We start from the raw sequence: 176,209 nt of genomic DNA, 5'->3' as shown, positions 1-176,209 counted from the left end.
TGATACCCATTTGTTGGTATCGCCATTTCATTATTTATTATCGCGGGGTAGAGCAGTTGGCAGCTCGTCGGGCTCATAACCCGGAGGTCACAGGTTCGAGTCCTGTCCCCGCAATTGCCATGGTCGTTGACGCTTTAGCGGCATTACGAACATGGAACACTTGAGCGCCAGCTCACAGTGTTCCTTTTTTAAGAGCCGGTTCCGTGGTGTAGGGGTTAACATGCCTGCCTGTCACGCAGGAGATCGCGGGTTCAAATCCCGTCGGAACCGCCACGCGGGTGTAGTTTAGTGGTAAAACCTCAGCCTTCCAAGCTGATGATGGGAGTTCGATTCTCCTCACCCGCTTAATTTCAAGAAAAAAGCTCGGCTAGTCCTTTGACTAACCGAGCTTTTTTGGTTCTATTATTTATGGTGTTGGTAGGTATTCTTCTCGGAAATCCCGAAGGACGGTGGGGTTGCTTGTGGCCGTGTCAAGGATGCAATGCGAAAGTAGGGACCGTTGATGCTTCAGCGTCTACGGTCCCTTTGAGGCTTGCAAGCCCGGAGACTACAGGCTCAGGGCGATCCCACGGCAGTACACAAGCAAACACGCAGGCCGAAGGGCATTTCCTTCACCAATACCAGATAACCAAGAACCATTAAGTAGAGACGACGATTAAGTTTTGTTGTTTGGTCTAATCGTCGTGATTTTCCAAAAAGACGACAAATGGAATATTTGCGCCTATCTAATAGGCGCAGAATCGCCAAAAAACGACGATCAGCAATTTTCTAAACAGCTGATCGTCGTTTTTTTATGATGTATACTTCACCATAAATGCATAAAGAATAATGGTAACCATTATGACAAAATTCATGTAATTATCCATTCGCATGTGAACACGAAATTTTTTCAGCAACAGCAAGATAAAAAATAACAGGAGTGGTGCAGTAAAAATCAAAAATTGAGTCAAATTTGCCCCTTGAATATTCAAAAGGAGCAATATAGCTCCCACACCAATTAAATAACTACCAATAATCAGTGGCAAATAATATATTCCGATAAAAGACTGGTAACGATTGTTTTCATATTTAATCATACCGCGTTGCCGGTAAACGATAATAGCCAGGAGAAAAAACATAATCGGCACTAAATATAATAAAAAGGGTACTTCTAAATAACCTGTTTGAATATAAAATGAAATGTAGCTCATCATATACACTTTAAAGAACACCTGTAATATGACATAAAAAACGGTTTGTTCCATTTTGAGTATAGGATGATAAGCTGAATAGATAAACAGTATATACAGAATTAAAATACTGGCACATAACCAATTTGTTATTGCCCAGATTAAAATCAGAAGGATAGCAACTGCAATCCAAAAAATATGATTAAGCAGTCGAGGTGAATGCAGCTGTTGCTTCGTTTTTTTTATAAGGAGCCGTTCCAGGAGAACTGTTAATAAGAGAAAAATAAATAAAAGGAGGAGAGGTAGGAGTTGAAAACCCGTTTGTTTAGCGCCAGTTACAGTCCCAAAAATGATTATAGAGATAGGAAGTGTTACCCAAGATAAAAAAGGGTGATTAAGCGTTTTTGTAATAAAGGTAATTGGCTGGTCCATATTACACATCCTTGCATGCTAATTTGTTAAACTCCATCTAATCAAATTATGAACACGATGTCAAGACGGCAAAAAAATAGCTTGCAATTAGGGTGCGAAAAGTGTATAGTATAGCCGTTGCTGTTTAAAAGGCAGAGAGCAATATCCCGATAGGATCCATTAAGTTGGAGAAGCCTTGTAACCAAAAAAATGGGGGAATTACATATGGAAGAAAGAAAATTATTTACATCAGAATCTGTAACAGAAGGTCATCCGGACAAAATTGCGGATCAAATTAGTGATGCAATTTTGGATAAACTGCTATCAATGGACCCGCAAGCACGTGTGGCTTGTGAGACAGTGGTGACAACGGGATTGGTATTTGTATTTGGAGAAGTAACAACTTCTGCTTATGTGAACATTCAACAAGTTGTGCGCGATACCGTTACAGAGATTGGTTATACACGTGGTAAATTCGGTTTTGATGCGGATAACCTAGCGGTGATGGTAGCGTTAGATGAACAATCAGACGATATCGCTTTAGGCGTTGATAAAGCTTTGGAAATTCGTGAGGATGAAGTTGTTTCTGAAGAAGATACTAAGCTTATCGGAGCTGGAGATCAAGGTTTGATGTTTGGTTTTGCAATTAACGAAACTGAAGAGTTAATGCCACTACCAATCAGTTTGAGTCACAAATTGACCAAGAGACTAGCTGAAGTCAGAAAAGACGGTACAATGGAGTATTTGCGTCCTGACGGCAAAGCACAAGTTACTGTTGAGTATGATGAAAACGACAAGCCGCTACGTGTCGATACAGTGGTTTTGAGTACACAACATGATGAATTAGTTACTTACGAGACTTTGAAAGATGATGTTATGGAGAAAATCATCGCATCAGTGATTCCAGCAGAATTACTTGATAATGATACAAAATTCTACATCAACCCTACAGGACGTTTCGTAACAGGTGGGCCAAAGGGTGACTCGGGTCTTACAGGACGGAAAATCATCGTTGATACATATGGTGGTTATGCACGTCATGGTGGTGGTGCTTTCTCAGGAAAAGACGCGACTAAGGTAGATCGTTCCGCAAGTTATGCGGCTCGGTATATTGCAAAAAATATTGTTGCTGCAGAAATTGCTACGAAATGTGAGATTCAATTAGCTTACGCTATCGGGGTAGCTGAACCAGTATCAATTTCAGTAGACACATTTGGAACAAGTGAAGTTTCTGAGGAAAGATTAATCGCTGCAATCCGTCAAACTTTTGAACTAACACCAGCTGGTATAATTAAAATGTTGGATTTACGTCGTCCTATTTACCAAAAGACGGCTGCTTACGGACATTTCGGCCGTAACGACAGCGACTTTACATGGGAACAAACTGATAAAGTCGATGCATTGAAAGAAGCTCTTTCACTATAAGAAAACGCGTTTTCATCAAATTAAGATGAAGACGCGTTTTTTCTTTTTTCAATGGCTAAGACAAAAGGTGGATTATTTTGTTGATTAATGAATCCGTATTGTAAAACAGAGAATTCGTTCTGATCTAAATTTTTTACGAAGTGCAATACGCCATTTTTTTCTGTTTCACCTTCAGGATGTCCACTATATACAACCAAAATCATTAAACTACCTACCCGTAGCAGCGGTAATAATTTTTGGATGCTTGCTAGTGTTGATTCAAGCAATGTGGTAATACTTTTATCGCTACCTGGTAAATAACCTAAATTATAGATGATTCCACCAAGTTCGGTGTTAGCCGGTACGAATTCATCTGCTTTTTCATGACCAATATGGTGCAAAGTCACTTGATCTGATAAACCAGTTAAAAGACATTTTTCTCGGGTCAGCCTAATAGCTTTTTCTTGCACATCGAACCCAATGACGCGCCCTGACTTTCCAACCAGAGAAGCCAATAAAATAGTATCATTTCCTTTTCCCACGGTAGCATCTATAACGGTATCTCCCGGACTCACCGTGCTTTTAAGTAGGCTGTGGCTATAGTCAACAGCTTTTTCCAACATGAAATCACTTCCTTTTTTTATATTCATTATAACCACATGTTTGTTACAAATACATTACAAATGTAACATTTAAAAGATATGTACCAATTTGGTAGCTAAACTCTATATAATGATAATTATAGAAAAAATTAAATTAAATTTAAGATATGAACGGAGTGGTCCATATTGGAAAGTTCTAGAAAACAATTTTTTTATAAAAAACATACAACTGATTTAAACAAAAAAATCAGAAAAGCTTCTGCATCAATGCGTAAAAGCATGGTTTTGGTAGGAGCATCTGCTCTTGTTTCTACGTTAGCTGCCCCATTTGTGCAAACAAAAGCAGTAGATGCGGTAGAAAAAGGACAAACCGTTCAATCCAGTAATCCTTTCCTGAATTCAATTATTCCTTCTGCAACTAAAATTGCAGATAAAAATGATCTCTATGCTTCCGTAATGATGGCTCAAGCCATTCTGGAAAGTGCTTGGGGTCAAAGTACATTAGCTAAATCTCCTAATCATAACCTTTTTGGCATTAAAGGCGACTATAAAGGCGAAACTGTCTCCATGAATACGTTGGAAGATAGTGGGAATCAAAACTATTACCAAATACAGGCAGAATTTCGTAAATATCCTTCATATGCAGAATCATTGGAAGATTATGCGCAATTATTACGAAACGGAACAAATTGGGACCCCATGTATTATAGCGGAGCCTGGAAAAGTAATGCTGCAACTTATCAGGATGCGACTCAGTATTTGACTGGGCGTTATGCGACAGATACTGCATATGCAAGTAAATTAAATCGCATTATTGAGTCCAATGGGCTGGCAACATATGACACGCCATCCACGGCAGTTGAAACCGCACCTGTCCAACCAGTTACACCAGCGCCGACTGGTAGTTATGTTGTTCAATCAGGTGATACATTGTACGGAATTGCTCGTAATCATGGAATTTCAGTTGTTCAATTGATGGAATGGAACCAATTAAACAGCGCCACTATTTTTCCGGGTATGTCTTTGAAAGTAAGCACAGTCCCAGCTCCAACTCCAGTTACCGATACTAAAACTGAAACGCAAACACCAACAACGCCTGCACCAACTAACGGTGGAACATATACAGTTAAATCAGGGGATTCTTTATGGAAAATAAGTCAGGCATATAATGTGACTGTAGCGCAGCTGAAAAATTGGAATGGATTGAAGAGTGATTTTATCCATCCGGGACAAGGACTTAAAGTTTCCAATCAAGCAACGTCGACTAAACCGGCGACTGGGCAAGAAACAGTCAAACCTATAGTTAGTGGGTCAGATTATACCGTGAAAAAAGGTGACACACTTTTCCAAATTGCAAGTAACTTGGGGGTAACTGTCGCTGAACTAAAATCAGTGAACAACTTACAATCAGATGTGATTTATCCTGGCCAACAATTGAAAGCTACGAAAATAAATACTATTCCAGCAACGCAGGATAATGTGCCTGCCCCTAAAGAAGAAAAAAGCAAACAATCCTATACAGTTCAAAAGGGTGACTCTTTATTCAAGATTGCTTCTCAGTTTGGAGTGACCGTGGCAGAATTGAAGAAGACAAACAATTTATCAACGGATATTATCTATCCAGGACAAACTTTAGTTACCGGTAAAACGACCACTACAGTTACTGAAACGGATAATAAGACTGTAACGCCCGTGACGCCGCCTGTTCAAAAAGAAACAACGACTTCCAGTTACACGGTTAAAAATGGAGATACCCTTTATAAAATTGCTTCTCAACTGGAATTGACTGTCTCACAGTTAAAAAGTGTCAATCAGTTAAGTTCAGACATCATTTATCCAGGTCAAGTACTGTTTTCTAATAAAGCTACCGTTGTGGAGCAGCAACCCGTGGAAACTGCAGTAAGTGGACAAAACTATACGGTTAAACAGGGAGATACTTTATATAAAGTAGCCACAAATGCCGGCGTCAGTGTTGCACAAATAAAAGAGTGGAACAATCTATCTTCCGATATTATTTTTGTAGGACAAGGCTTGGTGTTGAAGGCTAATACCCCAGTAATAGAAAAAGCTGAGAAGGCAGTTTCGACAACCAGTTATGCAGTTAAATCTGGAGATACACTTTATACTATCGCTCGCATCAACGGTATCTCTGTAACACAACTGATGGAATGGAACGATATTACGAGCAATACAATCTATCCAGGCCAAAATCTACGGGTCAAGTAAGGGTTCTTGAAAATACCTGCTTCATCTGCTAAAATAAGGCAAATAATAAAAAAACTGTGAATAGGATTAGTAGGAGATTGATTCCTGTAGAGAGTGCATGGACGGTGAAAATGCATGGATGACATTTTTGAACTCACCTATAAGTTGTAATGCTGAATTTTTTGAGTAAGCATTACCGTCTCGTCGCGTTATTGGCATGAAGAGAACTAATTATAGGTGGTACCACGAAAATTCGTCCTATAGACTTTCCAAAGGGGGAAGTCTATAGGTTTTTTTATTGAGAAAATGATCACTAAAGGAGAATAGTCATGTCTTATAATCACAATACGATTGAAAAAAAATGGCAAAAATATTGGGAGGCTAATGAAACATTCAAAACGGAACAGCCCTCAGAAAAACCAAAATACTATATTTTGGATATGTTTCCTTATCCTTCTGGACAGGGTTTGCATGTAGGGCATCCTGAAGGCTACACTGCCACAGATATTGTCGCTCGGATGAAACGTGCGCAAGGTTTTAATGTTCTTCATCCAATGGGATGGGATGCATTTGGTTTGCCAGCGGAACAATATGCATTGGATACAGGAAATGATCCTGCCGAGTTTACAGCGCATAATATCAAAACGTTCAAACGTCAAATTCAATCACTAGGTTTCAGTTATGATTGGAATCGTGAAATTAATACGACAGATCCAGATTACTATAAATGGACCCAATGGATTTTTACTAAACTTTATGAAAAAGGTTTGGCTTATGAAGCAGAAGTTTCCGTTAACTGGTGTCCAGCATTGGGAACCGTTTTGGCGAATGAAGAAGTTGTTGATGGCGTGAGCGAACGTGGGGGCCACCCAGTATATCGTAAACCAATGCGTCAATGGATGCTTAAAATTACTGCCTACGCAGAGCGTTTGCTGGAAGATTTGGAACTTGTAGACTGGCCAGATAGCATTAAAGATATGCAACGTAACTGGATTGGACGTTCTGAAGGTTCGAATGTCACATTCAAAATTAAGGACACTGACAAGGAATTCACTGTTTTCACAACACGTCCGGATACATTGTTTGGAGCAACTTATGCGGTCATGGCACCAGAACTACCACTGGTTCAAGAAATTATGAGCCCAGAACAAGCGGCGGAAGTGAAAGCCTATGTTGATTCCATTGCAACAAAAAGTGATTTGGATCGTACAGACTTGGCAAAAGAAAAAACAGGAGTATTTACCGGAGCTTACGCAATCAATCCTGTAAACGGAAAAGAAATGCCTATCTGGATTTCTGATTATGTTCTATCTACTTATGGTACTGGAGCGATTATGGCTGTTCCCGCACATGACCAACGTGACTATGAATTTGCAACAAAATTCGGATTGGAAATCATTGCGGTTTTGGAAGGTGGCAATGTTTCTGAACAAGCATTTGTAGGTGATGGTCCACATATCAACTCTGAATTTTTGAATGGATTGGATAAAGAAACGGCAATTAGCCAAATGAATGAATGGTTAGTAAAAGAAGGCGTAGGGGAATCCGTAGTTTCTTACCGTCTGCGTGACTGGCTATTTGCCCGTCAACGTTATTGGGGTGAGCCAATTCCTGTTATTCACTGGGAAGATGGAACAACGACAACTGTTCCTGAAGAAGAATTGCCATTGCTACTTCCAAAAACGGATAAAATCAAGCCAAGTGGTACGGGGGAATCTCCGTTGGCAAACATTTCTGATTGGGTTAATGTCACCGATCCAGAAACAGGTTTGAAAGGTCGTCGTGATACAAATACGATGCCTCAATGGGCAGGTAGCTCATGGTACTTCTTGCGTTTCATGGACCCACACAACGAAGAGGCGTTGGTTGGAGAAGATGCGATGGAATACTGGCAAAATGTTGATTTGTATATTGGTGGAGCAGAGCACGCGGTACTTCACTTGTTGTACGCGCGTTTCTGGCATAAATTCCTTTATGACCTAGGCATCGTAAAAACAAAAGAACCCTTCCAAAAATTGTTCAACCAAGGGATGATTCTGGGTGAAAACAACGAAAAAATGTCTAAATCTAAAGGGAACGTAGTAAATCCTGATGATATCGTGGAAGCATATGGTGCAGATACGTTACGTCTATATGAAATGTTTATGGGACCACTGGATGCAAGTACAGCTTGGAGCGAAAAAGGGATTGAAGCAAGCCGTCGTTTCCTGGATCGGGCATGGCGTTTAATCATCGATGAAGAAGGCAATGTTCGTGACCGCATTACTAAAGTGAACCGTGGCGAACTGGATAAGGTTTACCACCAAACCATTAAAAAAGTAACGGAAGACTATGAACAATTGCACTTTAATACTGCCATTTCACAAATGATGATTTTTGTTAACGAAGCAAACAAAGTAGATGCTTTACCGATTGAATATATCGAAGGGTTTGTTCAAGTTCTGGCACCAATTGCACCACATATGACGGAAGAAATCTGGAAGAAATTGGGGCACACAACGAGTGTAACAAAAGCTGATTGGCCGACTTATGACGAAAAGTACTTGGTTGAAGATGAGGTTGAAGTTGTATTTCAGGTAAATGGTAAAGTGAAAGCACGCCGCAACGTTCCAGCAGCTGCCTCAAAAGAAGAGCTGACAGGTATTGCATTGGCTGACGAGAAAGTGAAAGAAGCAATTGATGGAAAACAAGTCCGGAAAGTTATCGCTGTTCCCGGTAAACTTGTAAATATCGTTGCTAACTAATTTTTTCAAGGAGCTACTACCCTATATTTTTGGTAGTAGCTCTTTGTTAGCTTGTTACTTTCTCGTAGTCTTGGTATAATTTTAGAATAATAGGTTTCCAGAAAGTGAGCAAATATATGAATTTAGAGCAGATGAAAGAAAGACAAAAGAAGATAAGGAACTTTTCCATTATCGCTCATATCGACCATGGGAAGTCCACATTGGCAGACCGGATTCTGCAACAAACCCACACAGTAGCAGAACGGGAAATGCAGGCACAATTATTGGACTCCATGGATTTGGAACGTGAGCGCGGAATTACAATTAAATTGAATGCCGTAGAACTTACATACAAGGCCAAAGATGGTGAGGAATATATTTTCCACTTGATTGATACGCCTGGGCACGTCGACTTTACATATGAAGTTTCCCGTAGTTTGGCGGCGTGTGAAGGGGCAGTCCTTGTTGTGGATGCGGCCCAAGGTGTTGAAGCACAAACGTTGGCAAATGTTTATTTAGCTATCGACAATGATTTAGAGATTGTGCCGGTTATCAACAAAATTGATTTACCTGCTGCAGACCCTGAACGCGTCAGAACGGAAATTGAAGATGTTGTCGGTATTGATGCGAGTGAAGCAGTCCTTGCTAGTGCAAAAGCAGGTATCGGTATTTCTGAATTACTAGAAGAAATCGTCCATAAAATCCCAGCTCCTAAAGGGGATTTGGAAGAACCACTACAAGCACTTATTTTTGACTCAGCCTATGATTCGTATCGTGGGGTAGTATTGAATATCCGAGTTGAGAATGGTATTTTACGTCCTGGTGATAAGATTCGCATGATGGCAAGTGGCAAAGAATATGATGTTACTGAAGTCGGAATCTTTTCTCCAAAACCTATCAAACGTGACTATCTAATGGTTGGAGATGTAGGGTATGTAACGGCCAGCATCAAGAACATCCAGGATGCTCGGGTTGGGGATACCGTAACGTTGGCCAACAATCCAACTAAAGAAGCTTTGGAAGGTTACCGCAAATTAAATCCGATGGTTTATTGTGGTATTTATCCTGTTGATTCTTCTGACTTCAACGACTTAAGAGAAGCGTTGGAAAAACTACAATTAAATGACGCATCCTTGCAATTCGAACCAGAATCCTCGCAAGCACTTGGATTCGGTTTCCGGACAGGATTTTTGGGAATGTTGCATATGGATGTAATTCAGGAACGGATTGAGCGTGAATTCGGATTGGATATCATTACAACTGCACCATCAGTTATCTATCACATCCAAAAAACCGATGGGACGACTCTTTCTATCGATAACCCATCTGAATTACCAGATGCAACGGAAGTAGAAACAATTGAAGAGCCGTATGTGAAGGCAACAATTATGGTACCTAATGATTATGTTGGTGCGGTAATGGAAATTGCACAAAAAAAACGTGGGAATTTTATGACGATGGATTACTTGGATGATACTCGAGTTAATGTTGTTTATGAAATTCCATTGGCAGAAATAATCTTTGATTTCTTTGATACGTTAAAATCAAGTACAAAAGGTTATGCGTCTTTGGACTATGAACTGATTGGCTATAAGCCAAGTAGATTAGTGAAGATGGATATTCTTTTAAATGGCGAACAGGTTGACGCCTTGAGCTCGATTATTCACCGTGACTTTGCTTTTAGTCGTGGCCGTGCCATTACAGAGAAATTACGTGAATTAATCCCGCGTCAACAATTTGAGGTGCCTATTCAAGCAGCAATCGGGCATAAAATTCTGGCTCGTACAACCATCAAAGCCTTACGTAAAAACGTTTTGGCAAAATGTTATGGTGGTGACGTTTCACGTAAACGTAAATTGTTGGAGAAGCAAAAAGCAGGTAAGAAACGGATGAAACAAGTTGGATCCGTTGAAGTGCCACAAGAAGCGTTTATGGCTGTTCTTAAGTTGGACGAAGATAAGTAAATCCAGGCAGCTCAAACTTGAATATCTAAACTTTTATAACTAAGATTAAAGCATCTCAACGAGGTGCTTTAATCTTTTTTTTAGGAGGTAAACAGATGAAAAAAGCAGTTGTATTAACAGGTGGCGCAAACGGCATTGGTCGTGCAATCGTAGAATGTCTGCACACGAATGTCGATTTATTTGTAATAGATAGAGATGAAGCAGCTGGTAAAGCTTTAGAAGGAAAACTTTCCGATCCGCATCTTCATTTTATGTATGGCGATTTAGCCAAGGAAGCAGACTTAAAGCGATTTATCTCATTAATAAAAAGTGAGACTGAAATTATTCATGGAATCATCCATAATGCTGCTATTGACAAAGGTGGTCTGAAGAGTGATGCGAGCTACGCGGATTTTATGGAAACATTTCAAGTCAATGTTGGTTCAGCCTACTATTTAGTAAAACACCTGCAAGATTATTTTTCGGATGACATGAGTATTATCCTCCTCTCTTCTACGCGTCATTCTCAAAGTATGGAAAATAATGAAACGTATGCAACATCTAAAGGAGCGATTCTGTCATTGGCACACGCTTTGGCAAATAGTTTAAAGACGAGAGCTCGGGTTAATGCTATAAGTCCCGGCTGGATTGACGTCTCTTCTTTACAGTACCAAAGTGAATCATTTCCACTTTCTCAAAGTGACCATTTACAGCATCCCGTAGGACGGGTAGGAAAACCGACTGATATAGTGTCCATGGTAGAATTCTTGTTGGATGATCAGAAATCAGGCTTTATAACAGGGCAAGAATTTATCGTTGATGGTGGGATGAAAACCCAAATGATTTATCATGATGAATTTGGATGGCGCTATTCTCCTTAAGACCATCACCGCTATAAAATAACAATATTGAATGTCAATCTTTAGACGAAAAGTTGAAAATATGTTATACTTCTAGGGTGAAATTTTCGAAGGGAGTAGGTTAAATTGAACGCGTTAACAGAAAAGTTTAGAGAGGTATCACTTTCAATTATTCCAATCATCGTTTCGATTTTGTTGTTACATTTCTTTGTAGTGTCGATTGAATCTGAAATAATTTATCGGTTTATTATTGGATCTGTTCTTATAATGATTGGTATGCCTTTATTTCTTAGAGGTGTCGATATAAGTATCGAAAAAATAGGAGAAGACATGAGTCAGGCGCTTATTCAAACGAATAAGATGAAAATTGTTATGATCGGAAGTTTTCTATTTGGCTTTATCATTTCTGTAGCCGAACCAGATTTACATATATTAGCGCAACAAGTAAGTGCTGTTACTAATAATGCCATTCCTCAAATGACATTAGTGATCGTCGTTTCGCTGGGAATTGGATTAATGATAGCTTTAGGGATGTACCGTATTTTAAAGAGCGTCCCCTTAAATAGATTTATAGCTGTTGTCTATGGCATTATTTTTATTTTGGCTCTTTTTAATTCCGGTGATTTTTTAGCCATCTCTTTTGATGCATCAGGATCTACTACCGGATCGATTACTGTTCCGTTCATGTTGGCACTAGCAGGTGGGGCATCTGCTATTACACGGAGTGGCCTTGAAGAAGACACGGACAGTTTTGGTTTGTTGGGGATTGCCTCAACCGGAGCCATATTGGGAATATTAGTAATGGGAATTGTAAGTCCGGACAGCAATTTATCAGGAGAAATCCCTGTTGATACCATTCAGGCCACAGGAGTGTGGGGTGCTTTTATCGAGCAACTACCGATAACAACTCGGGACTCCTTGCTATCGTTAATTCCTGTCCTGATTCTCTTTTACATTTTGAATGCCGTTAGCTTAAAGAAAAGTAAACGGCAAATGATTCGTATTAATATCGGATTAGTCTACACCATCATCGGTTTGATTTTATTCTTGACTGGTGTAAATGCTGGTTTCATGGATGCCAGCCGAAGCGTTGGTTTTCTGTTATCTGAAACAAAAGGTAATTTATGGGTCATTGTGGTTGGAATTATCTTTGGTGTTCTTACTATACCTGCAGAACCATCCGTCCATGTTTTGACGAACCAAATTGAAGAAGAAACAGCGGGTGCTATCAAAGCCCGAACAGTAATGTTAAGCTTGGCACTTGGTGTTGGGTTAGCGGTTGGGTTATCCATTTTAAGAATCATTATTCCTTCTCTACAGTTATGGCACATCCTTTTGCCAGGTCTCATTATTGCAATTGTATTGTCATTCATGGTTCCAGATATTTTTGTAGGGATAGCATTTGATTCGGGTGGTGTAGCAGCGGGAACGATGACTGCGACATTTATTCTGCCATTTGCCCAGGGCGTTGCGGAATCTAACCCTTCTGCCAATGTTTTAACAGATGGTTTTGGTGTTATTGCACTTGTGGCTATGACACCATTGGTAACGGTCCAGGCGTTAGGATTATTATACCGTCTCCGCACTAAGAACGATGCTCGCTTAGGAAAGGAAGATATATATGACTAGTCACTTAGATGGCAATTATAGCTTGTTAGCGGTCATTGTGAACCGAACGAAAGCACAACGTATTATTCAATTTGCAAAATCACTTGGAATCAAAAGATATACGAGTTTACACGGTCGGGGTACGATTCCAAGTGCAATCCTTCAGATGTTGGAATTGGGGGAAGTTAGCAAGGAAATTCTTTTGTTTATTGTTCCGACTATAAAAGAAAAAGAACACATCCGATCTTTTAATGAAAAGTTCAATTTCGACAAGCGTAATAGTGGCATCATATTCTCTGTTGCCTTGTCACATTGTCTTGGCATCACGCATAAAGCACCGGAAGTCCAACTTGAAGATGCGAAACTAACATCCGGTGTAGTGGGTGTCTGTATTGTAGTCAATAAAGGAACTGGTGAAGATATCGTTGAGCTCACAAATGATGATGCTTATTTTGGGGGAACCATTCTGCCTGCACATGGCTCAGCTGATTATTCCCGCAAAATATTTAATTTGGCTACCCAAGATGAAAAAGAAACTGTTTTAATGCTCGTTCCGGCGAGTAAAGTTTCAGAATTAAAGCAAAAACTGTCTAAAAACCTAAACCTTCAAAAAGCTAATTCGGGAATCTTATTTACTTTCGATGTTAATGAAATCCATGGTTTATTTAAAAATAGATTAGTGGAGTCAGGCACAACTTATGAGAATTCCGGTGATCAATATGATGCAATCTGGGCGATCGTTCCTTCTGGGAAAGATGCGGCTGTGATTGCCTCGGCTGAAAAAGGTGGCTCTACCGGAGGTACTATCTTCCATGCCAGAGGATCCCATGTTGTGGAACACAGTCTGTTTATTAATGACATTGAACCAGAAAAAGAACTCGTTATGATGATAGCAAAAAGAGAAAAATCCTATTCCATCAGTAAGAGTATAAACGAAGAATTCCGATTGGATGATCCAGGAACCGGTGTATTGTTCGTGTTTCCTATAGGAAACACCACAGGTTTGTTTGTCGAATAGTCGTATTTTGCCTCAAACTGGATATACCCAGTTTGAGGTTTTTTTGTTAAGATATAGGAAAATACTCATTTGGAGGATGCAATGATGAAAACAGACATTCAAATCGCACAAGAAAATGTAATGGTACCGATTGTGGAAGTTGCTGAAAAAATTAATCTAGATCCTGATGATTTAAAATTATATGGTAAACATAAAGCGAAGATTGACTGGGGCGCCATCGAAAAATTAAATGATGAACAGGATGGTAAATTAATTCTGGTAACAGCAATCAATCCTACGCCTGCAGGCGAAGGTAAATCGACTGTGACGGTGGGCTTGGGTGACGCACTAGCTTTAGCGGGCAAAAAAAGTATGATTGCTTTACGCGAACCTTCAATGGGCCCAACGATGGGTATGAAGGGTGGGGCTGCTGGAGGTGGTTTTGCCCAAGTTCAGCCTATGGAAGAAATAAATTTACATTTTACTGGGGATATGCACGCTATTACCGCCACCAACAATGCATTGTCAGCCTTCATTGATAATCACATCCAACAAGGAAACGAACTTGATATCGATACGAGAAGGATTACTTGGAAACGTGTTATGGATGTGAATGACCGAGCTTTGAGGAATATCGTTGTAGGATTGGGTGGTCCTACAAATGGTGTGCCACGTGAAGATGGTTTCGATATCACTGTAGCCAGTGAAATCATGGCTATTTTGTGTCTTGCGACTTCAATGGAGGATTTGAAGAATCGTTTAGGGAATATCGTTTTTGGATATAATCGTACGAGAGAACCACTAACTGTTCGTGATTTGAAAATGGAAGGTGCACTGACACTCATCTTAAAAGACGCCTTGGAACCTAATTTGGTTCAAACACTTTACCATACTCCAGCATTCGTGCATGGTGGACCTTTCGCCAATATTGCCCATGGCTGCAACAGTGTCATTGCAACGAAAACGGCCTTGAAACTAGCTGACTATGTGGTAACCGAGGCCGGTTTTGGAGCTGACTTGGGGGCAGAAAAATTCCTTGATATCAAGGTGCCCGTTTTAGGAAAAGCCCCGGATGCCGTTGTCATCGTCGCGACGATTCGCTCCCTAAAAATGCATGGTGGCATTAAAGTTGCTGATTTGAAAGATACGGTAGATCCATCTGCAGTGGAAAAAGGCTTCTCTAATTTAGAAAAGCATATCAGTAACATGAAGAAATATGGCTTGCCTGTCATTGTTGCCGTTAATGCCTTTACCCAGGATACTGGCGAGGAAATTGCTGTGGTACAAGAAGGATGTAAACGTCTTGGTGTAATTTGTAAAATTGCAGATGTATGGGGTAAAGGTCCTGAAGGAGGCTTGGAATTAGCACAGGCCGTGATAGAGGCGACTGATAATGCAAGCCAATTCACGCCTTTATATGATGCACCAAACACAACCATTGAAGAAAAAATTAATCAGGTTGTTAAAGAGATTTACGGTGGAAACGAAGCCATCTTTAGTCCAAAAGCACGTCAACAAATGAAGCAATTCAATACACATGGTTGGAGCCATTTACCAATCTGTATGGCGAAAACACAATATTCTTTATCAGATAACCCTAAAAAATTAGCTCGTCCCGAAAATTTTGCGATCACGATTAGGGAATTTGTACCAAAAATTGGTGCTGGCTTCATTGTCGCTCTGACCGGTGACATATTAACGATGCCAGGCTTGCCTAAGAAACCGGCAGCTTTAAATATGAATGTCCTGGAGGATGGAACCGTAGTTGGATTGTTCTAAAGTCCAAGGTGCGATATACTGTAGGATGGAAATACAGTAATTGATAGAAATTGAGGGTTGACCTAAATATGAAAGATTTGAAAGCAATTGGATTATCTAAATCCCATGGTATAAAGCAACTATTTGAAAATATCTCCTTCACAATCCGTGAGGGAGAGTATGTAGGACTGATTGGTCAGAATGGTAGTGGAAAAAGTTCTTTAATGCGTATTATTGCCGAATTAGACACTCCTGATGAAGGAAAAATTGAAAAAGCAAATGACTATCGTATTAACTATTTACCACAAGAACCAGATTTCGATGAATCAAAAACCATTTTTCAAACGGTCTTTTCCAGCGATTCCCCATTGATAAAGACTGTTCGCCACTATGAAGAAGCACTGGCACGTCTAACCGCTGACAGCGATAATGTCAGCAATCAAGAAGCCTATTCACGTGCTGAACAAGAGATGAATACGAATGACGCCTGGCAGGCAGAAGTCCAATTCAAAACGATACTGAATAAATTGGGACTTGAGAATCTCGAACAAAAAATTGGTGAGCTTTCTGGTGGGCAACGTAAACGTGTCGGTTTAGCACAGGTTCTGATGCAGGCACCTGACTTACTTCTCTTGGATGAGCCTACCAACCACTTAGATGTGGATGCTATTGTATGGTTGGAAAAATATTTGGCTCAGTATAAGGGTTCTTTATTATTAGTAACCCATGACCGTTATTTCCTTGAGCGTGTTACAAATCAGATGTTGGAATTAAAGAATGGCGAAATTGAGAGCTATTCAGGGAACTATGCTACTTATTTAGAGCAAAAGGCCGAACGTGAAGCCATTCAGCAAAAAATGACTGAAAAACAAGCTAAATTATATAAGAGTGAACTTGCCTGGATGCGTAAAGGCGCCAAAGCTCGGACGACAAAACAACAAGCACGTATTCATCGTTTTGAAGATTTGGAAAAAGATGTTAAAGGATCAAACGTTGATGATCAACAGTTGGAAATCAATTTTGACAGCTCCCGTCTGGGCAAGCGTGTTTTCCAATTGGAAGATATCACGTTAAAAGCTGGAGAAAAAATTGTGCTTGAGCATTTCAATCATATTTTCCAGGCTAGTGATCGCATCGGTATTGTAGGTAAAAACGGCTCAGGGAAAACGACATTCCTGAAAATGCTGGCTGGTGAAGTTGAACCTGAATCGGGCATACTCACAATAGGTGAGACCGTTAAAATCGGATATTACCGTCAAATTATGGAACCATTCCCTGAAGACAAACGTGTCATTAATTACTTACAGGAAGTTGCAGAAGAAGCGAAAATAGCCGATGGTACGCGGGTGAGTGTAACGGAATTGCTTGAAACCTTCTTATTCCCACGTGAAATGCATGGAAGTTTGATTCGCACTTTGTCGGGTGGGGAAAGACGTCGTTTGTATTTGCTGAAATTACTGATGAATCAACCCAATGTCTTGCTTTTCGATGAACCGACAAATGATTTGGATATAGAAACACTGACCGTTTTGGAAGACTATTTGACAAGTTTCCAAGGCGCAGCTTTAGTCGTATCCCATGACCGTTATTTCCTGGATAAAGTAGTCGACAATCTACTCATCGTAGATGGCATGAATGGTCCTTTCTTGTATTTTGGAAACATGACTGACTATTTAGAAGTTGAATCTGAACTCAATCAACCTTCTCAATCTAAATTGGAATCGGTAAAACCAAAAATAACTGAATCAAAAGAAAAAGTTAAGTTAACTTACAGTGAACAGTTAGAATGGGCAGGAATCGAAGAAGAATTAATGCTCTTGGAAGAAGATATTACGGACATGAAAGAAAAAATGCTGGAAAATGCATCAGACTTTATCAAACTCGGTGAGCTACAAAGCGAAGTAGAAAAACAAGAAGCATTATTAGCTGCCAAGTGGGAACGATATGAGTATTTGAGCCAATTTGTTGCCGAATAAATATGAAAGTAAGGAGGATCGAAGATGACAAAACAATATCTTGAGCTAGCACAAAAAATACTGGATGAAGGGGTCGAGAAATCAGATCGAACCGGAACCGGCACAAAGAGCATTTTTGGCTATCAGATGCGTTTTGATTTGCAAAAGGGATTCCCGCTTCTGACAACTAAAAAAACCGCGTTTGGGCTGATTAAAAGCGAATTACTGTGGTTTTTAAAAGGGGACACCAATATCCGTTACTTACTGGAAAATAATAATCACATTTGGGATGAATGGGCTTTTGAACGTTATAGTAAATCAACTGATTACCAAGGGCCTGATATGACGGATTTTGGTAGGCGAGCAGTACAGGATGAAGCGTTTAATGAAGTCTATCAAGAACAGCTATCCGCGTTCAGGGAGAAAGTTTTAACTGATGATATCTTTTCTGAAAAATATGGCGAGCTGGGGAATATATACGGTTCGCAATGGCGTCATTGGAAAACAACGCAAGGGGAGACCATTGATCAAATCAAGGACGTTATTCAAATGATTAAAACAAATCCGGATTCCAGGCGCTTAATTGTGTCAGCTTGGAATCCAGAAGACGTGCCAAATATGGCTTTACCACCTTGCCATACTTTATTCCAATTTTTTGTTGCTGATGGAAAATTGAGTTGTCAGCTGTATCAACGGAGTGCGGATGTATTTTTAGGTGTTCCTTTTAATATTGCTAGTTATGCTTTGTTAACGCATCTTATTGCGAATGAGACAGGCTTAAAAGTGGGAGAATTCATCCATACTTTTGGGGATGCACATCTTTACTTAAACCATATGGATCAAATTAAAGAGCAACTATCCCGCGAAGTGTATGAATTACCTGAACTGGTTATTAAAAACCCGGAAAAATCCATCTTTGACATGGAGAAAGATGATATTGTCGTCAAGGGGTATAAGAGTCATCCTAGGATTAAAGCACCGATTGCGGTATAGGAAAGTAGGGGTATAAATGTACGTTCTGGTTTGGGCTGAAGATGATGCAGGGGCGATTGGAAAAGACGGCAAACTGCCATGGCACCTTCCAAATGATTTAAAATTTTTTAAAACCACAACAAATGGACAAACCATTGTCATGGGTCGCAAAACTTTTGAAAGTATGGGGAGCCGTCCGTTACCAAATCGCAAAAATTATGTGTTGACACGCCAAAATGATTACGAAGCACCTGGTGCGGTTGTGATAAACAGTTTGAATGCTTTACCCGATGAGGATATTTATGTAATTGGTGGAAGCGAGATATACAAAAAGTTCCTTCCGGAAGCCGATGTTCTTATACGAACAAAAATAAGTGGTACTTTCGATGGTGATACTTTTTTTCCTGAAGTAAATTGGGACGAATGGGAATTAGTTGAAGAAACTGAAGGAACCGTTGACGAAAAGAATAAATACGCACATCGTTTTCAAACATTCAAAAGAAAATAAAAAAACCGGAAAATCTTTTACAGATTTTCCGGTTTTTTTAGACGTAAAGTAATACTGTGAAATAGTGGAAGGCAGCCCCTGCAAGAACAAAAAGATGCCAAATGACATGCATGAATTTGAATCGTTTAATACTATAGAATATAGTACCCAAACTATAGGCTAAACCACCTAATATCATCAAGGTTAATCCACTTGTTCCTAAATATGCACTAATTGGTTTAATTAAGAATATTGCGAGCCAACCCATCATTAAATACAAAATAGTCGAAAGCTTGTTATATTTTCCCACGAAAAACACTTTAAGGACTACCCCAACCAAGGCAATCCCCCAAACTGAAATAAATAATACTTTCGCCTGGGTTCCTTCCAGTGCTATTAAACAAAAGGGGGTGTAGCTCCCAGCAATCAACAGATAGATAGCAGCATGATCGATATAGTGAAAAATGTTTTTGAATCGGGTAAAACTAAAGCTATGATAGAGTGTGGATGCAAGAAATAACAGGATCATGGATATGCCATAAACGAGGTAGGCAGTCAAATGGATGCCATCACCCGATTGTATCCCTTTAGCAACCAAAAATACTAACGCGACAATACTGAGTAGGGTGCCAATTCCATGGGTAATTGCGTTTAGAACTTCCATGACAAGGTCGCTTTTTTTGATTTCAAGTGTTTGATTTGACATAGGTTAACCTCCATATTTCGTCGCTCATGTTTATTTCGAACATATCTAATAGAAGTATAACACATTTAGTGCTAGAATTAGAAAAAACAAGTAGTCTTAGATTGAGGGTGATTGCGTGTTTAAGCAACGGGGAAAACGTTCAAATGCCGGGTGGAAATGGGCTTTTATACTTTTGCTTTCAATAAATATTGGAGCCATTTTCTATGCCTTAAATTTATTGAAACCCATAGACAATGATGTGAACGAAATAGCACTTGAGAATAAGAGCACAGTATCAGAAAACGATAAAGATACGATTGCAGCGACAATAACCTTGGAAAATAAAGATTTAGAAGAGTTATTACAATTCGCAATAAGTGAAAATAGCGCAACTGAGCGTGTCCCCCAAATTAAAATTTCAGACCAAGCGCTACTAGTTTTAGGTGAGTTATCTGTGTTTGGGTTTGAGACTAGCTATCAAATTGAGGCGGATCCGTTCGCAATGGAGGACGGAAATCTCCAATTAAAAGTTAATGATGTTAAACTAGGTAAACTGACGTTACCTATCGCACAAGTATTGCAATTACTTGCGACCCAACTGGATGCTGAAATACCCATTTTGATTGATTCGAAAGCACAGATGATTATAATTTTGCTTTCTGAAATTCAAACCGATGCCATACAGAGAATAAAACTTGAGAAAATCGATAAAGATGTTGCAGAATACACCTTTATCATAACCATAACAAAAGAAAATTTGCTACAATAAGAATAATGAATAGACTGGAGGGGAAAAATGGACCAGCAATTTTATCAATTTGCAATGACTTTCAGGGATCGCAACAAAAAAGATTCCATGGTCCAGTTTGCAAACAAGTTAGACAAAGATACTGGATTTCCCAGAAATCATTCTGATTACTACATATTAGCGGATTATCTGGAGTTGAGTGGTGAATATTCTAATCACATGGATGATTTTGATGAGATGTATAGCCAGTTCAAAGAAAGAAAAGAGCAAGCAAATAAAATATTAAGAAAAAGTGGGGATTAATTTATGAGTACACATATTGCAGCAAAACCAGGAGAAATAGCAGAAACAGTTTTATTACCAGGGGATCCACTACGGGCTAAATATATCGCTGAAACATACTTGGAAGACGTAGTTCAGTACAATTCTGTCCGCAACATGTTTGGATACACTGGTACCTACAAAGGTAAACGCGTATCGGTTCAAGGTACAGGAATGGGGCTTCCATCCATTATGATTTATGCGAATGAACTCATTACCGAGTATGGTGTTAAAAACTTAATTCGTGTAGGTTCGGCGGGAAGTATCCAAGAAGATGTTCATATCCGTGACATTGTTTTAGCACAAGGCGCAACTTCGGATTCAAGTGTTGTCTCTAATATTTTCAATAATCAAGTAAACTTTGCTCCGCTTGCGAGTTTCAACTTGCTATATGATGCTTACAATACAGCTAAAGAACGTGGCTTAAACATTCATGTTGGTAATGTTCTTTCCTCAGACCGTTTTTATAATCAAGAATTAAACACAAAGAAACTAGCTGACTATGGTGTCTTGGCAATCGAAATGGAAGCGACAGGCCTCTATATGTTGGCAGCGCAACATCATGTAAATGCACTTGCGATTTTAACTATTAGTGATCACATCCTGACGGGTGACGAAACCACTTCTGAAGAGCGTGAACGTACATTTGATGACATGATGTTGGTTGCTTTGGATAGCGTATTGAAATAAACACTGTCCAACTATCCTGAAGGAGGTCCCCATACAAATGAATACGAATAAAAACAATAAAAGAAGAAAAGTGGGCATCAAACTTCCTGTTTACTTGTTATCCCTTGTTTTAGTTGCTGTGATTTCTGCGGGAGTGACTTTTATATTCGCAAAAAGCAATCAAGTAAATCTTGCTAGTCGCGATACGAGTAATTCACAGTCAGAGTCGTCGCAAACCATAAAGGACATTCATGATGTGCCCGGCTCGCAAAATATTCAGGCCGTCTATGAAATTATCCTTTCGAATTATATCGAAGATATCAATGAGGAGGATTTACTTGAAGGTGCATTGGCAGGGATGGTCAATGCTATCGAGGATCCTTACAGCCAATATTTGAATATTGAAGAAACTGAAACAATGGACGAAACAATTTCCTCTTCTTTTGAAGGCATTGGTGCTGAAATTATGAGCATTAATGATCAGATAGTCATCGTTTCACCCATCAAAGGTGCGCCAGCCGATAAAGCAGGCTTATTACCTAATGACATTGTTCTGAGTGCTGACGGAACTTCATTGTCTGGGATGACGGCTTCAGAAGCAGTCAACCTCATCCGTGGTGAACGTGGGACAAAAGTAAGTTTGGAAATTCAGCGTGGAACGCAAATTTTCACTGTGGATATTGTTAGGGACACGATTCCAATTGAAACCGTGGCTTACGAATTATCAAAAGAAAATCCGGAAATCGGCGTGATTTCAGTGTTCAGTTTTGCCAGACCTACTTATGATGAAATTGTTACTGGAGTAGAGGCATTAAGGGAACAAGGGGCAAAAAAATTCGTTTTCGATTTTAGACAAAATCCGGGTGGTTTACTTGACCAGGCTTTGAAAATTGGGAATATGTTTGTAGAGGATGATGCGATTCTGATGCAAACGGAAGAAAAAAATGGTAATCCTTATACCATCAAGGCAAATGACCAAGAATATGGCGAATTCCAAATTGATGAACCCGTAGTCATGCTGATTGACGAGGGAAGTGCTAGTGCCTCAGAAATCGTAGCAGGTATCATGAAAGAAGAAGCAGAGGTTCCTTTAGTTGGGATGACCACCTTTGGAAAGGGTACTGTTCAATCCATTTATCCTCTTACGGAAGATAGCGAACTCAAGTTAACAGTGGCAAAATGGTTAACACCAGCAGGGAACTGGATTCATGGAGAAGGGATTGCGCCTGATCATGAAGTTGAGTTGCCTTCTTACGCCTTCTTGACAATTATTGATTCTACTGCGACTTATGAAGTTGGATCTGTATCTGAAGCAGTTAAAAATGTAGAAGAAATGCTAAGTGCCGTTGGTTATTCTTTGGTCGCGGACGGCTATTATGATTATGATACCGAGGAAGCAGTCAAGCAATTCCAACAAGATAATGGTTTATCACAGACAGGTGAAATTGATGATCAAACTTCAGTTGGACTAGTGGAAGAACTTCGAGAAGTTATTGCAGAGAACGATACTCAGCTCGATAAAGCACTGGAATTATTGGGGAATATGAGTGAGTAAATGAAAAAATCACTTTCTGAAACTATTTGGCAATGGTTTAAGGCTTTTGCTGTAGCTGTGGCTTTGGCACTCTTCGTTCGTTACTTTGTATTTATACCGTTGCAAGTAGAGGGCGATTCAATGGCTCCTGCTTTAAATCCCGATAGTTATCTAATATATCATCAGAGTAAGTCAATTGATCGTTTCGATATCATTTTATTCCATGATGATAAGGATGCCGCATATATTAAAAGGGTCATTGGCCTGCCTGGAGAAACGGTCGCTTACAAAAATGACCAGTTGTATATAAATGGGAAACGACTTTCCGAGCCATTTTTGACTAAAAAATTGGAATCGAATCAAATTTTTACTTCTGATTTTTCTATTATTGAATCAGATGATGAACGTAAAGTTCCAGAAGGTCATTATTTTGTCATGGGAGACAACAGGCCAAGAAGCAAAGACAGCCGCATGTTTGGGTTTGTTCCGGGAGAATCCGTGGTAGGAAAAGCTCGAGTAATTATTTATCCATTTGATCAAATTACCTGGATAAAGTAAGTCTATCGAATCAAATAAAGGAGTGTTCATATGGATAATAACCAAAAGGAAATCAAAAGCAAAGGTTACAACTTAATAAAAGAGATTGTAAACATATTGCTATCAGTTGTAGTTGCTTATGTGTTATTTATTCTTATTAGAACCTTCTTATTCTTTCCTTTTGAAGTGGTTGGTGATTCAATGGTACCAACACTAACGAGTGGGGACCGTTTGATTTTGAATCGCTTGGGAACCGTGGATCGATTTGATGTGGTAGTCTTTCCTGCCCCTGATAATCCAACCGATGGCGAAGAATATGTAAAGCGTATCATTGGCCTGCCGGGTGATGAAATTACATATTATAAAGATGACTTATTCATCAATGGCGAACTAGTTGAAGAACATTATCTTGAACCGTTGAAAGAAACAGTGGACGAAGGGCAAATCACAAACGATTTTTCGTTAGTTGATATTCCGGGAAGTACTTCTGCCGTTGTGCCACCTGACACATTTTTTGTTATGGGTGATAACCGTCAAGTATCCAAAGATAGTCGGATGTTTGGATTTGTACCCGCAGAAGAGATTGAAGGCACATCCAGTTTGAGAATATGGCCATTAGATAAGATAGGTTTTTTAGGAAAAAATGAGTAACTGTTACAAGAACACAAAGAGGGTGAGACAAAAGGTCTCACCCTCATTTATAGATTAATGGAGGCGTTAATAAATGCATATTCAATGGTTCCCTGGGCATATGGCCAAAGCTAAGAGAGAAGCGATCGAAAATAGAAATATGGTTGATATTGTCCTGGAATTGGTGGATGCGCGTATTCCAGAATCAAGCCGTAACCCTTTAATGGACGAAATTGTTGGGAATAAACCACGTTTAATTATTATGAATAAATCCGATTTGGCAGATCGAAGTAGTACAGATAGATGGTTAAACTATTTCAGTCATATTGATAAAAATCAACAGGCAATTGCTATTAACACCTTCAGCCAATCCGATATTACTCGAACTAAGAAAATAATTAAAGAGATGATGGCTGAGAAAATGGCGGTGCGTAAATCTAAGGGTTTGAAGCCACGTGCTATTCGATTAATGGTTTTAGGCATCCCAAATGTTGGTAAATCAACATTCATCAATCAGATGATTAAGAAGAACAGAGCAAAAACAGCTAATAAACCAGGTGTTACACAACAACAACAATGGCTAAAAATTGGCGATGATTTTGAACTCTTGGATACGCCAGGTATTTTATGGCATAAGTTCGAAGATCAAGCAGTAGGAAAGAAACTAGCGCTTACGGGCGCTATCAAGGACACACTTTTCCACAAAGATGATATTGCTTTACACGCACTGGAATTTTTCATCAATCATTACCCAGGAAGAATAGCAGAAACCTATCATCTTTCAGAAAAAATGGATGAAAAAACCTACCCAGAATTACTGATGGAGTTGACCAAGAAATTAAATTTTGGTGAAGACTATGAGCGTGCCAGCGAAAAGTTGATTTTTGATATTCGTGATGGGAAATTAGGCACCTATACTCTCGACAGTGTTCCACTAATTCATCAAGATTCACGGGAGTTAAGCAATGAGTAATAAATATTCCATTGGTGAAATAAAAACTATTTTGGCCGAAATTACTGAGCCGACCCATCCGTTTTTTTCTGAACTCAGTACGGATACCCGTAAAGGGGTCCTTAATGAGCTGAAAAAATGGTCCAACCAGCATGAAAAGCGTCAAAATCTATTGGAACATCAGGCTACTATGTTGCTTTTTGAAAGCCAATTAAGAGCCGATGGTTATCAATGTATTGCTGGTATTGATGAAGTGGGCAGAGGACCATTAGCGGGCCCGGTTGTTTCAGCAGCTGTTATTTTGCCAGAGGATATGCCCGCATTATCCATCAATGACTCAAAAAAATTATCAAAGAAAGTGCGTAACGAGCTCTATGATATCATTCTTGACAAAGCACAAGTGGGTATCGGTATAGTGGAAAATACCGAAATTGATTCCTTGAATATTTATGAAGCTACTAAAATAGCCATGATGGCTGCTGTAGCAAATCTGCCCGAATCTCCTGATGCCCTATTGATTGATGCAATGAAGTTGGCTCTTCCTGTGAAGCAAGTCTCCCTTATCAAAGGCGACGCTAAGTCTTATTCCATCGCAGCGGCCAGTATTGTTGCAAAAGTATACCGGGACCGTCTTATGGAAGATTACGCCAAAGAATATCCCCACTATGCATTTGAGAAAAATGCCGGATATGGAACAAAAGCACACTTGGAAGGGCTGGAACAATACGGTTTCACCCCGATTCATCGATTGAGTTTTGAGCCCATAAAAACGATGGCGAAAAATAATTTAAACTAAAAAAAAGTTTTTGGCTCTTTTTTCTCTATATATACATAGAGAGAAAGGAGTTTTTTTTATGAGAAAATTAATACGGAACAAATTAATCATTTGTTCGCTCGTGAATGTATTTAGTGCTGAAGAAATGGTAGCAATTACCATAGCTTTAATCAATGATCCGCAATTAGCACTGGAAGACATGATATTGAGAAAAGGCATTTGGCAAAACTATAACACGGCTTGCAAAAAATTAGATGCCGTCAAAAAAGTATTGGAAATTGAAGATATCAACCGCAAAATGGAGAAGCTTCAACAAACTGGTACGAAAGTTTGTACCATCATCGATGAAGATTATCCTGATGAATTAAAGGAAATTTACCTTCCCCCGGTTGTCGTATATTTCCAAGGGAGTTGGGAATTAACAAAAGGCAAGCGCTTGGGCATTGTAGGTAGCCGTCAGATAACGGAATATGGAAAAAATGTGATAGCCACCATCACTCCAGCAGTTGCACGGGCGGGAATCATAACCGTCAGTGGCTTAGCAAAAGGAGTAGATCGCGAGGTCCATGAACAGACAATCAAACATAAGGGTGCTACAATAGCTGTTATCGGGACAGGATTGGACCAATTTTATCCAGCTGAGAATAGGGAATTACAAAAAGTGATGTTGAAAACGCAGTTGGTTCTGAGCGAATACCCATTAGGAGTCGGGCCTCAAAGACATCATTTTCCGATGCGAAACCGCATCATTGCAGGTCTTTCGCAAGGAGTATTGGTAGTGGAGGCCAAAGAAAAATCGGGAAGTCTGATTACGGCAAATGTTGCTCTTCAAGAAAATCGGGAAGTCTTTGCCGTTCCCGGAAACATTTTAAATGCCGCGTATAAAGGAACCAATCAATTAATACAAGCGGGAGCCAAAGCTGTTTTAAGCTTTGAAGACATTGTTTGCGAAATGACTGGTTTCTGGCAAAAAAAATAAATATTTGACAAAACTCTAATTAATAGCATAAGATGATAAACGATTTCAGGTCATGACAATGACAAGTAAGTAATGAAAGGAGTTTTCCTTTGGCCTATAAATATTTGGTGATCGTAGAATCACCAACAAAAGCGAAAACAATCGAAAAATATCTCGGTCGCAATTATAAAGTGGTTGCAAGTAAAGGCCATTTACGTGACTTGCCAAAAAGCCGCATGGCGGTAGATTTTGAGAACAATTACCAACCGGACTATATCTCCATCAGGGGAAAAGGTCCTTTAATTAAGGAACTGAAAAAATATGCAAAAGGTGCAGAAAAAATATTTCTCGCATCTGACCCGGATAGGGAAGGTGAGGCTATTGCCTGGCACTTGGCTTACTTGCTAGGACTAGACCCATCCGATAATATCCGTGTTATTTATAATGAAGTAACAAAAACGGCAGTTAAAGAAGCAATAAAAAATCCAAGACCCATCAATCTGGATCTGGTTTCCGCTCAAACGGCTAGGCGGGTATTAGACCGGGTAGTTGGTTATTCAATCTCTCCTATATTATGGAAGAAAGTAAAAAAAGGTTTGAGTGCCGGACGTGTTCAGTCAGTTGCCCTTAAACTTATCATCAATCGTGAAGATGAAATCTCTAACTTCGAACCAGTAGAATCCTGGACGTTGGATGGTACTTTCCAAAAAGATAAGAGTATTTTTGAAGCTAGTTTTTATGGTTTCAACGATGGTAAAAAAGCCAAACTTTCAAATGAAGAAGAAGCCAAGTCAGCCTTGGCGAAATTATCCGGAAATGAATTCCTGGTTTCCGATGTAGAAAAGAAACAACAAAAAAGAAATCCCGCACCGCCCTTTACAACATCCAGTTTACAACAAGATGCAGCGAATAAATTGAACTTCAGAACTAGAAAAACGATGATGGTTGCCCAACAATTATATGAAGGGATTTCCCTCGGTAAAGAAGGTTCTGTCGGTTTGATTACCTATATGCGTACGGATTCGACACGTGTTGCGGATAGTGCTGTTTCTGAAACACATCAATTTGTACTTGATGAATATGGACAGGAGTATGCTCGGAATAAACCACGTGCTGATAAATCCTCAACAGGATCTCAAGATGCCCATGAAGCAATCAGACCATCCAGTGTGATGCGAAAACCAGCGGATATCGAGCAATACTTGAGCAAAGACCAGTTTAAATTGTATCAACTTATCTGGTCACGATTTGTAGCCAGCCAGATGCAACCAGCAATTTTTGACACCATGCGCGTTCACTTGGCCAATCAAGATTTGGTGTTCCGGGCTAATGGCTCGAAAGAAAAATTCCCTGGATTTAGAAAAGTTTATCAAGACAATAAAACAAAGGATAATATGCTGCCAGAGCTAAATGTTGGAGATGTTGTCTATTCAAAAGACATCATTCCAAACCAACACTTTACACAACCACCAGCACGTTATTCAGAAGCTTCTCTTATTAAGGCGTTGGAAGAAAACGGTGTAGGAAGACCTTCTACATACTCCCCAACGATTGAAACAATTCAGCGTCGCTATTACGTTAAACTCGTGGCCAAACGATTTGAACCAACTGAATTAGGTACAATTGTACATGGCTTAGTAGACAGCTATTTCCCTGAAATCGTTGATGTCTCATTTACAGCGGATATGGAAAAGGATTTGGATGCTGTTGAAGAAGGTAAATTAGAATGGGTTAAAGTTATCGATGCGTTCTATAAACCTTTTGAGAAACACCTCAAAAAAGCAGAAGTAGAAATGGAAAAAATCGAAATCAAGGATGAACCAGCAGGATTCGATTGCGAACTGTGCGGTAGCCCCATGGTTATCAAAATTGGTAAATTCGGTAAATTCTATGCTTGTAGCAACTTCCCAGACTGCCGCAATACCAAGGCAATCGTGAAGAAAATCAATGTTAAATGCCCGCTTTGTAAAGAAGGGGAAGTCATTGAACGTAAATCCAAGAAAAACAGAATATTCTTCGGGTGCGATCGGTACCCTGATTGTGAATTCGTTTCGTGGGATAAACCAATTGGTCGGAATTGCCCTAAATGTGATCATTATCTGGTGCAAAAGAAGGTCCGTGGTGGACAACAAGTAAAATGTAGCCATTGTGACTATGAAGAAGAAGTTCAAAAATAGAATATCTCCAAAAAAGAAGCATAAGTGCTTCTTTTTTTGGTACAATATCAGAAAACGTTGTCAAAATACCATTGTCCAAAAATGAATTGTCAACGTTCCTATCTGGAATTGAACAAAAGTAAACCTTATGATATTTTAGGATAAGGATGGGAGGTCGGACTATGGAAGAAAATCATATGTGGTTGGAAGCTTTCATCCATTACTTATCGATTGAGAGAAGGTATTCCGATGAGACAGTCAAAGCTTACCTTCAGGATCTGAAAAAATTTGAGTCTTATCTGAGCAATACGGGGCAAGCGGCATTTAAGGATGTTAAATTAATAGATATCCGCTTATTCCTTAGCTTTCTGGATGAAGAGCAATTAAGCCGGAATAGTATCTCCAGAATGCTCTCGAGTTTACGGGGCTTTTATAGCTTTTTGCTTCGGGAGAACAAAATCAGTGAAAATCCAGTAGCATCCATTTCTTACAAAAATCGCACGTTACGGCTCCCTAAACATCTTTATCAGGAAGAATTAGAGAAACTATTCAACGCAGCTAGTGGGACAGAGCCCTTGGATTACCGCAATGTTGCATTATTAGAGCTTCTGTATGCAACTGGTATCCGGGTCAGCGAATGTAGAAATATCCAAATGGCAGATATTGATACGACACTAGGAGTCATTTTGATATATGGTAAGGGAAACAAAGAACGTTATGTGCCTTTTGGCCATTTTGCCTTGGAAGCTATTACTTTCTATTTGGAAAAGGGACGCTCGGTTCTGATGACAAAATACAAGCAAGAACACGATTATCTATTCGTTAATCGATTAGGCGAACCTTTAACGTCTGGCGGGATTGAGCATATTTTGAAACAAATCATGAAAAAATCTGGGCAAACCGGTAATTTGCATCCGCACATGTTACGCCATACCTTTGCGACTGACATGTTGAATGAGGGTGCTGATTTAAGAACGGTCCAGGAATTGCTCGGACATGCCAGTCTTTCATCCACGCAAATTTACACACATGTGACGAAAGATGCCTTACAAAGAAATTATCAAGCTTTTCATCCCCGTGCGAAGCGGAGAACCGAGGATTAGCGAAAGAAACAATGGAAGGAAGTTTTATTATGACAACAATTTGTGCAATTCAGCATAATGGGAAATCAGCGATGGCTGGTGATGGCCAGGTGACGATGGGAGAATCTGTCATCATGAAAGGATCCGCAAAGAAAATTCGCCGAATTTATAATGATAAAGTTATTGTTGGCTTTGCGGGAGGCGTTGCCGATGCCTTTACCCTTGAAGACAAATTTGAAGCAAAATTGCACCAGCATAAAGGAAATTTAATGCGTGCTTCGATTGAAGTTGCCAGAGAATGGCGGGGTGACCGTGCTATGCAAAAACTTGAAGCTTTATTGATCGTGATGGACAAAGACCAAATGTTTTTAGTATCAGGAAGTGGCGAGGTAATTGAGCCAGATGATGGCATTTTAACAATTGGCTCGGGTGGGAATTTTGCATTAGCCGCAGCTCGGGCGTTGAAGCGGAATTCTAACAATCTATCCGCACGAGATATGGCTTACCAAAGTCTGAAGATTGCTTCAGAAATATGTGTATTTACAAATGATCATATTATCGTTGAGGAATTCGTTTAATAAGGAGTGTTCATTAATGATTGTAAAAGCTAACCAAACACCACGACAAGTGGTTGCTGAACTTGATAAATATATTATTGGCCAAAGCGATGCCAAAAAATCTGTGGCAGTTGCATTGCGTAATAGATATCGTCGCATGCAATTAACTGACCAGATGCAGAAAGAAGTAACGCCCAAAAATATTTTGATGATTGGACCAACTGGTGTTGGTAAAACTGAAATTGCACGACGTTTGGCGAACCTTGTCCATGCCCCATTTGTAAAAGTGGAAGCGACAAAGTTTACTGAAGTTGGGTATGTGGGTCGAGACGTTGAATCGATGGTTCGTGATTTGGTTGAAAATGCGATTTTAATAGTCGAAAACGAAAAACGCAGTGATGTTTATAGCCAAGCGAACGCTAAAGCTTTGGAGCGCATTGCTCAGGCCTTGAAACCTGGCATTAAAAAGAAACAAGCCCCTAATCAAAATAGTATGTACAACATGTTCCAGCAATTCGGGCTCCCAACAGATGCCATGCTGCCTGAAGAGGAAGAAACGGAAGAAGTAACAGCAGAGATTGCTACTGAACGCCGAGAAATCGTGGAGCAGTTAAGAAAAGGCATTTTGGACAACCGCGATGTGACCATTAAAATTGTAGAAAAAACCAGCAATCCCATGGGTACAATGGGGAATAATGAGCAAATGATGATGTTACAATCCGCGTTGGACTCCATGACTCCTAAAAGAAAAGTTAAACGGACGATGAAAGTCAAAGACGCCATCAAAGTTTTAACGGATGAAGAAACAGACAATCTAATCGATAAAAACGATTTATCTGCTGAGGCTTTGCGAATGGCGGAGGAAAACGGTATTATTTTCATTGATGAGATTGACAAAATTACTTCCAAATCGGATCAAGGTGGTCAAGTTTCCCGAGAAGGTGTTCAACGAGATATTCTGCCGATTGTGGAAGGCTCACAAGTCTCGACGAAATACGGTAATATTCAAACGGATCATATCCTGTTTATTGCCTCAGGAGCATTCCATGTTGCAAAACCGAGTGATTTAATTCCGGAACTGCAAGGGCGTTTTCCAATTCGGGTGGAACTGGATGATTTAACGGAAGATGATTTTGTCCGCATTCTGACTGAACCTGATAATTCGCTAGTGAAGCAGTACCGAGCACTCTTAGAGACAGAAAATGTTGTGGTTACCTTTACCAAAGAATCAATTGAACGTATTGCTGCTATTGCGGCAAAAATGAATGATGAAACGGACAACATTGGTGCCCGTCGTCTTCATACTATTTTAGAAAAATTATTAGAAGATCTTTTATTTGAATCTCCGGATATGCCAGGGCAACAAATAACAATCACAGCAAACTATGTTGATGAAAAGTTAGCATATATTGTTGAGGACCAAGATTTAAGACGCTATATTCTGTGAGGTTGAAGTAAATGGATGAAATATTGGAACGATTAAGAACAATCAATCGCATGCTACAAAAAGAAGGTGGCTTCATCAACCGCGAAAAGATAAACGATTTGCCATTTTTGGACATGATAGAGCGTTTGGCGGAAATCCTGGGAGCAAATACTTATTTGATCGATGAAGAAGGCACGCTACTTGGATTTAGCGAAGCGATTGATATTAATAATGCGCGTGTTAAGCAAATGTTGGTGGACAAAAAGTTCCCGCTCGTGTACACGGATGAAATAAACAAAATCAAGCGTACGACAGCTAATATCGGCATCGAATCTGACTTAAGTGTTTTTCCTGTAGAAACGAGAGACATTTTCGTTACCGGTCTTACGACCGTGACCCCCATTTTTGCGGCGGGGGTTCGTTTAGGTAGCCTCATATTTGCACGCTTCAATCGTCCTTTTGACAGTGGTGATTTAATCTTGGCTGAGCATAGTGCAACTGTGATTGGGGTGGAGGTTCTCCATCTGAAAAATATCAAAACTGAAATGGCCACAAGGGCTGAAACGGCTGTTACAATTGCCTTGCAGTCGCTCTCATTCAGTGAGACGGAAGCAATCACCGAAATTTTTAGCCAAATTGAGGGGTTGGAAACACGTATTAATGCTTCTCAAATTTCAGCAAGCAAGGGAATCACACGCTCGGTGATTGTTAATGCCCTACGTAAATTAGAATCTGCCCGTATTCTGGAATCTAGATCGTTAGGGATGAAAGGAACGTATATCAAGGTACGTTCAGAAGTACTACTGCAGCAGATGAAACAAAAACTAGAAATATAAAAAAGATGCCAGCAGGCATCTTTTTTATTGCTTATTTTTCCTCTTGTAGTTGAGTCCGAATGGCACAAGACTTTCTGTTCCTTGACGGATCCTTTGAATATTTTCGCGATGGCGGATGATGATATAGGTAGTTAATGCCATTGTCACGACTATCAACCAAAAATCCCCCATAAATAAAGAAATCAAAACAGCACTCAAGCAAGCTGCAATACTTGCGAAACTAACCATGCTGGACAATAGTAAATAAATTAGAAAACAAGTAATCGCAAGTATAAAAAATAACGGATTATATGCTAAAATGATTCCGGCACTAGTTGCAACAGCCTTCCCACCTCTAAAGTTGGCAAAAATGGGTAAAGTATGACCCACTGCTGCCAGGACACCAGTAAACAGCGGATGGATAGGAGCATCCAACCACAAGGGGAGAAGTGTTGCAAGGGAACCTTTTAATATATCCATTACCAAAACAACGATTCCAGCTTTTGTACCCAAAACACGGAAGGTATTGGTTGTTCCCATGTTTCCACTCCCGTGTTCCCTGATGTCCGTCTTATAAAAACCTTTTCCGATCCAGACACCCGAGGGAATGGAACCTAATAAATATGCTAACACTATAGCGAATACGGTATTCAAACATGTCACTCCTAATAATCAGAATATACTTTGTAGCTAGTTTACCACTAAAAGTGGCTATTTCCTATTGTATTTTTATTAAAAGCCCGATCCTAAAGCCTTTTGAACAGAAAATTCAGGAAATATCTTTTACATCAAGTTGATTTTAAAGTATTATGGTAGAATGGATGTTCGAGTTCTGTAGAACAAAGGAGTTTAATGATGGTTGAAAGAAAAACGAATCAATACAATGACGATTCAATCCAAGTCCTTGAAGGATTAGAAGCAGTCAGAAAGAGACCCGGTATGTATATCGGGTCAACAGATAGCCGTGGTCTACACCATATGGTATATGAGATTGTGGACAACGCAGTGGACGAAGCGTTATCCGGTTTTGCCGATGAAATTGTTATAAAAATACATGAAGACCAAAGCGTTACCGTCACCGACAATGGTCGGGGGATGCCGACGGGGATGCACCAAAGTGGTATTCCAACTATCCAGGTTATTTTTACCGTGCTTCATGCGGGAGGAAAGTTTGGCCAAGAAGGTGGTTATAAAACATCCGGTGGTTTACACGGAGTTGGGGCCAGTGTTGTAAATGCTCTTTCAGCGTTTTTGGATGTTAATGTAATCCGGGATAAAACCCTTTATACTTTGTCATTTTCAAATGGTGGAAAGCCGAAAGGGAAAATGAAAAAACAACTCAAAGTGAACAAACCCAACGGTTCATCCGTTCACTTTTTACCCGATCCAGCTATATTCGGTAGTGCGCAATTGAATTATGATATTCTGGCTGAACGTATGCGTGAGTCAGCCTTTTTGTTAAAAGGTTTGAAAATCACCATCATCGATGAGCGTCATGACAAGAGTGACACTTTCCAATATCAGGATGGCATAAAAGAGTTTGTTACATACTTAAACGAGGAAAAAGATACATTAAATCCTGTTGCTGCCTTTACAGCCATGGTTGAAGATATTGAAGTCGATTTTGCCTTCCAATATAATGATGGTTATTCAGAAACGATTCTCTCTTTCGTTAATAACGTCCGTACTAAAGATGGTGGTACACATGAAGTCGGTGCTAAAACTGGGATGACCAAAGCATTTAATGAATATGCTCGTAAAGTCGGACTTCTAAAAGAGAAAGAAAAGAATTTAGAGGGAAGCGATGTCCGTGAAGGACTGACAGCCGTATTATCATTGCGTGTTCCTGAAGGCATTCTGCAATTTGAAGGCCAAACCAAAGAAAAACTAGGAACACCACAAGCCCGTGCAATTGTCGATAACCTTATCAATGAACGTTTAAGTATCTATTTGATCGAGAACGGGGAAGTTGGACAAATGCTCGTGCGCAAATCTCTAAAAGCACGGGAAGCACGAGATGCAGCGCGTAAAGCTAGAGAACTAACACGTAATGGCAAAAAACGCAAAGGAGAATTACTCCTGTCTGGTAAATTGACACCAGCACAAGGGAAAAATGCTAGTAAAAACGAATTATTCTTGGTCGAAGGGGATTCCGCAGGGGGGTCGGCTAAACAAGGCCGAGACCGTAAATTCCAGGCGATTTTACCTTTGCGTGGTAAAGTTATCAATACGGAACGTGCCAATATGCAGGACATCCTCAAAAATGAGGAAATCAGCACCATTATCCACACTGTTGGAGCGGGTGTAGGTCCCGATTTCGATATTAAAGATACAAATTACGATAAAGTTATTATCATGACCGATGCTGATACGGACGGTGCGCATATCCAGACCTTGCTATTAACATTCTTCTATCGCTATATGAAACCTCTGCTTGAAGCGGGAAAAGTATATTTAGCTCAACCGCCTTTGTATAAAGTTTCTAAAAAGGTTGGAAAAAAAGAAGTTATGGAATACGCCTGGACTGAAAAAGAATTGGACGATGCCATCAAAAAAATCGGTAAAAACTATATTCTTCAACGTTACAAAGGACTTGGTGAAATGAATGCGGATCAATTGTGGGACACCACCATGAATCCGGAGTCAAGGACCTTAATCCGTGTTGTCATCGATGACAAAGCGACCTTGGAACGACGGGTAACCACCTTGATGGGTAATAAGGTAGAGCCAAGACGAAAATGGATTGAGAATAATGTTCAGTTCTCGCTTGAAGATGATAAGAGTATTTTAGAGGAATCGGATGCGAATGGATCTGATCAAATGAAGAAACACAAACAAGAAGAAGCAGCCGAGCAGTTGAGAAAAGAAGCGGACGAAGCCGCTCAAATGACCTTGGATTTTGAAAGTGGGGAGATTTAATGGCACAGGAGCATGAAATTAAAGAACTCATGATGGAAGATGTGATGGGAGACCGATTTGGACGTTACTCCAAATACATTATCCAGGACCGCGCCTTGCCGGATATCCGCGATGGGTTGAAACCCGTACAACGGCGGATTTTATACGCTATGTACGTCAGTGGAAATACGTCCGAAAAACAATTCCGCAAATCAGCTAAAACGGTAGGAAACGTAATTGGTAACTACCATCCTCACGGGGATTCAAGTGTGTATGAAGCCATGGTGCGTTTAAGCCAGGATTGGAAAATGCGTGAACCATTAATTGAGATGCACGGTAACAACGGGAGTATGGATGGCGATCCGGCTGCTGCAATGCGGTATACGGAAGCGCGTCTTGCCAAAATTTCCAGTGAATTACTGGGAGATATCGATAGCGAAACCGTTGATTTTATCTTAAACTTCGATGATACGGATGAAGAGCCACTCGTTTTGCCGGCTCGTTATCCGAATTTACTGGTCAATGGCACAACAGGTATCTCAGCTGGTTATGCAACGGATATTCCGCCCCATAACTTAGGCGAAGTAGTGGATGCAACCGTTCATTTAATTGATCATCCCAATGCTAGCGTACAACAGCTGATGAAATACGTAAAAGGACCAGATTTTCCAACAGGTGGCATCATCCAAGGGAAAGAAGGACTTGAGAGTGCGTATAAAACCGGGCGTGGGAAAGTGGTTGTGCGTTCTAAAACGAAAATTGAATCGCTTCGTGGCGGAAAGCAGCAAATCGTTATTAACGAGATTCCCTATGAAGTAAACAAAGCGCTATTGGTAAAAAGAATGGATGAAATTCGCCTGAATCGTAAATTGGAGGGTATAGCCGAGGTTCGAGACGAAACAGACCGTGAAGGCCTTCAAATTGTTGTAGAACTAAAGAAAGATGCCAATGCTGAAGGGATATTAAACTATCTATTTAAAAATACCGATTTACAAGTAAATTATCATTTCAATATGGTGGCTATTGATGAATTACGACCTAAACAAGTAGGATTGGTGCAAATACTGGATGCTTATATTAAGTTCCAGAAAGAGGTTATTACCCGTCGTACCGGTTATAATTTACGAAAAGCCGAAGCGCGTTTACATATCGTTGATGCCTTGATTAAAGTAATCTCGATTTTGGATGAAGTAATTGCGTTAATTCGTAACAGTAAAGATAAAAAAGATGCTAAAAATAATTTAGTTAAGACCTATAAATTCTCAGATACCCAGGCTGAAGCGATTGTTTCTTTACAATTATACCGCTTAACAAATACCGACATTGTCGCTTTGCAAAATGAAAAACTGGATTTAAATGAGCAAGTAGCATCTTATCAGAGTATTTTGAAAAATGAGAAAACCTTGATGATGGTTATGAAAAATGAACTTTTAACCATTAAGAAGAAATATGCAACACCACGTATGTCCGCATTGGAAGCTGAAATAGAAGAAATCAAGATCGAGACGCAAGTGCTGATACCTGATGAGGAAGTTTATGTCGTACTGACTCAAGAAGGGTATTACAAGCGAACTAATTTCCGTTCCTTTGCAGCAACTGATGTGGGGGATATTGGCCTACGTGAAGGCGATCAACCGATGTTGGTTGAAAAGGCGTCAACACTGGATGCTATAGTCATGTTCACTAATAAAGGTAGCTACATGCATATGCCTATTTATGAACTTCCGGAATTAAAATGGAAAGAAATGGGTCACCACATTTCCCAATCCATACCATTCGCTACTGGTGAGGAGATTATTAACGCAACGATTGTGAAGCACAATCAACCTTTAACCGATAAACAATCGGTGGTGTTCGTTACTAAAGAAGGAATGATTAAGCGGACACTCTTATCTGAATATCAGACTTTCCGCGGTTATAAACGGAAAAAAGCAGTCGCAATCAAGTTGAAAACAGAAGCCGATACCGTTCAGAATATTCATCTGATTGATGAAACTGAACATAATTTTGAAGTATTATTTGTTACCCACGCCGGATTCAGCTTGCGCTATTTGCTTGAAGAAGTTTCCCCAACCGGAATAAGAACCAGTGGGGTAAAGGCAATCAACCTTCGAATAGATGACCATGTAGTGGGAGCTACCGTATTTGAAGCCGGGGACGATAAACACACCGTTTTAATCGTTACCCAACGAGGTAACGCTAAACGTTTCCGGACAGGCGAAATTTCTCCTCTCGGAAGAGCGAAACGCGGATTAATGTTAATCAAAGAATTAAAGGCGAATCCACATCGTATTGTGTATCTTGATCCAAACCCGGATACGCAATCCACATACACTATTAAAACGACACGTGGAAAAACGAAAGAACTCATGAGTAAAAATATTCCGTATACTCCTCGCTATACAAACGGTTCTGCCATCCTGGTAGAGACCGAAGATGGGCTCGTGTATGGAATCAAAAAGATGTTTCCAATTTCACAATTAGAGGAATAATCCAACTGTATTCATACAACATGAAACAGGACCCATCTGTATTATAATACAGATGGGTCCTGTTTTTTCATGATATGATAATTAATGAATAAGACCTATCATTGAAAACGATTTTTGAAAACGTTGTATTATCAATGTATTAGCGGACATTTACAAAAGAAATGAAAAAAAGAAACAAATTGCATGAAAAGTATTGCACAAGCTCTGAAACGTGTTATAATGAATTCGTTAAAGGTGTTACATATTTCACAAAATAAAAATTATCATTTAGGAGGATTTACGTTATGGAACAATGGCAAGGTTTCAAAGGTAAAACTTGGAAAGAAGAAGTTGACGTTCGCGATTTTATCCAACAAAACTACACAGTCTATGAAGGCGATGCAGAATTCTTGGAAGGTCCTACAGAAGAAACGAATGAATTATGGGATCAAGTAATGGACTTGACCAAACAAGAAAGAGAAGCTGGCGGCGTGTTGGATATGGATACAAAAGTTGTGTCTACAATCGCATCTCACGGTGCAGGTTATTTGGATAAAGACAAAGAACAAATTGTTGGTTTCCAAACAGAAAAACCTTTTAAACGTTCATTGCAACCATTCGGCGGAATCCGTATGAGTGAGTTAGCAGCTGAAGCTTATGGTTATGAAATCGATCCAGAAATTTCGCATATTTTCCGCGATTGGAGAAAAACACATAACCAAGGTGTATTCGATGTTTACACACCAGATATGCGTGCAGCACGTTCAAATAAAATCATCACTGGATTGCCAGATGCATACGGACGTGGACGTATCATCGGAGATTACCGCCGTGTAGCACTTTATGGTGTTGATTTCTTGATGCAAGAAAAATTGAAAGATTATGCAGTAGTGGGTAACGGTACAATGTCAGAAGACATTATGCGTCTACGCGAAGAAATGAGCGAACAATACCGTGCCTTGAAAGAGTTGAAAGAATTAGGAAACATTTACGGTTACGATATTTCCAAACCAGCAACAACTGCTAAAGAAGCATTCCAATGGGTATACTTCGGTTATCTTGCTGCTGTTAAACAACAAAACGGTGCTGCTATGTCCTTGGGCCGCGTTTCTACATTCTTGGATATCTACATCCAACGCGATATGGCAAACGGTACATTGACAGAAAAAGAAGCACAAGAAATTGTTGACCACTTTGTTATGAAACTACGTCTGGTTAAATTTGCACGTACGCCGGATTACAATGATTTGTTCTCTGGAGATCCGACTTGGGTTACCGAATCAATCGGGGGTATGGGTGAAGATGGCCGTACGTTAGTAACGAAAAATTCATTCCGTTTCTTGCAAACATTGAAGAATATGGGGACAGCTCCAGAGCCAAACTTGACTGTACTTTGGTCAACACGTTTGCCTGAAGGCTTCAAACGCTTCTGTGCACATATTTCAATCGCTACTAGCTCAATCCAATACGAAAACGATGATGTCATGCGTCCAGAGTGGGGCGATGATTACGGAATCGCATGTTGTGTATCTGCAATGCGTATCGGTAAACAAATGCAATTCTTTGGTGCTCGTGCAAACTTGGCTAAATCAATGCTTTATGCAATCAACGGTGGGGTTGACGAAGTTACCAGAAAACAAGTTGGTCCTAAATACCAACCAATCACTTCTGAATACCTTGATTTCGACGAAGTAATGGAAAAATATGACTTGATGAACGAATGGGTAGCTGAACTCTACATCAATACTTTGAATGTTATCCACTACATGCACGACAAATACAGCTATGAAAACTTGGAAATGGCATTGCATGACACACACGTAATGCGGACTATGGCTACAGGTATTGCTGGGTTCTCAGTTGCCATTGATTCACTTTCAGCGATTAAATATGCGAAAGTTAAACCAATCCGCGATGAAGATGGCATTACTGTAGATTTCGAAATCGAAGGCGATTATCCAAAATACGGTAACAATGATGACCGCGCTGACGAAATCGGTATCTGGTTATTGAAAGACTTCATGAGTAAAGTTAAGAAACATAAAACTTACCGTGATGCAAAACATACCACTTCAATCCTTACAATCACTTCTAACGTGGTTTATGGTAAGAGTACTGGTGCAACACCGGATGGCCGTAAAGCAGGTGTACCATTCGCTCCAGGAGCGAACCCATTGCACGGACGCGATACACACGGCGCTTTGGCAAGTCTTTCATCCGTTGCTAAAATTCCTTACAAATATTCATTGGATGGAATCTCAAATACATTCTCTATCGTACCTAAAGCGTTGGGCCGCGAAGCAGAAGTTCAAGAAGAAAACATGTCAAACATGTTGGACGGATACGTACGTAAAGGCGGTCATCACTTGAACGTTAACGTATTTAACCGCGAAACATTGTTGGATGCTATGGATCACCCAGAAAACTATCCACAATTGACTATCCGTGTATCTGGATATGCAGTTAACTTCGTTAAATTAACACGCGAACAACAACTAGACGTTATCAACCGTACAATGCACGAAAGTATGTAATAAAAATTGAATGCGGAGGCTTCGCCTCCGTTTTCGACTAAAGGGAGAGAAAATTCTCTCTTTTTGGTCGGAAATATAGATAAAGCTATGGAGGAGAAATGACTTATGACAAACCCAATGACAGGTTTTGTACACTCAACTGAGAGTTTTGGTTCCGTGGACGGACCTGGAATCCGTTTTATCGTTTTTATGCAGGGATGTCGTATGCGTTGCGAATTCTGCCATAACCCAGATACGTGGAATATTGGTGGTGGACAAGAAATGACGACAGATCAAGTTCTTGACATGGCTCTGCAATATAGAGAGTTCTGGGGAGAAAAAGGTGGTCTCACAATAAGTGGTGGTGAACCATTGCTCCAGATAGATTTTATTATCGAACTATTCCAAAAAGCTAAAGCCATGGGTGTTAATACAGCGCTGGATACATGCGGTCAACCTTTTACATATGACGAGCCATTCTTTGGTCGCTTTGAAGAATTAATGAAAGTAACAGATTTGATTTTGATGGATATTAAACATATCGACCGTCAAAAACACAAAGAATTAACGATGTGGCCAAATGATAGTATTCTGGAAATGACCGAATACTTATCAAAGATTGGTAAACCTGTCTGGATTCGTCACGTACTAGTCCCAGAAAGATCGGATTATGATGAATATTTAGTTCGTTTGGGAGATTATATTTCAACTTTGAAAAACGTGCAAAAAGTCGAAATTCTTCCTTACCATAAGATGGGTATCTATAAATATGAGGCATTAGGGATTCCTTATAAGTTGGAAGGGATTGAGCCGCCAACACAGGAACGTGTTGAAAATGCCCGCAAATTATTGCGTTGTGACGAATATAAAGGATACTTGCACGCTTAACAGTGCCATTAAAAAGGAAAAAGGCGAAATTTCGTTGCCCTTTTCCTTTTTTTTTAATATCATAAATACAGATAGATAGATGAAAGAGGGGCAATTATGGAAAAATTATTAGTATTCGGACATCAAAATCCAGACACAGATGCAATCACATCAGCAATCTCATTTGCTTATTACTTAAACGAAATCGGAGTTGAAGCAGAAGCGGTTGCGTTTGAAGGTCCTAGTGAAGAAACGGCCTTTGCTTTGAATCATTTCAACTTTGAGGCACCACGTGTGGTTAATACTGTATCAAATGAAGTTTCAGCCGTTGCGCTTGTGGATCATAACGAGTTCCAACAAAGTGCATCTGATATTACAAATGTTGAAATTAAATATGTTATTGATCACCACCGTATTTCAAATTTTGAAACGGCTAATCCTTTGTATTACCGGAGTGAACCTGTAGGATGTACAAATACAGTTATCTACAAAATGTTTAAAGAAAAAGGGATCGAAATTCCTGCAAAAATTGCTGGTTTAATGGCCTCAGCCATTGTTTCTGATACTTTGTTGTTCAAATCACCAACATGTACCCAGGAAGATATTGACGCAGCTAAAGATTTAGCGGTAATCGCTGGGATTGATTTAGACAGCTATGGTATGGATTTGTTGAAGGCTGGAACAAACTTGGACAGCAAAACGAGTGAAGAGTTATTAGGCCTGGATGCGAAAACTTTCCCAATGGGTGACAAATCAGTACGTGTAGGTCAAGTAAACACGGTAGCTATTCAAGACGTTTTAAATCGTCAAGAAGAATTAACTAGCTTGATGGCAGCGCAAAATGCTGCCGAAAATTATGATTTATTCGTCCTGATGATCACAAATATCGTGGACAGCGACTCTACTTTACTTGTTGTCGGAAATGGTGCAGACAAAGCAGAGGCTGCATTTGACGTTGTGCTGGAAAATCAAACGGTCTTCCTGCCGGGTGTTGTTTCCCGCAAAAAACAAATTGTTCCTCAATTAACTGAAGCTTATACAAAATAAGTTTGACAAGCCACTTTTTCAGTGTTATTCTAGATTAAAGTTAAATGAGAATAATGAGAACAAACACATTGAAAAGGAAAGTATATTTTACCAGAACTTTGCAGAGACCCTCGGTAGGTGAGAAGAGGGAAGGGAAGTAAAATAGAAAATGGCCTTAGAGTGGAGTTGCCGAATATTCATTAATATAAGGTAGCTACGGGGATGCCCGTTGCAGCATCGAAGTATTCAAGGTTTATTCCTTGAGCACTTGACGAGGTATTGTCCGTGAGGGCAATACGAACAAAGGTGGTACCACGTGAAGATAAAATTTCCCGTCCTTGAAGAAGCATTAATTTGCTTCTTCAAGGACTTTTTTTGTTTATAAATAATATTCGGAGGATGATAAATATGGCAAAAGTTGAAAGTTTTACATTGGATCATAATTTGGTGAAAGCACCTTACGTTAGGATAGCGGGAATTGAGCATAACCAGGGTAGTACAATACAAAAAATAGATTTACGTTTTTTGCAACCAAATCAAGATGCTTTCCCCACAGGAGCTTTACATACATTGGAACATTTACTGGCCACCTACTTGCGTGACGAATTACCGGGAATTATAGATATCTCGCCAATGGGCTGCCGAACAGGATTCTATTGCATTAAATGGGATGAGGCAACTGCAGAGGATATTGCTGTAGCATTGGAAAAAACATTGAAAAAAGTGTTGGAAACAGAAACTGTTCCATCGGTAACAGCCAAAGAATGCGGAAATTATCGGGACCATAGTTTGTTTGCTGCCAAAGAATACACCCGATCAGTGTTGGAAAAAGGAATTAGCCGTGATCCTTTTGAAAGAATATTCACTGAAGGGTAATGGGTCCGAAAAATGATAACTATCGATTTAACCAACAAGGTTGCCCTCGTAACGGGCGGAAAAAATGGTATCGGCGAGGCAATTGTTTCGGTTTTGTCTGAAGCTGGAGCTTCTGTCGTTTCCATTGATTATGCCTATCCTGAACCGTTCCAAATAATGCAGGGACAGATAATACAGGCGCAAGTTGATGTAGCTAATGAGCATTCGATAGATATGTGCATCCAAAATACTCTGGATCATTTTGGCAAAATAGATATTTTGGTTAACTGTGCTGGGATTTCAACCATGGATGTGGTGGTGGACAGTAAGCTAGAAGACTGGGATAAGGTTTTTGCAATTAATTCCCGTGGCGTTTATCTATTTTCAAAAAAAGTTGCGAAGTGGATGAAAGATAATAAATCAAGTGGCAGAATCATTCAAATCTCTTCCCAGGCCGGAAAAAACGGCTATGTGGGGATGGGAGGATACGTGGCATCCAAACATGCCGTTATTGGTTTAACCAAGACCATGGCCAAGGAATTGGCCCCTGATGACATCTTGGTGAATGCAGTTTGTCCAGGAATTGTTGAGACAGCAATGAAAAAGAGAGAACGGGTCGAAGGTGGGTTAATCAGGAACATGACTGCAGATGAAATATACGCTGAAGATTGTTCACAAGTGCCCCTTGGAAGAACCGCAAATCCAGATGAAGTTGCCCATGTTGTACTGTTTTTGGCTAGTCACCTCGCTTCATACATGACGGGGCAAGCTATAAATGTGACGGGTGGCATGACAATGCACTAGGAGAGGATTATATATGAATAAAAAACAGTGGCTATTGGGATTAAGTTTAGCGGGCGCAAGCATGATTCTAGGCGCTTGTACGGCAGGAAATGCTGAATCAAAAGAAGCAATCAAGAATGAAGTGATTACAGTTGGCTCACAATCGTCGGATGCTGATATTTGGCGTTATATTGCTGATTCGGAGGCAGCGAAAGAAATGGGCATAACTCTGGAAATTGAAGAAATAGATGGGGGCCCCCAATTAAATATGGCGACAGTTGATGAAGAGGTAGACGTGAATGCTTTCCAATCGTGGGCTTATTTGCAATCATTCAATGAAGAATCAGGTGATCAACTTACTGCTTTTGCAACGACCTATCTCGAACCAATGGGAATCTATTCTTCGCAGTATACGTCACTGGATGAATTGCCCAATGGCGCTGAAGTTGCCATCGCTGACAATCCTTCCAATGCCTCAAGAGGCTTATTACTTTTACAAGCAGCGGGATTGATTACATTGACGGAGGATTTTGATTCATTCGGCACTCCTTCCGATATTATCGAAAATCCCCAAAATTTGGTATTTACTGAAATTGATGATACGACTGGACCTCGGGTATTACCGGACGTAGCTATTGCCCTTATTAGTAACTCTATTGCTTTGGAAGGTGGATTGAATGTTCTTGACGACTCCTTATTTTACGAAGAAGTCTCAGAAGATACAAAACAAAATGTAAATATTTTAGTGACCCAGCCTGAAAAAGCTAATGATGAAGCTATTTTAAAACTTGGAGAAATTTACCATAGTGAAGAAGTCCAAGCCTATATAAAGGATGAATTTGGCGGGACGAAAGTTCCAGTTCAGCTTGAAATAGAGGAGCTAGAAAAATAAACGTGTTAAAATGGGAAGAAAGGGAAACCTTTCTTCTATTTTTTTTGAGGTGATTGAAATGGCTAAAAAGAAAATCAATAAAACGAATGCTATCCGGATGGTAGAACAAGCCAAAATTCCTTACCGGCTTCATGAATATGCATGGCACGAGGATCATTTGGATGCACGCACAGCAGCAAAAAATGGTTCTCTACCGATTGAAAAAGTATTTAAGACATTACTGATTGAAGGGAATAATACGGGACCTATCGTCGTTTGCATTCCTGCTTTGGCAGAAATAGATTTAAAAGCTTTGGCGAGTGCAAGTGGCAACAAACGAACCGAGTTATTACCGCTGGGAGATTTAGAAAAAACGACAGGCTATATCCGTGGAGGGACTTCGCCGATTGGAATGAAGAAACTTTATCCAACTTTTATCGCCCAAGAAGCAGAAGGGATGGAAACGATAATTGTATCTGCAGGTAAACGCGGAATGCAAATAGAGTTAAACCCGTTGGATCTAAAAGAGCTGACAGAAGCAAAATTTGTGGCAGTCACGGCAAAAATAAATTAAAATGATAAAATTTGAATAAAAGTATTCCAAATTCGAGACAATGTGATATACTATATTTAAGTAAGCTGAAGGAGGCGGTTCGATTGAGATTCGGTGTTTTATCAGACCTCCATATTGATATAAACGAACGAAAGTTGGCACCCGGGCAGACATATGACCGTTTATTAGCAGATTATCTCTATAATCATGAAATAGACGCTTTACTCCTGGCGGGAGACATCAGTTCAGATTACCATGATTCCTTAGCTTTCCTCGACCGCATGAAAGAACACCAGGTTTCAAAAATATTTTTTGTTCCTGGTAATCATGATTATTGGTCTATCCGTAATAAAGAGACGGACACCGGGAAAATCAATCAAATCTTCATGGACCGGGATGAATCGCTCGTTGGAAGACCCTTCATTATAAATGATGGATTTGCAATTGTAGCTAATCCCGGTTGGTATGATTACGGTTTTGCGAGCAACAAATATACGCTGGAAGAATTCGAAGCGAAAAAATTACGTGTTGGCGGCTGGAATGACCGACTATACGTCCATTGGGGCCAGTCGGATCAACAGGTGGCTGAGGGGATGTTGCATCAAATTGAAGACGACATTACCCAGGTTTCAGGAAGAGAAATTATTCTGATGACCCACATTGTGACGCATCCACATTTCACAGTTCCGCTGCCTAATCGGGTTTACGATTATTACAACGCCTTTCTGGGTAGTAAAAGCTATATGTCTTTATATGATAAATATCCTATTACAAAAAGTATCATGGGACATGTCCACTACCGTAAAATATTGAGCGAAGATGCTATCACTTACTACTGTGCTTGTTTAGGCAATGGTCGTCATTGGTGGACCGATGATCCTTTGTCGGAATTGGCATATACGATTGAAACATTTAATATATAACATTATTGGAAAGAGGTATTCGAATGACAGAAAAAGATTGGAAATTAGGTAAAGTAGTGCTAAAGGTTAAGGATTTAGAAAAAATGTCCGAGTTTTATCAAAAGGTTGTAGGTTTGACGGTATTGGATTCAAAAAGGAAAGCCATCACCCTTGGATTGGAATCTACTAAGGAACCATTGGTGGAACTCGTGCAGATTCAACCCGATGCAACGAAGACACTTACAGCAGGATTATTCCACTTAGCGCTATTATTGCCATCTAGACAAGATTTAGGAGAATACCTATACTACTTGTTGGTGAATAAATATCCACTGGGTGGTGCAAGTGACCATGGCTACAGTGAAGCGCTTTATTTTAACGACCCTGAAGGTAACGGGATTGAAATTTATGCAGATAAACCCGAATCAGAATGGGACAGACGTGAAAACGGTCGTATCGAAGGAATCACGATTCAAATGGATGCGGAAGGCGTGCTTGGAACTGTCAAAAAACAATTTACAGGTATGCCAGCCGGAACGATTATGGGGCATGTCCATTTAACAGTCCATGATTTACCTGGAACAGAAGATTTCTATACGAACATTGTTCCATTGGGCTTGAAGTCTGATTACTTCGGCCAAGCGAAATTTTTCGCATCCGGGGATTATCATCATCACGTTGGTTCAAACACTTGGGCAGGTAAAAATTTACCTGAACCACGCGAGAATCAATTAGGTTTGGCCTACTATGAATGGTTGGTCCCAAACCAAGAGGAAATGGATGCTTTGTTAAGTCGTTTGAAAGAAAAAGACTACACATACAAAGAGGATAATGGTGTCATTATCTTGAAGGATAACAGCGGAATTGAAATGCATATTTCTATCGCTTAAATGAACACTCCCCCACTTAAATCCTGACGGATTTTGAAGTCGGGGTTTCTTTTTGTCTAAAGAGACGCTGCAGCGGGACTCGACAGTTGCCGAGATGCTTCCATTTGGGAAGTGGCTGTTTCTTCTCTCCACAAAAAGCAACGCAAACAGTTTTTACTGTTTGTGGGCGGTGACGCGCCATCTACTACTCCCTAACATGGTCGTAGATACTTTGTCTGTTCCGCGACTGCCCACGGCAGGAAGTTCCCGTACAGTGTCTTGCTGAGGATGTTCTTGGCTCCGTGAATGTCGCGGTGGCTGGTGTAGCCGCACGCACAAAGGACATTGCGACCGGTATGTTTCTTGCGGTTGTGGCAAACAGGACATGTTTGCGTACTGTAGGCTTCGTCCACCTTTTGGATGGCGATGCCGTTGGCTCTGGCTTTATACGTCAGGTAGCTCATCAGCTTGTCGAAGCTCCAATTGGACAGCTTTTGCGTCACTTTTTTTCGTTTCTTCCCTTTGGTGTTGCGTTCCACGCCTTCTACATCGCCAACGTAGACCGTCGAAACCTGCTGTGCGACGCACCAATCCACAAAGTTTTTGGTTGTCTTATGCAGGGCATCCTGCAGCTGGCGGGCGCTCTTGGTGCGGACGAAGTTTTTGGCTTTTTGGTATTTCTTCCACTGGCGCGAGCCTTTCTTGCACTTCGACTGCAGCCGTTGCAGTTCAGCCAGCTTCTTGTTGCGCAATTGGTGGATACTGCGTGCCTTGCGTCCGCTAATCAGGACGGAAGAACCGCCTTCCGCAAAGGAAGCAATACTGTGGATTTCGCCCAAGTCAACAGAAGCCGCCTGTTGTTGCCCCAAGGGCGGATTTTCTATCCCATCGTCGTAATTAACGGACAAATAATAATGGGTGTCGTGGCATAGCTCCACTTCCTTGATGGTTTCGACAGGAATGCCGTCTAATCCGGATACCCGCAACTTCAGTGGCGGTTGTCTTTTTCCGTTGCGGATGCCCAATGAGAGGGTGACGACATTACCTTCTATGGAAAAAGCCTGTCCGACCCATTTGGTGTTGAAGAAAAACTTCTCCTTGTAGGGGTAACGGACATTCTTGCGCCCTGCGGTTTTGGCTTCCTTCGCCGCCAGACGGGCGTTCAAGTATTTGTGGGCGACGGCTTGGATGCTTTGACTATGCAATGCGACCGTTTGCTTGGTTTCGCTTTGCAGTTGCGTCTTGCCTATCCACTTGCCGGTGGCAAGATGATGTGCCTTGGACTTCCGCAAGCACAGGTTCCACACTTCAGCGGAAGCTTTGTTGCAGGTATCCAATGCCGGTTTCAGCTTCGCTTGATTTCGAATCAACAATCGTTTTCCGTGGTACATAAAATTTCCTCCTTCCTTGATTATAAGGATATTATATAACATGCCTTCGTCTTAAATCGATTTTTATTGACGTAAACAGGAACTATCGTTCCCCATTGGGGGAACCGAAATTCAGCTCCCGCTTTCACTGGTGCCACGCACCCAAACGTTTAGAAGCGGGAGACTTCTTTCGGAAGCCGTTAAAAGTACCTGTCATGAGACGGGTACTTTTTTGTGATATACTCAAAGCAAATAACAATGATAGGGTGGGAATCATGAAGAGTTTTATTATTGGAGAAGATAATCTTTACCAAGAAATTTCAGATTATAAAAATGCTCAATGGTTGCATTTTGAAAGCCCCCTTGAGGATGAAATCCATTTTTTAACTGATGAGTTGGGTATACCTCAAGATTTCATAACAGATGCGTTTGATTATTATGAAGTACCTCGCCAAGAAGTAGCAGAGACGAAGTTTGGTGATAAGATTTTATTATTATTAGTTTTGTATCCTCACACCAAAGAAGCATTTGATACCTACCGTTCATACGAGACTTTACCGTTAGCCATTATTCTTATCCATAACAAAATCATAACGGTTTGTTCAAGTGATGTTCCTTTCTTGGAGAGGGTTTACACTAACCAGTTAGACAAAGATTGGTACGGCTCACATATTGTTTTGGATATATTATGGGAATTGACTGATTCCTACTTGGAAAAAATATCCGATATTGATAAAACGATTGATGACATGGAACAAAATATCGTTGATACGACTAGGAATGAAGCATTTTACAAGTTGATTGCTATACACAAGAACCTGGTTTACTTTGAAACAGGAATTTTGGAGAACCATCGTATCATAAAAAATTTAATGGATCGTGACATTTATTCAGAGGATGCCAAGGGTAAAACATTATTGCATGATATCAAGGTCATCTCACATCAAGCTTCAATAATGGTTAAAGAATCAGCGGAAATGATCGATCACTTAAGTGAAGTCTTTTCCAGTGTTATTTCAAACAACCTGAATAATATTATGAAGTTTTTGACTTCATTTAGTATTGTATTGACGATACCAACCATTATTGGATCTTTCTGGGGAATGAATGTATTTTTGCCCATTGAGAAACATCCATTAGCATTTATTTTTTTGATTGGCCTATCAATTTTAATCAGTGTTGTTACCTTCCTTTGGTTGAAGCGAAAAGATTATATGTAAACACAAAAAGCTATGCTGCCCCATTCTCGGGACAACATAGCTTTTTTATAACCAGGAACCAGAATAATGATGAATGGCATAAGTATCTTTAGTATCGTTGATTTCTCGGGTCCAATAACTCTTTGGCGAAAAATAAACACGGGGATAGATAGCAACATTCATAATTTCCTGGTATTCGTTATTTAATTCCAAACCGTTCTCCTGAAAAATTTCGGTGATCCGATTAACGTTTGTTTTTTCATCCAGGGTTCCATCGGGATTCTTAAAATGCCGATTCTCATAATCCGCAAAAAGAAGCTCAAAAGTAGGATGGTGGGGAACGGTTGCAATTAAGGCAGTAGAAATTGTTGTCTCAATTTCAAACCCCATAAAAGCATCATGGTTCAGAAGTGGGTCAAGAGGTTTAATAACTTCGACATCTGTATCCATATAAATGCCCCCGTATTCTTTCAGTGCATATAGACGTGCCACATCCGAAACAAAAGCCCATTTACTTTCTAAATATGCCTCTTTTACATAATCCCCCATGTTATGTACATCAAAAGTATCTTCATTCCAGATCATTATTTCATAATCAGGACAGTACTTTTTCCATGTAGCCATCATTTCTTTGGTTTGCTCACCCATCTTGTTGCCTCCAAACCAACAGTAGTGGATAATTTTTGGTATCATAGCATATTCCCCCATCTCGTGATTTTATTATAATGGAAGGCAGACTAATTAACCAATTATTAGAATTAAATGATATGTCTTGTTGACATTAAAAATAAAGTACGCTATAGTTACTGGCATAACAAAGAACAATATGAACTAGAGGTCGCGAAAACCATCAGTAGGTCACGAAAGGGGAATTCGCCGAAGTATCTTATAGGATACTGGGGTCATGCTGAATAAGTATGATACTGTCAGAATATAATGCCCAATTATATTCATCGATGCGCTGTTCATATTGGGGCAAAAGGACGGTAAACCGTGAGCCTTTTGCTCACGGTTTTTTTGTTTGTATTTTTTATAAGAGGAGCGGAATAACAATGAAAAAAGGATTAAGATTATTAAGTTTAGTATTTGGTTCAGCATTGGTGTTAGCTGCATGTGGCTCTGAAGGAAATGAAACAACGTCCGAAGGTACCGAAAATGAGCAATTTGTAGTAGGCATGGAAGCTGCGTATGCCCCTTATAACTGGACCCAGACAGGCGACGCTAATGGCGCTGTCCAAATATCAGATTCCCAAGAATATGCTGGGGGATATGATGTTGAAATTGCCAAAAAAATTGCCGATGGCCTCGGTCAGGAACTCGTTATCGTAAAAACGGAATGGGACGGTTTGGTGCCAGCACTTCAATCGAAAAAAATTGATGTAATTATTGCCGGAATGTCCCCTACAGAAGAAAGAAAACAGACAATCGACTTTAGTATCCCTTATTTGGAATCGCAATTGGTAATGGTGGTTGCAGCCGATGGGGATTATGTAGATGCTACATCATTGGCTGATTTTTCTGGGGCGCAAATAACAGCCCAGTTGAACACGTTCCACTATAATATGATTGATCAGATTGAAGGTGTTGAAAAACAATCGGCGATGGAGAATTTTTCTGCTATGCGGGTGGCATTGCAATCAGGTGTAATTGATGGTTATGTATCTGAACTACCAGAAGCAATCAGTGCTTCCAATGCAAACGAAGATTTTACCTATATTGAATTTGAAGATGGTTTTGAAACGAATCCGGAAGATACAACAATTGCAATCGGGGTTCGAAAAGACGAAGCCCAATTAGAAGAAATAAATAGTATTTTGGAAACAATTTCTGCAGAAGAGCAACAAAGCCTGATGGAAGAAGCAATCTTGAATCAACCGGCTGCGCAGTAAGATATGGGAGTGAAAAATTAGTGGGCCATTTATGGGACATATTTATAAATAATGCGCCTCTTTTTCTAAGAGGAGCCTGGGTGACGATTTACATTTCAATGATCGGAACCGTAATTGGAGTAGTAATTGGAATGGTACTGGGTATCGTCCGTACAATACCGCAACCTGATAAAGGAATTAAACGTTACTTTTTAAAGTTGATACATTTTATATCAACGTGTTATATTGAGCTTTTCCGTGGAACACCAATGATTGTTCAGGCAATGGTCATTTATTATGGATCTGCTTTAGTATTCGGTTGGGACCTTAATCGTACAAGTGCAGCGATTTTCATTGTTTCAATCAATACAGGTGCTTACATGACTGAAATAGTACGTGGAGGTATTGTCTCAATCGATAAAGGTCAATTTGAAGGAGCAGCTGCTATTGGCATGTCCCATTGGCAAACTATGCGTGTTGTGGTTATTCCCCAAGTATGGCGAAATGTCTTGCCGGCAACAGGCAATGAATTCGTAATCAATATTAAGGACACTTCTGTATTGAACGTTATCTCTGTTACAGAGTTATTCTTTCAAACTAAAACAGTTGCGGGAATCAATTTTGACTACTTTGGTCCTTACACGGTGGCAAGTATTATGTATTTGATTATGACTCTGACTATTACCCGTATCTTGCGCCGCTTTGAGCGTAAACTTGATGGGGCAGAGAATTACCAACTCGTGGGTGGTAATCCAAACCAAATCCAGTCTCCTAAACAAAATAAGGGGGTGGGCTGATTGGGAACAGTCTTAAGCATCAAGAATCTCAGCAAAAAATTCGGTGACCGAGAAGTTTTAAAAGACATCAGTTTTGACGTACAAGAAGGAAAGGTAATCTGCTTGATCGGTTCATCTGGTTCCGGTAAATCAACGTTACTGCGTTGTTTAAATCTGTTGGAAAAACCTACAACTGGAGAAATTCATTATCGGGATCAAAACGTGTTGGATCCAAGTCTGAACCTGTTCCATTATCGTTCTAAAGTCGGCATGGTATTCCAGCAATTCAATTTATTCAACAATCTGGATGTTTTAACAAATTGTACAACCGGCCAAATCAACGTTTTAAAAACAGATAAGGAAGAGGCAAAGAAACGAGCTATTCATTTCTTGGAAGAAGTTGGTATGGAATCCTATATTCATGCCCGACCGGCTCAATTATCGGGTGGTCAAAAACAGCGGGTTGCGATTGCACGGGCGTTGGCAATGGAACCAGACTTACTGTTGTTTGATGAACCAACATCTGCCCTGGACCCAGAAACGGTCGGGGAAGTGTTGCGGGTCATGAATCAATTGGCTGATAGCGGATTGACGATGGTTGTTGTGACCCACGAGATGCAGTTCGCACGTGAAGTTGCCGACCATGTCATCTTTATGGACCAGGGTGTCATTGCCGAAGAAGGATCACCAGATGATATTTTCAATAACCCTAAAGAAGAACGAACAAAAAATTTCTTAAGTCGGGTATTGGCAGAACACAGATAATTTTAAAAAACTTCCCAGAAATCATTCTGGGAAGTTTTTTAATGCAAATATTCGTGGCATTTTGGGTTACGGGGCGAGCAAATGTTGCGCCCAAAAAAGATAATGGAATGATGGGCCTGGTTCCACAACTCTTTTGGCAAAATATCTGTCACTATTTTTTCGATTTCAAGTGGTGTGGCATTTTGCGGAACGATATCATGATGCTTGCAAACCCTCGAAACATGCGTGTCCACAGGAAAGGCGGGTATCCCAAAACCAACGCTCAGTATTACATTGGCTGTTTTTCTGCCCACCCCGGCCAAGGATTCCAAATCTTTGCGATTATTTGGTACTTCACCGTTAAAATGAGCCATTAACTGGTTGCTGCATGTATAGATATGTTTGGCCTTATTGCGGTACAAACCGATGGATTTAATATAAGGTTCTATTTCTGCTGGAGAAGAATTGGCGAAAGCAGTGGGGGTTGGAAAACGTTCAAACAGTGCCCCGGTCACCTTATTCACAGCGATATCTGTCGTTTGAGCGCTCAACATAACGGCGATTAAAAGCTCGAAATTATTAGAATAATTCAGGATTGTTTTTACATCGGGATAAATGGCAATAATTTGTTCCAATATATCACGAGATTTTTCTTTAGAATTCATGAAATCCCCCTTGTCAAATTACTAAAATAATTATACCATAGGACAGTAATTTTATTAGTGAGGTGGAAAATTGAATAATCGAATTAAAGGTATTTTACTGGCCGCTTTTGGCGGAAGCATGTGGGGGATTTCAGGTATTTTTGCGCAATCTCTCTTTACCCAATATACTGTGTCTTCTGAATGGTTGGTAGGCACACGCCTGTTATTTTCCGGAATTATGATTTTAGCCTATAGTCATTTTATCCAAAAGGAAAATATTTTGATGCCATTTTCTAAATGGCAAACGACTCTAAAGTTATTGTTCTTTTCTTTATTTGGCATGATTGGAGTTCAATATTTGTTTTATAAAGGGATAGAGTTATCAAACGCATCTACTGCGACAATATTGCAATTTTCTGCGCCGATATTTGTTTATGCTTATATGGTTTTTACGGGTGAAAAACAAGCTGCGATAAAAGAAATAATACTGGTTTTTCTCACTTTCTTTGGTGTTTTGTTAATTGTTACGAATGGTGACTTGAATCAAATGAGTATTTCGCCGCTGGGTTTGGTTATTGGTATCGGATCTGCTTTAGCTGTTGCGTTCTATTCCATTCAGCCACGTTCCTTGTTGGAGGAATTTGGATCTACAGTTATCGTTGGTTGGGGCATGATATTTGGAGGAATATTATTCCAATTCATCCATCCGATTTGGAAACCAGGTTTTCAGGTTACCCTGCATAGTCTCTTTTTATTGTTATTAATTATCGTTTTTGGGACGTCACTTAGTTTCATTGCTTATTTTGCTAGTCTACGGTATATTTCTCCATCTTTGGCAAGTATTATGACTGCTCTGGAGCCATTACTTGCTGCAATATTATCAGTTGTTGTCTTCAAACAATTATTTGGCATATTTGAAATGCTAGGTATAGCCATCGTGATGCTGGCTGTTCTGGTACTTGCTACTTCGAAGGAACCTGATAGTCTGGATATTCCTTTACAATTCAATGAAAATAATTAAACTGAACGTTTATAAGCCTACCTCCCCATAACGGGAGTTAGGCTTTTTTTGATCTTTATTTCAAGTTTCTAGTTTGGATTCACACCCAACGCAATTCTTCCAAAACGACTAATTCGAGTCATTTTCCATGCTGGTGACCACACGATTTCAACAGTCACATTCGTAATACCGGCAATTTGCATAAGTTTTTCGGAAATTTCACCTGGTACTGTTTCAACACATTCGCATCCAATGCCAGTAAAAGTCAGCACAACGGTGCAATGCTCTTGTGCATCCAAGTTAATCTCATATATAAGGCCAAGATTATAAATATCTAAACCAATTTCCGAATCATGAATGGATTCAAGTTTTTTCACTAATTGATCCGCCAAATGTGCAGCTCGGTCATTTAACTTTATATCATCTCTCATAAAATACTTCCTTTCAGCAATCATACAGCTCAATATCCCTATTTTTCCATGAAAAACTAATATTTTCAAGTTGTTTTTAATAATATTTTAATTTTTCTATAGAAGATTTAATTATTTCTGTTAGAATAACATTATTAAATTCCAAAACTTTAATATTATTATAACCGGTTATGAAAAGGGGAAATAAAAATGACATCGGAACAACCAAAAAAGGATATCCGCATCAGAAGTCAAGTTTATGACAGTATGGTAAAATCACCAAATCGTGCCATGCTACGCGCAACGGGCATGGGAGATGAAGAATTTAAACAACCTATTGTCGGAGTAATTAGTACCTGGGCTGAAAACACCCCATGCAATATGCATTTGCATGATTTAGGAAGGGTGGCTAAAAAAGGGATTACCTCTTCAGGTGCTTGGCCTGTACAATTTGGGACAATAACTGTTGCAGATGGAATTGCAATGGGGACGCCTGGAATGCGTTATTCCTTACCGTCACGAGATATTATTGCCGACTCAGTTGAGACAGCAATTGCAGGACAAAATTGTGATGCATTTGTAGCAATTGGCGGATGTGATAAAAATATGCCTGGCTGTATGATTGCAATTGCAAATACAGAAATACCTGCAATTTTTGTCTATGGAGGTACGATTGCGCCTGGAAAATTAGATGGAAAAGATATCGATTTAGTCTCTGTTTTTGAGGCAATCGGAAAATGGAATCATAACGATATGACTGCAGAAGAGGTTCGCCGAATCGAGTGTAATGCCTGTCCCGGACCAGGTGGCTGTGGTGGTATGTACACTGCGAATACGATGGCATCGGCTATTGAAGCGATGGGAATGAGTCTTCCAGGCTCATCCTCGAACCCTGCAACTACAGAAGCCAAATTGCGCGATGTAGAAGAAGCCGGCAAAGCGGTTTTGAACTTGTTGGAGAAAGGAATCTACCCGAAAGATATTATGACACGTAAAGCTTTCGAAAATGCCATTACGGTCGTAATGGCTCTTGGAGGATCGACTAATGCCATTTTGCATTTGATGGCAATGGCTCACGCAGCTAATGTTGACTTGACTTTGGATGATTTCAACGATTTCCAGGAAAAAGTTCCTCATTTAGCGGACTTAAAACCAAGTGGACAATATGTCTTCCAAGATTTATATGAAGTTGGTGGAGTCTCAGCGGTAATGAAATATTTATATGAGAATGGTTATATTCATGGAGATTGCCTGACTGTTACCGGAAAAACAATAGCTGAGAATTTAGCAGAGGTTGACTCACTCAAAGAAGGTCAAAAAGTAATCATGCCGTTGGAAAATCCTAAGCGTAAAGACGGGCCGTTGATTGTTCTACATGGAAACTTAGCACCAGAAGGAGCTGTTGCGAAAGTATCCGGGGTGAAGGTTCGTCGCCATGAGGGACCTGCCAAAGTATTCAATACTGAAGAAGAAGCTGTAGCTGCTGTAATGGCAGACGAGGTAGTGGATGGAGACGTTGTTGTAGTTCGGTTTGTAGGACCTAAAGGCGGACCGGGTATGCCTGAAATGCTGTCATTATCCAGTATCATTGTTGGTAAAGGCCAAGGTGAAACAGTTGCATTGTTAACGGATGGACGCTTCTCGGGAGGAACGTACGGACTTGTGGTGGGTCATATTGCTCCGGAAGCCCAAGACGGTGGACCGATTGCGTTACTCCAAACTGGGGATAGTGTTATTATCGATCAAGACACCAAAGAATTGACTATGAAGGTAAGTGATGAGGAATTGGCTAAACGTCGCGAAAAAGTTGTTATTCCACCACTGCATACACGCGGGGCATTAGGTAAATACGCACATCTTGTTTCAAGTGCTTCCGAAGGTGCAATAACCGATTTTTGGAATAAATCTGAAAATAAACGTTGACTCTGTCATTTAATTAGATTATCATTACAACAACATTAAAAATAAATTAGACTTAAGGAGCGATTTTTCATGATGGGATACAATTTTTCAACTCAAAATTTATTAGTCAGCGTCATTAGATAGTGTTTGTATCTTTTTTAGTAGATACAAACACTTTGAACGAAAGTTTGTATCTATTGAGTGCTGATTAATTTCCATGCCTGAATAGATGATATAAATCTAATCAGGCGAACGGTATCATCATCATCCTAAGTTTATGACTTAAAAGGACCTGTTGGATTTATTACAAATCCAACAGGTCCTTTTTAATTTAATGTAACCCCAAATTACGGATGAAAATAACTGAGTAGTAGGAAAAACAAGGAGGCAGAAACATGCAAACAGAAGCGGTTAGCCCAAACAAAAGAAAGAAAAATGGCGCAGATTTATTTGTCCAAACGTTAGTCGATGCAGGTGTAGAAGTAGTCTTCGGCTATCCGGGAGGTTCGGTATTACCTATTTATGACGCTCTTCATCGGGAAAAACCAGATTTCCAACATATCATGTGTCGTCATGAGCAAGGGTTGATACACGGCGCGGAAGGGTATGCCCGGGTTACGGGAAAACCAGGTGTAGTCATTGCCACTTCTGGTCCAGGCGGGACAAACCTGTTAACTGGTATCGCGGATGCGATGATTGATTCATTACCTATCGTCATCTTTACTGGACAGGTATCCTCTGCACTTATTGGGTCTGATGCTTTCCAGGAAGCGGATTTAATTGGTTTAACGACACCGATCACGAAACATAATTATCAAGTTAAGGATTTGAAAGATTTGCCCCGGATTGTAAAAGAGGCATTTCACATTGCAACCACAGGAAGAAAAGGTCCTGTAGTAGTGGATTTACCAAAAAATATTTCAGAAGCCATTTCTAATGGCGAAATATACGAATCAGATTTTTATTTGCCTGGTTACCAGCCATCCATCTATCCCAATCAATTACAAATTCAAAGGTTATTGGCAGCATTAGCTCATGCAGAGCGTCCTTTGTTACTTGTGGGAGCTGGCGTTAAATTTGCCGATGCCAGCAATGAATTAAAAGCTTTTGCAGAAAAGTATAACTTACCTGTCGTAACAACATTACAAGGACTGGGTGCTTTTCCTGAAACGCATATCCAATCATTGGGAATGGGTGGTATGCATGGTAGCTATGCGGCTAACATAGCCATTCAGGAATGCGATTTACTGATTAATATCGGTTCACGTTTTGATGATCGCCTAACTGGCAATTTGGATAAATTTGCACCCCATGCCACAGTCGCACATATAGACGTGGACTCTGCAGAAATCGGTAAAAACATTACAACGAAATACCCAATTGTTGCAGATGCAAAAGAGGCGCTGTTGAAATTGCTGGAAGGAGAAGTTGAGCAAACAGATATTAGTGATTGGGCCGAAATGACTCAAACAAACAAAACAAATTACCCGTTATGGTACCAAAGAAACAGTGAAACTATCTCACCGCAATGGCTAATCGAAGAGATTTATCATGCTACCAATGGTGATGCTATTGTAGTAACAGATGTTGGACAACACCAAATGTGGGCAGGACAATTTTATAAATACGACAAACCACATAATTTTGTTACGTCTGGTGGGTTGGGAACAATGGGATTTGGACTTCCTGCTGCTATCGGAGCCCAAGTCGGACGCCCTAACGAGACGGTTATTGCTTTGCTAGGTGATGGCGGTATTCAGATGACGAGTCAGGAATTGGCAACTATTAGGGATTACAACTTACCTGTTAAAGTTATCATCGTTAATAATGAGGCTTTGGGAATGGTTCGCCAATGGCAAGAAATCATTTATGAAGAGCGCTATTCCGAATCACTTTTGACGAATGGCCGGAATCCTGACTTCGTGAAGTTGGCTGATAGCTATGGTATTAAAGGATATCGCGTTTCGAAAGAATCAGAAGTTCCATCCCTAATCAAAGAGGCACTGGCATTTGATGGACCTATCTTGATTGATGCGCGTGTTACGCACAAAGAAAAAGTCTTTCCGATGGTACCTGCTGGCAAAGGGAATGATGAAATGATAGGAGTGAAGCCACCATGCGAAGAATAATTACAGCAACAGTAAAGGATTCCAGTGGTGTTTTAAACCGAGTAACAGGCTTGATGTCTAAGAGAGGCTTCAACATCTCCAGCATCACTGTGGGGGCTTCAGAAATGCCAAATATTTCCAAAATGACATTCGAAGTGGATATCAATACACCTGTACAGGCAGAACAGATCATCAAACAATTGAATAAACAAATCGATGTTATCAAAGTAATGGATATCACGGATTTACAAATCGTGGCTCGGGAATTAGCTTTAATAAAAATAGCGACAAACCCGACGAATAGACACGAAATATATGGGATTATCAATCCTTTCCGCGCTCGTGTGCTTGATGTAGCAAAAAATTCAATCACAATCGAAGCTACAGGAAAAACCGATAAAGTCGATGCTATCATTGACCTCTTATCACCATATGGCATCAAAGAATTATCACGCACCGGCATCACTGCTTTTCCGCGAGGACGGAATAAATAAGCATTTGCATATACAAAGCATTAAATAAAAGAAAAGAGGAATTGAAAAATGGCACAAGTATTTTATGACAAAGACGTAGATCAAACATTATTGGAAGGTAAAACCATCGCAATTATTGGTTATGGTTCCCAAGGACATGCGCATGCGCAAAACCTACGCGATAGCGGGCACAAAGTTGTAGTTGGTTTACGTGAAGGTAAATCATTTGATCGTGCAAAAGAAGATGGCTTTGATGTGAAATCTGTAGCGGAAGCGACTAAAGAAGCTGACTTGGTAATGATTTTGCTTCCTGATGAAAACCAAAAAGCGGTTTACGAAGCTGAAATTAAAGATAACTTGGAAGCAGGAAATGCTTTGGTATTCGCTCATGGCTTCAACATTCATTACGGCCAAATTGTTCCACCTGCTGACGTAGACGTGTTCTTGGTGGCACCAAAAGGACCTGGACATCTTGTGCGTCGTACCTATGAAGAAGGTGCGGGTGTTCCAGCATTAGTAGGTGTTTACCAAGACGGTACTGGAAACGCAAAAGCGTTGGGTATGGCTTATGCCGGTGGCGTTGGTGGCGGACGCGCTGGTATTTTGGAAACTACTTTCCGTGAAGAAACAGAAACTGACCTTTTTGGTGAACAAGCTGTTCTTTGTGGTGGTGTAACCGGTTTGATCAAAGCAGGTTTTGAAGTGTTGACTGAGGCGGGTTACGCACCGGAAAGTGCTTATTTCGAAGTGTTGCATGAAATGAAACTTATCGTTGACTTAATCTATGAAGGCGGATTGGAAAACATGCGTTATTCTATTTCCGATACAGCTGAGTGGGGCGATTACGTTACAGCACCACGCATTATCACTGATCAAACAAAAGAAAATATGCGTGCGGTATTGAAAGATATTCAAACTGGTGAATTTGCCAAAGATTGGATTTTGGAAAACCAAGCTGGTCGTCCGAAATTCAACGCAATCAAACGTAATGAAACAGAGCACCCAATCACTGCCGTAGGTAAGGAATTGCGTGGCTTGATGCCATTTATCGGCGACTCTCTAGTAGATTAATTCAGTGCCTATGGAACCCTTGATTGCTTTAGAGCAGGTATATTGGACCAGACAAGGACAACCGATTTTGGAAGATATCAATTGGAAGATTAATCCCGGTGAACAATGGGCTATACTGGGCCTGAATGGCTCCGGGAAAACATCCATCTTGAACATCATTACCGGTTATAATTTCCCAACTTCAGGAAAAGTAAAAGTATTGGATACAGTCTTTGGCAAGGCAAGTATTCCCCAAATGCGGGAAAGAATCGGTTATATGAGCAGTGCTTTGGAAAAATTTGGTTCAACTTTCAATAAACAGACTACTAAAAACATTATTTTGAGTGGTAAATTTTCTACGGTAGGACTTTACGGGAACCAGGAAATCGTCTCATCGGATTGCAAACGAGTCGACGAGTTATTGGACAGCCTAGGCATTCTTTCTCTTCGTGGTAAAGCGTATCGAAACTTGTCCCAAGGAGAAAAACGACGGGTTTTGATCGCTAGGGCCTTAATGAGCAAGCCAGACTTATTGATTATGGATGAACCCTGTTCCGGTTTGGATATCTTGGCGCGAGAAGGAGTTTTGGCTATCATGGATACGATTACCAAAAACCATTGTCACCTTCTCTATGTTACCCATTATATTGAAGAAATTACCGATGCAATTTCCCATGTTTTGCTAGTAAAGGATGGACATGTCATTGCACAAGGAAAAAAAGAAAATATTCTGACCGATGAATTGTTGAGTAAAACATATAATATTCCTATCACTGTTCGTTGGGAAGCTAATCGTCCCTGGATTACCGTCAATCATAGTCTTAAATGAGGGTATTAAAATGAAAGTTTGTATCCGATGAGATGCTCGTTCATTTTAAAATCCCAATTGCCTACGTGTCATCAAAATGGGTAGATTTGCAGCAATATGAGACCTGTTTAGATTTGATACTAAATCTAAATAGGTCCTTTATTTTGGGAACGAAAAAGAAAAGGGGTAAATATGTATGGAAGAAAAATTAACGCTGGAAATGGTGCAGGACGCCTGGAAATATTTGAAAAAAGAATACGTAACCCATCGAACCCCCATGGTCACTTCCACGATGACAGATGACCGTGTTGACCGACATGTTTACTTTAAAATGGAAAATCAGCAAAAAACTGGGTCATTCAAACTACGGGGAGCTAGTTATAAAGTTCATAGCTTGACGACAGAAGAATTAAAACGAGGGGTCGTCAGTTCCAGTGCAGGCAACCATGCGCAAGGTGTTGCTATGGCAGCTTACCGTCTTGGCGAACGTGCAACAATCTTTATGCCAAAGACGACACCAGAGGCTAAAATAAACGCTGCCACGGGATATGGGGCAAAAGTTATTTTGGTCGGCGACTCCTATGAAGAGGCAGGCGATGCTGCGCAAAAATACCATGAAGAAAATAATGTTACTTATGTACATCCATACGACGATTTTTATGTCATGGCCGGACAAGGTACAATCGCTTTAGAGATGCTTGAGCAAGAGCCCGATTTAGATATGATTATTTGTCCAATCGGGGGTGGGGGCTTAATCAGTGGCGTTGCCCTTACTGCCAAGAAAATGAAACCGAGTATCAAAATAATTGGCGTGGAAGCGGCACAAGCTGCATCCATGCATCACGCCTTTAAAACAGGAGAGATTAAACGCTTAGAAACTGCCAATACGATTGCGGAAGGTATCGCTGTAAAAGAACCGGGGAAAAATACCTATGCGGTCGTTAAACAATATGTTGATGATATTGTAACGGTGACCGAAGAAGAAATTGCTGATGCGGTACTTTGGATGTTGGAACGAAACAAGACCTTAGTTGAAGGTGCAGGGGCTGCTTCTTTGGCAGCTTTACTAGCTCATAACGACTCTTTGCCAAAAGCTGATAAAATTGGCTTAATCGTTTCGGGTGGTAACATTGATTTAAGTGCCATGCCGATGATTCAAAGTGTTGCACGTGGGCTTAACAAAGCGGTGGAAGTTAAAAGTCGGCAGTATTAGTGTTAATCGAAAAGGAGTGAATTGTATGTATAAACTAGATGCCAAAGATGCACCCGATGCATTAGGACCCTATTCCCATGCAATCGTGACTGGAGATCTCGTTTTTCTGTCGGGACAACTGGGCATGAATAAAGAGAAAGGTGCTTTAGCAGAAGGCGTCGAAGCGCAAACGGAACAAGCATTCAAAAATATCAAAGCTGTATTGGCAGAAGAAAACCTGACCTTGGAAGATGTCGTCAAGGTTACTGTGTTACTTACTGAAATTGAAGATTTCGCCAAAGTAAATCATGTGTATGCGAAGCACTTTAATGAACCTTACCCTGCAAGAAGCGCTTTTGCAGTGAAAGGCCTTCCGGCAGGCGGCCTGGTCGAAATAGAAGTAATTGCGACTAAAGATAATAATTAAATGATGGCTATCCAAAGCGAGGCAGGGACAAAACCCCAGCCTCGCTTTTTCGGTCCAAAACTTCGGAACTAGGCGCCTTTTGACCTATTAATCTCAGTATGGTTTTTATGATTTTGCGGGAACCGCTAAAGTTTACAGTTAGGCTACATGGCGAAATGATTTCTAGGTGAACTTTCTTGCGCAAAGAACAAAAAAGTCTATAATTAATATATAGCGTTTACATTATGAATAGAAAGAAGGAAAAACATGTCAATCTTAAATGAAACATATGAATTAGAAGGTGGAGTCTTGATTCCTAAAATAGCTTTGGGAACGTGGCAAATATCTACCCCGCAGGCTGTTCATCCAACTGAATTTGCATTAAAGAACGGGTATATCCATATCGATACGGCACATGGTTATGCGAATGCTAAAGGGATTAGAGAAGGAATCAAGGCAAGCCGTGTTAAACGCGAGGATATCTTTATTACTTCCAAAGTTCGGGGTGAGTCTAAGACTTATAATGAGGCCATGTCGGACATACATGACCAACTAGAAGACCTGGACACAGATTACCTTGACTTGATGTTAATTCATTGCCCAACCCCTTGGCGATTCTTCAACCATAAACCGACACGTCCCCATTTCTATAAAGAAAATATAGAAGTATGGCGTGCCATGTCTGAAGCAAAGGAACAAGGCCTTATTCGTACGTTAGGAGTTTCTAACTTTAACGTAGATGATTTAGAGCATTTAATTGAAGCAACAGGGGTTAAACCTGCTGTTAACCAAATTAGATTCAGTATCGGCCATACGCAACCTGAAATTGTCGCATTTTGCCAGGAAAATGGCATCTTAGTTGAAGCTTATTCTTCATTAGGAACAGGAAGCTTGCTTAAGAACGAAGATATTCAAAAAATCGCTGATAAATACAACAAGACTGTTGCGCAAGTGGCATATCGTTATCCTGTCCAAAAAGGGATGGTTATCTTGCCTAAATCTGTTCATGATAAGTACATTTTGGAAAATGCCGATATTGATTTTGAAATTGAAGCGGAAGATATGGCTTTCCTTGATAGTTTGGATTTGTAATTTTTTGGAAAGGAGCCAATATATGTTAGTTGATACCCTCTACTTTGAAGAAAATTATCCTTTCCCCAATAACCATCTGCCATTATTGCATTACCAAGGCGGCTTGAAAGATGTGCTGGGAGACATTAGTGATAGCAGCGAAGTCCTTGATTTATTTGCAAACAATAAATATACCAATGGTTGGGTAAATGGCATATATAAGCGTCATCATTTCCATTCAACTGCTCATGAGGTACTCGGCTGTATCTCTGGAAAAGCTGAAGTAGAATTTGGGGGACCACAAGGAAATGTCGTCACCTTTTCAAAAGGGGATGTGGTATTAATTCCGGCAGGTGTTTCACACAAATTATTAAAGCAAACGGATGACTTTAGTATTGTGGGTGCATACCCAGACAATCAAATTCATGATATGCAATATGGAGATGCTCCAAACTACGATTATATAAAAAATAATATAGAGCGTACTCCTTTACCCAAACTGGATCCGATTCAAGGGGAAACAGGAGCTGTCCGCGAGTGCTGGTAAAAAAAGTCATTAAAAATGTCCTAATTAAAAATCAGAGTTTCCTCACTTTATGATATGATGGAGTGAGGAATTTTTATGTTCACGATATTAAACGAAAAGGATGGATGAAATGGCCAAATTATTGAATGAGAGAACGATCAAAGACCTAATAACGATGTCTGAAGCCAACAAAATAGTAGAGAAGACCTTTCAAGGTTTTGGTAAAGAGACAGTTGTAAACCCTCCAAAGGTTACTTTAGATCTCGGAGAAACAGGTGGCTACCCATTCCATGAAGGATTTGTAAATGCAATGCCTGCCTATATCGGGGATACGGATATCGCCGGTTTAAAATGGGTGAGCGGAACAGCAGGAGAACGTAAAAAAGCAGGACTGCCATTTATTTCTGCCATTATTGTTTTAATGGATCCGAAAATGGGCGAATTTATCGCTGTTATGGAAGGCACGCATATCAGTAACCTCCGTACCGGTGCACAAACTGCTGTTTCCTTGAAATGCTTAGGTTTCAAAGACAAAGTAACGGTTGGTTTGTATGGCGCAGGAGAACAAGCGCGCTTCCAATTAGAAGCTATTTCGGATATGTTTGAGGTTACAGAATTACGGGTATGGAACCATCGTCGCTCGACTGCTGAAAACTTTGCTGAAGACATGGCTGAGTATGTTTCCGGTGATATTATCATTTGCAACCCTGAAGAAGGGGAAAAAGCAGCCCAGGCTGATATTTTAATTACTGTTACAAATGCCCAAGAACCTATTTTATTGAGAGAATGGATTAAACCAGGGACGGTTGTCTTTCCAATGGGCTCATTCCAGGAAATCGACGATGACTTAATTCTTTCTGCTGATAAAATTGTAGTAGACCATTCTTATCAAGCACTCAATCGTGGTGCTTTGAAACGCCTCCACGGAGAAGGAAAAGTCACAGAGAAAGATATTTTCACGACATTAGGAGAATTAGCCGTCGGTAAAAGCACGATGCCAGATTTCTCAGATGAGATTGTATTATGTATCCCTATCGGGACAGGTGCAATGGACGTGGCGGTCGCGGGAGCGGTTTACCAAAAAGCTTTGGAACGTGAAGTTGGCGATGAATATGCTTTTATTGAATATGAATAATTGTGATTACGTGTAGGTAAAGTCTATGTTATAATTTTCACGAGGTGGAAAATTTGGAAGCAGAGAATAAACGTTATCACACATGGAATTCACATTTAAAAAATCATTTTGGAGAAAAAGTATTCAAGGTTGCCTTGGATGGTGGATTTGATTGTCCAAACCGGGATGGTACAGTTGCACATGGTGGCTGCACATTTTGTACGGTATCCGGATCAGGAGATTTTGCTCAAAATCGCATAGATCCACTACCTGTTCAAATGCGTAAAGGCATTGATAGGATGCATGAGAAATGGCCAAACACAAAAAAATATATTGCTTATTTTCAAAACTTTACAAATACACATGCGCCCGTGGAGGTTCTTCGTCACCGTTATGAACAAGTCGTTAATGAAGAAGGTGTTGTTGGCATCATGATTGCGACTAGACCGGACTGTTTGCCTGATGAGACGATTGAATACTTGGCGGAATTGAACCAACGCTATTATATGTGGGTTGAATTGGGGCTGCAAACCATCCATGAAGAAACCAGCCGGATGATCAATCGAGCGCATGATTATCAAACGTATTTGGATGCAGTTGCTAAACTAAGAAAGCACAATATCCCTGTGTGTACGCATTTGATTAACGGATTACCGGGTGAAACGCATGAAATGATGATGGAAAGTGCCAAAAGAATGATTTTGGATTCCCACATTCAAGGAGTTAAACTTCACCTTCTGCATTTGATGAAGAATACAAAAATGATTCGGGATTACCACCATGGTCGTTTGCAATTTCTTGAAAAAGATGAATACGTGAACCTGGTATGTGACCAACTCGAGATTATTCCCAAAGATATCATCATTCACCGATTGACAGGGGATGCACCTCGTGAAACATTAATCGGTCCAATGTGGAGTCTGAAAAAATGGGAAGTTTTGAATGCGATAGACAATGAACTAGCGAAGCGCAATAGTTATCAAGGAATTAAAGATATTCGAATGAACTAATAAAAAAAACAGATCTCTAATTGAGGTCTGTTTTTTTCTTGTAAAAATATACTATGCCACGAACATAGTTTATCTATTCACAATTAAGTTGATTTCTACACGAATCTTTTCGCTAAAAATGCAATCAAATAAAAATTCCCCTAGAATAACTAATATGGACTTTTTAAAATTAAAAAAAGTATCATTAAATCGACCGAAATGGGCTTTTGTTAAGAAGTGTTTATCTTTTTTGATAAAGTGAACCATAAGTTATAATACATAAATGATCGTTACTTGTATGTTCAAAATGAACAAACATTAGACATTTCGAACAAAAACAATTGACTTAGAATGCAATTCGATTTATGATTAAAGCATCAAATGTGAATTTAATCACAATAAAACTAAGGAGATTCCAAATGATTATAAAATTGCTAGAACCACTAAATGTATCTGAAGACCTTATTAACGAACTTGCTCAGCCTCTGAAAGATATGGGGCATGAATTTGTATATTATCCAACAAAAACAACGGATATTGACGAATTAAAAAAACGCAGTGAGCATGCGGATGTCATTATGATAGCAAACAACCCATACCCAAGGGAAGTAATTGAAAGTAATCCTGAATTAAAACTAATAAACGTTGCTTTTACAGGCTTTGACCATGTCCAACTAGACAATCATAACATTAAAATGTGTAACGCATCAGGTTATGCAAATACAGCTGTCGCAGAGCTTGCAATTGGACTGGTGCTTGATGTCTATCGCCGTATTACTAAAGGCAATGAAGAACTTCGTAAGCCAAATTTCTCAGGTCCTTTCCAAGGTGCTGAAATTAAAGATAAAGTAGTGGGTATTATCGGAGCCGGTAAAATCGGTCTTGAGACAGCACAATTATTCAAAGCTTTCGGCGCGACTGTTATTGCGGACGACTTTATGCCAACCGAAGAAGGAAAAGAATTAGGAATTACTTATCTTCCTCAAGATGAAGTATTTAAACAAGCAGACATTGTCTCGCTACACGTTCCACTATTGCCATCAACAAAAGGCTTGGTAGGAAAAGAAAAATTGGAAATGATGAAACCGACCGCAATATTGATTAACTGTGCCCGAGGTCCGATTGTCGACAACGCTGCCTTAGCACAGGCATTGAATGATGGCACGATTGCAGGAGCTGGGATTGATGTCTTTGATATGGAACCACCTATTCCACAAGACTATCCATTGCTGCAAGCAAAAAATGCAGTTTTAACGCCACATGTCGGTTTTTTAACCAATGAGGCAATGGTAAGACGCGCAATGATTGCCTTTGATAATACCATAGCTTATCTAAACGGAAATCCAATAAATATTGTCAATTAACAAGTATAAATGATCTATCACGATGTCGCTGTGTCTGCAGAAAAAAATTCTAAATTAAGGAGAATGGACGATGAATCTAACAGAAGTTTCCCGTGAACAGTTATCAAATCGGATATTCCATTGGCCATCAATCAAAAAATTTAATAAACAAACAGCAAATAAAGAAATATTTTACGAAACAGAGAATACTGTTGGGGCTGTATGGTGTATGTACCCAGGTCAAACACTACCGATTCATTCTCATGCTCTAGCAGATGATATATGGATTGTCATCCAAGGCGAAGCAGATTACTATCCCGAATGCGGTCAAAAGGTTAAAATTAAAGCCGGTGATATTGTCGTAGCAAGAAAAGGAGAAAAACATGGCATGACCAATAATTCTCAAGAGTGTTTTGTTATGCTAGGTATTGCCGGACCTACACCCATTGGTTTTATTGAACATGATTTATGTAGTAACGGTTAATCTTTCAAGTTATAAAATTTACTACAAACCCTCATGAAAGAATCTGTCCAAAAAGGACGGGTTCTTTTTTTTAGTGATATAATAGATGTACTTGATTTCTAGAAAAAGGAGAGGAGTGTATGGACATTTGATTAGTGTTCATACAAATAAAACATGTTCAATAAAGAAGAGACACTTTCATTTTTAACAGAATTACTTTCTATTAACAGTCCATCCGGCTATACAAAAGATGCGACGAATTTCCTGCAAAAAACACTCGAAGAATTCGGATATAATACCGATAAAACCCCAAAAGGAAATGTCATCGTCAAGGTTAGTGGGAAAGATACAACTGTCACACGGGGACTGAGTGCGCATATAGATACTTTAGGATTAATGGTGCGCTCAATTAATAGTGACGGAACTTTGGCTTTAACAAAATTAGGGGGGCCCTTAACGCCGACGCTGGACGGAGAATACTGCGACATCATCACGCGTAACGGCAAAGTGTATACAGGAACTATCCTTTCTAATACACCCTCTGTTCATGTCTTTAAAGATGCAGCCACTAAAGAACGCGACATTGATAATTTAGTCGTAAAAATTGACGAACGCGTGAAAGATAAAGAGGAAGTCAAGAAGCTTGGTATTCAAAATGGCGATATCATTGCTTATGACCCTAAAGTTGTGGTTACTGAATCCGGATATATAAAATCACGTTTTTTAGATGATAAAGCTTCAGTCTCAATTTTGGTGAGTATTCTTCGTATGTTAAAGAAAGAAAATATCCAACCCGCAACTAATCTGACCTTTATCTTCTCAACATACGAAGAAGTTGGACATGGTGCTTCTTGGATTCCGGAAGACATTAGTGAGTTGCTGGCTGTTGACATGGGGTGCATCGGATTGGATCTCGATTGTACGGAGTTTGACGTCTCCATTTGCGCCAAAGACTCTTCAGGGCCCTACGATTATGAAATGACCACAAACTTGATCGACATGGCAAAAAAGGAAAAATTAAATTACGCTGTCGATATATACCCAATGTATGGAAGTGATGCTTCTGCGGCGCTCCGTGGTGGGGCAAACATCCGTGCAGCATTGATCGGTCCCGGAGTTGCGAGCAGTCATGGGATGGAACGCACACATATTGATGCGCTTGAAAATACCTTCAAGCTGATTTATTCATATATCATGAAATAGTCACAAAGATGAGATTAAATAAACGAAGAAGAGCTATTTTGCTTTTCTTCGTTTATTTTTTTTGGCATATTTTAGTCACTTCTAAAATAAGGGCTTTTACGGCTGTTTCATGGGTACTTATCCATAAACTGATTTGAAATCGGCTTAAAACGCTCCAAAATAATTATGATACACAATTACAATTGTGTATCATATAAAAGATTGATATAGCAAGGGGTTAAATGGTACACTAAAAGGGCAGAATGCCAGGTCTATGCTCAAAAAGCGCTTTTAACAGGTAAAACCACCCTTTTTACCGGTATCTAGTAGAGTACCAATCACTCGTTCATTAAATCACAAACAAAAATATTATTTTCAAAGGAATAGATAGCCATGAATTTCACATATCCCATAAAACAAAAAAAGCAGATAAAAAATTTGATGGAGGTTTATCCACCAGAATCCAAAAATCGCCTCCTCCTTGAATTCGGCTTACGAACCGGATTGCGAATCAGCGATATCTTAAATTTAAAAGTCGGTGATGTTCATAAGCAGGAATTTGTCTGGGTACAGGAAAAGAAAACCAAGAAAAAGAAAATGTTGTATTTGCATCCCAAATTACGTCACTCCATAAAGCTATACGTAAAAAAAGAACAATTAAAGAATGATGATTATATCTTCTTCTCGGAAAAAAATCCTGATCAGCCCATCCAGCGTATGCAGGCGCATCGTATTATATCTCATGCGGGTGATATGATCGGCATCACACCTTTGAGTGCCCATTCATTACGTAAAACGTTTGGTTATTTGTCATATAAGCAAGGCGTTGATATCAGTTTACTCCAAACCATTTTTCAGCATTCCTCACAAGCAGTAACGTTACGTTATATTGGCATTACCCAAGAGAGTATCAACAACGTGTACGCAACCGTGGATATGGGGTTCTGATAATAGAAGCAAAAAAACAGTTGGCAAATTAGACATGCGTTCTAATATGATAACTGTTTTTTTGCGCTTAATTTTAGCTGCGTAAATTATTTTTAGCATCAATAAAAGGTATTTGGTTCTCATTCAAAAAATTGAGAAAATCCGTATCACGGATATCATAGGAAATCAATTGATGGACAGTATCAAAATCGACATATTTAGAGATCGTTATTGTATTTATTTTGGATGAATCAAAGAGGATATAGGCTTCAGTAGCGTTTTGAATCATAATTTTACGAATTTCGGAATCGGAAAAATGGTAATCGGTTATTCCCGCTACCATTGAGACACCGCCGGCTCCTAAAAAACATTTATCAACAAAAATATTTCTTAATGATTGAAGCGTTTGTGTTCCTTCGGTAGCCAAATCACGATTCCTCATTCGACCGCCAATCATAATAATATCAAACGTGGTCTGTTTGCTTAATAGATAAGCCGCTTCCAAGGAATAGGTAACAATCGTTAAATGCTCATACGCAAGAAGGTGGGGAATCATTTCATTAACCGTGGTACTGACATCCAAAAATATCGTGTCTCTTTCATTCACAAAGCTGGCAGCAACTTGCCCGATTATGATTTTATCCGTCAGGTTGGAATTCCTGCGTGCTTCTATTGACGGTTCTTCTGATTTACTTATCCGAACTGCACCGCCGTGGACCCTTTTTAATTTACCCTTTTCACTCAGAATATCCAAATCATTATGGATTGTTTGGCGTGTCGTGTTAAATGATTTCGTTAATTCTGCCGTTTTAACGGAACCGTAAAGCTTAATGTAATCCAGTATCATCTCTTGGCGTTCTTCTTTTAGCAATGATATCCCTCCATTAAATATGATAGACATTTCAGTCATCATAACAAATAGATTTTTTAAAAACACCATGTATACCTAAACTTAACACTGATTTACAATGTTTAACATTTGTTAACAGAACCTTTACTTAATGTGCCTTTAGAATTTACATTCGTTTGATAAGTTATTTATAGCAACAAACAAAAGCATAATTCAGGAATTATGGGAGGAAAAAAATGAATAACTTAATGAAACGTTTTACTTCGCTATCTGTCTTAGGTGCTTCGGCATTATTACTGGCAGCATGTGGGAATCAGAATGTAGCAGCTAATGAAGAACTGGATTTAAATAATATGTCACTTGAAGAAATAATTACAGCGGCTGAAACAGAAGGAGAAGTCAATTCCGTCGGGATGCCAGATACGTGGGCAAACTGGGAAGAAACATGGGCTGATTTAAACGAAATTCATGGATTGGAACACGTTGATACAGATATGTCATCTGCAGAAGAACTAGCCACTTTTGAAAATGAAAAGGATAATGCTTCAGCTGATATTGGGGATGTTGGCATTGCTTTTGGTCCTGAAGCTGTAGAACGTGAATTATTACTACCGTATAAGACCTCTTATTACGATGAGATTCCTGACTGGGCAAAAGATGCGGAAGGTGAAGGGTACTGGATGTTGTCTTATACAGGAACAATGGCTTTTGTTATTGATACTGAAGCTACAGATGGCAAAGTGCCAACTTCATGGCAAGAAGTACTTGATGGCGAATATAAATTTACAATGGGGGACGTGAGCTCTGCGAACCAATCCCAATTTGCTTTGTTGTCGGCAGCTGTAGCTTTTGGCGGGACTGAGTCGGATGTACAACCGGGATTGGATTTCTTTGGCACATTGGCATCGGAAGGACGGTTAAACGTTCAAGGTCATGATACGGCTACTATGGAAGCCGGGGAGCATCAAGTTGTACCGATGTGGGACTTTAACGCATTAGCTTTACAAGATGAATTAGGAGAAGATCGCTTCCAAGTAGTAATTCCACAAGATGGGGCTGCGATGTCCGGTTACACGACCATCTTAAATCGTTACTCACAAAACCCTCATGCTGCTGCTCTCGCACGTGAATATATCCTTTCTGATGAGGGACAAAATAACTTGGCACGTGGTCATGCCCGCCCTATTCGTGAGGTTGAATTAGATGAGGATGCAGCTGCAGCGTTGTTACCGGATAGTGAGTATGAAGACGCTGAAGTCTATCCAGTTGAAGATTCAGCAGCTTGGGACGAATTACTACCACAATTAGGAAACATGTGGCAAGAGAATGTTATCAGTAAAATGAATTAATGTGTCGATGCACGGAAGGTGAGTGTTTATGAAAAAAAGGACTGGTCTTAAAAGCTTTTATATCATTATGGCCATCTTTTTCATGATTGTCGTTGGTATCTTAATTTATCCTACAGTTGTAATGATCCTATCAAGTTTTCAACATACAAGTACGGGGGCCTTTACGTTGGATAACTATATCCGTATTTTTTCGGAATATCAGTATATCAGCGGTTTTAAAAACTCGATAACACTAGCTATCATATCAAGTGTTATCGGTTTAATCATTACTGTTTTGGCTACTTACGGCATCTATTCTTACATGCCCAGATTAAAACAATTTTTCCTGACCCTGGCTAATTTAACAGCAAACTATGTCGGCGTTCCGCTTTCGTTTGGTTTAATCCTCTTATTGGGAAATGCGGGAATTTTGACAAATATTGCGAAAGTAACAAACTCGGATATTTTTGAAAACTTTAGTGTTTACTCGGTCGGAGGATTATTACTTGGCTTTGTATACTTTCAAATTCCAATGGGCATTACGCTATTGCTTCCAATCTATGATGCACTGGATAAAAAATGGAGAGAGGCAGCGTACATCTTGGGCGCTACTTCTCTTCAATATTGGTTAAAGATTGGTTTCCCGGTATTATTTCCAAGTATAATCGGGGTTTTTGCAATGATGTTTGCTAATGCCATTGGAACATACGATACTGCAGTGGCCTTAACAGGCACAAGTGTCAATATGATTGCCATTAACATAGCAAATACCATCCAAGGTGATATTTTTGCATTGCCTGAAGTGGGCTCAGCGATTTCAGTTGTATTGGGGATCATCTTATTTATCAACATGGGGTTAGGCCAATGGTTAAGTAAAAGAAGTAGGAGGGTAGTTTGATAATCATGAAAAAGAATGCATTTATTAGAAAGCTATTTTTTAATCTCATCATACTTGGTATTGTTCTTTATTTGATTATCCCGCTGTTGGGAACATTTACCTATTCGTTTGCAACAGGATGGACTACTACAATACTCCCACAAGGCTTAACGTTAGATTGGTATGCACAACTGTTTCGTGATGAAAACTTCTATGGAGCCATGTTCCGGACGTTATTACTGTCCGCACTGGGAACAATAGGTACGGTTTTGTTAGTGGTACCTACTGTATTTGTAATTTATATCTATCATCCCAAGTGGATGTGGGTGTTGGACACATTAGTTATTGCGTCATTTTCAGTCCCAGCTGTCATTTCGGCAATGTCATTAATGAGTGCTTACAGTAGGACAGGTATCCCGATGTTGGTCTTTGTAGTTGGTTCATATATCGTGGGCGGTTTTCCCATTATCCAATTAGGAACCAGGAATAGCTTACGAGCAGTGGATGCGCGTACTTTAGTAGAATCTGCAGAAATATTAGGGACTTCTAAATTCGAAGCTTTTAAGAAAGTCATTTTACCAAATATAAGTAGCGGTATAATTGCTTCTGCCTTGTTTAGATTCAGTACGTTATTTGGCGAGTTTGGGATTTTAAATCTTTTAGTTGGAGGCTCTTTCCCGAATATTCAAATATTTTTGCGCCAAAACATGACGAGAAGCGGCCATTATACTTCCGCAATCGTTATCAGTTATTTTGTTATTGTAACGGTTATGACTATCATAGGGCTTAATTTAACAAGCCGCTCAACAAAGAGAGGAGCACGTATTTAAATTGGCGTATATTGAGATTAAGAACTTGACGAAAAGTTATGGGCACAATGTGGTTCTGAATAATTTATCACTGACAATGGAAGAGGGCACACTGAATACACTCCTAGGGCCTTCTGGTTCTGGAAAAAGTACCTTGCTCCGTTCTATTGCCGGACTTGAAGAGATTGATAGTGGTCATGTATATATTAGTGAACGTGAAGTAACCGAGTTGGAGCCAAGAAATCGTAATTTAGGGATGGTTTTCCAACATTATGCCTTATTTCCAAACATGTCGGTTATCGAAAATGTTAAATTTGGACTCGATATCAAGAAAGTTTCAAAAGATGAGAAAGAGCGTAGAGCGCTAGAAATGATTGAACTCGTAGGTTTGAAGGGGAGAGAGGGTGCTTATCCACGTGAGTTATCAGGAGGGCAGCAACAGCGTGTTGCCTTGGCTCGGTCATTAGTAACTGAACCTGATGTATTACTGCTAGATGAACCGCTTTCAGCTTTGGATGCACAAATTAGAGTCGAGTTACGTCAACAAATCAAGGATATCCAAAAAAAATTAGGTGTTACAGTTATTCTGGTCACGCACGATCAAGAAGAGGCTATGACAATGTCAGAAAAAATATTTGTCATGAACAATGGAAATATAGAGCAAGAGGGGGCACCCTCAGATATTTACCGGGCACCTAACACAGAATTCGTGGCAGGATTTATCGGTAATCTTAATAAATACACGTCTAATCAATTCGAAACTATTTTTGGCGAGCGGATAGAACATCAGTTAATAGCAGTAAGACCTGAAACTGTTCAGTTAGAGGAGTTAGCAGGGGAGGCTTACCACATTCAAGGGGTCGTTCGCCGTTCATCAATGCTAGGCTCAGTTTTAAGATTTTTTGTTGATATTAATGGTGAAGAACTCGTCATTGACAAGCTGAATCGAAGCGTAAATTTCCATGCCGACGGTGAGACAATTGACTTATACCTACTGAAGAAAGATTTAATTTTTATTGGTTAAAATCAGATTGAAGGGGATAGCTGTATGAAATTAAAATATAACAAATCCGGAAATTTCAGAATCATACAATTTACGGACCTGCACTTGGGTGAGTACCCCTTTAACAGCCATGACAAAAACACCTTATCCGCTATAGATAAAGTCGTTCAAGAACATACGCCAGATTTACTGATTTTTACCGGGGATATTGTCTATTCGATGAGCAATCATAACGCACCAAACCCAAAAGAAAGCTTTAAACAATTTATCATCTTCGCAGAAAGTCTTCATATCCCTTATGCAGTTACTTTTGGAAATCACGACACCGAAGAACATGTGTCACGAGAAGAATTACGAACAATTTGCAATCAATTTGGAGTCAACACTGTAGCCAAGAAGAATGCTCATATTGTTGAGAATCGTGAAAGCTATGTGATTGAGCTGTTGGATTCCATGAGCGACGAAGTGAAAAATGTGTTTTATGTGATTGATTCGGGAGATTATTCAAACACCGAACATAGCTATTATGCTTGGGTATTACCCGAACAAATCTCGTGGTTCCAGAAAACAGCTGCGTTATATAAACGCCAGAATCCAGTAAAGAACAACCTGATTTTTCAGCATATCCCACTTCCGGAATATTGGTTATCAAGTCAAAACATCGTTGATGGTAACTTCAATGAAGATATCTCCATGAACTTAAACTGGACAAGTGATCCTGATGAAAAAAATAGCCACTCACTTCCATTTGATAACGGTGTGTTTTCTCCAGAAGTCAATAGCGGATTCTTCTTAGAAATGCTACTAAATAAGGAAGTTTGGGGCATGTTTGTCGGACATGATCACGACAACTCTTTTCACGGTATATATAAAGGCATCCATCTTGTATATGGACAAAGTACCGGTTATAACACTTACGGCTCTGAACCTAAAGGTGCCCGAGTCATTGATTTAAACGAGCCAAATCAGTTAATACGAACGTATCCAGTTATATTCTAGAGGATAAGTGTATTCATGTGGGAAGCGCAAAAGAAGCATCTTGACAACGGAGCCATTCTGACGTTATCAAGATACTTCTTTTATTGCTTACTTTTCAAAAATACGCAGTGCATTTTGATAAGCAAGTTTTTCAATACGTTTTAAAGGCCATCCGTGCTGCTCTAAGCGTTCAAATAGTTTTGGCACCTCAGCTGGAGAGCCTATTTCAAAGCGACCGGTTGTCCCGTCAAAGTCGGTTCCGATTGCCAAAACATCTTCGCCACCTTTATTATACAGATAATCTAGATGACGAATCATATCGCTGATAGTGGAGTCATCGCCTGAACCGTTTAAGAAACGGGGCGAAATACACAGACCAATAACGCCGCCAGTATTTGCAATTCCTTTGATGTGTTCGTCGATCAAATTACGCGAATGCAGTGCTAGCGCGCGGGCATTTGAATGTGTCGCCACAACGGGTTTTTGGCTATGCTCTAAAACATCCGTAATTCCACCATCATTAAGATGCGATACATCAATCGTAATATTTAAATCATTCATGTACTGGACCGCTTCAATTCCGAATTTTTTTAAACTTTTCTGATTCAATTCAGGGTTAAGGGAGTTCGGAAATCCGAAGCAGTTCTCATGGTTCCAGATAAGACCCATCATATTAAATCCTAAGTGATGTAGGTAAGTGAGATTATCAAGTGAGTCATTTACCGCACGAGCATCTTCCAAGGTGAGGATTGCCGATATTTTGCCATTTTCATGGTTTTCACGTATAGACGAAGCGTTTTTTGCCCAAGCAATATGCGCGCTATTGGCGTTAATTTCCTTATTTAAACGGTTCACAGCTTGATGGATATAAGCCATATCTTCTTCGTGGTTTTGTGGACTGAAGAGGGGGTCGACATCCATCAAATCAAAATTACTGTCTGGTAACCATACAGCAAAGCATTGTGCTAAAGCATCGCCTTTTTGTAGCTTCTGGATATTAATATGGGTTTCAGGATCATCATACAACGAAGCTTGGTCGCCATGTTGCATTAAAGGCAGAATCGTATCTGCGTGTAAATCAATATATTTCATTGTATTTCCTCCTTTGCGACTAGAAAAAGTTAACTCCGACAAATGCCCAGATGATGATGCAGATAACCAGAGGACCGATGCTCAACCAATTTCCCTGAAGCATGAGTTTTGTGTTGGATGATTGAGCGATACCTAATTGTCCGATCATGTTTGAAGTAGGGTAGATACTGCCAGTTAGGCGTGTTGCTGAAAGCAGAGAAAGGGCAAACATCTGTAATGGTAAACCAGAAGATTCAATCATCGGCTTAAACATGTCCGTAATAATTTGTAGCTCGGCTACAGCGGCAGCCTCTACTCCCAGTCCACCGACAACAGCTGAAATCAGCATAACCGCGGGTGCACTAATGTTTGTGAAGGTTGTCTGAAGCAATTCAGATAAAGCTTCAAAGCCCCCAGCTACTGTCACCATTTCAAGTAAGACATCAATGGTGATGAAGATAAGGAAGAGGTCGGCCATGCTGGCAACACCTTCAACGATTTTCTTCTCTGCAACTTTGGGGTGGATACGACCGAAGAGGGCGACAATAACCATTAAAATAATCATCACGATAATTGCATAACTTGTACCTTGCCCGGTGACAACACCGAAAATAACCAGCGCCAAAAAAGAAATAATAAAAGCAAGTGTGGCGTTTCTTTCGCGTGAACTGACAACGTAACTGTCAAAGTCGATAGCTTGCGTGAGATCATATTGTTCGTGGGTTTCTGTTTTTTTCTGTACATAAATAGATGCAATCCAAGTTCCGGCTAACCATAAAAGACCAAAAGGTAGGCCAGCAAAGAACATATATTCACCGTAAGTCATATCGGTTAACTCCAGCATTGCAAGTGTAACACCTGTCAAAGGTCCCCAAATCAAACCGACTTCACCGGCATTTTTAAGAATTAATGCTGTAGTTGTAGGCGTTAGACCGATACTTGCCAATACAGGGATGACTATCGGGGCGATAATCGCATTTCCGCCGCCAAGTGTCCCTAAAAGACCGCAAATAATGATTGATATAAGCATAAGTGCAAATCGACCTTTATTTTTAGAGTCGACTTTTAAACCGCTGACAATCCAATAGACCAATGTTTCAGTAATGCCACTGGCATTCATTAATCGCCCAAGCGCTGCTCCCAGCATGATAATAAAACCAATTGTTGCAACAAAAGAACCCAAACTAGCAGCAAAATCACCAGCAAGCGTCCCTAAATCGTGGCCAATTAAAACAGCGCCAATTGTAATTCCAATAATAGTAGCAAAAAGATTACTTTGGTTCAGAAAAATTAGCACAATATAGACCACTAAAGGCAATAATCCTAGTAACGAGGGGGCTTGAATAAGAGCATTTGTCCCTAATTCCATCTTCATTCTCCTTTCAAAATTAAAATCTCATTAGTCGATTATAGCACAATGCGAAAACAAAACTATTACTCAGTTAATTTCTGGTTATTTCTTACTATTGCTTAAATCTTAGGCAGAATCTGCTTCCGTAAATTAAATGCTCGTTTAATTTACATTTACGCATGATTCAACTTAAAAGCTATTAAGAGCACATAAAAATTCAGTAATCAATAGAAATTATATGCAGGTCGATTTAGCTAATAAAGAATCATGTATGGCTACAATTAAAGAAAGACATGAGCGGCAAAAGATTCAACATCTAAAAGATCATAGATGCTTCAAAAGTCTTTAAGATGTAAAGAAAAATATAATAGCAGAAATCTTTGTGTTTTCATATCGGGCAGAAGAGCATAGGTTACTATAAAGTACGTAGTAATCAAGGCCTTTTATTTATGTTTATTTTAGTTTACATAATATATATTATACTAAGTTAACTATATAAAATAAGTAATCCCTCTACTACCGTATTCAGGTAAAAAAACAGCCATATTCGTGTAATTTTCGAATTGGCTGTTTTCCTGTATAAATATTTTACAATTTTATACTATTCATTGCTGTATATAATATTTCTTTAGCAATCTCGGCTTTTGTGTTTGTATTAATATGGATTGGTTCTTGATCAGGTTGATAAATAATTACTTCGTTTGTATCCTTGTTGAATCCTGCGTGTTCCTTGGACACATCATTTGCAACAACCATGTCTGCGTTCTTACGTTTAAGTTTATCTTTTGCATACATCTCAACATCATTTGTTTCAGCAGCAAATCCAATCAAAAACTGATGCGTTTTTTGCTGTCCCATAGTTGCTAATATGTCTGGGTTTTCCTCAAGTAGAATTTGAATGTCTTGGTGTGCTTTCTTCATTTTTTTGTCAGCCTGTGTTTTTGGTCGATAATCAGATACAGCGGCTGCCATTATAACGATATCCGCTGTTTCGAATTTGTCCATGATGGCGCTTTGCATCTCCCGTGCACTTTGAACTGGCACAACGTTCATTCCGAACGGATGTTCTAATTTTGATGCAGTAACTAAAGTGACATTCGCACCCAAGTCCCTTGCTGCCTCTGCCAATCGATGTCCCATTTTACCGGATGAATCGTTGGTAATATAACGAACCGGATCTATCCGTTCAATCGTCCCACCAGCTGATATTATGATATTTTTGTTTTCAAGCGGTAAATCGACTGCTCTACTTAAAACTAACTGATGAGCTGCTTCAACTATCTTTTCGGGTTCAGGCATGCGCCCTTTTCCTTCGTAGCCTTCTGCCAAGAAACCTGTATCAGGTTCCATGATTGTGTAACCATAACCCTCTAATTTGACTAAATTAGCTTGGGTCGCGGGATTTTCCAACATATTTTGGTTCATGGCTGGGACAATTAGACGCGGTGCTGTTGTTGCCATTAGCGTCGTAGATACCATATCATCAGCAATCCCATTCGCCATTTTACCGATAATATTAGCTGTTGCCGGTACGATGACTGCTAATTCGGTCCAATCCGCCAGATGGATATGTGATACATTTTCAGGTTCTTTTTCATCGAATGTGTTCGTATATACCTCATTGCGTGATAATATTTGAAATGTCAGTGGTTGGACAAACTGCGTCGCACTTTCCGTCATTGCAACCCGTACCTCAGCTCCAGCTTTAATAAATTTCCGCACTAAATCAGCCGCTTTATAAACGGCAATACCTCCTGTAACGAAGACCGTTACATGTTTTTTTTCTAACACCTTATCTCCCCCAGTTATTTATTGAGTATGCCTAAGTCCAAGGAGGTTCGATTCGCCCTGGTGACTTTATATTTGCTTTAGAAACTTTTCAGCTTCTTTAATAAATGTCTCCAATACCTTAATACGGGCATACTCTTTCTGGTTTCCTTCTACAATTGTCCACGGCGCTTCGCTCGTGTTTGTTTTCTCTATCATATCATTCATGGCGGCTTCATACTCGTTAAATTTTTCATGATTTCGCCAATCTTCATCAGTTAATTTATAGTTTTTTTCTGGATCATTTTGACGAGCCTCAAAACGTTGCTTTTGTTCTTTCTTATCAATAACAACGAGGAACTTTAATAGCAAATGCCCTTCGTGAATTAAATTATGTTCCATTTCATTGATTTCAGCATAAGCATCTTTCCAGCGTTTTTCAGGGGTGAAACCTTCAACACGTTCCACCAGTACGCGGCCATACCAACTACGATCATAGATTGTGAGTCGCCCTTTTTCTGGAAAAGTATCGAAGAAGCGCCACAGGTAATGGTAATTATTCTCATATTCTGTTGGAGCTGCAGTAGTTGCGACATCATAACCCCGAGGATCCATATGCCGGGAAAGGCGTTGGATTGCTCCGCCCTTACCTGCTGCGTCTGTTCCTTCAAAAACTATCAAGCATGGAACTTTGTTTATCCATAAATGGTATAAAAGTTCTCCTGCTTTTTCTTGCAGTTTTTCTTTCTTGGCATCATACTCCTCGATGGCTATTTTTTTGTCCAGATTAAGCTCGTAGAGTGGTTTCTCACTCTTGATAAGCTCTGGTTTCCACTCATCGTTGAATGAAGGTATTTGTTCTGAAGTCTCCAAATGCTTCCTTAAGGCCTCAATAATGTAATTAAGACTTAATCTTGATGCATCTTTCAAATCTTCTGTTGGGATGATTTTCCATGGTGAAGATTCAAAATTCGTCATTTTCAGTACATTATCAAAATGATTCAAATAATTATTGTAGTGTTTCAGTTGATTTTTATCGTTCGTGGAGATTAAAAAATTCCGTAAAGGATCAGTATCCAACTCTTTAATTCGTTTACTCATTGTTTTTTCTTTGTGATGAAGGAATAACTTAACGACGAGTGTGCCGTCTGCCGTCAGTAAACGTTCAAGCAAACTGATATCCATTAAATAATGTTCCATTTTCTTATCTGATAACTGCAGTTCGTTTAATATTTGAAAATAGAAACTGCGATCAAAAAAGGCAATGTTTCCTTTTTTGGGAAGCGCTCTAAAAAAGCGCCACAAAAATGTCCGGTTTTCTTCTTCTTCGGTTGGATTTTCGAATACACTGACTTCATGGTAACGAGGATCCAATTCACGGGTCAAATCTTTCAACACAAAACCTTTTCCTGACGACTCCCAACCATCCACGATGACTAACATTCTAGAGTCTGTTTTCTTTAGCTGTCGTTGAAGTTTTGCCAAATCTTCGCCCAATTCGGAACGTTTCACCTTTTCAACTTTTACACTGGAAAAATCAAAATCTTTCAGCATATACCCTACCTCCGTCATTTAGTGAAATCCTTTTTCTTATTTTACCATATCGAGATCAAAAACTTTATTTATCCTGATTGCTATCTTCACACAAAAAAACGATGTTCCTATATGATTTTAGGATTACATCGTTTTTTATTTTCATTAAATTTCGTTACGCGCTCGCAACTCTGCAGTGATTTCTGCATGTTTCTGGTCAGTTAATTTATATCCGAATTGGAATAAGATAACTCCGATAAAGCTGGCAATTGCTGGAATTAAGAAATATGTAAATTGCATGCCTGAGATAGTATCTGCAGTTTGCGCTTGGTTCGCTACATAGCCGATCATTGTCAATGCGATACCAGGTACAAACCCTGCAACAGCTTGGGCAATTTTACGAACAAAACTGTATCCGGAATAGATGATTCCTTCTGTGCGCATGCCATGTTTCCACTGTGAGTAGTCAATCAAATCCGCAGCAAATGCGAAGGACACCGTATTGGCAAAGGATAGACATGTGTAGGAAAGAACGTTAACAATCAGGAAGAATGTCACGTTATCCCCAGCAAAGAAAAAGTTTACCAATTCGAAAACGCCGAAGAAAAACATACCGAAAATAGAAAGTTGTTTTTTACCGAATTTCCGAACAAGTGTAGTCGAAAGGAAAATTGAAGGCACAAGCGCCACGATACTCAACGTACTTACAAGTGCAACAAGGTTTTGGTTCCCTAAAACATATTGGAAGTAGTACAATTGAATACCCATCTTCAGGAACATCGCACCAATAGTCAAGATTGTATAAGCAGCAAGAACTAGGAATTCTTTGTTAGTCAGCAAGTTTTTGACTGCCTTGATTCCATCACCTTTCTCACGTGCTTTAGTCGAAACATAGCGTTCCTTCGTATTACGGTAGCAAACCAGGTGGAATGCAACCCCGAATAGAGCGATAATTGCTACTGCGGCAGGATATCCAACCGTTGGTGTGTCAAATAGGTTTACAAGCGGCAGTACTACAATACCAGCCAATAAAGAAGCGCCGGTTCCGCCTAAGTTACGAAATACAGCTAATGACGTACGTTCCTCTGAATTAACAGTCATTACGGATGATAACGAACCATAAGGAATGTTTACAACCGTGTATGCGACAGACATTAAGTTATAAGTAGCAAAGGCAAAGACTACTTTTGCTCCTTCATTTAAGTCTGGGGCAAAGAAAGCCAAGACTGTGGAGGCTGCCAAGAAACCTGTTCCGTATAAAATAAACGGCCGGAACTTGCCTTTGGGACCCACTTTACGAGAGTCGACGTACGTGCCGATTAAAGTATCGGTAACGGCATCAATTATTTTGGTTAAAAGGAAAATCATCCCACCCCAATAAGCGGAAATACCCAACACATCTGTATAAAACTTCAACAGGTAAAGTTGAGCCATTTGGAACATTAACCCATTCCCAAGATCTCCTAAACCATAAGAAACTTTCTCAACCACTCCTAATTTTTCTTTACTTGAATCTATCTTTATATTCTCTTGAGCTTTCGTTATTGCACTCACTCTTTATCCCCCTTGGATATTCTACTATTCCATAAAAATATGGAAGCGATATAAATCATTATATCTACCATTATCTTGGAGTCAAGTTAGTGATTTACCATTCTCTTCTTTCTAATGAGAAAGCGCTTTAATGAAAACGTAGGTATATCAGGTCTTTTTATGTAAGCGGAAGCTTAATAATATTATTTTGTTGTTATTAATCTTGTGAAATTGTATATAAACTTATGGTAACGTTAAAGTGTTTTCATTAATAAACGTTAAGATTGATTGAACACGTATTCAATTGACTAAAATTAACAAAAAATAAACATACATTTATAATAGGCCAGCTATGATTTGACTCCCTATCATGAATTATGAACTTTTTTAACAAAGTTCATTTATTCTATACAAAATTGTATTTTATTATAAACAAGTAATTATATTGGCTTTTTTAAATGCGGTATTTTTGGAATCGCTATCATTTTACCCATAAAAAAATGCCGTCATGAATGGAACGGCATTACATTTAAAAATACATGAGGATAAGATCCGATTATTTTTGAAACAGGACATCTCCTATGAGCGTTAGTAAATAATTTTTTTGTTTGGTCTTCGTCATAACCTTCAATGGCGGCTGAGGCTGTTAAATCAAAGTAATAGCCTCTCCCATCAGATTCTCTCTTATAATCAACAACAACTTCTACTCGACTTCTTGTGTTAACCCCTCTTGCTTTCAACAAAGCTTGAATGGTCGCATTAAGACAAGTTGACCATGCCAAACCAAACAATTCTTCAGGATTGGAGCCTGGGTCTTGAGAAAGTGGGTCACTTATGAGAACTCTTAAACCGTCCTTTACATAGGCTTCCCCATCCAAAGCATATTCATTTACGACTTCTGTATGGAAAAGAGCATCATCTTTAGTCATTATTTTGATCAGTTGATTCATCAACGAAGGTAATGCCATGCTCATCCAGGCTCGCAATACGTGCTAAAGAAAGAATTGGGATACCAGATTCCTCCACAAAGCGGCGGCCTTTTTGGAATGATTTCTCGATAACAATACCAATCCCTGCTACAGAGGCACCAGCATTTTTACAAATAGATAATAACCCTGCGACTGCTTGACCGTTAGCCAAAAAGTCATCAATAATCAAAACGCGGTCATTTGAATCCAGAAAATCCTTGGAGATTGAGATTTCATTTGAAATTTGTTTGGTATAAGAATAAACGCTTGTCGTATACATATTATCTTGTAACGTCAGGCTTTTGTTTTTACGTCCAAAAACAACTGGCACGCCTAATTCGAAACCTGCAAATACAGCCGGGGCAATTCCCGATGTTTCAACAGTCAATATTTTGTTGATACCATGATCTTTAAACGCATGCGCAAATTCATCACCTAAAGCTTTCATTAGTTCAGGGTCTATCTGGTGATTCAGAAAACTATCTACCTTTAAGACGCCGCCTTCAAGTATCGTACCTTTTTCGCGAATGACATCCTCTAATAACTTCATACAGCAATTCTCCTTCAAGTTTGTTGGTATTATCTTAACATTAATCAAAACAAATGAAAACAAAGTTTGTTATTTAGTTACAGATAAGATTAATGTTAAAAAAAACACACTTCATATGAAGTGTGCTAATAAAGATCGCTGATAGCCAGTTCTTGAATTTCGGAGAAGAGCATTTCAGTCGTTAATGCTGCTTTTTCCTCAGCATTATAGTCCTTCACGATCTGCCCATGGTGTAAGACAAGCATACGATTTCCGTATTTAATCGCATCTTGTAGGTTATGGGTAATCATGATACTCGTCAATCCCATTTCTTGAACCTTTTTATTGGTGAGTTCCAGTACAAGTTGTGCCGTTTTGGGGTCAAGGGCTGCCGTATGTTCATCCAATAATAAAATATCTGGACGCTTTAAGGTTGCCATCAACAAGGCAATCGATTGACGCTGACCACCTGATAGTAATCCAATATCAGCTGTCATGCGATTTTCCAAGCCTAAGCCAAGAGAAGTCAGCTGTTCTTTGAAGATTTCTTTTTCTTCTTTGGTGGATCCAAATTTCAACGTTCTTTTTTCACCACGGCGGTATGCCAAGGATAAGTTTTCCTGTACAGTCATCCGGGGTGCCGTTCCCATTTTCGGGTCCTGGAAAACACGGCTAATGTATGGAGCTCTTTTTTCTTCCTTAAGTAAGGTAATGTCTTTACCATTTACGGTGATGCTTCCCGCATCAGGGAAGAAGTATCCGGAAATTGCATTTAGCAAGGTCGATTTACCTGCTCCGTTTCCGCCCACCAACGTGATAAACTCACCACGCTTAACGGTTAAATTAATATTTTTCAATGCTTCGACTTCATTGATGGAACCAGGGTAGAACGTTTTATTTACATTCTTCAATTCCAGTATATTATCATTCTTTGACATTAGCGATTCACCTGCTTACCAACTGTTTTTGCCATTTTCTTACGGTATTTACTTACATAGTACATATCTTTGATTTTCGGTAATGCCAAGAACAATGCCAGCATGACAGCTGAAATCAACTTGAAGTCATTGGGGTTCAAATTTGCTTCCAACACCAGAACCATTACAAGACGATAAATAATGGACCCAATTACTAAGCAAGCCAGACGAATGATCAAAGATACATGTGGGAAGAGTACCTCACCAATGATAATGGATGCTAGCCCGATAACGATTGCACCGATACCCATTTGGATATCCGCATAGCCGTTGCTTTGGGAAATGACTGCTCCGGACAAGGCAATAACACCATTTGACATCATCAGACCTATTGTCGTCATCATGTTGGTTGAAATACCTAAAGAACGTGCCATTGCCTGGTTATCACCGGTTGCAATCAATGCTTGACCAAATTCCGTTTTAAAGAATACCGTATAAAGTACGATGATGACGGCTACAAACAAAGAGCCTATCAAAATAGTATCCGTATGTCTGGGCAATTCCAAGGCAGCCACACCACTGAATATCGTATCCAGACCGAGCAAGTTTACATTGGCTTTTCCCATCACCCTTAGGTTAATCGAGTAAAGTCCTGTCATGGTCAAAATACCGGCTAATAAACTGGAAATATTAAGTTTTGTGATTAAAAATCCAGTAACTGCTCCTGCAAGTGCCCCTGCCACTAAAGCTAGTCCCACTGCCACAAAAGGATTCAATCCCATTGTAATAGCAGAAACTGCTACAGCTGCTCCTAGCGTAAATGAGCCTTCTGTCGACATATCAGCCACATTCAAAATACGGTAACTAATATACAGACCTAATGCCAACAAGCTCCATATCAGACCTTGGGCAATTGCAGAAATTATCATGTTCATATATGATTCCTCTTTTCAATTCTATTCGATTATGATGGCAGTTTCCAGAATATCTGCTGGGACTTCGATATTCAATTCTTCTGCTTTTTCAGTATTGATGATTAATTCAATTTCATCCGGATATTGGATGGCAAAACTACTTGGATCAGCGCCTTCTAATACTTCTGCAGTAACAGCACCCGTTTGAATTCCGATTGCATATTGGTTTAGTCCCACTGTAGCGATGCCGCCTTCCTGAACCATGGTGTCAACAGACGGAAAAACAGGTATCTGATAGGCATCTGTTACTTCGATCAAGGCTAACATGCTTGTTGCAATAACATTATCCGTTGGAATCCAGATTGCATCCACTTCCTGAGCCAACGCTTCGGATACTTGAGGAATATCATTGGAACTATTAACTGTTTTGGTCACAACTGTAAGTCCCAAGGCATTAGCAACTTCTTCAGCTTCTTTAGCGGAACTCAAGGAATTGTCTTCACTGGAGGAATACAAGAAACCAATAGTTTGTAATTCTGGTACAAGTTTCATGATTAATTCAAATTGTTCCGTTACCGGTATCTTATCACTCACCCCCGTAATATTCCCACCGGGTTCTTCTAGCGAGGAAACCAAATTAGCGGCCAAAGGATCCGTAATAGCCCCAAGAATGATCGGAATATCCGTCGTTGCATTTGCCAAAGCTTGTGCAGCGGGAGTCGCAATTCCAACAGTAATATCCGCTTCGTTAGAAATGAAACGTTCTGCGATTTGTTGCATATTGGATTGATCACCTTGGGCGTTTTGCAAATCAATGGTAGCTGTCTCACCATCTACGTAACCTTCATCTGCTAGTTGATCAATAATCCCTTCGGTAATTGCATCTAGAGCGGGATGAGAAGCCAGCTGCATAATCCCTATATAGGGCAAATTTGATGCATCAGTAACTTGAGAACTACTTGTTTCTTCAGAATCAGAACCGCATGCACCTAGCAATAAAGCAGCTGAAGCCAAGAATGCGAATTTAGTGTTCGTTTTATTAAATTTCATAATGAATCCCTCCGAATATAATATTGGTTTGTATAAAAAGAAAGCTGCCATCTGAATGACATCAGGGCAGCTTAAAATACAAACCGCCACATAGACTTTTCTCGTTGGTCTACGTGGCGAATAAATTATATATTCAGTGATCCACATAGATACATTCAGATAGCTCTGAGGCTGTATCTATGGACAATTAATACGTCACAAAGAACAACCTACCCCATGTGGCTTTGCCAATAAAAATTCATAAAGTTTGTTGTAAATGATATAGACATATTAACTGCTCCTTTTCTTAGAAAATTTTAATACATTCATACTAACCCTGGGAAATAAATTTGTCAACAGAAAAATGAAGAAAAAATGAGAAAAGGGATAAGGTCATCCCCCATCCCATAATTAGATACAAGATACACATTGATATTGGCAATCACCAAATCCCCCCAGTAGTATCTCTGCATCACTATTGACTTGTTCTCAGTTTTCAAAGCTATCATAATACCAATACCTGATATACTCCTATTATAGCTTAGCAATGTCGGCCGATAAACAATTTATTTGGCACGAATTTCAGTTGTTTTGGTATTTTTGTAGCCAATTATCGAATATGATATAATAATTAAGTTAGAGAGGAGGCATTTATATGTCTTATGATGGTATTTATACACATATTATTGTTGAGGAACTGAATGAGAAAATTATGGATGGTCGTATTTCCAAAATTTATCAACCGTTCCAACATGAAATCGTTTTGACGATTCGGGCCAATCGAAAAAATCAAAAACTATTATTATCGGCCCATCCCTCTTATGCCCGTATTCAATTAACAGAGGAACCTTTATCCAACCCGGAGCAAGCACCTAATTTTTGCATGTTTTTAAGAAAGAACATTGAAGGTTCGACAATAGAAGCGATAGAACAGCTGGGAAATGACCGGATTGTCACATTTAAAATAAAGAAATTTGATGATCTGGGTGATTTAAAGCATTTATTACTGATTGTCGAAATGATGGGACGTCACAGTAATATTTTCTTGGTGGATAGTGAAACCGGTAAAATCATGGATTGTTTAAAACACGTTCCAGCTTACCAAAACTCATATCGGACCATTATGCCTGGCGCTATTTATGTCCTACCACCACACCAGGACAAGTTAAATCCCTTTGATGCTACACCGAGTGAGATTGCAACTGTGAGTGCGAAATGGGAAGAAGGCAACAATAGCAAAAACATTCAAAGTTCTTTCCAAGGGATTGGGCGTGATACTGCTAAGGAGATTGCTTCTTTAATGGTCGAAGGCTTTCCTTCCGCCCTGACTGGTTACCTTGATAAAGTGCAAGTTGGTCCTCCGACGCTCTTTACAGACCAGTCAGGAAAAGAGACGTTTGCCCCCTATCCTTATCAAACAATGGCGGGTGAAACCCAATCTTTTGGGAGTGCCAGTCTATTGTTGGATGCTTACTATATTGATAAAGCCCATAAGGATCGCATTAAACAAGTAGCTTCTGATTTATTAGGAATCATCAAAAATGAACTCCATAAAAATGAGCTTAAATTAGAAAAACTGGCAGATACCTTACACAGAAGTGAAGAAGCGGATGAATACCGGATTAAAGGAGAACTTCTGACCGCCTACTTGTACCAAGTACCTAAATCAGCGACAGAGGTAACCTTAAATAACTTTTATGCGGACGAAGAGCCCACTACTATTACACTGGATCCTGCGCTAACAGCTCCACAAAATGCCCAGAAATATTTCACGCGTTATCACAAATTGGTAAATTCCGTGAAATTCGTCAATGAACAAATTCAAAAAACAAAAGTCGAAAATGCTTATCTGGAATCAATTGAAACGCAAATCACGCTTTCCGACCCACAAGATTTGGAAGATATCAGGGATGAATTAAAAGATGCTGGTTATCTAAAAGCGAAAAAAACGTCTAAGAAACAGAAGAAAACAACAAGTAAACCGCACCACTTCCGTTCCAGTGATGGCACAGATATTCGCGTCGGTAAAAATAATAAACAAAATGACGAGCTCACCATGAAAAAAGCCCGAAACAATCATTATTGGCTCCATGCCAAAGACATACCTGGTTCACATGTCATCGTTGAATCAAGCGAGCCATCTCAACAAACGTTGGAGGAAGCTGCCATTATTGCCGCCTACTACTCCAAGTTCCAACAATCTGCGAATGTTCCGGTTGATTATGTGCCCGTTAAATATGTCAAGAAACCAAATGGTGCAAAACCAGGTTTCGTTATCTACACAGATCAGCAGACACTCTATGTCACGCCTGATAAAGAACGGGTGGATGCATTGCGTGCCAAATAATGAAAAAAGGATATGCCCCGTAAATAGGGCATATCCTTTTTTCGTGTTTTTAGTTGTTCCAATTGTGAGGATCAGCACTGAATTTCTTCAATACTTCGCGTTCTTCTGCGGTAATTGCATCCATTTCTTGTGCTACTTTCAATAATGTACTGTAATTAGAGAGCGTATCAATCTTGTAGCCACTTTCAGCAAAATTCTCTTTTCCTTTTTGTAATTCATAGGTAAAGATAGCGACACAACCCAACACCACGGCTCCTTCACTCTCAGCAGCTTTTGCCGCTTCAATGACGCTTCCACCAGTCGAAATTAAATCTTCGATCAAGACAATCTTTTGCCCGGGTTGGATGCGTCCCTCAATGCGTTTTGCCTTACCATGGTCTTTTGCTTTACCGCGAATGTAAATCATCGGCAAATCCATCTTTTGCGCTACAAATGCAGCGTGGGGAATACCAGCTGTGGCAGTTCCAGCAATTACTTCTGCTTCTGGATATTTTTCCTTGATTAAGGCTACCAATCCATCCGTTATCAAGGTACGTACTTTTGGAACACTGATCGTGATACGGTTATCACAATAAATGGGACTCTTTATTCCCGACGCCCAAGTAAATGGTTCCTTTGGACTCAAACTGACTGCTTCGATTTCCAGTAACGCTTTTGCGACATTTTCAGCTGTACTCATTTTATTCAGCAACTCCATTCCATTGGTCTTTAATAGCTTTGTAGGCTGCAACCGGATCATTGGCTTGTGTAATCGGGCGACCGACAACGATATAGGAAGATCCCATTTCACGTGCTGATTGTGGTGTTGCAACCCTTTTTTGATCCCCTACTTGTGATCCAGCTGGCCGAATGCCGGGTGTTACACAAATAAATTGGGGATTTGTAACTTCTTTGATACTTTTTGCTTCCAAGGCAGAACAGACAACACCGGAGAGACCAGATTGCTCCGTCAAGGATGCATAATGCAGGACACTCTCCATTAAAGGGACGCGGATGAGTTGTTCTTGATGCATTGCTTCTTCGGTTGTCGAAGTTAACTGTGTGACGGCAATTAGTTTGGGAACAACAGAACCAGTTGGTGTTCCTTCATGAATACCTTCCAAAGCAGCTTTCATCATGGCAGAACCACCAGAGGCATGGACATTGATCATATCAATATCCAGGGCAGCCAAGCCTTTCATTGCCCGGTAAACCGTATTAGGGATATCATGCAATTTCAAATCCAGGAAAATCTCATGTCCCAATGATTTTACCCATTTAACTATTTCTGGACCGTTTTGGTAATAGAGCTCCATACCCAGTTTGACGTAGAGTGGTTCGTCATGGAATTGCTTCAAAAATGATTTCGTTTCTGCTGCCGTTGAAAAATCAAGGGCAATCATTGGTTTATCTGTCATTGTTATCCCCCATTACCCTTTGATCAAGGTTACTTTTTCTTCATTATCCACTTCTGTAATCTTGACAGAAATTTGTTCACTGGTTGAAGTTGGGATATTTTTACCCACATAATCAGCCTTGATTGGTAATTCGCGGTGCCCACGATCTACCAATACAGCTACAGTAATGCGTTTCGGCCGTCCGATATCCATAACCGCATCCATTGCGGCGCGAATCGTCCGGGCCGTAAATAAGACGTCATCGACTAAAACGACATGTTTTCCTTCCAGGGAATAAGGTATATTTGTGTTATTCAAGACAGGGTTATTATCTTTAGTGAAGTGTTGGTCGTCCCGATACAAAGTAATGTCCAGCTCACCTACCGGTACTTCAACGCCTTCAAATTTCTTCATGTTTGCCGCAATACGTTCAGCTAAGTAGATACCCCGTGTGCGAATACCCACAAGTAGAAGGCTTTCGGTTCCACCATTTTTTTCCAAAATTTCGTGTGTAATACGCGTTAAAGACCGTTGCATGGTAGCAGCATCCATAATTCCAATAACTTCTTTTACCAATCGAATCTCCCCTTATCCAAAAAAAATACCCTCATGCCAAAAAAGAGCATAAGGGATCAATGTTCATAAATATTTGTGCTTGATCCTTCGAGCCTCTCTGGACTTCGTTAAAGGTTTATTGCTAAGAATGATAATACTATTCTGACTTAAAGTCAATCCATCTTTCGTAACTCTGCCAATCTTTTCTCAAAGTAATCAGGCAAAGGAGCTTCAAAATGAACTTTTTCGTTTGTTACCGGATGGATAAACCCAAGTACCCGGGCATGTAAGAATTGACCGTTTTTATCTACATCGTCACCAGGTCCATACATCGGGTCACCGACTACTGGATGATTGATATATTCCATATGTACCCGAATTTGATGCGTTCTTCCCGTCTCCAATTTTAATCCAAGTAAGGTAAAATCATGGAATTGTTCAAGGCGCGTAAAATGTGTCACTGCTGACTTGCCATCTCGGTTTACCGTCCGTTTCAATCGGTTGGTAGCCATGCGGGCGATTGGAGCATCAATTGTGCCCTCTTCGTGTTGTACCTCACCGTGAACCAATGCCACATATTCGCGTTCAATACTGTGGGTAAAAAATTGATCTGCCAGGCTTTGATGAGCTTGGTTATTCTTGGCAATCACCAACAAGCCAGATGTATCTTTATCGATGCGGTGAACAATTCCCGGTCTAACCACGTTAGTTCCTTCAGACAATGTACTGACATGGTAAAGCAAACCATTTACTAATGTTCCGTGCAAATGGCCTTTTGATGGATGCACAACCATGCCTGCTGGTTTATTGACTACCAATAAAGCGTCATCCTCATAAACGATGTCCAAGGGAATATTCTCTGGTTCAATTTCCAGCTGTTCCACTTCAGGCTCTGAAATGGCGATGAAATCTCCGGCCTGAACTTTATAATTTGGTTTTATAGGCTGATCATTCACCAGAATATGGTTACTTTTAATCCACGCCTGCAACTGTGAACGTGTGTATTCAGGAAAAGCTTCGGATAAAACTTTGTCGATCCGTCCGCTTTCGTTGTTAATCTTTAGTGTTTGTATATCCATTTCCATTATAATTCTTCCTCTTTTTCAAAAAATATGACATGAATAATCATTAATACTACTCCGACAGTTAAGCAAATATCTGCCACATTAAAAATGGGAAAATTAATGAAATCCAGGCGGAACATGTCCACCACGTAACCATTGAGCAAACGGTCAATGAAATTGCCGATGGCGCCAGCAAGAATCAAAGAAAAACTGACTCCCGATAATCTACTGATGTTTTTTTCCTGTTGAAACATATAGATTAAATAGCCGACGACAGCTACTGTAATGATATAAAAGAAAATCATTTTCCCTTCGAATATCCCCCACGCTGCCCCTTTATTTTGAATGTAAAACAAAGAAAATAGACCGGGAAGAATAACTTTTTCTTCATAAAGCTCGAAATTTTGGACAATGCCCCATTTGGTTAGTTGATCAATGACAATCAAAACCAGTGCTATTAAATAATAAATCATACAGACTCCTTTTCACCGATTAATCTCGAAATACTCCTTCCATTGTAAACGATAAAAAGAAAAACCTAAAGCAAATCAAGCGAAATTCCTTTAAATGTTGAATTATCTCTTCCATGTTCGCTATAATGAAAAGGATAATTGCAAAAAAGGAGTCGGTAATGTGATTAAAAGAAGTGCTTGGTTCTTGCTTGCATCCGGAATTGTTTTAGCCGGTTGTTCAAGTGGGGTTGAAAAAACGCAAAAGTCAGTCGATAAACTGGCAGATTCAAAGGAAGCCATTATTGTATCATTGAATACTATTCAACAAAAGGAAATGGAAATACAGAAACAATTTGATGAGGCATTAACAGCAGACGAAGAATTAGCAACCTTTAGCGATGGTTCTGCCCCTGTTTTTAAAAACATTTCGGTAAGACAAGAAGAAGTCGCTAATTTAGAAGAAAATCTTTCAAAAATGAAGGGTCATGTCATGGATTTAAGTAAGTTGGAAGTAGAGGAAGTACCTGCAGAAAAAATGCAGAAAATGCTGGATACCGCTCAAACGTTCATTAACCAGGTGGAGGCCTATTTACCGGCTTATACTGAACAACTCCAGGCAGAAGAAGAAATCTTCGCTTCATTCGGAGCAGAGGATGCAACTTTCAATACCTTGTATGATGGTGTCAACACTCTGAATAAAAATGGTAGCGATAACTTGGCTAAACTTGAGCCCTTAGTAGGAGAATCTGAAGTATTTGAAACACAAATGAATCTATTGACTGATGCTTTAACACCTGATGATGAATAGGAGGTACTAAATAATGAAAAAAATGATGATAGCTGTAGCCGCAAGTATCTTTCTTGCCGCTTGCCAAAGTAATGAAGTCGTGGAAGTTGAAGCAATGGAATCACAGGCAAGTGAAAGCAGCTTCTCGGAAACAATCGATGAAAACGATGAAATATCTATCGAAGTACCTTATGAATACAAAATTAATCCGGTGATATTTACAGTTGAGCCCATTTCGGATGCTGATACGGAAGTCGTCCTGCTTACATTCGATGATGCTCCCCAACCACCCGACTCCAAGACCTTGGATATTGCCCACACTGTTCGGGATAAAGGTGCAAATGCCATTTTCTTCGTCATGGGCCAATTTTTGGAATCTGAAGAAGCGAAAGACATTGTTAAAGAAATTCATGAAATGGGTTTTGAGATTGGTAACCACTCTTATTCGCACCCTGATATGTCCTCTTTGAGCTACGATGATCAGTTTGAAGAAATTCAGGCTACCAACGATATAGTTGAGGAAATTACAGGTGAACGTCCTCGTTTCTTCCGAGCGCCTTATGGAGCTTATAATAGCGATACTGAAGACATTGCAGATTCTGAAAATATGACTTTGATGAACTGGACCTATGGCTATGATTGGGTTGATGGTTATATGGATGAGTCGTCATTGGCAGATATCATGGTTCATGCTCCCGAACTGGGTAGTGGTGGGAACCTGTTGATGCATGATCGTCCTTGGACTTCGGCTGCCATCGGTGACATCATCGACGGTCTGCGGGCACAAGGTTACGAAATGGTAGACCCTAAATTGATAGAATCACCTGAGGAGGAATAACTGGATCATGAAGAAATTTGGAAAACGTATTTTAGCAGCTAGCATCCTTCTGAGTACAATTTATACTCCTGTCCAAGCGGCAGAAGAATCAGCCCCTACTGAACTTATCTTAAGGCAACAACCCTTCCTGGCTGCTCCGGAAATGGCAAAAATGCCAAAAAAATTCTTATACGACAGTGGAATTGATATTGCTTACCCAGAAGATGGTGTAAAAGGTATTTACTTGACTGAAAACACGGCAGCCAATCCTGAACGCGTGGAAGAATTGATCGCTTATTTAAATAGCAATGATTTAAATGCCATGGTTATCGACATTAAAAACGATAATGGTCATGTTACAGCTGATTTCAACTCTGAAGATGCCCACATCAAGAAAAACACAGTTCCGGTTATTGCTGATATTGATGCATTAATGGAACGGCTAGAAGAAGAGCAAATTTATCCTATAGCCCGTATCGTCGCTTTCAAGGACAGTGTACTGGCTGAGGAAGAGCCTCATATGTCTTTCTTAAATCCCGATGGCTCTATTTGGGCATATGGAAATGGAGAATTGTTCATCAATCCTTTCCTGAAGGAAACTTGGGATTATGCAGTTAATGTTGGGATTGAAGCTGCAAAAGCAGGGTTTAAAGAAGTTCAGTTTGACTATGTGCGCTTCCCGGAAATCTTCTCAAACGATGCAAATGGTCTTTATTATGACATGGGTGAATTTGCTGATTTAGACATGGATCCAACTGAAAAACGTGTGAAGGCAATTACTGATTTTGTTGCTTATGCGCGTGAAAAATTAATGCCTTACGGTGTAGAGGTTTCCGTTGATATTTTTGGTTACGCTGCTACAGTTGATGAAGCATCTGGTATTGGCCAGGATTTTTCACAGATTTCCAATAATGTCGATGTCATTTCATCCATGATTTATCCAAGTCATTGGGGGCCTGGCTATTTTGGGCTTTCCGCTCCAGACTTGTATCCTTATGAACTTGTTGATGAGTACATGAAAGTTGAATTACCCCTTTTGGAATCCTTGGATCATACCCCTACTACGCGGCCATGGCTACAGGACTTTACTGCCAGCTATTTAGGTAGCGGTTATTACCGTGAATATGGGCACGCTGAAGTAATGGCCCAAGTTCAAGCTTTGAAAGACCACGGCGTTACAGAATTCTTGCTATGGAATGCAGGTAATGTCTATAGTTACTAAGATTAGTTACTAACATAAAAACAGCCCTGAAGTCGTTGACTCCGGGGCTGTTTTTCTAATCTACTAAAATATTCTGTTGGGTGTTGAGTAAGCAAAGATAAGTTTCAGTTACTTTTTTCTTTTTTATTTCTTCTAGTGCTTCCCGGTAGACAATCATCTGACCACGATATTTATTAATCAGCTGATCAAGATTATTCCCGACATAATCCGTTTTGAAGTCAAACAGGACAATATGATTTTCATATTCAATGAAACCATCCATAATCCCATGAATCAAGAGGTTATCGTCACCATTCTTGTCTATTCCCTCAAAGAGATTGCCCGCTTTCATTAACATTGTAAAGGGAATTTCACGATGGACCTTTTCGTGATCAGATAAAATGCGCTGCCCTAGTTCTGTTTGGAAAAAGCCACTGATGATTGTTCCATCGATTCTTCGTGCCACGTTTTCATCAATGGCTTCTGCAGTCATCAATTGTTGAATCAATAGCGAGATAGATGCATCGGAAATGGGCGTATCCAAGTCCACGTGTTGCATGACATAATGGACCGCTGTTCCGATTTCAGCATTGGTTGGCTGCCTTACTTGTTGCAAGAAACTTGGTCGTGGAAAGTCTGGTTCGACGTATCTTCCCGGATTGTTTTGTCTTTCAAAATCAACTTGTAATAATTGACTTTGATCTGGGTCTTCAAATAAACGTTTGATTTCTGATACGGATTGGTAACTGGTTGTGTATGTCGCAGCTTGGTTTGGATACGTGGCTTCCATCAAATTTTTAGCCAGTTTGTATTCTTTCAGTATCTCCTTGCCTGTTGGTACTTCGGCCAAATCCTTGATTGTTCCATCGACGTCTTTTTCTTCCTCCAGGTTAACAGTCAGTATATTTCCCAATATATCCCCTTCACTTTGGGTTGAAACCTTAAATTTAACCGGCTCAACAGATAATTCGCCCCTATATTGCTTGGAAAATGCATCAGGATTTACGCTTCCATGACGGTAAAGAGCTAAACCTACCCACTTCATCATATTACTCGCTTGTAGGCGTAAGTGGTTAGGCATGACTGTTTCTCTGGATTCATCGACAGCAGACCATTCTTGCCACATTTTTTCTTCTGTGTCATAAGTTCCAACCAAGTATAATTTTTGTTCGGCCCGCGTCAAAGCGACATAGAGCTTACGCATTTCTTCGGCAATCATATTCTTCTCTTTTTCATTTGCAAGAGCAATCCGAGCTAGTGAGACATATTGAAGACGATTTTCAACATCGAAATAATCGGTCCCAATTCCATATTTTTCAGAGAAAACGTATTTCCCCTGGATATCCTTCTTATTGAACCGCTTTGACATATCCAAAACAAATACAATCGGGAATTCCAACCCTTTGCTGGCATGGATCGTCATAATACGGACGGCATCCTCATCCTCACTGAACGTTGTCGGTTCCGCTAAATCTTGATCGCGATCTTGAATACGCTCGATAAAACGAATGAATTGGAACAAACCTTTAAAGTTGGTAGCTTCAAACTTTTGGGCGCGTTCATAAAGGGCATGCAAGTTCGCAACTCTTTGTTTTCCGGCCGCCATACCGCCTACGTAATCCAAAAAAAGTGTATCCTCGTATATGCGCCAAATGAGGTTTACTAAATTATCTTGTTTCGTGAAAGTTCGCCAAGCACGCAATTGCTCCATAAAGCGGCTCAATTTACGATGAGTGTCCCTTTCCTCAAAGTTTTGCTTCTCATTGGAGCCACCCAGATATGTTTCAACCGCCTCATAAAAATCACCGTTTGGCTCCGTTAAACGGATACTTGCCAATTGCCTCTCATTTAAGCCAACAATCGGAGACCGCAAAACTGCTACAAGTGGGATATCTTGTCTTGGGTTATCGATTACTTTCAGGACAGATAAGATAGTGGAAATTTCTGTCCGCTGGAAGAAACTCTGTGAGTCATTAAGCACCACGGGAATACCATATTCCTTGAAGGTTTCCAAAATAAGCAGATTATTTTTTTTGGTTGGCGTTAATAATACGATATCTTTGTAAGATATTACCCGGTTTCCTTTAGCTTCTTTATCATAAATCTCTGTTTTGGCTTCCATCAAATCCCTTATTTTTTGTGCAACCATCGTAATTTCACCCGTTGCTTTGTCATCTATTTCATAGATACTTTCTGGATCGGCTTGAATGGTTGTTTCATTGTCGTTACTTGTATCCACTGAGCCTTCACCTTTAAGGTAAATCAAGACCTCGGTTTGACAGCTATCTGTTTCTGGGAATGAAAGATTCCCTTGTTTTAATTCGGCCAGGTGGTCATAATCCATTTGACCGACCTGCTTATCCATAAGCTGTTTGAAGATAAAGTTAGTAAAAGAAATGACATCATCCCGTGAGCGGAAATTTTCGGCCAAGATGATACGCTCACCCTTTTTTGATGTAGCAAAATCTTCGTATTTTTTCAAGAATAAGCTTGGGTCTGCCAAACGGAAGGCATAAATCGATTGCTTCACATCTCCCACCATAAATAAGTTTTCCGTTTCTGGATGGTGGCGTGTTACCCCATATAGGATACTTTCTTGAAGCTTATTGACATCTTGGTATTCATCAATTAAAACCTCAGAGAATTTATTCCGGTAATAAAGACTTGCTTCACTTGGTTGTCTTTTACCCTCTTTTAAGGGCATGAGTATTTCCAAGGTTAAATGTTCCAAGTCATTAAAATCAAGCGTATTTCCAGACAGCTTCTTCTCCCAATAAGCCCGATTGAATAATTTAGTGACGCGTGCCATCTCATCTACAAAAGGTTTCGTTTCAAATATTAATTTTTCGTGGTTCTCACGCGAACGAATAAAGAAATTTTCTTGAAGTTTTTGGATGGATTTTTTGTATTTGTCACGCAAATTCTTCATAAAATTGATTGTTTCTCTGTACGTTTCATTTTTCTTGGTAGCACTTCGCCAGGTTTTAAAAGATAGGTTTGAAATATTCTCATATGCCGATTGGTAATCATCTTGTCTGATGGCCTCAAAAACGGCCTCTATGGCATTCTTTTCATTTTCTAGTAGTTGTCTTTGGACTGCCGTCTCATCGGCCTCACCGCCCAAATGAATCGCTTGGTTGCAATCGTAAATGATACCCAACAATTCCTGTTCAATTTGAGGTTTTAAAAGCGTTTGATAGAGTTTGCTTTGCTCCAGGCCATTCTCTACATCATATAATTGTCCCATGTGATCCAGCCATAAAGCAGGTTCCGGATTCGCCCGGGAAAAATTATACAATGAGAAGATTAAGTCCTTCAGACCCTCATCATTTCGTTCACTTGAATAAGCCTTGGACAAGTGACGAAAATCCGTACTGAAATCGGCATATAATTCTTCTTTTAACTCTTCCCAGACATCTTCCTTCAACATCTCAACTTCAATAGTGTCTGCCATGATGCGAAAAACGGGGTCCACATCAATCAGATAAAAAAACCTTTGGATGACTTTCAAACAAAAAGCATGAATGGTACTGATATTCGCTTGTGGCAATAAGGTTGTTTGGCGCAATAGGTGCCGATACTGGTCATCATCAACGGCTTGATTAATGGCTTTTTGAATGGCAATCCTGATACGCTCTTTCATTTCAACAGCTGCTGATTCCGTAAATGTCACGACCAACAGTTCATCGACGTTGACACCATTTTTTATTTTTTCAATGATTCTTTGAACCAAAACTGTCGTTTTACCCGAACCTGCTGAGGCAGCGACTAATAAATTATCCCCGGTTTGATAAATAGCTTGCCATTGTTCATCAGTAAAACGATCATTTGCTGTTTTTGGCGGTATCATTGCCATTATCAGATCCCTCCTCTTCCTCTTTTATTAACTCTTCACGAAGACGATTCAAAACAGTATTTTTATCTAATTTCTCTATTCGACGGTATTTGTTTTCGCGCAGTGTACTGTCGAACTGTGAAATAGCCCGGTAAGGTCCCTGTACGGTTGGAATAAACAATTTATCCTTGATTGGATTCATTTTCAGTTCACCGGATAAAATATTTTCCCCAGCTTCTACAATGCGTCGGCGGTTGTTCAAGATTAAAAGCTCCAATTCATCGGCCGCCACTAAATCCGCCACTTTTGCAAAACTACCGTCTTTCTTGTATTTAAAAGGCAAAACTAATGAGCTTTCCCCTTCATTAACATGCGGATCCATTTGCTCGGTCATTTCTTTATCAGCAATCAAAAGTCCTTTTAATTTGCTATTAGCCATAAGTGATTCTGCTAATTCGCTTTCTGTGGGTTGATCTGTTACTTTCAGGTATGGATTTTGGATATGCAGATAAAATGCTCCGGCCGGTGTTGCTTCTCCTTCAACGAGCTGGGAAGCATTTACCATGGCAACATCTAAATAGGTTATCATCTGCATGGCTAGGCCGTAGTAAGCTTCTGAAAAATCAAAAGCATGCTTACTCGATTTATAGTCCAAAACAGTCAGGAACTGCTTATCTTCTGTTTTTACCCGGTCGATTCGGTCAATTTTTCCGCGGATGTTGATGGAACGCCCGCCTTTGAGCGGGAACTGGATGCCTTTTAACATCTCTTTTCCGCTTGCTATTCCAAAAACAGCCTCTGTTCTCAGATTTTCGAAAGTCGTTTTAGCCCGCTGATTACTGATGACATATGCCATCCTTTGAATTGTTTCCGATAATTGATCACGGATAAATTGCATGCGATTAGAACTGGACAGTATTTCATACTTATAAGTGCCATACAGATTTTCTAATATTCGCGTGGTCAACTTATTTAATTCTTGTGGGCTTAACTCTTTTTGGCCACGGATTTCGCTCACAACATGTTCCAAAGCCTCGTGGTAAAACTCGCCTGTTCCTGCATTGTTCAATTCATATTTTTGCCGTTCTTTAATGCGTAAGCCATATTTTAAGAAATGGCTGTAAGAATCCAGATAATAGCTTTCCAATTGCGATACAGATAAGTAAAGATTCTTCCCATATAGGGCTTCAGCTATTTCCGGGGTCAATTGGGCAGGTACGTTTTTGTATTTCAAACTTGCAAAAACACGCTTCAGATTCTCCTGGATGCTTTCATCTTTATACAAATAGGATAATATATGTCGCCAAAGCAGGGGCATTTTTGCCTGGGAAATGAATTGTTCACGTAACAGTTGAACCAATTGACCGATATTTTGGATTTTCGAGCCTACAAAATTAATCGGATAGTGAGCTTCAGTTACGTTAGCAGCTCTATGTTGCACCGTAACTCCAGCATCTGAAGCTATTCGAGCCACATAGGGAGATAATTTCGAGATGCGATTATTTCCGTCAATGCTCAACGGATAAGTGACGAATATTTTTTCAGTTGCGGATAAAAAAGCTTGATAAGCAACGTATGGTTCACTGGCTGTCGATTCCGATACTGACAAATTCAAGTGTTTATTTATCTCTTCACCTAAATTTGACTGAATCAACTGCCGTTCTTCTTCTGTTAACAACGTCTTATTCTCATAGATGCGAGGCAGATTTTCCTGGGTAACACCTATCAAGAAAACAATTTTTTCTGGCTTGAATCTGGCTCCTTCAATGCTTGAGAAGACCACTTCATCCAAGGTCGGCGGAACAATACTGTAAGTAGCCGTTTCAAAACCAGTCATTAAAATATCGTGGAAAGTTGCTTCATCAAAAGGATAATCTCCCAATGTCTCCACATACTCATCTAAAATCGTATTAAAAGTCTGCCATAGCTGTTCATGTTGACGGGCTTTTTCCAAATGGTTTTTTTCAATGGCTTGATCCCGCCAATGAAGGATCTGTTTATCAATACCATTTTCAACTAAAAACATGTATAGCAAAGTTGCTGCATCACGACCGGTTTTGATTTTATTTACCTTTTGATAGAATGGCAACAGAGTTGATTGCAGGAAGTTCTTAATTTGGTTTGCTTCTTTAAATAAGTCCATTTCATCTTCAACTTGTAATTCTTCCTCTTGAAAGATATGCGCTTGCCAATCATTCTTGTTAAACCACGCATTCCCTTCAAAACCATAAGCAAGAAGGATATTTTCCGTTCTGTCTACCCAGTCACGGAAAACTTCAGGAGTTGTTTCATGGGGTACGAGTAATTCAGTCCGCAGGAGGCGCATCATATCGGGATAGCGCCAATAATTCACACGAATCCGGAATAGCGTATCGATAAAGTCTGTAAAGGGATGGTGTCGCATCTCCTCAGCCTTATCATAAAAGACGGGTAATTCTGCCCGATTAAAGAGTGGTTTCAAAATCGTTTCGTAATCTTCTACCCGCCTGGAAAGAATCAAAAAATCACGATAACGATACCCCTCATCCTTAACCAACTGATTAATACGATTGGCTACATGAAATATCTCGGCTTGCTTGGAATCACATGCCCAAACCTCCAAGATATCTCTTATTTCTTTATTTTGTTCTTCAACACGATTGTTTTGTCTGCTTCCCGAAGTTGTGTCTCTCCAATACGCATCGAGTTCCACGAAACCTGCAGTGTAGCCATTTTCCTTGGCAGGAACGCGTTTATCAAGTAAAACTTGGATATTGTTGTTGCGTGCAAATTGGTACATTTGATAATACGTTTTTCCTGCGACATAAAACAACTGATGCATATCCGGGGGACTTTCAGTATAAGGTTTATCTAAATCCATAACGATACTGACTTTTGTTGTTTTTTCCAAGAAAGCCAATATGATATCTTTTTCCCGAGCCGAAAAATAATAGTAGCCATCAATATAAATGTAGGTATCGGTCAAATCATTCCGATAAATTTCCTTAACCATTTCCTCTTGAATTATTTCATAGCGGATATAATCATTCTTATTCATCTCTGAAACAAACATTTGATACAACATAATCAATTCACTGATTTTTGTTTTTTGATCTAACAACTTAACAGTTGTCTCTTCGCTATGAATTGATTGTTGCAAATCATCCGTGGTTATATTCCCGGCTAAAAACTCTTTAAAAAGATTAATCAGTTGTTCTATAAAGCCTTTTTTATCGACTTCTTTCCGGAATAAAACTAATTCCTCCCGATTTTCCAACAGTATTTTTCGTAACAACATCGCCATCCCAGCATCGCTGAGTTGTTTCTTTTGAAAGATTTGCTCATCCTTCAAAAAGTACCAAGCTAACCGACTAAAACTAAAAACCTGAAGATTAATAGAACCCATAAAAGAAGAATTCGCAGATGTATCCAGATTCCATAGGTCTTCGAGAATGGTCATTTCTCCTTCGAACTTTGCATGCTCCGGTACGATAATGAAGAATTTCGCTTCCGGCTTTTCGTTCATTATCGCTTTTATTTCTTTGATATAAGATTCCCGCTTATTTGCGGTTTGAGGACCGATTATAAATTGCAGGCTCACATCATCAACCTCTTTCCAAAAATGCTTTCTTTGACCTCTATTTTAGCATAGAAGCGAGAGGCAAAACAAAAAGGACCGGATTTCTCCAGTCCTTTAATCAATTATTTAATCAAGTTCTTCATCTTTCATTTTACGGATTAATTCTTCGATACGATTACCGTAGTCGACGGATTCATCCCGTTTGAAGATGAGTTCAGGTGTCCGATAAACAGATAAGCGCGAGCCTAATTCTTTACGAATGAGGCCAGTTGCTTTTTCTAGCCCTGTTTGGACTTTTTGACGCTCACTTGCCAAATCGCTCAATGTGCTGTAGTACAAGGTAGCAATTTGTAAATCTCCTGTTACTTCAGCATCTGTTAATGTTACGTCCTGAACACGCGGATCTTTAACATTCTTTTTCAAAATGTCATTCACTTCGCGAAGAATTTCTTGTTTGATTCTTCCAGCTCTGTAATTAGCCATTTTTTTCACTCCTAGACAAAACGGATTATTTTCTTACGATTTCTACCATTTCGTACGCTTCAATCACGTCGTCAACTCTAATATCGTTGTAATTCTCAACCATCAAACCACACTCGAAACCATTTTTCACTTCACGGACATCATCCTTGAAGCGTTTCAAGCTTGCTAGTTCACCATCATAAATTACAATGTTATCACGAATGACACGCACTTTACTGCTCCGTTTAATGACACCATCAGTTACGAATCCACCACCGATTGTTCCAACTTTAGAAACAGTAAATGTTTCACGAATCTGAACTTGACCGGTAATTTTTTCTTCATACTCAGGATCAAGCATCCCTTTCATAGCTGTTTCGATTTCATCGATAGCATTATAGATAATACGGTGTAGGCGAATATCTACACTTTCTTGATCTGCTTGAATTTTAGCTTGTGGTGTTGGACGAACATTGAAACCGATGATAATAGCATTACTTGCGGCTGCTAATGTAACATCGCTCTCGTTGATTGCACCTACGGCTGAGTGAATGATACGAACACGTACACCTTCTACCTCAATTTTTTGCAAACTACCTGCAAGTGCTTCAACGGAACCTTGTACGTCCGCCTTGATGATAACAGCAACTTCTTTCAATTCACCTTCGCTCAAGCTTGAGAACAAGTTATCAATTGTGACACGGTTTTGTTTAGAACGTGATTCTAATTGTGCACGTTTTGCTCTTTCTTCCCCAACCGCACGAGCTGTTTTCTCATCTTCGAACACTGCAAACAAGTCACCTGCTTGGGGCGCTTCGTTTAAACCAGTGATTTCAACGGGGGTTGATGGTGTTGCAATTTTAACACGACGACCTTGATCGTTGACCATAACCCGAACACGTCCGAATGTATTTCCGACAACGATTGGATCCCCAATCTTCAGTGTTCCTTGTTGTACAAGTACAGTTGAAATAGGTCCTTTGGATTTATCTAAACGTGCTTCGATTACACTACCAACAGCTAACCGAGATGGATTTGCTTTCAATTCTTGCACTTCAGCAACCAACACAATCATTTCAAGCAAATCCTCGATACCTTGACCAAATTTAGCTGAAATATTTACGAAGATAGTGTCGCCACCCCAAGCTTCAGGAATCAAACCATGTTCTGATAATTCTTGCATTACACGGTCTGGATTAGCTGTAGGCTTATCGATTTTGTTCACTGCCACGATGATTGGAACATTTGCTGCTTTAGCATGATTGATTGCTTCGATTGTTTGAGGCATCACACCATCATCGGCTGCCACAACAATAATCGTGATATCTGTAACATCTGCTCCACGCGCACGCATCGTCGTAAAGGCCGCGTGACCAGGTGTATCCAGGAATGTAATTGGTTTACCATCGATTTCTACTTGGTAAGCTCCGATATGTTGTGTGATACCGCCAGCTTCACTTAAACTCACTTTGGTATTACGCAACGAATCCAGCAAAGTTGTTTTACCATGGTCAACGTGTCCCATAATTGTGACAACTGGTGGACGTGTTACTAGTTCATCTTCGTCATTTTCACTTTCAAAATGAACCGCTAAATCAGAAATATCAACTTCGATTTTCTCTTCCGCTTCAATACCATAATCTGTAGCAATTAATTCTAGTGTATTAGCATCCAATGGTTGGTTTTGTGTTGCCACAATGCCCATCATGAACAATTTTTTGATAATTTCAGCCGGTTCACGGTGAAGTTTTTTTGCGACATCTTGGATGTTCATGCCTTCAGTGTAGACAAACACTTCTGGCAACTCACGGAATTTACGTTGTGGCATTGGCGCTTTAGGCGTGCTGCTAACTTTACGGTTTTTATTACGGCCACGTTTATTATAGCCGCCTTTTGAACCTTTATAACCGCCACCACCTTGGCTCCGGTTTTGACCTTGACCTTGGCCTTGTGGGGCACGATTAGCGGCTGGCTTTTTATTACGGTTGGTGTCTGTTGTTTTTGCATCTCCAGAACTTGGACGACTCGTTTGAGGTTTATTCGTATTATTAGCTGGTCTTGATGTTTGTGTTTTGTTCGTGCTACTTGCTGGCCGACTTGGCTTTTGGTTCCCTTGGCCTTGTTTTGGTTGGGAATTCTTATTGGGTTGACCTGAACCCTCGCTCTTATTATTCATTGCTTTATTCATCTTATTAATTTCCTCATCTCCTATTATTGACATATGGCTTTGAAAGTTGATTCCAACTTCTTTTGCTTTTTGCATAACATCCTTACTGGACATTTTGTGCTCTTTGGCAAATTCGTAGACCCTCTTACTACCCATGTCTTCACCATCCTTATTTCATATTATTCGTTCCTTTCAGTTTTAGATAACTGCCCGCAAAACCCTTTTCAGTAAAGGCGCAAATCGAACGGCTTTTTCCAATTGCTGCACTGATTTCGTCAGTGGTAAAAGAAATATCTAGTGGAACATTATAATACTTACATTTATTTATTAATTTTTCCCTGGTATTGTCACTTGCATTACTAGCAACAATAACAAGTTTTGCTTCGTTTCGTTGGATTGATTTGATGGTTAATTCCTCACCAGTGATCAATTTTCCTGCTTTAACAGCTAAACCTAAAAGGTTTAATTGTTTTTCTTGTGGTGTCATTTTAGTAAGCTCCTAGCCTTTTGATGCTCAACATAGTCATAGAGTTCTTGATAGAATTCATCAGTGACTGTCATGTCGAACTGTTTATCAAAAAGACGATTTTTTCTGGCTTTTTCAACTAACTCCGGTTCCATTGAAACATATGCTCCACGCCCGTTTTTCTTTCCAGACGGATCAATCGCCAATTCACCTTCAGGTGTTTTAACAATGCGAAGCATTTCTTTCTTTGGCTTCATCTCGTTAGAAACAATGCAACGGCGCATTGGAATTTTTTTCTTCTTCATGAGTCGTCACCTCTTATTGTTCGGATTCATCCAACAATTCATTATAGTCTTGTTCTGGATCCAATTCTACTTCTGCAATCTGTTCTTCAACGTCATCAGCGTCCATAATATTTTCACCGATTTCATCGTTTTCAAGAATTTGTTCTGCTTCAGTCAGCTCTTCTAACTCTTCAACAAAGTCTTCGGTTGCTGCAACTGCGATTTCGGAGTCAATCAACATACGATTGTAGTCTGTCTCAGATTTAATATCGATTTTGAAGCCTGTCAGCTTAGCAGCTAAACGTGCGTTTTGTCCTTTTTTACCAATAGCTAATGATAATTGATAGTCTGGAACCACAACAGTACAGCTATTGTTTTCTGGGTGGAAATCAACCTGAATAACTTGGGCTGGATTCAGAGCATTACCGATATAGGTTGCTGGATCTTCACTCCATTCAACGATATCCATATTTTCGCCACGAAGTTCATTAACAATTGCTTGAACACGTTGACCACGTGGTCCTACACATGTACCGACTGGATCTACGTTTTCGTCACGAGATCTTACTGCGACCTTGGAACGATCTCCTGCTTCACGGGCAATAGAAACAATTTCAACAACACCATCGTAAATTTCAGGGATTTCTTGTTCAAACAAACGCTTTAGCAAGTCTGGATGACTTCTACTTACGAATACTTGAGGTCCTTTAGAAGTATTTTCTACCTTAGTGATATAGACCTTAATACGGTCATGAGCTTGGTAAACTTCTCCAGGTATTTGTTCTTGCTTTGCTAGTACCGCCTCAATTTTCCCAAGGTTAACATAAATATAACGGGAATCCTGACGTTCTACAACACCATTCAAGATGTCATTCTCATATGCGATGAATTCATCATATACGATACTGCGTTCTGCTTCACGGATACGTTGCATAATTACTTGTTTCGCTGTTTGGGCTGCAATACGGCCAAAGTCCTTAGGTGTTACTTCAAAACGAATTTTATCGCCTATTTCATATGCTTTATTAATAGTTAATGCTTCTTCAAGCCCAACTTCCAGAGTTGAATCGAATACCATTTCAACTACTTCTTTAACGGAATATACATGGATATCACCAGAATCAGTATTGAAAAGAACTTCCACGTTTTGTGCTTGACCGTAGTTACGTTTGTAGGCAGATACAAGTGCAGCCTCCAAAGCGCTGGTCACAATCTCTTTAGAGATTCCCTTTTCTTTTTCTAAGATATCAAGAGCAGTCAGCATCTCTTTATTCATTCTCTATTTCACTCCTTACTCCATCATTAAAATTTGATTGCCAAACGCGCTTTTGCAATTTTTTCACGAGGAATTGCGATTACTTTTTTGCGTGTTTTTATCATGATTTCTAATTCTACTGTTTCATCAGTAACAGATAGAAGCGTGCCTTCATGGAATTTTTCACCTTCAATTGCTTGATAGTAAGAAAGATGAACGTATTCCCCGATTGCTTTTATGAAATCATCTTCTGTTTTTAAAGGACGCTCTGCGCCAGGCGAGGATACCTCCAAGAAATAGGCTTGTGGAATTGGATCTGGATCCATCTTATCCATTTTTTCACTCAATTGTTCACTCACCAAAGCACATTCTTCTATGTCAATTCCGCCTGGTTTGTCAATGTATACACGTAAAAACCAATTTTTGCCTTCTTTCAAAAATTCAATGTCTACAAGTTCAAAATTATGACTGTCAACGATTGGTGAGACTACTTCTTTTACAATATCAATTACTCGGCTCACAAAAACCCTCCCTTTAATATCAACAAACTTTCCAAAAAATGGTCGATTGCGTTAAAAAGAGCGAGCGTTTCCGCTCACTCCCTCCAAAGTTTATTTCTTTACTAATCATACACCAGAAATGCTTGAAATGCAAGAAAACCGCTATTCAGCTCTCTTGTAATTAAAAATCAAACAGTGATAATTGGTTTTCGTCTGGTAAACCGGTTAAGACGCCATTCTCATCCATGTAATCAATAATTGTTTTGGATACTTTACCTCTGGTCGCTAAATCTTCTTTCGATAAGAAGGGTTGCTCTTCACGCGCTTGAACAATTTGTTTAGCCACGTTCTCACCCAACCCGTTAATGGCACGAAACGGTGCAATCAAACTGTCCCCTTCAATCAAGAAATTCTTTGCGTCCGACTTTTCAATATCAACCATTTTAAAAGTAAAGCCACGTTCAACCATTTCATTGGCGATTTCCAAAACTGTCAAGAGACTCTTTTCCTTGACCGAAGCATCCAAACCTTTGTCCATGATTTCTTTCATTTTAACTTTGATAGTTTCTTTTCCTTGGGACATTGCTACCAAGTCGAAGTCGTAAGCCCGGACTGAGAAATAAGCTGCATAGTAGAGAATCGGATCATGCACCTTGAAATACGCTACCCGCAGTGCCATCAATACATAAGCAGCCGCATGGGCTTTAGGAAACATGTACTTTATCTTCAGACATGATTCAATATACCATTCCGGTATTTCTTTCGCACGCATTTCCGCTTGCCATTCGTTTGGAATCCCCTTGCCTTTACGAACACTTTCCATGATTTTAAAGGCTAAACCATCTTCTAATCCGTGATAAATCAAGTAAACCATGATGTCGTCCCGACAACCGATAACATTAGCCAACGGAATGTTATTTTCCCGGATCAGTACTTCCGCATTACCTAAATAAACGTCCGTACCATGGGACAAACCAGAAATTTGGAGTAACTCTGCAAAAGTAGATGGTTTCGTTTGCTCTAACATCCCTCGAACGAAACGTGTTCCAAATTCCGGAACTCCCAACGTACCCGTGTTACTGAATATTTGTTCTGGGGTTACTCCCAATACATCCGTACCGCTGAATATTTTCATGACTTCAGGATCGTTTGGTGGTATGGTCTGTGGATCTATTCCTGATAAATCTTGAAGCATACGAATCATGGTCGGATCATCATGGCCCAGTATATCGAGTTTTAATACGTTATCATGAATCGAATGGAAATCAAAGTGAGTCGTTTTCCATTCCGACTTTTGGTCATCTGCTGGAAATTGAATGGGTGTGAAATCATATACGTCCATATAGTCGGGTATAACAATAATCCCGCCAGGATGTTGCCCAGTCGTACGTTTTACGCCGGTAAATCCTTTGGCCAATCGATCGATTTCTGCTGAGGAGTAGTGCTTACCATGGTCCCGCTCATAGCCTTTAACATAACCATATGCAGTTTTGTCAGCTACGGTTCCGATAGTTCCTGCCCGATACACATAGTCCTCGCCAAAAAGTAATTTTGTGTAAGCATGGGCTTTGGCTTGATACTCACCAGAGAAGTTTAAATCGATATCAGGAACCTTGTCTCCATAAAAACCTAAAAACGTTTCAAACGGAATATCATGGCCATCGCGATCCATATAGGTGCCACATTCAGGACAGGGTTTTTCTTCAAGGTCATACCCAGAACCAATTGAACCATCTTGGATAAAATGATTGTAATGGCAATTGGGGCAACGATAGTGCGGCGGTAGTGGATTAACTTCCGTAATTCCGGTCATCGTAGCGACGAAACTCGATCCTACAGACCCCCGTGATCCTACCAAGTAGCCATCCTGATTACTCTTGAGAACGAGTTTTTGGGAAATCAGATAAATTACGGCAAAACCGTTACCGATAATACTCTTAAGTTCTTTCTCAAGTCGTTTTTCAACGATTTCCGGCAGTTTTTCGCCATACAGCCGTTTCGCTTCATCGTAGGAGAGTTTTCTGATCTCATCATTGGCACCTTCGATATTGGGGGTGTATAGTTCACTTTTAATAGGTGTTACTTCTTCAATTGCATCTGCCAATTTATTGGTATTGGTCACAACTATTTCCTTGGCGACATCCGCTCCAAGAAAATTGAAATCATTTAACATTTCATCAGTGGTTCTGAAATGCGCTTCAGGTAAATTCAAGGTTTTCCCTTGATTAATTTTCAAGGAACCTAAAAGAATCTCGCGATAAATGGCATCTTCCCGGTTTAAGTAATGAACATTTCCAGTTGCAACAACCGGTTTGTTCAATTCTTTACCAATAGCCACGAGTTCGCTGATAATTTCTTCCAAGTCAGATTCATTTTTGACTAATTCTCTTTCGATTAACGGTTTATAAACTCCTTTTGGCATCACTTCGATGTAATCATAAAATTTTGCTTTTTCAAGTGCTTCGTCTTTCCCTTTTTGCATCATGGCTTCGAAAATTTCACCATTGCTACAAGCAGAACCAACCAACAAGTTTTCCCGATGATCTATCAATAAACTTCGTGGAATACGTGCCGTGCGGTAGAAGTATTGAACACTTGAAGCGCTGATTAACTTAAAGAGTTCTTTTAACCCTGCCTGATTTTTAGCTAAAATGGTGGCATGGAACGGACGGGCTTGTTTATAAGAATCTCCTCTTCCCACTCCAATGTTCAACTCATCATGATAGGTGATATTATGGTCGTCTTTCGCTTCTTTTAGGAATATCCAGCACAGATGGCCGGTTGTCTCCGCATCAAATACCGCCCGGTGATGCTGCTCCAGATTGACATTGTATTTCTTGGCCAATGTGTTCAAACGATGAGATTTCAATTGGGGGTGCAAGAAACGAGATAATTCTAACGTATCAATTACAGGGTTGGTCGCTTCAGGAAAACCTGATCGTTCGTAGCCTTTATTTAAAAAGCCCATATCAAAAGATGCGTTATGGGCGACCAACACTGCATCACCACAGAATTCCCGGAATTTTGGTATGACTTCTGCTTCAGATGGAGCATCTCGGAGCATACTGTCGGTAATACCGGTCAGGTTAATAATAAGTTGTGATAGAGGAACGCCTGGATTTACAAACGCTTCAAAAGTGTCAATGACATTTCCTTTGTACATCTTTACAGCTGCCAACTCGATAATGGAATCATAAACAGCAGATAAGCCGGTGGTCTCAACGTCATAAACGACGTAAGTATCTTCTGATAATTCACGGTGGGCTGGATTATACGCTACCGGAACACCATCATCCACAATATTTGCTTCAATCCCATAGAGAATCTTCACGCCATGTTTTTTCCCTGCCGCATGGGCATCTGGATATGCCTGAGCACCAGCGTGGTCGGTTATGGCGATTGCTTTATGTCCCCATTTACCTGCTTGAGCAACCAAATCACTGATTGAATTAGTGGCGTCCATCTGGCTCATGTTGGAATGTAAATGTAATTCAACCCTTTTTTCTTCTTCTGGGGCACGGTCTGTACGTTCTGGAACTTTAACCTCGTTCACATCACGGGCGTTAATAACCAAGTCACGCATGAAGGTGTCTTCCTGGACGTTCCCACGTACTTTAACCCACTTGCCTTTTTTTATTTTTTCAAAGGTCATCTCGTCTTGTTCATTGTTGGAAAACATTTTGATACTGAAGGAAGAAGAATAGTCTGTAACTTTGAAGACCAATAATTTTCTTCCTGATCGCAATTCTCGGATTTCACTATCGAAAATATTACCTTGCACTACAACAGAGCGTTCTTCTTCCGTTATGGTAATCATCTGGCGGATTTCTTCTTTATCAGGGATGCGATTTCCCAGTTGAATCGGGCCACTCTCTCCGCCATTTTCATTACGCTTATTTTGAACTGCTTCTTGATTAGCTAAATTTTGTTCCGCTTGACGAATCAGTAACTCTTCTTGCTCTTGCTTGCGTTCCATATATTGTTGATGCATCATTTCTGAGGCTTCTTTATTTATATCAACTTGAATACGGAATTCTGGAAAACCTAAAACATTGAAGTTTTGTTGGATAATTCCTAAATAGTTATCTTTCAAATGGTTTTGCGTAATTTCATTTGCGAGCGTCAATGTCACACTGTTATTTGCTATTTTAGGCGCATTTTTACGCAGTATATCGCTAACGACTGGTGAAGAAATATTACTTCTCTCCACTGCAATTTGCCAATAATCAGCAATTTTTTCATCTGTAAGAAGTGGCTGACGTGTTTTAATGCGCACGTCGACCGTTGCTACATGTTTAAATGCTGTTTTTAAACGGTTCAATAAATCCTGGAAAATTTCGAAAGGCAAAATATCATTGAATTCCAAAATAAAAATCCATTGTTTTTCTTTTTTATAAACCAAAACTTGTTCAACCGCAGCATCAACCAAATATGGTTGGTATTCCGGAACATGATGAAGGTTGATTTGTTCGATTAACGTTTGAAACAGTTCTTTTTTATTCACACTCACTAACCTACTTTCCTATCAAAAACCAAGAGAAATCCAAAGAAATCGAATCGAAATCTTTGAATTTCTCTGTTATTTATTATCCAAAAAAGAAGCGCTGGATATCATTCCAAGTAATTAATACCATCAACATAAGAAGCAAGATGACTCCCACAAAAGTAATAATTCCTTCTTTTTCTGGTTCTAATGGTTTTCCTCGTACGCCTTCTATCACATTAAGAAGAAGTTTACCTCCATCCAAAGCTGGGATTGGGAGTAGATTGACGGTACCCAAATTCACACTTAAATAGCCTAGAAAGCTGACAATACTCAAAAATCCGTAACTCGCAACTTCTTCAGTAGCCGCATAGATTGCCAACGGACCACCAAAAGCATTGATATTAAATCCTTTCGTAAACATTGAAGCCACTAAGCCAAAGATAGATGTGATAATCGTCCAGGTTTGAACAAAACCGGATACTATTTTGGCTTGAAAAGAAGTATCAAATGCTTGATAAACGCCTAACTGGCCGTACTCGGTTCCATCTTCAGCCGTTTGTTTTTCAGGAACAACAGTCACCGTTTCGACTGCTCCCCCTTCCACGGGTTGAACAAGCAATTCCACTTCTTCTTCAGGATTAGCTTGAATATTTTGAACGAGCTGGATCCATGTTGAAATCTCTTCTCCATTTACTGACTCAATGCGGTCACCCCGAGCCAAACCTGCAGTAGCAGCGGGACTGTCGGCTTCAATTTCACCCAAGATGCTGTCGTTAACTGCTACCCCACCCTGGGCAAAAGCAAGGATGGTATACACAATAATCCCTAAAATAAAATTGTTCATGGGACCTGCAAAGTTTGTCATCATCCTCTTGCCAAGTGGCGCCGATTGGAATTGTACATCCAATGGGGCAACCTGCACTTGGGTACCATCTGCCTCTGTAATGAGTGCATCACGGTTGACGGTATAACGAACGAGCCCGTCCTTGCCGGGAACATTTCCTTCAAGATACATTGTTTCGTCAAGGTCATAACCGATAAGTTCCATCGGCACGCCCTCCAATTGTTCTTTATCACTTAAGTCAATATGAGTGATTCTCTCATTTTGATCGAGCAGAATTTTGACAAGCATCCCGGCTCTTAACTCAGTCTCATCATCACCGTATCCGGCCATTCGCACATATCCACCCAATGGTAATAAGCGTACAGTATATGTGGTGCCATTTTTCCGATGTGAAAAGATTTTTGGACCCATTCCAATTGCGAATTCGCGTACTAAAATCCCGGCTTTTTTTGCAAAGTAGAAATGTCCAAATTCATGGATAATCACCAAGATACTAAATATAATCAAGAATATCAGAATTGTTTGTAACAAAAAAAGCACATCCTATCTATCTAAGCTCAGTGAACGAAATGCAGAATAATCTGGAACAGTGGCATTACAAACAATGTACTGTCAAATCGGTCTAAAATTCCGCCATGTCCTGGTAATATTTTACCGGAGTCTTTGACACCGAAATACCGTTTATAAGCTGATTCAGTTAAGTCGCCTAATTGTCCTACAATTGATAAAAGGACAGCAATCAAGATAACAATAGGGACTGAAAAATTTAATGGATTATAAAATTGAATGAAAATTAATGAAACAAGAACGGCAGTAACAACACCACCTATTGCTCCTTCAATGGATTTGTTGGGACTGATAATAGGTGCTAACTTATTTTTTCCGAAACGCATGCCTATCAAATAAGCACCAATATCTGTTGCCCAAATAATGGACATCACGAACATCACCATCAGAAATCCAATCTTAGCCGTTTCATAAAAATAATGGAATCCCGTTCCAATATACAATGATGATAACAAGAATACCCCGGCATCATCAAATGTAAAAGTATTGTTTGATAAAACAGTCATGACCAACAAAGACATGGCATAAACAAAATATACATGCCAAATACCGAGACCATCCAACATAAACGTTAAATATTCTGTCGGTAGCATAATCAAAATAGTAATGAAGGTCGTAAATAATCCTATCAAACTGAAAAATGGAATTTTTTTCATTGAAAATATTTCAGACAGCCCTATAATACCCAAAATCAGGGTACCGATCAGAAGCGGCCACGAACCATACCAAACAATCGGTATAAAAATTACAAAAGCCATTAATGCAGTAATAACTCTAGTTTTCATATTCCACCTCACAATCCGCCATAACGGCGATGGCGATGTTGATAATCTGCTATAGCTTTTTCTAGGGATTCAGCAGTAAAATCGGGCCAAAATTCTTCCGTAAAGTACAATTCACTATAAGCAATCTGCCAAAGAAGAAAGTTACTGATTCGCACTTCACCACTTGTTCTAATCATGAGTTCGGGATCACGATTTTCCCCAAGCTGCCCCGTAAACAATTCATTAGAGATGTAATCTTCAGTAATATCATCCAAGTCTATTTCCTTTGAGGATACTTTTTCAGCTGCTTTCTTTACCACTTGTGTAATTTCTTGACGAGAGCCGTAATTTAAAGCGAAGTTTAAGATCATACCGGTGTTGTCTTTAGTCTGATCAACGGCCTGCATGACCTTTTCTTTAGTACTTGCCGGTAGTTGTTCCCCCCACCCAATTGCATTCACCCGAATATTATTTTCAATTAATTCCGGCATAAAAACATCGAAGAAGTCAATTGGCAAGTTCATCAGGAAGGATACTTCTTCCTCGGGACGTTTCCAATTTTCGGTCGAAAAAGCATATAGTGTCAAAACCTTAACGCCAAGTTTATCCGCATGTAGGGCAATTTTTTTTACAGTATTCATTCCCTCTTTGTGCCCAAATACTCGCGGCATCATACGTTTTTTTGCCCATCTGCCATTGCCATCCATGATGATAGCTATATGGGAAGGAATTAACCCTTCTTTATCAAACGGGTAGGTTTTCTTTTTTTCAAAAAAAGCCATATCTCTGTACCTACTTTCAACTAGTTAACTCATTTCATTTTAGCAAACAATCACCTGTTTACCAACCAAGAATATATTATTTGTTCCTTAAATTGTGTCACTAAGAAAAGGTTTTTGGTTGTTTGGAGTTGGTGAAGGAACTACCTTCGGGATTTCCGATAAAAATACCTATCAACACCATAAATGATAAATCCAAAGAAAAAAGCCTGGTTTTAGACCAGGCTTTAGGCTCGAGGTTATTTATCTAACAATTCTTTTTCCTTGTTAGCTGCAATTTCGTCAATACGTTTCGTACTTGCATCCGTCAATTCTTGAACCTTTTTCTCATGAGTGTGTAGCTCATCCTCAGTAATATCGCCACTTTTTTCAGCTTTTTTCAAAGCGTCAATAGCATCACGACGAATATTACGCACAGCAATTTTAGCATTCTCGCTATTTTTCCCTACGAGCTTAGCTAGTTCTTTTCTTCTTTCTTCAGTCAATGCAGGAATAACCAAACGAATCAATGTGCCATCATTCGTTGGGCTGATTCCCAAATCGCTTTGGTAAATTGCACGTTCGATATCAGATAAAACTGATTTATCGTATGGTGTGATGGTTAACATTCTGGCTTCCGGAACATTCACGGATGCAAGTTGATTAACTGGTGTTGGAGCACCATAATATTCAACTTCAATCCGATCCAAAAGGCTAGCATTAGCAACGCCGGCACGAATTGAACCCAGTTCACGTTCTAGTGATGCTTCTGCTTTTTTCATCCGATCAGATGCATTATTTAAAATATCTTTCATGACTATTTATTCCCCCTAACAGTTGTGCCAATCTCTTCGCCCATTATAACACGAAGAATATTGCCTGGTACATTCATATTAAAGACAACTAAAGGAATATCATTATCCATGCTCAATGAACTTGCAGTTGAATCCATTACTTGTAAACCTTTTGAAATAACATCCAAATGAGTTAACTCAGTAAATTTGACTGCATTCTCATCTTTTCTTGGATCAGCTGAATAAACGCCATCCACGTTATTTTTGGCCATCAAGATGACATCAGCGTCAATTTCTGCTGCACGTAAAGCAGCTGTAGTATCTGTTGAAAAATATGGATTGCCCGTTCCACCTGCAAAAATAACAACTCTACCTTTTTCCAAATGGCGCATTGCTTTTCTACGGATATATGGTTCTGCTACTTGACGCATTTCAATTGAAGTTTGTACACGTGTAGGAACACCTTCATTTTCAAGTACATCTTGTAGTGCCAACGAGTTCATTACCGTCGCCAACATCCCCATATAATCAGCTTGTGCGCGTTCCATACCCATTTCAGCACCTGTAGTGCCACGCCAGATATTTCCACCACCGACGATAATTGCGATTTCGATACCAAGTTTATGAATTTCCTTGATTTCTTTAACCATCTCTTTGATAACCGGTGGATTGATTCCGAAACCTAACTCACCGGCCAAGGCTTCACCGCTTAACTTTAAAATGACGCGTTTATATTTTGGTTGACCCATGATAATTCTATCCTCCATTGATAAGTTCAGAAATCTTTTTCCAACTATATATTGAGAGAGCCTGAGACATTTGCCCCAGGCTACTCATAAAGACCATTATTTTTTAATTTGGCTCATTACTTCTTCTGCAAAGTTTTCTTGACGTTTCTCTAGACCTTCGCCTACTTCGAAACGAATGAATGACAATACAGAACCATTTTTAGATTCAACAAATTTTGCTACAGTAGCATCTGGATCTTTAACAAATGGTTGGTCGTTTAATGAAATTTCAGCCAAGAATTTGTTCAAACGTCCAACAATCATTTTTTCAACGATGTTAGCTGGTTTGCCTTCATTCAAAGCTTGTTCTGTAAGAACTTTCTTTTCATGCTCGATTTCTTCTGCAGGAACTTGATCACGAGATACATATTTAGGGTTGATAGCAGCTACGTGCATCGCAACATCTTTAGCTGTTTCTTCGTCTGCACCTTCAACTACTGTCAATACAGAAATACGTCCACCTTGGTGTAGGTAAGCGCCAAATGCTTGAGAATCAGTTTTTTCAACGATTTCAAAACGACGTAGAGAGATTTTTTCTCCGATTTTTGTTGTCGCTGTTTGGATTGTTTCATTCAATGTGCCTTCTTCAGTAGGTAGAGCTAAAGCTGCTTCTACATCAGCCGGTTTGTTAGCTGCCAACAATTCAGTTACAGATTTAACCAAACCTTGGAATTGGTCGTTTTTAGCTACGAAGTCTGTTTCAGCATTGATTTCAACAATAACAGCTGTGTTACCGTTAACTGCAACGTTTGTCAAACCTTCAGCCGCAATGCGGTCCGCTTTTTTAGCAGCTTTTGCCAATCCGTTTTCACGCAGGTAATCTACTGCTGCTTCCATGTCGCCTTCAACAGCAACTAGAGCTCTTTTAGCGTCCATCATACCAACGCCAGTCATATCACGTAATTCTTTAACTAATTTTGCAGATATTTGTGCCATTTTATAAGTTCCTCCTGTTATATGTGTTTTCATATAAAAAGCTGTCCCAAAAATAGAGAGATGCTGGCTTTTGCTGCAATATCTTTCTTATTTATGAGACAGCCATTTGGTTTCATCTTGTTAAATCGTTAAAAGGCTTAAGCGTTAGCGTTGTCGCCTTCAACAACTTCTACGATTTCTTCTAATGAAGTTGCTTCATCAGCTTTAGAAGCAAATGCTTCTTCTACTTCTTGGTCTGCACCTTGATTACCTTCGATGAAAGCATCAGCCATCTTAGCAGTAATTAATTTAACTGCACGAATTGCATCGTCGTTAGATGGGATAACAACATCAATTTCATCTGGATCACAGTTTGTATCAACCATAGCAACAATAGGAATGTTCAATTTATGAGCTTCTTGAACAGCAATTCTTTCTTTTCTTGGGTCAACGATGAACATTACATCTGGGATTCTTGGCATATCTTTAATACCACCCAAGAATTTTTCTAGACGTTCTTGTTCTTTAACCAAGATACCTACTTCTTTTTTAGGAAGTACGTCGAAAGTTCCGTCTTCAGCCATTTTTTCAATAGCTTTCAAACGTTTGATACGTTTTTGGATTGTATCCCAGTTAGTCAAAGTTCCACCTAACCAACGGTGGTTAACGAAGTATTGACCAGAACGGATAGCTTCGTCTTTAATTGAATCTTGCGCTTGTTTTTTAGTACCTACGAAAAGAGCAACGCCGCCGTCTTCAGCAACATTACGCATATAATTGTAAGCATTGTCTACCAATTTCACTGTCTTTTGTAAGTCAATGATGTAGATTCCGTTTCTTTCTGTAAAGATATATTGTTTCATTTTTGGGTTCCAACGACGTGTCTGGTGACCGAAGTGAACACCTGCTTCAAGCAATTGTTTCATTGAGATAACTGCCATGATTTGTTTCCTCCATTTTGGTTTTTATTTTTCCTCCCCTAGTATCTCCTAAAAAAGTGACTCCCGTGAGAAGCACCCACTCTCATATCAACTAAGGTGTGAAATTTAGTGCTTAAGCACCGTAATCAATTATACAAGGTCCATAAAAAAATGCAAGCAATATCTTAGCGAAAATATTATTTTTTTATGATGAATATTCGGGTGTTAATTCCCTTGTCGAAAAAGCACCATTATTCTGTCTTGAAATACACAGTTAAATAGCGCATACTAGAAACAATTCATTAATTTTGGAGGTATTCCCTGATGTTTTATAACACTGTCATTCATATCGTTAAATTTATACTTTTAATATTAAATGGTCGGATCCATGTTCAAAATAACGAAAATTTACCTAGCGACCGCACTTATGTTTTAGCAGCACCCCACCGCAGTTGGTTGGATCCAGTATTTATTGCCATTGCCGCCTTTCCTCATAAATATACGACGATGGCCAAAAAAGAGCTATTCAAAAATAAGTTTGCCGATAAATTTTTGAGGAAAATGCATGCTTTTCCAGTTGACCGGGAAAATCCTGGTCCAAGCGCTATAAAGCATCCAGTATCAGTCCTGAAAGAAGGAAAATTAAACTTTTTTATTTTCTCTACAGGCACACGCTATGATTCTGAAGTTAAAGGTGGTACAGCAACCATTGCCCGTTTGGCCAAAGTTCCGATAGTGCCAGTTGTTTACCAAGGACCATTTACATTCGGGCAGCTTATCTCCCGCCAAAAGGCATATGTCCGTTTTGCTGAACCGATTCACATTCCGGAAGGCAGGCTTTCAAAAGAACAAATGGCTGAAATAGATAATCAGCTAGAAAAAGCATTTGAAACCCTGGACAAGAAAATCAATCCACAATTTAAGCACGAATATAAAAAGAAGTGATGGGTTCCATCACTTCTTTTTTGAAATTATTTTTTATTCTTTTTGTTTGTTGATTTAGATTGTGCTTTCATTGATGCCATGATTTGCTTAACTTTACGTTCTGATGGTTTTTGGCCCATTTGCATCATCATGCCACGTAGCATATCTTCAGAAATTGGTGGGTTTTCTTGGAAATAATTCATCATATAACGACGTGCCAAGAAAAATCCGCCAACTGCGCCTAGAAGGATTCCTATTATAACAATAAATATCCAAGCTCCAGTAGTCATTTAATCTCCTCCTTCTTTAAGAAACTGTTCATTATATTATATTACAAGATTTCAGATAAAAAAGAAATAGAAACTGTGTTTTTATATATATCCGAACGACTCACGTCTAACGTCACGAGGGTGCGAATTGTTTATTCAAACAGAGACCGAACGTTTGTTTGATTTAGTTTTTTCGCTATGGTACAATAAACCTAATAAAAAATAACGGAGATGATGTGATTATGGCTGGAAGCAAGGATACTCGCCAAATGCAAGTTTTAAATTATATATATTCGCAAGTCCAGGAGAAAGGCTATCCACCTACTGTAAGAGAAATTGGAAATGCAGTTGATTTATCATCAACTTCTACTGTACATGGTCATCTGTCACGTCTGGAAAAAGCGGGATTAATATTTAGGGATCCGACAAAACCAAGAGCGATTGAAGTAACTGACCTCGGTCTAAGTAAATTAGGTATAAAAAGTGATCAAATGCCTTTACTTGGCGTTGTAACTGCCGGAGAACCCATTTTAGCAGTTGAAGAAGCAACTGATTTCTTCCCTATTCCTCCAGATTTCAAAAATATCTCCGATGATTTATTCATGTTGACCATCAGAGGGGATAGCATGATTAAGGTCGGTATCCTGAATAACGATTCAGTTATTGTAAAGAAACAAAATGGCGCTGTGAATGGCGAAATAGTTATAGCTATCACTGATGAGGACGAAGCAACATGCAAACGTTTCTTCAAGGAAAAAGACCATATCCGCCTACAACCGGAAAATGATTCGATGGCACCCATCATTTTAGATGATGTCCGTATCTTGGGTAAGGTCGTGGGTCTCTACCGTAGCCATATTAATTAATTTTAAAAAAAAAAAGCCAAAGTTGACATTTTCAGTCACTTTGGCTTTTTTCGTTAAAAAAGTTGGAACAAAAGCTCCAACTCCATATGAATTAGTATTCCATCAACGTTTTGATGTTGTAGTTTTTGATTTTTTCGCGACCGTTCAGATCCATTAATTCAATCAAGAAAGCTAAACCAACAACTTCTCCACCTAATTTTTCAATTAGTTCAACAGTTGCCAGCGTTGTGCCGCCAGTTGCTAGTAAATCATCACAGATTAAAACTTTTTCGCCTGGTTTAACAGCGTCAGAGTGCAATTGCAATGTTGCTTCGCCATACTCCAAACCGTAATCAACTTCAATTGTTTCACGAGGCAATTTACCTTTTTTACGGGCCATTGCAAAGCCACATCCTAAACCAACAGCAACCGGACATCCAACCATGAATCCTCGTGCTTCTGGACCCACTACTTTGTCAACACCCAAATCTTTTGCAAATTCAACGATTTCGTTTACTGCATAACGATATGCAGCACCATCTTGCATCAATGGAGAAATATCCCGGAAGATAATGCCTTTCTCAGGGAAATCGACTACATCAGCAATATAATTTTTTAAATCCATCATGTTTCCTCCTGTACGGAAAGTTTTTTATTTCTTCAACCAAATAGATAAATCAGCAAATGAACTATAAATGAACATTTTTTCTGATTGAATCTTTTTGTAACGTTTCTTATATACTTCTGTCTCCATCAATACCTGTTTCGGTGGACTAGGTACGGGATTAAGAACGCCGTAATCAATTGTAACAAATTTAGCTTCTAAAAACACCTGAATCACAAAAACCAAGAGATTCTTATCTATTTTTAAGAAAGCGGATAGTTCATCTAATTTTTCTTTGATAGCTATATCTTTTTTACTGTACAGATACTTGTAAACGCGAGCAAAGACCTCTTTAGTTGGCATTCCTTGAATCTGGATTAGGTCCACAGGATAAGCATAGATATAGTAATTATTGAAGGGATGATTTTTGAGGAATGTCTCTAAATTATCTAAATCAGTTGGGCAATCTAAAATAACCAAGTTTGTTAAATCCTCAGAAAAGTCTGGGATGATATCATCACTTTCGAGGAGAACTGCCACCGATTCAGTTGGGAGGTGTTCACTCATCTTTTCAAAAAATTTATTGTTAAAGAATAAATAAACACTGTTCATGTGACTTAAAGATTTGGTATCAAATTTAGATTGACGAAAGTCAAAATACTGTACGGTATCAACTTTAACATCCTTCAATTGTAGTTGAGGTTTGGATATATCACGCCAAGTATTGATGCTCAGCTCCCCTATAGCAGATATCGCTGGTTGTCCATCGAGATGTTCAGCAAGTCCACCTTTATTAAACCCAATAACATCCAAAGAATCCGAACCGGATTGAAGCATTAATTTCAAATGCTTTTGGTCTGTTCCAATCTGTTTGACATTGGCAGCCGGAATGCGATCAAACCCAAAAACCGGTTTCGGATTGTCAGTTCCAAAAGGACGTAGTAAATTAACCTCTTTTAAGAAGTCAAGTGTGACATCACCCAATTCCAAGATATCATCCACTTGGATACTATCGCCTTTTAAAATTTCTGCATGAAAGGTTTGGGCATATTTATTGATACTTTCAGAAAAATCAGGAATTTTATCTGTACTCAGACTCATTCCAGCAGCCATTTTGTGTCCACCGAACTTCAACAAGTCAGCCGCACAATGAGATAATGCTTCAAAGAGATGGAGGGCTTCTATGCTCCGTCCGGATCCTTTAGCAATACCGGTTGCTTTGTCAAAATGCAATAAAATAGTCGGCCGTCCCGTTTGTTCGACAATCCGACTTGCTACAATTCCTAAGACACCTTCGTGCCAATTCTCATCGTAAAGCACGATCACATCAGGTAATGATTCCCATTGTGCTACTTTTTGGACGGCAGATTCATAGATAGTGGAAACAATTTCTTGTCGCTTCGCATTCGTTTGTTGGATTGTTTCCACTAATGACATTAATTGGTCTTCATCGAACGACATTAACAATTCAACCCCGGGAGAAGCATCCCCCAGCCTACCAAGAGCATTCAGCCTTGGTCCAATCACGAATCCGATTGTGTCTTCATCGACTGAATCCACACTGACACCAGCTTTTTCAAATAACAAATGTAAGCCAATACGCTCGGTATTCTTTAGTGCTTGGATACCTTGCAACACAATCCAGCGATTCTCATCAGTTAAGCTCACTAAGTCACTGACAGTTCCGATTGCCGCTACGTCCATGAATTCATAAGGTACACGCTCGAATAAAGCAGCAATAACCTTCAAAGCAACGCCAGCTCCAGACAAATCTGCGAATGGATAGTTTCCCTCAGGATGTCGAGGATGAATAACACAATAGGCGTTTGGAAGTTTTTCAGGCAATTCGTGGTGATCCGTTATAATAACATCAACGTCAGCCTTCATTGCTATCTCGATTGCTTCGTGACCACTCACGCCGTTATCACAAGTGATAATGAGTTCGGTACCTTCTTCAACTAGTTTCTGAAAAACAGTCGTATTAGGTCCGTAGCCATCCTTAAAACGGTTTGGTAAATAGAAGGACACATTTCCGCCTAGAACCTCGATTGCTTCAACCAAAATGGTTGTACTCGTAATACCGTCAGCGTCATAATCCCCATAAACAACTATGGTTTCACCTTTTTCAATTGCACGTCTGATCCGATTAACTGCTTTTTCCATGTCATGCATCAAAAAAGGATCATGGAAAACTTTATCGGTTGGGTTTAGAAAGGCATTCAACTTTTCCTCTGTATCCAACCCGCGTTGAATACAGAGCTTAAGAAAGGCACCACTATAAGTCGTTTGTTGACGTAACGCACTTAATGGACTTTCATCAAACGGCTTTTCTTTTAAATTCCAATTTAGTCTTGCATTTAACAAATTCATAACTCCCTTTTAACAAGCATTAATAGAAACACGCCGACGACAAACGTTCGTAGGCGTGCTTAAGACTATTTGAAAACCATACAAGTAAAATTAAACATCTTGTTTAAAATCGTTGTAGGTTTTCGTTTGTTTTTCAGATTCGTATTGTTGAATAACAGTGTCTTTTTGAGCTATTGTTGCTTCTAATTCTTGAATACGCATTTCGTACTCTTTGTTGGCTCTTTTTACTGCTTCTTCAGTTTGGAATTCTTGATTATCAACTTTTTCGCGTAGTGATTTCAACTCTTTTTTTCCGTGTCTTACAGAAGATGACGACACAATAAGAGTCAAAATTGAGCCAAGTAATAATGAGATAACCATGACGATAATGAGTGGTGCACTCACTTCACCAAATCCGTAACTTATAGGTACCGAGTCCCCATTCAAAATTGCAAACGAGATAATAACAATTATAATCGTAATTCCTATCACTAACCGCCATTCATTTTTCATGAAAATCCCTTCCCATCCCTCAAATTAAATTTTGTCTAATTTAACATCAAATTCGTCGAAATCATTAACCAATTTTGTTTTTTTGAATACAGTTCGAGCATCGTCCTGCAATTGTTTTTGGTCTTTGCTTAAGTAACGTGAACTGATATGTGTCAAATAGAGTTGTTTAACCTGGGCTTCTTTGGCTACATGAGCTGCATCCATGCAGGTGGAGTGAAAATAGTCCCGGGCAATTTTTTGACTTTCTTTATCAAAGGTGGACTCGTGTATTAAAACATCTGCACCAAACGCTAATTCGATACTTTTTGGTGTAAAACGCGTGTCACCCAAAATAGTAATAATTCTTCCGGGACTAGCCTCTCCAATGTAATCACTGCCTTCAAAGATACGCCCGTCCTCTAAAGTAACCGTTTCACCATTCTTTAGCTTCCCATATACAGGTCCTTCAGGTACTTTATCTGCTTTTAATTTTTCTACTAAAAGCTCACCTGGATAATCCGCTTCTTGAATGCGATAGCCATAAGAAGTGATCCCATGCGCTAATTTTCCACATGTCACCGTAAAATGTTCATCCTCAAATACCACGCCTTCTTCCTCTATTTCATGGAAAAAGATAGGGTAGCGAAGATGTGATTGTGAAACGCGTAAACTGGTCAACACAAAATCCTTGATTCCTTTTGGCCCATAAACCGTCAAAGGCGTATCCCCACCTTGAAAGGCACGGCTACTTAAAAAACCAGGCAACCCGAAAATATGATCTCCATGTAAATGAGTGACAAATATTTTGGTAACTTTTCTAGGCTTCAAAGATGTTTTTAGAATCCTTTGTTGTGTACCTTCTCCGCAATCAAACAACCAAATTTCATTAATTTCATCTAACAATTTTAAAGCGATACTGCTCAAATTTCTGATTGTAGACGGAACACCTGCTCCTGTCCCTAAAAATTGTATTTTCAATTCAGACACTCATTTCTAGTCAACAAATTCAAACTCATAGTCCATAATCCGGACAATATCTCCATCTTGCGCGCCACGTGAGCGTAGCACTTCATCGATTCCCATACCACGTAATTGGCGGGCAAACCGCATCACACTTTCGTCATGAGCAAAGTTAGTCATCTTGAATAGTTTTTCAAGTTTTTCACCACTAAGTACCCACGTTGTATCTGGGTCTCTGGAGACAATAATCTCATCGCTCTCATCTTTAAGTTGATATAAAACTGAAGTCTCCAATTCTTCTTCATCAAATAATGGAAATTCTTCCGTTTTTTCAACTAGTTCAGCCGTGTAATTCAATAGAGGCTCCAAACCTTTATTTTGGTACGCTGATATTTCAAAAATTTTCGGTGCATTTTCTTCACCGTGTTTTTCAATAAGTTTCTTCCGGAATTCTTCAAGGTTCTCATCTGCACCTGGAACATCCATTTTATTCGCAACAATAACGGTCGGACGATCTAATAGACGCAGTTGATAACTTTCTAATTCTTTATTGATCGTTTCATAATCCTCAAAAGGATCACGACCTTCTGTTGCTCCCATATCTATGACGTGGAGAATAACACGAGTCCGTTCAATATGACGTAAGAATTGAATACCTAGACCAACCCCTTGAGAAGCACCTTCAATCAATCCAGGTAAATCTGCCATCCCGAATTGGATACCATTTGGAGCTTGAACCATCCCTAGGTTAGGAACAATTGTCGTGAAATGATATGCGCCAATTTTTGGTTTTGCTGAAGAAACGACTGAAAGGATGGTTGATTTCCCTACTGATGGGAAACCTACCAGACCTACATCAGCAATAACTTTCAATTCCAAATCTAAAACAAGTTCTTCACCGGGTTCGCCATTTTCAGCGATAGCTGGAGCAGGATTACGGTGCGTAGCAAATTTAATATTTCCACGACCGCCACGTCCACCTTTTGCAACAACGAGTTGCTGTCCAATTTCAGTCAAATCACCTAACAAGACTTGTGTCTCGGCATTTCGCACCACAGTTCCAGGAGGAACTTTTACGATTGTATCTTTTGCAGATTTTCCATACATCCCTTTACTCATCCCGTTCTCGCCGGGTTTACCACGAAAATGGCGATTGTAACGGAAATCTAATAACGTTCGTAAGCCACCATCGACTTCGAAAATGATGCTGCCGCCATGGCCACCGTCCCCGCCGGCCGGTCCTCCATCTGGTACATATTTTTCGCGCTTGTACGCAACCATCCCGTCCCCGCCTTTTCCAGCGATGACGTTGACTTGTGCGTGATCTAAAAACATTGACATAATAATGTCCTCTCATTTCTTATCTATTTATTAGCTATTCCTTTTGCTCATACCTAATTTACCATAATACCACAATTTCATAAAGAATATTCAATTACAAAATCGAAAGGCTGAGACATCCATCCCAGCCTTTAATCACTACTTCGTAATTAATTTCCGTACATCAGCCATTTGCAAAATGTATTGTCCTACATAAGCTAATGTATTCAAACGATTTTCTCTCAGCGAAATATCTTCTACCATAACCATGTTTTCATCGAAGTACGCTGTGATGTATGGTACTAAATCGCGTAAAGCCTGATATGCTTCTTCTACGGTCGCCGAATCCCAAACAGTAGCTAGATGATTACCTTGCGTATAAAGATTCTTCTCGCTAGACGTTTCAAGCAATTCTACCTTAACTTCGTATGGAGGCATTACTTTTTGAGATATATTGACGACACGTGCCAACGCTTCAATGACATCTTTATAATCAGCATCCGACTGATGCTCAGAAAGTGTTTGAGCCTGTTTAACAGTCATCATGATATCATCATTGTTTGCATGTAAAATGGCGTCTTGTATATCGTGGGAAATACCGTATGCTTGTAATTTTTGAAGAACGCGACTCTTCGTAAATGCGACAATCTCTTCCTTCAAATTAGTAATTTGCGCCCCATCACTTAACCCATAAATACTTCTCAAGGCATTATCAAGCACTTCTCCAAATGAGAATGACCAGCCATTCGCTTCAATGATTTGAACGATTCCCATGGTCTGACGACGTAATGCATAGGGGTCATTTGAACCCGTAGGTATCATGCCTTGCTTGAAGAAACTGATGACACTGTCGAATTTATCAGAAATTGCCAATATGGATCCTATTAGTGATTGAGGAACTGCTCCATCACTGGATAGTGGCAAATAATGCTCACGAATTGCAACTGCTACTTCAGGTTTTTCACCGGCCATGAGCGCGTATTTTTCACCCATTGCACCTTGTAGTTCAGGGAATTCAGAAACCATATTGCTGACTAAATCAAACTTATAAATATTCGCAGCCCTTTGTAACATTTCTTTTTGTTCTTCATCCAAGCCAACCATTTCAGCGATAATCTGGCTTAATTGTGCGGTGTTAGCCATCTTTTGTGCAAGCGAACCAATTTTAGCATGGAAAGAAACGGATGCTAACTTATCGACTGCAGAAGCAATAGCCATTTTCTTGTCTTCTTCATAAAAGAATAGAGCGTCTTCTAAACGGGCCGTCAATACTTTACGGTTCCCTTTTTTCACATTTTCAATATGATTCGCATCACCATTACGCACACCGATAAAATAAGGTAATAATTTACCAGTTTGATCGGTCACTTCAAAATAACGTTGATGACCCTTCATGGAAGTAATCAAAACTTCTTCTGGTAGTTCCAAGTATCTCTCATCAAAATCTCCAGCAAAAGCTGTTGGATACTCTACCAAGGAGACAACCTCTTCCATCAATGTATCATCTTCAGGGATAATCCAACCATTCTCCTGTTCCAGAACCACGAATTGTTTTTGGATCATTTCTTTTCGTTCTTCGAGATTTGCAATTACAAATTGTTCTTGTAATTTTTCTGCATAGTTGTCAGCATGATCGATGATAGCGTCCTGCCCCAAGAAGCGATGGCCACGCGAAATATTATCAGCCTTTACTCCCAGGAAAGAACATGGTACGACATCACTTCCAAACATAACCACAAACCAGTGAACAGGACGGATAAATTCAAACGTAGTTTTCCCCCAATGCATCGATACAGGAAAATTCATTGCTCCTACAACTTCAGGAATAGCTTTTAATACTTCTGCTACCGCAATCCCGGTGATTTCTTTTTTGGCATAAACATATTCCACGTCTTTGATAGATTCAAAATATAAATCTTCGGTAGAAACGCCTTGTCCTCTAGCAAAACCTTGTGCTGCCTTTGTCCAATTGCCATCAGCGTCCAACGCAATTTTTTTAGCGGGACCCTTAGCATTTTCAATAATATCCTCTTGCTTTTCAGCAACATCCTTAATCTGTACCGCTAAACGTCTTGGTGTTGCAAAAACCTGTACTTCACCAAATTTGATGCGGTTCTCTTTCAAGAAACGAGTAAGACGCTCTTGTAATTGTTCACTGCTGGAACGAACAAATCTTGCGGGTACTTCTTCTAAACCAATTTCTACTAATAATGTTTCAGTCATTATGCTTCCTCCTTCAACAAGCGTTCACGTTCACTCTCATCAAGAAGCGGATAACCCAGCTCTTTTCTCTTATCTACGAAAGCAACCGCAAGCTTACGAGCCATGTTACGGATGCGAGCGAGGAATCCTGCTCGATCAGTCGCCGAAACCATTCCACGAGCATCGAGGAGGTTAAAGGCATGCGAACATTTTAATACATAATCATAGGCTGGGTGAACCAAACCATTTTCAATTTGTTTCAATGCTTCATCGTTATAGGATTCAAATAGATTAAACAATAATTCTGGATTGCTTTCCTCGAATGAATATTTAGAATGTTCATACTCTGGTTGGTAGAAAATTTCCCCATATTTAACGCCTTCAGTCCAATCGAGATCGTAGACACTTTCAACATCTTGAATGTAGGAAGCCAAGCGTTCAATCCCGTATGTTAATTCACTCGTAACAGGGTAACAATCCAAACCGCCAACTTGTTGGAAATAAGTAAACTGGGTAATTTCCATTCCATCCAACCAGACTTCCCAGCCTAGACCGGCGCAGCCAAGTGAAGGGTTTTCCCAGTTATCTTCAACAAAGCGGATATCATGTTCCAAAGGATTTATACCTAAAGCTTCCAAACTCTTTAGATAAAGTTCCTGGATGTTACTTGGTGAAGGCTTCATCACAACTTGAAATTGATGGTGTTGGTAGAGACGGTTGGGATTGTCTCCATAACGACCATCGGCTGGTCGGCGAGACGGTTCAACATAAGCCGCGTTCCATGGTTCTGGACCAATTGCACGGAGGAATGTATAAGGGCTCATCGTACCGGCACCCTTTTCTGTATCATAGGCATTTAATAAGAGGCACCCTTGTTCTGCCCAATAATTTTGAAGTATTTGAATCATTTTCTGAACAGTCACTTTTTCTTCCATGATTTTTTCTCCTTTGTAGTCGTTTTCTGCAGATAGGCATAAAAAGACTCGTCCCTATGCTGCACGTTTGCAACATAGGGACGAGTCTAAACTCGCGGTTCCACCCTATTTCTGGTTTAACCAGCTCTTCTTTCGTAAAACTCGGATGTGCCTTTCCTGGTCGGCTGGCATCATTTGGCTCCCACTAACCCAAACTCGCTTGGATGCACTATCTCGACAGTACTCTCATCGTCAACGTTTCTATTGCATATATATTTTATAGTAAACACTCTTAAATTCAAAGTCAAGCTAAATTCAGGCTTCAGGTTCATTTTTTTTCTTGATCAAGTTGGTGAGAGCATTTTCCCATTCAAACATTTGGTCAATGTAAGATTTACTTTTTAAGCGGATGCCGACATATTCGTCATAGAGGAAATCAATGAATTCACGAATGGCTTTCTTATTGTCTTCACGAATTGAAATGTCCTCAACTTGTTCAGGTTTTATACCCAGAAAAAGACGCGAGAAATAAATGGCAGCAGGATTGATATGCAGTCGGTGAGGATCTTCATGATAATGTTGACTGCACAGAACTCCTGAATATTTAGTTGAAAAATCAAAAGGTTCTTTTTGACTTCCACATACGCGACAGGAGTCTAACTGAGGGTGTACCCCAAAATACCGTAGTATATTCATTTCAAAGATATTTACGATGATTTCTGCATCCATTCCCTCATTCATGGACCGTAAACTTTGTAAAAGAAGTGTAAACAGTTCACGATTTACCAAGCGGTCTTCAATCGCCGCATCACTAAGATTGGCCAAATATGTGGCATAAGCATTTAAATGAATATCTTCATGGATTTTCCTGAAAATGTGACTGTCTTTATAGTCACTGACAAAGCATAACCCATCTTCATTGATTGTTCCCTCAAATGTAGAATAGGTAAAAGGCAACAAGGATGACTTCAACGCATGATTTGATTTGTAATGATTGCGAATAAAGAACATGCGCTTGCCATGTTCTAAAGTAAACATTTTGACAAGCGCATCTTTTTCTTTATGTTTTCGCACCGAAATAACAATTGCGTCAAATGTTTTACTTTGATTATTAGTCATAATCTTTTTGACGGTAGCCATAATCTTGTAAATTAGATTGTTTGTCACGCCAATCGCGTTGTACTTTAACCCAAAGTTCCAAGAATATCTTATCGCCCAACATCGCTTCAATATCGCGTCGAGCTCTTGTACCGATTTCCTTCAACATTTTACCACCCTTGCCGATAATGATTCCTTTTTGGCTGGAACGATCGACAATGATTGTTGCATGAACATGGACTTTGTTGTCTTCATTTCTCTGCATGGACTCTACCTTTACCGCTACAGAATGCGGAATTTCATCATGAGTGAGTTGCAAAACTTTTTCCCTGATAAATTCAGATACGACAAAGTACTCCGGATGGTCCGTCACCTGATCGGCTGGATAGTATTGCGGTCCTTCTGGTAAATAAGACTGTATTGTTTTCAACAATTCCTGAATGTTATTTCCATTTTTCGCGGAAATAGGAACAACTTCATCAAATTCTTGGTCACTTGTGTAATCAGTGATAATTTCAAGAAGTTTCTCTGGATGAATTTTATCAATTTTATTGATGATTAAAAACTTGGGAGTTTTAACATTAGCCAAACGTTCCATGATGAAATTATCTCCACCACCACGTTGTTCCTCTGCATTCACCATAAATAAAACAATATCTACTTCTTTAAAAGTACTATAGGCACTTTTTAACATAAAATCATTCAAACGATGCTTTGGCTTGTGAATCCCCGGTGTATCAATAAAAACCATTTGAGCTGTGTCTGTCGTAATGACTCCCTGGATCTTATTACGGGTAGTTTGTGGTGTATCACTCATGATAGCCACTTTTTGTCCAACAATCTGGTTTAGTAAGGTTGATTTCCCCACGTTTGGTCTTCCGATGATGGAAATAAAACCTGACTTGAATGGTTCCTTTTTATTCATTTAATCGTCCCCTTTAAAAGGCTAGCTCTATTAGTTTTGGTAAAAATATGATGGCAGCAATCACCACTGTGAAAAAAGCTGTAACCAACACTGCCCCAGCAGCAATGTCTTTTGCTTTTTTGGCCAATGGGTGATATTCATAGTTAGTGACCATGTCGACCACCGTTTCAATAATGGTATTTAAAAATTCCATAATAATGACCAAAAAGACACACAAGACTATGACAATCCATTCAACGCGACTGATACCCAATAAGACCCCTGCGAGTAATGGGATTGAACCTAATGCCACATGATGCCTAAGATTTCTTTCTTCGCACCAAATAGTTTTGACACCATCCCAGGCATGATGGAATGATTTTAAGAATTGTGTGTTTTTCCATATATTTACTTGCTTGCTGTTATTCTTCTCTTTTGAGTCCATAAGCATCTAAAATCTCTTTCTGCAGTCCAAACATTTCTTTTTCTTCTTCCGGATCCATATGATCATATCCATTCAGATGCAAGAAGCCATGCAAAGCCAGAAATCCTAACTCCCTTTCAAAACTATGCTGGAAGCTTTCTGCTTGTTCTGCGGTTTTATCTACGGAAATAATTATATCTCCTAAATTATAAGGGAATGCATCTCCCAAACTCTCTAAATTGATTGGCATATCATCATCAGACTCATCATTTAGAGCAAAGCTAATAACATCGGTCGCCTGATCTTTATGACGATATTCGCGATTAATCTCCCGAATCCGTTCATTATCAACAAAGGTAATGGATAATTCAGTGTTTAGCGGCAATTCAAGAAACGTTGCAGCAAATTGAATTACATCTTCCACGAGTTTGGTATGAGACTCCGCTACAGTGTTTGTTTCATCAAACATGTCTATTTCAATCATAATTGATCCTTCTCTTTCTTATCATATGCTTGGATAATTCGCGCAACAACTGGATGACGGACAACATCTTGGGCATCAAAGGAAACAAATTCAATTTCAGATATTCCTTTTAGCTTATTCTCAGCATCAATCAGACCTGATTTCACGCCCCGTGGTAAATCTATTTGTGTTTTGTCTCCATTCACTATCATTTTGGAACCAAAACCCAGTCGTGTTAAGAACATCTTCATCTGTGCAACAGTCGTATTTTGGGCTTCATCTAAAATTACGAAAGCATCGTCCAGAGTCCGTCCACGCATATAGGCGAGAGGTGCTATTTCAATGACGCCTCGTTCCATCAAACGGGTTGTATGTTCAACTCCATAAATAGCGTATAACGCGTCATACACTGGGCGGAGATAAGGATCAACCTTTTCTTTAAGATCTCCTGGCAGGAATCCGAGGTTTTCACCCGCTTCAACAGCCGGACGTGTCAAAATAATTTTTTGGACTTGCCCTTTCTTTAAAGCTTGTACTGCCATAACAACTGCCAAGAACGTTTTCCCAGTTCCAGCTGGACCTATCCCAAATACGATATCATTTCTCTTAACAGCCTCATAGTAAACCTTTTGACCAACGTTCTTAGCCCTGATAACTTTGCCGGTGTACGTTTTGCTGATTTCTTCATCATACAAATTGGAAAAGAAGTTGGAGCTTCCTCTTTGTGCCATTTGGATTGCTGTTACAATATCACTTTGGGAAATAGAGATGCCTTTTTGTATCAACTCAACTAGTTGCAGAATCAACGATTTTGTAACAGTCGTATTATCTTCTGTCCCTTTGATCTCTATTTTTGTTCCCCGTGAATTGATGATGATGTCTAGTGCTTCTTCCAGTAATAAAATATTTTTATCTTGCGAACCTAAAAGTTGCGGCAAAGCAGAAGCATCTTCTAATTCGATTTCAATCGTTACTGGATAATGCTCATTTTCAGTCAAATATCGTTACACTCCCCATGAAAATAAATTTTCTATATTTTATTTTATTATAGCATAGTCTGTCCTGTGTTTTTAAGTGTTATATCTAATCTCGGAGCATAAGAAAAAGCTAAGACATTTATAGTCTTAGCTTTTATAAAAATATGTAAACAATTAGAATTTACGTTTTCTAGCTGCCTCAGATTTTTTCTTACGTTTTACACTTGGTTTTTCATAAAATTCACGTTTACGTGCTTCTTGAAGAGTACCAGTCTTGGAAACAGTCTTTTTAAAGCGACGAAGAGCATCGTCAAGAGATTCGTTTTTTTTGACAACTGTTTTGGACATTAAAATTCCCTCCCTCCGAGCGTTAAAAGTAACCGTCCCATTATTATTTAAATAATTAAATCATAATGAAATTGTTCTTTGGATATTATACCACAGGTACAACCTTTTGCAATATTTATTATGAAATTATTTGTTCTTTTCTACACAGTGATCACAAATCCCAAATATTTCAAAACGATGCGACTTCAATTGGCAGTTTATGAGTTGTTGTTCAAAGAAGTCCATTGGGCACATTTCCAGTTGAATGCTTCTTCCGCAGTCCTCACATATAAAGTGATGATGATGGTGACCGTCGTGCAAGCAAGACATTCGAAACAATTTTTCATTATTCAATTCGGTCGTTTCCAAAATCCCAATGTCTACAAAGGTATATAAGTTCCTATAAATCGTGTCAAAACTTATGTTGGGATAGCGCGCATCCATTTTTTTCTGAACATTTTTAGCTGATAGATAGCGGTCCTCATCAACAAACAAACGAATTAAATCGATTCGTTTTTGCGTATGCTTCAGTCCATTCTCTTTCAGCTTTTCAAGTGATTCTTCTAATGGCATATGCATGTAAATCCCCCTTTCACTGTTAATTAAAAGCTTACTATAGTATATTTAAATTATAATTTGATTAATCAGAAAATGAGGTATAACAATGAATCAAGAGTCTATTCATTTTTTTATAATTTCCGATTCCGTGGGAGAAACTGCCCGAAAAGTACTTCAAGCCGTTTTATCTCAGTTCCCAACTGTCAATGCTGTTTTGCACCCTTATCCTTTTATCAGAAATGCGGAAGATTTGCAAGAAATTTTGCTGGAAGCCAAGGCAAAAGAGGGAATTATTATCCATACATTAGTAGTTGATGATTTAAGCAACCAAACAGCCGAATTTTGTGATAAAGAAAATTTAAGATGCCATGATATTTTAAGAAGCTTGGTAGATGACATCTCTATACAGACAAAAGAAAAGCCCACAAAACGTGCTGGAGCTTTACATCGTCTTGATGATGAATACTTCAATCGTATCAGTGCCATTGAATTTGCGGTGAAATATGATGATGGAAAAGATGCAAAAGGCCTTCTCGAAGCCGATTTGGTACTATTAGGCATCTCTCGTACTTCTAAAACGCCACTTTCAATGTTTCTTGCTAATAAAAATGTTAAAGTCGCCAATTTGCCCATATTACCGGAAGCTTCTATTCCTGAAGAATTATGGGAAGTTAACCCCAAAAAAATTGTTGGTTTAACAAATAACATTGAAACTTTGACAAATTTCCGCCGTGAACGGATGTTGGCTTATGGACTTCCAGCGGAAACTGTTTATACAAATTCTGCCCGCATCCAGGAAGAGATTGACTTCGCCATGGATCTCTATCAAAAATTGGGCTGTTCGGTCATAAATGTAGCCCATCGTTCAATCGAAGAAACTGCGGAAATTATCCTGCAAAATATTTTGGCTGACTAATCATGAGTTCAGAATATCTGCCATTAGATTAGGATTCAATTTTTGTGTTTTAAACATCTCTATTTCAAATTTGTAAGGTGCTTTTTTATTTTTCTTGTCTTCCCCTACATATGGCGTTTCCAATATTTTTGGCAAATCAACCAATTGTGGGTGGTGGACTATTTTGTTTAGTGCTTCAAAACCAATATAGCCTTGACCAATATTAGCGTGTCGGTCTTTGTGAGCCCCTAATTCGTTTTTTGAATCATTGATATGGATGACTTTTAGACGATCCAGTCCTATGATCCGATCAAATTCTTCTAACACGCCATCGAAATCATCCTGAACATTATAGCCAGCGTCGTGTATATGACAAGTATCCAACGTCACGGACAATTTTTCATTATGTGTCACACCAGCTATGATAGCTGCCAATTCTTCAAATGTCCGCCCAATTTCCGTGCCTTTACCCGCCATCGTTTCCAAAGCAATTTGAGCAGTTTGATTTGTTTCCAACACTTCATTCAAACCTTTGATAATTTGAGCAATTCCTTTTTCTGAACCGGCCCCTACGTGTGAACCAGGGTGCATCGTGATTTGTTTGGCGCCTAGCGCCTGTGCTCTCACTATTTCTTCGCGCAGAAAACCAATGGCGAACTCAAAATGATCAGGTTTTTCAGTATTGCCTAAATTAATAATATAAGGTGCATGGACAATTAATTCCACTAAGCCATTATCTGCCATAAATTCCATTCCCGCAGGAATATTCATATCATCTATATTTTTTCGACGTGTATTTTGAGGTGCGCCTGTGTAGATCATGAAAGTTGATGACCCGTAAGAAAAAGCTTCTTCCGCTGAACCTAATAACATTTTCTTTCCACCCATTGAAACATGTGAACCAATTTTTAACATACTAAATTCCTCCAATAAATTAGGGCTCTATATTACGATTGTAACATAGAGCCCTTTTTTATATTAGTCTTTAGTCTTCAACCGTTAGGCGCAGACTCAATTCATTTAATTGTTGGTCACTGACTTCTGATGGAGCATGCGTCATTGGATCAAATGCTTTACCGTTTTTAGGGAAGGCAATGACTTCACGAATATTGTTTTCTCCCGCTAAAATCATAACCAAACGATCTAACCCAAGTGCTAAACCACCATGTGGCGGGAAGCCATAATCAAATGCTCCTAACAAGAAGCCAAATTGTTCTTCCGCTTCTTCAGGCGTGAACCCTAGAACACTAAACATTTTTTCTTGCATTTCACGTGTATTGATTCGTAGCGAACCACCACCGATTTCATAACCGTTCAAGACAATATCATAAGCTTGAGCACGGACTTGTTCTGGGTGTTCAGCCATTAACGTTACGTCTTCTTCTTTAGGACGCGTGAATGGATGGTGAAGGGCTACATAACGCTTCTCATCTTCATCGTATTCAAGAAGTGGCCAGTCAACAACCCACAGGAAGTCCAATTTCGATTGGTCGATCATATCGAATTCTCGACCGAATTTCAATCGTAATTCTCCTAGTGACTGAGCCACTATCTCATTCTTATCTGCTACAAACATCAGTAAATCTCCCGGTGCAGCATCCATTGCTGCAATAAGCGCATCACTATCGTCAGCAAAGAACTTAGCAACAGCACCATTCAAACCTTCTTCTGTTACTTTTACCCATGCAAGGCCTTTGGCACCATATTGTTTGATGTAGTCGGTCAAGCCATCCATATCTTTACGGGAGTAGTTATCAGCCTTACCTTTTAAGTTCAAGCCTTTAACCTGTCCGCCATTTGCCAAGGCCTGTTTGAAGACATTGAAGCTTGTATGTTCAGCAAACTCTTGTAAATCAATCAACTCTAAACCAAAACGTGTATCCGGTTTGTCAGATCCAAAACGGTTCATCGCTTCATCATATGACATACGAGGGAATGGCACAGGTATATCAAGTCCCAATGTATCTTTGACGACTTTCTGCATCATACCTTCTGTAAGTGTTTGAATTTCTTCAGCTGACAGGAAGCTTGTTTCCAAGTCAACTTGCGTGAATTCTGGTTGTCTGTCGCCACGTAAATCTTCATCACGGAAACAACGTACGATTTGGTAATAACGGTCAATTCCTGCTCCCATCAAAAGTTGTTTGAATAATTGTGGGGATTGGGGCAAAGCATAAAAGCTACCAGGATAAACACGTGATGGGACGACATAGTCACGTGCCCCTTCAGGCGTTGACTTCGTCAAATAAGGTGTTTCAATATCCATGAATGCAGCCTCATCCAAATAATTACGGATAGCGTGCGTCGTTTTGTGGCGTAATTTTAAGTTATTCAACATTCTTTCTTTACGCAAATCCAGATAGCGATACTTCATACGAAGCTCATCAGCGACTGGTTGGTCATCATCGATTGTAAAAGGTGGCGTTTTAGCTTTAGCCAGAATTTTGGCATCCGTTACATCCAATTCGATGGTTCCTGTTTTAATATTCGGGTTAATTTGATCTTCTTCCCGTTTTACGACTTTACCAGTCGCTTCGATAATGTATTCATGGCGCATGCTTTCAGCTAATTCGAATAGCTTTGCGTCTTTTTCTTGATTGAATACAATCTGCATAATCCCTTCACGGTCACGTAAATGGATGAAAATTAATCCACCTAAATCACGACGGCGGTTAATCCATCCTTTTACAGTAATTTCTTGGCCGATGTATTCTTCTTTAACAAGGCCACAATATTCAGTTCTTTTACTCATTTCATTCACTCCTTAATTCTGGGGTTACTCTTTGCCGAAAAACTCTTCAAAAGCTGTCATATCGGCTGTGCTAGTATTATAAACTGTTTCAAAGTTTGCATAGATATCAGCAAATGATACAGAAATTTCTTTTCCGCTGGACATTACTTTAAGCTTAGCTGTTTGTTTAGCTAATTCATCGTCACCGATTGTAATAACGACTTTTGCCCCATTGCGCGAAGCGGTACGGAATTGGGCTTTTACTTTACGGTCCATGTAATCCCGGTCACATGAATAACCAGCAGAACGAATGGCTTGCGCCATTTTCAATGTGACTACGTTCGTATTTTCACCCATGCCAACAATATATACATCCAGTTCTGATAATTCAGGGATTTCGATTTCTTGTTTTTGGATCATTAAAACCAAACGTTCCAAACCTAGGCCGAATCCAAAACCAGGATCACTCGGGCCGCCGATTTCTTCAATCAGACCGTCATAGCGACCACCACCACAGATAGTCGTTTCAGCTCCGAACACTTTAGATGTAGTCATAATTTCGAAAATAGTATCTTGATAATAATCTAATCCCCGAACCATGTTGCTGTCGATTTCAAATGGAATATTTAACTCTTTTAGCATTAACTGGACAGCATCAAAGTGAGCCTGTGATTCTTCAGATAAGAAATCTAGAATACTTGGCGCTCCAACTATGATTTCTTTATCGCGTTTGTCTTTACTGTCTAATACCCGAAGCGGATTTTGATGGAGACGTGTTTTGGAATCTTCACTCAAATCATCAAAATGTGGCTCCAGAAAGGCAATTAAAGCTTCACGGAATTTTAAACGTTCTTCTTTACGGCCCAACGAATTAATGACGAGCTTGATGTCCTTTACGCCAATTTCTTTCAACAAATCCCAGGCAAGCGCCATTGTTTCAACGTCCACTGCAGGGTTTGTACTTCCAATCACTTCTACACCAAGTTGGTGAAATTGACGACTACGACCACTCTGCGGACGTTCGTAACGGAACATCGGGCTTAAGTAATACAATTTCATCGGTTTCGGAAACTCTGGTCCGTATAATTTATTTTCAACATAGGCACGTACGATTGGTGCTGTCCCTTCAGGTTTAAGGGCCAATTGACGATTGGCTTTATCTTCGAAGACATACATCTCCTTGGAGACAATGTCACTCGTATCTCCCACACTACGCGAGAATAAATCGTAGCTTTCAAACATCGGTGTCCGAATTTCAGAAAATTGATAATCGTGCATCAAAATTCTTGCGGTTTCTTCGATATAGTGCCAGATTTTCATTTCATCCAGAAAAATATCGGCTGTTCCTTTCGGCTTTTGGATCATATCTATCTCTCCTTAATCATACTTTTCATTTTCCATTTTTTCATAAAAAAATAGCCCTTCTCCCACACGGGAAAGGACGTTTCGAGGACGCGGTACCACCTTTGTTCGAGAGCTTTTGCTCTCCTCTTGCAAGTAACGCCTGCAGCGTGGTAGCTTTTCACTACCAATCCTCCGACCTGTCTTTCAAAAAAATTCTATGGAATAAGCTTTCAGCCACGGCTCACTCTCTCTAGGCAATCAAATTAATTCTACTTCGGTCTTCATCGGAAAAATAATAAACTAAAGATACAAGATTTGTATCTTTTTGTCAAGGTAAAATGAAGTTGCATTTTCTTTGAAAAGATTTTGCATATCAATTCTAAGATTTGCTATAATAATGGTTAGATATATGATGTGAAGGGGGTCGAAAATGAAACCGTTACAAATAGGTCGCAACACCATACTTATATTGCTTGTTATTTTCTTTATGGGCTTAGGTTCTTTGGGAACGGTAGCGCTGGCAAATTACACGAATGTTATTGTTGAAGCGAGCACAGTCAACGTTAGACTTGGCCCTGGCCTCGGTTACGATATTTTGACACAAGTCCAAGGTGGCACAGTGGTTAACATTTTAACGGAGGAAAATGAGTGGTATAAGGTGCGTATGGATGATGGTCGGATCGGCTGGATTGCAAGTTGGCTTATCAACAACACCGAAGTTGCAGCCTCACAAAACCTGGTTGCTACCGTAAACGAAAATTCCGTAAATGTTAGATCGGAAAATAATGAAGAGGCTGAGATTGTTGGAACTGCTAATACAGGTGAAACGTTCACCCTTCTTTACGAAGAAAACGGCTGGAGTCAAATCCATTACAATAATCAAGCAGCATGGGTATTATCTGAACTTGTTACTATAACAGCTGGTACATTACCAGCCGAAAGTGAAATGACATCAAGTGATAATATGATAACTGATATGAATGGAAATGTTACTGTTTTACAGGATAGCGTTAACGTCCGTTCTGGCCCTACCCTTCAGGATGCCATTATCGAAGTTGCTTCTGCTGGAGATGTCTACACATACGTTGCAGCTAGCGGTGATTTCGTTGAAGTCCTAACAGCAGATGGACAAACAGGTTATGTGGCAAATTGGCTTGTAGAAAATCAATCATCAATCGGCCAACAACCTGTCCCGGCGATTACAACAACATTGTCAGAAGCTACAATCGTCATCGACCCTGGACATGGTGGGGCTGACCCTGGTGCTATAGGTGATTATCTTTATGAAAAACAAGCCACCATGGATACAGCAAATATAATCGCCAAAAAATTAGAAGCTGTTGGCGCTAATGTTATCCTGACAAGAACGGGTGATGATTCTATTTCCTTAGAAGAGCGTGCTTATATCAGTAACAGTCATAGTGCTGATTTGTTTATCAGTATTCACTATGATTCCACACCGGAAGGCGTCTATGCTACAGGAACCACCACTTACTACTACGCAGACTCTGATAACTATATTGCGGAGCTGGTAAATGATGAACTAGGCAGTAATTTGCCTTTGGAAAATAATGGGACACGCTTCGGAAATTATCTCGTTCTTCGAGAAAATGCCCAGCCAGCTCTTTTATTGGAACTTGGGTATATGAGTAATCCCGACGATGTTGCGGCATTTAATGCTCCTTACTACCAAGAATTGGTTGCAGACAGTATCCTTAATGCTTTAACTGAATATTTTAATCGATAAAAAACACGCTGAAATCAGATTTTGATTTCAGCGTGTTTTTTCGTTGCCGACACTTATTTGTTTTTGCTGTCTATTAAGATGGTAACAGGACCATCGTTTATCAAATGCACCTGCATATGCGCTCCAAACTTTCCAGTCTGAACCTCAAATCCTTCAGCCCTTAAAGTAGCGTTTAATTTCTCATAGAGGGCATCCCCCACTTCGGGATCAGCTGCTTCGATAAAACTCGGGCGGTTACCTTTTTTGGTATTGGCTAGAAGAGTAAACTGTGAAATTGAAAGAATAGCACCGCCCACATCTTTCAATGCTAGGTTCATCTTCCCCTGTTTATCTTCAAACACTCTTAAATTTGCAATTTTTCTTGCTAAATATGCGACATCCGTTTCATCGTCTTCCTGCCCTACTCCCACCAGTAGCATAAAGCCTTTGTCTATTGAACCAAGAATTTTCCCATCTACTGAAACGGAAGCTTCTGATACTTTTTGAATGACTACACGCATCTAATTTCCTCCACGAATCAAGACGTCACACGCCGGACGCTATATACGTCCGGAATATTCTTGATTTTATCAACGATTTTGTCCAATTGGCTTAAATTTTGGATGCCAATTTTAAGTGTAATTACCGCAATTTTATTCTTGTCTACTTTTCCATTTACGCTTGTCAGGTTTTTAGTAGTAGAATTGACGACATGCAACACTTCATTTAATAATCCAGAGCGATTATAACCCTCAACCATTAATTCAGTCTCATAATCGATACTTGCACTTCCTCGATCTTCCCATTCTACTTCAATAAACCGATTCTCATTTTCATCAGTTATCTTGGCATTTGGGCAATCACTACGGTGGACTGATATTCCTCGCCCTTTTGTTATGTAACCAATAATCTCGTCCCCAGGAACCGGGTTACAACAGTGGCTTATTCGAATCAGTAAATTATCTGCTCCTTCAATGACGATACCGCCTTCGTGACGTATCTTCATTTTCGAGCTTTCCTTTTTAGTCACTTTTTGATCGACTGTTTCCATGACTTCTTCTTGTTTGAGCTTTTCTCGCTCTTTTCTCGCTTTTTCAGTCAAACGATTCACCAGTGTGAAAGTTGATAATTCTCCGAACCCAACCGCCGCGTACATGTCATTTTCACTCGGCATATTAAAACGTTGCGCAGCATCTTTCAAAGCTGCTTTGGTTAGAATTTCCTTGGGTGAAAAATCTAGTTCATGCAACTGCTTTTCAACCATTGCCCGGCCTTTCTCAATGTTGACTTCCCGATCTTGAAGTTTGAAGAAACGTTTGATTTTATTTTTAGCCTTATTTGTCGTCACCAGATTTATCCAGTCCCGACTAGGGCCGAACGAGTTGGGAGAGGTCATCATTTCGATAATATCGCCATTTTGTAGCTTATAGTTTAAGGGAACAATTTTATTATTTACTTTTGCCCCAATTGTTTTATCCCCTACTTCAGTATGGACGTTATAGGCAAAATCAAGTGGACCTGCGCCACTTGGTAATTCCATTACATCGCCTTTTGGTGTAAATACATACACTTTATCCTTAAAAATATCCTCTTTTACACTTTCCACAAATTCACTTGCATTACGGGAATCATCCTGTAAATCTATTAGGTCGCGGAACCAATTGATTTGGCTTTGTAAATTATCCGATTCAACTTTTTTGGAAATACCTTCTTTATAAGCCCAGTGAGCTGCAACCCCGAATTCAGCAATCCGATGCATATCCTTGGTACGAATTTGTATTTCAATCGGTGTTCCTTTTGAACCAATTACGGTGGTATGCAGAGATTGATACATATTGGCTTTTGGCATAGCAATGTAATCTTTGAAACGACCGGGCATTGGCTTCCATTTGGTATGGATAGCGCCCAATACTGCATAGCAGTCCTTGATGGAATCCACCAGCACTCGTACAGCTAATAAATCGTAAATTTCGCTGAATTGTTTTTTCTGGTCCTTCATTTTTCGATAAATGGAATACAGATGTTTTGGTCGCCCATAAATATCGGCTTCAATACTCAATTCGTCAATGGATTCAGAAATCTTATCAATTGTATCCTTAATATACTGTTCCCGTTCGTTTCGCTTGGAATTCATCAAATGTACAATACGGTAGTATTGTTGTGGATTTAGATACCTCAAAGCGGTATCTTCCAATTCCCATTTAATCCTGTTAATCCCCAATCGATGGGCTAACGGTGCGTAAATTTCCAAAGTCTCATTAGAGATACTGCGTTGTTTTTCAGGACGATGAAATTTCAATGTTCGCATATTATGCAGTCTATCTGCTAATTTAACCATGATAATACGTATGTCGTTCGCCATTGCGAGAAGCATTTTACGGTGATTTTCAGCCAATTGTTCTTCATGGGATTGATACTTAATTTTACCCAACTTCGTAACGCCATCAACCAAAACCGCTACCGTTTCTGAGAATTCATTTTCAATATCAGTTAGTGTATATTCCGTATCTTCAACCACATCATGGAGAAAACCAGTCGCTATTGTATCTGGATCTAATTTTAACTCTGCTAAAATAGCAGCAACCTGGGTCGGATGAATGAAATATTCTTCTCCCGATTTACGAAATTGTCCGGAGTGTGCATTTTCTGCAAAATCTGCTGCTTTTTTGACAAATGCCACATGGGATCCGTTCATATAAGAGGCGCATAAATCTATGACTTCTTGTTTGGTATAATCTTTATTTTTCGGCATTTGGTCACACCCTTCTCTTATGAGATGTTATTTCTAATTATTATACGTCAATTTAGGCAATAACGCCATTCCTGAAAACTAAAAAAAGGGAGTGGGACAAAAGGCGTTTAGCCCCGAATCTTCTACCGCATACCATATCCGTAAGCTACTAAAGTAGCAACGGCTATGGCAACTGGAACGAATAAGCGCAGGATGGTCGCAGACCATCTGAGCATTATTATGGAGGCACTGTGGGCTAACGCCCAAGTGTATCATGTTTGTAAGCTGCTGAAGCACCAACAACCATGACAAAGTGACGTCGGGGCTGCCTTTTGGAGCACATTTACGGGGCAGATGTACGTATACAGGAAAGAGGCTGGGACAAAAGTCCCGGCCTCTTTCAGAAAATTATTTTCCTTCAGTAGTTTTCCATTCATCAACGATTTTCTTACCGCTTGAAGCACCCAGACGTGTTGCCCCAGCTTCAATGAATGCCACTGCATCAGCGTAAGTACGAACACCGCCACTTGCTTTAACGCCCATGTCAGGTCCTACGGTTTTGCGCATCAAAGCGATATCTTCCAAGGTTGCACCACCCGTAGAGAATCCAGTCGATGTCTTAACGAAGTCAGCTTTAGCTTCTACAGCTGCTAAACATGCTTTTTCCTTCTCTTCATCCGTTAACAATGCCGTTTCAATAATAACCTTTAAGATAGCTTGTCCTTTAACAGCTTCTGCAATGGAAGCAATTTCTTCCCGGATGTATTCAAAATTACCTTCTTTAGCAGCCCCTATGTTGATAACCATATCAACTTCATGAGCCCCGTTTTGGACCGCTTGTTTAGCTTCAAACGTTTTAACTTCTTTGGTATTAGCACCATGTGGGAAGCCAATTACAGTACAAACTTTTACATCAGAACCACTTAAAAATGCGCTAACTTTGCTAACCCAATATGGTTGCACACATACTGACATAAAGTCATATTCCATCGCTTCTTGACACAATTCTTTTATTTCGGCTTCTGTCGCTTCTGGTTTTAATAACGTGTGATCGATATATTTGTTAATGTTTGTCATAGTGTAATTCCCCTTTTATTTTAATAATTCCGTTTGGTAAGAAATGGCAGCCAATGCATACAATGGCGCTGTTTCAGTTCGAAGGATCCTTGGCCCCAAGCTACAAGTTGAAAATCCTGCTGATTCCAACGTCGTAATCTCGCTTGGATCGAGGCCGCCTTCTGGGCCAAAAATAATTAATATTTTATCCGTAGGTTGTAACTGGGTCAGTGTCTGGGCAAACACCCCATATTCACCTTCCTTGGCATTTTCTTCATAAGCAACTAATTTATGCTGATAATCCTTGCCATAGCTTACAAGTTCTGACAGCGTCATGGCTTTTTCGATTTTCGGCACATGTTGCCGATGCGATTGTTCTGCGGCTTCTTGCGCTATTCGCTCAAAACGCACTAATTTCTTTTCCATCTTATCTGCATCCCATTTTACAACAGAATGTTTAGAAGGGAAAGGAATGATTTTATGAACACCAAGTTCTGTGGCCTTTTGAATAATGAGTTCCAGTTTATCGTTTTTGGATAATCCGCAAGCTATCGTTACTTCGACCGGCATCTCACTTGTCCGGGTTTCATCGGCTACCCATTCCAATTCCACTTTCCGCTCACTAAAGCCTATAATGCGTCCGACACAACTATAACCTGTTGCATCAGTTAGATACACCTTGGTACCTGGTTTGAAACGCATTACATTCTTCATATGGTGAAAATTGTCCTCATCTAACTGGATGGATTCGTTTGTAAAATTTTGCAAGGATTCTTTAATGATGTAGCGTTGCATTATTCAGCATCCACCTCTTTCTTACAAATTAAGCAGTGCCAATCACCCATTACTTTAGCTTGCTCTAAAATGAACCCTTGCGCCAGTAGAGCGACTTCCAATTCCTCACGTTTTGAATTTATGATGCCTGATAAAATGAAATAACCGCCATTTTTTAGATTATTCCATGCATCCTCTACCATTAACAATAATATTTCCGCGAGTATATTTGCAACAATTAAGTCAGCTTCAGCATTATGAATGCCCCTAAGAAGATTATTAGGTTCTACGGTCACATCTGTGGCATAAGCGTTTAAAGCGATGTTTTCTTTCGCTTGTCTGGTCGCGATTTCATCTATATCATACGCTTTAACTTCTCCAGCACCAAAGGCTTTAGCAGCAATGCTTAATACGCCAGAACCCGTTCCGACATCAAGCACTTTCTCACCGCCACGAATAGTTGTTTCCAGTGCTTCTAATGATAGGCGGGTCGTCGGATGTGTTCCGGTTCCAAAAGCCATGCCCGGATCCATTACCAATAATTTTTCATCACTTTGTTCTTTTTCATAACTTTCCCAAAATGGTACAACGGTCAAATAACGTGTGATACGTACCGGATGGTAATAAGCTTTCCAGGAATGTTCCCAATCTTCTTCTTTTACATCGTTAATAAGTAAGGAATATTTTCCTAAAGTTAAATGTGCATCTTTCATCTTCACCATGCTAGCCTTTATTAAAGCCAAGGTTTCATTAAAAGATTCCGAATCCGGATAATAGGCCTTTACAAAGACGTCCTGTTCTTCTGTTGGGACAGGGTGCTCATCTTTCAGAATACCAAATCCATCATCTTGCAGATGGACGTAGTCCCATTCATCTTCGATGACAGTTCCTTTCGCCCCAGCCTCCATCAATAAATTTGCTGTCGCTTCAACCGCCTCGGTTGTCGTCACGATTACGACTTCATTCCACTTCATTGTTCTCCACTACTCCTTCAGGTAATTCAGATGGATACGAATAGATTGTCGCGTCGAAACGACCCGTGTCTTTATATGTCTGCATGGTACTCAAAAAGTTATTGGAATTCCAGTCAATTTCGAAATGTGATAAATCATCACTAACTAAAAACTCTTCCAGTTCGACAATTGCTTCTCCGATCACTAAACGCATTGTTTTGCAAACTGCGTCAATAAGTCCCCCGCTTATACCTTTATCATCATCAAAAGCTATAGTCGTCAAATAATTATCATCCTTCAAAATAGCAAGATGTGGATGATAAAGTAACACGGCGTCTTCGAACACAAATTGATTGCTGCTGTTTACAGTTTGATATTTGTCCGCTACTTCTAACTGTTCGGATGCATTCACTTCAAACATGAATATAATTTCAACTTTTTGCTCACGTTGAAACCACTGAATTCGCCATTCACAGGGAAAATGCAATTCATTCATCGTATTCGTTATACGTTCAATCATATTGTTTCGCATATAATCAACCTCTCGCTTCGTTCCTTATGTATGTAGTTTACCAAACTTTTATTGCAATAACTAATGATGTTATGATATATCTCTATGTTGTTTTTTCATAATATTGTTGCCTGAAACCGACTTCCCAATCGATTGTATTCAGGCGCTTTTTTTGCTATACTAAATAAGAAGGTTATTTTCAATAAAGTGTAAATCAGTATTTTTTTAAAATAAAAGTATATTCTAAGAGGTGCAGGTCATGGCTGATAAAAATTTAACTACTAAAGACATCTTACAAAAAGAATTTAAAAATTCCATGCGTGGTTACAACGTGAGCGAAGTTGATGAATTCCTGGACTTAATTATTCGTGATTATGAATCTTACCAAAAAGACATTGCTTATTTGCAAAGCGAAAACGAGCGTTTGCTTGGCCGTGTGGATGATTTAACGAAGCAAGCAACTGTAGGAAGCCGCGTACAATCTTCAGGTGCTCCAACAACAGGTGTTACCAACTTCGATATCTTAAAACGTTTATCTAATCTTGAAAAACATGTTTTCGGTTCGAAATTAGAAGAACGCCGTGAGCATGAAGATGAATCTCCATTTGAATAATTTTTAAAAATAGCATATAATAAGTGTTTGTCAGGAACTTCCTGACAAGACTGTAAATTCCGGGTAATCGCGATCATCATTTTGATGGTTGAGGAAAGTCCATGCTCGCACAAGCTGAGATGCTTGTAGTGTTCGTGCTTAGCGAAACAATAAGCTAAGGCAATTGCATAATTGACGGCAGAAAAAATGGCTACGGTTTTTAACTATGCCAAAGTATTCTATAAAGTGCCACAGTGACGATACTATACCGGAAACAGTATAGGTGGAACGGGTAAACCCCTCGAGCGAGCAACCCAAACTTTGGTAGGGGCACTCTTTTTAAGGAAATGAACGATGAAAAGAGGCAGAAATGCAGATAGATGATTACCATCACATTAAAGTGCCTGACTTTTTTGTGAAACAGAACATGGCTTACAGGAATTTACAGTCCAGGTTTTTTATTTTTATTATGATCCATTTGCTAAGGGCGGGACAAAAGTCCTGCCCTTTTATTATGAATATTATTCACCAGAGAGGAGTAAATATATGACCTATCAATTAGTCGCTACAGCAGCTAGCGGGATTGAAGCTATCACGGGAAAAGAATTGAAAGATATGGGTTATGAGGTTCAAGTTGAAAATGGCAAAGCTTTTTTCAAAGGAACAACAACCGATATAATTAAAACTAATTTATGGCTTCGTACCGCAGACAGAGTCAAAATTGTTTTTGGTACTTTTACAGCAAAAACTTTTGATCAATTATTCGAACAAACGAAAGCATTGCCTTGGGAGGATTTATTACCCATGGATGCAGCCTTTCCTGTTTCAGGAAAATCCGTTAAATCTACGCTATACAGTGTACCTGACTGCCAATCCATTGTAAAAAAAGCAATTGTTGACCGGCTGTCCAATTTCTATTCTCGTCGTGCAAGACTTCCAGAAACCGGTGCAGAATACCCTATCGAGGTCTCCATTTTAAAAGATGAAGTAAGCTTGACTGTGGACACTTCAGGATCAAGTTTATTCAAACGTGGCTATCGTACCGAAAAAGGTGGCGCACCTATCAAAGAAAACATGGCCGCTTCCCTGATCAAATTAACAAGTTGGTTCCCGGATAAACCATTCTATGACCCAACCTGTGGTTCCGGTACTATTCCAATTGAAGCAGCTTTGATCGGTTTGAATATTGCACCCGGTTTACAACGCTCTTTTGTTTCAGAAGACTGGAGTATTTTTCCTGAAGGAGAATGGAAAAATCTGCGTGATGAAGCAAAAATGCAGGCTAACTTCGATGTTGAACTTGATATCATGGGTACTGATATTGATCAAAATATGATTGAAATTGCTAAAAGAAATGCAGCAAAAGCTGGTGTTGAGGACTTTATTACCTTTAAACAGTTGGCCCTAAAAGATTTCAGTACCGATAAAGAATTTGGAGTAATCGTATCCAACCCTCCTTATGGTGAACGCTTGGATGACCAAGATTATGTAGAAAATCTCTACAAACAAATGGGCCAAGTTTTCCGTCCTTTGGAAACTTGGAGTAAATACATTATCACGAGCGACTTGAATTTTGAGGAATTCTATGGACAAAGAGCAACGAAGAAACGGAAACTCTATAATGGCCGTTTAAGAACTGATTACTTCCAGTACTGGGGAAAACGTAGACCACGCAATAAAGACTAACATGAAAAGACATACCCGCCGCTAGAACGGTGGGTATGTCTTTTGTTTTACTTGAATTTAGGAATGAACAAATTTCCGTTTGTGGCGGCCATAATTGCTTTAATCGTGTGCATTCGGTTTTCGGCTTGCTGGAACTGGCGGGCCTGCGGGCTACGGAATACTTCATCGGTTACTTCCATTTCCTGAATACCAAATTTTTGCGCAACATCCTTGCCGTAGACGGTATCAATATCGTGGAAGGCCGGCAGGCAGTGCATAAAAATCCACTTATTTTCAATACGGTCTGTCAGATCCTTATTGATCTGATATGGTTTGAGCAGATTCACGCGTTCCTCAAATGTAACTTCCTCGCCCATCGATACCCAGACATCGGTATATAAGGCATCCGCGTCTTTCACCGCTAAGGCCGGGTTGGTCGTAATTTCAATCACCGCGCCGGAAGTTTTGCCGTATTGATTCGCCAACTCGATCAGTTCTTTTTCTGGGAACAATAATTCCGGGGTTGCGATCGTGATACTGACTCCCAAGATGGCGCCTGTAATCAGGAGGCTGTTGGCCACATTGTTGCGGCCGTCACCCAAATAGACTAGCTTCTTGCCTTCCAGATCACCAAATTCTTCCTTCAGTGTCATGAAATCAGCGATCATCTGGGTCGGATGCCAGGCGTCGGTCAAGCCGTTCCAGACTGGAACACCGGCATATTTTCCCAGGTCCTCGACCGTTTCCTGACTGAAGCCCCTAAACTCGATACCATCGAACATGCTTCCCAGTACTTTAGCTGTGTCCTCGACTGACTCCTTCTTGCCGAGTTGGATGTCGTTGGCACCCAGGAATTCCGGGGCTGCCCCCAAGTCATTCGTAGCGACCGTGAACGCAGCTCGTGTCCGGGTCGATGTTTTTTCGAACAGCAAGGCAATGTTCTGGCCTTTCAGGTATTGATGCGGGATGCCGCGTTTCTTCAAATCTTTCAAATGGATGGAAAAGTCGATCAAGTACTCCAACTCTGCCTTGGTAAAATCAATTTCTTTCAAGAAATTTCTGCCTTGGAACATATATACTCTCCTTTTTCAAGGCCAAATGGGTGCCTGGGTCAATCCTTTTGTTTCTTCTAGGCCGAACATCAGGTTCATATTTTGGATTGCCTGCCCACTTGCTCCTTTTATTAAATTATCGATTGCTGACATAATAATGATTGTATCCGTGCGTTTATCGATTGCTAGGCCAATGTCACAATAGTTAGATCCGCTGACTGCCTTGGTCGTGGGGGTATCACCTTTTTTCAGCACGCGGATGAAATGTTCTCCCTCAAAGTGGTGTTTATAAAGTGAATGAAGTTCATCTTCACTCAACCCTTGCTCGTTCTTCACATACAGTGTCGACAATATGCCTCTTTGCATCGGAACCAGATGGGGTACGAAGATTACTTGGGTTTTGTTGCCACTGATAATTGTTAATTGCTCTTCTATTTCAGGGGTATGCCGGTGGGTTCCCACCGCATAAGGGTGGATAGTTTCCGTTGCTTGGGTGAATAAATTACCATCTTTAAGTCCCCTACCTGCCCCGGAGATGCCGGATTTGGAGTCTGAGATTATCGGTTGACATGGATGATAGCCTTCCTTCAAAAGGGGGTATATTCCCAGAATGACGGAAGTCGGGTAACAACCGGGATTAGCCACAAGTTCTGCTCCTTTGATGGCCTGGCGATTAAGCTCCGGGATACCGTAGACGGCTTCTTGCAATGCTTCGTTGGCATGGTGTTCCGTCTGGTACCATTCTTCATAGACTGCCGAGTCCTTCAGGCGGAAGTCAGCCGACAAGTCGATTACTTTCAACCCTTTAGACCGGGCGGCTTTAACAGCTGCTTGGGATTTGGCATGCGGCAAGGCACAAAAGAGAATATCGATTTCATCGAAGTAATCATTATTTTCCAAGTCCATTGCAGCAAAATCAGCGGTAAACAACCCTTTCAAGTGGGGGTAGCGCTGTATAAATGGGGCATCGGAAAAACTGTTGGAATGAACAAAAACAATTTCTACATCGTTTCTTTGAACGAGCAACCGGACCAACTCTGCCCCCGCATACCCGCTTGCACCCAATATACCTATTTTTATCACTACATGACCTCCTTCATGGCTTCAATCGCCACATAATGGTAAGCATACCTTGGTTCACCATCTGGTGGATAGATGCGTCCGCAATAGGCAAAACCGTGCTTTTCGATGACATGAATCATCGGTTTGTTGGTCTCATGGGTATAAATACGAACATTTGCGTATTGTTCAATGATCCATTGCATACAAAACTGACTGGCACGCTTTACTTTGCCGTTTGTACACATCCGTTGAATGGTAATGTAAGGATAGTCATTGATCCAGGAGCCATTATCCAGTGTTTCAAAAAGTTTGTTCTCTTCCGGGGACAAATTGAACGTTGCCAAAATGGTTCCCTTTGGTAGAACGCTGTGGTCTTGCTCATCAATGACACACACGTAGCTAGTCCCATCTTGAATATCCTGTTCCAAGGCTGCCTGGCTGGGCTCCCCATTGCGCCATTGATAATGATTACCCAGTTCTCGTTGCAATCTTCGACCATAATCGAACATCTTCAGTAGACATGGCAAATCAAAAATAGTAGAGCGACGTATTTTCAAGACGATATCCCTCCGCTTCCTAAAACATTTTGCAAAGCGACAAGCATGGCATCGATTTCCATTTTTGTGATAGTAAACGGTGGCATGAACCGTAGAATATTTTTCTGGGTGCAGTTGATTAAGTAACCTTTTGCAAACATGGCTTCAACAATTGGCTGCCCAGGCACTGTCAATTCCATCCCAACCAACAAGCCTAATCCCCGCACCTCTGTAACGACCGTAGATTTCTGACACAGAGCGCTCAATTTATCCTTAAGGTAGACGCCTTTTTGAGCAGCCATTTCAGCCAAATCGTTATCCACTATTTCTTCCACCGTCGCTTTCCCTGCTGCTGTAGCCAGATGGTTACCACCGAATGTCGTACCATGGTCACCCGGCTTGAATGTTTCCGCAAAATCTCCTTTGGCGAGAATTGCCCCAATCGGAACCCCGTTGGCGAGCGCTTTAGCAAGTGTCATGATGTCCGGCTCGATACCATAATGTTCGTGGGCAAATAATTTCCCGGTTCTGCCCATACCGCATTGGACTTCATCAAAAATCAGTGCACAATCGTATTGGTCGGCGAGTTCTCGTGCTTTTTTCATGAAATTCATTTGCGCTGGATAAATGCCGCCTTCCCCTTGCAACGGCTCCAAGATGATGGCAGCGGTGTTCGCATTCACGGCGGTTATCAAAGCTTCGACATCATTGAACGGTGTAAAAACGAAACCGGCTGGGTGGGGACCGTAGCCTTCCCGGTAGAGGGGATTATCCGTCATATTCAAGGTGGCTAGCGTTCGTCCATGGAAAGATCCCTTCATCGCCACGATTTCGTTTTTTTGCTCCCCGTATTTCAAATAAGCCCGCTTACGCGCTAATTTGATTGCACCTTCGTTGGCCTCCGCACCCGAGTTACCGAAGAAAACTTTTGCTGCAAAAGAATGGTTGCACAACAGTTCTCCCAGCTCTCCCTGCGATTCAATATGAAAGTTATTGGAAGTGTGAATGATGGTATTGACCTGGTTTAACATGACTGCTTTTACCTTTTCGTTACTGTAGCCAAGATTGGTTACAGCAATTCCGGACAAAAAGTCGGTATATTTGCGGCCATCCTTATCGATCAAGGTAGAATCAAACCCATCCACAAAAACAACCGGGAAGCGTCCGTAGGTTCCCATCAGGTAGGTTTCACTTTTTTCAATTATCGATTTCTCAGCAATTTGCGTCTTCATAGGTATCCCCCTCGTTCGTAATCATGGTTCCAATTCCTTCTTTCGTGAACAATTCCAACAGGATCGCATGCGGGATAGTGCCGTTAATGATGTGGCAGCGTTTAACTCCCCCTGAAATTGCCCCAAGGCAACATTCCATTTTGGGAATCATTCCACCTGTGATAGTCCGTGTATCGATTCCCTCTCTAATTTGTTTAGGCGTCAAGCGGGACATAAGTGATTGGCTATCGCCAGGTTCGGCAAGCACGCCATCCACATCTGTAAGCAGGATAAGCTTGTCCGCTGCAAGCGCCGTAGCCAAGTGTTTAGCAACTTCATCTGAATTTACATTCAGGCTGCTGCCATCTTCACCGTAGGCAATGGGCGATATCACCGGAACATAGCCCTCATTGATTAGGTTAGTAATATATTGGGTGTTGACTTGGGTTACTTTTCCCACCAAACCCAGTTCGGGGCATCTTTGTTCGGCAATAATGGATTTGCCGTCTTTGCCGCTCATGCTGATGCTCGGTACACCATTCTGATTGAACAAAGCTGTAATTTCCGGTGAAATACTGCCCGTCAAGACCATCTCGGCAATTTTCATCGTTTCCGGTGTCGTCACACGCAAGCCATCGATAAATGTCGTCTCGATTCCTTTCAATTCCATGTAATGGGTAATTTCAGGCCCTCCTCCGTGGACAATGACCGGATTCATGCCGATGTATTTCAATAAAACAAGGTCCTTAATGACCGAAGCCTTCAGTTCATCGTTTAACATCGCATTCCCGCCATATTTGATTACGACTATTTTGTTATGGAATTTTTTGATATAGCTCAAACTGTCCAGTAAAATTTCTGCTCTTTCATCTGCGGTAATAATCATGTTTTCCCTCCTTAAAAGTATAAAAAAAGCCCATCTCTATTATTAAATAGAGACGGGCTTTTCCCGCGGTACCACTCTTTTTGACAGATGGATCGTCATCTGTCCCCTCAACCTGCTTTATCGCTCAGCATGCGTCGTTGGCTACTGTAATGTTCACCAACATGTCTCCAAAGTGCGGTTCATCTGCCCTTGATTGATAAGCTCCCACCACCCTTATCTCGCTGAAAATACTCGGACAAATTACTCTCTTTTTCATCGACTTCCTTATTAATTTGAACACAAAAAACCCGTCCCTCGCTAATCGCAAGAGACGGGTTCATATATAGGTTGAATCCGCGGTACCACTCTAGTTGACATGCTCATGGCATATCCACCTCATTGTATTAACGCATGATCTGCGGAAGAAGCTACTTAGGTTCACCTCTTCATCGATAAAGTGCGTTTCAATTGGTTTTTTATTGACAGGCTTCCACTCTACCCTGACTCGCTGAAATAAAACAATCCAATTTACTCTCTCTATCATTGATTTTTTCAATATTAGAATGTAACAATGAAATTATTATATTAGACTATGGTTAGGATGTCAACACCTTTTTAATCTTCCTCTAACAATTCGAGCAAGAAGCTATTTAAGCGCATTTCGTGCCAGTCTATCGGCCCCCTTATTTTCCTTTTCGGGTACCCATTTCAAGTAAAATTGGGGAAATTGTTTTAAAGTACGAAGAATTTCACTAAGGTGTCGAACATGACTCTCTTTTCGACTATATTTCTTTTCTATTGCGTCCACCAACATTTTGCTGTCTGAATGACAGAAAATAACCTCATTTTGTTTTTTTTTACTTAATAAGTAATCTAACGCATACTGGAGTGCAATCAACTCCGCTTCGTGATTATCAAAGTATGTCTCCAACTTCTCGCTTAATTGCACCTGTTTACCTGATTCAATTATGACAATGCCGATCCCAGATATTTTCTTTTTGGGATTTGCAGCTCCATCAATATACATTCTAATCATAATTCGTGGAATCTTCCTCTAATTCTGGCCTTTCATCCTCATTAACATATACATCAGTCGCTTGAGAACCGCGTGCTCCTTCAGCTACTTTGAAGGTTACGAGTTGCCCCTCACTAAGTGTTTTAAAGCCTTCATGATTAATGCCGGTAAAATGGACGAAGACATCTTCCTGAGTGTCCAACCTCTCGATAAAACCATAGCCTTTTTCGTTACTAAACCATTTAACGATTCCGTTAGTCATGAGAGATCCTCCTTCGTTTTGAAAACCACAAAGCCACCATATATTTTATTATAGTCTGTAAACGCTTTTACGTCAATAAATCTAGACCTTTTTCAGCCCTCTCCACGTAATCACTCACTCTGGAATTTTTTACCGGAAAGCGGACAGCGGTAAACCAGGCATCCGGATTTCCGAAAATTTCTGTTTCAAAGGGATAATAATACAGAACATGTAAGAAGAAATTTTCCTGAAGGCGTTGTTTTTCCATCTCATCTTTAAAAATCTGATTCTCAATGTAATAAATACCTTCTAAATAAAATGAAGATTCATTGGGTTGCTTAAGCTGTGCCAGCTTTACTGATTGTTTCACTCCTTCTTTATACAATTCGATTGAACCTGTCATTCCCCTATCTACTAAGAGTGATAGAACTTCTGTTTTAATAAGGGGGTGGACGGATTGATTCCGCAATAATTCATTCGTGGCTATCAAAATATCTTGGTCTGATAACACTTGAATGGATTTAACGAAATTCATCTGGAGATAATAAGGTTTATTTATTATTGATTTGCTTTCCGTTAGAACCTTATCGATTCCTTCTTCCTTTTGCTGCAATTGCTTGGTTTCAACTTGATTAAGATACTGCTCTAATATGTTTTGTATATGCGCGTAATCTGGGTTATTTTTAAGGTTTGCCCATCGTTGATTAATTTGTTTTTTTGCTTCAGATAGTCTTCCACTTTCTATTAATAAAGTAATAAAAATCAAATCATTTTTTTCAACCCGAATAGATTCATATAAATAGGCTTTGTGTTGTTTGATCAGCTCTAAACTTTCCTCCAGACGGTTTAAATCTTTTAATAACGTTAAACAGACATTAAATAATTCCTCATCCATCTGGATGGTTAGTGCTTTTTGAATATAGGTAACGGTTTGCTCCAGATTTCCATTTACCATTTCGTTCATTGCTTTTTGGAAATAAGCTTCAAAGTTATTAGGGAACGGAAAAGAATCCATACACACACTCCTTTCAAGTATCAATCAAAGCATAACAAAAAAAGCTTACCAATCGCAATGAATTGGTAAACTTTATTTTTAGAACTGTCGGAAACGCTCTTGACGCTGTTGGATAACATACTCTGCATCCCAGGTCATCATTTCCTTCAATCCTTGTTCTATCTCTTCACGCAAACGATTCATTAATTCGACTTTGGTTAATTTAACTTTACGTCTTGTCTCCGAAATAACTTTGTCAACAACGGTTAATTCCAACAAATCGTCTGGCGTTAATTTCATGATTTCTGCTGCTTCTTTTGATCGTGATGCGTCTTTCCATAAGATTGACGCAAAACCTTCTGGCGAAAGCACTGAATACATCGTATTCTCCATCATCCATACTTTATTTCCCATTCCCAATGCCAAAGCGCCGCCGCTTCCACCTTCACCAATAAAAATGGATAAGATAGGAACGCTTAACTGTGACATCACTAATAGACTTTCTGCTATCGCTTCTCCAATACCTCTGTCTTCAGAATCGATATCACAATATGCTCCAGAAGTATTGATAAAAGTGATAACCGGACGATTGAAGCGCTCAGCTTGTTTCATCAAACGGATTGATTTACGGTAACCTTCAGGATTAGGAGAACCAAAATTGCGATGGATATTTTCCTTTAAATCCCGGCCTTTTTGAGTGCCGATAACCGTTACGGGCATACCGTTTAGAGTAGCGATACCACCGATAATAGCAGAATCATCCCCATATTTACGATCACCATGGAGTTCAAAAAAATCGGTGAAAATACCTTCTGCTAGTTCTTGGGTAGTTAAACGCTCCATACTCCGTGCGTTTTCTACAATTTCATTAGCATCTCGTTTACTCATGCATAACCCTCACTTTCTGCGGGCAATGCAACTCTAATAAAAATCCCAGCTTATCGCGTAACTGTTTTCTTGGGATAATATGATCAATAAAACCTTTTTTAAGTAGATGTTCTGCAGTTTGAAAACCTTCAGGAACAGTCGCTTTGATTGTCTGCTCAATAACCCGCTTGCCAGCAAAACCTATTGTAGCTCCTGGTTCTGCAAGAATAATATCTCCTTGCATCGCAAAACTGGCAGTAACTCCACCGGTAGTTGGATCAGTTAAAACAGTGAAGTACGGTAAACCTGCTTTTTGCAAGTTCGATACCGCCACACTAACTTTTGCCATTTGCATAAGGGACATGATCCCTTCTTGCATTCTAGCACCACCAGAAGCTGTAAATATAATAAGAGGCAGTTGTAATGCAATAGCTTGTTCAATCGCTCGCGTCAGTTTTTCACCTACAACCGTCCCCATACTGCCCATAAAAAAGGTTGAATCCATAACACATAGGACTGTGTCATTGCCTTTAATCTTGGCTTTCCCTACTATAACAGCTTCTTTAGTGCCAGTACTTTCTTTTGTTTTTGCTAATTTATCATCGTAACCCGGAAAGTTCAATGGATTTACAGTTGGCATCTCTTGGTACCATTCTTCAAAAGAATTTTCATCAACTATCAAGTCAATACGTTCCGAAGCAGGGATACGAAAATTGTAATGACAATGCGGGCACATTTTATCTGCCCCTAAATCTTTACTATAAATCGTCTTACTGCAATTCGGACATTTTTTCCAAAGGCCTTCCGGGACAATTGGTTTTTGGTTTGCTTCTTCTTGGGTTGAGGAAGGTCCCAAAGGTATATATGGACGTTTACGAAATAGTTTCATTTCCTCACCTCTTACCTTCTATTATTTATGGTTGCCAATTTGGTAAAAACGTAGTTTGTAGATAATCCGTATCAAAATTGCCATACACGAAGTTATCATCACTTAAGATAGCTTGCTGGAATTCACGGTTTGTGTCCACACCCTCGATGACGAGTTCATGAAGAGCACGTTTCATTTTGGCAATAGCTTCTTCACGATTTTCACCTTTGGTAATGATTTTCGCAACCATAGAGTCATAAAATGGAGGGATTGTATATCCGCCATACATGGCACTCTCAACACGTAATCCATTTCCACCACTTGGTAAATACAAATATTCTACTGTACCGGATGAAGGACGGAAACCTAATGCAGGATTTTCAGCATTAATGCGACATTCGATGGTATGACCAGTAATTTGAACATCTTCTTGCTTAATACTAAGTGGCAGTCTACTAGCGATTCTTAATTGCTCTTTTACGATATCGATTCCTGTAGCCATTTCAGTTACAGGGTGTTCCACCTGAATACGTGTATTCATTTCCATAAAGTAAAAATTCTCGTCTGTATCTACCAAAAATTCAATGGTACCGGCATTGCGATAATCAACATATTTAGCTGCGCGGACGGCAGTCTCTCCCATTTCCGCTCGGGTTTTTTCCGAAATATAAGTGGAAGGAGATTCTTCCAATACTTTTTGATGGTTTCTTTGTAAAGAACAGTCCCGTTCGCCTAAATGAATGACGTTACCGAACTCATCTGCCAGTATTTGTACTTCAATATGCCGTGCTGGGCTGATTATTTTTTCAAGATACATACGGTCATCACCAAAAGCCGCTTTTGCTTCAGCTTTCGCTTGGCTGAAAAGGGTTGCCAATTCAGATGCCTGAGAAATTTTCCGCATGCCTTTTCCACCACCACCAGCGGCAGCTTTTAAGATAACCGGATAGCCTAGTTCATTAGCTTTTATTTCTGCCTCTTCAACGGTTTTAATATAACCTTTACTTCCAGGAATGACTGGAACTTTTGCTTCCATCATGGCATTGCGCGCATTAGACTTATTACCCATCAAGTCGATAGTCTCAGCTTTTGGACCAATAAAAACAATATTCATTTCCTCGCACATAGTTGCGAAGATACTGTTTTCTGATAAAAAGCCAAATCCTGGATGAATAGCTTGTGCGCCGGTAACGACAGCTGCACTTAAAATACTTGTCATATCAAGGTATGACTCGGACGCCCGTGCAGGACCAATACAAATTGCTTCAGTAGCCAGTTGTGTATGCAAAGCCTCACGATCTGCTTCAGAATAGACAGCAACCGTCTGGATTCCCATTTCATGGCATGCCCGTATAATTCGAACGGCAATTTCACCGCGATTTGCTATCAAAACTTTTTTCAGCATCGTTTATCTCCCAATAATAAATGTCATTTCTGCTTCCGCAACTTTTTTATCGCCTACAAATGCTTGTCCATAGCCAATTCCAGCATAGGATTTCAATTTAACAATATCGACTTGAAGGCGTAGTACATCTCCAGGAACAACTTTTTTACGGAACTTAATTTTATTTAAACCACCTAGGTAAGCAGTTTGACCTTGGAACTGTTCCAATTTCAACAAAGGAATGGATCCAGCTTGTGCCAAAGATTCAATAATTAGAACGCCTGGCATTACAGGCTCCCCTGGGAAATGGCCTTGGAAGAATGGTTCATTGATCGTTACATTTTTAATTGCAACTACTTTTTCTCCTGGGATTAATTCTTCTACTTTATCAATGAAGAAAATCGGGTAACGGTTAGGAATAAGATCCATTACTTCTTGTGAATTTAATACGCTCATGTTATTAGCTCCTTTTTAGATAACGCGAAATAGCGGTTGGTTGTATTCAACAACTTGGCCGTTTTCAACTAGAATTTCCGCAATTTTTCCTTGGTATTCTGAATTAATTTCATTCATGATTTTCATAGCTTCAACCAAGCAAAGTACTTGGCCTTCTTCAATTGTATCCCCAACAGCCACATAGGGGGCTGATTCTGGGTTCGCTTGTAGGTAAACGACCCCTACGATTGGAGAGCTGACGATTTTACCTTCTGCTGCTTCCACGATGTGGCTAGCCTCTGTTTGAATAGTTGGAGTAGATGTTACGACTTGTTCTTCAGTCGGGCGCTCTGTTTTTGCAACAGTGGTAGCCATTACTTGGTTCTCATTCTTGGATAAACGCAAGAAAACACCATCTTTGGAGTATTCCATTTCTTTTAATGAGGAAGCATCAATTAAAGAAATAAGTTCTTTGATATTCTCGTAATTCACTAAGCTTCCTCCCACTTTTTAAAGCATAGGACCGCATTGTGGCCACCAAAACCTAGTGAATTGTTCAATGTATAGCGAACTTCTTGTTCACGTCCTACATTAGCAATATAATCAAGGTCGCATGCTTCATCTTTTTCTTTTAATCCGATTGTTGGTGGAACGAAATCATTCATTAAGGCTTTAACACATGCAATCGATTCGATACCACCTGCGGCACCTAATAAATGACCTGTCATACTCTTAGAACTTGAAATAGCTACTTTATGTGCCAATTCTTCGCCTAATGCATATTTAATTGCTTTTGTTTCAGAAGAATCATTTGCAGGCGTACTTGTTCCATGTGCATTGATATAATCAATCTCTGATGGTTCAACACCTGCTTCGCGCATGGCCATTTTCATTGCTTCCCCTGCACCACTACCATCAACGCTTGGAGCCGTCATATGGTAAGCATCAGAATTTGAACCATAACCAACGACTTCTGCCAAAATATTAGCGCCGCGTTTTTGCGCGTGCTCAAGACTCTCGAGTAACAAGACTCCTGCACCTTCGCCCATAACAAAACCATTACGTTCTTTGTCAAAGGGAATGGATGCACGATCTGGGTCAGTACTTTGAGATAATGCTGTTAGGGCAGCGAATCCAGCAATACCAATTTCACAAATAGTACCTTCTGAACCTCCGGCAATAATAGCATCGGAATAACCGTGTTTAATATTACGATAAGCTTCACCAATAGAATTGGTTGCAGAAGCACATGCTGTTACGATGTCAAGAGAAATTCCTTTAGCACCGACTTTAATAGAAGTATTACCAGCAGCCATATTTCCTATCGTCATGGGTACGAACATTGGTGGCACACGTTTTGGCCCTTTATTATGCATCTTGATGATGCCAGATTCCATTTCGTTTAATCCACCAATACCAGAACCGATAATAACGCCAAAGCGCGTTGCATCAATTTTGTCAACTTCAAGACCAGCATCTTCAACAGCTTGAACAGAAGCTGCAACTGCATATTGGGAATATAGATCCATTCGTTTATATTCTTTGCGATCCATAAATAATGATGGATCAAAATCTTTAACCTCTGCAGCGACAGTAATTCCTGTTTCAGAGGCATCAAATTTAGTAATTGGGGCAATTCCGTTCTTGCCGTTCTTTAATCCATCCCAGAATGCTTCAACTGTATTTCCAAGAGGCGTGATTGCACCCATACCTGTAATAACTACACGATTCATTTGTCTCCTCCTTACATGTACATACCGCCATTAACGCGGATTGTTTGTCCAGTGATATATTCACTCTTGCTTAAAAACACTGCTGTTTCAGCAATATCTTTTGATTTCCCGAATTTTTTCAACGGGATTTGTCCTAACATTGCTTCTTGAACTTTATCAGATAAAGCAGCGGTCATATCAGTCTCAATAAAACCAGGTGTAATAGCATTACAAGTTACACCGCGCATGGCAGCTTCACGTGCAACTGACTTAGTCAAACCGATAAGTCCAGCCTTGCTTGCTGCGTAATTTGCTTGCCCAGCATTTCCTGTTTCACCGACAACACTGGATATATTAATGATAGATCCTGCCCTTTGTTTCAACATTAGTGGCAAAGCATGGCGGATAGTATTGAAACTACCTTTTAAGTTAACCTCATAGGTCACATCAAAATCTTCCTCATCCATCCGCATAACTAACTTGTCACGATTGATTCCGGCGTTATTGATCAAAACATCCACGGAGCCAAATCTTTCTTTTGTTTGGTCGATTAAATGTTTTGCAGAATTAAAATCACTTACATCACCAAGAATCGCTTCAACTTCCACACCATAAGATTGCAACTTTTCCAACATTTCTTCTGGAATAGCTTTTCTGGCGTTTAAAACAATGTTAGCACCTTGTTTTGCAAATTCTTCAGCTATTGCTTCGCCAATTCCACGGGAACTGCCTGTTACCACAACGGTTTTACCTTTTAATTCCAATTGTGCTCCTCATTTCTCCTGGGTTATTCAGCATTAATAGCTGTTTTTGTTTCTTCGAAAGATTTCAAATCTTCAACATTTAATACTTTTACGGTTTTGTCGATTTTCTTGATAAACTTGCTGAGGGTTTTTCCTGGCCCTACCTCGATAAAGGTATCAGCACCCATCGCAATCATCTCTTTAACGCAATCTTCCCATTTAACCGCTGACTTAACTTGTCTTTCTAACAGTGAACCTATCTCTTCTTGATGCATTACTTTAGCTTCAGTATTGCCCACTAGAGGAATAGTAGGTTCATTAAATGTCATTTTCGCTAGTTCTACCTTCAGCTTTTCAGCTGCAGGAGCCAACAGTTCAGTGTGAAACGGTCCGCTCACTTGTAAAGGAATAATTCGGCGAACGCCTTGTTCTTCCAGTAATGCCACTGCTTTATCAACACCCACCGCTTCGCCACCTATAACGATTTGTGTAGGCATATTGTAATTAGCTGGTGCCACGTATGCTGTTTTTGAAGCTTCTTCACATGCCGCTTCAATCACACTACGCTCAGCATTCATAACCGCTGCCATTTTTCCTGTTCCAGCTGGAGCTGCCTCGCTCATGAACTTACCACGCTTAGCAACTAACGAAATACCCTCATTAAAAGAAAAAGCATTGGCTTTCACCAGTGCTGTATATTCTCCGAGGCTTAATCCAGCAACGATAGATGGCTGGATACCAATTGATGCTAGTAGTTGATCAATTGCGTAACTAACAGTTAGGATAGCTGGCTGGGTATATTCAGTTAAATGTAATTTCTCATTTTCTTCAAAACATAATGCCGCTACATCGTATCCAAGAACTTTTGAAGCTTCATCAAAAACGTTTCTTACAATCTCAAACGAATCATAGAGCTCCTTACCCATTCCTGTATACTGGGCTCCTTGACCACTATATACAAATGCCAAAGACATCGATTTCACCTCTGTTTATCAAACAGACCATAATGCGGCTTGTTTCCGAATGGTATCTTCACAAACAGTCATATAGTCTGTGATAATTTCTTTACATGATTCTTCTTTTTTGATCATCCCGGCTATCTGTCCAGCCATCATGGATCCGTAATCTTTGTCGCCTTCAACAACTGCTCGACGCAAAGCACCGGCACCCTTTTTTGCTAAACGTTCTAAATCGGGATTCTCTTTACTTGTTTCTTCTTTTTCAATTTGCATGTATTCTCGCGTTAATTTATTCCGTAAAACTCGAACAGGATGACCTGTGATTTGTCCCGTTACAACGGTATCAATATCTTTAGCTTTAAGAATTGAATTTTTGAAGTTTGGGTGGGCATTGGATTCATGAGCCACAACAAAACGTGTACCAACCTGAATACCAACTGCGCCTAGCATAAAGGCAGCTGCCATCCCTCTGCCATCTCCAATTCCTCCGGCTGCGATTACAGGAATATTAACAGCATCAACCACTTGGGGAAGGAGCGCCATCGTCGTTGCTTTACCAATATGACCGCCTGCTTCCATACCCTCTACGATGACTGCATCTGCACCATCTTTTTCCATTCTGCGGGCAAGGGCTACAGAAGCGACTACTGGAATAACTTTGATTCCAGCAGCCTTAAACTTCTCCATGTATCTCCCTGGACTACCTGCACCGGTTGTTACGACCTTAACACCAGAAGCACAAACCGCATCGACAACATCGTCAACATTTTGATTAAGCAACATAATATTGACGCCGAATGGCTTATCCGTTTTTGCTTTTATATCAGCGATTTTATGATTTACTATGTCGACTGTATCATGCCCAGTCCCAATTAAACCGAGACCTCCTGCGTTAGAAACAGCGCTCGCTAAATCAGCATCCGCAACCCATGCCATGGCTCCTTGAATAATTGGATATTCAATTCCCAGCATTTCACATAAAACAGATTTCATACAAGTGCCCACTTTCTTTTTTCGAATTAAGCTAATTGAGTATCTACGTATTTAACAAGATCTTCTACTGTGTTGATGCCTTCGTCGCTTTCGATTTTGATGTCGAATTCATCTTCAATGTCGTTGATGATTTGGAATAAATCTAAGCTATCTGCATCTAAATCTTCACGGAAGTTTGTTGTCAATGTTACTTCTGCTTCATCTTTGTCTAATTGGTCCACGATAATTGCTTGAATTTTTTCGAATGTCATAATAAATTCCTCCAAAGTTTTGTTTTTTATAGTTTTATTATTAGCGAACCCCATGTGAGGCCGCCACCAAACCCGGTTAAGAGAATGTTATCTCCTGGTTGGATTTGTTTTGATGCTATCATTTGGTCCAGCAAGATTGGAATACTTCCTGCTGAGGTGTTTCCTGTTTCAGAAATGTTCAACCCAAATTTTTCGAAAGGTATCTTGGTCTTTTTACTGATTGCTTCTAACAGCCTTTTATTTGCTTGGTGAGCAACCACCCATGAGATATCTTCTTTATTTAATTTGCCTTTTTCGATGACATGATTGATTGTGGTCGGTACACTTCTTATTGCAAAATCAAAGATTCCCCGTCCATCCATTTCCAAATAATATGATTGTTCCTCATTATTCGGAATAAAAGGATTTTGAGTATTTTTTTGATCAGCAACAAGTGCCATGTGACGCGTCCCATCGGAGTGCAAATCTTCTGCAATGAATGAGTCTTCTTCCGAATCCATTGCTTCCAATAAAACACCACCCGCACCATCACCGAATAAAACAGCTGTTGAACGGTCTTGCCAGTTAATGACCTTGGACATGGTTTCTGCCCCTAGCACAAGTCCTTTTTTATAGTTACCACTTTTCATAAGATGACTAGCAGTGGAAAGTGCGTATATAAATCCCGAGCAAGCTGCACTCACATCAAAGCAAAATGCTTTTGCTGCACCAATTTTATCCTGCACTACGCAAGCTGTTGAAGGGGTCAAGGAATCCGGTGTCATCGTTGCAAGGATAATGAAATCCAACTCTTCTGCAGAAATGCCCCGTTTAGCCAAGATTCTCTTTGCAGCTTCACTTGCTAAATCAGAAGTATTTTCACCGGTTGATATGTGACGACTTTTAATTCCGGTTCGCTTCTGAATCCACTCATCACTTGTATCCATAAACTGAGCTAAATCATCATTTGAAACAGTGAATGCTGGTAAATAGTGACCTGTAGTGGTTATTTTAATTCCCATTGCCTCAATCCCGTTTATCGATATTTTCAACCAGTTCAAATAAGAAACTGTGAAGATTTTTCAAACCCTTTAGCAATACTTCTACCTCTTCATCTTCCATACCCACAATCGTTCTTTTAACCATTTCGCGATGAAACTTATCATGAAGTCGGTAGACAAGTTTTCCTTTTTTTGACAATCCTAGTCTGATAACACGCCGATCGTCTTCTCTCCTTAGACGGACTACATATCCTTTATTTACCAGTGTTCGAATCGCAACCGATAATGTTCCAGCTGTAATATTCAATTTTTTGGCAACTTCAGAAGACGTATGTTCTGCATAAAGACCGATAGCTTCGATAGTGTGCATCTCGCTGATAGATATGTCAGAAAAATTACTTACTTGCAATGCCTCCTCTTCAATATCCAGTACTTCGTTAAAAATGGAAACCAAATAATGATTGATTTGGTCTATGGAATGACTCAAAGAAAGGCCTCCCCTTAATAAAAGTATTTTTAATTAGTTCGATAACCAAATAGTTTGATACTCAAACCATTTGACTTACAAACTATAAATAAAATTCTGAAACTTGTCAAGAATATTTGTAAAATCCATCCAAGCTTTACTTTTTTTTAATATTTAACCCCGCGAATACGTGGTTTTAGAATATTGTTTTTTATAGGTTCCGCGCTGAATAGACAAAAAACCGTTGAGAAATTTCACCCAACGGTTTTAATCTTTATTCCTGTAAATATGTTGTACTACTCCCGATTTATAAACATTCGTCTCAACCAATTTCAATTCCACTCGATTTTTAATTGCCACAAAAAGGGGCTTCCCGGCTCCCAAAATGACAGGATGAATGGATAAGCGATATTCGTCTATTAAACCTTCATTGACAAATGCAGTTATTAATTCTGAACCTCCATATAACCAAATCCCTTTTCCTGGACGTGCCTTAATCTCAGCCATTTTTTCACTTATAGCTCCACTTAAGTACTCCGCTCCATGGCGTGTACGTGAAAAAACTAATATCTCTTTTTTAGCCAATGATGTGTCATCCAGCTCACGATACACATCATAACTTTTTCGACCCATAATAACGGTTTCGATTTGATTCAAATATTCACCAAATGCCATTTCGTCATCCAAAATACACCAATCTATTTCACCGTTTTGTCCTTCGATAAAACCATCGAGTGTGACCGCTAAATCCAGACTTATCTTTCTATTGCTCATTTCCCCATCTCCCATAAAGATACTTTTTTGGGTTCTTGGTTATCTGGTGTTGGCGAAGGAAATGCCCTTCGGCCTGTGTGTTTGCTTGTGTACTGCCGTGGGACCTCCCTGAGCCTGTAGTCTCCCTACCGTCCATCGGGATTTCCGAGAAGAATAGCTATCAACACCACAAATAATAGAACCCTTTTTTGACGACATGAAGAACTTACTGAATAGAGTATAACAAAAAAGGTCCACCCAATAAATGGATGGACCTTTCTTAAGACGTCTCAGGAGGGATTCGAACCCCCGACCGTTCGCTTAGAAGGCGAATGCTCTATCCTGCTGAGCTACTGAGACATTATTTTTAAACCAGAACATTGATTATTGTACGATATATTTCGAGAAGAGTCAATACTATTTTCAAAATAAATAAAAGAAAAATGACATGCCGTTTTTTGCCAGTGGAAAGCATTTATGTTTTCTTTTGAGATGCGACATAAGAAAAAAATTATCATTAGGTACCCAGTTCTTTCACCTGAATTTTGTAAAGACAGTTTGGCCAGAAAGCTTGTGAATCTCATTCAGGAGAAAAGTATGCTATAATAGATACAAATAGCAGGTTTTGGTTCTTGCTGATAAAGTGAGGAGACATCAAATGACGAAAAAGATTTCTAAAGAAACAAAGACTATGATTGAAACTCAGTTACGAAAAGGTACAAGTAATTCAAGAATTGCAAATTTGTTAGGTGTATCGTACGAAGAAGCTTTAGAAGTAGTTGATAGAATTAAGGAATCCATTCGCCCTGATGTTGGTGATGAAATACGGTTTACTTTCCGTGAGCATAAAATGGTCGGAACAATTCAAAAACTACTAACTAATAGTGCGGTCGTTGAAATAAACTGGGATCAATCCTCAGAAATTATGCGCGATATCTGTGAAGATAAAACGATTGTAAACTTCAAAGATATTGATGAATTTATGAATATCGGTTAATAAAATACAAAATAAAAGAACCTTCCAAAAGTGGAAGGTTCTTTTTTGTATTATAGTTTGGCGACGAAAACTTCTTCTACCGCTTGGGTTACTGCCAATTTGACATGTTCAAATGTCAGCCCACCTTGAATATACAATAAATAAGGGGGACGAATAGGTCCGTCTGCTGATAATTCGATACTTGCACCTTGAATGAACGTCCCTGCCGCCATAATGACTTGATCTTCATATCCCGGCATCGGTGCAGGTATGGGCGTAACATTTGAATCAACGGGAGAATATTTCTGTATCACTTGAGCAAATTGAATCATTGGCTCTTTAGCTGGTAAAGCAACCATTTGGATGAGGTCAGTGCGTGGATCATCCCATTTAGGTGTCGATTCCACTCCGAATTTTTCGAGCATTGCAGCAGTATAAACTGCCCCTTTAACCGCCTCACCAACAACGTGAGGAGCCAAAAATAGCCCTTGGTACATTTCCAATAAGCTATATAATGAAGCACCCGCTTCACGCCCTATTCCTGGCGTTGTAAGGCGATAAGCACACTTCTCGATTAAGTCCTCATTACCCACTAGATAACCGCCCATTTTGACAATTCCACCGCCAGGATTCTTAATAAGTGAACCTGCTATCAAATCCGCCCCAACTTCCAAAGGTTCCCGCGTTTCCACGAATTCACCATAGCAATTATCAACGAAGAAAATAGCATTTGGAACATGAGGTTTAATTGTTGAAATTATATTTTCAATCTCATCAATGGTAAAAGACGGTCGATTGGCATAACCACGAGAACGCTGAATACCAATTATTTTAGTTTTATCAGAAACGCGATCGAGAACAGCATTAAAGTCAACGCTGCCATCTTCCAATAAATCGATGTGTTGGTAACCGATATTAAATTCTTTTAAGGAGCCAATGCCATTTCCTGTGACGCCCACAATATCCAAGAGGGTGTCGTAAGGCTGACCTGTCACATACATCAATTCATCACCTGGTCGTAATACCCCTAATAAGGCAGTCGAAATAGCATGTGTCCCTGAAATGATTTGTGGCCGAACAATGGCGGCTTCTCCTTTAAATATATCCGCGTACAATTCTTCCAATGTGTCGCGCCCCATGTCATCGTATCCATAACCCGTACTAGGATTGAAATGATAATCGCTGACATTACATTTTCGGAAACCATCCAAAACTTTTTTTTGATTTTTAAGGGCTATTTTTTGAATCCGGTTAAAAATCGGTTGAATTTGCAAGTCTACTTTTTCTACTATTTCATCAATAAGACTAATTTCAGTACTACTCATTTAAACGTTTGTCTCCTAACCATTTTGAATTAGCTTTCGCATAACCTGTAACTACATATTCATTTGTTTCTTCATTCAAATCGATTGATTCAACGAATGTTTCTTGCTGAATTTGATTCAGCTTTGATCCGCCATCCAATAAAGAGACTGTTTTTGTATAGGGAACAAGTAATTTTTTAACTTCTTCCCATAAAAAACTTTTCAGGCGGTCAATATCTTCTGCATCCAATGCTGATATGACAATATTTGGTTGCAGATGCGGTATGAAGTCTGGATGCATAGCATCCTTTTTGTTGTAGACAGTAATCACCGGAATTTCTTCCATATCAAGATCCCGGATTAGGCCCATTACTGTTTCTTCCTGCTGCTCTACAAACTCTTGTGAGCAATCGACCACATGCAACAACAAGTCAACACTCTTACTTTCCTCTAGCGTGGACCTAAACGCATGAACCAACTGTGTTGGCAGATTTTGGACAAACCCTACCGTATCTGTAAGTGTAGCCTGAAATTGATTGGGAAATGTCATTTTGCGTGTTAATGGGTCCAAGGTCGCAAATAGCAAGTTTTCCTCAAAAGTATCGGCGTCAGTTAAACGATTCAGCAAAGTTGATTTTCCTGCATTCGTGTATCCTATTAAACCAATTTGGAAAACATGGCCTTCTTTTCTTTTTTCACGTGACCGTTTACGGTGCTCCTCTGTTTCTGCGAGACTTTTCTTGATTTCGGTTATTTGACGATTGATATGACGACGGTCGGTCTCTAATTGCGTTTCACCAGGTCCTCTCGTGCCTATACCACCACCAAGACGGGACATATTAATCCCTTGCCCGGTTAAACGAGGTAACAAATAATTCAATTGCGCAAGGGAAACTTGTAACTTCCCTTCTTTACTTTTTGCCCGCATGGCAAAAATATCCAGTATTAATTGGATGCGGTCGATAACTTTACAGTCAATTACATCCTGGATATTACGCATATGTCTAGGAGAAAGCTCCTGTTCGAAGATGACCGTTGACGGTTGTAATTCTTCTACCAGGTGGCTTAGCTCCTCCATCTTTCCTTTACCAATGACAGTTTTTGAATCGATGCTGTCCTTTTTTTGAGTTAAAACAGCCACAACTTCCCCTTGAGCCGTTTCAGTCAATCTTCTTAATTCTTCTAATTCATACTCAAATAAATCATCACTTTGTCTTGTTTGAACACTCACTAAAATAACTTTTTCTCTTTCGTTTGCTGTTTCGATGGTGTTTCCTCCTTTCTAAATGCTTCAGTTAGTTGCTGTACTTCTTTTAAATAGCTTTGGTCGGTCACGTCGAACCAGTGAACGTTTTTCATCCGATTTCGAAACCAAGTAAGCTGACGTTTGGCGTAACGACGGGAATTTTGTTTAACACTTGCTATTGCTTCTTCAAAAGTAATCCTGCCATCCAGATATGGGAACCATTCTTTATAGCCGATTCCTTTATGAGCTTGATTCATTTCTTTATCAGACAACTCATGTAATAAACGGGCCTCATCGAGCACCCCGGCTTCAACCATCATATCCACGCGCCTATTAATACGGTCATACAATACTTCCCGGTCACAATTTAAAGCAATTAATAGCGCATCAAATTTTGGTTCCTGAGAAATATCTTCCTGTTCAGAAAATAAAATCCCACTTACGTGGATGGCTTCCAACGCCCGGATAACCCGCCTTGAATTATTAGGATGAATATTTTCAGCTGCTGCGGGGTCAACTTCGTTTAATTTCTCCCATAATGCTTGAGCACCAGAGTCTTTTAAATATTCCTCCAGCATTCCGCGGTACACTGGATTTTCACCAGCATTTCCAAAATGCATGTCATTTAACAATCCCTGTATATATAACCCAGATCCACCTACAATAATCGGGAGCTTGCCTTTTTCCAGGATATGCTGGATAGCTTCCTCAGCTGCTTTTTTAAAGTCGCTCGCATTATAGGGTTCGTGGATATCAACGATATCTATTAAATGATGGGGAATACCCGCCATTTCTTCTTTTGTTATTTTCGCCGTACCAATATCCAGTTGGCGGTATACCTGCAAGGAATCTCCATTAACGATTTCACCATTGAATTGTTTAGCCAGTGAAATACTCAGGGCTGTCTTGCCAACGGCAGTTGGTCCCATGATTACAATAATTTTTGGTTTATTACTCACCTTGAATTTGTTTCCTCACTTTCATTGCCCTACCCGGATAATCGGTGATAATCATATCCACATTTTTGCTTAAGCAGTAACCTAAATCAAATAGGCTGTTCACTGTCCATAGACGCAAGGGCAGATTATCGGTATTGGAACGAATCATCCGGTTTACTAGCGTAAAACGACCATGCCAGGATTGAACAGGAATACCATTTGACAAGCTCTTGGTTTCCAAACCTTGCTTACCGAACAGAATGCCAAATTCTGCCCGGGGATTAATCGCTAAAAGCCTTTCTAATGTATCGTAATTAAAGCTGGAATAGATAATCTTGTATGCCGGTTGAATAGTCTCTACCATATTTAATACAATACGCTCTATGTCTTGATAATCAATCTGATCAGTCTTTAATTCTATATTCAATATTCCGTCAAAATGCTCATGTTTCAAAAAAAGTAATACTTCTTCAAGCGTGGGGATTTGTTCATCCGCGAATTTTTTCTTGAACCAGCTGCCCGCATCCAATTTTTTCAATTCTTCGACCGTGAATGATTGGACTAAGCCCTTCCCATTTGTCGTCCGATCAACAAATTCATCATGTATGACAACGGGGACTTTATCTTTGGAAAGATGGACATCCAACTCGATACCATCACACCCAGTTTCCAAGGCTTGTTTAAATGAAATCAAAGTGTTTTCAGGTGCCGTTCCCTTACTGCCGCGATGCCCCAAAATATGTGTCCGCATAATCACGCTCTCCTCACTTTTCCTTCTTTGCTAAATTCAGCAATTCTTCAGCGTGAGCAATAGACAAATTTGTAATCTCGGTCCCCGCTAACATTCTGGCGATTTCAGTCGTTCGTTTTTCGCCGGAAATTTTTTCAACATGCGTATATGTCCGTTCGTTGCTCACTTCTTTTTCAATGAAAAAGTGGTGGTCACTTATGGCTGCTACTTGGGCTAAATGTGTAATACAAAGAACTTGCGAGTGCTTGGACACAGCATGGATTTTATTAGCGATAGCTTGAGCAACTCTTCCGCTAACACCTGTATCCACCTCATCGAAAATAATGCTGGTAATACCTTGTGTTTGCGTGAAAATAGTTTTCATAGCTAACATCATACGGGACATTTCTCCCCCACTGGCTATTTTTGCCAATGGTTTTGGCGGTTCACCAACATTTGGCGCAATATAGAATTCCAGGGCATGGAGACCATGCGGTCGGATGTTTTGTTGGGAGTCAAATACAACTTGGAAAGTTGCTTTTTCCATATAGAGTGCTTTTAGCTGGTTTTGCACTTCCAGCTCTAATTTACGGGCTATCTCTCGACGCTTTTCGGTTAATAACTGACCCGTCTCAACTAGTTGTGTATGCGCCGTATCAAAGCGTTTCTGTAACTTTTCCAGATAACTTTCCTTATTTGAGATCATATCCAGTTCCACTTGTATGGATTCATAATATGATTTTATCTCAGTAATTGATTCGCCATATTTACGTCGCAATTGCTTCAATGTTTCCAGCCGCAGTTCAATCTCATTAAGACGACCTTCGTCATAACTCATTTCATCGATTTCATTACGGGTCGTGGTCGCAACATCCTGGAGTTGAAAATAAGCCTCAGATACACTGGTAGCCAATTCTTGGTAACTTTGTCCAAATGTTTCTATCCGTTGGATCGCTTCTAGACCTAATCCCACTTGATCGATAGCATTACCCTCTTCGCCTTGAAGGACTGCATATAAAGTAGTCAACCCCTGCAAAATTCTCTGGTAATTCGCCAATAATGTACGTTCTTCTAACAAGGTTGTTTCTTCATTATCATCTTGTAAATTTGCTTGTTCAATTTCATTTATCTGAAAGGTCAAAAGATCGATTCTTTGAATATTTTGTTGTTCATCCACCATTAAATTTGAACGTTCACTTTGGATTTGCTGGAATTCCCTGTACAAATTGTCATAATCATTCACTAGCTTTTGAAGTGATGGGTCTCCAAACTGATCCAGTAAATACAAATGTTTCTGCGGATTCATTAATTCTTGATGTTCATTTTGCCCATGTATATCAATGAGATAACCGGCAATTTCTCGTAAAACAGCAACAGTGACAATGGTCCCATTTACACGCGTAACATTTTTTCCGCTAACGCTGAGTTCTCGTTGGAGAATGACTTGGTCGGGGTCAGGGGTTATACCATATTCTTCCATCAAGCGAGCAAGTATGGGTGTTGAGGGCATTTCAAATAAGCCTTGCACAACTGTCTTATTCTCCCCATGACGTATTAAATCTGAACTTGCTCTTCCACCTGCCAATAAACCAACAGCATCAATAATAATGGATTTACCGGCACCCGTCTCACCTGTAAGTACGGTCATTCCACCATCAAAACTAATTGTTAGGTTATCGATAATTGCGAAATTTTTTATTGCTAGTTCTTGCAACATGTCAATTCTCCTTACGTATCAGTGAAGCCGAATGGTTTTATTTTTTAGTTGCTCATGCGCATCCTCGATAACAGCGTCTATAGAAACTTCTCCAGAGGTCGTCCCCAGAGCACTATCTTCTGTCGCTACTAAATGAGCCAAGAACTCTATATTCCCTGTTCCTCCGGTAATAGGAGAAAAATCCAGGCCCGCTACATCAAAGCCTGTCAAATTTGCAAATGCAAGTATTTCTTCCAGTACTTGTTTATGTACGCTTGGATCAGAAACAATCCCTTTTTTTCCGACTTTTTCTTTTCCAGCTTCAAATTGCGGTTTAATCAAAGCTACAGCTGAACCACCGGGTTTTAAAATTGTCTTTAAGACTGGAAGAATCAGTTTTAATGAAATGAAAGATACGTCCATACAGGCAAAGCCAGGTTGCCCTTCTTTAAAATCTTCCAGTTTACTATAGCGGAAATTAGTTTGTTCCATTGTTGTGACACGTTCATCATTTCTGATTTTCCAATCGAGTTGGTTTGTTCCTACATCAAGTGCATAACAATGAGAAGCGCCATTTTGTAGCGCTACATCAGTAAAACCGCCTGTAGACGAGCCGATATCCAATACGATGATTCCCTCTAGCGAGATATCAAAAACATCAAGTGCTTTTTCTAGTTTCAATCCCCCACGACTCACATACTTTAACGTTTCCCCTTTGATGTGTAATCGGGTAACGACTGGTACCTTTTCACCGGGTTTATCATAACGTAAATTGTTTTGGTCATAAATTTG

161 protein-coding genes, 4 tRNA genes, 1 other RNA gene, 2 pseudogenes, 2 riboswitches and 5 other annotated features (1 of these 175 running past the window's edge) are annotated in these 176,209 nt (G+C 39.8%); of the genes and pseudogenes, 76 read left to right on the top strand and 92 right to left on the bottom strand.

All coding sequences use genetic code 11. The features are described 5' to 3' along the window. Positions 1–41 precede the first annotated feature (41 nt). From ACTVAI_RS06710 to ACTVAI_RS06700, 3 genes are all read left to right on the top strand, one after another. A tRNA-Met gene (locus ACTVAI_RS06710) sits at positions 42–114 on the top strand. Between the two features lie 83 nt (positions 115–197). Next, a tRNA-Asp gene (locus ACTVAI_RS06705) sits at positions 198–273 on the top strand. Position 274: 1 nt separating this feature from the next. Further along, a tRNA-Gly gene (locus tag ACTVAI_RS06700) sits at positions 275–345 on the top strand. Positions 346–791: 446 nt separating this feature from the next. Here the strand turns inward: ACTVAI_RS06700 and ACTVAI_RS06695 are convergent. Beyond that, positions 792–1,601, bottom strand: coding sequence for a hypothetical protein (locus ACTVAI_RS06695; protein WP_443486226.1), 810 nt, complete (start codon positions 1,599–1,601; stop codon positions 792–794). Between the two features lie 131 nt (positions 1,602–1,732). After that, positions 1,733–1,808: riboswitch (SMK box riboswitch) on the top strand. On the opposite strand from ACTVAI_RS06695, the gene metK reads away from it, so the two are divergent. Continuing rightward, on the top strand, positions 1,806–3,005 hold the full coding sequence (gene metK / locus ACTVAI_RS06690) for a methionine adenosyltransferase (protein WP_443486225.1): 1,200 nt from the start codon (positions 1,806–1,808) through the stop codon (positions 3,003–3,005). (Overlaps the previous riboswitch by 3 nt.) Positions 3,006–3,025: 20 nt before the next feature. Here the strand turns inward: metK and ACTVAI_RS06685 are convergent, their stop codons facing one another. Beyond that, on the bottom strand, positions 3,026–3,607 hold the full coding sequence (locus ACTVAI_RS06685; protein ID WP_443486224.1) for a class I SAM-dependent methyltransferase: 582 nt from the start codon (positions 3,605–3,607) through the stop codon (positions 3,026–3,028). 165 nt (positions 3,608–3,772) lie between these two features. Here ACTVAI_RS06685 and ACTVAI_RS06680 point away from each other — a divergent pair, with 165 nt between their 5' ends. From ACTVAI_RS06680 to ACTVAI_RS06635, 10 genes are all read left to right on the top strand, one after another. After that, the gene (locus ACTVAI_RS06680; protein ID WP_443474365.1) at positions 3,773–5,812 is read left to right on the top strand and encodes a LysM peptidoglycan-binding domain-containing protein; all 2,040 of its coding nucleotides are present in this window, start codon (positions 3,773–3,775) and stop codon (positions 5,810–5,812) included. 47 nt (positions 5,813–5,859) lie between these two features. Further along, positions 5,860–6,055: a binding site (T-box leader), on the top strand. A gap of 65 nt (positions 6,056–6,120) precedes the next feature. Further along, the gene (leuS, locus tag ACTVAI_RS06675) at positions 6,121–8,535 is read left to right on the top strand and encodes a leucine--tRNA ligase (RefSeq protein ID WP_443474364.1); all 2,415 of its coding nucleotides are present in this window, start codon (positions 6,121–6,123) and stop codon (positions 8,533–8,535) included. Between the two features lie 116 nt (positions 8,536–8,651). After that, a complete protein-coding gene (gene lepA, locus ACTVAI_RS06670; RefSeq protein WP_443474363.1) occupies positions 8,652–10,478 on the top strand; it encodes a translation elongation factor 4 in 1,827 nt (608 codons plus the stop codon). A 95-nt stretch (positions 10,479–10,573) separates the two neighbouring features. Then, the gene (locus ACTVAI_RS06665) at positions 10,574–11,338 is read left to right on the top strand and encodes an SDR family oxidoreductase (protein ID WP_443474362.1); all 765 of its coding nucleotides are present in this window, start codon (positions 10,574–10,576) and stop codon (positions 11,336–11,338) included. 105 nt (positions 11,339–11,443) lie between these two features. Then, positions 11,444–12,946: a DUF1538 domain-containing protein gene (locus tag ACTVAI_RS06660; RefSeq protein ID WP_443486223.1), complete on the top strand. Its 1,503-nt coding sequence runs from the start codon at positions 11,444–11,446 to the stop codon at positions 12,944–12,946. Then, positions 12,939–13,943 carry a hypothetical protein gene (locus ACTVAI_RS06655; RefSeq protein ID WP_443486222.1) on the top strand — a complete coding sequence of 335 codons (1,005 nt, stop codon included), beginning with the start codon at positions 12,939–12,941 and terminating at the stop codon, positions 13,941–13,943. The genes ACTVAI_RS06660 and ACTVAI_RS06655 overlap by 8 nt, the downstream gene beginning before the upstream one ends. An 84-nt stretch (positions 13,944–14,027) precedes the next feature. Next, positions 14,028–15,701, top strand: a complete 1,674-nt coding sequence (locus tag ACTVAI_RS06650; protein WP_443486221.1) for a formate--tetrahydrofolate ligase — start codon at positions 14,028–14,030, stop codon at positions 15,699–15,701. 68 nt (positions 15,702–15,769) lie between these two features. After that, positions 15,770–17,656, top strand: coding sequence for an ABC-F family ATP-binding cassette domain-containing protein (locus ACTVAI_RS06645; protein ID WP_443486220.1), 1,887 nt, complete (start codon positions 15,770–15,772; stop codon positions 17,654–17,656). Positions 17,657–17,680: 24 nt separating this feature from the next. Then, positions 17,681–18,628, top strand: a complete 948-nt coding sequence (locus tag ACTVAI_RS06640; RefSeq protein ID WP_443486219.1) for a thymidylate synthase — start codon at positions 17,681–17,683, stop codon at positions 18,626–18,628. A gap of 16 nt (positions 18,629–18,644) precedes the next feature. Continuing rightward, a complete protein-coding gene (locus ACTVAI_RS06635) occupies positions 18,645–19,115 on the top strand; it encodes a dihydrofolate reductase (RefSeq protein ID WP_443486218.1) in 471 nt (156 codons plus the stop codon). A gap of 37 nt (positions 19,116–19,152) precedes the next feature. Here the strand turns inward: ACTVAI_RS06635 and trhA are convergent, their stop codons facing one another. After that, positions 19,153–19,800, bottom strand: coding sequence for a PAQR family membrane homeostasis protein TrhA (gene trhA, locus ACTVAI_RS06630; protein WP_443474355.1), 648 nt, complete (start codon positions 19,798–19,800; stop codon positions 19,153–19,155). Positions 19,801–19,915: 115 nt separating this feature from the next. Between trhA and ACTVAI_RS06625 the strand changes: the two genes are divergently transcribed. The 14 genes from ACTVAI_RS06625 to codY all read left to right on the top strand — a co-directional run bounded on the left by ACTVAI_RS06625 (position 19,916) and on the right by codY (position 32,960). Further along, positions 19,916–20,548 carry a DUF2140 family protein gene (locus ACTVAI_RS06625; protein WP_443474354.1) on the top strand — a complete coding sequence of 211 codons (633 nt, stop codon included), beginning with the start codon at positions 19,916–19,918 and terminating at the stop codon, positions 20,546–20,548. Positions 20,549–20,575: 27 nt separating this feature from the next. Beyond that, on the top strand, positions 20,576–20,830 hold the full coding sequence (locus ACTVAI_RS06620) for a YozE family protein (protein WP_443474353.1): 255 nt from the start codon (positions 20,576–20,578) through the stop codon (positions 20,828–20,830). 3 nt (positions 20,831–20,833) lie between these two features. Further along, the gene (deoD, locus tag ACTVAI_RS06615) at positions 20,834–21,538 is read left to right on the top strand and encodes a purine-nucleoside phosphorylase (protein WP_443486217.1); all 705 of its coding nucleotides are present in this window, start codon (positions 20,834–20,836) and stop codon (positions 21,536–21,538) included. A gap of 37 nt (positions 21,539–21,575) precedes the next feature. Next, positions 21,576–23,072: a S41 family peptidase gene (locus ACTVAI_RS06610; RefSeq protein WP_443486216.1), complete on the top strand. Its 1,497-nt coding sequence runs from the start codon at positions 21,576–21,578 to the stop codon at positions 23,070–23,072. Beyond that, positions 23,073–23,609, top strand: coding sequence for a signal peptidase I (gene lepB, locus ACTVAI_RS06605; RefSeq protein ID WP_443486215.1), 537 nt, complete (start codon positions 23,073–23,075; stop codon positions 23,607–23,609). Between the two features lie 30 nt (positions 23,610–23,639). Continuing rightward, positions 23,640–24,239, top strand: a complete 600-nt coding sequence (gene lepB / locus ACTVAI_RS06600) for a signal peptidase I (RefSeq protein WP_443486214.1) — start codon at positions 23,640–23,642, stop codon at positions 24,237–24,239. Positions 24,240–24,312: 73 nt separating this feature from the next. Continuing rightward, positions 24,313–25,191: a ribosome biogenesis GTPase YlqF gene (gene ylqF / locus ACTVAI_RS06595; RefSeq protein WP_443486213.1), complete on the top strand. Its 879-nt coding sequence runs from the start codon at positions 24,313–24,315 to the stop codon at positions 25,189–25,191. Beyond that, on the top strand, positions 25,184–25,966 hold the full coding sequence (locus ACTVAI_RS06590; protein WP_443486212.1) for a ribonuclease HII: 783 nt from the start codon (positions 25,184–25,186) through the stop codon (positions 25,964–25,966). Before ylqF ends, ACTVAI_RS06590 begins: the two co-directional genes overlap by 8 nt. 58 nt (positions 25,967–26,024) lie before the next feature. After that, the gene (dprA, locus tag ACTVAI_RS06585; RefSeq protein WP_443486211.1) at positions 26,025–26,924 is read left to right on the top strand and encodes a DNA-processing protein DprA; all 900 of its coding nucleotides are present in this window, start codon (positions 26,025–26,027) and stop codon (positions 26,922–26,924) included. An 89-nt stretch (positions 26,925–27,013) separates the two neighbouring features. Next, complete coding sequence (gene topA / locus ACTVAI_RS06580) at positions 27,014–29,080, top strand: type I DNA topoisomerase (RefSeq protein WP_443486210.1); 2,067 nt, start codon at positions 27,014–27,016, stop codon at positions 29,078–29,080. Positions 29,081–29,241: 161 nt separating this feature from the next. Continuing rightward, positions 29,242–30,162, top strand: coding sequence for a tyrosine recombinase XerC (gene xerC, locus ACTVAI_RS06575; protein WP_443486209.1), 921 nt, complete (start codon positions 29,242–29,244; stop codon positions 30,160–30,162). A gap of 11 nt (positions 30,163–30,173) precedes the next feature. Continuing rightward, the gene (gene hslV / locus ACTVAI_RS06570) at positions 30,174–30,719 is read left to right on the top strand and encodes an HslVU peptidase proteolytic subunit (protein WP_443486208.1); all 546 of its coding nucleotides are present in this window, start codon (positions 30,174–30,176) and stop codon (positions 30,717–30,719) included. A gap of 16 nt (positions 30,720–30,735) precedes the next feature. Next, the gene (gene hslU, locus ACTVAI_RS06565) at positions 30,736–32,145 is read left to right on the top strand and encodes an ATP-dependent protease ATPase subunit HslU (protein WP_443486207.1); all 1,410 of its coding nucleotides are present in this window, start codon (positions 30,736–30,738) and stop codon (positions 32,143–32,145) included. 11 nt (positions 32,146–32,156) lie between these two features. After that, a complete protein-coding gene (gene codY, locus ACTVAI_RS06560) occupies positions 32,157–32,960 on the top strand; it encodes a GTP-sensing pleiotropic transcriptional regulator CodY (RefSeq protein WP_443486206.1) in 804 nt (267 codons plus the stop codon). A gap of 24 nt (positions 32,961–32,984) precedes the next feature. Here the strand turns inward: codY and plsY are convergent, their stop codons facing one another. Continuing rightward, a complete protein-coding gene (gene plsY / locus ACTVAI_RS06555) occupies positions 32,985–33,593 on the bottom strand; it encodes a glycerol-3-phosphate 1-O-acyltransferase PlsY (protein ID WP_443486205.1) in 609 nt (202 codons plus the stop codon). A gap of 201 nt (positions 33,594–33,794) precedes the next feature. On the opposite strand from plsY, the gene parE reads away from it, so the two are divergent. From parE to ACTVAI_RS06495, 12 genes and pseudogenes are all read left to right on the top strand, one after another. Continuing rightward, positions 33,795–35,858 (top strand): DNA topoisomerase IV subunit B, encoded by a 2,064-nt coding sequence (gene parE, locus ACTVAI_RS06550; RefSeq protein ID WP_443486204.1) that lies wholly within the window; start codon positions 33,795–33,797, stop codon positions 35,856–35,858. Next, the gene (gene parC, locus ACTVAI_RS06545; protein ID WP_443474339.1) at positions 35,858–38,329 is read left to right on the top strand and encodes a DNA topoisomerase IV subunit A; all 2,472 of its coding nucleotides are present in this window, start codon (positions 35,858–35,860) and stop codon (positions 38,327–38,329) included. Before parE ends, parC begins: the two co-directional genes overlap by 1 nt. 183 nt (positions 38,330–38,512) lie before the next feature. Beyond that, positions 38,513–38,680, top strand: a pseudogene (locus ACTVAI_RS06540) (hypothetical protein); the annotation flags it as partial. Then, positions 38,614–40,842 (top strand): formate C-acetyltransferase, encoded by a 2,229-nt coding sequence (gene pflB / locus ACTVAI_RS06535; protein WP_443486203.1) that lies wholly within the window; start codon positions 38,614–38,616, stop codon positions 40,840–40,842. The pseudogene ACTVAI_RS06540 and the gene pflB, both read left to right, overlap by 67 nt. 105 nt (positions 40,843–40,947) lie before the next feature. Continuing rightward, positions 40,948–41,709, top strand: coding sequence for a pyruvate formate-lyase-activating protein (gene pflA, locus ACTVAI_RS06530; RefSeq protein ID WP_443474337.1), 762 nt, complete (start codon positions 40,948–40,950; stop codon positions 41,707–41,709). A 96-nt stretch (positions 41,710–41,805) separates the two neighbouring features. Further along, positions 41,806–42,735, top strand: a complete 930-nt coding sequence (locus tag ACTVAI_RS06525; protein ID WP_443474336.1) for a manganese-dependent inorganic pyrophosphatase — start codon at positions 41,806–41,808, stop codon at positions 42,733–42,735. 59 nt (positions 42,736–42,794) lie between these two features. Next, positions 42,795–43,057 (top strand) — a binding site (T-box leader). Positions 43,058–43,122: 65 nt separating this feature from the next. Continuing rightward, complete coding sequence (locus tag ACTVAI_RS06520; protein ID WP_443474335.1) at positions 43,123–43,590, top strand: S-ribosylhomocysteine lyase; 468 nt, start codon at positions 43,123–43,125, stop codon at positions 43,588–43,590. A 12-nt stretch (positions 43,591–43,602) separates the two neighbouring features. Then, a complete protein-coding gene (locus ACTVAI_RS06515) occupies positions 43,603–44,373 on the top strand; it encodes an SDR family NAD(P)-dependent oxidoreductase (protein WP_443474334.1) in 771 nt (256 codons plus the stop codon). Positions 44,374–44,386: 13 nt separating this feature from the next. Beyond that, positions 44,387–45,244, top strand: a complete 858-nt coding sequence (locus tag ACTVAI_RS06510; protein ID WP_443486202.1) for a MetQ/NlpA family ABC transporter substrate-binding protein — start codon at positions 44,387–44,389, stop codon at positions 45,242–45,244. A gap of 58 nt (positions 45,245–45,302) precedes the next feature. Continuing rightward, positions 45,303–45,797: a Cys-tRNA(Pro) deacylase gene (gene ybaK, locus ACTVAI_RS06505; protein ID WP_443474332.1), complete on the top strand. Its 495-nt coding sequence runs from the start codon at positions 45,303–45,305 to the stop codon at positions 45,795–45,797. 83 nt (positions 45,798–45,880) lie between these two features. Further along, positions 45,881–46,699: a metallophosphoesterase gene (locus ACTVAI_RS06500; RefSeq protein WP_443474331.1), complete on the top strand. Its 819-nt coding sequence runs from the start codon at positions 45,881–45,883 to the stop codon at positions 46,697–46,699. A gap of 23 nt (positions 46,700–46,722) precedes the next feature. Then, entirely contained in the window at positions 46,723–47,568 is an 846-nt protein-coding gene (locus ACTVAI_RS06495; protein ID WP_443486201.1) for a VOC family protein, read from the top strand. A gap of 191 nt (positions 47,569–47,759) precedes the next feature. Here ACTVAI_RS06495 and ACTVAI_RS06490 read toward each other — a convergent pair whose 3' ends face one another. Next, positions 47,760–48,938 (bottom strand): RNA-guided endonuclease InsQ/TnpB family protein, encoded by a 1,179-nt coding sequence (locus ACTVAI_RS06490; RefSeq protein WP_443486200.1) that lies wholly within the window; start codon positions 48,936–48,938, stop codon positions 47,760–47,762. Positions 48,939–49,192: 254 nt separating this feature from the next. Here ACTVAI_RS06490 and ACTVAI_RS06485 point away from each other — a divergent pair, with 254 nt between their 5' ends. After that, entirely contained in the window at positions 49,193–50,137 is a 945-nt protein-coding gene (locus ACTVAI_RS06485) for a magnesium transporter CorA family protein (RefSeq protein WP_443474504.1), read from the top strand. Positions 50,138–50,182: 45 nt separating this feature from the next. Here the strand turns inward: ACTVAI_RS06485 and ACTVAI_RS06480 are convergent, their stop codons facing one another. Then, positions 50,183–50,809 (bottom strand): glycosyltransferase family 32 protein, encoded by a 627-nt coding sequence (locus ACTVAI_RS06480; RefSeq protein WP_443486199.1) that lies wholly within the window; start codon positions 50,807–50,809, stop codon positions 50,183–50,185. Between the two features lie 130 nt (positions 50,810–50,939). Next, positions 50,940–51,088, top strand: a riboswitch (Lysine riboswitch). Between the two features lie 80 nt (positions 51,089–51,168). Here ACTVAI_RS06480 and ACTVAI_RS06475 point away from each other — a divergent pair. Then, positions 51,169–52,781, top strand: a pseudogene (locus ACTVAI_RS06475) (ABC transporter substrate-binding protein/permease). After that, a complete protein-coding gene (locus tag ACTVAI_RS06470; RefSeq protein WP_443474502.1) occupies positions 52,782–53,525 on the top strand; it encodes an amino acid ABC transporter ATP-binding protein in 744 nt (247 codons plus the stop codon). A 38-nt stretch (positions 53,526–53,563) separates the two neighbouring features. Here ACTVAI_RS06470 and nth read toward each other — a convergent pair whose 3' ends face one another. Then, positions 53,564–54,169 (bottom strand): endonuclease III, encoded by a 606-nt coding sequence (gene nth / locus ACTVAI_RS06465; protein WP_443474501.1) that lies wholly within the window; start codon positions 54,167–54,169, stop codon positions 53,564–53,566. A gap of 70 nt (positions 54,170–54,239) precedes the next feature. On the opposite strand from nth, the gene ACTVAI_RS06460 reads away from it, so the two are divergent. Beyond that, entirely contained in the window at positions 54,240–55,169 is a 930-nt protein-coding gene (locus ACTVAI_RS06460) for a DMT family transporter (RefSeq protein WP_443486198.1), read from the top strand. Positions 55,170–55,237: 68 nt separating this feature from the next. On the opposite strand, the gene ACTVAI_RS06455 is transcribed toward ACTVAI_RS06460, so the two are convergent. After that, positions 55,238–55,579, bottom strand: a complete 342-nt coding sequence (locus ACTVAI_RS06455; protein WP_443486197.1) for a metal-sulfur cluster assembly factor — start codon at positions 55,577–55,579, stop codon at positions 55,238–55,240. A gap of 189 nt (positions 55,580–55,768) precedes the next feature. Here ACTVAI_RS06455 and ilvD point away from each other — a divergent pair, with 189 nt between their 5' ends. The 15 genes from ilvD (at position 55,769) to ACTVAI_RS06380 (ending at position 71,133) form a co-directional block, all read left to right on the top strand. Next, a complete protein-coding gene (gene ilvD / locus ACTVAI_RS06450; RefSeq protein ID WP_443486196.1) occupies positions 55,769–57,481 on the top strand; it encodes a dihydroxy-acid dehydratase in 1,713 nt (570 codons plus the stop codon). A 374-nt stretch (positions 57,482–57,855) separates the two neighbouring features. Then, positions 57,856–59,589, top strand: coding sequence for a biosynthetic-type acetolactate synthase large subunit (ilvB, locus tag ACTVAI_RS06445; RefSeq protein WP_443486195.1), 1,734 nt, complete (start codon positions 57,856–57,858; stop codon positions 59,587–59,589). Beyond that, positions 59,577–60,062 (top strand): acetolactate synthase small subunit, encoded by a 486-nt coding sequence (gene ilvN, locus ACTVAI_RS06440; protein ID WP_443486194.1) that lies wholly within the window; start codon positions 59,577–59,579, stop codon positions 60,060–60,062. Before ilvB ends, ilvN begins: the two co-directional genes overlap by 13 nt. 48 nt (positions 60,063–60,110) lie before the next feature. Further along, positions 60,111–61,112, top strand: coding sequence for a ketol-acid reductoisomerase (gene ilvC / locus ACTVAI_RS06435; RefSeq protein ID WP_443486193.1), 1,002 nt, complete (start codon positions 60,111–60,113; stop codon positions 61,110–61,112). A 10-nt stretch (positions 61,113–61,122) separates the two neighbouring features. Then, entirely contained in the window at positions 61,123–61,920 is a 798-nt protein-coding gene (locus tag ACTVAI_RS06430) for an ABC transporter ATP-binding protein (protein WP_443474506.1), read from the top strand. Positions 61,921–62,095: 175 nt separating this feature from the next. Further along, on the top strand, positions 62,096–63,112 hold the full coding sequence (ilvA, locus tag ACTVAI_RS06425) for a threonine ammonia-lyase (protein WP_443474494.1): 1,017 nt from the start codon (positions 62,096–62,098) through the stop codon (positions 63,110–63,112). 25 nt (positions 63,113–63,137) lie between these two features. Beyond that, positions 63,138–63,518 (top strand): RidA family protein, encoded by a 381-nt coding sequence (locus ACTVAI_RS06420; RefSeq protein ID WP_443486192.1) that lies wholly within the window; start codon positions 63,138–63,140, stop codon positions 63,516–63,518. A gap of 246 nt (positions 63,519–63,764) precedes the next feature. Beyond that, the gene (locus tag ACTVAI_RS06415) at positions 63,765–64,589 is read left to right on the top strand and encodes an aldo/keto reductase family protein (protein WP_443486191.1); all 825 of its coding nucleotides are present in this window, start codon (positions 63,765–63,767) and stop codon (positions 64,587–64,589) included. Between the two features lie 22 nt (positions 64,590–64,611). Continuing rightward, on the top strand, positions 64,612–65,115 hold the full coding sequence (locus ACTVAI_RS06410; protein ID WP_443486190.1) for a cupin domain-containing protein: 504 nt from the start codon (positions 64,612–64,614) through the stop codon (positions 65,113–65,115). Positions 65,116–65,224: 109 nt separating this feature from the next. Continuing rightward, positions 65,225–66,229, top strand: a complete 1,005-nt coding sequence (locus ACTVAI_RS06405; RefSeq protein ID WP_443474490.1) for an ornithine cyclodeaminase family protein — start codon at positions 65,225–65,227, stop codon at positions 66,227–66,229. A gap of 53 nt (positions 66,230–66,282) precedes the next feature. Then, on the top strand, positions 66,283–67,218 hold the full coding sequence (locus ACTVAI_RS06400; RefSeq protein WP_443486189.1) for a TIGR01212 family radical SAM protein: 936 nt from the start codon (positions 66,283–66,285) through the stop codon (positions 67,216–67,218). A 398-nt stretch (positions 67,219–67,616) separates the two neighbouring features. Then, positions 67,617–68,561, top strand: coding sequence for a 2-hydroxyacid dehydrogenase (locus tag ACTVAI_RS06395; protein ID WP_443486188.1), 945 nt, complete (start codon positions 67,617–67,619; stop codon positions 68,559–68,561). A 70-nt stretch (positions 68,562–68,631) separates the two neighbouring features. Further along, the gene (locus tag ACTVAI_RS06390; RefSeq protein ID WP_443486187.1) at positions 68,632–69,024 is read left to right on the top strand and encodes a cupin domain-containing protein; all 393 of its coding nucleotides are present in this window, start codon (positions 68,632–68,634) and stop codon (positions 69,022–69,024) included. Between the two features lie 153 nt (positions 69,025–69,177). Continuing rightward, positions 69,178–70,206: a M42 family metallopeptidase gene (locus tag ACTVAI_RS06385; protein ID WP_443486186.1), complete on the top strand. Its 1,029-nt coding sequence runs from the start codon at positions 69,178–69,180 to the stop codon at positions 70,204–70,206. A gap of 372 nt (positions 70,207–70,578) precedes the next feature. Beyond that, positions 70,579–71,133, top strand: coding sequence for a tyrosine-type recombinase/integrase (locus ACTVAI_RS06380; RefSeq protein ID WP_443474324.1), 555 nt, complete (start codon positions 70,579–70,581; stop codon positions 71,131–71,133). A 73-nt stretch (positions 71,134–71,206) separates the two neighbouring features. On the opposite strand, the gene ACTVAI_RS06375 is transcribed toward ACTVAI_RS06380, so the two are convergent. Then, entirely contained in the window at positions 71,207–71,983 is a 777-nt protein-coding gene (locus ACTVAI_RS06375; RefSeq protein WP_443486185.1) for a DeoR/GlpR family DNA-binding transcription regulator, read from the bottom strand. A gap of 215 nt (positions 71,984–72,198) precedes the next feature. Here ACTVAI_RS06375 and ACTVAI_RS06370 point away from each other — a divergent pair, with 215 nt between their 5' ends. Genes ACTVAI_RS06370 through ACTVAI_RS06350 form a run of 5 tightly spaced genes read left to right on the top strand, consistent with a single transcriptional unit; the run spans position 72,199 to position 76,978 of the window. Beyond that, positions 72,199–73,311, top strand: a complete 1,113-nt coding sequence (locus tag ACTVAI_RS06370) for an ABC transporter substrate-binding protein (protein WP_443474322.1) — start codon at positions 72,199–72,201, stop codon at positions 73,309–73,311. Between the two features lie 28 nt (positions 73,312–73,339). Further along, entirely contained in the window at positions 73,340–74,188 is an 849-nt protein-coding gene (locus ACTVAI_RS06365; RefSeq protein WP_443474321.1) for an ABC transporter permease, read from the top strand. A gap of 5 nt (positions 74,189–74,193) precedes the next feature. Beyond that, entirely contained in the window at positions 74,194–74,997 is an 804-nt protein-coding gene (locus ACTVAI_RS06360; RefSeq protein ID WP_443474320.1) for an ABC transporter permease, read from the top strand. A 25-nt stretch (positions 74,998–75,022) separates the two neighbouring features. Continuing rightward, positions 75,023–76,000 carry an ABC transporter ATP-binding protein gene (locus tag ACTVAI_RS06355; protein ID WP_443486184.1) on the top strand — a complete coding sequence of 326 codons (978 nt, stop codon included), beginning with the start codon at positions 75,023–75,025 and terminating at the stop codon, positions 75,998–76,000. 24 nt (positions 76,001–76,024) lie between these two features. Continuing rightward, complete coding sequence (locus ACTVAI_RS06350) at positions 76,025–76,978, top strand: metallophosphoesterase family protein (RefSeq protein ID WP_443486183.1); 954 nt, start codon at positions 76,025–76,027, stop codon at positions 76,976–76,978. Positions 76,979–77,065: 87 nt separating this feature from the next. On the opposite strand, the gene ACTVAI_RS06345 is transcribed toward ACTVAI_RS06350, so the two are convergent. The 10 genes from ACTVAI_RS06345 to trpX form a co-directional block, all read right to left on the bottom strand. After that, positions 77,066–78,049: a dipeptidase gene (locus ACTVAI_RS06345; protein ID WP_443486182.1), complete on the bottom strand. Its 984-nt coding sequence runs from the start codon at positions 78,047–78,049 to the stop codon at positions 77,066–77,068. A 19-nt stretch (positions 78,050–78,068) separates the two neighbouring features. Next, positions 78,069–79,325, bottom strand: a complete 1,257-nt coding sequence (locus tag ACTVAI_RS06340) for a TRAP transporter large permease subunit (RefSeq protein ID WP_443486181.1) — start codon at positions 79,323–79,325, stop codon at positions 78,069–78,071. 642 nt (positions 79,326–79,967) lie between these two features. Further along, positions 79,968–81,170, bottom strand: coding sequence for a bifunctional phosphopantothenoylcysteine decarboxylase/phosphopantothenate--cysteine ligase CoaBC (coaBC, locus tag ACTVAI_RS06335; protein ID WP_443486180.1), 1,203 nt, complete (start codon positions 81,168–81,170; stop codon positions 79,968–79,970). A gap of 66 nt (positions 81,171–81,236) precedes the next feature. Further along, positions 81,237–82,700, bottom strand: a complete 1,464-nt coding sequence (locus tag ACTVAI_RS06330; RefSeq protein WP_443486179.1) for a phosphate:AMP phosphotransferase — start codon at positions 82,698–82,700, stop codon at positions 81,237–81,239. A 144-nt stretch (positions 82,701–82,844) separates the two neighbouring features. Continuing rightward, entirely contained in the window at positions 82,845–84,233 is a 1,389-nt protein-coding gene (locus tag ACTVAI_RS06325; RefSeq protein ID WP_443474313.1) for an MFS transporter, read from the bottom strand. A gap of 485 nt (positions 84,234–84,718) precedes the next feature. Continuing rightward, positions 84,719–85,141 carry an OsmC family protein gene (locus ACTVAI_RS06320; protein ID WP_443486178.1) on the bottom strand — a complete coding sequence of 141 codons (423 nt, stop codon included), beginning with the start codon at positions 85,139–85,141 and terminating at the stop codon, positions 84,719–84,721. After that, on the bottom strand, positions 85,134–85,730 hold the full coding sequence (locus ACTVAI_RS06315) for a xanthine phosphoribosyltransferase (protein WP_443486177.1): 597 nt from the start codon (positions 85,728–85,730) through the stop codon (positions 85,134–85,136). Before ACTVAI_RS06315 ends, ACTVAI_RS06320 begins: the two co-directional genes overlap by 8 nt. A 125-nt stretch (positions 85,731–85,855) precedes the next feature. Beyond that, complete coding sequence (locus ACTVAI_RS06310) at positions 85,856–86,647, bottom strand: ABC transporter ATP-binding protein (protein WP_443474310.1); 792 nt, start codon at positions 86,645–86,647, stop codon at positions 85,856–85,858. After that, complete coding sequence (locus ACTVAI_RS06305) at positions 86,647–87,561, bottom strand: ABC transporter permease (protein ID WP_443474309.1); 915 nt, start codon at positions 87,559–87,561, stop codon at positions 86,647–86,649. Before ACTVAI_RS06305 ends, ACTVAI_RS06310 begins: the two co-directional genes overlap by 1 nt. Before the next feature lie 21 nt (positions 87,562–87,582). After that, positions 87,583–88,590, bottom strand: a complete 1,008-nt coding sequence (gene trpX / locus ACTVAI_RS06300) for a tryptophan ABC transporter substrate-binding protein (RefSeq protein ID WP_443474308.1) — start codon at positions 88,588–88,590, stop codon at positions 87,583–87,585. Positions 88,591–89,224: 634 nt separating this feature from the next. Between trpX and ACTVAI_RS06295 the strand changes: the two genes are divergently transcribed. After that, a complete protein-coding gene (locus tag ACTVAI_RS06295; protein ID WP_443474307.1) occupies positions 89,225–90,916 on the top strand; it encodes an NFACT RNA binding domain-containing protein in 1,692 nt (563 codons plus the stop codon). 49 nt (positions 90,917–90,965) lie between these two features. Here the strand turns inward: ACTVAI_RS06295 and pyrE are convergent, their stop codons facing one another. From pyrE to lspA, 5 genes are all read right to left on the bottom strand, one after another. Beyond that, positions 90,966–91,595: an orotate phosphoribosyltransferase gene (gene pyrE, locus ACTVAI_RS06290; protein WP_443474306.1), complete on the bottom strand. Its 630-nt coding sequence runs from the start codon at positions 91,593–91,595 to the stop codon at positions 90,966–90,968. A 1-nt stretch (position 91,596) separates the two neighbouring features. Next, the gene (pyrF, locus tag ACTVAI_RS06285) at positions 91,597–92,313 is read right to left on the bottom strand and encodes an orotidine-5'-phosphate decarboxylase (protein ID WP_443474305.1); all 717 of its coding nucleotides are present in this window, start codon (positions 92,311–92,313) and stop codon (positions 91,597–91,599) included. 12 nt (positions 92,314–92,325) lie between these two features. After that, positions 92,326–92,844 carry a bifunctional pyr operon transcriptional regulator/uracil phosphoribosyltransferase PyrR gene (gene pyrR / locus ACTVAI_RS06280; RefSeq protein WP_443474328.1) on the bottom strand — a complete coding sequence of 173 codons (519 nt, stop codon included), beginning with the start codon at positions 92,842–92,844 and terminating at the stop codon, positions 92,326–92,328. Between the two features lie 176 nt (positions 92,845–93,020). Beyond that, positions 93,021–93,932 (bottom strand): RluA family pseudouridine synthase, encoded by a 912-nt coding sequence (locus tag ACTVAI_RS06275; protein ID WP_443474304.1) that lies wholly within the window; start codon positions 93,930–93,932, stop codon positions 93,021–93,023. Then, the gene (lspA, locus tag ACTVAI_RS06270; RefSeq protein ID WP_443474303.1) at positions 93,932–94,384 is read right to left on the bottom strand and encodes a signal peptidase II; all 453 of its coding nucleotides are present in this window, start codon (positions 94,382–94,384) and stop codon (positions 93,932–93,934) included. The genes ACTVAI_RS06275 and lspA overlap by 1 nt, the downstream gene beginning before the upstream one ends. 160 nt (positions 94,385–94,544) lie before the next feature. Here lspA and ACTVAI_RS06265 point away from each other — a divergent pair, with 160 nt between their 5' ends. From ACTVAI_RS06265 to ACTVAI_RS06255, 3 genes are read left to right on the top strand one after another with little or no spacing between them, the layout of a single operon-like run. Further along, positions 94,545–95,171: a YkyA family protein gene (locus tag ACTVAI_RS06265; protein WP_443486176.1), complete on the top strand. Its 627-nt coding sequence runs from the start codon at positions 94,545–94,547 to the stop codon at positions 95,169–95,171. Positions 95,172–95,184: 13 nt separating this feature from the next. Beyond that, entirely contained in the window at positions 95,185–95,988 is an 804-nt protein-coding gene (locus tag ACTVAI_RS06260) for a polysaccharide deacetylase family protein (RefSeq protein ID WP_443486175.1), read from the top strand. A gap of 7 nt (positions 95,989–95,995) precedes the next feature. After that, positions 95,996–97,189 carry a putative glycoside hydrolase gene (locus ACTVAI_RS06255; RefSeq protein ID WP_443486174.1) on the top strand — a complete coding sequence of 398 codons (1,194 nt, stop codon included), beginning with the start codon at positions 95,996–95,998 and terminating at the stop codon, positions 97,187–97,189. A gap of 55 nt (positions 97,190–97,244) precedes the next feature. On the opposite strand, the gene addA is transcribed toward ACTVAI_RS06255, so the two are convergent. From addA to rpsB, 16 genes are all read right to left on the bottom strand, one after another. Then, on the bottom strand, positions 97,245–101,024 hold the full coding sequence (gene addA / locus ACTVAI_RS06250) for a helicase-exonuclease AddAB subunit AddA (protein WP_443486173.1): 3,780 nt from the start codon (positions 101,022–101,024) through the stop codon (positions 97,245–97,247). After that, complete coding sequence (locus ACTVAI_RS06245; protein ID WP_443486172.1) at positions 100,993–104,583, bottom strand: PD-(D/E)XK nuclease family protein; 3,591 nt, start codon at positions 104,581–104,583, stop codon at positions 100,993–100,995. The genes addA and ACTVAI_RS06245 overlap by 32 nt, the downstream gene beginning before the upstream one ends. Positions 104,584–104,688: 105 nt before the next feature. Then, positions 104,689–105,045: a 30S ribosome-binding factor RbfA gene (gene rbfA / locus ACTVAI_RS06240; protein WP_443474297.1), complete on the bottom strand. Its 357-nt coding sequence runs from the start codon at positions 105,043–105,045 to the stop codon at positions 104,689–104,691. A 25-nt stretch (positions 105,046–105,070) separates the two neighbouring features. Continuing rightward, the gene (gene infB / locus ACTVAI_RS06235; protein WP_443486171.1) at positions 105,071–107,347 is read right to left on the bottom strand and encodes a translation initiation factor IF-2; all 2,277 of its coding nucleotides are present in this window, start codon (positions 107,345–107,347) and stop codon (positions 105,071–105,073) included. A 13-nt stretch (positions 107,348–107,360) separates the two neighbouring features. Further along, the gene (locus tag ACTVAI_RS06230) at positions 107,361–107,678 is read right to left on the bottom strand and encodes a L7Ae/L30e/S12e/Gadd45 family ribosomal protein (protein WP_443486170.1); all 318 of its coding nucleotides are present in this window, start codon (positions 107,676–107,678) and stop codon (positions 107,361–107,363) included. Next, the gene (rnpM, locus tag ACTVAI_RS06225; RefSeq protein ID WP_443474294.1) at positions 107,675–107,962 is read right to left on the bottom strand and encodes an RNase P modulator RnpM; all 288 of its coding nucleotides are present in this window, start codon (positions 107,960–107,962) and stop codon (positions 107,675–107,677) included. The genes ACTVAI_RS06230 and rnpM overlap by 4 nt, the downstream gene beginning before the upstream one ends. Before the next feature lie 13 nt (positions 107,963–107,975). Further along, positions 107,976–109,217 carry a transcription termination factor NusA gene (gene nusA, locus ACTVAI_RS06220; RefSeq protein WP_443474293.1) on the bottom strand — a complete coding sequence of 414 codons (1,242 nt, stop codon included), beginning with the start codon at positions 109,215–109,217 and terminating at the stop codon, positions 107,976–107,978. A gap of 26 nt (positions 109,218–109,243) precedes the next feature. Then, positions 109,244–109,717, bottom strand: a complete 474-nt coding sequence (gene rimP / locus ACTVAI_RS06215) for a ribosome maturation factor RimP (RefSeq protein WP_443474292.1) — start codon at positions 109,715–109,717, stop codon at positions 109,244–109,246. Between the two features lie 160 nt (positions 109,718–109,877). Next, positions 109,878–114,200 carry a PolC-type DNA polymerase III gene (locus tag ACTVAI_RS06210; RefSeq protein ID WP_443486228.1) on the bottom strand — a complete coding sequence of 1,441 codons (4,323 nt, stop codon included), beginning with the start codon at positions 114,198–114,200 and terminating at the stop codon, positions 109,878–109,880. An 82-nt stretch (positions 114,201–114,282) separates the two neighbouring features. Continuing rightward, positions 114,283–115,557, bottom strand: a complete 1,275-nt coding sequence (gene rseP, locus ACTVAI_RS06205; RefSeq protein ID WP_443474290.1) for an RIP metalloprotease RseP — start codon at positions 115,555–115,557, stop codon at positions 114,283–114,285. 26 nt (positions 115,558–115,583) lie between these two features. After that, a complete protein-coding gene (locus ACTVAI_RS06200) occupies positions 115,584–116,378 on the bottom strand; it encodes a phosphatidate cytidylyltransferase (RefSeq protein ID WP_443474289.1) in 795 nt (264 codons plus the stop codon). Positions 116,379–116,386: 8 nt separating this feature from the next. Next, positions 116,387–117,139, bottom strand: a complete 753-nt coding sequence (locus ACTVAI_RS06195) for an isoprenyl transferase (protein ID WP_443474288.1) — start codon at positions 117,137–117,139, stop codon at positions 116,387–116,389. Positions 117,140–117,375: 236 nt separating this feature from the next. Continuing rightward, positions 117,376–117,930 carry a ribosome recycling factor gene (gene frr / locus ACTVAI_RS06190; protein ID WP_443474287.1) on the bottom strand — a complete coding sequence of 185 codons (555 nt, stop codon included), beginning with the start codon at positions 117,928–117,930 and terminating at the stop codon, positions 117,376–117,378. 2 nt (positions 117,931–117,932) lie between these two features. After that, complete coding sequence (pyrH, locus tag ACTVAI_RS06185) at positions 117,933–118,658, bottom strand: UMP kinase (protein WP_443474286.1); 726 nt, start codon at positions 118,656–118,658, stop codon at positions 117,933–117,935. Positions 118,659–118,754: 96 nt separating this feature from the next. Beyond that, complete coding sequence (gene tsf / locus ACTVAI_RS06180; RefSeq protein ID WP_443474285.1) at positions 118,755–119,633, bottom strand: translation elongation factor Ts; 879 nt, start codon at positions 119,631–119,633, stop codon at positions 118,755–118,757. Between the two features lie 137 nt (positions 119,634–119,770). Then, the gene (rpsB, locus tag ACTVAI_RS06175) at positions 119,771–120,553 is read right to left on the bottom strand and encodes a 30S ribosomal protein S2 (RefSeq protein ID WP_443474284.1); all 783 of its coding nucleotides are present in this window, start codon (positions 120,551–120,553) and stop codon (positions 119,771–119,773) included. Positions 120,554–120,856: 303 nt separating this feature from the next. On the opposite strand from rpsB, the gene ACTVAI_RS06170 reads away from it, so the two are divergent. Then, a complete protein-coding gene (locus ACTVAI_RS06170) occupies positions 120,857–121,477 on the top strand; it encodes a lysophospholipid acyltransferase family protein (RefSeq protein ID WP_443474283.1) in 621 nt (206 codons plus the stop codon). Between the two features lie 26 nt (positions 121,478–121,503). Here the strand turns inward: ACTVAI_RS06170 and ACTVAI_RS06165 are convergent, their stop codons facing one another. Then, positions 121,504–121,746: a YneF family protein gene (locus ACTVAI_RS06165; protein ID WP_443474282.1), complete on the bottom strand. Its 243-nt coding sequence runs from the start codon at positions 121,744–121,746 to the stop codon at positions 121,504–121,506. A 221-nt stretch (positions 121,747–121,967) separates the two neighbouring features. Here ACTVAI_RS06165 and lexA point away from each other — a divergent pair, with 221 nt between their 5' ends. Continuing rightward, entirely contained in the window at positions 121,968–122,591 is a 624-nt protein-coding gene (lexA, locus tag ACTVAI_RS06160; protein WP_443474281.1) for a transcriptional repressor LexA, read from the top strand. A gap of 91 nt (positions 122,592–122,682) precedes the next feature. Here lexA and ACTVAI_RS06155 read toward each other — a convergent pair whose 3' ends face one another. The 14 genes from ACTVAI_RS06155 to ACTVAI_RS06090 all read right to left on the bottom strand — a co-directional run bounded on the left by ACTVAI_RS06155 (position 122,683) and on the right by ACTVAI_RS06090 (position 136,183). Then, a complete protein-coding gene (locus ACTVAI_RS06155; protein WP_443473128.1) occupies positions 122,683–123,195 on the bottom strand; it encodes an adenine phosphoribosyltransferase in 513 nt (170 codons plus the stop codon). A 27-nt stretch (positions 123,196–123,222) separates the two neighbouring features. Then, entirely contained in the window at positions 123,223–125,538 is a 2,316-nt protein-coding gene (gene recJ / locus ACTVAI_RS06150; protein ID WP_443486169.1) for a single-stranded-DNA-specific exonuclease RecJ, read from the bottom strand. A gap of 96 nt (positions 125,539–125,634) precedes the next feature. Further along, positions 125,635–126,036 carry a LapA family protein gene (locus ACTVAI_RS06145; protein WP_443473126.1) on the bottom strand — a complete coding sequence of 134 codons (402 nt, stop codon included), beginning with the start codon at positions 126,034–126,036 and terminating at the stop codon, positions 125,635–125,637. 24 nt (positions 126,037–126,060) lie between these two features. Next, positions 126,061–126,993: a ribonuclease Z gene (gene rnz / locus ACTVAI_RS06140; RefSeq protein ID WP_443473140.1), complete on the bottom strand. Its 933-nt coding sequence runs from the start codon at positions 126,991–126,993 to the stop codon at positions 126,061–126,063. 15 nt (positions 126,994–127,008) lie between these two features. After that, on the bottom strand, positions 127,009–128,316 hold the full coding sequence (gene obgE, locus ACTVAI_RS06135; RefSeq protein WP_443473125.1) for a GTPase ObgE: 1,308 nt from the start codon (positions 128,314–128,316) through the stop codon (positions 127,009–127,011). Between the two features lie 138 nt (positions 128,317–128,454). Then, positions 128,455–130,518 (bottom strand): glycine--tRNA ligase subunit beta, encoded by a 2,064-nt coding sequence (gene glyS, locus ACTVAI_RS06130; RefSeq protein ID WP_443486168.1) that lies wholly within the window; start codon positions 130,516–130,518, stop codon positions 128,455–128,457. Further along, the gene (gene glyQ / locus ACTVAI_RS06125; RefSeq protein WP_443486167.1) at positions 130,518–131,432 is read right to left on the bottom strand and encodes a glycine--tRNA ligase subunit alpha; all 915 of its coding nucleotides are present in this window, start codon (positions 131,430–131,432) and stop codon (positions 130,518–130,520) included. The genes glyS and glyQ overlap by 1 nt, the downstream gene beginning before the upstream one ends. Positions 131,433–131,726: 294 nt before the next feature. Further along, positions 131,727–132,530: a DNA repair protein RecO gene (gene recO / locus ACTVAI_RS06120; protein WP_443486166.1), complete on the bottom strand. Its 804-nt coding sequence runs from the start codon at positions 132,528–132,530 to the stop codon at positions 131,727–131,729. Then, entirely contained in the window at positions 132,523–133,434 is a 912-nt protein-coding gene (gene era, locus ACTVAI_RS06115; protein ID WP_443473121.1) for a GTPase Era, read from the bottom strand. The genes recO and era overlap by 8 nt, the downstream gene beginning before the upstream one ends. Before the next feature lie 13 nt (positions 133,435–133,447). Next, the gene (locus tag ACTVAI_RS06110; RefSeq protein ID WP_443486165.1) at positions 133,448–133,864 is read right to left on the bottom strand and encodes a diacylglycerol kinase; all 417 of its coding nucleotides are present in this window, start codon (positions 133,862–133,864) and stop codon (positions 133,448–133,450) included. Next, on the bottom strand, positions 133,836–134,318 hold the full coding sequence (ybeY, locus tag ACTVAI_RS06105; protein ID WP_443473138.1) for an rRNA maturation RNase YbeY: 483 nt from the start codon (positions 134,316–134,318) through the stop codon (positions 133,836–133,838). The genes ACTVAI_RS06110 and ybeY overlap by 29 nt, the downstream gene beginning before the upstream one ends. Continuing rightward, positions 134,318–135,298 carry a PhoH family protein gene (locus ACTVAI_RS06100; protein ID WP_443473120.1) on the bottom strand — a complete coding sequence of 327 codons (981 nt, stop codon included), beginning with the start codon at positions 135,296–135,298 and terminating at the stop codon, positions 134,318–134,320. Before ACTVAI_RS06100 ends, ybeY begins: the two co-directional genes overlap by 1 nt. Positions 135,299–135,451: 153 nt before the next feature. Continuing rightward, positions 135,452–135,625, bottom strand: a complete 174-nt coding sequence (rpsU, locus tag ACTVAI_RS06095; RefSeq protein WP_443473119.1) for a 30S ribosomal protein S21 — start codon at positions 135,623–135,625, stop codon at positions 135,452–135,454. A 126-nt stretch (positions 135,626–135,751) separates the two neighbouring features. Beyond that, the gene (locus tag ACTVAI_RS06090) at positions 135,752–136,183 is read right to left on the bottom strand and encodes a Fur family transcriptional regulator (protein WP_443486164.1); all 432 of its coding nucleotides are present in this window, start codon (positions 136,181–136,183) and stop codon (positions 135,752–135,754) included. Positions 136,184–136,268: 85 nt separating this feature from the next. Here ACTVAI_RS06090 and ACTVAI_RS06085 point away from each other — a divergent pair, with 85 nt between their 5' ends. Then, entirely contained in the window at positions 136,269–137,078 is an 810-nt protein-coding gene (locus ACTVAI_RS06085) for a pyruvate, water dikinase regulatory protein (RefSeq protein ID WP_443473117.1), read from the top strand. On the opposite strand, the gene ACTVAI_RS06080 is transcribed toward ACTVAI_RS06085, so the two are convergent. The 3 genes from ACTVAI_RS06080 to hisS form a co-directional block, all read right to left on the bottom strand. Further along, entirely contained in the window at positions 137,079–137,972 is an 894-nt protein-coding gene (locus ACTVAI_RS06080; RefSeq protein WP_443473116.1) for a deoxyribonuclease IV, read from the bottom strand. 70 nt (positions 137,973–138,042) lie between these two features. Then, a complete protein-coding gene (gene aspS, locus ACTVAI_RS06075) occupies positions 138,043–139,809 on the bottom strand; it encodes an aspartate--tRNA ligase (RefSeq protein ID WP_443486163.1) in 1,767 nt (588 codons plus the stop codon). Positions 139,810–139,833: 24 nt separating this feature from the next. Beyond that, positions 139,834–141,153: a histidine--tRNA ligase gene (hisS, locus tag ACTVAI_RS06070; protein WP_443473114.1), complete on the bottom strand. Its 1,320-nt coding sequence runs from the start codon at positions 141,151–141,153 to the stop codon at positions 139,834–139,836. Positions 141,154–141,222: 69 nt separating this feature from the next. Beyond that, positions 141,223–141,426, bottom strand: a binding site (T-box leader). Positions 141,427–141,562: 136 nt separating this feature from the next. Between hisS and ACTVAI_RS06065 the strand changes: the two genes are divergently transcribed. Next, positions 141,563–142,879 carry an N-acetylmuramoyl-L-alanine amidase gene (locus tag ACTVAI_RS06065; protein WP_443473113.1) on the top strand — a complete coding sequence of 439 codons (1,317 nt, stop codon included), beginning with the start codon at positions 141,563–141,565 and terminating at the stop codon, positions 142,877–142,879. A 53-nt stretch (positions 142,880–142,932) separates the two neighbouring features. On the opposite strand, the gene dtd is transcribed toward ACTVAI_RS06065, so the two are convergent. The 6 genes from dtd to ACTVAI_RS06035 all read right to left on the bottom strand — a co-directional run bounded on the left by dtd (position 142,933) and on the right by ACTVAI_RS06035 (position 148,904). Then, positions 142,933–143,379: a D-aminoacyl-tRNA deacylase gene (gene dtd / locus ACTVAI_RS06060; RefSeq protein ID WP_443473112.1), complete on the bottom strand. Its 447-nt coding sequence runs from the start codon at positions 143,377–143,379 to the stop codon at positions 142,933–142,935. A 17-nt stretch (positions 143,380–143,396) separates the two neighbouring features. Then, positions 143,397–145,610 (bottom strand): RelA/SpoT family protein, encoded by a 2,214-nt coding sequence (locus ACTVAI_RS06055; protein WP_443473111.1) that lies wholly within the window; start codon positions 145,608–145,610, stop codon positions 143,397–143,399. A gap of 387 nt (positions 145,611–145,997) precedes the next feature. Further along, positions 145,998–146,666 carry a deoxyribose-phosphate aldolase gene (gene deoC, locus ACTVAI_RS06050; protein ID WP_443473110.1) on the bottom strand — a complete coding sequence of 223 codons (669 nt, stop codon included), beginning with the start codon at positions 146,664–146,666 and terminating at the stop codon, positions 145,998–146,000. A gap of 15 nt (positions 146,667–146,681) precedes the next feature. Beyond that, positions 146,682–147,440 carry a 16S rRNA (uracil(1498)-N(3))-methyltransferase gene (locus ACTVAI_RS06045; protein WP_443486162.1) on the bottom strand — a complete coding sequence of 253 codons (759 nt, stop codon included), beginning with the start codon at positions 147,438–147,440 and terminating at the stop codon, positions 146,682–146,684. After that, positions 147,440–148,393: a 50S ribosomal protein L11 methyltransferase gene (gene prmA, locus ACTVAI_RS06040; RefSeq protein ID WP_443486161.1), complete on the bottom strand. Its 954-nt coding sequence runs from the start codon at positions 148,391–148,393 to the stop codon at positions 147,440–147,442. The genes ACTVAI_RS06045 and prmA overlap by 1 nt, the downstream gene beginning before the upstream one ends. Beyond that, entirely contained in the window at positions 148,380–148,904 is a 525-nt protein-coding gene (locus ACTVAI_RS06035; RefSeq protein WP_443473107.1) for a DUF3013 family protein, read from the bottom strand. The genes prmA and ACTVAI_RS06035 overlap by 14 nt, the downstream gene beginning before the upstream one ends. A 238-nt stretch (positions 148,905–149,142) precedes the next feature. Between ACTVAI_RS06035 and gpsB the strand changes: the two genes are divergently transcribed. The 3 genes from gpsB to ACTVAI_RS06020 all read left to right on the top strand — a co-directional run bounded on the left by gpsB (position 149,143) and on the right by ACTVAI_RS06020 (position 151,161). Continuing rightward, a complete protein-coding gene (gpsB, locus tag ACTVAI_RS06030) occupies positions 149,143–149,496 on the top strand; it encodes a cell division regulator GpsB (RefSeq protein WP_443473106.1) in 354 nt (117 codons plus the stop codon). Between the two features lie 55 nt (positions 149,497–149,551). Beyond that, positions 149,552–149,915: RNase P RNA component class B (gene rnpB / locus ACTVAI_RS06025), an RNA gene on the top strand. Positions 149,916–150,021: 106 nt separating this feature from the next. Then, positions 150,022–151,161: a THUMP domain-containing class I SAM-dependent RNA methyltransferase gene (locus ACTVAI_RS06020; protein ID WP_443486160.1), complete on the top strand. Its 1,140-nt coding sequence runs from the start codon at positions 150,022–150,024 to the stop codon at positions 151,159–151,161. A 47-nt stretch (positions 151,162–151,208) separates the two neighbouring features. Here ACTVAI_RS06020 and argF read toward each other — a convergent pair whose 3' ends face one another. From argF to ACTVAI_RS05910, 22 genes are all read right to left on the bottom strand, one after another. Next, on the bottom strand, positions 151,209–152,213 hold the full coding sequence (argF, locus tag ACTVAI_RS06015; RefSeq protein WP_443486159.1) for an ornithine carbamoyltransferase: 1,005 nt from the start codon (positions 152,211–152,213) through the stop codon (positions 151,209–151,211). A gap of 15 nt (positions 152,214–152,228) precedes the next feature. After that, on the bottom strand, positions 152,229–153,275 hold the full coding sequence (gene argC / locus ACTVAI_RS06010) for an N-acetyl-gamma-glutamyl-phosphate reductase (protein WP_443473104.1): 1,047 nt from the start codon (positions 153,273–153,275) through the stop codon (positions 152,229–152,231). Next, positions 153,275–153,811, bottom strand: a complete 537-nt coding sequence (locus tag ACTVAI_RS06005) for a hypothetical protein (protein WP_443473103.1) — start codon at positions 153,809–153,811, stop codon at positions 153,275–153,277. Before ACTVAI_RS06005 ends, argC begins: the two co-directional genes overlap by 1 nt. Next, a complete protein-coding gene (locus tag ACTVAI_RS06000; RefSeq protein ID WP_443473102.1) occupies positions 153,808–155,022 on the bottom strand; it encodes an aspartate aminotransferase family protein in 1,215 nt (404 codons plus the stop codon). Before ACTVAI_RS06000 ends, ACTVAI_RS06005 begins: the two co-directional genes overlap by 4 nt. Then, positions 155,003–155,887 (bottom strand): acetylglutamate kinase, encoded by an 885-nt coding sequence (gene argB, locus ACTVAI_RS05995; protein WP_443473101.1) that lies wholly within the window; start codon positions 155,885–155,887, stop codon positions 155,003–155,005. The genes ACTVAI_RS06000 and argB overlap by 20 nt, the downstream gene beginning before the upstream one ends. Positions 155,888–155,932: 45 nt before the next feature. Beyond that, positions 155,933–156,152, bottom strand: a binding site (T-box leader). 38 nt (positions 156,153–156,190) lie between these two features. Continuing rightward, positions 156,191–156,419, bottom strand: a binding site (T-box leader). A gap of 93 nt (positions 156,420–156,512) precedes the next feature. Continuing rightward, on the bottom strand, positions 156,513–156,902 hold the full coding sequence (locus tag ACTVAI_RS05990; protein ID WP_443486158.1) for a ribonuclease HI family protein: 390 nt from the start codon (positions 156,900–156,902) through the stop codon (positions 156,513–156,515). Further along, entirely contained in the window at positions 156,895–157,143 is a 249-nt protein-coding gene (locus tag ACTVAI_RS05985; protein WP_443486157.1) for a cold-shock protein, read from the bottom strand. Before ACTVAI_RS05985 ends, ACTVAI_RS05990 begins: the two co-directional genes overlap by 8 nt. Before the next feature lie 67 nt (positions 157,144–157,210). Then, positions 157,211–158,137, bottom strand: a complete 927-nt coding sequence (locus tag ACTVAI_RS05980) for a hypothetical protein (protein ID WP_443486156.1) — start codon at positions 158,135–158,137, stop codon at positions 157,211–157,213. Positions 158,138–158,215: 78 nt separating this feature from the next. Next, positions 158,216–159,004: an acetyl-CoA carboxylase carboxyl transferase subunit alpha gene (gene accA, locus ACTVAI_RS05975; protein ID WP_443486155.1), complete on the bottom strand. Its 789-nt coding sequence runs from the start codon at positions 159,002–159,004 to the stop codon at positions 158,216–158,218. Continuing rightward, a complete protein-coding gene (accD, locus tag ACTVAI_RS05970) occupies positions 158,997–159,872 on the bottom strand; it encodes an acetyl-CoA carboxylase, carboxyltransferase subunit beta (protein ID WP_443486154.1) in 876 nt (291 codons plus the stop codon). The genes accA and accD overlap by 8 nt, the downstream gene beginning before the upstream one ends. A 25-nt stretch (positions 159,873–159,897) precedes the next feature. After that, a complete protein-coding gene (locus ACTVAI_RS05965) occupies positions 159,898–161,256 on the bottom strand; it encodes an acetyl-CoA carboxylase biotin carboxylase subunit (protein ID WP_443473095.1) in 1,359 nt (452 codons plus the stop codon). A 3-nt stretch (positions 161,257–161,259) separates the two neighbouring features. Further along, complete coding sequence (gene fabZ / locus ACTVAI_RS05960; protein ID WP_443486153.1) at positions 161,260–161,691, bottom strand: 3-hydroxyacyl-ACP dehydratase FabZ; 432 nt, start codon at positions 161,689–161,691, stop codon at positions 161,260–161,262. A gap of 15 nt (positions 161,692–161,706) precedes the next feature. After that, positions 161,707–162,162, bottom strand: a complete 456-nt coding sequence (gene accB, locus ACTVAI_RS05955; protein WP_443486152.1) for an acetyl-CoA carboxylase biotin carboxyl carrier protein — start codon at positions 162,160–162,162, stop codon at positions 161,707–161,709. After that, a complete protein-coding gene (gene fabF, locus ACTVAI_RS05950) occupies positions 162,162–163,403 on the bottom strand; it encodes a beta-ketoacyl-ACP synthase II (protein ID WP_443486151.1) in 1,242 nt (413 codons plus the stop codon). Before fabF ends, accB begins: the two co-directional genes overlap by 1 nt. Positions 163,404–163,414: 11 nt before the next feature. Further along, positions 163,415–164,146 (bottom strand): 3-oxoacyl-[acyl-carrier-protein] reductase, encoded by a 732-nt coding sequence (gene fabG, locus ACTVAI_RS05945; protein WP_443486150.1) that lies wholly within the window; start codon positions 164,144–164,146, stop codon positions 163,415–163,417. A 23-nt stretch (positions 164,147–164,169) separates the two neighbouring features. Next, entirely contained in the window at positions 164,170–165,099 is a 930-nt protein-coding gene (gene fabD / locus ACTVAI_RS05940) for an ACP S-malonyltransferase (protein ID WP_443486149.1), read from the bottom strand. 18 nt (positions 165,100–165,117) lie between these two features. Continuing rightward, positions 165,118–166,077 (bottom strand): enoyl-[acyl-carrier-protein] reductase FabK, encoded by a 960-nt coding sequence (fabK, locus tag ACTVAI_RS05935; RefSeq protein WP_443473089.1) that lies wholly within the window; start codon positions 166,075–166,077, stop codon positions 165,118–165,120. 26 nt (positions 166,078–166,103) lie between these two features. Then, complete coding sequence (locus ACTVAI_RS05930) at positions 166,104–166,328, bottom strand: acyl carrier protein (RefSeq protein WP_443473088.1); 225 nt, start codon at positions 166,326–166,328, stop codon at positions 166,104–166,106. Positions 166,329–166,354: 26 nt separating this feature from the next. Continuing rightward, the gene (locus ACTVAI_RS05925) at positions 166,355–167,329 is read right to left on the bottom strand and encodes a beta-ketoacyl-ACP synthase III (protein WP_443486148.1); all 975 of its coding nucleotides are present in this window, start codon (positions 167,327–167,329) and stop codon (positions 166,355–166,357) included. Between the two features lie 4 nt (positions 167,330–167,333). After that, the gene (locus ACTVAI_RS05920) at positions 167,334–167,795 is read right to left on the bottom strand and encodes a MarR family winged helix-turn-helix transcriptional regulator (protein ID WP_443473086.1); all 462 of its coding nucleotides are present in this window, start codon (positions 167,793–167,795) and stop codon (positions 167,334–167,336) included. A gap of 246 nt (positions 167,796–168,041) precedes the next feature. Then, positions 168,042–168,548: a dihydrofolate reductase family protein gene (locus ACTVAI_RS05915; protein WP_443473085.1), complete on the bottom strand. Its 507-nt coding sequence runs from the start codon at positions 168,546–168,548 to the stop codon at positions 168,042–168,044. A gap of 265 nt (positions 168,549–168,813) precedes the next feature. Further along, positions 168,814–168,887, bottom strand: a tRNA-Arg gene (locus tag ACTVAI_RS05910). A gap of 298 nt (positions 168,888–169,185) precedes the next feature. Here ACTVAI_RS05910 and ACTVAI_RS05905 point away from each other — a divergent pair. Next, complete coding sequence (locus tag ACTVAI_RS05905; protein WP_443473084.1) at positions 169,186–169,524, top strand: DUF2187 domain-containing protein; 339 nt, start codon at positions 169,186–169,188, stop codon at positions 169,522–169,524. Between the two features lie 50 nt (positions 169,525–169,574). Here the strand turns inward: ACTVAI_RS05905 and ACTVAI_RS05900 are convergent, their stop codons facing one another. The 6 genes in view from ACTVAI_RS05900 to ACTVAI_RS05875 are tightly spaced (at most 18 nt apart) and all read right to left on the bottom strand, a layout consistent with a single transcriptional unit that may run on beyond the window. Beyond that, positions 169,575–170,828 (bottom strand): methionine gamma-lyase family protein, encoded by a 1,254-nt coding sequence (locus tag ACTVAI_RS05900; protein ID WP_443486147.1) that lies wholly within the window; start codon positions 170,826–170,828, stop codon positions 169,575–169,577. After that, a complete protein-coding gene (gene hflX, locus ACTVAI_RS05895) occupies positions 170,821–172,038 on the bottom strand; it encodes a GTPase HflX (RefSeq protein ID WP_443486146.1) in 1,218 nt (405 codons plus the stop codon). The genes ACTVAI_RS05900 and hflX overlap by 8 nt, the downstream gene beginning before the upstream one ends. Continuing rightward, positions 172,038–173,012, bottom strand: a complete 975-nt coding sequence (gene miaA / locus ACTVAI_RS05890; protein ID WP_443486145.1) for a tRNA (adenosine(37)-N6)-dimethylallyltransferase MiaA — start codon at positions 173,010–173,012, stop codon at positions 172,038–172,040. The genes hflX and miaA overlap by 1 nt, the downstream gene beginning before the upstream one ends. Further along, a complete protein-coding gene (locus ACTVAI_RS05885) occupies positions 173,005–173,742 on the bottom strand; it encodes a glycerophosphodiester phosphodiesterase (RefSeq protein WP_443486144.1) in 738 nt (245 codons plus the stop codon). Before ACTVAI_RS05885 ends, miaA begins: the two co-directional genes overlap by 8 nt. A gap of 13 nt (positions 173,743–173,755) precedes the next feature. Beyond that, positions 173,756–175,438, bottom strand: a complete 1,683-nt coding sequence (gene recN / locus ACTVAI_RS05880) for a DNA repair protein RecN (RefSeq protein WP_443486143.1) — start codon at positions 175,436–175,438, stop codon at positions 173,756–173,758. Between the two features lie 18 nt (positions 175,439–175,456). Next, positions 175,457–176,209, bottom strand: partial view of a TlyA family RNA methyltransferase gene (locus ACTVAI_RS05875; protein ID WP_443486142.1) — the 3' portion only. It continues 87 nt past the right edge of the window; 753 of the gene's 840 nt are visible here — the last part of the coding sequence; its start codon lies off the right edge, out of view — the gene reads right to left on this strand; the stop codon is at positions 175,457–175,459.

Origin of the sequence: Jeotgalibaca sp. A127 (genome assembly GCF_052266745.1) — a bacterium.
In the GTDB taxonomy this organism is placed as follows: Bacteria; Bacillota; Bacilli; order Lactobacillales; family Aerococcaceae; genus Jeotgalibaca.
Note: the sequence above shows the minus strand (reverse complement) of the source record. Positions and strands in the feature narration are given on the sequence as shown.

Coding starts and splice junctions, on each gene's coding strand:
- ACTVAI_RS05990 (WP_443486158.1), bottom strand. CDS start 156,902: ATGATTAGAATGTATATTGATGGAGCTGCAAATCCCAAAAAGAAAATA.
- recO (WP_443486166.1), bottom strand. CDS start 132,530: ATGACTAATAATCAAAGTAAAACATTTGACGCAATTGTTATTTCGGTG.
- ACTVAI_RS06200 (WP_443474289.1), bottom strand. CDS start 116,378: ATGAAAACTAGAGTTATTACTGCATTAATGGCTTTTGTAATTTTTATA.
- lspA (WP_443474303.1), bottom strand. CDS start 94,384: ATGATTTATTATTTAATAGCACTGGTTTTGATTGTCATTGATCAACTA.
- accA (WP_443486155.1), bottom strand. CDS start 159,004: ATGAGTAAACGAGATGCTAATGAAATTGTAGAAAACGCACGGAGTATG.
- aspS (WP_443486163.1), bottom strand. CDS start 139,809: ATGAGTAAAAGAACTGAATATTGTGGCCTTGTTAAAGAAGAATACATC.
- ACTVAI_RS06390 (WP_443486187.1), top strand. CDS start 68,632: ATGAATCTAACAGAAGTTTCCCGTGAACAGTTATCAAATCGGATATTC.
- era (WP_443473121.1), bottom strand. CDS start 133,434: ATGAATAAAAAGGAACCATTCAAGTCAGGTTTTATTTCCATCATCGGA.
- ACTVAI_RS06380 (WP_443474324.1), top strand. CDS start 70,579: ATGAATTTCACATATCCCATAAAACAAAAAAAGCAGATAAAAAATTTG.
- ACTVAI_RS05885 (WP_443486144.1), bottom strand. CDS start 173,742: ATGCGGACACATATTTTGGGGCATCGCGGCAGTAAGGGAACGGCACCT.
- lepB (WP_443486214.1), top strand. CDS start 23,640: ATGGATAATAACCAAAAGGAAATCAAAAGCAAAGGTTACAACTTAATA.
- pyrE (WP_443474306.1), bottom strand. CDS start 91,595: ATGAGTACAGCTGAAAATGTCGCAAAAGCGTTACTGGAAATCGAAGCA.
- nth (WP_443474501.1), bottom strand. CDS start 54,169: ATGAATTCTAAAGAAAAATCTCGTGATATATTGGAACAAATTATTGCC.
- leuS (WP_443474364.1), top strand. CDS start 6,121: ATGTCTTATAATCACAATACGATTGAAAAAAAATGGCAAAAATATTGG.
- ACTVAI_RS06080 (WP_443473116.1), bottom strand. CDS start 137,972: ATGTTAAAAATTGGTTCACATGTTTCAATGGGTGGAAAGAAAATGTTA.
- rbfA (WP_443474297.1), bottom strand. CDS start 105,045: ATGGCTAATTACAGAGCTGGAAGAATCAAACAAGAAATTCTTCGCGAA.
- ACTVAI_RS06610 (WP_443486216.1), top strand. CDS start 21,576: ATGAATACGAATAAAAACAATAAAAGAAGAAAAGTGGGCATCAAACTT.
- ACTVAI_RS06405 (WP_443474490.1), top strand. CDS start 65,225: ATGGCCAAATTATTGAATGAGAGAACGATCAAAGACCTAATAACGATG.
- ACTVAI_RS06085 (WP_443473117.1), top strand. CDS start 136,269: ATGAATCAAGAGTCTATTCATTTTTTTATAATTTCCGATTCCGTGGGA.
- ACTVAI_RS06385 (WP_443486186.1), top strand. CDS start 69,178: ATGTTCAATAAAGAAGAGACACTTTCATTTTTAACAGAATTACTTTCT.
- ilvN (WP_443486194.1), top strand. CDS start 59,577: ATGCGAAGAATAATTACAGCAACAGTAAAGGATTCCAGTGGTGTTTTA.
- ACTVAI_RS06640 (WP_443486219.1), top strand. CDS start 17,681: ATGACAAAACAATATCTTGAGCTAGCACAAAAAATACTGGATGAAGGG.
- ACTVAI_RS06260 (WP_443486175.1), top strand. CDS start 95,185: ATGAAAAAAATGATGATAGCTGTAGCCGCAAGTATCTTTCTTGCCGCT.
- ACTVAI_RS06315 (WP_443486177.1), bottom strand. CDS start 85,730: ATGAAGTTATTAGAGGATGTCATTCGCGAAAAAGGTACGATACTTGAA.
- ACTVAI_RS06195 (WP_443474288.1), bottom strand. CDS start 117,139: ATGGCTTTTTTTGAAAAAAAGAAAACCTACCCGTTTGATAAAGAAGGG.
- ilvB (WP_443486195.1), top strand. CDS start 57,856: ATGCAAACAGAAGCGGTTAGCCCAAACAAAAGAAAGAAAAATGGCGCA.
- argF (WP_443486159.1), bottom strand. CDS start 152,213: ATGTTCCAAGGCAGAAATTTCTTGAAAGAAATTGATTTTACCAAGGCA.
- ACTVAI_RS05925 (WP_443486148.1), bottom strand. CDS start 167,329: ATGGGAATTAAAATAACCACTACAGGTCACTATTTACCAGCATTCACT.
- ACTVAI_RS06020 (WP_443486160.1), top strand. CDS start 150,022: ATGACCTATCAATTAGTCGCTACAGCAGCTAGCGGGATTGAAGCTATC.
- ACTVAI_RS05980 (WP_443486156.1), bottom strand. CDS start 158,137: ATGGATTCTTTTCCGTTCCCTAATAACTTTGAAGCTTATTTCCAAAAA.
- ACTVAI_RS06645 (WP_443486220.1), top strand. CDS start 15,770: ATGAAAGATTTGAAAGCAATTGGATTATCTAAATCCCATGGTATAAAG.
- ACTVAI_RS06415 (WP_443486191.1), top strand. CDS start 63,765: ATGTCAATCTTAAATGAAACATATGAATTAGAAGGTGGAGTCTTGATT.
- ACTVAI_RS06480 (WP_443486199.1), bottom strand. CDS start 50,809: ATGATACCAAAAATTATCCACTACTGTTGGTTTGGAGGCAACAAGATG.
- lexA (WP_443474281.1), top strand. CDS start 121,968: ATGGCTGGAAGCAAGGATACTCGCCAAATGCAAGTTTTAAATTATATA.
- ACTVAI_RS05985 (WP_443486157.1), bottom strand. CDS start 157,143: ATGACTAACGGAATCGTTAAATGGTTTAGTAACGAAAAAGGCTATGGT.
- ACTVAI_RS06685 (WP_443486224.1), bottom strand. CDS start 3,607: ATGTTGGAAAAAGCTGTTGACTATAGCCACAGCCTACTTAAAAGCACG.
- ylqF (WP_443486213.1), top strand. CDS start 24,313: ATGCATATTCAATGGTTCCCTGGGCATATGGCCAAAGCTAAGAGAGAA.
- ACTVAI_RS06305 (WP_443474309.1), bottom strand. CDS start 87,561: ATGAACATGATAATTTCTGCAATTGCCCAAGGTCTGATATGGAGCTTG.
- ACTVAI_RS05965 (WP_443473095.1), bottom strand. CDS start 161,256: ATGCTGAAAAAAGTTTTGATAGCAAATCGCGGTGAAATTGCCGTTCGA.
- ACTVAI_RS06045 (WP_443486162.1), bottom strand. CDS start 147,440: ATGCAACGCTACATCATTAAAGAATCCTTGCAAAATTTTACAAACGAA.
- ilvC (WP_443486193.1), top strand. CDS start 60,111: ATGGCACAAGTATTTTATGACAAAGACGTAGATCAAACATTATTGGAA.
- lepA (WP_443474363.1), top strand. CDS start 8,652: ATGAATTTAGAGCAGATGAAAGAAAGACAAAAGAAGATAAGGAACTTT.
- tsf (WP_443474285.1), bottom strand. CDS start 119,633: ATGGCACAAATATCTGCAAAATTAGTTAAAGAATTACGTGATATGACT.
- fabD (WP_443486149.1), bottom strand. CDS start 165,099: ATGTCTTTGGCATTTGTATATAGTGGTCAAGGAGCCCAGTATACAGGA.
- ACTVAI_RS05900 (WP_443486147.1), bottom strand. CDS start 170,828: ATGAGTAGTACTGAAATTAGTCTTATTGATGAAATAGTAGAAAAAGTA.
- fabZ (WP_443486153.1), bottom strand. CDS start 161,691: ATGAGCGTATTAAATTCACAAGAAGTAATGGATCTTATTCCTAACCGT.
- ACTVAI_RS06295 (WP_443474307.1), top strand. CDS start 89,225: ATGTCTTATGATGGTATTTATACACATATTATTGTTGAGGAACTGAAT.
- metK (WP_443486225.1), top strand. CDS start 1,806: ATGGAAGAAAGAAAATTATTTACATCAGAATCTGTAACAGAAGGTCAT.
- ACTVAI_RS06520 (WP_443474335.1), top strand. CDS start 43,123: ATGGCAAAAGTTGAAAGTTTTACATTGGATCATAATTTGGTGAAAGCA.
- hslU (WP_443486207.1), top strand. CDS start 30,736: ATGATTGTAAAAGCTAACCAAACACCACGACAAGTGGTTGCTGAACTT.
- ACTVAI_RS06635 (WP_443486218.1), top strand. CDS start 18,645: ATGTACGTTCTGGTTTGGGCTGAAGATGATGCAGGGGCGATTGGAAAA.
- pyrR (WP_443474328.1), bottom strand. CDS start 92,844: ATGGATGCTGCTACCATGCAACGGTCTTTAACGCGTATTACACACGAA.
- xerC (WP_443486209.1), top strand. CDS start 29,242: ATGGAAGAAAATCATATGTGGTTGGAAGCTTTCATCCATTACTTATCG.
- ACTVAI_RS06000 (WP_443473102.1), bottom strand. CDS start 155,022: ATGAAGACGCAAATTGCTGAGAAATCGATAATTGAAAAAAGTGAAACC.
- ACTVAI_RS06695 (WP_443486226.1), bottom strand. CDS start 1,601: ATGGACCAGCCAATTACCTTTATTACAAAAACGCTTAATCACCCTTTT.
- dprA (WP_443486211.1), top strand. CDS start 26,025: ATGAGAAAATTAATACGGAACAAATTAATCATTTGTTCGCTCGTGAAT.
- trpX (WP_443474308.1), bottom strand. CDS start 88,590: ATGAAATTTAATAAAACGAACACTAAATTCGCATTCTTGGCTTCAGCT.
- nusA (WP_443474293.1), bottom strand. CDS start 109,217: ATGAATAAAGAGATGCTGACTGCTCTTGATATCTTAGAAAAAGAAAAG.
- glyS (WP_443486168.1), bottom strand. CDS start 130,518: ATGACTGAAACATTATTAGTAGAAATTGGTTTAGAAGAAGTACCCGCA.
- hisS (WP_443473114.1), bottom strand. CDS start 141,153: ATGATCCAAAAGCCGAAAGGAACAGCCGATATTTTTCTGGATGAAATG.
- ACTVAI_RS06410 (WP_443486190.1), top strand. CDS start 64,612: ATGTTAGTTGATACCCTCTACTTTGAAGAAAATTATCCTTTCCCCAAT.
- ACTVAI_RS06110 (WP_443486165.1), bottom strand. CDS start 133,864: ATGCTTATGGACTCAAAAGAGAAGAATAACAGCAAGCAAGTAAATATA.
- ACTVAI_RS06330 (WP_443486179.1), bottom strand. CDS start 82,700: ATGCTGAAAGATTTTGATTTTTCCAGTGTAAAAGTTGAAAAGGTGAAA.
- fabF (WP_443486151.1), bottom strand. CDS start 163,403: ATGAATCGTGTAGTTATTACAGGTATGGGTGCAATCACGCCTCTTGGA.
- ACTVAI_RS06525 (WP_443474336.1), top strand. CDS start 41,806: ATGGAAAAATTATTAGTATTCGGACATCAAAATCCAGACACAGATGCA.
- ACTVAI_RS06515 (WP_443474334.1), top strand. CDS start 43,603: ATGATAACTATCGATTTAACCAACAAGGTTGCCCTCGTAACGGGCGGA.
- ACTVAI_RS06035 (WP_443473107.1), bottom strand. CDS start 148,904: ATGCGAAACAATATGATTGAACGTATAACGAATACGATGAATGAATTG.
- pflA (WP_443474337.1), top strand. CDS start 40,948: ATGACAAACCCAATGACAGGTTTTGTACACTCAACTGAGAGTTTTGGT.
- trhA (WP_443474355.1), bottom strand. CDS start 19,800: ATGTCAAATCAAACACTTGAAATCAAAAAAAGCGACCTTGTCATGGAA.
- ACTVAI_RS06485 (WP_443474504.1), top strand. CDS start 49,193: ATGAAGAGTTTTATTATTGGAGAAGATAATCTTTACCAAGAAATTTCA.
- ACTVAI_RS06255 (WP_443486174.1), top strand. CDS start 95,996: ATGAAGAAATTTGGAAAACGTATTTTAGCAGCTAGCATCCTTCTGAGT.
- ACTVAI_RS05915 (WP_443473085.1), bottom strand. CDS start 168,548: ATGAGCAATAGAAAGATAAGTCTGGATTTAGCGGTCACACTCGATGGT.
- ACTVAI_RS06490 (WP_443486200.1), bottom strand. CDS start 48,938: ATGTACCACGGAAAACGATTGTTGATTCGAAATCAAGCGAAGCTGAAA.
- infB (WP_443486171.1), bottom strand. CDS start 107,347: ATGGGTAGTAAGAGGGTCTACGAATTTGCCAAAGAGCACAAAATGTCC.
- ACTVAI_RS06310 (WP_443474310.1), bottom strand. CDS start 86,647: ATGTCAAAGAATGATAATATACTGGAATTGAAGAATGTAAATAAAACG.
- ACTVAI_RS06090 (WP_443486164.1), bottom strand. CDS start 136,183: ATGCATATGCCATTAGAAGAATCACTTGAAAAGCTGAAAGAGAATGGA.
- ACTVAI_RS06345 (WP_443486182.1), bottom strand. CDS start 78,049: ATGAAATATATTGATTTACACGCAGATACGATTCTGCCTTTAATGCAA.
- ACTVAI_RS06145 (WP_443473126.1), bottom strand. CDS start 126,036: ATGAAAAATGAATGGCGGTTAGTGATAGGAATTACGATTATAATTGTT.
- parC (WP_443474339.1), top strand. CDS start 35,858: ATGGCACAGGAGCATGAAATTAAAGAACTCATGATGGAAGATGTGATG.
- codY (WP_443486206.1), top strand. CDS start 32,157: ATGGATGAAATATTGGAACGATTAAGAACAATCAATCGCATGCTACAA.
- hslV (WP_443486208.1), top strand. CDS start 30,174: ATGGAAGGAAGTTTTATTATGACAACAATTTGTGCAATTCAGCATAAT.
- parE (WP_443486204.1), top strand. CDS start 33,795: ATGGTTGAAAGAAAAACGAATCAATACAATGACGATTCAATCCAAGTC.
- ACTVAI_RS06430 (WP_443474506.1), top strand. CDS start 61,123: ATGGAACCCTTGATTGCTTTAGAGCAGGTATATTGGACCAGACAAGGA.
- fabK (WP_443473089.1), bottom strand. CDS start 166,077: ATGAAATCTGTTTTATGTGAAATGCTGGGAATTGAATATCCAATTATT.
- rnpM (WP_443474294.1), bottom strand. CDS start 107,962: ATGAAGAAGAAAAAAATTCCAATGCGCCGTTGCATTGTTTCTAACGAG.
- deoD (WP_443486217.1), top strand. CDS start 20,834: ATGAGTACACATATTGCAGCAAAACCAGGAGAAATAGCAGAAACAGTT.
- ACTVAI_RS06365 (WP_443474321.1), top strand. CDS start 73,340: ATGAAAAAAAGGACTGGTCTTAAAAGCTTTTATATCATTATGGCCATC.
- frr (WP_443474287.1), bottom strand. CDS start 117,930: ATGAAAGATATTTTAAATAATGCATCTGATCGGATGAAAAAAGCAGAA.
- ACTVAI_RS06620 (WP_443474353.1), top strand. CDS start 20,576: ATGGACCAGCAATTTTATCAATTTGCAATGACTTTCAGGGATCGCAAC.
- ACTVAI_RS06360 (WP_443474320.1), top strand. CDS start 74,194: ATGAAAAAGAATGCATTTATTAGAAAGCTATTTTTTAATCTCATCATA.
- ACTVAI_RS06650 (WP_443486221.1), top strand. CDS start 14,028: ATGAAAACAGACATTCAAATCGCACAAGAAAATGTAATGGTACCGATT.
- pyrH (WP_443474286.1), bottom strand. CDS start 118,658: ATGGGTCAACCAAAATATAAACGCGTCATTTTAAAGTTAAGCGGTGAA.
- argB (WP_443473101.1), bottom strand. CDS start 155,887: ATGATTATTACCGCAGATGAAAGAGCAGAAATTTTACTGGACAGTTTG.
- ACTVAI_RS06395 (WP_443486188.1), top strand. CDS start 67,617: ATGATTATAAAATTGCTAGAACCACTAAATGTATCTGAAGACCTTATT.
- accD (WP_443486154.1), bottom strand. CDS start 159,872: ATGAAACTATTTCGTAAACGTCCATATATACCTTTGGGACCTTCCTCA.
- ACTVAI_RS06350 (WP_443486183.1), top strand. CDS start 76,025: ATGAAATTAAAATATAACAAATCCGGAAATTTCAGAATCATACAATTT.
- recN (WP_443486143.1), bottom strand. CDS start 175,438: ATGTTGCAAGAACTAGCAATAAAAAATTTCGCAATTATCGATAACCTA.
- ACTVAI_RS06655 (WP_443486222.1), top strand. CDS start 12,939: ATGACTAGTCACTTAGATGGCAATTATAGCTTGTTAGCGGTCATTGTG.
- glyQ (WP_443486167.1), bottom strand. CDS start 131,432: ATGGAAGAAAAAGTGACTGTTCAGAAAATGATTCAAATACTTCAAAAT.
- ilvD (WP_443486196.1), top strand. CDS start 55,769: ATGACATCGGAACAACCAAAAAAGGATATCCGCATCAGAAGTCAAGTT.
- ACTVAI_RS06055 (WP_443473111.1), bottom strand. CDS start 145,610: ATGCCGAAAAATAAAGATTATACCAAACAAGAAGTCATAGATTTATGC.
- ACTVAI_RS05930 (WP_443473088.1), bottom strand. CDS start 166,328: ATGACATTCGAAAAAATTCAAGCAATTATCGTGGACCAATTAGACAAA.
- ybaK (WP_443474332.1), top strand. CDS start 45,303: ATGGCTAAAAAGAAAATCAATAAAACGAATGCTATCCGGATGGTAGAA.
- pflB (WP_443486203.1), top strand. CDS start 38,614: ATGGAACAATGGCAAGGTTTCAAAGGTAAAACTTGGAAAGAAGAAGTT.
- ACTVAI_RS06590 (WP_443486212.1), top strand. CDS start 25,184: ATGAGTAATAAATATTCCATTGGTGAAATAAAAACTATTTTGGCCGAA.
- rpsB (WP_443474284.1), bottom strand. CDS start 120,553: ATGGCAGTTATCTCAATGAAACAATTGCTTGAAGCAGGTGTTCACTTC.
- ilvA (WP_443474494.1), top strand. CDS start 62,096: ATGGAAGAAAAATTAACGCTGGAAATGGTGCAGGACGCCTGGAAATAT.
- pyrF (WP_443474305.1), bottom strand. CDS start 92,313: ATGACAGATAAACCAATGATTGCCCTTGATTTTTCAACGGCAGCAGAA.
- ACTVAI_RS06510 (WP_443486202.1), top strand. CDS start 44,387: ATGAATAAAAAACAGTGGCTATTGGGATTAAGTTTAGCGGGCGCAAGC.
- gpsB (WP_443473106.1), top strand. CDS start 149,143: ATGGCTGATAAAAATTTAACTACTAAAGACATCTTACAAAAAGAATTT.
- ACTVAI_RS06420 (WP_443486192.1), top strand. CDS start 63,138: ATGTATAAACTAGATGCCAAAGATGCACCCGATGCATTAGGACCCTAT.
- obgE (WP_443473125.1), bottom strand. CDS start 128,316: ATGTCAATGTTTTTAGATCACGCACAAGTCAACGTCATCGCTGGAAAA.
- ACTVAI_RS06665 (WP_443474362.1), top strand. CDS start 10,574: ATGAAAAAAGCAGTTGTATTAACAGGTGGCGCAAACGGCATTGGTCGT.
- ACTVAI_RS06155 (WP_443473128.1), bottom strand. CDS start 123,195: ATGGATTTAAAAAATTATATTGCTGATGTAGTCGATTTCCCTGAGAAA.
- ACTVAI_RS06230 (WP_443486170.1), bottom strand. CDS start 107,678: ATGACACCACAAGAAAAACAATTAAACCTTTTAGGTTTAGCTGTTAAA.
- ACTVAI_RS06165 (WP_443474282.1), bottom strand. CDS start 121,746: ATGACTACTGGAGCTTGGATATTTATTGTTATAATAGGAATCCTTCTA.
- ACTVAI_RS06320 (WP_443486178.1), bottom strand. CDS start 85,141: ATGACTAAAGATGATGCTCTTTTCCATACAGAAGTCGTAAATGAATAT.
- ACTVAI_RS06275 (WP_443474304.1), bottom strand. CDS start 93,932: ATGGAAATGGATATACAAACACTAAAGATTAACAACGAAAGCGGACGG.
- ACTVAI_RS06455 (WP_443486197.1), bottom strand. CDS start 55,579: ATGAGAGATGATATAAAGTTAAATGACCGAGCTGCACATTTGGCGGAT.
- lepB (WP_443486215.1), top strand. CDS start 23,073: ATGAAAAAATCACTTTCTGAAACTATTTGGCAATGGTTTAAGGCTTTT.
- ACTVAI_RS06370 (WP_443474322.1), top strand. CDS start 72,199: ATGAATAACTTAATGAAACGTTTTACTTCGCTATCTGTCTTAGGTGCT.
- ACTVAI_RS06065 (WP_443473113.1), top strand. CDS start 141,563: ATGAAACCGTTACAAATAGGTCGCAACACCATACTTATATTGCTTGTT.
- prmA (WP_443486161.1), bottom strand. CDS start 148,393: ATGAAGTGGAATGAAGTCGTAATCGTGACGACAACCGAGGCGGTTGAA.
- ACTVAI_RS05905 (WP_443473084.1), top strand. CDS start 169,186: ATGACGAAAAAGATTTCTAAAGAAACAAAGACTATGATTGAAACTCAG.
- ACTVAI_RS06495 (WP_443486201.1), top strand. CDS start 46,723: ATGACAGAAAAAGATTGGAAATTAGGTAAAGTAGTGCTAAAGGTTAAG.
- rpsU (WP_443473119.1), bottom strand. CDS start 135,625: ATGTCCAAAACAGTTGTCAAAAAAAACGAATCTCTTGACGATGCTCTT.
- deoC (WP_443473110.1), bottom strand. CDS start 146,666: ATGACAAACATTAACAAATATATCGATCACACGTTATTAAAACCAGAA.
- dtd (WP_443473112.1), bottom strand. CDS start 143,379: ATGCGTGTAGTCATTCAAAAAGTATCAGAAGCTTCCGTTTCAGTAGAT.
- addA (WP_443486173.1), bottom strand. CDS start 101,024: ATGGCAATGATACCGCCAAAAACAGCAAATGATCGTTTTACTGATGAA.
- ACTVAI_RS06170 (WP_443474283.1), top strand. CDS start 120,857: ATGTTTTATAACACTGTCATTCATATCGTTAAATTTATACTTTTAATA.